The sequence below is a fragment of the Ferrovibrio sp. genome, from assembly GCF_964218355.1.
GTDB lineage: Bacteria > Pseudomonadota > Alphaproteobacteria > Ferrovibrionales > Ferrovibrionaceae > Ferrovibrio.
This window is the reverse complement of sequence record NZ_CAXPMC010000009.1, coordinates 282,292-489,191: the sequence shown is the minus strand read 5'-3', so window position 1 is coordinate 489,191 and position 206,900 is coordinate 282,292. Positions and strand designations below refer to the sequence as shown.

Genomic DNA, 206,900 nt, shown 5'->3' with positions numbered 1-206,900 from the left:
TGCTCTTCCGATCTCGAATATCGCTATCCTTGCGGCCGGATTACGCCGTTCCCCAGCCGCCCGAGTCTCGCCGCGCGCACTGATCGCGACGGCGCAGGCCTGTGGGAGCGGTCGGCGCACCGCCCGGAGCGTCGACAGGAACATCGAAGTTCGCGCATTTTCTTCTTCAGACAAGGGGTTTTCGAGATGAGCACGCCCAGCTTCAGCCTGGTCAACAACGCCACCGGCGAAAAAACCGATCTGCCTGCAGTCGGCGGCACCCTTGGCCCGGTCGGGCTCGACGTCGGCAAGGTCTATGGCCAGATGGACGTGTTCACCTACGACCCGGGCTTCTCGTCGACCTGCTCGACCAAGAGCGCGATCACCTACATCGACGGTGACGCCGGCGTGCTGCTGTACCGCGGCTACCCGGTGGCCCAGCTCGCCGAGCAGTGCAGCTTCATCGAGGTCGCCTACCTGATCCTGAACGGCGAACTGCCGGACAAGAACCAGCTGGAAGACTTCGACCAGACGATCCGCCGCCACACGATGATCAACGAGTCGCTGAAGGGCTTCTTCGGCGGCTTCCGTTACGACGCGCATCCGATGGCGATGCTGACCGGCGTCGTCGGCTCGCTGTCGGCCTTCTACCACGACACCACCAACAACAAGGATCCGGAGCACCGCAAGATCTTCGCGCACCGGATGATCGCGAAGATTCCGACGATCGCCGCGGCCGCCTACAAGCGCTACGTCGGCCTGCCGTTCATGTATCCGCAGAACCATCTCGACTACTGCTCGAACCTGCTGCACATGATGTTCGCGGTGCCGGCCGAACCCTACGAGGTGAACCCGATCGCCGCGCGCGCACTCGACGTGCTGTTCATCCTGCACGCCGACCACGAGCAGAACGCCTCGACCTCGACGGTGCGCATGGCCGGTTCCACCGGCACCAATCCGTATGCGGCGATCGCGGCCGGCATCGCCGCGCTGTGGGGACCGGCGCATGGCGGTGCCAACGAGGCCGTACTGAAGATGCTCGACGAGATCGGCGACGTGAAGAAGGTCCCGGACTTCATGAGCAAGGTCAAGGACAAGAACTCGGGCGTGCGCCTGATGGGTTTCGGCCACCGCGTCTACAAGAACTTCGATCCGCGCGCGACGATCATCCGCGACGAGTGCCACAAGGTGCTCAAGGCCTTGAACATCAACGATCCGAAGCTCGAGCTGGCGATGAAGCTCGAGGAGATCGCGCTGTCGGACGACTATTTCAAGGAGCGCAAGCTCTACCCGAACGTCGACTTCTACTCGGGCATCATCTACAAGGCGCTTGGCATCCCGGTGAACATGTTCACGCCGATGTTCGCCATCGCGCGCACCGTCGGCTGGGCCGCGCACTGGATCGAGATGATCGCCGACCCGACGATGCGCATCGCGCGGCCGCGCCAGGTCTACACCGGCGCCGCGGAACGCAACGTGCCGGCACTCGACAAGCGCTGATCTGCCGCTGGATGCACCAGACGCCCGGCACCTGCCGGGCGTTTTTCATGGCGTTCCCGCTGCGAGCCGTTCGGCCTCGGCGTAGTCGAGACGGCGGAAAGGCCGCCCGTCGAGGGGATTGACCGGGGCCCGGCGCAATCCGTCCTCGGGAAACACCGCGATGTCGACGCCGCAGTCGTCGAGCTCGAGTCGCAGCAGCGCCACGCGCTGTTCCCGCCCGTCGGACAGGCGATACAGTCGTTCGGCCGGCTCGAAATCCACGCCCCTGTCGAGCAGCGCGATGTCGACCGCCTCAGCCGCGTCGCTGAACACGTGCAGCTGCACGCGATGCGCCGAGGTCACCGCACCGCTGACGACGGCCCCGACCAGCCGCGGCGAGAACGCATCCAGCAATCGCATTGCCGCCAGTGCCGCCCGACGCAGCCGGTGCAGCTGCTGCACGTAGTCGCCACCGCCGAACAGGCGTTGATAGTCGATCACGGCCGCGTGGATCGCCGCGTTGTCCGGCAGCGGCGCGTTGGGTGGCAACCCGAGCCGCTGCGCAGCCTTGCGCTTGGCCTGGCGATAGTCCGTGAGCCGTTCAACGCAAACAATGCGCGCCGCTTCCTCGATGATTCCTGAGCGTTCGCGGTAAGCCATCACCCCTCACAGGCCCCGGGACGCGCCGGGTCCGGCGTCAGAACAGTTCCTGCAGCCCGTTGCGCTCGTCACGGTGCTGTTGCGGATTCTCCATCGCCGGCGGAATCGCGTTCTGCGGAACGGTTTCGAAGATCGCATCCGGATCGCCGGCCGCGGCCAGCAAACCGGTCTCACGATCGATGCGCACGTTGACGAGCCCGGGAGGGCGCGGCGCGCGTTCCTGCGGCACGCCGTCCAGCGCCACCCGCATGTAGTCCATCCAGGCCGGCAACGCGGCGCGACCGCCGACCTCGCCGCGCCCGAGCGGCGTCGGCTGGTCGAATCCGACCCAGACCACGGCGACGTGGTGGCGCTGGAAGCCGTTGAACCAGGCGTCGGTCTCGTCGTTGGTCGTGCCGGTCTTACCGGCCAGATCGTTGCGCTGGAGCTGCGCCACCTTGGCCGCGGTGCCGCGGACGGTCACATCGTGCAGCATGTCGCCGACCAGCCAGGCGACCGCGGGATCGACGGCCTGCTGCGCCGGCAGCCACTCGGCCTCGGCTTCGTCGGCAACGGCGGTCGGCAGCGGCGTCGGCTGCGTTTCGTCCGCCACCGGCGGTGGCAGCAGGCATTCGGGACAGGCGCGGCGCGGCTGCGCCCGCTCGACGATCTCGCCCGCGCTGTCGCGCACTTCGACGATCACGTACGGATCGACGACGAAGCCGCCGTTGGCGATCGTCGCATAGCCCCTGGCCATCTCCAGCGGCGTGAATACCGCGCTGCCGAGTGCCATGGTCAGGTCGCGCGGCAGGCGATCCGCCGGCAGGCCGAAGCGCGGAATGAAGTCGAGCGCCGTGTCGATGCCGATTCCCATCAGCAGCCGGATCGAGACGAGGTTGCGCGACTGCACCAGCGCTTCGCGCAGGCGCATCGGCCCCTTGATGTCGCCCCCGTAGTTCTCGGGGCGCCAGGTGGATTCGAGTCGCGGATCGTCGAAGACCACCGGCGCATCGAGCAGTACCGATGCCGGCGTGTAGCCATGGGCCATCGCCGTGGCGTACAGAAACGGCTTGAAGCCGGATCCGGCCTGGCGTCGGGCCTGGGTCACCCGGTTGAACTTGCCGGCAAAGAAGTCGAAGCCACCGACCAGGGCCTCCATGGCCCCATCGTCGGGGTTCAGTGCCACCAGCGCCCCCTGCGCCTCCGGAATCTGCGCCAGACGCGGTGCATCGCCGCTCGAGTCGATACGTACGACGTCACCGGGCGCCAGCCCCGCGGCATCGAGCTTCGCCCAGGCAAAGCTCTCGTCGCCCAGCGTCAGCGGCCCCGAAGCGGTCAGCAACGCCAGCTCGTTTCCATCGAACGCCTGGACCACAGCTGCCTGCAGCCCGCCGACCGGCGCATAGCGGCCCAGGGCGGTAGCGAACTCGGGGGACTGCGGCTGCGCCAGCAGCTCGGCCGGGATGCGCGCCTCAGCGCCGCGCCAGCCGTGGCGCCGGTCGTACTCGAGCAGCGCCTGGCGCAAGGCGGCGTTCGCGGCCGTCTGCCGGCTCGCGTCGACGGTCGTGGTGACGTTCAGTCCCCGGCTATAGGCCTCCTCGCCGAAACGCGCGACCATCTCGGCCCGGACCATCTCGGCAACGTAGTCGGCCTCGACCTCGACCTGCGGGCGGTAGGGCTGCACGACGAGCGGCTCGGCAACGGCCTCCTCGTACTCGGCCCTGGAGATATAGCCGAGCTCGCGCATGCGACGCAGCACATAGTCGCGTCGCTCGGTGGCCCGCACCGGGTTGGCCACCGGGTTGTCGCGCGAGGGCGCCTTGGGCAGGCCTGCGATCACCGCGGTCTCGCCGAGCGACAGGCTGCCGACGTCCCGCCCGAAGTAGACCAGGGCGGCCGCGCCGACGCCGTAGGCACGTTCGCCAAGGAAGATCTTGTTGAGGTACAGCGCCATGATCTGCGGCTTGTCGAGCTCGCGCTCGATTCTCAACGCCAGCAGGATCTCCTTGAATTTGCGAGTGAAGGTGCGCTCGCTGCTGAGAAAGACGTTGCGCGCCAGCTGCATCGTGATGGTGCTGCCGCCCTGCGACTTCTCGCCAGTCGCCGCGTACTTGAGGGCCGCACGCAGCAGCCCCTGCCAGTCGACGCCGGGATGCTCGAAGAAGCGGTCGTCCTCGGCGGCGAGGAACGCCTGCACAACCCGTGGCGGCAGATCCTCGAAACGCAGCAGCGCCCTGCGCTCGCTGCCGAACTCGCCCATCAGCTTGCCGTCGCGGCTGTAGATGCGCAGCGGCACCGAGAGCTGCAGCTCCCGCAGGCTGGCGACCGACGGCAAGTCGCGCCCGTAATAGTGGGCGGCGCCGAACAGGGCGGCCACAGCCGAAGCCGCGAGCAGCAGCGCGGCCGCGAGCAGCCACAGCAGCACGCGCAGCGCGAGCTTGTCGAGGGTCATCGCAGAACGTTTGGGACGGTGAAAAGCTTCAGAAATGTTTGCAGCTTGATCAGGTATTTGCCGCAGGAACTTCTAGTTGCGCAGTAGCAATATTGCGCTATAGTACGGCGCGATGCGGGAAGAGTCTTTCTTTCCCGTGGGGGATTGTCAACGAAGCGGCACGGGGCGCCATGGCCAGCCTGCAAACGTTGTTCGGCAAGGGAAGCAAAGGACTGATCGGACTGGATATCAGCTCCAGTGCCGTGAAGCTCCTCGAGCTTTCACGCAAAGGTACGCGCTACCACGTGGAAGCGTACGCGGTCGAACCGTTGCCGCCTGGCGCGGTCGCCGACAAGCAGATCGCCGACCCCAAGCCGGTCGGCGAGACGATCGCGCGCGCGATCAGCCGTGCCGGCACGCGCACGCGCGAAGCGGCCGTCGCCGTCGCCGGTGCATCGGTGATTACCAAGATCGTCGAAATGCCGAGCATGCTCTCCGGCGACGATATGGAAGAGCAGATCAAGGCCGAAGCCGATCAGTACATCCCCTATCCCATCGACGAGGTCAGCCTCGATTTCGAGGTGCTGGGTGCGAGCGCGAAGAACACCGACGCCGTGGACGTCGTGCTGGCCGCGTGCCGCAAGGAGCAGGTCGAGCGACTGTGCGCTGCCGTCGACATCGCCGGGCTGAAGACGCGCGTCGTCGACGTCGAGGCGTACGCGCTGGAGAACGCCTGCCAGTTCCTCGCGCACCAGATGCCGGACGGCGGCCGCGGCCGCACCGTCGCCGTGGTCGACATGGGCGCAACGACGACTTCGGTGCTGATCCTGCACGACCTGAAGACGATCTACACGCGCGACCAGGCCTTCGGCGGCCGCCAGCTGACCGAAGACATCATGCGCACCTACGGGATGTCGCAGGAGGAAGCGCTGAAGGCCAAGCGCAGCGGCAATCTGCCGGAGGGATACGAAACCGAGATCCTCCCGCACTTCGTGTCCGACATGGCGCAGCAGATCGACCGTTCGCTGCAGTTCTTCTTCTCCGCAGTCACGCAGTACAGCGCGATCGACCAGATCGTGCTCGCAGGCGGTTGCGCGCACATCGCGGGTGTCGACGCCAATGTTCAGGAGCGTCTGCAGATTCCGACGGTCGTCGCGCGGCCGTTCGCGCAGATGAGCGTCGCCTCCCGCGCCAAGCCTGCCAACCTCGCCCAAGAAGAGGCCTCGTTGCTGATTGCGGCCGGTCTGGCCTACCGCGCATTCGACGAGGAGAAGGCATGACAGGTTCGTCCCTCACGAATTTGCACGGCGCCGTGCCTGTCCTCGCCATCCGCGTCTGTCGGTCCAGGAGCGTTCGATGACGACGCATATCAACCTGCTGGACTGGCGCAAGGCACGCCGCGAGAAACGCAAGCAGGACTTCATCGCAAGCATCGGCCTGGGTGTCGCCGTTGCGGGCGGTCTGGTCGCAGCCGGCTGGATGCTGGTCAGCGGCCAGCTGAGCTACCAGGAGTCGCGGAACTCGTACCTGCGCGCGGAAATCAAGGAGATGGACAAGCAGCTCACCGAAATCCAGGAACTGGAGCGCGTCCGGTCCAACCTCATCGCACGCATGCGCGTCATCGAGGAGCTGGAGGCCAGCCGCACGGCATCGGTGCATTTCTTCGACGAGATCGTCAATACGCTGCCCGAGGGCGTCAATCTCACCAGCCTCAGGCAACAAGGGGCGAACGTGACGCTCGACGGTATCGCCGAGTCGAACGGGCGCATCTCGACCTACATGAAGAACCTCGACGCCTCGCTCTGGTTCTCGGACCCGCGCCTGGTGGTCATCAAGACCGACGAGAAGGATCGACGCAGACAGGCGCAATTCACCTTGCAAGTCAAGCGCCTGACACAGCCGAAATCGGCTGATAATGCACCTGCAGATGCGGGGGGCGAAGAGGTGCTCGGATGAACGCCCAAGAGATCATCCAGCAGCTGCAGGCGCTCGACGCACAGAATCCGGGCGCCTGGCCACGCTGGGCACGAATCGCGGCAGTGATCCTCACCGGGGTGGTGCTGTTTGCTGCAGGTACCTGGTTCGTGATCAGACCCGTGTACGAACAGGTACAAACGGCCAAAACGCAAGAACAGACGTTGTTTCAGGAGCTCGATACCAAGCAGAAGAAAGTCGCAGCCATCGACGCCTATCGCGAACAGCTCAAGGAGATGGAGCGCCAGTTCGGCGACATGCTCAAGCAGCTCCCGAGCCGCGCCGAGGTGGCAAACCTGCTCAACGACATCTCGCAGAAGCGCGTGGAAGCGAGCCTCGAGGAGGAGCTGTTCCAGCCGACCGGCGAGGTGCCCAAGGAGTTCTATGCCGCGATCCCCAACAAGATCGTGGTCGTCGGCGACTATCACGAACTGGGCAACTTCGTCAGCGCGGTTGCTGCCTTGCCACGCATCGTCACCATCGAGGAGGTCGAGATCAAGGGCGCTGCAACTGCCGGTCACGGCGCGTCCACCGGACCGACAACCCTGCGCATGACCGCCACTGCGCAGACGTACCGCTATCTCGACGACGAGGAGATCGAGGCGGCTAAGCCTCAACAGGCCGGGAGGCGGCGATGAGACGCACGCTCCTGTCACTGAGCGCTGCCGCCATGTTGCTGGGCGCCTGCAGCGACGACATGTCCGATCTGCAGCGCGACGTCGCCGCCATCAAGGCGCGGACCTCGACGAAGATTCCGCCGATTCCGCAGCCCAAGCAGTTTGACCCCTTTACCTACGTGCCGGGCGATCGCCGCGATCCGTTCGTGGAGGTACTCGCACCCAACCGCGCAGCCAGCATCGCCGGCCCCCGCCCGGACCTGAACCGGAACCGGGAACCGCTTGAGGAGTTTCCGCTTGATGCGCTGCGCATGATGGGGACCATCAGCACCACGCGAGGGGTTTTCGCGCTGATCAAAGCGCCGGACAACGTGATTCACCGGGTCACGTTGAAGAATTACATGGGGCAGAACTACGGCCAGATCGTCGCGATCACGCCGACCGAAGTCAGTCTGCAGGAACTGGTCGAAGACGGGTTCGGTGGCTGGACGCAGCGCACGGCCAGTGTGGCGCTGACCGAGTAAGGGAAACGCGAGAGGCTCCAGGGAGTTTTCAAATGACCACCATCAACGCCACGATCCGGCACTTTCTGCTCTGGGCCTTCCTGCTGGCCGTGCCGGCCGCTGTCGCGCAGGACCTGGCGCTGGAAGATATCGCCTTCGTGGAAATCGACAGCGGCCGCGTGCTGATGACCCTGACGCTGTCCGGGCCGGCGCCGCAGCCGTCCGTGTTTACCGTCGACCAGCCGGCTCGTCTGTCGCTCGACCTTCCGGGCACGCGCACCGCGGTCGCGCAGCGCTATCAGCGCATCAACCTCGGCAACGTGCGTGCCGTTGCCAGCGCCGAGTCGCGTGGCCGTACGCGCGTCGTTGTCGAACTCGGCAGCAGCGCTCCGTATGATGTCGATGTCGATGGCAACCGCATTCTCGTTCGACTCGACAGCCTTGCATCCGCGCGTGCGACGCAGCAAGCGCCAGCGGTCAGTGGCGACCGCCGGACCACCTTGCAGAGCCTCGACTTCCGCCGGGGCGAGAAGGGCGAGGGCCGTGTGGTCGTGCGACTCTCGGATCCGAAGGCAGTTGTTGACGTCAAGCCTGAGAACGGCCGGATCGTTGCGCGATTCAGGAATACCCGCCTTGCCGAGGGCGCGGGCAAACGTCTGGACGTGCTCGATTTTGCAACGCCCGTCCGCTACGTCGACATTCGGGCCGACGGATCCGACAGCCTGGTCACGCTGACACCGGTGACGGGACAGGAGTACGAACAGGCTGCCTACCAGTCGGGCGATTCGTTCACCCTGGAATTGCAGCCGCTCACGCCCGCCGAGCGCGAGGAGTTGCAGCGCACGCAGCCACAGTTCACCGGCGAGCGCATCAGTCTGTCGTTCCAGAACGTCGAGGTCCGCTCGCTGCTTCAGATCATCGCCGATGTCGCCGGGACCAACATGGTGATCAGCGACTCGGTCGAGGGCGAAATGGCCATGCGCCTGGAGAACGTGCCGTGGGATCAGGCGCTCGACATCATCCTGCGCACCAAGGGCCTGGGTATGCGCCAGCAAGGCAACGTCATGCTGGTGGCACCGGTCGAGGAAATCGCGCAACGCGAGCGTCTGGAACTGGAGGCGGCCAAGCAGCAGACCGAGCTGGCACCGCTGCGCTCAGAGCTGATTCAGGTCAACTACGCGAAAGCCACGGACATGCGCGCGCTGCTGTCGAGCGGCGACACCTCGCTGCTCAGCGAGCGGGGTCGCGTCACCGTCGACGAGCGCACCAACACACTGCTCGTCCTCGAAACGCGGGAGAAGATCGACGAGATTCGCGCGCTGGTCTCGAAACTCGACATCCCCGTACGTCAGGTGTTGATCGAATCGCGCATCGTCATTGCTAGCGACGATTTCGCACGCGAGTTGGGCGCTCGCTTCGGCGTCAGTTCGATCGGCCGGATTGGAAATGCGACCGTGGGCCAGTCGGGTAGTAACACCGGCTCCCGAAATGTCGTGGGCGGCGTGCTACCGACGCCCGACCAAGGCTATCTGGTGAACCTGCCGACCTCCGCGACCCCCGCAGGGCGCGTGGCCTGGACGATCCTGGGCAGTGACTTCCTGATCGACCTCGAATTGTCGGCCCTGCAGCAGGAAGGCCGCGGCGAGGTCATCTCAACACCGCGTGTGGTCACGGCGAACGGCAAGCAGGCCGTGATCGAGCAGGGCCGCGAGATTCCGTATCAGTCCAGCAGCGGGAACCAGGGCACGGAGACCCAGTTCAAGAAGGCCGTGCTGTCGCTGACGGTGAATCCGCAGATCACGCCGGACGACCGGGTCATCATGGATCTTTCGGTGACCAACGACTCGCAGGGCGAGGACGTCAACACCGGCGTGGGCTCCGCGCCGGCGATCGACACACGCCGTCTGGATACGCAGGTGCTGATCGCCAGTGGAGAAACCGTGGTACTCGGCGGGGTCTTCCAGGAGGAAAGCCGCCGCTCTTCCGCGAAGGTGCCTTTCCTCGGCGACATTCCGCTGCTCGGCGCGCTGTTCCGCAGCAACAGCCGCTCCGACAACAAGCGGGAGTTGCTGATCTTCGTGACGCCGCGGGTACTGCAGGAAGGTCTGGTCGTGCAGTGAGGCCGTCGCGGCACCGCTACCGCGTGCCTATACTGCGCGCGGTAGCGGTCCGTACAACGTCGGTTTCGCAATGGCTCAGGGTCCCAATATCTTTCTCGTCGGCCCGATGGGCGCCGGAAAGACGACTGTGGGCAGACGTCTCGCGCAGATCCGCGGCGTGCGTTTCGTCGACTCCGATCACGAGATCGAGCGCCGTACGGGCGTCGACATTCCCTACATCTTCGAGCGTGAAGGCGAGGCGGGTTTCCGCCGCCGCGAGGCGCAAGCGATTGCCGAGCTCTGCGGCGAGGGGCCGCTCGTACTGGCGACCGGCGGCGGCGCCGTCCTCGATCCCGAGAACCGGCGCGTGCTCGCGGCGCGCGGAACGGTGATCTACCTGCATGCCAGCGTCGAGCAGCAACTCGCGCGCACGCAGCGCTCCGAGGCACGCCCGCTGCTGGCACAGGCCGCCGACCGCCGCGAAGTGCTCGAGCGCCTGCTTCGCCAGCGCGACCCCTTGTACCGGGAGATCGCCGACCTGGTCGTCAGCACCGATGCGCGCAGTGCCAAGTGCGTGGTGCGCGACATCGCGGACTTCGTCGACGGTCGTCCGTCGGGCTGACGCTCGAAACCCCGGCCGCGGGCGCATACACTGCGCGTCCGCCGATCTCACGTCCCGCCATGCCGAGCTTGCACGTCGACCTGGGCCACCGCAGCTACCCGATCCACATCGGCGCCGGCCTGCTGTCCGACGGCAGCCTGTGGCAGGCCCTGCGCGGACGCAACCTGCGGCTGATCACCGACGAGCACGTTGCCGCCCTGCACCTCGAAGCGGTGCGCTCGGCGCTGGCGCTCGACGACGATGCCGTTCGCGTCCTGCCACCGGGCGAGGCACAGAAGAGTTGGGAAGTCGCCGGCAGCGTACAGGACTGGCTGCTGCAGACGCGGCTCGCACGCGACGGCTGCCTGATCGCGCTCGGCGGCGGCGTCATCGGCGATCTCGCGGGCTTCTCGGCGGCGATCTACCAGCGCGGAATCGATTTCGTGCAGGTACCGACGACGTTGCTTTCGCAGGTGGACTCGAGCGTCGGCGGCAAGACCGGCGTCAACCATCCGCTCGGCAAGAACATGATCGGCGCCTTCCATCAACCGATCATGGTCGTGGCCGACACCGGGACGCTCAGGACCCTGCCGCGGCGCGAGCTGCTCGCCGGTCTTGCCGAGGTGATCAAGTACGGGATGCTCGGCGATGCCAGCTTCCTGGACTGGATCACCCACCATCTCGACGACCTGCTGACGCTCGATCCGGTCGCAACCGCCGAAGCGATCCGGCGCAGCTGCGAGATGAAGGCGGTCATCGTCGCCCGCGACGAGCGTGAGTCGCTGGCCGACGGCAAAGGCGGGCGGGCGCTGCTCAACCTCGGCCATACGTTTGCCCACGCCATCGAGACCCACGCCGGCTACGGCGACTGGCTGCATGGCGAGGCCGTCGCGGCCGGTCTGTGCATGGCGGCCGACCTGTCGGCGCGTCTCGGCTTGATCGACGCGGACGACGCACGACGCTGCGTGGACCTGATCGCGCGCAGCGGCCTGCCGACGAAACCGCCCGGTGACATGACCCCGCAGGACTTTCTGCACAACATGGCCCTGGACAAGAAGGTCGCTGCCGGCCGGCTGCGCCTGGTGCTGCTGCGCGCGATCGGCGATGCCGTGGTGACGGCCGACTTCGATCCGTCTCGGCTCGCCGAGACGCTGGAACACTTCTGCGGTGCGCCGGCAGCGCAATGACGCTCGCCCCGTACGCCGCCGACGATCGCCGCTCGCGCGGCCGTCACCACCCGGAGCCGGGACCGGGACATCGCAGCGAGTATCAGCGAGACCGGGACCGGATCATCCACTCCGCGGCCTTCCGGCGGCTGGAATACAAGACCCAGGTCTTCGTCAATCACGAAGGCGACCTGTTCCGGACGCGGCTGACACACTCGATCGAAGTCGCCCAGATCGCCAGAACCATGGCGCGCACCCTCGGGCTCAACGAGGATCTGTGCGAGGCCGTCTCGCTGGCCCATGACCTCGGCCATACGCCGTTCGGCCACGCCGGCCAGGATGCGCTCAACGCCTGCATGAAGCCCTACGGTGGTTTCGAGCACAACGCGCAGTCGCTGCGCGTGGTCGACGAGCTGGAAGACAAGTACGCGAGCTTCCGCGGCCTCAACCTGATGTTCGACACGCGGGAGGGCATCCTCAAGCACTGCTCGGCGGCGCGCGCACGCACGCTCGGCGACGTCGGCGAGCGCTTTCTCAACCGCACCCAGCCGAGCCTCGAGGCCCAGCTTGCGAACCGCGCCGACGAGATCGCCTACAACAACCACGACATCGACGATGGCCTGCGCGCACGCCTGCTCACCATCGAGCAGTTGCGTGAAGTGCCGCTGTTCCGGCGACATCACGACGAAGTCGTGCAGCGCTACGGCGAGATCAGCGCCAAGCAGCAGCGCCACGAAACCACCCGGCGCATCATCAACACGCTGGTCGTCGACCTGACGGACAGCTCGCGCCGCGCATTGCAGCAGGCCGGCGTTTCGTCGATCGAAGACGTGCGGTCGCGCCCGGAGCCGCTGATCCGGTTCAGCGACGAGATCCAGCACGAGAACGAGGCGCTCAAGCGCTTCCTGCGCGAGCACCTGTACCACCACCATCAGGTCTACCGGATCATGGTCAAGGCACAGCGTGTCGTGCGCGAACTGTTCGCGGCGCTGCACGCCGATCCGCGCCTGATGCCGCCGGATTTCTTCGACGCGGCCCGTCAGCTCGAGAGCCGCGACGGCGAAACCGGGCGCGCACGCGTGGTCGCCGACTACGTCGCCGGCATGACCGACCGCTTCGCGCTCGACGAGTACGAACGGCTGTTCGACCCACGGCGCCTGCGCTGACCCTCCCGGCGACCGGACCGCTCGACGAAGCGTTGCGCAGGTACACTCGCCGGCCAGATGGACCTGCCGCCGCCACTCCCGACCGCCGCGCAACGGCCGCTTTCGCCGCCGGTCCGCTGGCTGCTGATCGCCGCCGGCTGGCTGTCGCTGGTGCTGGGACTGATCGGCATCCTGCTTCCCGTGCTGCCGACGACACCCTTCGTGCTCCTCGCCGCCGCTTGCTTTGCGCGCAGCTCCGCCCGCTTCCACACGATGCTGCTGCGCCACCGGGCTTTCGGCCCGCTGCTGACCGAATGGGAGCAACATCGCAGCATTCCGCGACGCACCAAGCTGTGGGCGATCGCTCTCATGAGCCTGACCCTGGGCAGCTCGATCGTGTTCTTCGTCCAGCCCATCGGGCTCAAGTGGGCGCTCGCCGCAATGGGTGTCGCCGTTGCTGCCTGGATCTGGCGCATCCCCTCGCGCAACTGAGGTCTACGGCCGGAACCAGTCCTCCAGTGCCAGCCCTTCGGCGCCGGCATAGGTGCCGGGGCTGCGCGTCACGAGGCGCAGTTCGTGCACTGCTGCCGTGGCCGCGAGCTGGCCTTCGACCGCCGTCCAGGCCCGGTACTGGCGCTCGCGACGGGGGGCCGTGCGCGCCAGCCAGCGCGCCGCCTCCAGGTCGAACGGCAGGACCGGCGGCCCGCTGCGCAGCAGCTCCTGGACAAAGGCGTCGAGCTGGCTGCGTCGCGGCCCGTCCGGTAGCGACTCGATGCCGCGTAGCAGGGCGTAGACCACCGAGGCCGCTGTCGCGCAGTCGTGCTGGTGCCGCCGGAACCGGGTCAGCACGAGGCGATTGCCGCTCGGCCGGGTGAGTTCGGCCAGGACGGCCAGGTCGAGCAGATAGCGCGGCCGTGGCACGGCTCACTCCGCGAGCGACCAGCGCGCCAGCTCGTCCGGGCTGATCCCGTCGAAACCGGTACCGGCGCGTGCACGCCAGTTCGCCAGCCAGGCGCTGAAATCGGCGCCGCCGGCGGCGCTGCGCAGACGCTCGTAGTCGCCCTCGGCGATCAGCACCGCGACCCCGCGACCGCGACGGCTGATCGCGACCGGCGCGCCCTGCTCGACTTCGCGCAGCAGCTCGGTGAGCCGGTTCCGGGCCTCGGCAACAGAGACGGTCTTCATCGGCATCGGCTGTAGATGGCCATGTAGATGGCCATCTTATGGCACGACAACACGTTGAATCAATTGGGTGTTTTTTCACCTTCTGCAAAGGCGAGGAAAAACATTTGCAGCGCGAACAGGTGCGGCGCACACTTCCGCGCCCCGCGCCGCCTCAAGCGGGGATTCCTGCTGTGTTTTTTGGAGCCAGCCCGATGTTGGATCGCGAGCATTTCGACCGCCCTGCCGGTCTCACGCCGCAGGCCGGTTACGGCCTGTACCGGGAAAGTTTCGAGCGCGACAGCTGCGGTTTCGGCCTGATTGCCCACATGGACGACCAGGCCAGCCACAAGCTCGTGCAGACGGCTGTGACCGCGCTGCACCGCATGACCCATCGTGGCGCCGTCGCCGCCGACGGCAAGACCGGCGACGGTTGCGGCCTGCTGATGAAGAAGCCCGACGCGTTCCTGCGCCGCGAAGCCGCGAAGCTCGGCTTCGATCTCGGCGCGGACAGCCAGAGTCTGTACTGCGCCGGCAACATCTTCTTTTCGCAGGACGCCAAGCGCCGCAACCGCGCCAAGGCCGCGCTCAAGGAAAGCCTGGAGCTGCACGGCCTGACGCTGCTCGGCTATCGCGAGGTGCCGACCGACCAGACGGCGCTCGGCGAAGAGGCGCTGCGCGCGCTGCCGAAGATCGAGCAGGCCTTCATCGTGCCGCCAGCCGGCCTGCACAAGTTCGCGTTCGAGCTCAAGCTGTTCAAGGCTCGCCGCCGTGCCGAGAAGCTGCTGGCCGCGGAAGGTGACCGCGAGTTCTACATCACGCACCTGTCGTGCCGCGTCATCGTCTACAAGGGCCTGGTGATGCCGGAGCTGCTGCCGGCGTTCTATCCGGATCTGGCCGACCCGGCGCTGGAATCGTCGATGTGCGTGTTCCACCAGCGCTTCTCGACCAACACGCTGCCGCGCTGGCAGTTGTGCCATCCGTTCCGCTACCTCGCGCACAACGGCGAGATCAACACCATCTCGGGCAACCGCAAGTGGGCGCTGGCCCGCGCGAAGAAATTCCAGTGTGCCGACCTGCCGGACATCGAGGAGATCGCGCCGCTGGTGAACATGGACGGCTCGGATTCGCAGTCGCTCGACAACATGCTCGAGGTGCTGCTGGCCGGCGGGATGGACGTGTTCCAGGCCATGCGCGCACTGATCCCGCCGGCCTGGCAGAACGTCGAGGATCTCGATCCCGACGTGCGCGCGTTCTACGAGTACAACTCGGTGAACATGGAGCCCTGGGACGGCCCCGCCGGCGTCGTGCTGACCGACGGCCGTTACGCCGCCTGCGCGCTCGACCGCAACGGCCTGCGGCCCGCGCGCTACGTGATCACCGCCGATCGCCACATCGTGCTGGCGTCGGAGATCGGCGTGCATGACTTCAAGCCGCAGGACGTGGTCGAGAAGGGCCGCCTGCGCCCCGGCGAGATCCTCGCGGTCGACACCGAGACCGGTGCCCTGCTGCGTCCGGACGACATTGACCGGATGCTGGCCGGCCGCAAGCCCTACAAGCAGTGGCTGAAGACGCAGATGAGGCGCCTGGAGGCGTCGCTGTCGGACGACCCGAACGCGCTCGACGTGATGCCGCCGGACATGGTGGCCACCTACCACAAGATGTTCCAGCTCACCTTCGAGGAGCGCGACCAGGTCCTGCGCCCGCTGTCCGAGGCCGGGCAGGAAGCCGTGGGCTCGATGGGTGACGACACGCCGTTCGCGGTGCTGTCGGGACAGGCGCGCTCGGTCTACGACTATTTCCGGCAGATGTTCGCCCAGGTGACCAATCCGCCGATCGATCCGCTGCGCGAGCAGATCGTGATGTCGCTCGAATGCCAGCTCGGCGTCGAGAAGGGCATGTTCGAGGAGACGCCGGAGCGCGCCGCGCGCCTGCTGATCGATTCGCCCGTGTTGTCCGAGGCCAAGTTCAAGCGCCTGATGGCCGTCGGCAACGACGACGCAGCGTATGCGCATCACGTCATCGATCTGAACTACGACCCGGCGCTCGGCCTCAAGGCGGCGGTCGAGCACATCTGCGACGAGGCCATCGCCGCGGTGCAGTCCGGCAAGGTCATCATCGTGCTGTCCGACCGTGCGATCGAGCGCGGCAAGCTGCCGGTGCATGCGCTGCTTGCGGTCGGCGCGGTCAACAACCGTCTGGTGCACGCGGGGCTGCGCTGCGATTGCAACATCGTCGTCGAGACCGCGACCGCGCGCGACCCCCACCACTTCGCCTGCCTGATCGGCTACGGCGCGAGCGTGATCTATCCGTATCTGGCCTACGCCACGCTCTACGAGATGGTGCGCTCCGGCCAGGTCAAGAAGAAGGCACCGGAGGCGCTCGCGCAGTCGTACCGCAAGGGCATCAACAAGGGTCTGTACAAGATCATCTCGAAGATGGGCATCAGCACCATCTCGAGCTACCGCGGTGCGCAGTTGTTCGAGGCTGTGGGCCTGCACGACGAGGTCATCGACCTGTGCTTCGAGGGCACGGTCTCGCGCATCGGCGGCGCCCGCTTCGCCGACCTGCACGAGGAGCAGGACGGCCTCGCCGATATTGCCTGGAGCGCACGCAAGCCGATCGAGCAGGGTGGCCTGTACAAGTACATCCACGGCGGCGAGTATCACGCCTACAACCCCGATGTGATCGCCACGCTGCAGCGCGCGGTCAAGTCCGGCGACTACATCGAATACAAGCTTTTCGCACAGCACGTCAACGAGCGTCCGGTGGCGACGATCCGCGACATGTTCAAGCTCAAGGCGACCGAGCCGATCCCGGTCGAGGAAGTCGAGTCGGCCGAGGCCATCCTCAAGCGCTTCGATTCCGCCGGCATGTCGCTGGGCGCCCTCTCGCCCGAAGCGCACGAGGCGCTGGCGATCGCGATGAACCGCCTCGGCGGTCGCAGCAACTCGGGCGAAGGCGGCGAGGATCCGGCGCGCTACGGCACCGAGAAGATGTCGAAGATCAAGCAGGTCGCGTCCGGCCGCTTCGGCGTCACGCCGCACTACCTGGTCAACGCCGAGGTGCTGCAGATCAAGGTCGCGCAGGGCGCCAAGCCCGGCGAAGGCGGCCAGCTGCCCGGCGACAAGGTCAACGACATGATCGCGCGGCTGCGCTACTCCAAGCCGGGCGTCGCACTGATCAGCCCGCCGCCGCACCATGACATCTACTCGATCGAGGATCTCGCGCAGCTGATCTTCGACCTCAAGCAGGTCAACCCGCAGGCACTGGTGTCGGTCAAGCTGGTGTCCGGCCCGGGCGTCGGCACCATCGCGGCCGGCGTCGCCAAGGCCTACGCCGACCTGATCACCATCTCCGGCTACGACGGCGGCACCGGCGCCTCGCCGCTGACCTCGGTCAAGTACGCCGGCACGCCGTGGGAGCTGGGCCTGTCGGAGACGCACCAGACGCTGCGCATGAACAACCTGCGCGACAAGGTGCGGGTGCAGACCGACGGCGGTCTCAAGACCGGCCTCGACGTCATCAAGGCGGCGATCCTCGGCGCCGAGTCCTTCGGCTTCGGTACCGCGCCGATGGTCGCGCTCGGCTGCAAGTACCTGCGCATCTGCCATCTGAACAACTGCGCCACCGGCGTGGCGACGCAGAACCAGGTGCTTCGCCTCGAGCACTTCATCGGTCTGCCGGAAATGGTGATGAACTACTTCCGCTTCGTCGCCGAGGAAACGCGCGAGTGGCTGGCGGCGCTGGGCGTGCGCTCGGTGGCCGAGCTGATCGGCCGCACCGACCTGCTCGAGATCGACGAGGCCGAGACCGCGAAGGCGCGCAACCTCGACCTGAAGCCGATCCTCGAATCGGCCGGCATGGTGCTGCCGAGCGCGCAGTACTGCATGTTCAACAACGAGCCCTTCGACAAGGGCGAGCTGGCGGAGGCGATGCTGCAGGACTGCCTGCCGGCGATCGAGCACAAGACCGGCGGCATCTTCCACTACACCGTGCAGAACCGGCACCGCTCGATCGGCGCCCGCCTGTCCGGCGAGATCGCGCGCCGCCACGGCAACCTGGGCATGTCCGACAAGCCGATCACGATCCGCCTGAAGGGCACGGCCGGGCAGTCCTTCGGTGTGTGGAACGCCGGCGGCCTGAACCTGGAACTGGAAGGCGACGCCAACGACTACGTCGGCAAGGGCATGGCCGGCGGCCGCATCGTCGTCAAGCCGCCCAAGGGCGTGCGCTACGAGACGCGCGAGGCCGCGATCATCGGCAACACCTGCCTGTATGGTGCGACCGGCGGCACCTTGTATGCGGCCGGCGTTGCCGGCGAGCGTTTCGCCGTGCGCAACTCCGGCGCGCATGCGGTCATCGAAGGCTGCGGCGATCACGGCTGCGAGTACATGACCGGTGGCGTGGTCGTCGTGCTCGGCCGCACCGGCGTGAACTTCGGTGCCGGCATGACCGGCGGCTTCGCCTACGTGCTCGACGAGAAGCGCAACTTCGTCGACCGCTACAACCATGAATTGATCGACATCCACCGCGTCGTGTCGGAATCGATGGAGGCGCACGAGAACTACCTGCGCAACCTCGTGGGCGACTACGCCAAGGTGACCGGCTCGAAGTGGGCGCAGGCGATCCTGTCGGACTGGGCCGATTACGTCGGCAAGTTCTGGCTGGTCAAGCCGCGCGCCGCCGAAATCGGCTCGCTGATCGATTCCGTGCGCGCCGCGGCCTGAGGACAAAGACATGGGTGCAAAGAACGTCAACCAGTTCCTCGACCTGCCGCGGCAGGACCCGGCGAAGACGCCGGTGGAAGTGCGTATCCACGACTTCCGCGAGATCTACGGCCAGTTCCAGCCGGAAGCGGCCAAGGCGCAGTCCGGCCGCTGCCTCGCCTGCGGCAATCCGTACTGCGAGTGGAAGTGCCCGGTGCACAACTTCATCCCGAACTGGCTCAAGCTCGTCGAGGAAGGCAACCTGTTCGCCGCCGCCGAGATGTCGCACGCGACCAACTCGCTGCCGGAGATCTGCGGTCGCGTCTGCCCGCAAGACCGTCTGTGCGAGGGCGACTGCACGCTCAACGACGGCTTCGGCGCCGTGACCATCGGCTCGGTCGAGAAGTACATCACCGACGAGGCGGTCAAGCAGGGCTGGCGCCCGGACATGTCCAAGGTCAAGTGGACACGCAAGAAGGTGGCGATCGTCGGCGCCGGCCCGGCAGGTCTGGGCTGCGCCGACATCCTCGCGCGCAACGGCGTCAAGCCGATCGTCTTCGACAAATACCAGGAGATCGGCGGCCTGCTGACCTACGGCATCCCGCCGTTCAAGCTGGAGAAGGACGTCGTCAAGACGCGGCGCAAGATCCTCGAGGGCATGGGCGTCGAGTTCCGGCTCGGCGTCGAGATCGGCAAGGACCTCGCGTTCGAGAAGCTGCTGAAGGACTACGACGCCGTGTTCCTCGGCATGGGCACGTACAACTACATGAAGGGCGGCTTCCCCGGTGAGGATCTGCCCGGCGTCTTCGAAGCGCTGCCGTTTCTTATCGCCAACGTCAACGGCATGCTCGGCGAGGCGCGCCCGGGCGACGCCGACTACAACGTCGAGGGCCAGCGCGTCGTGGTGCTCGGCGGCGGCGACACGGCGATGGACTGCAATCGCACCTCGATCCGTCAGGGCGCGGAAAGCGTCACCTGCGCCTACCGCCGCGACGAGGCCAACATGCCCGGTTCGCGCCGCGAAGTCGCCAACGCCAAGGAAGAGGGCGTCGAGTTCCTGTGGAACCGCCAGCCGGTCGAGATCGTCGGCAATAGCAAGGTCGAAGGCGTCAAGCTCGTCACCACGCAGCTCGGCAAGCCCGATGCGCGCGGCCGGCGCAAGCCGGAGGTGGTCGAGGGCTCCGAGGAGATCATCGAGGCCGACCGCGTCATCGTCGCCTTCGGCTTCCGGCCCAGCCCGGCGCCGTGGTTCGGCGACCACGGCCTCAAGCTGCACGAGGACGGCCGCATGAAGGTCAACGGCGAAGTGCTGGCCAAGCACAAGTTCCAGACCTCGAACCCGAAGATCTTCTCGGGCGGCGACATGGTCCGGGGTTCGGACCTCGTCGTCACTGCGGTGTTCGAAGGCCGCGAGGCGGCCGAGGGCATTCTCGACTACCTCGGCGTCTGAGCGCGCACGAACCCGGAACGACGATCCGTCGAACTGCAGCAGTCTTCGTCGCGAGCGGGCATCTTGCACGCTCGCGACGGTTGCTGCGCGCGCAAGCCCTTGTTCCTGCGTCCGGCAAGCCGCGGCACGCTTCCTGATCCACCGTCCTCGCAACCTTCACGCGAGGAACCGATCCCATGAACTGGAAAGTCCTGCTGCTCGGCGCCGTGATCGTCGTCGCCGGCCTGCTGCTGTTCGCCTATGTCGGCGACAACGACGAGTCCCTCGGCGACCGCGCGAGCGAAGCGGTCGAGGAAGTCGGCGACGAGATCGACGACAACACCTGACGGTACGCCGACGATTCGTCAAACCGGCCCGGATAGCTGAACGGATGCACCTGGCACTGGTCGAACAGGCACGCCCCGAAAGGAGTCGCCGTGCTTCGTCCACGTCTGCTGGCCGGCATCGTCCTCACCACCGCCGCCGGCAGCGCCGCTGCCGCCGAGGCGGCGCAACGCTTCGACAGCGAGCACGGTCCCGTCGTCGTCACGGAGGTCGCGAGCGGCCTGGAACACCCCTGGTCGCTCGCCTTCCTGCCGGACGGGCGCATGCTCGTGACCGAGCGCCCGGGGCGCATGCGCCTGATCGCGGCCGACGGCACCGTGTCGGCGCCGCTGGAGCAGGTCCCCGAGGTGCATGCACGCGGGCAGGGCGGCCTGCTCGACGTGGTGCTCGCGCCCGACTATGCCGACTCGCGACGTATCTACTTCAGCTACGCCGAGCCGCGCGGCGGGCGCAACGGCACCGCCGTCGCGCATGCCCGCCTGACCGACAAGGCCCTCGAAGACGTCACCGTCATTTTCCGGCAGCGCCCGGACTGGGAGGGACAGCACCACTACGGCTCGCGTCTGGTGTTCGATGACCGGCGGCGGCTGTACGTCACGCTCGGCGAGCGCAACACGGCCCGGGGCCCGGTAAAGGATCGCGAGGCGGCGCAGTCGCTGGAGAATCACTTCGGCAAGGTCGTCCGCATCCAGGCGGACGGTTCGGTTCCGCCCGACAACCCGTACGCGGATGGCGGCAAGGGCAGGCCCGAGATCTGGTCCTACGGCCACCGCAATCCGCAGGGTGCGGCGCTGCATCCCGATACCGGCATGCTGTGGCTGAACGAGCACGGCCCCATGGGCGGAGACGAGCTCAACATCGCGCGCGCCGGCGTGAACTACGGCTGGCCGGTGATCACCTACGGTCGGGACTACTCGGGAGCCCCGGTCGGCGACGGCATCACCGAAGCACCGGGCATGGCACAGCCGATCCACCACTGGGTGCCGTCGATCGCAACCAGCGGCATGGCGTTCTACACCGCGGAGCGCTTCGCCCCGTGGCGCGGCAACCTGTTCGTCGGCTCACTGAAGTTCGGTCAGCTCGTGCGGCTGGAGCTCGAGGGCGAGACGGTGGTGCACGAGGAGCGCCTGCTCGAAGGCCTCAACCGGCGCATCCGCGACGTACGCCTCGGTCCGGACGGCGCCCTGTACCTGCTCACCGACGAGGCCGACGGCCGCGTGCTGCGTATCGTTCTGCGTATCGTTCTGGCGAACACCAACTGAGGCCAGTGCCGCTCACGCGCGACTATCTGTATCTTTAGCGCCCCCTGCCGCCGTCCGAACCCCATGTCCGAGCTCCAGCTGTCACCGGCCGAAGCGCGCGTCGTCGCCGTGCTGGTCGAGAAGTCGATCACGACACCGCAGTACTACCCGATGACGGTCAACGGCATCATGCTGGCGGCCAACCAGAAGACCTCGCGCCATCCGGTGATGAGCCTGAGCGAAGGCGACGTCGGCAATGCGCTGAACAGCCTCGAGGAACGCAAGCTCGTTGTGCGGGACAGCTTCTCGGCGCGCGCGCAGAAATGGCGCCACCAGTTCCAGCACCAGATGATGCTCAAGCCCGAGACCCAGGCGGTGCTGGTCGCGCTGATGCTGCGCGGGGCGCAGACCCAGGCCGAGCTGCGTGCGCATGCCGAGGCGCTCAACGGGCCCACCGATCTCGATGGCGTGCAGGCGGCGCTCGCCGATCTCGCGGACCGGGCGCAGCCGCTGGTGACCGAGCTCGCCCGCGCACCCGGACAGTCGGCGACACGCTGGGCACACCTGCTGTGCGGCGCGCCGGCCGCCGATGCGGTGGCGCCGGCCAGTCCCCGCAGCGCCGCGGCCGCGAACGACGACATCGTCGCCCTGCGCGAGCGCGTGGCCGCGCTCGAAGCACGCATGGCCGGACTCGAGGCGCAGCTGGGCATCGGACCCTCCTCCGGCGACGCCGGCTGATCCCGCGCCGCTGATGGATCTCGACGCGCTGCGCGGACAGCTCGCCGCAGCGAAGGACACCCTGCTGCAGCGCGATGCCGCGCGTCTGGCCGCCCAGCTCGCACGTGCGAGGCCGCCGCGATTCGACGTCGCGCGCTTCGAACGCGACGTGCAGCAGGCGCAGCTGAAGGCCGAGAACCGGCAGCGCCTGCGCCCGTCGCGGATCGACTATCCGGCCGAGCTGCCGGTTTCGCAGGCGCGCGAGGAACTGCTCGAAGCGATCCGCACGCACCAGGTCGTCGTCGTCTGCGGCGAGACCGGCTCCGGCAAGACCACGCAGCTGCCCAAGCTCTGCCTGGAGCTCGGCCGCGGCACGCGCGGCCTGATCGGTCACACGCAGCCGCGACGGCTCGCCGCGCGCAGCGTGGCCCACCGCATCGCCTCGGAGCTGGACTCGCCGCTCGGCGGGCTGGTCGGCTACGAAACGCGTTTCGACCGCCGCGTGTCGGAACAGTCCCTGGTCAAGTTGATGACCGACGGCATCCTGCTCGCCGAGCTGGCGCGCGATCATCAGCTCAATGCCTACGACACGATCATCATCGACGAGGCGCACGAGCGCAGCCTCAACATCGATTTTTTGCTCGGCTGGCTCAAGCGCATCCTGCCGCAGCGCCCGGACCTGAAGCTCATCGTCACCTCGGCCACGCTCGACCCCGAGCGACTGTCGCGACACTTCAACGACGCGCCGATCCTGCAGGTTTCCGGGCGAACCTGGCCGGTCGAAATGCGCTACCGGCCGGCGGACGACGATGCCGATCTCGAAGGCGCGATCGCCGCGGCCGCCGAATCGCTGTGGCGCGGCTCGCCCCAGGGCGACATCCTGGTCTTCCTGCCGGGCGAGCGTGAAATCCGCGATGCCGCGCGCGTGCTCGAAGGACGATTCCCGCGTGCCGAGATCCTGCCGCTGTACTCGCGCCTCGCCGCGACCGCGCAGGACGAGGTCTTCGGTCGCAGCAGCAAGCCGCGCATCGTGCTCGCGACCAACGTTGCCGAGACCTCGCTGACGGTACCGGGCATCCGCTACGTGATCGACACCGGCATGGCGCGGCTCAACCGCTACGCGCCGCGCACCGGCGTGCAGCAACTGCAGATCGAGCCGGTGTCGCAGGCCGCCGCCAACCAGCGTGCCGGGCGCTGCGGTCGCCTCGGTCCGGGGATCTGCGTACGTCTGTACGCCGAGGACGATTTCGCCGCGCGGCCACCGTTCACCGACCCCGAGATCAAGCGCGCCAATCTCGCGGGCGTGATCCTGCAGATGGCGGCGCTGGGGCTCGGTCGCGTCGACGAGTTCCCGTGGGTCGATCCGCCGGAAGGCCGGCACGTCGCCGAGGCCTACCGCGTGCTGCAGACGCTCGGCGCCTTCGACGACGGCGGACGCCTGACCGCACTGGGCCGCGAGATCGCGCGCCTGCCGCTGGACCCGCGCGTCGCGCGCATTGCGCTCGCCGGCCGCGACAATGCCGCGCGCGAGGCGATCTTCGTGCTCGCAGCCGCGATGTCGGTGCAGGACCCGCACGAGGTACCGGCCGATGCCCAGGGCGCCGCACGCCAGAAGCATGCACAGTGGCGGCACAAGCGCTCCGACTTCCTGTCGCTGCTCCTGCTGTGGCAGCGCTGGCGCGAATGGAGCGCGGCGCACTCGAACCGCCAGCTGCGCAAGCTGTGCCGCGAACACTACGTCTCGTTCCTGCGCATGGAGGAATGGGAGGCCGTGCACCGGCAGATCGTCGACCTGTTGCGCAAGCCCGGCGACGCGCCGCGACGCGCGCCGGATGATGCTGCCGGCTGGACGGCCGAGTCGCTCGAGGCGCAGTACGCGCCCATTCATCAGGCGCTGCTCGCCGGACTGATCGACCACATCGGCCAGAAGCTGCCGGAGTCCGGCGACTACCAGGGCCCCAAGGGCCGGCGTTTCTTCGTGCACCCGGGCTCGGCGCTCGCGAAGAAGACCCCACCGTGGATCATGAGCGCGCAGCTCGCGCAGACCTCGCGCCTGTTCGCGCGCACCAATGCCGCGATCGAACCGGCGTGGCTGGAAAGCGTCGGCGGTCACTTGGTCCAGCGCCGGCTGCTGCATCCGACCTGGAACGTCGAGCGCGGCGAGGTGTCCGCCACCGAGCACCTGACCCTGCTCGGCCTGCCGCTGCTGACGCGACCGCGCCACTACGGCTCGACCCATCCGGCCGAGGCGCGCGAGATCTTCATCCGCGAAGCCCTGGTCGGCGGGCGCATGCAGCGCAAGCCGGCCTTTCTCGATCAGAACCTGCAGCTCGTCGATCAGATCCGCGACAAGGAAGCCCGCCTGCGCCGGCCGGACCTGCTCGCGGACGACGCGCAGCTGTTCGCGTTCTACGACGCACGCCTGCCGGCGGACATCTGCACCACCGCGGCGCTCAAGCGCCTGCTCAAGGACCCGCGTCAGCGCAGCGCGACCGCGCGCCTGGCGATGACCGAGACCGATGCCCTGCGGCCCGGGGCCTCGACGGCCATCGAGGATCAGTTTCCGGATCATCTCGACATCGGCGGTGTGCGCATCGGGCTGTCGTATCACCACGAGCCCGGTGCCGAGCACGACGGCGTCACCTTCCACATTCCGCTCGCCCAGGTCCATGCGCTGCAGGCGGCGGACTTCGACTGGCTGGTGCCGGGGCTGCTGGCGGCGAAACTCGAAGGCCTGATCCGTACGCTGCCCAACCGCCAGCGCCGCGCTTTCACCCCGGCCGCCGAGTTCGCGCAGGCCGCGGCGGCACGGCTCGAACCGCACGGCGGCGATCTGCTCGCGCGCCTGTGCGCGGCGCTGACCGCGATGACCGGCGCTGCTGTGGCGCCGGAGGATTTCGACCCCGCCCGGCTCGACGCCCACCTGCGCCCGCGCTTCCAGCTCGAGGACGCGCAGGGCACGATCCTGGGAACTGCGGACTCGCTGTACGGGCTGCAGCACCGCCACCGCGACGCCGCGCGCACCGCCCTGAACCGCGCGGCGGAAACCGATCCGGTGCTCGCGCGCTGGAGCCGTTGCGGGATCACCGACTGGGATTTCGACGATCTGCCGGAACAGGTGCAACTGGCCTCGGGCGCACAGGCGTGGCCGGGCCTGGCCGTCGACGGCCCGCGGATCGACCTGCGTCTGTTCGAGTCGCCGGACGCGGCGCAGCTTGCACATCGCAACGGTGTGCGTGCCTTGCTGCTCGCGCGCATGCCCGACCGTCTGCGTGATCTCGGCAAGAGTGTGCGCAGCAAGCTCGGCATGCTCGCGCCGGCGTTCGCGCTGGACATCGACGCAATCACGCAGCAGCTCGCCGCGCGCAGCGCCGAGTCCGTGCTGCTGCGCGACGGCGCGCCGCGCAGCCGTACGGCGTTCCAGGCCGCGCTCGAGAGTCGCGGCGCGTTCTCGATCGACGCGCAGCGACGGCTCGACGAGGTGCTCAACTGGCTGAACAAGGCGCGCGAGCTGCGCGCGCGCCTGCGCAGCCTCGGCGAACGCTGGCCGGCGTCGCTCGCCGATCTGCGCAGTCAGCTCGACAGCCTGTTCGCCGCCGGTTTCGTCGCCGCGATTCCGGATGCGCAGTGGCCGCGCGTCGCGCTGTACCTGCGCGCCATCGACGTGCGCCTGGAACGGCTACCCAACAAGCCGGCGCGCGACGACGACCTCACCCGCCAGCTCGCACCGTTGGCGGCCCGCCTGCCGGCGCCGTTCCATGCGGCCCGCTGGGCCCTGGAGGAATGGCGCATCGCCTTGTTTGCACAGGAGTTGCGGGCGCAGGGCGGACCGACGGCAAGCAAGGTCGACGACGCTTTGCGCCAGCCCTGAATGCGCCTTACCATGCGCATGCATATGCGCATGGAGCATGGCATGACGGCGTCGACAGCAAAGCAACGAGTGAACCTGACGGTGCGAGCCGACATGGTGCAGTACGCGCGTCAGGCCAAGCTGAATCTGTCGCAGGTTCTCGAAGAAACCCTGCTGCAGCGGCAACGCGAGGAGGCGGCGCGGCGCTGGCAGGAGGAGAACCGCGAGGCCATCGAGTACCACCGGCAACGCATCGCGCGCGACGGCATGTTGAACAAGGATCTGATCGCGTTCTGACGCGGATGGCTCAATACAAGGTCTATCGCAATCGGCGACCCAGTCGAGGCGAAATCCCGTTCCTGCTCGACGTGCAATCGAATCTGGTCACGACCTCCTCGCGTATTGTCGTGCCGTTGGTGCGCAGGAGCGGTTACGAGATGCTGTACTCGCGGCTGAACCTCGAACTGACGGTTGATGGTGCGGCGGTTGTGGCGTCCTTTTCGGACCTTGCTGCACTCGACGAGCGCGAGTTGCACGAAGTGGTTGCCGACTTGTCCGATCGGCGCGACGAAATCCTCGCGGCCGTCGACTTCCTGTTCACTGGATACTGAAACGCTTGAACACCATCCCTTCCGCCGACCGCCTCATCGTCGCCCTCGACGTTCCCAGCGCCGACGCCGCACGCGCGCAGGTGAACACGCTCGGCGACGCCGTGCGCTTCTACAAGATCGGCATGGAGCTGCTGATGGCGCCCGGCTTCTTCGAGCTGCTGGAATGGCTGAAGGCGCAGGACAGGAAGGTCTTCGTCGACCTCAAGTTCTTCGACATCCCGGAAACCGTCGCGCGCGCGGTGGCGAATCTCGCAGCGCGGGGTGCGGACTTCTGCACGATCCACGGCAACCAGTCGATCATGGAAGCCGCCGCCAAGGCGAAGTCCGGCGCGCTGAAGGTGCTCGCCGTCACCGCATTGACCAGTCTCGACCGGGGCGACCTGAACGATCTGGGCTTCGAGTGCGACGTGGCCGACCTCGTGCTGTCGCGTGCGCGCCGTGCGCTTGCGGCCGGCTGCGACGGCGTCGTCTCGTCGGGCCTCGAAGTCGAACGCCTGCGTCGCGAGGCGCCGCGCGAACTGATCTGCGTGACGCCGGGCATCCGGCCGGTGGAGAACCGCGTCGAAGCCGACCAGAAGCGCATCATGACGCCGTCGGCGGCGATCGCCGCGGGCGCCGACTACCTGGTGGTCGGCCGCCCGATCCGCGACGCGGCCGATCCACGCGCGATGGCACTGGCGATTCAGGCCGAGATTGCCACGGCCGTTCAGGCACGCGCTGGGAACACGCTCTAAGCTAGGCCGATGATCAACGAAACGAACTGCCCTGCTTGTTTGGAAAGTCGGCGCCATCGATGGCGCCGGCTTGCATAGGACGTACACGTGGACAACGATCGTTTCCTGCGTGCGCTCCGGCGCCAGCCCGTCGACCGCACCCCCTTGTGGATGATGCGCCAGGCCGGCCGCTACCTGCCGGAGTACAAGGCCACCCGCGCGCGCGCCGGTGACTTCATGAGCCTGTGCCGCAACCCGGAGCTGTGCTGCGAGGTCACGCTGCAACCGCTCGACCGCTTCGGTCTCGATGCCGCGATCCTGTTCTCCGACATCCTCACCGTGCCCGATGCGATGGGGCTGGGGCTGCGCTTCGTCGAAGGCGAAGGGCCGGTGTTCGATCGCCCGGTACGCGACGCGCATGCCATCGAGGCGCTCGGCGTGCCCGATCCGGAGACCGAGCTGCGCTACGTGATGGACGCGGTGCGCACGATCCGCAGCGCGCTCGGTTCGCGACTGCCGCTGATCGGCTTCGCCGGCAGCCCGTGGACGCTGGCCACCTACATGATCGAAGGTGCCGGCGGCTCGGACTTCCAAACGATCAAGCGCATGGCCTACGACGCGCCGGAGGCGCTAGACAGCCTGCTGGCCAAGCTCGCCGCCTCGGTGAGCCTCTACCTCGAGGCGCAGCAGCGCGCCGGCGCCGACGCGCTGATGATCTTCGACACCTGGGGTGGCGTGCTGTCGCCGGCCGACTACGTGCAGTTCTCGCTCGAACCGATGGCTCGCATCGTCGAACACCTCAAGCGCGTGGCCCCCGAGACGCCGGTGATCCTGTTCACCAAGAACGGCGGCCAGCACTTGGAGGCGATGGCCGAAACCGGCTGCGACGCGCTCGGCCTCGACTGGACGACCGACCTCGGCAGCGCGCGGTCACGCGTCGGTACCCGCGTCGCCCTGCAGGGCAACCTCGACCCGACCTGGCTGCTGGCGCAGCCCGCGCGCATCGAGGCCGCCGTCGCCCGCGTGCTCGACAGCTACGGCAAGGGCCCCGGCCACGTGTTCAACCTCGGCCACGGCATCCTGCAGCAGACGCCGCCCGAGCATGCCGCCGCGATGATCGAGGCGGTGCGCAACCTGAGCCCGGCGTTCCACGCCTAGCGCCTGCCCGGAGTACCGCGATGCTCTCGGTGATCTTCCCGCCCAGTGCCATCGGCGTTCTCACGGTGGTCGTGATGATCGGCTGGATGACCACCTGCTTTCTCCTGCTGTCGCCGGCCATCCTGCTCAAGCTGGTTCCCTACCGGCCGCTGCAACGCGCCTGCGCGCACTACTGCATCTGGATCGCCACCAACTGGGTGCGCAACAACAAGCTGCTGTTCCGCTTGCTGCATGCCGAGCAGTGGGAGGTGGACCTGCGCGCGCAGCTCGAGCCCGGCAGGAACTACCTGGTGATCAGCAATCACCAGTCCTGGGCGGACATCGTCGTGCTGTTCGACCTGCTGCACGCGCGTGCGCCGTTTCCCCGCTTCTTCCTGAAGTGGGAACTCATCTACGTGCCCGTCATCGGCCTCGCCTGCTGGGCGATGGATTTTCCTTTCATGCGCCGTCACGACCGTCGTGCGCTGCAGGCCCATCCGGAACTGCGTCACCAGGACCTCGAAACCACGCGCCGTGCCTGCGAGCTGTACAGGACCGAGCCGGTCACGGTGATCAACTTCCTCGAAGGCACGCGCTTCACCGAAACCAAGCGCGTCGCGCGCCAGTCGCCCTATCGCCATCTGCTGCGGCCCAAGGCCGGTGGCATGAGCTTCACGCTCAACGCGATGGGCGAGCAGTTTGCCGGCGTCATCGACGTGACCATCGCCTACCGGCCGACGACCAAGCCGCTGCTGTGGAGCTTCGCCTGCGGCGAACAGGACCAGCTCGCGATTCACGCCGACGTGCTGCCGATTCCGCCGGATCTGCTGCACGGCGATTACGAGAACGATGCCGAGTTCCGCCTGCGCTTCCAGACCTGGATCAACGGCGTCTGGACCCGCAAGGACGCGCGCCTCGACCGCATGAGCAATGCGCGACCGGCGCTGCAGGCGCAGCGACCGGCGCACCCTTGACCGCCGTTACCTGAGCTTGAACTGGACGGTGTAGCGCCCGGTCGTCTCGACCGGTTCGCCATCCGCCGTCGCCGGCTGGAAGCGGGCCTGCGATGCGGCTCTGAGCGCGGCAGCGTCGAACACGCCGGGCGGCGACGAATCGACGACCCGTGCGCCGATGACCTTGCCCGTGGGCCCGACAGTGAGCTCCAGTTCGACATAGCCCTGCTGCCCGCGCCGGATCGCGGCTTGCGGATACGTGGGCGCGACGCGTTTGATGGGCTTGAGCTCGGACAGCGTCTTCGGCGCCCGTGGAATCAGCCGATCACGCTCGTCGAGCAGGCCGGCCGCACGCGCCTGCTCCAGCATCGGCCGGTGCGCATCGACGCCCGACAGCGTTGCGAGATAGTCGTTGACGAGCGCCTGCAAGCCGGCGCTCGGCCCCGGTGTCTGCGCATAGCGCAGCACCCGCACCGCGCAGGACGCCGCCGGCTCGCCGGCGCAGTCGTGCGCGAGTGCCGCCCGCATCCATCCGATCCCTTCGGCGTCGTCGGCCGGCTCGGCCGCGTCGATCTGGATCAGTGCGGCGCCGGTGTCGTCCAGGTGCACATAGGCCTCGGCGAGCAGATAGCGGTAGGTATCGGGTACCGGACGGCATTGCTGCTCGACCACGGGCCGCAGTGCCTCGACCACCTCCGGCCAGCGCTGCGAATCGCGCGCGAGCTGGGCGAGAACGGCACGCATCTGATCGATGCGCGCGCCCTCCACATACTCGTTCCGCAACACCCGGTGCGCCTGCTCTGCCGCGGGCTCGGCACGGCCGTCGTCCATATAGCGCCATGCCCGTTCGAAGGCCAGTACGCCATCGAGATAGCTGCCTGTCGGCGCCGCTTCGGCCATCGTTTCGAGTTCGGCGATCGCCTCGACGGCCGGCCGCGCCCGCGTGGCGGCAATGCGCTGCTCGACCTCGGCTTCGAGCGCCTGCCCGCGCCCCGCCTGTGGCGGATTGCAGGTGTACGGCGGCAGCTCCCCGGCGTGCGCCAGGACACCGACCACGGCCGGTAACGCGAACACCCATCGCATCCGCTTCATGCCCCGCTCCCTTGGCTGCTCATGCTCGGCAGCTTCTGCGGACATCTTATCCTGAGGAATGCCCCGGGCGCCGCGCCCAGTACCGTGCCAACAGGCCACCGGTGATCAGGTGCCAGATGCCCCACCAGGCGACCACCAAGGCCATGCCGCCGAGGTTCTGGAAGTAGGTGAAGATCAGCGTCAACCCGAGCGCGGTGTTGTGGATGCCGGTCTCGAAGGTGATCGCACGGCGCTCGGCGGTCCCGGTGCGCAGCAGGGTCGCCACCGAGAAGCCGGTCGCCAGCGCCAGCGCGTTGTGGATCAGCACGAGCACGAAGATCCCGGTCAGCGCCTGCCAGAAGATGGCGTGGTTCGCCGCGACCGCGAGGACGACGAACGCGAAGAAGACGACGAGCCCGAAGCGCTTGAGCGGCTGCCGCAGCCGTGCTGCGAATGCCGGACGGCGCTCGGCCAGCATCATCCCGACGAACAGGGGAATCACCAGCGCGAGCACGATCGTGCCGACCAGTTCGCTGTACGGGACCGCGACATCGCGCATCGCGTCGCGTGTCACCGGATGCAGGCTGCCGAGCACGCCGAAGATCATCGGCGTGCTCGCCGGCGCGACCAGGCTCGAGATCGTCGTCATCGCCATCGACAGGCTGGTGCGTCCCCCGGCCCAGTGGGTCAACACGTTGGACATGTTGCCGCCGGGGCAAGCGGCGGTCAGCATCAGGCCGAGTGCGATGCTGGGGGCGGGCTTGGCAATACCGACCAGCAGCAGGGTCAGCAAGGGCAGTGCGACGAGCTGGGACGACAGCCCGATCAGCACCAGCCGCGGCTCGCGCAGCAGTTGACGAAAGTCGGACAGGCGCAGCTCCAGCGCGACGCCGAAGACGACGACCGCCAGGATCGCCTGCAGCACCAGCGCGGCATCGGGGCTGAAACTCAGTTGTATCTGGTCGATCTCGCTGGGCATCGGCTCACTCGAATAACAGTGCTGCACCGGCGAACAGCAGCAGCAGGTCCATCGCCAGGCGGAACTGGCGCTCGTCCACGCGATCGTGCAGGCGGCTGCCGATCCATAACCCGAGAAAGCTCACGGGCAACAGCCATGCCGCGGTCTGCGCCATCCCGGCGCTGAAGCGCCCGGTAGCCACGAACCACGCAGTCAGCCCGCTGTTGAGCGTGAGCCAGACGACGAGCATCGTCGCGCGCAGGCCGCTCTTGTTCAGCCCGCTGCCGGACATCGCCGCCGCCAGCAGCGGACCGCCTGAAGCGTAGAGGCCCTGCACGAAACCGGAACCGGCGATCATCGCCGTGCGCAACGGACCCGGCGCATGCCACGCGCGCGCCCGGCGCAGGCGCCAGAGATCGAGCACGGACAGCGCAACGATCAGGGCGCCGTAGAGCGGGCGCAGCATCGTGGCCTGCATCAGCAGCGGCGCGCACAGTGCCCCTGCAGCGGCGCCGACCACCATCAGCGGCAGGATTTCGCGGCGCAACAGCGGCCAGGCGATGACGCGACGCTGTTGCCAGACCAGCCAGGCCGAGAACGGGACGTTCAGCGCGACGATGATCGGCAGCAGCCACGGGATCGGCAGCCACAGTGCAGCGAGCGTCATGCAGACCACCGTGCTGCCGAAGCCGGCCAACGCCTGCGTCGTGCAGGCGAGCAGCACCACCAGCGCCAGGGCGAGCGACGACAGCGTCATGCCAGCGCGGCGATGTGGCGGTCGAGTTGCGCGAGATAGGTGTCCCGGTGGACGTAGTAGGCCATGCGATCGAGCTTCATGTAGCGGAAGCCGCCGGACAGGTCCACGTCCTGCGAGCGCGCGGCGTCGAAGGCTGCAAGGCGACGGTCTCCCGCCGTTCGCGCGCCGATCACGGCGGCCACCAGCTCGGCCTGGCGTGCGCGGCCTTCCCAGCCGATGCCCGTGGCTTCGACCATGCCCAGCACGAACAGATCGTCGATCCCCGGCGGGAAGATGTTGAGGAACAGTTGCGGGCAGCCGTCGCGCCAGTTCAGCAGGGCGCGGTCGAGGAACGGAAAGCTCAGCGCGAAGCCGGTCGCCAGCAGCACGAGGTCGTAGCCCGCGCGCTCGCCATCGGCGAACTCGACGTGCCCGCCATCGAAACGCTGCGGGGCGCGGCGCACGCGGATGTCGCCGTGGCCGACGTGGTAGAGCACCTGGCTGTTCACCACCGGATGCGACTCGTAGAGGCGATGATCGGGCCTCGGCAACCCCAGCCGGGTCGGGTCGCCGATCAGCAGCTTCAGCAGCCAGCCGTCGACCCGCTGCTTGAGCCAGGCCGGCAGTTTGAGCCGGCCGCCGATCGTGTCTGCCGGCTTGCCGGCAATGAACTTGGGGACGAAGTGCACGCCGCGGCGCACGCTCCAGTCGACGCTCGCTGCATGGTGCACGGCGTCCACGGCAATATCGCAGGCCGAGTTGCCGGCACCGACGATCAGCACCCGCTTGCCGCTGAACCGTTCGGGGTCCTTGTACTCGCCCGAGTGCAGCAGCTCGCCGGCGAAGGTTCCGGGAATCTCGGGACGGTAGGGCGTGCTGAAGGTGCCGACCGCGCTGACCAGATGCGTGAAGTCCTCGACGGTGCCGTCGCCGAGCCGCAGCCGCCAGCCGCCCTCGGGCCGCCGCTCCGCCGCCTGGACCTCGGTGCCGAAACGGTAGTGCCGGTACAGGTCGAAGCGTCGCGCGTAGTCCTGCAGGTACGGCAGCAGTCGGGCGTGAGCCGGGTAGTCCGGCATGTCCGCCGGCATCGGGAACTCCGCGTACTCGGTGCGCCGCGCCGACGAGATCAGGTGCGCGCTCGCATACATCGTGCTCCAGGGGTTGGCGATGTCCCAGAGGCCGCCCACGTCGGCATGGCGCTCGAAGCCGGTGAACGCCAGCCCGCGTTTCGAGAATGCGCGGGCGGCGGCCAGACCCGCCGGGCCGGCGCCGATCAGTGCAATCTTCATCTGCGATCCGCCGCGCGTGCGCGCTTCGCCGGCCGACTCATGAGCATGGGCTCCCCCGCGTTGTCGTCCCGCCGCGCCTCGGTCGGACGCGATCCGGTCGATACAATAGCAGCCCGGTTCATGCTGCCCGTCGGACCCCACCACCTCCCGATGCCCCCGCTTTCCGCCCCGCGGCCCTACCGCCTGCGCACGCTCGCGCACGCGCCGAACGAACTCGGCGAGACGGTCCTGGCCTGTGTCGTCCACGACGCGCGCATCACCGACGACGCAGACCCGCGCCTGATCCAGGTGCCGCTGCCGGTTCTGTCCGGGAACGCGGTCGAGCTATGGGAGACCGAGGGACCGGTGCAGATCGGCCGTGAGGCCGGCATCGGCTACGCCCAGGGCGAGGCCGTGCTGTTCGCGCAGCTGCGCGTTGGCGCCGAGGCCATGCGCGACCCGCGGGCCGCGACCGCGCGCGCCTACGCCGAGCTGCTCGCCTTTTTCGCGCGCCGGCCGGGCTGGCACTGGGTACGGAGCTGGAACTACATCGGCGACATCCATCGCCGCGACGGCAGCGGCGACGACGGCGAGCGCTACCGCCAGTTCGTCCTCGGCCGCCACGAGGTGCTGTCCGCGGAAGCCGGCTTCGAGGCGCGACTGCCGGCGGCCACCGCCATCGGCACCCGCGGCGAGGCGCTGCTGATCTACGTCCTCGGCACCCGTCAGCCCGGCGTGCAGATCGAGAATCCGCGCCAGGTCAGCGCATTCCGCTATCCGCGCCAGTACGGCCCGCGCAGCCCGAGCTTCTCGCGCGCGCGCCGGCTCGACTGGGCCGACGGCGCCGATCTGATCGTCTCCGGCACGGCCAGCGTCGTCGGCCACGAGACCGCGCACCCGGGGGACGCCGCCCGCCAGCTGCGCGAAACCCTGGAGAACCTTCAGCAGCTGCGCCGGGACGCCGGCGCGCACGACTGGCCGTCGGTCTGCACGAAGCTGTTCGTGCGCGATGCCGCAACACTCGCGCAGGCCCGACCACAGGCCGGATCGCTGCTCGGCGATGATCGGGCCTGCGTGCTCGAAGGGGAAATCTGCCGCACGGACCTCGCACTGGAAGTCGAGGTGCTGCTGCAATCAGCCTGAACGCACCCGGCTGACCGCATCCTGCCAGCCGGCATACAGCTCGTCGGCGCGGGTCTGCGGCATCGCCGGCGTGAAGCGCCGTTCGGCCTGCCACAGCTTGGCGATGTCGTCGAGCGAGTCGTAGACGCCGGCCTGCAGGCCGGCGACGAAGGCCGCGCCCAGCGCCGTCGTCTCGACGGTCTGCGGCCGCACCGTCGGAATCTGCAGGATGTCGGCGAGACACTGCGTGAGCCAGTCGTTGACCACCATGCCGCCATCGACGCGCAACTCGGTCGGGGCGCAGGCGTCCTGCTCCATCGCGCGCATCAGGTCGCGCGTCTGGTAGCCGACCGATTCCAGCGCCGCGCGGACGATGTGGGCAATGCCGGTATCGCGGGTCAGGCCGAACACGGCGCCGCGCGCTTCCGGGTCCCAGTACGGCGCGCCCAGTCCGGTGAACGCGGGGACCAGATAGACGCCCTGCGTATCCTCGATCGAGCGTGCCAGCCGCTCGGTCTCGCCGGCGGCCTTGATCAGATGCATGGCGTCGCGCAGCCACTGCACGGCGGCGCCGGCCACGAAGATGCTGCCTTCGAGCGCATACGTCGGCTTGCCGCCCAGCCGATAGGCCACGGTGCTCAGCAGCCGGTGCTTGGACAGCTTCAGCTCGTCGCCGGTGTTCAGCACCATGAAGCAGCCGGTGCCATAGGTCGACTTGATCATGCCCGGCGCAAAGCAGGCCTGGCCGATCGTCGCGGCCTGCTGGTCGCCGGCAACGCCGCCGATCGTGATCGCGCCGCCGAAGAGTTCGGGGACGGTCGAACCGAAGTCATCCGCGGTGTCGAGTACCTGCGGCAGCAACGCGCGCGGTACGCCGAAGAACTCGAGCAGCTCGTCGTCCCAGTCCTGGGTCCCGAGGTTGAACAACGCAGTCCGCGAGGCGTTGGTCGCATCGGTGACATGCACCTTGCCGCCGCTGAGCTGCCACAGCAGCCAGCTGTCGATCGTGCCGAAGGCGAGTTCGCCCTTTTCGGCACGCGCGCGCGCGCCTTCGACGTGGTCGAGGATCCAGCCGACCTTGGTTGCGGAAAAGTAGGGATCGAGCAGCAGGCCGCTGCGCTGCGCGAGCCAGTCGCTCCGGTCCTGGTGCTGCTGGCAGAAGGCACTGGTCCGCCGGTCCTGCCAGACGATGGCACGATGAATCGGCTTGCCGGTCGCGCGGTCCCAGATCACCGTGGTTTCGCGCTGGTTGGTGATGCCGATCGCAGCGATGTCGCCGGCCTTCAGCCCGGCCTGCTGCAACGCCTCGCGCACGCAGGCGACCGTGTCCTCCCAGATGCGTTCGGCGTCGTGCTCCACCCAGCCGGGCCTGGGGAAGTGCTGCGGCAGTTCGCGCTGTGCAACCGCCTGCTTCTCCCCGCCGCGCCCGAACACGATGGCGCGGGTGCTGGTCGTGCCCTGGTCGATCGCGAGCAGTGTGGTCATCTGAGCGTTCCTCCGGTTATGCGGCCCTTGGCATCTCCGCCGTGGTGCGCGCTGCGGTTCCAGGAGCCGTCTATTGATCCAGAACGTCGCCGCGTGAAACGATCGGCACCGCAATCCCGTCACGCCACGTTGCAAGGATGCGCGCAGCCCGTCAGAACCACCGCAGGACCCTGTGTCCGTCGCTACCGGGACGAAACATGATCGCCTTGCGAAGCCGCACACGAACCGCCGGCGCGCGTCGTAGCTGCGGTTGCCGGACCGTGCATCAATAGCACGTGGACAGCCATCAGTTCCAGCACGATCTGGGCGGAGGACACCGCACGCATGTCCATGCCTGGTTGCCGGCGTCGACGCCACGTGCGGCCGTGCAGATCGTGCATGGCATGGCCGAGCACGGCGCGCGGTATGCGCGGCTCGGCGCAGCGCTCGCCGCGCAGGGCTTCGCCGTCTACGCACCGGATCTGCCGGGACACGGTCGCAGCGTGCGCGAGGCCGCGGAACTGGGACACGTCGCCGATCGTGACGGCTGGCGCATGTCGCTGTCCGCCGTCAACGCCGTGCGGGGGGAGATCGAACGACGACATGCCGGACTGCCGATAGTCATGATCGGGCACAGTCGCGGCTCGTTCCTGTTGCAGCACTATCTGTTCGAGCACGGCAACGGCCTGGCCGGCGCGGTGTTCTCGGCGGGAACGGCGACGATGGGCCCGCTGCGCGCGGTGGGCCTGGCGCTGATGCGCACCGAGGCGCGCCTGCTGGGCGCCGACCACCGCAGCGCGCTGGCCGAGGCGCTGACGTTCAAGGATTTCAACCGCCGTTTCAGGCCCGCGCGGACGGACTTCGACTGGCTGTCGCGCGACACGGCCGAGGTCGATGCCTATGTCCGCGATCCGTTGTGCGGATTCCGCTGCTCGGCAGCGATGTGGATCGAGCTGCTGGAAGCCGGTGGCCGCCTGGCCGAGGCCTCGCGACTCGCGCGCATCCCGAAGTCGCTGCCGGTGCTGCTGCTCAACGGCGCCGCGGACCCCGCCTGCCGCTTCGCAGCGGGTGCGCAGGCACTGGCGACGCTGTACCGGCAAGCCGGCCTGACGGACGTCAGCCAGCACCTGTATGCCGACGGCCGCCACGAGCTGTTCAACGACGTCTGCCGCGATCAGGTCACCGACGACCTGATCGCCTGGCTGCGAGCCCGGATACCCGGCTGAACCTCTCCGGCCCTCAGGACCCGAGGCGCAGCGTCACCGCCGCATACAGCTGCCGGCCGCTGGCCTGCTGTGCGAAGTAGGTGCCGGGGAAAAAGGTCGCATCGGTCACCTGGTTGAGTACGCGCTTGTCGGTGAGGTTGTTGGCGCCGATCGTGACCGACCAGCGCTCCATCACGTCCGACAGCGTGAAGCGCGCCGAGTAGCGCGTGTACGCGTCGACGCGACTCGCGGGGTCGAGATCGGTGTCGGTGTACTGCTCGCCCTGGTAGAGCACGTCGCCGGCGAGCCGCCCGGTCAGCCCGAACACGGGGAAGGTGAGCATGGGCGTCAGCGTCGCGGTGGCCTTGGGCGCGAAGGCGATGGTGCGCCCGCCGAGATCCTGCTGGGCATCGAGCTGCAACTCCCCGGTCTGCGGGTTGCGCACCGGCGCCGGCGCGGCCGCATAGTCCTCGTACTTGGCATCGAGCAGGCCGACGGAACCCATGATCTGCAGCGGCGCGAACGGCGTCAGCCACAGGAAGTCGGCCTCGAGCCCGCGGGACTTCGCCGATGCGGCGTTGCTGACGTCGAAGAAGATGCCGTTGAAGGCGAGCACCTGCAGGTTGTCGAAGCGCGTCTCGTAGACCGTCGCGTTCACGCGCAGGCTGCGGTCGAGCAGGGTCGCCTTGATGCCGAGCTCGAAGGTCTCGGCGTTCTCCGGTTCGAACTCGAGGTCTTCGCCGGTGAACGACAGCGAGTTGTAGCCGCCGCTCTTGTAGCCCCGCGCATAGGAGGCGTAGAGGTTCACGCCGTTGTCGCCGAAGTACTGGATCACGAATTTCGGCGAGACGTCGGACTCGTCGCGTTCGAGACCGCGCTGCTCGTAGTTCTCGGCGCCGAGCAGCAGCGACATCACGCAGATCGGCAGGCCGAGCCGATCGAGCGTGCACTGGCGTGTGCCGAGCGAGTCGACGGTCTTTTCCTCGCGATTGATGCGGATGCCCGGCGTGATGGCCCAGCGCTCGGTGAGAAACCACGTCGCCTGGCCGAAGAAGGCCAGCGAGGAGACATCCTGCTCGTAGTCGAGCTGGTAGAAGTCCTCGCCGATCACCGGGCCGAGCAGGTTGCCGATCAGCGGGATGCCCGGCAGGCCGATGGGTCCGAACAGGTTGATGCCGCCGCCGCTGGCGAGCTGCAGGAAGTCGTCGGTCAGCAGGTACGCGCCGATGTCACTGCCCGCCATGATGCGCGCGAGCAGGGTGTAGCTGGACTCGTACCAGAACGCGCCGGCGACGAAATCGATCTCGCGGCCGAGACCGAACAGGCTGTCGGCGCGGGCGGCGAAGCGAAGCTCGGCGGAAATCTGCTCGTGGTCCTCGTGGTTGTCGAGCCGGGCGATGTCGGCGGGCGAGACGTCGAGCTCGTTGAGCTGGTCGATATGAAACGTCGATCCGGCCAGCACCAGTGTCAGGCTGCTGTCGTGCAGGCCGCCGGCCACGGTCCCGAGATCCCAGCGCGTGTTCAGCGCCACCGTCTCCGATCCCTTCTCGATGAAGCCCGGCGTGTCAGCCGACGTATTGAAGTCGTACGGATCGTCCTCGATGTCCGGGTCGTAGCTCTCCAGGAAGTTGCGCGTGTCGTCGTCGAGCTGCATCAGCTGGAACGGCCAGAACGCGGCCTCGGTATCGGAAATCTGCGCGGTCAGCTCGGAGGTCACGTTCGGCAGCGGGTACAGCAGCAGCTTCAGACGGCCGGCCTTCTGCGTCAGCTTCTCTTCCTCGCGATCAAGAAAGCCGTTGTACAGCTCGCCGTCCTCGCTGCGGTACAGGCCGGCGACACGCAGGCCGCCCCAGTCGCTGAACATGCCGCCCGCGCCGCCTTCGACGCGGTGCGCATTGTCGCTGCCGTAGCTGTAGCGTCCGTCCGCCTCGAAGAAGTTTCCGGGCCGCTTGCTGGTGACGTTGAACACGCCGGCGATGGTGTTCTTGCCGAACAGCGTGCCCTGCGGCCCACGCAGGACCTCGACGCGATCGACGTCGAACATCGACTCGGTGAAGTAGCCGGGGCGTCCGAAGTAGATCTCGTCCTGCACGAAGCCGACCGAGCTTTCGAAGCTCGGATTGAAGGCGTTGGTGCCGAAGCCGCGGATGAACAGCTGCGGCGAACCGAGATCGTCGGCATCGACGCGCACGTTCGGCACGTAGGCGGCGACCTCGGCGAGATCGACGGCATTGGTCATCTGGATGAAAGCGCCGTCGACCGCGGTCACCGAGATCGGCACGTCCTGCAGCGACTGCTCCTTCTTCTGCGCGGTGACGACGATCTCCTCGATCTGTGTCGCGCGCGGTGGCGGCGCGGCAGCCGGCTGCGCGACCGGGGTTTGCAGCGGTTCGACCGCGATCGTCGACAAGGCTTCGGGCGGCGGCGGCGCGGCGGTCTGCACGTCGGCGCGCGGCGCGACGGCTTCCCCGCGCGGTTCGGGTTCAGCGGCGGGCTCGTCGGCGAACAGCGCATCGAGAAAGTCGTCGTCCGCGCTCTGCGCGAAGGCGGCGCCCGCACTCGACAGGAACGCGGCTGCGGCAACGATCATCCAGTGTTTCATCTCAGCTCTCCGGGTCCAGCTCGCGGGGCCGGTATCCGGCCTGCGCTGCCAGTGCTAGCAAAAGGCGATCCGTTTCGGCGGCAAGCTCGGCGGCCACGCGCTTCGGTCGGGGCGAGGTGGCGATCGTGATCGCCGCCTGCAGGATGGCGCCGAGCAGCAGGGTGGCGAGCGCCGACAGCGACGCCGGCGCCAGCTCGCGCCGGTCGACGGCGTTCTGCAGCCCTTCGACGACGATCTGCCGGGCGATCGCCGTATCGGTTTCGCGCCAGGCCGCCCAGCCGAGCGCGGCCGGTGCGACGACGTAGACCATGCGCCCGTAGCGCGGCCGGGTGCACAGCTCGAAGCAGGTGCGTGCCCCGAGCTGCACCATACCGAGCGGCGTGTCCGCGGTCAGCGCGCGTGCACGCACGATCTCGCCCATCTCTCGGTCGATGGATTCGAACACTTCCCGGAAGATCCCGAGCTTGTCGGCGAAGTGGTGATAGAACGCGCCCTTGGTGACGGCCGCCGCGGCGACGATGCGATCGACACTGACGGCGTCGAAGCCGTGCGTCACGAACAGCTTTTCGGCCGCGCGCAGCAACCGCCGGCGCGTCATGTCGCCGCGCGGCTGGCGTCGTCGCTGTGCGGACGGGGCGGCTGGCTGATCCAATCTTCCCATTGACGCAAAACATACCCGGAGTATGTAATTTGGGACAGTAGGAAATTCAGCCGGTGTAAGCTGGCACGGACCTGAGCGGGGGACATCGAAGATGCGTATGCATTCGGCACTGTCGGCACTCGTGTGCGCGGGAACCGCGCTGCTGGCCGCCTGCGATTCCGCCCCGCCGCCACCGGCTGCACCGCCGGCGGCAACGGCCGCCGCGCCCGCGGACCCCGCGGTCGTGCGGCTCTATTCGCAGACCTGCCGGGGTTGCCACGACCCGATGGCACGCACCGGAGCACCCGCCACCGGCGACCGCGAAGCCTGGGCGCCACGCCTCGCGCAGGGCATGGACGTGCTGGTCGAGCACACCATCGGCGGCTATCGCGGCATGCCGCCGATGGGCGCATGCATGGACTGCGGCGAAGAGGATTTCGCCGCGCTGATCCGCTACATGTCCGGTCAGTAGGCGCACGATGAATCGCCGCGACTTCCTGATCAGCTCGCTCGCCGCAGCCGGCGGCGTCGGCCTCGCCGCCTGCGATGATCATGGCGCCTCGAACATGCCGAAGGCGCCGATGCCGACCACCGGGCCCGACGGCAGACGTCTGCTGCCCTGGCAGAACTGGTCGGGATACCAGCATGCGCTGCCGGCCGAACGGCTGGCGCCGCAGGACGAGGAGGAGCTTGCCGCGCTGCTGCAGCACTCGCCGGCACCGATCCGCCCGGTGGGCGCGGGGCACTCGTTCGCCGCACTGGTGCCGACACAGGGCTCGCTGCTGTCGCTGCGCAACTTCGGCGGCCTGAAGTCGCACGACGCCGCGAGCCTGACGGCGACGCTGGGCGCCGGCACGCGACTCGGCGACGTCGGCCCGATGCTCGACGACGTCGGCCAGGCCCTCGCGAACATGCCGGACATCGACTCGCAGACGATCGCCGGCGCGATCGCCACCGCCACGCACGGCACCGGCCGCGCACTCGGCGCGCTGCACAGCTACGTCACCGGCCTGCGGCTGGTCACGCCCCGCGGCGAGGTGATCGACTGCAGCGCCGAGCACAACCCGGAGGTGTTCGCCGCGGCACGTGTCTCGCTCGGCAGCCTCGGCGTGATCACCGAGGTGACGCTGCGCAACGTGCCGACGCACAAGCTCAAGCGCAGCGTTTGGCTCGAGCCTCTGGACCAGCTGCTCGAGCGCTTCGACGAGCTGGCGCGCCAGCATCACAGCTTCGAGATCTATTACCTGCCGTTCTGCAGCAGCGCGGTCGCGATCGCCATCGATCCGACCGACGAGCCGATCTCGCCGCGCGGCGAGGAGCAGGACAACGACGCCGTGATGCAGATGAAACAGGCGCGCGACTGGCTGAGCTGGTGGCCGGGGCTGCGCCGGCGCGTGCTCGACCTGGCGACGCAGGACTTCAAACCCGAAGAGGCGGTCGATCTGTGGTACCGCATCTTTCCGTCGAGTCGCGAGGTGCGGTTCAACGAGATGGAGTATCACTTCGACGCCGATGCGCTGCTTCCGGCGTTCAGGGAAGTGCGCAAACGCATCGAGGCGCAGCATCACGAGGAGTTCTTCCCGATCGAGCTGCGCGTCGTCCGCGGCGACGATGCCTGGCTGAGCCCGTTCCAGGGCCATGAGGTCTCGGGCTCGATCGCGGTTCACCGCTATCACGCCGAAGACCCGCTGCCTTACTTCGCCGACATCGAACCGATCTACCAGCCGTACGAGGGCCGCCCGCACTGGGGCAAGATGCACACGCTCACGCCGACACAGCTTGCGGGCCGCTATCCGCGCTGGGCGGACTTTCTCGCCGTGCGCGCGGCGCTCGATCCGGACGGGCGCATGCTCAATCCCTATCTGCGCACGCTCTTCGGCCTCGCATGAACCGCAGACGCCGCCTGCTGCTCGGGGCCGCCGTGGCCGCGCCGCTGGCTGCCGTCGTCGCCGCGAAGCCGCGCGCGCGCGCCGGTGCCCACGACGCCTACTTCCGCGCACTGCAGTCGGCGCTGGCCGAGGCCGGCCTGATGCGCCCGACGCTGGTCATCGACCGCGCCCGTCTGCAACACAACCTTGCACGCCTGCAGGCCAACCGTCCGCGCAACTTCGCCTACCGCATCGTCGCCAAGTCGCTGCCGAGCCTGCCGCTGATCGAGACCGTGCGCCGCGCGACCGGGACCGATCGCCTGATGGTCTTCCATCAGCCCTTCCTCAACCTCGTCGGCGAGCGCATGCCCGATGCGCGGGTGCTGCTCGGCAAGCCGATGCCGGCGGGCGCCGTGGCGCGCTTCTTCGCCCACCACCGCAATCCGGCCTTCGATCCCTTGGCGCGGATCGAGTGGCTGGTCGATACCCCCGTGCGCATCGCCGAGTCCGCGGAGCGGGCGCGCGCGCGCGCCGCCGAGGGCCTGGGGCCGATGCGGCTGAACTTCGAGATCGACGTGGGCCTGCACCGCGGCGGCCTGCGCGACGGCCGCGCCGTCGCCGAGGCGCTGCGCGCCGTGCAGGCGGAACCCTCGCTGCGCTTCTCCGGGCTGATGGGCTACGAGGCACATGCCTCGAAGATGCCGGGCCTGCTCGGCGGCCCGCGCGGCGCGCTCGACCGAGCGATGCAGGCGTATGCCGAAGCGCTGGGTGCCGTTCGCGAAACGCTCGGCGACACCTTCGACGCCAGCGCTCTGACGCTCAATGCCGGCGGCAGCTCGACCTACGCGATGTACGACGGCAGCGAGCCGTGCAACGAGCTGGCGATGGGCTCGGGCCTGGTGATGCCGACCGACTTCGACGTGCCGTCGCTGGCCGATCACCAGCCGGCGTCCTACATCGCGACCCCGGTGCTCAAGGCGCTCGACCGCACCGAGATCGCCGGCATCGAGTCGCTGACCGGCCTGTTCCGCGCCTGGGACCCGAACACCGCCCGCGCGTTCTTTCTTTACGGCGGCTACTGGCTGGCCGACCCGGTGTCGCCGCCGGGCCTGCAGCGCAACGCGATCTGGGGCCACTCGACCAACCAGGACCTCTACAACGGATCGGTCGACGTCGAACTCGCCGTCGGCGATCACGTCTTCCTGCGCCCGCATCAGAGCGAGTTCGTGTTCCTGCAGTTCGGCGACATCGCCGTCTACGACGACGGGCGCATCGTCGAGACCTGGCCGGTGTTCACGCAGGGCGCGTGACCGGCCGGCTGGCCGCTACACGACGCCGGCCTTGCGCAGCGCGTCGATGTCCGCACCCGCGAAGCCGAAATCGGCGAGCACTTCGTCCGTATGCTCGCCGCGCGCCGCCGGCGGCCGCTGCACCTCGCCGGGCGTGCGGCTGAAGCGCGGGGCCGGGGCCGGCTGCACCACACCGTCGATCTCGACGTAGGTCCCGCGCGCCTTGTTGTGCGGATGCTCGGGCGCTTCGTCCCAGTCGAGCACCGGCGCGAAACAGCAGTCGGTGCCTTCGAGCAGCGCACACCATTCGTCGCGTGTCTTCGTGCGGAACAGTGCCGCGATGCGCGGCTTGAGCGCGGTCCATTGCTTCGGGCTCAGATGCTGGCTCATGTCGATGCCGTCCAGTCCGACCTTTTCGCAGAACAGCTTGAAGAAGTGCGGCTCCAGCGCGCCGAGCGCGACGGCCTTGCCGTCGGCGCAGGTGTAGCAGTCGTAGAAATGCGTGCCGCCGTCGAGCAGGTTCGAGGCGCGGCGGTTGCTCCACAATCCGCCGGCCTTCATGCCGACGATGATCGCGCTCAGCAGCGCCGTGCCGTCCGTCATCGCGGCATCGACGACCTGGCCCTTGCCCGAGCGCTGCGCCTCGAGCAGCGCGCAGACCATGCCGAACGCCAGCAGCATGCCGCCGCCGCCGTAGTCGCCGATCATGTTCAGCGGCACCGGCGGCGGCTCGTCGGCGCGGCCGATCGCGTGCAGCACGCCGGTGATCGCGATGTAGTTCAGGTCATGCCCCGCGGCCTTGGCCAGCGGCCCGGTCTGGCCCCAGCCGGTCATGCGCCCGAAGACGAGTCGCGGATTGCGCGCGAGACAGACCTCGGGTCCCAGGCCCAGCCGCTCCATCACGCCCGGGCGAAATCCCTCGAGCAAGGCGTCGGCCTGCTCAAGGAGCTTGAGCAGCAGTTCGGTGCCGTCGGGATGCTTCAGGTCGACCGTGATCGAGCGGCGTCCGCGCGTCGTGACGTCGAAACGCGGATGCGCGAACCCGATCGGCGCCTGGGACGCCTTGGCCTCCACGCGGATCACCTCCGCACCCATGTCCGACAGCATCATCGCCGCGAACGGCCCGGGGCCGACGCCGGCCATCTCGATGATCTTCAGTCCCTGCAACGGTCCGGCCACGTCGGTTCGCCCCCTGTTCGATGTGTCGCCGGATTATGCCGGTCGCGCGAAATCCGCGACCGCGGACTCCGGAAGCTCAGCTTGCGCGCTGGGCCGGCGAGACGGTGATCACGGGGCCGGTCGGCAGGCCCGTCGGCGAGCCGCCGGCGGGTTCGCGGGAAACGGCCAGCGTCGGCTTCGCCGGCATCGTCAGGCCGCGCGGCATCGGCAGCTCGCCATCGCCGTCATCCGGCATCACGCCGAGCGAGCGCGGCTGGCCGTCGTCGCCAATCACCCACAGTTCGAGACTCTCGCGCGAGAAGTCGAGCGGGAACTTGCCAGCACCGGTGATGCGAATCAGCCGGCGCTCCGGCGACAGCGTCACCAGCCACTGTGCTTCGCTCTGGCCGGGGCGCAGCAGGGCGACGTAGGGCAGCGGCTGGATAACCGGAACCTCCACGCGCACGATCTGCGCCGGCGGCGGCGGCCGGTTGCGTTCGCGCGCGAGGCCGACTGCGAGCACCGCCGACGCGGCGGTCGCTGCCAGCGCCCACGCCTGCCACAGACGCAGACTGCGCGACGCGCCGCCCGCAGCGACCCGCAACGGCGTCACTTTCGACGCGTTGATCTGCTTCTCGATTGCCGCCCAGACGACGTCGCGCGGCGTCTGCGGCGTGAAGCCGTGCTGCAGCGGGGCCAGTCGGCGTTCCCACCAGCGCACTTCGTCGCGCAGGTCCGACCGTGCTGCGAGCAGCCGTTCGAAACGTCGGCGCGCACGCCCCGCCAAGGTACCGAGGACGTACTCGGCGGCCAGAGCCTGCTTCAGCCGTGGATGTTCGACTTTCATTCGCCCAGACACTCCCGCAGCCTTTGCAGGCCGCGACGCACCCAACTCTTGACCGTCCCCAGCGGCGCTTCGAGGCGGCGCGCCAGTTCCTGGTGTGTGTAGCCCTCGTAGTACGCGAGCAGCACGCTGCGCCGCTGTTCGTCCTGCAGGCCTTCCATGCATTCGGCGAGCCGGCCCATGCCTTCCTTCTCGACGGCACCCGCCTCGGGATCGATCCCGCTGCTTTCGTCGGCAAAGCTCATCGACGCATCCTCGCCATCCTCGGGCAGCTCGACCTCGGGCCGCTTCATGCGCAACAGATCGAGTGCGCGGTAGCGGGCGATCGTCATCAGCCACGTCAGCGGTGCGCCCTTTTCCGGCGAGTACGTGTCGGCTTTCTGCCAGATCTTCAGAAAGCAGTCCTGCAACGCCTCCTCGGCCCAGTCGCGACGCTTGAGGATACGCAGCAGCAGCCCGAACAGATGCGGGCCGCTCGCGTCGTAGAGGTGGCGGAACGCACGCTGGTCGCCGCCTGCGGTAGCGGAGAGCAGGCGCGCGAGCTGTTCGGGGTCAGCCATGCAAGGGGGACCTTTTCGGTCGCGGATCGGGGGCCAGTCTAGCCCGCCTCAGCCGCCGTCGCCGCGCTGCAGCGGCTGCGCGACCAGACGCAGCAGTCCGCCGGGGCGCGGAAACGCTTCGAGACCGATGCGCATGGAATCGTGAGCCTCCCGGGGCTGTGCGCGATAACTGCCGAACAGGTGGTCCCACCACGTCAGGTTGAACCCGAAATTGCTGTCCGTCTCGTCGCGATGGATCGAGTGATGCACCCGGTGCATGTCGGGCGTGACCACGACGCGGCGCAGCCACCGGTCGGTGCGCAGCGACAGATCCAGGTTGGCGTGGTTGAACATCGATGTCGCGTTGAGCAGCGCCTCGAAGCAGACCACCGCCCAGACCGGCGCGCCGAGCACGGCGACCGCTCCCATCTTCAGCCCCATCGACAGCAGGATCTCGAGCGGGTGAAAGCGCAGCGCGGTCGTCACGTCGAAACCCGGGTCACTGTGGTGCACGCGGTGCAGGCGCCACAGCGGCGGCAGCGCGTGCATCAGCCGGTGCTGTGCGTAGATCAGCAGGTCCAGCGCCAGCAGCGCGAACCCGAACTCGATCCAGGCCGGCCAGGCCAGCGCCTGCAGCAGGCCGACGCCATGGGCCTGGGCCCAGTACGCGACGCCGACCGCGCCGGCCCCCAGCAGCAGACGCAGCAGCAGCGTATCGACGACCACCAGGCCGATGTTCGCGGACCAGCGCTGGCGGCGAGATGGGGCCGTCGCCCGGCGCGGCCACGCCGCCTCGGCGGCGAGCAGCAGAACGCCGGTCCCTAGAAACGCGCCGAGCCGCACCAGGGTTTCCGCGTCAGTCATCGCAGGAGCCTGATGGTGGCACCGCTATAATCAAGGACTTCATCAGCGTCGAATCGGATTCTCACGGTGGCGATCGGTTCTTACCCCAGCACCCGGCTGCGCCGTACCCGGCAGGCGGCCTTCATCCGCGACATGGTGCGCGAAACGCGCCTGGTCCCTGCGCAACTGATCCAGCCGCTGTTCGTCGCCGAGAACGCGCTGCGCGGGCCGGTGGCGGCGATGCCGGGCGTCACGCGCCTCGACCTGGACGAGCTGGTGCGTGAATGCGAGGCACTGTACGCCCTTGGCATCCGTTCGGTTGCACTGTTTCCGGTGACGCCGGCGGAGCGCAAGACGCCGAACGGCGACGAGGCGCTGAACCCCGACAGCCTGATGTGCCGCGCGATCAAGGCGGTGAAGCAGGCGCTGCCGCAGATCGGCATCGTCGCCGATGTCGCGCTCGACCCCTATACCAGCCACGGGCAGGACGGCGTGCTCGACGAGGCCGGCCGTGTCGACAACGATGCGTCCTGCGAGATCCTGCGCCGGCAGGCGCTGCTGTACGCACGCTGCGGCGTCGACATCGTCGCGCCCAGCGACATGATGGACGGCCGCATCGGCCACATCCGCCAGGTACTGGAGCGCGACGGCTGCAAGGACACGCTGATCCTGTCCTACGCGGCCAAGTACGCCTCCAGCTTCTACGGCCCGTTCCGCGACGCGGTCGGCTCCGGCTCCAACCTCGGCAAGGGCGGCAAGGAGACCTACCAGATGGACCCGGCCAACACCGACGAGGCCCTACGCGAAGTGGCGCTCGACCTCGACGAAGGCGCGGACATCGTCATGGTCAAGCCGGGCCTGCCGTATCTCGACATCATCCGCCGGATCAAGGACGGCTTCGGCGTCCCGGTCGCGGCGTACCAGGTCAGCGGCGAATACAGCATGTTGAAGGCCGCAGCCGCGAACGGCTGGCTCGACGAGAAGAAGGCCGTGCTCGAAGCACTCGTCTGCCTGCGCCGGGCCGGCGCCGACATGATCCTGAGCTACCACGCGAAGGACGCCGCCGGCTGGCTCGGCGCCTGAGGCCGGCCGGCACCATGGACCGCTACGCCGTCATCGGCCAGCCCGTCGCGCACAGCCGTTCGCCGGCGATCCACGCGCAGTTCGCGCGGCAGACGGACCAGGCCCTGAGCTACGAGGCGATCGAGATCGCGCCCGATGCGCTGCCCGAGCGGCTGCAGGCGCTGCACACGGCGGGCTATCGCGGACTCAACGTGACGCTGCCGCACAAGGTCGCGGTCATGGCGCTGTGCAAGACCGTCTCCGGGCGGGCGCAGCGGGCCGGCGCGGTGAACACCCTGATCCGCACCGACCAGGGCTGGCACGGCGACAACACGGACGGCGAGGGCTTCATCCGTGATCTGCAGCGCCTGGGCTTCGGCGTTGCCGGGCGGCGCGTGCTCGTGCTCGGCGCCGGGGGCGCCGTGCGCGGCATTCTCGAGCCGCTGCTCGCCGCCGCACCGGCGGAACTGGTCGTCTCGAACCGCAACCCCTGGAAACCCGAGGCGCTGGCCGAAGCCTTCAAGCCGCTGGGGACGATCGTTCCGCGCACGCACCTGTCGCTCAAGGGCGATCGCTACGACCTGGTCGTCAATGCCACGGCGGCAGGGCACAGCGGGCGCATGGCGGCGCTGCCGGGCCCGCTGCTCGCCCGCGGCGGCGACTGCTACGACCTGTCCTACGGCACGGCGTTCGCACCGTTCAGGGCCTGGTCCGAAGCGCAGGGTGCGGCGCGCATCGCCGACGGCCTCGGCATGCTCGTCGGGCAGGCCGCGGCGGCCTTCGAGGCTTGGCGCGGCGTGGTGCCGGACCGGCTCGACGCCGTCATCGCGCGGCTGCGCGAGTAGGCGGCCGACGCTTGAGCGCTCCTTCCGCCTCGAATCAGCCGGACCTCGCGCTGCTCGGCAGACTCGCGCGGATCGAGCGGATCTGCGCGATCTCCGCCGCCGCGATCTCGGCGACCGTTCTGCTGCTGTGGCTGGTCCGTCCGCTGCTGCCGGCGCTCGACGCACCCGGCTGGCAGCAGATGAAGTTCAACACCGCGCTGGGCTGCGGCCTCATCGCCCTCGGCCTGCTGCTGCGCGTGCCCGGCGCGGCGCCGGCGCGGGTGCGCGCGACCCTGCTGCTGTCGGCGGTGGTACTCGCGCTGGCACTCGGCGCGCTGTTCCAGTACGCCACCGGCCTGTCGCTGTTCATCGACCAGCTCGTCGTGCGCGATCCGTCGCCGTCGCTGCCGGGGCGCATGTCACCGCAGACCGCCACGGTGCTGGCGCTCGCCGCGGCAGCAATGTTGCTGATGCGCCGGACGAGCGGTTTCGGCGCCCGCCTCGCGGACCTGCTGGTCGTCGCCCTCGTCGGCGTGGTGCTGATGCTGCTGTGCGGCTACCTGTTCAGGGCCTCCGGCCTGTACGGCATCTCCGGGGAGACGGTGACCTCGCCGCAGAGCCTGATCTGCTTTCTGCTGCTGGCCTTCACCATCGCGGCACGCCGCGCGCTCTACGGATTCACCTCGGTGCTGGTCGGCGTCGGCATCGGCAGCCACATCGCGCGCATCGTCCTGCCGGCCGCGCTCGTCCTGCCGTCGGTGCTGGCCTTGCTGCGGCTGTACGCCTCGGAGAGCGGCATCGCCGACCGCGCGACCTCCACCGCGGTCACCGTGGCCAGCCAGACGCTGATCGTGATGTGCCTGGTGATCTGGATGGCATGGCGCATCAACGCGCTCGAGTCGCGCCTGCGGCATGCCTCGCTGACGGACGAACTCACCGGCGCACACAACCGCCGCGGATTCATGCTCATCGCCGAACAGGCGCTGGCGCTCGCCAGGCGCAACGGTCAGTCGGCGCGCCTGTTCTTCTTCGATCTCGACGGTCTCAAGCGGATCAACGATTCCCTCGGCCATGACGCCGGCTCCGAGTTCATCCGCACGATGGCCGAACTGCTCAGACGCGGCTTTCGCGAAAGCGACGTGATCGGCAGGATCGGCGGCGACGAACTGGTGGCGCTGGCGATCGACGATAGCGGCGACCCCGGCCGGCGCCTCGCGGCCCTTCACGATGCCGCTGCGCAGCTCCAGGCGGAACGGCGGTCGGACTATCCGCTGGCGTTCAGCGCCGGCCACGCCCCCGTGGACCTGACGGCAAGCCGCCCGCTCGAAGCGGCGCTGCGCGTCGCCGACGAACGCATGTACGCGAACAAGCTGGAGCGTCGGGCGCAGCGCGCCTGACGGCAGGTCTCAGTCCGCCACGGCGTGCCGCGCGACGATGTCGGCCACGACCATGCTCACGCGCTTGCCCGTGGGAATGTGCAGGAACTCGTTCGGGCCGTGCGCGTTGGAGTGCGGGCCGAGCACACCGGTGACGAGGAACTGCGCCTGCGGGAACTTCTCCCCGAGCATGCCCATGAACGGAATCGTGCCGCCTTCGCCCATGTACACCGGCGGCGGGCCGAAGTAGGCGCGCGACGCGGCGTCGACGGCCTGTTCCAGCCACGGCGCGAGCTGCGGCGCATTCCAGCCGCTGCCCGACTTCTCGCCCTCGAAACGGACCTTCGCGCCGTAGGGCGCCTCGGCTTCGACGATGCGCCTGAGCGTTTTGGCGGCCTTCCTGCCGTCGAGCGTCGGCGGAATCCGCAGCGACAGCTTCACCGTCGTGAACGGGCGCAGCACGTTGCCGGCACTCGACAGGGCTGGCAGGCCGTCGACGCCGGTGACGGCGAGCTTGGGCCGCCAGGTGCGGTTGAGCACCAGTTCGGTCAGGTCATCGTCGGCCGGCCGCATGCCGTCGACGAAGGGAAACTTGCTGTACACCTCGTCGCCGAGCGCCTGCGCCGCCGCCCTGGCCTGCTCGATCCGCTGCGGCGGAATCTCGACGTGGAAATCGCGTGGACGGATCTCGCCACTGGTCTCGTCCTCGAGGCGCGAGAGAATCTGCCGCAGCACGCGGAAGCTCGACGGCACCACGCCGGACGCATCGCCGGAGTGCACGCCTTCGGTCAGCACATCGACGCGCAGGTTGCCGCCGACCAGACCGCGCAGGCTCGTCGTCAGCCACAGCTGGTCGTAGTTGCCGCAGCCGGAGTCGAGGCACACGACCAGCGAGGCCTTGCCCAGCCGCGGCGCGAGATGGTCGACGTAGTGCGGCAGATCGTAGCTGCCGGATTCCTCGCAGGCCTCAATCAGCACCACGCAACGCGACTGCGGCAATTTCTGTTCGCGCAGCGCGAGCAGCGCCGCGAGCGAACCGAAGATCGCGTAACCGTCGTCGGCACCGCCGCGCCCGTAGAGCCGGTCCTCCCTGAGCACCGGTGTCCACGGACCCAGGCCGTCGGCCCAGCCGTTCATTTCCGGCTGCTTGTCGAGATGGCCGTAGAGGATCACGACATCGTCGTCGCGGCCGCCGTGCGCCGCCGGGATGTCGATGAAGATCAGCGGCGTGCGCCCTTCGAGGCGGATCACTTCCAGCGTCGCGCCCGGCAGCGCGGCGAGCTTGCTCCGTGCCCAGTTCTCCATCAGGCGCACGGCGTCATCCATGTAGCCGTGCGCCTGCCACTGCGGATCGAACAGCGGCGACTTGTTCGGAATGCGGATGTACTCGGTGAGCTGCGGCACGATCTCGTCGTCCCACAGCGCGGCGATGCAACGCTGGATCTGCGAACGGTCCATGGCGGGCACTCAGCGGTCGCGCAGGCGCCTGAGCAGCGCGCCGAGGATGCGGGGGTAGTTGACCGGTGCCCAGCGCTGGATGCGGTCGAGCAGCTTGGCGTCGGCGCCGATCAGCACGCGCGGGCGCCGGCGCTCGATGCCGTCGATGATCACGCGCGCGGCCTCGTCGGCGGTCGTGCGCGCGATCTTGTCGAACTGCGCTGCCGCCTTTCCGGCGTCGGTGTTGCCCAGCGAGTCGACGTAGTGCCGCGCGTTGCGGGCGATGTTGGTGCGGATGCCGCCGGGGTGGACGCACACCGCCGACACGCCGCTGCCGTCGAGCTCCTGGCGCAGCGTCTCGGTGAAGCCGCGCACGGCGAACTTGGCGCTGTGATACGCACCCTGCGTCGGCACCGCGATGATGCCGAAGATGCTCGACAGGTTGACGATGACGCCGTCGTCCTGCGCACGCAGTGTCGGCAGGAAGGCCTTGGTGCCGTAGACCACACCCCAGAAATTGATGTTCATGAGCCATTCGAAGTCCTCGAAGCTCATGTTCTCGATGGTCTGGGCGAGGGCGACGCCGGCGTTGTTGATGATCACGTGGGCGCCGCCGCATTCGCGCTTGACCGCATCGGCAAAGGCGAAGACCGCATCGCGATCGGCGACATCGACCGTCTGCGTGTACGCCGGCGACGGCAGCATCGCCGCCGTCTCGGCCAGCGCGTCGGCCTTGATGTCGGACAGCGCCAGCCGGCAGCCCTTGCCGGCCAGTTGCAGCGCGAGTGCGCGGCCGATTCCCGAGCCCGCGCCGGTCACCACGGCCACCTTGTTGTCGAGTCTGTACATCGGCGATCCCTTCATGTGCGGCGCACATGATAGGCCGCGCACGCCTACGCCGGTGCGACAGGCCTCCTTCGCCGGTATCGCATCCCGGCGCAGGCGCCAGCCAGCAGCAGCGACAGCAGGGGCAGCGCACCGCCGCCACCACTGTCCTGCGCCGCTGCACCGGCCGCCGTCGCGGAACGCTGCACCGGGCCCGGGCCGTCGAACACGACCTTGTCCGGGTCCCAGGGGTCCAGGCCCCAGCCGCGCTCGAGCAGTTCGATCGTGCGTCCTTGCACCTCGATATAGGCGTACGAGACGTTGTCACCGTCGTTGGTCTCGAGCACCCGGTGCTCGGCGTCGACGATCGAACGCACGACGTAGCGCCCGTTCGGCTGACCGCCGAACTCCACGTACATGCCGGGCCGCTGCCAGCGGTAGACGTCGCCCCAGCCCACGGACAGGCCGAGCACGCCACCGACCGGCGAGAAGCAGTTGTCCAGCGGCGAGTCGCCGCCGGGCGTCTCGTAGCCCTGGCCGAAGTCCGCCCAGTCGCCGAACAGCTGGTCGGCCGGGCAGAAGCCGGACTTGGTGCCCAGACCCGCCGGCGTGAGGCCGCCGCCGTGCTCGGGATCGGTGACGGCATACAGCTCGAAGCTCAGCACGTAGTCGTCGTGGAAGTGGAAGTGCACCGGGTGGAAGGAGTAGGTGCCGGCCGGGATGAACTCGACCGAGCCGTCGCTGAAGTGCACGGCCTGCAGCTTGGGGCCGACGACGGTGCGCGCGAGCAGTTCCTCGAGATTGAGATAGGCGGTGCCGGCGAGCGCGTCCTCGAGCAGGCTGAAGCGCATGTCGTAGATGCCCGGGCCGAGGTTGATCGGTCCCGAGGTGAAGCGCAGGCAGTCGACGGCGCCGCCGCCGCCGAGCGATGGCGGTGCCATCTCGTCGGCCGTGCACGAAAGCGGGGCAATGCCGGCGACTTCCAGCGGCGGGTTGATCGTGTCCGGCGGGTACAGCCCGTTGAGCGGGTTCGCCGGCGCCACGAACGTGAACTCGTACGGCGGCACCGTGCGCAGGTTCGGCAGCAGCGCGCGGCGGGCGCCGCCGGTGAAGCGCTCCTCGGGCAGTTCCGATTCGAGCTTGGCGCGCAGGCGGAACGACGCCCGGGTCACCGCTTCCGGACGCACGCGCACGGTCCAGCGGCCGCCGGCCGGCGCGTCGACCAGCACCTCGGAATTGAACTGGTTGGCGTTGCTGTCCGATCCGGCGAGGACGCCCTGCGGGTCGAAGACCTCGACGACGAAGGTGTCGAGACGCTCCGGCGTATCGATGCCCACGCGCAGACGGCGGCCGCCGTCTGCGACCTCGACCGCAAACACCGGACACGGCGCGGTGAGATCACACAAGGCACCGTCCGGCACACGGCCGTCGAGCGTGCCGCCGTCCCAGAACCAGGCCTCGTCGACGGCAAGGATGCCGTCGGCGTGCGAGGTCTCGCGCACCGGAAAATCCGCCTTCGCCGACGCCGTCGCGTGATCGGCGTGCGCCCAGCCGCTGGACGCGAACGCCGCCGACAGCACCACCAACCCTGCCCGGATCGAGATCCGCATGTTCCTGCTCCCCGTGACCCCTGTTATGGGAGGGGACGGAGCAAGGAGCGTGCCGCTGGATCAGCCGCTGTCCTGCTGGCGCTGCTGCGCCTCCACTTCACGGGCGCCGGGCACCAAGATGCGCGACGCGACGATGCCCAGTTCGTAGAGCAGGTACACCGGCACGGCGAGCATGATCTGCGAGACGATGTCCGGCGGCGTGAAGATGGCGCCGACGACGAAGGCGCCGACCAGCACGTACTCGCGCATCTCGCCGAGCTTCGCCGGCGTGACGAAGCCGGTCTTGACCATCAGCACCAGCGCGACCGGCGTCTCGAACGCGAAGCCGAAGGCCAGGAACAGGGCCAGCACGAAGTCCAGGTACTTGGCGATGTCGGTCATCACCGCCACGCCCTCGGGCGCAATGCCGATGATGAACTTGAAGACCGTCGGCAGCACCAGGAAGTACGCGAACGCGATGCCCGCGTAGAACAGCAGCGTGCTCGACGCCAGCAGCGGCACGACCAGCCGGCGCTCGTTCTTGTACAGCCCCGGCGCGACGAAGGCCCAGACTTGGTAGAGCACCCACGGCATCGCGAGCACGAAAGCGACCAGCGCGGCGAGCTTGATCGGCGTGAAGAACGGCGACGCCACCTCGGTGGCGATCATCGACGTGCCTTCGGGAAGCATCCGCAGCAGCGGCTGCGCCAGCCATGCGTAGATGTCCTTGGCGAAGGCCATCAGCGGCAGGAACACCAGCAGCACGCCCCAGACGATCTTCAGGAGGCGGTCGCGCAGTTCCAGCAGATGCGCGATCAGCGGCTGTTCCTGCTGCCGGGGTTCGGGTTCGGCTTCGCTCATGCGCTCAGGGCTTGGGTGGCGTGTCCTTGCCCAGCTCGGAAACGGTCTTCTCGATCGCCGAGTTCAGCGAGCGGTTCTGTTCGCGCACGACGCGGTTGGCCTCGTCGAGCTGCTGCTTGAGTTCGGACAGCTTGGCCTCGCGATCGAGCTCGGCCGTGAGATTGCGCAGGTAGCCCCGCGCCTGCCCGGCCCAGCGGCCGACGGTCCGCGCGACCTTCGGCAGCTTCTCGGGACCGAGCACGATCAGCGCGATGACCATGCACAGCGCGATCTCGGTGAAACTGAAGTCGAACATGTCGCCGACGCCGCCTGCGGCTTTCAGACCTTGCTGTCTTCCTGCTTGGCGCCGGCAGTCTCGCGCTGCGCCGGCTGCGCGCTGGCGATCTGCGCCTTGTCCTTGTCCTCGTTGGCCTCGGCCTCGCCTTCGCGCATCGAACTCTTGAAGTTCTTGATCGCACCGCCCAGGTCGCCGCCGAGATTGCGCAGCTTCTTGGTGCCGAAGATCAGCAGCACGATGACCAGCACGATCAGCCAGTGACCAATACTCAGCGAACCCATCTCATCACCTCGTTAGCTAGGACGTCTGCGGCCGCGCCGCCTTTTCCGCATGCCCCGACGTACCGAAACGACGCGCCAGTTCGCCGGTCACGCGCTGCGGCTCGATGTCGCGGCTCGCCATCAGCACCAGCGTGTGGAACCACAGGTCCGCGAGTTCGCGCACCAGGGCCTCGTCGTCCGGATTCTTCGCCGCGATCAGGGTTTCAGCAGCTTCCTCGCCGACCTTCTTGAGGATCGCGTCCGGACCTTTGCGGTACAGACTGGCGACGTACGACACGCCCGGGTCCGCCGTCCTGCGGTCCTGGAGCACGCGATACAGCTCGCCGATCGTGTCGCCGGGGGTGGTCAAGCCTGACATCCGTTGATTGCGTCCGGAAGACAAGTGTACTCCGGCCGGACCGTGCGCTTCAGAGCCGGATCTGCACGCCCTTGTCCGCAAGATAGTGCTTGGCCTCGCTGACACTGTAGGTGCCGTGGTGGAAGATGCTCGCGGCCAGCACGGCATCGGCATGCCCGGCCACTAGACCGGCGTGCAGATGTTCCAGGGTGCCGACGCCGCCGGACGCGATCACCGGCACGCTGACCGCGGCCGAGATGGCGTCGAGCAGTTCGACGTCGTAGCCGGCCTTGGTGCCGTCGCGGTCCATGCTGGTGACCAGCAGCTCGCCGGCGCCGTGCTCGACCATCTTCACCGCCCATTCGATGGCGTCGAGCCCGGTGGCCTTGCGCCCGCCGTGCGTGAAGATCTCCCAGCGCGGCGGCTCGACACGGGCGGACTTGCGCGCCAGCGGCGGCTTCTTCGGCACGACGCGCTTGGCGTCGATCGCGACGACGATGCACTGCACGCCGTAGCGGCCGCCGGCCTCGGTGACGAAGCCCGGGTTCTCGACCGCCGCGGTGTTGATGCTGACCTTGTCCGCGCCGGCCGACAGCAGGCAGCGCACGTCGGCGCAGGTGCGCACACCGCCGCCGACGGTCAGCGGGATGTAGATCTCGCGTGCGACCTTCTCGACGGTCTGGAACAGGATGGGCCGCGCCTCGTGGCTGGCGGTGATGTCGAGGAACACCAGCTCGTCGGCGCCCTGCTGGTCGTACTTGCGTGCGACCTCGACCGGATCGCCGGCGTCCTGCACGTCCTCGAACTTGATGCCCTTGACCACGCGGCCGCGGTCGATGTCGAGGCAGGGGATGATGCGTTTGGCGAGCACTGTGAATACCTGAATCCGGGAACGGCGGTGTCGCCGTGAAGCGCGGCCTCAGCCGCGCGCGATCTTGATCGCTTCCTTGAAGTCGAGCGAACCCTGGTAGAGCGCGCGGCCGATGACGGCGCCGGCGACGCCATCGGGTTCGAGTTCCTTGAGCGTGCGGATGTCGTCGAGCGAACTCACACCGCCCGAGGCGAGCACCGGGGTCTTCAGCGCCCGCGCGAGATTGCGCGTGGAGTCGACGCTGAAGCCCTGCATCATCCCGTCCTTGGCGATGTCGGTGTAGATGATGGCCTCGACGCCGTCGCGCTCGCAGTGCAGCGCGGTCTCGATCACGTCATGTCCGGTGAGCTTGGCCCAGCCGTTGAGCGCGACGCGACCGTCCTTGGCATCGAGGCTGACGATGATGTGGCGCGGGAACTCGAGGCACAGGTCGTGCAGGAAGTGCGGTGCGTTCACGGCCTTGGTGCCGATGATCACGTACTGCACACCGGCATTGAGATAGCGCTGCACCGTCTCTTCGTCGCGGATGCCGCCGCCGACCTGCACCGGCACCTCGACCGCCGCGGCGATCTGCTCGACGACGCCGATGTTGATCGGCTGGCCCTTGACGGCACCGTCGAGGTCGACGATGTGGATGCGCTCGGCGCCTTCGTCGGCCCAGCGGCGGGCGACGGTGACCGGGTCGTCGGAGAAGACCGTGACGTCGTCCATGCGCCCCTGGCGCAGACGCACGCACTGGCCGCCTTTCAGATCGATAGCGGGAATCAACAGCATGAGGCTGAGGGAATTGTCAGGAGGGGAACGGTTCGATGCGGGATGCGGCCCGATTCAGATGGGTTGTGGCGCTTCGATGCCTGACTTGAACAGCACTCTGCCCAATTCGACCGGCGCTGGCAACTCTGCGGGATCAGCGGCCGCTCACGGACTCCATTGGGCGAAGTTGCCGAGCAGCGTCATGCCGGTGTTCTGCGACTTCTCCGGGTGAAACTGGAACGCGGCGATGTTGTCGCGTGCGATCGCCGCCGCGAAGGCATGTCCGTAGTCGGCCGTGCCGAGGACGTGTTCGGGATTGGCCGGCGCGGCGTGATAGCTGTGCACGAAGTAGAACCAGGCGTCGTCCGGCACGCCGTCCCACAGCGGGTGTGCACGGGTCTGCACGACGCGGTTCCAGCCCATGTGCGGAACCTTGAGGCGGTCGCCGTGCGCGTCCGGCGACGGATCGGGGAAACGCACGACCTTGCCGGGGAACAGGCCGAGTGCCGGCACGCCGCCGTTCTCGTCGCTCCATTCGAGCATCACCTGCATGCCCAGGCAGATGCCCAGCATCGGCTTGTCTCGCGCGGCCTCGACGACCATCTGGTTCAGCTCCAGCCGGCGCAGCTCGTTCATGCACTCGCGCACGCCGCCGACGCCGGGCAGCACCAGACGATCGCAGGCCATCAGTTCTTCCGGGTCATAGCTGATGACCACGCGGCTCGCGCTCGACACCCGCTCCAGGGCCTTGCCCAGCGAGTGCAGGTTGCCCATGCCGTAGTCGATGACGCCGATGGATGCTGCCATGATGAAGTCGCGTCGACACGCGTCGCGGCGTCACGCCGCGATCGCGGGTCCTGACGTTAGAGAGTGCCCTTGGTGGATGGCGTGACGTCGCCCAGCCGCGGATCGTGCGTGCAGGCCATGCGCAGCGCCCGGCCGAAGGCCTTGAACACGGTTTCGACGATGTGGTGCGCATTGCGGCCACGCAGATTGTCGATGTGCAGCGTCACCTTGGCGTGATTGACGAAGCCCTGGAAGAACTCGCGGAACAGGTCGACATCGAACTCGCCGATGCGCGCGCGCGGAAACTCGACGAAGTATTCGAGCCCCGGCCGGCCGGACAGATCGACGACGACGCGCGACAGGGCCTCGTCGAGCGGGACGTAGCTGTGTCCGTAGCGGACGATGCCCTTCTTGTCGCCGACCGCCTTGTCGAAGGCCTGGCCCAGCGTGATGCCGATGTCCTCGACGGTGTGGTGATCGTCGATCTCGCGGTCGCCCCTGGCCTCGATGTCGAGGTCGATCAGGCCGTGACGGGCCACCTGGTCCAGCATGTGGTCGAGAAACGGGATGCCGGTGGCGAAACGACCCTCGCCCGAACCGTCAAGGTTCAGGCTGACGCGGATCTGGGTTTCGCGGGTATCGCGTTGGACGCTGGCGTTGCGGGCGGCCATTTCGCCTTGGGGCTGGCGCAAAGGGCCGCCATGGTACTCCCGCCCCGCCCGGATTTGAACCATCCGTCGGGAACCCGGCGTTTCAGGCGCCGCGAGCCTGCTCGCGGCGGAAGCTGCAGCCCCGGGAGCAACCGCGCTGGCTGTGTCCCGAGCGAAATGGCCGCGCGTGCCGGGCCGGCTCGTCCGCCTCCGGCAGGTTGTCCTAGCGGGCCTCCAGCCAGAACGTCACCGGTCCGTCGTTGACCAGTTCGACCTGCATGTCGGCGCCGAAGACGCCGGTCCGGGTGCCGGGCCACTCGCGCTGCGCTGTCGTCGCGAGGTGATCAAACAGTGCGCGCGCGTGCCCGGGCGCCGCGGCCGTGGAGAATCCCGGCCGGCTGCCCTGCCGGGTGTCCGCGGCCAGCGTGAACTGCGGCACCAGAAGCAGCCCGCCGCCGGTATCGCGCAGCGACCGGTTCATGCGTCCGGCCTCGTCGGCGAACACCCGGTAGCCGAGCAGGCGTTCGACGAGGCGTTCGGCCTGCGCCGGACCGTCCTCGGGGCGCACCCCGACCAGCACCAGCAGTCCCGGCCCGATCTCGCCCCGGCAGGTCCCGTCGACGGTCACCGCCGCGCGGCGGACCCGTTGCAGCAATCCGATCATCAGGTTTCTTGAGTCATTTTCCTACAAGGGGACGGGGCGATCCGCGGACATCGCCACCGCGGGCCGTCCCGTCAAACTGGCCTCGCTTCGCCCGGCCTCCCCTGAATCGGCCGGACGGGGCAACATGGTTTTTTCCTCCTCCCTTCGAGCCCGGTTTCCCACCGGGCTTTTCTTTTTTGTGCGTCCTGCACCAACCGGGACGGCTCGCCGGAATAGGGGCTCAGCGGACCGTCCGCGGACCATTTCCCGATCCGGCCGCTGCGCCCGCCGGCGGGCAGAAATCCGGCAGCGCGTTCGAAAAGTCCGGACCGGCACGGCCCGGTCTTGCGCAGGATGCGCATAATGCCGCGCCATGCGCATCTTGTTCCAGGTTCTCGCCCGCTTGCCGCTGCCGCTGCTGCAGGGGCTGGGCAATCTGCTCGGCTGGCTGCTGTGGCTGCTGCCGAACAGCCGCCGGCGGGCCGCCTACGCCAACGTCGCGCTGTGCCAGCCCGGGCTCACGCCCGCACAGCGCCGGCGGCTGGTCCGGCGGTCGCTGTGCCATGAGATGAAGACGATTCTCGAGCTGGCGGTGATCTGGCTGGCCCCCGAACAGCGGGTGCTCGGCCTGATCCGCGAATGGCACGGCCGCGAGCACATCGACGCGGCGTTGGCGCAGAACAAGGGGTTGATCCTGCTGACGCTGCACCAGGGCAACTGGGAGTCGGTGGCGATTCCGTACTCGAAGATGCATCCGGCCACCGGCCTGTACAAGCGTCAGGGCGGCGTGCTCGACGAGATCGCGACCGCCGGGCGCTGCCGCTTCGGCGGCAACATGTACGCCGCCGACAGCGCCGTCGGCCGGCCGCTGCTGGAAGTGCTCAAGCGGCGCGAGACGATCTACTTCATGCCCGACCAGGACCCGCCGCCCGGCCGCGGCGTGTTCGCGCCGTTCTTCGGCCAGCCGGCGCATTCGCCGACGCTGGTCGCCAAGCTGGTCCGCAAGACCGGTGCGCCGGTGGTGTTCTTCTACGGCGAGCGCCTGAACTGGGGCCGCGGCTTCATCGCCCATTGCTTTCCGGCGCCAGCGGGCATCGACAGCGAGGACCTGGAAACGGCGGTGTCGGCGATGAATGCCGGCCTCGAACGCTGCGCGCGTGATTGCATCGAGCAGTACTGGTGGGGGTACAAGCGTTTCCGGCGGCGGCCCGAAGGCCAGCCCCGGCTGTATTGACCCTGCACAAGCCTTGAAGCGGCGCCGGCCGCCCCTACAATCGCGCGATCTCGGAACTCACCGGCGCGACGCCTGTCCGAGACAGCGCCGTTTTTCCACAACACAGACAAAGGGATATGGATAGCGAAGTCCTGATCGAGGCGCGTGGGCTCACGCGCCGGTACGGACCGACCGTGGCCGTGGAGACGCTGGATCTCACGCTGCGGAAGGGGGAGATTCTCGGCCTGCTCGGCCCCAATGGCGCCGGCAAGTCGACGACGATGAAGATGCTCACCGGCAATCTGGCGCCCAGCGACGGCGAGACCCGGATCAAGGGCGTGTCCTTGCGCGAGGAGCCCAAGGCCGCGAAACGGCATCTGGGCTACCTGCCCGAGCAGCCGCCGGTCTATCCGGAACTGACCGTCGACGAGTACCTGCGCTACTGCGCCGGCCTGCACGGCGTGGCCAAGGCCGACCGCGACGCCGCGGTGGATTCGGCCAAGCGCGACTGCGGGCTCGGCGACGTCGGTCACCGCCTCGTCGGCAATCTGTCGAAGGGCTATCAGCAGCGCGTCGGCATCGCGCAGGCCATCATCCACCGCCCGCCGGTGGTGATCCTCGACGAGCCCACGGTGGGCCTCGACCCGATCCAGATCCGCGAGATCCGCAAGCTGATCAAGGATCTGGGCGCCAATCACAGCGTCATCCTGTCGAGCCACATCCTGCCGGAGATCCAGGCCGTGTGTTCGCGGGTGATGATCATTGCCCGCGGCCGCGTGGTCTACAACGAATCGATCGATGCGACCCGCGGCAGCGGCGTCGGCGCGATCACGCTGGGCCTGCGCCGGCCGCCGGAGGTGTCCGCGCTGCAGGGCATCGTCGGCGTGCGCCGGGTCCGGGCCATCGAACCCGGACGCTTTCACATCGAACACGAGGACAAGGCCGATCCGCGCGAAGCGCTCGCCGAGGCCGCGGCGCGCGGCAACTGGGGGCTCTACGAGCTGAGCGCGCAGGCGCGCACGCTCGAGGAGATCTTCGTCGAACTCACGTCCGGCGACGAACAGCGGGCGGGCGACATCGAGAAGGAGGCCGCGTGATGACCAATGTCCTGAATATCGCGCGCTACGAGCTGCGCCGCATCTTCCTGTCGCCGCTGGCCTGGGCGGTGCTCGCCATCGTGCAGTTCATCATGGGCTTCGTCTTCATCAACCTGCTGGTCGAGTACGCCGCCAACGCCGGCATGGGCAGCGATCAGTTCGGCGTGTCGGACTACATCGGCGGCTCGCTGTACGGCTTCGCGACGATCCTGCTGCTGCTGGTGATGCCGCTGATGACGATGCGGCTGTTCGCCGAGGAGCGCAAATCCAACAGCCTGACGCTGCTGTTCTCGGCGCCGGTGTCGCTGACCGAGATCGTGCTCGGCAAGTTCGCCGGCCTGCTCGGCTTCATCGGCGTGGTGATCCTGCTGATGGCACTGATGCCGCTGGCGCTGAACTGGTCGACCGACCTCGACTGGGGACGCATCGTCGCCGGCCTGCTCGGCCTGTTCCTGCTGATGATGTCCTTCGGCGCCGCCGGCCTGTTCGTGTCCTCGTGCACGCGCGAGCCGACGATCGCCGCGGTCGGCAGCTTCGGCCTGCTGCTGGTGGTGTGGCTGCTGAACATCCTGGCGTACAACGATTCGATCCCGTTCAAGGAACTGTTCGGCTACCTCTCGCTGATCGACCACTACGAGAGCCTGCGTCGCGGCGTCTTCGATACTGCGGACGCGATCTACTACGTGCTGTTCTCCGCGCTGTTCCTGTCGCTGACGGTGCTGCGACTGGACATGGAACGCAACTGACCGGGGGACGGAACCAATGAACCAGAGCATCAACAAGAAAGGAACCCTGTTCCAGCAGCTCGGCAACGGCGTGCTCGTCGCCGCCGTCATCGTGCTGCTCGGCTTCGTCTCGGTGCGCTTCAAGACCGAGCTCGACTGGACCGCGAACAAGCGCAACACGCTGACCGACGCCAGCGTCCAGCTGCTCGACTCGCTCGCCGACCCGGTGACCTTCTACGTGTTCGCCCCCAGCGGCGCCGACACCCGGCGTGCGGTGGAGGAGGACCTGGGCAAGTACCTGCGCGAGAAGAAGGACATCCGCGTCCAGTACATCGACCCGAGCGTCTCGCCGCAGAAGGTGCGCGAGTTCAACATCAACTTCATCGGCGAGGTCGTCGTCGAATACCAGGGCCGCCGCGAGAACCTGCGAGCGACCACCGAGCAGAGCATCACCACCGCGCTGCAGCGGCTGTCGTACTCGGGCGAGCAGTTCGTGGTCTTCCTCGAGGGTCACGGCGAGCGCGCGATGGCGGGCGAGGGGCCGGACAGCTACGCGCGCTTCGCCCAGGCGCTGCGCGACAAGGGCCTCAAGGTCCAGGGCCTGAACCTGGTGCAGACGCCGGCGATCCCCGACAACACCAGCGTGCTGGTGATCGCGTCGCCGACGGCGAAACTGTTCGACGGCGAGATCGCGCTGATCCGCGAGTACGTGAACAACGGCGGCAACCTGCTGTGGCTGGCCGATCCGGACTTTCCGGTCGGCATCGAGCCGCTGGCGCAGGACCTCGGCATCGAGTGGCAGAACGGCTACGCGATCCTGCCGGAGTACCAGTTGCTCGGCACCGGCCACCCCGGCTTCTTCGCCGCGATCGGCTATCCGCCGAACGCGGTGACGCAGGGGCTCGATCTGGTGACGCTGTTCCCGTTCGTGCGCTCGATCGCCGGCCAGGGCGCCGAGGGTTGGACGCTGCAACCGATGCTGCAGACCTCGGACGCCGCCTGGCTCGAGACCGGCGACATCGAGGCCGGCACGGTGGCGCTCGACGACACCGACATCCCCGGACCCTTGAACATCGGCGTGACGCTGACGCGCTCGTACACACCGCCGGCCGCGGCCGAAGCTGACGATAGCGAAGGCACGGACGATGCAAACGATGGCGAGAACAAGCCGGCGGCCCGTCCGCAGCGCGTCGTGCTCGTCGGCGATGCCGACTTCCTCGCCGACGCCTACGTCGGCGAACTCGGCAACCAGCAGCTCGGCCTGAACATCGTGCAGTGGCTGGCGACGCGCGATGCGCAGCTCAACATCGACATCAAGGCCGCGCCGGACACGATGCTCTATCTGCCGGGCTGGGCCACGGTCACGATCTCGGCGATCTTCGTACTGCTGCTGCCGCTGACGCTCGTCGGCTTCGGCGTCGCACGCTGGGCCGTGCGCCGCCGCCGCTAAGGGGGACCGCGATGAAGCGCTCGCATCTCAACGTCGCGCTGGCCGTGGCCGTGGCCGGGCTCGGCGCGCTGCTGTGGTTCAGCCGCGAACAGGACGAGGTGTTTCCGCCGTTGACGCCGCTGGCGCAGGATGCAGTCAGCTCGATCACCGTCGCCCATCCGGACGCGCCCGTGATCCGGCTGCAGAAGCAGGACGGGCAGTGGCGGCTGGTCGAGCCGGTACAGGCACCCGCCGACGAGTTCGAGGTCGCCAGTCTCGTCAATCTGGCGAGCACGGACGTCAAGCGCAGCCTCGCCGCTGCCGAGGTGGACCTGGCCGAACTCAAGCTCGACCCGCCGCAGTACCGCATCACGCTCAACGACACCGAACTCGCTTTCGGCGACAGCGAACCGATCGAGCACCGGCGCTACGTGCGCACCGGCGACCAGGTCGCACTGGTGCTCGACCCGCCGAGCGCCGCACTCGACGCCGACTACAGCGACCTCGTGGCCAAGCCGCTGGTGCCGCCGGGCGCCGAGATCCGCCGCATCGAGCTGCCGGGACTGACGGTCGCGCGCGAGAACGATGCGTGGACCTCGCCGGAGCACCCCGACGCCGAGTCGGCGCGGGTCGAGCCGGTCGTCACCGCCTGGCGTGAGCTGCGGGCGATGTGGAACGCCGAGCGCCCGGACGATGCCGGCGACGCCGGCGATCCGGTGCGCATCGTCCTCGCCGACGGCGAGCTGAATCTGCGCATCGTCGAACGCGAGCCGCAGCTCAAGATCGACAATCCGGCCTATGGCGTGCGCTACACCGTGTCCAAGGCCGAACTCGACAGGCTGACGAAGTTGGCCGAGCCCGCGCCGACCCCGCCGTCCGAAGCGTCCGCGGACGAGCCGACGCCGTCCGAATAAGACTTGCAGGAGCGCGTTCGGGCGCGAGCCGTCCGTCGATCCGGGACGCATGGTCGCGCCTGAAGGCGCTCCTACAGGTGCATTGTTGGCGGCGGCGAACACGGCGCGACCATAATCCCCCATGCCCGAATTGCCCGAGGTCGAGACCGTCCGCCGCGGTCTGACGCCGTACCTGCAGCATCGTCGCATCGCCGCGGCGACGGTGCGCGAACCGCGCCTGCGCTGGCCGATCCTTGCGGAGCTGCCGGCCAAGCTCGCCGGGCGGCGCGTCGAGCGGATCGACCGGCGCGGCAAGTACCTCATCGTCGTGCTCGACAGCGGCGATCGCGTGATCCTGCATCTGGGCATGAGCGGGCGCATCCTCGTGCTCGAGCCGTCGGTGCCGCTGCGCAAGCACGATCACGTCGACTGGACGCTCGACAGCGGGCGGATCATGCGCTTCCACGATCCGCGCCGCTTCGGCGCGATGCTGTGGTGGCCCGCCGCCGAAACCGAACACCTGCTGCTGCGCGGCATGGGGCCCGAGCCGTTCTCCGATGCCTTCGACGGCGATTACCTGTTCCGGCTGTCGCGCGGCCGCAGTGCGGCGGTCAAGAGCTTCGTCATGGACGGCCGCATCGTCGTCGGGGCCGGCAACATCTACGCGACCGAGGCACTGTTCCGCGCCGGCATCCGCCCGACGCGCGCCGCGGGAAAACTCACGCGCGCGGACTGCGCGCGCCTTGCCGCACACATCCGCGAGGTGCTCGCGGAAGCAGTGGAGCTGGGCGGCACGACGCTGCGCGACTTTGCCGGCGCCGACGGCGCGTCCGGCTACTTCCAGCAGGCACTGTCCGTCTACGGACGCGACGGCGAGCCCTGCCGCGTCTGCGCCTCGCCGATCCGCCGCATCGTCATCGGCCAGCGTTCGTCGTTCTACTGCACACGCTGCCAGCGGTAGCGCCCGGGCGTCGTGACCCGGATTGCCGAAGGTCCTAAGCTGGCGGCATGAATCCGGATCGCCTCGACCGCTGGCTGGGTTTCGTCGCCGTCGCGCACGTGTTCGCCGGCCTGGCTCTGCCGTTCGTGCTGCTGCGGACGAACGGCCTCGATGCCTGGCTGCCGCTGGATGGTGGCGATACCCGCGTCGCCTTCGCGCTGTTCGGCCCCACCGTCGCGAGCTGGGGCCTGCTGATGTGGTTTCTCGTGCAGTACGGCCTGCGCCGTCAGCAGGCCTGGGCGGCTAACGCCCTGATCGCCGGCATCCTGGTCTGGGCGCCGCTCGATGCCGCGATCTGCCATGCCTGGGGCTGGACGCCCGCAGTCATCCTCGATGCCGTCGCCGCCATCGCGATCCTGGTGCCCGCGCTGTGGCGACGCGCGCAGATCGGGCGAGACGCCGCGTGAGCATGCGTCAGCCGAGCTGGTTCATCCCGCATGGCGGCGGACCGTGCTTCTTCATGGACTGGTCGCCGATCGGGCCGGCCGATACCTGGAAGGGCATGGAGGTCTTCCTGCGCAGCCTGCTCGACGGCGCGCCGCGGCCGCGTGCGGTGCTGGTGATCTCCGCACACTGGGAAGCGCCGGCCTTCACCGTCAATGCCGCGGCGCAAGCACCCTTGCTGTTCGACTACCACGGCTTTCCGCCGCACACCTACCGCCTGCAGTACCCGGCACCGGGCGATCCGGTGCTTGCGGCGCAGGTGGAAGAGCGGATTCGCGGTGCCGGACTGCCGTGCACCCGCATCGACGATCGCGGCCTGGATCACGGCGTCTTCGTGCCGATGCTGCTGATCGACCCGCCGGCGCAGCTCCCCGTCGTCCAGCTGTCGCTGCGCGAGGGCCTCGATCCGGCCGAGCATCTGTGCCTGGGCCGCGCGCTGGCGCCGCTGCGCGACGAGGGCGTGCTGATCCTCGGCAGCGGCATGAGCTTTCACGACGTGCGCGCGCTGATGCGCGGCGACAGCGCCCGGGATGCACAGGTGTTCGACGACTGGCTGACCGCCGCCGCCATCGATGCCCCCGAGCGCCGCGACGCCGCGCTGGTCGACTGGCTGCGCGCACCCGGCGCCCGCGCTGCCCATCCGCGCGAGGAACACCTGTTGCCGATGATGGTTGCGGCCGGGGCGGCCGGCGATGACGTCGGTGAGCGCGTCTACAGCGAGCCGATCATGGGCAACCGCGTGTCGGCGTACCGCTTCGGCTGAGCGGCACGCCGCCGGGTGTTGCCCCCGGCCGATCGACCCCGACATACTGCCCGGTATGTAATCGACCGGGGACCGCTTCATGACCGATCTGCTCGCGCAGCCCTTCCGGCTGCCCTGTGGCGCCACGCTGCCCAACCGCCTGTGCAAGGCGGCGATGACCGAAAGCATCGCCGATCCCTGGCTGCGCGCGACCGAGCGTCACAACACGCTGTACCGGCGCTGGAGCGAAGGCGGTGCCGGGCTGCTGATCACCGGCAACGTGCAGATCGACCGCCGCGTGCTCGAACGCCCGGGCAATGTCGCCATCGACGGCAACGGCGGCATCGAACGGCTCAAGGCGTGGGCGCAGGCCGGCACCGTCGGCGGCAATCACCTGTGGATGCAGATCTCGCATGCCGGGCGCCAGTCGCCGCGCTACATCGCCCGCGAGCCGATGGGGCCGTCGGCGGTGCAGCTCGACATGCTCGGCAACTACGCGAAGCCGCGCGAGTTGCGCGAGGACGAGATCCTCGACTTCATCCAGCGCTTCGCCCACGCCGCGCGGACCGCGCGCGAGACCGGCTTCACCGGCGTGCAGATCCACGCCGCGCACGGCTACCTGCTGAGTTCATTCCTGTCGCCCGTCACCAACGTGCGCAGCGATGCCTGGGGCGGCAGCATCGAGAACCGCGCGCGCTTCCTGGTCGAGACGGTGCGCGCGACCCGCGCCGCGGTGGGCGACGACTTCGCCGTCGGCATCAAGCTCAACTCCGACGACTTCCGCAAGGGCGGCTTCTCCAACGAGGACTGCCTGCGCGTCGTCGAGATGCTCAATGCGGAAAAGGTCGACCTGCTGGAGATTTCCGGCGGCACCTACGAGCAGCCGCGCCTGCTCGGCTTCTCCGGACGCGACGATTCGGCCGCCGAGCCGCAACGCCAGAGCACGAAGCAGCGCGAGGCCTACTTCCTCGACTACGCCGAGCGCATCCGCGCCGTCGCGCGCATGCCGCTGATGGTCACCGGCGGCTTTCGCACGCGGTCCGGCATGGAAGAGGCGCTGTCCGGTGGCCACTGCGACATCATCGGCCTCGGCCGGCCGTTGTGCACCGACACCGATTTCCCGAAGCGCCTGCTCGCCCGCGAAGTCGACGAGGCGCCGCGCTACGAGAAAACCCTCAAGCTCGGCAAGGCGCGCTGGCTGTCCGGCGCCAGCCCGCTGTTCTTCATCAAGCTGATCAACGTGCTCGGCCAGCAGGGCTGGTACTACCAGCAGCTCTTCCGTCTCGCCGACGGACTCGCGCCCGACCTGGACCGCGGCGTTGCCAGGTCCTTCTTCGCCTATCTCGCGGACGAACAGACCGTCGCGGCGCGCATGCGCAAGGCACGCCGTGCGCTCGATGCCGGGGCGACGCCGCCGGGCGAGTGAGGCCTACTGCGCCGGCAGGCTCAGCGTGATGCACAGCCCGCCGCCGTCGCGGTTGGCGAGCTGGATGCGGCCGCCGTGCGCTTCGACGATCTCGCGGGCGAGAGCCAGTCCCAAGCCAGTGCCGCTGCGCTTGGTGGAGTAGAACGGCAGCAGCGCATTGGCGAGCACGGTGTCGCTCATGCCGGTGCCGCGGTCGCGGATCTCGATGCGCCACTGCGCGGCCACGCGCCGCACCTCCAGCTCCACCGCGTCGGCGGGACTGCCGGCTTCGTGCGCGTTCTTCAGCAGGTTGATCAGGACCTGCTCGACCTGCACCGGGTCGACACGCACCGAGTCCTCCGGTGCCTCGCCGGCGAGGCGGAACGGCACCTGCTGCGCGAGCGCACCGATCAGCTCGGTCCAGGCGACGGTTTCGAGCCGCGGTGCCGGCAGGCGCGCGAACTGGGCATAGCCTTCGATGAACTGGTGCAGGTGCCGGGCACGCGTGCCGATGGTGGCGAAGACCTCGGGCAGGCGTTCGGTCTGGCCGCGTCTGGCCAGCTCGCTGCCGGAGTGCGCCATCGACGAGATCGGCGCCAGCGAGTTGTTGAGTTCGTGGCTCATCACGCGGATGACCTTCTTCCACGTGGCGACTTCCTGCCGCGAGAGTTCGCGGGTCATGCGCCGGAACAGGTAGAGGCGGTGCCCACGACCCTGCAGCCGGAACCCGCGCTGCGACAGGTGGAAGGTCTCCTCGCCGTCCGGAAAGCCGACGCTGAACAGCGCGTCGCCGCCGCCCGCGAGCGCCTCGCGCATCGCCGGCGGACCTGCATCGACGATGTCGTCGAAACGCGTGCCGGCAAGGCTGCGGTTCTCGTTGAACAGCTGGCGCGCCGCGAGGTTGGCGTAGGCGACGTGGCCGCCGTCGTCGACCAGGACCAGCGCCACCGGCGTGTTCTGCACGACGGTGTCGAGCAGCAGCTCGCGCTGCACCAGGTGCTGGCGCTGTTCGCGCAGCGTGCGCGCCAGCTCGCCGTGCTGACGCGACAGCTCGCCGATGACGTCGCGACGCGCACTGGCGATCGACAGGCTGAAGTCACCGTCGCGAAAGCTGGCCACCGCGCCCTGCAGCGCCCGCAGCAGGCGCTCGAGCGGCTCGACCTGGCGGCGGGCGATGACGAGCGCGCCGATCAGCGACACGCCGCCGGCGGCGAGCACGGCGAGCAGCGGCGCGTCCAGCGCTCGCAGCACGCCGATGCCGACCGCGGATGCGCACACGGCGAGCAGGGCGCTCAGCAGGGCGAAGCGGGCATCAAGCGAGAGACCGCGCATCGCGCGAGTTTAGGCAGGCGCGCCTTCCGGCGCGACCGGGTGGGACGTCAGCACAGCGTCGCGCCCGAAGGCACGCCGGCACGCGGCATGGGCCATCAGGGCGCGTCGGCCGCGAAGCCGTAGCGCTCCATGCGCCGGTACAGCGCCTGCCGCGACAGGCCGAGCGCCTGCGCGCTGCGGCTGATGTTGCCGCCGGTGGCCTTGAGGGTCGCGGCGATGGTGTCGCGATCCGGCTCGTCGCTGCTGCGCGGTGCCGGACTGCGCTGCGGCAGGTTGAGATCGGCGGCGCGGATGACGCCGCCGCTGCACAGCAGGCGCGCACGTTCCAGCGCATTGCGCAGCTCGCGCACATTGCCCGGCCAGTCGTGGTCGACCAGGGCCTCGCGCGCATCGTCGGCGAGCTGCACGTCCTGCCCGAGGAAGAATTCCGCCATCGGCAGGATGTCGTCGCTGCGCTCGGCCAGCGGCGGCAAGGCGATCTCGATCAGGTTGAGGCGGTAGTAGAGATCCTGGCGGAAGCTGCCGTCGGCGATCATCGCCGGCAGGTCGGAGTTCGTCGCCGACAGCACGCGGACCTTGACCTGGCGCGTGCGCGACGAACCCAGGCGTTCGAACTGGCCGGTCTCGAGCACGCGCAGCAGCTTGATCTGGCCGGACAGCGGCAGGTTGCCGATCTCGTCGAGGAACAGCGTGCCGCCGTCGGCCGAGTCGAAGCGCCCTTCGCGCGCGCGGTTGGCGCCGGTGTAGGCGCCGGCCTCGGCGCCGAACAGCTCGGCCTCGATCAGCTCGGACGGCAGCGCGCCGCAGTTCACCGCGATGAACGGCCCGTCGCGGACCGCCGAGTTCGCATGCACGATCTGCGCGATGCGTTCCTTGCCGGCGCCGTTGGGGCCGGTGATCAGTACCGGCACCTCGGAGCGCGCGACCTTGCACGCCAGCTCGACGACGCGCTCCATCGCTTCCGAGCCATAGACCAGACCGCGCAGGTCGTAGCGCCGCGCCAGGTCCTCGCGGCGGCGGCGGCGCTCGCGCTGCAGCCGCGACATCGCGCGGCTGGTCTCCGACAGCTCCAGCAGGTTCTCGACCGTCGTCAGCAGCTTGTGGTCGTCCCAGGGCTTGGCGAGGTAGTCGGCCGCGCCGGCCTTGACCAGCTCGACCGCGGTTTCCAGGTGCGTCCACGCCGTCAGCAGCATGACCGGCATGTCCGGATGGCGCTCGCGGATCGCGCGGAACAGCGCCACGCCTTCCTCGCCGGAGGTGGTGTCGGCGCTGAAGTTCATGTCGGCGATGACCAGGTCCACGCGCTCCACCGCCAGCAGCGCAAGACACTCGTCGGGCATCGACGCGGTGCGCGTGCGGATGTCGCGCAGCGACAGCAGCAGGCTCAGCGCCTCGCGCACCGCGGCGTTGTCGTCGACGATCAGGACCGTGCGCATGGCATTTCGCGTTCGCATCCGCAGTGGATGCGCGGGCGCCCGAAAAGGTTGCGTCGCAGGGTGCAGGGCATGCGGCCGATCATACCGTGCGGGTGGCGGTCGCCGGCGGCACCGAGGCGGCGCGCAGCGCCGGCGCCAGCACCGCGACCTGCCCGAGCAGCCACAGCGTCAGCGCGCCCACCGGCAGGTACAGCCACGGCAGGCGCGGCAGTTCGTACTGCTGCATCAGCCAGCCGCTGATCGCATAGGCCGCGAGCATGCCCAGCACGATGCCGGCCGTGACGATGAGGAAGTTCTCGGTCTGGAAGTAGTAGAGGATCTGGCGGCGCGTCGCGCCGAGCGCCCGCCGGATGCCGATCTGGCGCCGCCGGCGCTGCACCCAGAAGCTGGCCAGACCGACGATGCCCAGCGCGGTGACGATCAGCAGGGCGACGACCACGGCGACCAGCAGCCCGGCCATCACGCGATCCTCCTCGAAATAGCTGCTGCGCAGGTCCTCGATGGTCGTGGCCGACAGCACAATGCGGTTGGGCGAGATTTCGCGCAGCTTCGCGCGCGCGGCCTCGATCACCGCGGCGCGGTCCTGCGGCGCGGTGCGCAGCAGGTAGAAGCCGTAGCCGCCGCCCATGCGGATCGGCAGGATCATCGACTGCCCGGTGAAGTCCGGGTCCTCGCTGATGTTGGGCCGGATCAGGCGCTCGACGACACCAACCACGCGCGCCGGCGTTTCCGACGGGTAGAACTCCTTGCCCAGCGCATCGGCGTCGCCGAACAGCGTCCGCGCCAGGGCCTTTGTGATGATGGCGACGCGCGGCCCTTCCTCGCCGGCGAACAGCCCCTCGAAAGTGACGATCTCGTCGTGCGTGAAGTTGCGGCCGGCGACCAGGCGCAGGCCCAGCGTGTCCAGCAGGCGTTCGTCGCCGTAGTAGGCACCGACGTCGGCGACGCTCTGCTGATCGTCGCGCGCCATGCGCACGCTGGTATTCCAGGACGAGCGGAAGAACGGCACCTGGTTGACCAGCGCCGCCTGGCGCACGCCGGGCAGGGCCTCGAGCGCGCGCAGGTCCTCCTGCATGCGCAGGCCCGGATTCTCGGCGTTGCCGAGTCCGGCCGTGGCGACGCGGATCAGCTCGTTCTCCGCGATGCCGCTGTCGATGCGGCTCGCTTCCATGCGGTGCGCGATCAGGAACAGCGCGTTGCACACGATCGCGCAGCACAGCGCGATCTCGATCGCGATCAGCGCAGCCGCGGTCTTCTGGCGCTTGAGCGCGGCGAGGATGGGCAGGATGTCCATGTCGGGTTCTCCCTCAGTCGCTCTTGAGTTGCAGGGCCGGCGGTACGTCGCAGGCGTGCCAGGCCGGCAGCAGTCCGGCGACGAGGCTGGACAGCAGGGCCAGCAGCACCGTGGTGCCGAGCATCGTCGGATCCAGATGCGCGAGGCTGGCGTAGTCGCCCGGCTGCTGGCGCACCGCCCACAGACCGAGCAGCGCGAAGCCGACGCCCAGCAGGGCGCCGACGATGCCGACTGCGCCGGCCTCGACGAGAAACTGCGAGAACACCTGCCGGCGCGAGGCGCCGATCGCGCGGCGCACGCCGATCTCGCCGGCGCGGCGCAGGAACTTGGCCAGCATCAGCCCGACGGTATTGATCAGGCAGACCGCGAGAAAGCCGAAAGCGAGCCACACCTGCAGGCGCACGTCGCTGGGCACCACGCGCTTGAATTCCAGCCATTCCGCCAGCGCGTACAGGCGCACGTTGGTCGGGCGTTCGAAGCGGCCGAGCGCACGCTGCTCGTCAGAGTAGTTGGCGAGAAAGGCCTCGTACTCGGCGCGCTGCGCCGGCGAGTCCAGCTCGATCCACAGCTGCATCCACGCGCAGTTCGGCGAACGCACCGGGTCGGTCGCGTCGTCCCAGCAGTTCATCGTGCCGCGACGGCCGAACTCCAGGTCGAGCCCGGTATCGATGGGCACGAAGATCTCGTCGGTCTCGCTGTAGTTGCCGACGATCAGATCGTAGAAATGCGGCGTCGGCCGCCAGTGGTCGAGCACGCCGACGACGCGAAAGTCGTTGCCGCGCAGGCGCAGCGTGCGGCCGACGGAGTCGTCGGCGCCGCCGAAGAGCTTGTCGTTGAGCGACTGCGAAATGACGATGACGCGCGCACGCGCCTCGTCGTCGTCCGCCGACCAGCCGCTGCCCTGCGCGAACGGCGTCTCGAACATCGGGAAGAAGTCGGCGCTGGTGAAGCGCACGTCGGCCATGAACGGCTCGACGGTCGAATCCGGCGGCTGCACGACCACCGCGCCGCCGGTACTCACCGCCTGGTACTTCGCACGGCCGGCCCGCAGCAGGTTCATCGCGTCCGGGTAGGTCATGTGCTCGGACGGCGGATCGCCGGCACGGTAGTCGTCCATGCTGCGCGGTTCGATCAGCGGCAGGAAGATGCGCGCGCTCTTCTCCGGCAGCGGATCGCCGGAGAGCACGCGCAGGACCGTCAGCGTCGTGATGCTGGCACCGATGCCCAGACCGATCGCCAGCACCATCAGCGCGGTGAGCGCCGGGCTGCGGCGGAGGCTGCGGGCGGCCAGCCAGGCGTAGTAGCGGAACATGACGGCCTCCTCAGGCGCTCAGGCGCGAGACGTTCATGTGCAGGCGCGGCGCCTCGCCGACGTCGACGATCTGGCCGTCGATGACGTGCACGTTGCGTTGTGCGCGCGCCGCGAGTTCCGGGTCGTGCGTGACCATGACGATGGTCGCGCCGTCGCGGTGGATGTCCTCGAGCAGTTGCATCACCGCCCGCGCCATCTGCGTGTCGAGGTTGCCGGTCGGCTCGTCGGCCAGCAGCAGCTTCGGCGAACCGGCGAGCGCCCGCGCGATGGCGACGCGCTGCTGCTGGCCGCCGGACAGCTGGCCGGGATATTTCTTCGCCTGCTCCGGGATGCGCACGCGCTCCAGATACTTCATCGCGGCGGCCTCGGCCTCGGCCTTCGGCTGCTTCAGCACCCAGATCGGGCCCAGCGTCAGGTTCTCCAGCACGGTCAGGTGCGGGAACAGGTTGAAATGCTGGAACACCATGCCGACCTCGCGGCGGATGGCATCGATGTTCTTCAGGTCGTTGGTCAGCTCGGTGCCGTCAACGATGATATGGCCCTTCTGGTGCTCCTCCAGCCGGTTGATGCAGCGGATCATCGTGGACTTGCCCGAGCCCGACGGCCCGCAGATCACGATGCGCTCGCCGCGGGCGACGGTCAGGTTGATGTTGCGCAGCACGTGGAACTCGCCATACCACTTGTTGACGCCCTGCAGATCGATGATGGGTTGAGCCATGATGACGTTCCTTCAGCGCTTGTGCCCGGTGGCCAGACGGTCTTCCAGGGCCTTGCTGTATTTCGACATGGAGAAGCAGAAGATGAAGTAGATCGCCGACACGAAGATGTAGGCCTCGATCGAGAAGCCGCGCCAGGCCGGATCGGTCAGCGATACCTTGGTCGACTGCATCAGGTCGTAGATGCCGATGATCACCACCAGCGAGGTATCCTTGAACACCGCGATGAACAGGCTGACCATTGGCGGAATCACCACCTTCAGCGCCTGCGGCAGGATGATGAAGCCCATCTTCTGCGCGTAGTTGAGGCCGAGCGAGTCGGCGCCCTCATACTGGCCCTTGGGGATCGCCTGCAGGCCGCCGCGCACCACCTCGGCGATATAGGCGGCGGCGAACAGGATGATGGCGATCTGGGCGCGCAGCAGCTTGTCGATGCTGAAGCCCTCCGGCAGGAACAGCGGCAGCATGACGGAGGACATGAACAGCATCGAGATCAGCGGCACGCCGCGGATCAGCTCGATGTAGAGCACGCACAGCGTCTTGATCGCCGGCATCTTCGAGCGCCGCCCCAGCGCCAGCACCAGGCCGAAGGGAAAGGCCACGGCGATGCCGAAGGTGGCAAGGATCAGGGTCAGCGGCAGGCCGCCCCACAGGGTGTCCTCGACATAGCGCAGGCCGAGAATGCCGCCCCACATCAGCACGGCGACGGCCACCAGCCCGGCCACCCAGAGCAGGATCAGCCGAGGCTTCCACATGGCCGGCAGGCAGCTGGCGACGATCATGCCGATCAGGATCAGCGCAGCGACCAACGGCCGCCACTGTTCGTCAAAGGGATACAGGCCGAACAGGATCAGGCGGTATTTCTGGGCGATGAAGGCCCAGCAGGCACCGGCGCCGGCACGACATTCGGCCGAGGTCTCGGCCGTGAAATTGGCGCGGATCAACGCCCATTCCACCAGCGGCGGCAGCACCATCAGCAGCAGCCAGACCGACAGCATGGTCAGGATGGCATTCAGCGGCGACGAGAACAGCCGTTCGCGCAGCCAGGCGAGCGGGCCGGATTGCGGGTTCGGCGGCGGCAGGGCTTCGGTCACGCTTGCCATGTTACCGCTCCACCAGCGCAATATGCTTGTTGTACCAGTTCATGAACACCGAGATCGACAGGCTGATGCTGAGATACACCGCCATGATGATCATGATGCCCTCGATCGCCTGGCCGGTCTGGTTCAGGGTGGTGTTGGCGATCGAGACGATGTCCGGATAGCCGATCGCCACCGCCAGCGACGAATTCTTGGTCAGGTTCAGATACTGGCTGGTCATGGGCGGGATGATGACCCGCAGCGACTGCGGCAGCACCACCAGCCGCAAGGTCCGGGTCCGGCTGAGGCCGAGTGCCCCGGCCGCCTCCCACTGGCCGTAATTGACCGCCTGGATGCCGGCACGCACCACCTCGGCGACGAAGCCGGCGGTGTAGATCACCAGGCCGGCCAGCAGCGCGGCGAATTCCGGCGTCAGTGTCGCGCCGCCGCTGAAGTTGAAGCCGCGCAGCACCGGCATGTCGAGCTCCATCGGCGCCCCGCCGACCAGCCAGCCGAGAACCGGCATGCCGATGATCAGGCCAAGCCCGGTCCACCAGACCGGGAAAGGCTGGCCGGTGGCGTCCTGGCGCTTTTTCGCCCAGTGCGACACCGCCACGGCGAGTGCGATGGCAACCAGGAAGCCCAGCGCCGCCAGGTCGAAAGCGACATGGTCTGTGGGCGCCGGAAACTTGATGCCGCGGTTGGAAATGAAGACGCCGAGTCCGGCATCGATGGCCTGACGCGGTCCCGGCAGGGTTTCGGTGATCACCGCATACCAGAAGAACAGCTGCAGCAGCAGCGGCACATTGCGCACCACCTCGACATAGACGGTGGCCAGCCTGGCGATCAGCCAGTTCTTCGACAGCCGTGCGATGCCGACGATGGTGCCGATGATGGTGGCGAGGATGATGCCGACCGCGGCGATGCGCAGGGTGTTCAGCAGGCCGACCAGCACGGCGCGGCCATAGGTGTTCTCCGGTCCGAACGCGATCGGGCTCTCGCCGATGGCGAAACCCGCCTCGCGCTCCATGAAACCGAAGCCGGACGCGATGTTGCGGACGGAAAGATTGTGCAGCGTGTTGCTGATCAGGAACCAGCCAACCAGCGCGACCAGCCCCAGTGCAACCACCTGGTAGACGACAGACCGGACATCCGGGTCGTTCCAGCTCAGACGACGCGCCGGAGCGTCGCCGCCCTTCAAGGACTCCGCCATGTGCCCCCCATGGCTGAAATTTTCAACGAAAGTACGGGAAATGCCCGCGTGGGAAGCGCAGCCCGGCGACGCCCTGTTCCGCCGCCGGGCTGCATCATTCCGACCGCGTTACCGGACCGGCCAGGCGTACATCAGGCCGCCGTTGGTCCACAGCGCGTTCTGCCCGCGGGCCAGCTTCAGCGGGGTCTTCACGCCGACATTGGCTTCGAAGATCTCGCCGTAATTGCCGACCTGCTTGACGATGCTGTAGGCCCACTTCTCGTCGACGCCGAGATTCTTGCCCATGCCCGGGGTGACGCCCAGCAGGCGCTTTACGTTCGGGTTGTCGCTCTTCAGCATCTCGTCGACATTCTTCGAGGTGACGCCGAGTTCCTCGGCCTCGACCATGCCCAGCAGCGCCCAGCGCACCAGCACCAGCCACTGGTCATCGCCCTGGCGGACCATCGGGCCGAGCGGCTCCTTGGAGATGATTTCCGGCAGGATGATGTGGTCGTCCGGATTCTGCAGCTGGGTCGCGCGGGTCGCCGCGAGACCCGAGGCATCCGTGGTGTAGACGTCGCAGCGGCCGGCCGCATAGGCGGCAACCACCTCGTCCAGCTTCTCGATCACCACCGGCTTGAACTCCATCTTCTGGGCGCGGAAATAGTCGGCCAGATTGAGTTCGGTGGTGGTGCCCGGCTGCACGCAGACGGTGGCGCCGTTCAGTTCCTTGGCGCTCTTCACGCCCAGCGACTTCTTCACCATGAAGCCCTGGCCGTCATAGTAGTTCACACCGGCGCCGATCAGGCCCAGCGAGGCATCGCGGGTCAGCGTCTGGGTGGTGTTGCGCACCAGCACGTCGATCTCGCCCGACTGCAGGGCGGTGAAGCGCTGCTGGGCGGTCAGCGGCGTGTACTTGACCTTGGTCGCATCGCCGAACATGGCCGCAGCCACCGCGCGGCAGACATCGACATCCAGGCCTTTCCACTCGCCCTTCGAATCCGGCGCGGCAAAGCCACCGAGACCGGTGTTGACACCGCACTGGACAAAGCCCTTCGCCTTCACCGCATCGAAGGTGGCGCCCGCCTGGGCCCCCTGCGCGGCAAACACGAACACTGCCGCAGCAGCGGCCGCCTGAAGAAGTTTCATTGGTTACCCTTCCCTGTTTCTAGACTGGACTGCATTTTCGCAGCGCCGACGTAAAATTATCACACCGCTGCGAAAACGGGCAAGGCAGCGCCGGTGAGCCATAATACGACGGCATATCGCGCTGCCTTGCCGAGAGTCACAGCTATCAAGAATCGGGCCAACGGATAGCGCAGCGCACCCGCAGCGAAGGTCAGCGGGTCGCCGACGACAGGAATCCAGCTAAAAAGCAGCACCGCCGCGCCCCAGCGGTCGAAGCGGGCGCCGGCTTTTTGCAGTTGCACATCACTGACCGGAAACCAGCGCCTGTGCTTAAACCGCAGGCAGTAGGCGCCCAGAAACCAGTTGATCAGTGCACCGCCTACATTTCCTGCCGTCGCCGCCAGGAACAACATCGTAACCGGCGCAAGGTCGAGGCCGCGGGCCGCGGCCAGAGCCGCCTCAGAAGACAGCGGCACCAGCGTCGCGGCCAGCAGCGACCACAGGAACAGGCCGGCAAGGCCGAAATCCTGCAGCCACCCGGCCAGCAACGACGGCTCCGGCATCGAATCAGGCGGCGATGCTGTCGTCCGCCTCGCCCAGATCCCAGAACAGGCCGGCCATCATCGCCAGGCCCTGCCGCATCACCGGCAGCAGCACATGCTCGTTCGGGGCATGCTGCGAACAGGCCGCATAGGAATGCGGCACCCAGACGGTGGGCAGGCCCAGCGTATCGGCGAACACGTCGTTGGGCAGCGAGCCGCCGAGATTGGGCAGCAGCGCCGGCTTCATGCCCAGCGTCTTCTCGACCGAGCCGAGCGCGAAATGCACATAGGGATGGTCTGGATCCAGCCTGGTTGCACGGAAGTAAGCGGCACGCGCCAGCGTAACCTCGACCTGCGGAAACCCGTGGCGGTCGAGATGGCGGCGCAGGGCCGGCAGGAACTGGTCGGAATCGACCCCGACCACGAAACGGATCTGGCAATGCGCGGTGGCCCTGCCGGGAATCGCGTTCACCGGCGCTTCCGGGTTGCCGGTCCTGAAAGCCAGCACGTCGAAACTGCACCAGCCATAGACGCGTTCCGCCGGCGACAGGCCGGGCTCGCCCCACCAGGCATCCACCGCAGGGCCGTCCTCGCCGCCACCGACCGTGCAGTCGGCCAGCGCACGGCGCACACCGGCCGGCAGTTCCTTCGGCACCCATTCCGGAATCCGTATCTGGCCGGTCGGGCCGGCGATGCTGGCAATGGCGTGGGCGAGGATGATGCCCGGATCGGCCAGCAGGCCGCCCCAGTTGCCGGAATGATGCGCGCCGGAGCGAAGGTCGACGCTGAGATCGAAATTCATGGCGCCACGCGAGCCGCAGTAGAGCGTCGGCCGCTCCGGCGACAGCCGTGGCCCGTCGGAGGCCAGGAACAGGTTGGCGCCCCAGGCCTCGCGCTGTGTCTTGCAGAAGGCGTCGAGGCCGGGCGATCCGACCTCCTCGCCGGTCTCGATCAGCAGCACCACGTTGAAGCCGAGCCTGCCGCCCCGCGCCTTCAGCACGGCGGCCAGCGCGGCGATGTTGACGGTGTGCTGGCCCTTGTTGTCGGCCGTGCCGCGGCCATACAGCTTCTCGCCTTCCTGCACCAGTGCCCATGGGCCGATGCCGCTGCGCCACTGGGCATCCTGGCCGCGGATCACGTCGCCATGGCCATAGGAAAACACCGTCTTCACCGCGCCGGGCTCGCGGCGCACGGCGACCAGGAAGGGTCCGCCATTGGCGGCCGGATTCGGATGCACCGTGCAGGTGAAGCCCAGCGGCTCCAGCGCCGCGCGCATCTCGCTGTCGACATAGCGGCCGAGGTCGGCGGCGCGATCCGGATTCTGGCTTTCGGTGGGGATCGCCACGCGGCGGGCGAGATCGGCGGCAAAGCCGCCCTGGTCAAGATAATCGGTGGCGGCTTCGATGGCGGCGGCACGGGTCACGGGAAAACCTCGACTGGAAACGGGACCCCGATTTAAGCCGCCTGTCGGCCTCCCGCCAAGGCCTGCAGGCTGTCTTCGATGAAATGGACCAAGGTTGCCTTGATCTCGGCATGGCTGCCGCCTTCCCCGAATACCGCATGTTCGATCTCGCCCAGCGGGGGGAAGCCGTCCCCCGGGCCCAGCCGGCGCAGGTCCGGCGTGATCGTGCTGCCACTGGTCACCATGATGCCGAGACCCGCGCGGGCCGCCGCCAGCACGCTCATGCCGCTTTCGCTGGTGTAGACCACCCGCCAGGAGCGTCCGATCCGTTTCAGTGCCGCAAAGCCGCGGGCGCGGAAAACGCAGGGCGGCGGCATCGTGCACAGCGGCAGAGGCGCGGCATCTTCGAGCGGCAGGTCGGGCGCGCAAACCCAGTCCATGCTTTCGCGCCAGATCACCCGTCCGCGCGTCTCGCCATCGTCGCGCTTGGCGATCACCAGGTCGAGCTGGCCGGCATCCAGCGCCTCGGTCAGGCTGCTGCTCATGCCGACCTTCACGTCGATATGCACCCGCGGATAGATGCGGGCAAACCGCGCCAGCACCCCCGGCAGATGGCGCGGCACGAAATACTCCACGACGCCGAGACGGATTTCACCGCTGGCCTCGGGCTCGGTGAAACGGCGCACCGCCTCGTCGTTCAGCTCCAGCAGCCGGCGGGCATAACCCAGCAGCATCTCGCCGTCCCGGGTCAGATGCAGCGAGCGGCTGGTGCGCTCGAAAACCCGGCGCCCCAGCATCTCCTCCAGCTTCTTGATCCTGATCGAGATGGCCGCCTGGGTCCGGCCGAGCCGCTCCCCGGCCGCGGTGAAGCCGCCGGCCTCGGCGACGGCCACAAAGGAACGCAGGGAGTCGAGGTCGAAATCGGGATAGCGCATGGATCAATAAGTAAAACGCATGCCAGAAATAGCAACTATTAATTTCTTATATCAATCACCGGGCCCCAGATTGCCCGGGCAACCCCATGCCTGCCCCTGGAGACCAGATCATGAAAGCTGTCGGTTACCGCAAACCCCTGCCGATCACCGAACCCGAAGCCCTGACCGACCTGACCCTCGACAAGCCGCAGCCGGCCGGCCGCGACCTGCTGGTCAAAGTAATGGCCGTCGCCGTCAATCCGGTCGACACCAAGGTCCGCCGCAACATGGCCCCCGCAACGGATGCCCCCCGCATCCTCGGCTTCGATGCCGCCGGGATCGTCGAGGCCACAGGCCCCGACGCCTCCCTGTTCAGGCCCGGCGATGCCGTCTTCTATGCCGGTGATATCACCCGGCCCGGCACCAATGCCGAATACCACCTGGTGGACGAGCGCATCGTCGGCGCCAAACCGCAGAGCCTGGATTTCCCGGCCGCCGCCGCCCTGCCGCTGACCGCGATCACCGCCTGGGAAATGCTGTTCGACCGCTTCGGCCTGAAACGCGGCGACAGTCGCGGCAGCATCCTGATCGTCGGCGGCGCCGGTGGCGTCGGTTCGATTGCCATCCAGCTCGCCCGGCAGCTGACCGGCCTGACGGTGCTGGCCACCGCCTCGCGGGCCGAGACCCGGGACTGGGTGACACAGCTCGGCGCCCATCACGTGCTCGACCACAGTCAGCCGATGCCGCCCCAGCTGCAGGCACTGGGCATCGACGGGGTCGACTATCTCTTCTCGACCACCGAGACCGCCCGCCATCTGGCCACCTATGCCGAGATCATCGCTCCGCAGGGGCGCATCGGCGTGATCGACGATCCGGACAGCCTCGATATCCTGCCGTTCAAGCGCAAGGCGGTTTCGGTGCACTGGGAGTTCATGTTTGCACGGCCGATGTTCCGGACTGCCGACATGCAGGCCCAGCATGATCTGCTGAACGAGGTGGCCCGCCTGGTCGACAGCGGCACGTTGCGCACCACGCTGGCGGAGGTGCTCGGGCCCATCACTGCGAAAAACCTGCGCCAGGCGCATGCCGCCATCGAAAGCGGACGCACCCGTGGCAAACTTGTGCTGGCCGGCTTCTGAGCCGCCGGCGCGGGGCCCGGGCCTTCTCAGAAGGCCCGGGCTTTGCAATAGTCGGGCCCCAGACCGGAGTCCGACATGAAAGACGAAACCAAGCTCGCCACCCTGGGCCGCGATCCCGAAGGCCACCACGGCGCGGTCAACATCCCCGTCTACCGTGCCTCGACCATCCTGCAGCCGAACCTGAAGGCCCTGAAGGAAACCTATGCCGCGCGCGAACGCGACGAGCAGGTCACCTCCTATGGCCGCATCGGCACACCCCTGACCTATGCCTTCGAGAACACCGTGGCCGAGCTGGAAGGCGGCTACCGCGCGATCAGTTTTCCTTCCGGTGCGGCGGCCTGTTCCGGCGCGATCCTCAGCGTGGTCAAGACCGGCGACCATATCCTGGTGACCGACAGCGTCTACGGCCCGACCCGGCATTTCTGCGACACCCTGCTGAAGCGGATGGGCGTTGAGACCGAATATTTCAGCCCCACCCTCAATGCCGGCATCCGCGAGAAGCTGCGGCCGAATACCACGCTGGTCTTCCTGGAATCGCCGGGCTCGCTGACCTTCGAGGTGCAGGACGTACCGGCGATCTGCGAGATCGCGCACCAGCACGGCGCCAAGGTGGCGATCGACAACACCTGGGGCACACCGCTCTATTTCAAGAGCTTCAGCCACGGCGTCGACCTGTCCGTGCATGCCGCCACCAAGTATATCGTCGGCCATTCCGACGCCATGCTGGGCCTTGTCGTGGCGACAAAGGAAAGCTGGCCGGCGCTGCGCGACAGCACCCGCGCATTGGGCACGGCGGCCGGCCCCGACGAGGTCTATCTCGGCCTGCGCGGCCTGCGCACCATGGCGGTGCGGCTGCCGCGCCACATGGAAAGCGCCCTGGCCGTGGCCGACTGGCTGCGCGGCCGGCCGGAAGTGACCGCCGTGCGCCACCCCGGCCTGCCGCAGGATCCCGGCCATGCCCTGTGGAAACGCGACTTCCTTGGTGCCTGCGGCCTGTTCGCCTTCGAACTGGACCGCAAATACGGCGAAGAGGCCGTGGCCGCCTTCGTCGACCATCTCGACCTGTTCGGCATCGGTTATTCCTGGGGCGGCTTCGAAAGCCTGGTCACCGTGGCGATGCCGCACCGTATCCGCAGCGCCGAGCCCTGGCGCGACCATGGCCCACTGATCCGCCTGCATATCGGCCTGGAAGCGGTCGAGGATCTGCAGGCCGACCTGACCGCCGGCTTCACGCGCCTCAACAAGGCGCAGGGCTGACGGCTGCGTGACGGCTGCCGTCCGACTGCTGGGCGACGGCGACCACCCGGCCCTGGATGCCTTCCTGCGGCGTCATGCCCCGCGGGCGATGTTCCTGCGCTCGAATCTGGCACAGAGCGGCCTCGTCGATGGCGTGCATCCCTATCAGGGCCGCTATGCCGCCCTGTTCCGGGACGGGGCCATTGATGGCGTCGCCGCGCATTACTGGAACGGCCTGGTGATCCTTCTGGCCGGCGGGCATGCCGGTGCCCTGGCGCCTGTCGCTGCCGCCGGCCGCCATGTCGCCGGCCTGATCGGTCTGCCCGAAGAGGTGGCCGCAGCCCGCACCGCCCTGCAGGCGCAGGCGCGGCCTGTCCGGGTCGACAGCCGTGAAGGCCTGTTCCGTCTCGATCTCGCCCGGCTGCGGCTGCCGGCACCGCTGCAGGACGGCCGCCTGCACTGCCGCCCGGCGGCCGTACCCGACCTGACGCTGCTGGCCGGCTGGCGCTTCGATTTCGACGTCGCCATGAATGGCGCTGCCGAAACCGCCGCCGCCCGTGCCGATGCACAGGAGGCAGTGGAGCGCTGGGTCGCCGAAGGCAGCCAGTTCGTGCTCTGCGACGGCAACCGGCCGGTGGCCGGATGCTGCTTCAATGCCCGCCTGCCCGACATGGTGCAGATCGGCAATGTCTGGACGCCGCCGGAACTGCGCGGGCGCGGCCATGCCCGCGCCGTGGTGGCCGGAGCCCTGCAGCATGCGCAGCGGCTTGGCGCAACGGAAGCCATCCTGTTCACCGGCGACGACAATCTCGCGGCGCAGCGGGCTTACGTTGCGTTAGGCTTCCAGCGCATCGGCGACTATGCCATTTTGCTGTTCGCCGACTAGGGAGGCTGACCATGTCCGAGATCGTCGTCCAGACCAGCGATGGTGTGCTGTCCATCACCATCAACCGGCCCGACAAGAAGAACGCGCTGACCGCCGCCATGTATGGCGCGATGGCCGATGCGCTGGACGCCGGCGAGGCCGATGCCGCCGTGCGCGCCATCGTGATCGCCGGCGCACCCGGCGCTTTCACGGCTGGCAACGACCTGCAGGATTTCCTCAACAACCCGCCCCAGGGCGACAATTCGCCGGTCTTCCGCTTCCTGCGTGGCATCAGCACGGCCTCGAAACCGCTGGTGGCCGCGGTCACCGGCGTGGCGGTCGGGGTCGGCTCGACCATGCTGCTGCACTGCGATCTCGTCTATGCCGCGGAGAGCGCGAAATTCTCTTTCCCCTTCGTCAATCTGGCGCTGGTGCCGGAAGCCGCCTCGTCGCTGCTGCTGCCGCGCATGGTCGGCTATCACAAGGCGGCCGAGATGATCCTGCTGGGCGAGCCCTTCGATGCCGCCGCCGCACTGGCCTGCGGCATCGCCAATGCCGTCTGCCCGGACGACAGGGTGGTCGAGACGGCGATGGCCACCGCCCGCAAGCTGGCCGCCAAGCCGCCAACCTCGCTGCGGCTCAGCAAGCAACTGATGAAACAGGCGCAAAACGACGTTGCCGGGCAGATGGCCGCCGAGGGCGTGCATTTCAAGGCGCAGCTCACCTCTGCCGAGGCCCGCGAGGCGATGACCGCCTTCTTCGAAAAGCGGCCGCCGAAATTCGGCTAGACGGACGCCGGCAGAGCCCGGCGGCAATCCGGAGCCTTCAGGCCTTCCGGCAATCCCGGCACAGGCCGACCACCTCGATGGTCTGGCGTTCGACCAAGAATCCCAGCCCGCGGGCATCTTCCTGGATCCGGGCGCTGAGCTGCGGGTCGTTGATCTCGGCGGCAGTGCCGCAGGTCTTGCAGATGAAGATTTCCTGCTGCACGGCATGGCCGGGTTCGGCACAGCCAATGAAGGCATTCAGGCTCTCGACCCGGTGCACCAGCCCCTGCTCGACCAGGAAATCCAGCGCGCGGTAGACGGTGGGCGGCGCCACCTTCTGGCCGCCGCTGCCCATCTGCGCCAGCAGGTCGTAGGCGCCGGCCGGACGGTGGCTCTGCCAGACCAGTTCCAGCACGCGGCGGCGGATCGGCGTCAGCTTGGCCCCGGTGCCCGCGCAATGGGCCTCGGCCCGGCTCAGCGCATCGGCGATGCAGGCATCATGATCATGGCCGCGACCATGGGCATGGACATGGGCCTGCACGGGCGGGTGGGCGTGGGCGGAGCTGGCCATCGGCTGGGTTCCGGGGCGGCGGGGTTGCTGTCAGGTCCGACTATACGGCCCCGGCCCCGCCGGGCCAACCCGCAGTCCTCCCCGCAATCCTGCCCGGCTCAGCCGGCGAGGAAGCCGGCCACCAGCGCGATCTGCTCGGGATTGTCCAGCGCCGGAGCATGTCCGATGCCGGGAATGTCGATCCGGATGGCGCGGGGACCGCGCCGGGTCATCTCGGCAGCGGTCTCCGTGGCCAGCAGATCGGATTCCGCACCGCGGATCAGCAGGGTCTTCGCCGCGATCTGATCATACAGCGGCCAGGCATCGCCCGCGTTGCCGGCCGCCGCCTGCCGCGCCAGCACGGTGGCAACGGCCGGATCGGTATGGGGGGTGAAACGGCCATCCGGCAGGCGACGCAGCGAGGTTTCCGCCAGCCGGCGCCAGCCGGCATCGTCGGCGATGCCGAAGGAGGCATAGATGGTGCGGAAATACTGCTCGGCTTCGGGCAGGGTGGCAAAGGCCGGCGGGTTGCCGGCATATTGCAGGATGCGCTGCACAGCGCCCGGCGCGATGGCGGGGCCAACATCGTTCAGCACCAGATGGCTGATCCGCCCTTTCAGCGCGGTGGCTGCCGCCACCATGCCGATCAGGCCGCCCATCGAGGTACCGACCCAGCGCAGCGTCTGCAGTCCGAGCTGGTCCGCCAGCTCGACCGCCTGCCGTGCATAGAAGGGCACGGTGTATTCCTCGTCCGGCTTCGGACTCCATTCGCTGAGGCCGCGGCCGATGGTGTCCGGCACCAGCAGGCGGTAACGCCCGGCGAGTGCCGCCGCCAGCCGGTCGAAATCATGGGCGTTCCGGTTGAGCCCATGCCACAGGATCACGGCCGGTGCGTCCGCCCGCCCCCAGTCCAGCAGGTGAACATTGCGGCCGGCCAGGGTCAGATAGATCGAGGCCGGCGTCATGGACGCAGCTGCCGCAGCTTGCCGACGATGCCGGCCGGGAAGAAATAGACGCTGAGCACGAACAGGATGCCGAGCCAGAGCAGCCAGCGGTCGGCCTGGAACAGCAATGGCAGCACCGGAATGCCGGCGGCGGCGAGCGCATCGCTCAGTTCGCCCATCAGCACCTGCAGGTAATTCTGCGCAAGGATGAAGATGGTGGCACCCAGCACCGCGCCATACAGCGTGCCCATGCCGCCGATCACCACCATCAGCAGGATGTCGATCATGATGGCGAAGCTGAGCGTGGTGTCCGGTCCGGTATAGCGCAGCCACAGGGCCATCAGAACGCCGGCCAGGGTGGCCATGCCGGCCGAGAGGCAGTTGGCGATCGAGCGGTACAGGACCACGCGGTAGCCAAGGGCCTCGGCGCGGAAATCATTCTCGCGGATCGCCTGCAGCACCCGGCCGAAAGGCGAGTTGACCACCCGCAGCGCCAGCAGGAACAGCACCAGGGCGGCGAAGAAGATCAGGTAATAGCTGAGGATCTTGCCGTTGATGGTGACATCAAGGATTTTCTCGTCGAACAGCCGGAAGCTCGGCCGCAGCAGTTCCGGAATCCGGTAGCTGCGGCCATCCTCGCCGCCGGTCAGGTCGCTGAGCTGCGAGGCGAGAATGGCGAAGGCTGAAGCGACCGCCAGCGTGATCATGGCGAAGAAGATCGCCCGCACCCGCAGGCTGAACAGGCCGATCACCAGCGCCAGCAGCATCGACAGCACCAGTGCCACGGCGATGCCGCCGCCCAGCGCCGCCCAGCCGGGGTTGAAGCTGTACATGGCGATCGCCACGCCATAGCCGCCAATGCCGAAAAACATCGTGTGGGCGAACGAGACGATGCCCGTATAGCCGAGCAGCAGGTCGTAGCTGGCCACCAGGATGATGAAGACGCAGATCTTCGCCGCCACGTTCAGCGGCTGGCTGCCCGGAAACAGGAAGGGCGCGAAGGCAAGGCTGACCAGGATGACGGCCAGCGCGATGGCCAGCGGCTTCGAGCGCGGGTAATCGCCGGACAGCAGGGAATGCATGAGGTTCTTCGGCAGCATGATGACGCCCCCTTACCGCTTGGCCACGGGATACAGGCCCTGCGGCCGCCACAGCAGGATCAGCACCATCAGCAGGATGCCGGAGAACAGCGACAGCTTCGGCGCCAGAAAGCCGGTGTAATTGGCAACCAGCGCCACCAGGATGGCCCCGATGAAACAGCCGCCGACCGAGCCCAGTCCGCCGATGATGATGACGATGAAGATCAGCACGTTGACCTCCATGCCCATGCCGGCAGTCAGTGTCTGGCGGTAGAAGGCCCAGAGCACGCCGCCAAGGCCCGCCAGCGCCGACCCGGCAATGAAGACGCCAACGAACAGCCGGCGGATGCGGTAGCCGAGCGATTCGACCATCTCGGCATTCTCGACGCCGGCCCGGATCAGCAGGCCGATACGGGTGCGGTTCAGCACCAGAAACATCGCCCCGAACACCACCAGCCCCAGCACCACGGCGATCACGCGGTAGCGTTCCATGGCAGCATCGCCGATCACGATGGCGCCGCGCAGTCCCTCGGGCAGTCGCAGCGGGATCGGGCTGGCGCCCCAGATCACGTGGATCATCTGTTCGGCGACGATCATGCCGCCCATGGTGATCAGGATCTGCTTGAGATGCTGGCCGTAGACCGGCCGGATCACCACCCGCTCGAAGGCATATCCCAGCGCCCCGGTGACCAGCATGGCCACCGCGATGCAGGCCAGCAGCACGCCGACATTCAGCCAGATATTCTCCGATGCCACCCAGCCGGCCAGCGGCCCCAGCACCATCAGGCTGACATAGGCGCCAAACGAGATGAACACGCCATGGCCGAAATTGAGCACGTCCATCAGGCCGAAGACCAGCGTGAGGCCGGATGCCATCAGGAAGATCATCATGCCCATGGCGAGGGCGGCCACGGTCAGTGTCACCCAGGTCGAGAAACTGCCGACCAGCGGCAGGGCGGCAACGGCCAGGATCGGCACCAGCAGGGCCGGCAGCCAGTCGGTCTTCACTTTCGGCAGGGTCGCGGTATCGGCGGTGGCGGCGGCGTCGGTCATTGATGGGCATCCATGCTGAGGCCCAGCAGCTTCTGCTGCAGGCCCTGGTCTTCGGCCAGTTCGGCCATGGCGCCGTGATGCACGATGCGGCCATCGTCCATCACGACGACGCTGTCGCCCAGCAGTTTCGCGGCCATGAAATTCTGCTCGACCAGCAGGATGGTGGCGCCGGTCGATTTCAGCTCCCGGAAAGCTTCCACCATGTTCATGATGATGGCCGGTGCGAGTCCCTTGGTCGGCTCGTCGATCAGCAGCAGTTCGCGCGGCTCGACGATGGCGCGGGCGATGGCCAGCATCTGCTTCTGCCCGCCCGACAGCACACCGGCCGCCAGCGTCCAGAATTTCTCCAGTGCCGGGAACAGGCCGAAGATCCACTGCAGCCGCTTCGGATCGATCTCGCCGCTGCGGGCTGCCAGGATCATGTTCTCGCGCACTGTCAGGTCGGCGAAGATGCCCATATTCTCGGGCACATAGGCAATGCCGGCCTGGGCGATGTCCGGCGTCGGCAGCGCCGTGATGTCGCGGCCGGCGAACTCCACCTGCCCTTTCGAGGCCTGCCACAGGCCCATGATGGTGCGCAGGGTGGTGGTCTTGCCGGCGCCGTTGCGCCCCAGCAGCATGGTCAGCTGGCCGCGCGGCACGGCGAAATCGACGCCATGCAGGATGTGATAGCGGCCGATATGGGTGTGCACGCCCTGCAGCTTCAGCAATGCATCGCTCATCGCGCGCCCTCCCCGGCCATTTCCGGCGACAGGCCGAGATAGGCTTCCTGCACCACCGGCGAGGCGATCACCGCCGCCGGTTCGCCATCGGCCACCAGGCTGCCGTTATGCAAAACGATGATCCGGTCGGCAAGGCTGCGCACCACATCCATCTTGTGCTCGACCAGCAGGACGGTCTTGTCTCCCTGCGCCTTGATGCCGTGGATCAGTTCCAGAATCGTCGGCACCTCGTCGACCGACATGCCGGCGGTCGGCTCGTCGAACATGAAGATGTCGGGTTCCAGCGCCAGCAGCAGGGCGACTTCCAGCTTGCGCTGGTCGCCATGGGGCAGCGCACCGGCGAGCGCATTGCGCTTGTCGAGCAGCCTGACCGAGTCGAGCAGGCTGTCGGCCCTGTCGATCAGGTCACCGCGATGGCTCCACAGCTGCAGCAGCTGCAGCCCGGCCCCGGCGCGGCTCTGCACGGCGAGGCGCACATTCTCCATCACGGTCAGGTTCGGAAACAGGTTGGTCAGCTGGAAGGCGCGACCCATGCCCTGCTTGGTGCGGGCCGAGGCACTCAGTCCGGTGACGTCGTGTCCGCGCAGCAGCACCCGCCCGGCCGTCGCCTTCAGCTGCCCGGAGATCAGGTTGAAATAGGTGGTCTTGCCGGCACCGTTCGGGCCGACGATGGCGGTCAGCGTACCGGGATGGAAGGCACAGCTGACGGCGTTGACCGCAACATGACCGCCGAAGCGGATCGTCAGGTCGCGGGTTTCGAGCGCGGGCGTGGCGGACATCGGCTTTCTGTCTGGCAGGAAAAGGCCGGGGCGGCGCAGTTGCCGCCCCGGCCCGGGAACAAGGATCAGCGCTTGTTGCGGATCGGCAGCGGCATGGCCGATTCCGGGATCGTCTCGACCAGTTCGAGCAGATCAACGTCGCTCTTGCCGTCCTTCTTGACCCGGAAATGGTACATCTGCTGCATCGCCTGGTGGTCGTCCTTGCGGAAGATCATGGTGCCCTTCGGGGTGTCGAAGGCCATGCCCTCCATGGCGGCGATCAGCTTGTCGGTATTGGACCCGCCCGCCCGCTTGATCGCGGTCAGCGCCGCCGAGGCGGCAGCCATGCCGCCGGCGGTGAAGAAGTCCGGCGGGGAGTTGAAGCGCTTGGTATGCTCCTTGACCAGCCAGTCATTCATCGGGTTCTTCGGGAAGTCGTAGTAATAATAGATGGCGCCTTCCATGCCCGGATAGGGCTTGTACAGCTTCATCGCCGGCAGGATGTTGCCGCCCGGCGCGATCTCGATGCCGTAGCGTTCCGGCTTGAGGTCGGCAATCTTCGGCAGCGGATGCGGACCCGCCCAGATGATCGCGATGATCTTGCGGCCCTTCTTGTCCTTCAGCGCGTCGAACATGCGCTGCGCCGAGGCGGTGAAGTCGGTGGTCTGGGTCGGGGCGTATTCCTCGAAATCCACCTTCACATTCGGCCGCAGTGTGGCCAGTGCGTCCTTCAGTGCCTTCACGCCGTCGCGGCCGAAGGCGTAATCCTGCGCCAGGGTGGCGATATGCACCTCGCCGTCCTTCGGGAAGGACGCGGCGCCGGCATAGGCATCCTGGGTCGAGTTGCGCGAGGTACGGAACACATACTTGTTCCACTTCTCGCCGGTGATGGCGTCGGCCACGGCCGGCTCGACGATCAGGATCTTCTTGTATTCCTCGGCCACCGGCAGCATCGCCAGCGCCACACCCGACGAGGTGGTGCCGACCGCGAGGTCGACCTCGTCATCGCCATAGGCCTGTTCCAGCAGCGACTTGCCGAGATCGGGCTTCAGCTGGTCGTCCTTGACGATCACCTGGATCTTGCGACCCTGCCAGGTCATCGTGCCCTTGGTCATGTATTCCAGGCCCATCATGAAGCCGGTTTCGGTCTGCTTGGCATAAGCCTCCAGCGGACCGGTCTTGCCGGCAATCAGGGCGATCTTCAGGTCGGCGGCCTGCGCCGTCATGGCGCCGCCGGCGATCAGTGCGACGGCCAGCGCCGCCGTCTTGGTGATGCGCTGCATATGTCCTCTCCCTTGCGTCAATGCGGACGGATGAAGGCCGGGCTGACCCGGCCGGAATCGGCGACGGAGATGCGATTGCAGGCATGCGAGATGCACGTCATCGGCCTCCTCCCTCTCTGGCCCGGGTTGTTCCGGTGCCGCTGCCGGGCCGCCGCCCACGATGGCCGGCCCAGAAACATGACAGTTGATTCATGTTTAGGATATTCGTAGCTTTGACCGCAGGACCAGTCAAGACGCTTTCTTGCCCGTCATCGCTTGACAATGGCAGGCCGGATTGCGAGTTCTAATTATGACAATTGATTCATGTTGCACATGAACCCGAGGAAACGCACCCTGCCGCTGCCGAAAACCGGCCGCGGTGAACTGACCCGCCGCAAGATTCTCGACGCCGCCAAGCGCGAGATCGGCCGCCGCGGCTTTGCCGAGGCGTCGGTCAGCACCATCACGGCCGAGGCCGGGGTCGCTCAGGGCACGTTCTATATCTATTTCCGCAGCAAGGAAGACGTGATGCGCGAGCTGGTCCTGCATATGGGCCGGATGCTGCGCCACCACCTGACCGAGGCAACCGCAGCGGCGGCAGACCGCATCGATGCCGAACGGCTCGGCCTGCGCGCCTTCCTCGATTTCGTGCGCCGCAATCCCGACCTCTACAAGGTGGTCGAGGAATCGCAGTTCGTCGACGAGAAGGTCTACCGGCAGTATTACACCGAATTCGCCAAGTCCTACCGCATCGCCCTTTCGGCAGCGGAAAAACGCGGCGAGATTGCTGCCGGGCGAAACGGCAGCACCACGGAGGTACGCGCCTGGATGCTGATGGGCATCGCCGTCTTCCTCGGCCAGCGCTATGGCCTCTGGGACCCGAAAACCCCGCTCGAGCCCATCGTCGACGCCGCCATGGGCCTGATCGCCGACGGCCTGCTTCCCGCCGCCCCCGCCAGAAACCGATGAGCGGGCCGCTCGCCCTGCTGGAGCTGGATGGTCCGGTGGCGCGGCTGCGCCTGAACCGGCCCGAGCGGCATAACAGCCTCGTGCCCGGCCTGACCGACGCAGTGCTGAGAGAGCTTGATCTCGCGGCCGCCCAGCCTGGCCTGCGCGTGCTGGTGCTGGAAGCGGCCGGCCGCAGCTTTTCCACCGGCGGCGATGTCGGCGGCTTCTTCGAACAGCCGCGCGACCGCCGCACCGCCTATGCGGATATCCTGGTCGGCGGCCTGAACCGGGTCATCCTCGCCCTGCTCGACCTGCCGGTGCCGGTGATCGGTCGCATCCAGGGCCCGGTCACCGGCGGCTCACTTGGCCTGCTGCTGGCCTGCGACCTCGCCGCAGTCACGCCGGCGGTCTTCCTGCAGCCGTACTATACCGAAGTCGGCTTCAGCCCCGATGGCGGCTGGACGGCAATGCTGCCTGACCGCATCGGCACCGCGAAAGCCCGCGAAATCCAGCTGCTGAACCGTCGCGTGGCAGCCGACGAAATGCTGGCGCTTGGCCTTGCCACCGTACTGGTGCCGGCCGATACCCTCGACACTTGCATCGCCGGCTGGTGCGAGGCGATTGCCGCCGGGCAGCCCGGCAGCGTAGCCGCCACCCGGCGCTTGCTGTTGATGCCGGAGCGGCGCGCCGCCATCGCCGCCGGACTGGAAGCTGAGAAGCAAACCTTTCTGGCGCAGATCGCCACCGACGAGGCCGATCGCGGCATGGCGCGGTTTCTTGGCCGCGCCCCATAACCGGAAAAGACCGGAGGATATCCATGCGCATCGTTTTCGACATCGCAGCCCGCCGCGCCGAACTGACGCCCGGCCGGCCGGCCTTCATCGATGTCGCCAGCGGCCATGTCACCAGCTATGCCGCCCTGCATGACCGCGCCGGCCGCTTTGCCGCCTGGCTCGACCGGCAGGGCATCGGCGATGGCGACCGGGTGGCGATCCTGTGCTTCAACCACGTGCCGTTTTTCGAAATCCTGTTCGCCTGCGGCCGCATCGGCGCCATTCTTGTGCCGCTGAACTGGCGCCAGCCGGCCGCGGAACTGCTGCCGGTCCTGCAGAATTGCGGTGCGAAACTGCTGGTCCATGATGCGGAGAATGCCGCCGTGGCGCAGGAACTGGCACAGGCGGCGGGCACATCCCTGCTCTCCTTCGCCGGTTACGAGGAGGCCGTGACAGCCACGGCTTTCCAGGCCTTCGAGACGGCGTGGCCGACCGACCGTGTCTGGTACATGCTGTATACCTCCGGCACCACCGGCCAGCCCAAGGCGGTGATCCAGACGCCGGGCATGGCCTGTGCCAATGCCATCAATATCGGCCAGGCGATCGATCTCGTTTCCACCGACAGCACGATCAACTTCCTGCCGCTGTTCCATACCGCCGGCATCAATCTCTATACCCTGCCCATGCTGATGCATGGCGGCTGCATACGGATTCTGCGCAAATTCGAACCCGATCCGGTGATGGCGATGATTGCCGCCGGTGACTGCACGGCGTTTTTCGGTGTGCCCGCGATCTACCAGGCACTCAGCCTGCATCCCGGCTTTGCCGCCGCCGACCTCTCCCGCGTGCGCAGCTGGGGCTGCGGCGGCGCACCGCTGCCGGCCAGCATGATCGCCCTGTTTGCCCGGCGCGGTGTGCGGGTCTGCAATGGCATGGGCATGACCGAGACCGGCCCGACCGTCTTCCTGATGGATTCGGCCCATGCCGAGGCGAAGATCGGTTCGGTCGGCAAGCCGCAGATTCTGGCCGAGGTGCGCATCGCAGACGAGGACGACCGCCCGCTGCTGGACGGCGAGGCCGGCGAACTGCAGATTCGCGGCCCCGGCGTGACCCCCGGCTACTGGAACAACGACAGCGCCACGCAGGCTGCCTTCACCAGGGATGGCTGGCTGAAAAGCGGCGACGTCGCCCGCCGGGATGAAGACGGCTACTACTATATCGTCGACCGCATCAAGGACATGTACATCTCCGGCGGCGAGAACGTCTACCCGGCGGAAGTCGAGATCGTCATCTACCGCTTCCCCGGCGTGCTGGAATGCGCTGTGCTGGGTGTGCCCGATGAAAAATGGGGCGAGGTCGGCATCGCCCATGTGATGCCGCGTCCGGGCGAAGCTGTCGATGCCGAGGCCCTGCGCGCCTTCTGCCGGCAGAACCTGGCCGCCTACAAGGTGCCGAAGTATATCGAGATCGTCGAAGACTTCCCGCGCACCGCCGCCGGCAAAATCCAGAAACACGTGCTGCGTCGCAGCCACAAAACCGCCTGACCGGAGGGCCGCATGACCAGCCTGAGCATAGACCGCAGCCTGAGCCAGGCCGACTTCGACCTGTTTGCCGGTGTCAGCGGCGACAACAACCCGATCCATGTCGACCCGGATTTCTCGGCCCGTACCCGCTTCGGCCGTACCGTCAGCCACGGCATGCTGCTGTATACGGTGCTCTGGGGCATGATCCAGAAACTTTATCCTGGCGCCGTGCAGGCCGGACAGACCCTGATGTTCCCCAATCCCGCCTATGCCGGCGAGCCTTTGCGCTTCGAGGTGCTGCAGACCGCAGCCGACGGCGGCAGCCGCACCCTGTCGACCCGCGTCACCCGCATCACCGACGGCGCCGTCGCCCTCGACGGCGAAGCCCGCATCCACATCGCCTGAGGCCCAGCCATGCCGCAAGCCAGCCTGCAGACCGGCACCCGCGCCACCGTCACCCGCAGTTTCACCACGGGCGACATCCGCCATTTCCACAGCCTGGCCGGCAGCATCGCAGCCGATGGCGACGACCGGGTGCCGGAACCGCTGATCGGCGCCCTCTTCTCGTATCTGTTGGGGGTCGAACTGCCCGGCTTCGGCACCAATTACCTGAAACAGGAGATGCAGTTCGCGGCGCCGGCCCGGGTCGGCCAGGCACTGACCGCCACGGTCGAGATCACCCGGCTGCGGCCGGACAAGCATCTGGCCGACCTTGCCACCACCTGCACCGATGCGGCCGGCACCGTGATCTGCCACGGCCGCGCCCTGGTGCTGGTGAAGGATGTCGGAGCCTGAGGTTGCCCCGATGCATGTGACCGAGGCCGGCCGCGGCCGGCCCCTGATTTTCCTGCACGGATGGTCCTGCCATGGCGGTTTCTTCGCGCCGCAGGCCGCAGGCTTGCGCGACCGCTTCCACCTGCTGTTTCCCGATCTGCCCGGGCACCGGAATTCGCCGGCCCGCACCGGCGATCTCTCGATCGGCTTCATGGCCGATGCCCTGCACCGGGTGATCGCCGAACGCGGCCTGCAGAATGCCGTGCTGGTCGGCTGGTCGATGGGGGCGCTGGTGGCCTTCGACTATATTGCCCGTCACGGCAGTGCCGCGCTGGGCGGGCTGGTGATTGCCGACATGACCCCGAAGATCACCAACGATACCGGCTGGTCGCTCGGCATCCGCGGTGGCTTCGACATGGCGCAGAGCATGGCAGCCGTGCTGGCGATGCAGGCCGACTGGCCGGCCTATGCCGGTGCCTTCGTGCCGCGCATCTTCGCGCGGTCCGGCTGCCATGACCCGGCCCTGCAGGACTGGGCAGCCGCGCAGATTCTCTATAACGACCCGGGGGCAATGGCGGCGCTCTGGGCCTCGATGGCGGCCTGTGATTACCGCCCGCTGATGCCGCGTCTCGACATGCCGGTCCTGATCCTGCATGGCGGCGAAAGCCAGCTCTACGATCCTGCGGTCAGCCTGTGGCTGGAAGCCGGGATTCCGGCCGCACGCCGACACTGCCTGGCGGCCGCCGGCCATGCACCGCATCTGGAGATGCCGGCGGCCTTCAATGCCGCCCTGTCGGATTTCGTCAGCTGATGACGGGGCCCTGACGCACATCGAGGCGGACGATCGCCTGTTCCAGCACGTCGCGGTCGGTCAGGTAATAGGTCTTGTCGCGCCGGGTCATCTGCCCGCCATGCAGCAGGTTGGCCAGCACGCGGGCCACCGTCTCGCGGGTGGTGGCTGCACGGCGGGCGATCTCGTGCTGCTTGGGCATCGGATAGATCATCCAGCCGCCGGAACTGACCGGGTCGGGACGGGCCAGCTTGAGCAGCTCGCGATAAACGCGCTGGATTGCCCCCAGCGTGGCCAGGTCCATGATGCGTTCGTTGCTGGCGCGGATGATCCCGGCCAGCCGCCGCATCACCTTCAGCGCCACGGCGGGCTCGCGTGCCAGCAGGGCCTCGAAGGCCTTGGGCGGCAGGGCGGCAAGCCGGCAGGTTCCCTGCGCGACAACGCTGGCGGAGCGGCGCTCGCCGTCGATGGCCGACAGTTCGCCGAAATAGCCGCCGGCCGGCACCACTGCATAGGAAATCTCGCGGCCATTACCGGAGTAATTGACCACCTCGACATTGCCGTCGACGACAAAATAGACATCGCGGCTGTCGCTGTTGCGGTCGAGAATCTGCTCACCATTGGCAAAGCGGCGCCACTGGCAGGCGCGCTCCACCTCCGCCCGCGCCGCCGGGCTCAGATCCGACAGCAGCCCGATCCGCTCGAGCGTGTCGGGGCCCTGCAATGCGCCGGCCGCCTTGGCCCGGCCGCCGCCGGCAGCCGCTTTTCCGGATTGCTCCGCCATCTGAATCCCCGCCAGCCTGCCGCCCGCCTAGCGGGCCGCAGCCCGCCCCAGCATGGCAAACAGGTTGAGTAACATCTGCTTCCGGTCGAGATTGACCGATTCCCCGCGGTCGAGCAAGCGACCGACCTGCTCCCAGTCCTCGGCCCAGCGGTCCGGCGTCTGCCAGCCGGCCAGCCGCCGGGCCAGCGCGGTCTCGCCGGGGAAGATTTCGGCCCAGCCCGGACCGCCGATCCGGTCGCCGGCCGCCGCCCGCACCAGCCGGGCCAGCCACCAGCGGAACAGTTCGCCCATCACCTGGAAACCGGCGCCGCTGCGGTCGCGGCCCAGGGCGTCACCGAAGGCATGCAGCTTTGCAATATCCGGCTTCGGCAGCTGGCCGATCATCTCCAGCAGGCCATGCAGCAGCTTCAGCCCCCCCTGCCCGGCCAGCAGCACGGCACGGCCCGGCGCCCCTTCCGCCAGCACGGCAAGGCCGCGCCGCTCGGCGGCATCGAGATCGGGCAGCAGCCGGTCGAGTGCCGGTACCAGCGCGGCATCCTCCAGCGGCTTCAGCGCCAGCCGCCGGCAGCGGGAGCGGATGGTCGGCAGCAGGCCGCCCGGCGCATGGCTGACCAGTAGCAGCACGGCATTCGGCGGCGGTTCTTCGAGAATCTTCAGCAGCGCGTTGGCGGCATTGGTGTTCATGTCGTCGGCGGCATCGACGATGCAGACGCGGTAGCCGCCCTCGGCCGCCGTCTTGCCGAAACGGTCGATCACCGCGCGCACATCCTGCACCACGATATCGCCGCGCCAGCGGTCGCCTTTCTCGTCAAAACTGCGCTCGACGGTGATCAGGTCGGCATGGCCGGCGCTGGCAATGCGGCTGAATACCGGGTGGTCCTCGGGGATGGCCAGCGTGTCGGGCAAAACCGGCGCATCGCCGAACAGGTTCGGGCCCTCGTCGCGGCTGCCGGCCGGCCCATTGGCCAGCAGGAAACGGGCGAACCGGAAAGCCAGGGTGGACTTGCCCACGCCGCGCGGGCCGGTGATCAGCCAGGCATGCGGCAGCCGGCCCGAAGCCCAGGCTTCCAGCAGCGTCGCCTCCGCCTCGTCATGGCCGTGGAGCACCGGCGTGTGACGCGGCCCCCAGCTGGCCGCCTGCTGCGGATCGTATCCGCTCATCGGCCATTGCCCGCGACGGCGGCACCGAAATGGCCGGCCACCGCGTCCCAGATCCGGACCGCCACCGCGTCGGCGTCGCCGGTTGCATCGATCAGGCGGCACCGCTGCGGTTCGGCCGCCGCGATTTCGTGAAAGGCCTGACGCAGGGTCTCGTGAAAGGCGCTGCCCATCCGTTCATAACGATCCTCGGCGGCAGCAGCCGACGCTGTCGCGGCCTGGCGGCCTTTGGCCCGCTGCAGGCCGAGTTCCACCGGCAGGTCGAGGATGACAGTCAGGTCCGGCGCGAAATCGCCCAGCACCAGCCTGTGCAAGGCGCGCACGGCATCGCGTCCGACGCTGCCGGCACAACCCTGATAGGCCATGGTGGAATCCGCAAAACGGTCGGAGATTACCCAGGCCCCGCGGGCCAGGGCCGGTTTCACCGTCTTTTCGACATGCTCGCGACGCGCCGCGTAATGCAGCAGGGTTTCCGTCATCGCATCCCAGCGGCCGGGCTCGCCGGTCACCAGAAGGCGGCGGATTTCCTCGCCACCCGGGGTACCACCCGGCTCCCGTGTGGTAACGACATCAAGGCCAGCGGCAGCCAGCCGTTCCGCCAGCCTGCCGATCTGGGTGGACTTGCCGGCGCCCTCGCCGCCTTCCAGCGTGACGAAGCGGCCCCGCGGTGCGGTCACTGCTTGCCCGCGCCCCACAGCAGATAGCTGATCGCCGCGCCGATGCGCCCGGTGAAGCCCAGCTGCTGCACGTCCGCGCCGGCGGTCAGCGGCAGTTCGGCCAGGATGCGGTCCTCGCTGGTGACCTTCAGGGTCGCCACCGGCGTGCCTTTGGCAATCGGCGCCGGGATCGGGTTGTCGTAGCTCACGACGACTTTGACGCTGCCCTTGTTCATGCGCGGCACGGTCATCATCAGGTCGCGGTCGATCATCAGCGGCAGCCTGGCCAGCGAGCCGAGCCAGACATCGGCCTCGTCCACCTTGGCGCCGGCACTGAACAGGCGGATATTGTCGAACTGGCTGAAGGCCAGCTCCAGCAGCCGTTCGGATTCGCGGGACCGCTCGTTCATGCTTTTCAGGCCGTTGATCACCAGGATCAGCCGGCGGTTGCCACGCTTTGCCGAGGCGGTCAGGCCGTAGCCGGCCTCTTCGGTATGGCCGGTCTTCAGGCCATCGGCACCGATATCCTTGTACAGCAGTGGATTGCGGTTGCCCTGGGTGATCGGCTTCTTGCTGGTGACATCAATGCCGTAGGTGAATTCCTTTTCGGCAAAGAGACTGTAATACTGCGGAAAATCGCCGATCAGGTGGCGGGCGAGCCGCGCCAGGTCGCGCGCGGTGGTCAGATGCTGCGGATCGGGCCAGCCGGACGCATTCCGGAAAGTGCTGTGGGTCAGCCCGATCCGCCTGCCCTCGGCATTCAGCAGTTCGGCGAAAGCTTCCTCGCTGCCGGCGATACCCTCGGCCAGCACGATGCAGGCATCGTTGCCCGACTGCACGATCACGCCGCGCAGCAGGTCAGCAACCTTCACGCGGTCGCCCACATGTACGAACATCTTCGAGCCCTGCATGCGCCAGGCCTTCTCGCTGACCGGGAAGGCGTCGTCCATATGCAGCTTGCCTTCGGCCAGCATCCTGAAGACCACATAGACGGTCATCAGCTTGGACATCGACGAGGGATGCATCAGGTCGTCGGCGTTCTTTTCGTAGATCACCGCGCCGGTATCGTGATCCATCACGATCATCTGGCGGCCGGCGGTTTCCACCTGCCCCAGCTGGGCCCGGGCCGGAGCCGCCACGACGACAAACGACAGCAGCGCGGCAACAGCCGCAACCGCCATCCTACTCCACAACAATACGCGCATCGGTCATTCCACTGTTGAGCACCTGCTGCAGGGCCTGGTCGGCTCCCGCCACCTGGTTATACGGGCCCAGGCGCACCCGGAAAAATTCCTGCCGGTTGACGAAGGTCGAACTGACGCCCACCGGGCCGATCAGCGACAGCCGCGCCGCCAGCTTGTGGGCATTCTCGTGCAGCGAGAAGGCGCCGACCTGAACGAAAATCTGGCCGCCTCGGGCCGGGCCGACATCGACCGTCTGGTGCGCGAGATCGGTTTCCGTTGCGGTTGCGACCGGCGCGCCGCCACCGGCGCGGTTCTGCGCCGCCAGGATCTGCGTCGCCGAAGGCGGCGGTTCGGCCGGCTTCGCCACGCTGGTGGTCTTGCCCTTGGCACCTGGCGGCGGCGGCAGCGCCTCGGCAGAGACCTCGGCGCGCGGTGCTGCGGCCGGATTTTCGTGGCTGGCGCCATTGGCTGCCGCCAGCATCCGGCCGCCATCGCCGTCCAGCGGCGCCGGGCCGATATACTGCACGCGCACCTTGGCGGTGCCCTGCCGCTCATAGCCCAGCAGCTGCGCCGAGCGCCGCGACAGGTCGATGATGCGGCCATTGGCATAGGGCCCGCGATCATTGACGCGGACGACAATCGAGCGGCCGTTCTCGAGATTGGTGACCCGGACCAGCGACGGCATCGGCAGGGTCGGATGCGCCGCCGTCACTTCGTTCATGTCGAAGGTTTCGCCATTCGCGGTGGTCTTGGCGTGGAACTGCTCGCCATACCACGAACCGATGCCGGTCTCATCGTACCCCGGGTCTTCCTTCGGGTAATACCACACGCCATTGATCTGGTAGGGATTACCCACCTTGTAGATGCCGCCCCGTGCGCCGCCCTGGGCCGGAGGGCCGTCGTTACGCAATACCGACTTGGCTGTGTGGTTGACCAGCGCGGTTTCGGCGCAGCCGCCAAGGCCGGTCACGACCAGCAGCAGCACGGCCAGCAGCCGGCCACGACGAGACATGACGGATCGGGCTCCCCCCTGATCCCCCCATGAACAACTAGGGATGGCGTGTCGATGGCTCGGCATGGCTATATTTTGTTCATATTAACCATCTCCCAGCCGATCGGCAAGGAGACTGACCGTCAGGGCATAATGGTGCGCGCAATTGTAGCGGAGAATGGCGCGGTAATTGCCGTAAACCAGGAAAGCTGGCCCGCCGGCCCCGTCGGGCTGCACCAGGGCTCCGGTGATCTGCACCTTGGGCAGTTCGCCGCCATCGGTGCGCCGGACTCCGAGCTTCTCCCATTCGGCCAGCGGCAGGTCGCGGGTCATCTGGTCGATGGCGCGGCAGCCGGATTTCCCTTCGCGGGCAAAATCGCCCAGGCGGGCCTGCAGCCCGGGCGGGATTTTCACCTCCCGCCCCCAGGTCTGGGCCGTGGTCCAGCCATGCTTGGCCAGGTAATTGGCGATCGAGGCGAAGACATCGGCCCGGTTGCCCCAGATGTCGCGCCGGCCGTCGCCGTCGAAATCCTCGGCATAGGCCAGGTAGCTGGACGGCATGAACTGAGGCTGTCCCATCGCGCCGGCCCAGGACCCCTTCATGCTGGGGTAATCGATATAGCCGCGGTCCAGCATGGTGAGGGCGGCAAACAGTTCGTTGCGGAAATAGCTCGAGCGGCGGCGGTCATAGGCCAGCGTGGCCAGCGAATGGAACAACGGCACATCCGCCTTGACCGCGCCGTAGCGGGTTTCAATGCCCCAGATGGCAAGGATGAAGCGTGGCTGCACGCCGTACCGGCCGGCCACCTGCCGCAGCAGGGTCTGGTCTTCATCGCGCAGCTTCTGTCCGCGCGCCACATTGGCCGGCGTGATCACCCGGTCGCGATAGGTGGCGAAATCGAGCTTGAACTCGGCCTGGCTGCGATCGCGCTGGATGATCCGCATCACCGGCTCGACACCGGCCAGCGCCGTGTCGACGACACTGCCCTTGATGCCCTTCTGCAGGGCCTCGCTGCGCACGCCGGCGAGGAATTCGTCAAAGGCCTTGCGGTCGAACGAGACCGTCTCGGCCGCGGGCGCGCTCACGGCTGCCGGGGCGACGGCCGTCTGGGCCGTGCTGCCGGCGGGCTCTGCCGCAGATGATGCCGCCGGCGCCGGGGTCGACCCCGGCGCACTGGCCGGCTGTCCCGATGGGCGGGCGCCGCAGGCAGCCACCACGCCAAGCACCAGAGCAATGCATCCGAACCGCATGCCACCCATATCCGTTCTCCGACTCCGTCGCTGCTGTCTGTCAGCGGTGTTACCCCAGCCCCGCCGCCATGGCCAAGCCTTCGCCTGTGACAATTCCGCCGCCCCAGCCATCAGCCGGCGGGCGCCAGGCTGCGCGGCGGCAGCAGGTCCTGGGTGCGTCCCATCAGCCAGTATCCGGCCAGTCCCGCCCATTCCCGGACAATCCAGTTCAGACCGGCCAGCGTCCCCAGGGGCCGGAACCCGAATCCGGCCGGGTATCCGGTTTGGTAGTCCACCGGATAGGGCAGCACGGTCCAGCCGACTGACAGGAAGCAGTTCACCGCTCGCGGCATGTGGCTGGCCGAGGTGACCAGCAGCCAGGTTTCGCCGGGCTGCGGCTGCATCATGTCCCGGCCGTAAACCGCATTCTCGATCGTGTTGCGCGAGCGATCCTCGAAACGGATGCGGCTGATATCGAATCCCATTGCCAGCAGGGCCTCGCGTGCCACGGTCGCCTCGGTCGGATCGGTCTCCCGCTGACGCAACCCGCCGCCGCCGAACAGCAGCCGTGCCTGCGGATAGCGGCGTGCCAAGGCCACAAAGTGGATCAGCCGGTCGCCGTCACTGGTCTGGAACTGCTGCCGGGCATTGCTGATGGAAGGCTGTTCCGTACCGGCCAGTACGATGATGCCATCGACCTGCGCCGGCAGTTCCGGCACCGGGTAATATTCTTCCAGCGGCCTGATCGCCCAGTCCGCAACCGGCAGAATACCGAGGATGCCGATCACCGCCAGCACGGCCATACCCAGCCGCCGACCCCAGCGGCGGGTGACCGACCACCAGGACAGCAGCAAGGCCGCCACCAGCAGGCCGAACAGGATGCTGCCGGGGTTGAACAGCGACCACAGGATTTTTCCGAGCAGAACCGACATGACCCCTGCTTGCAGGCTGTACGCACAGAACAACGTGCCCGGGGATGACAATGCCGGCACAAATGGTAAATTTCCGTTAACGATTTATCTCCTGCTGCGGCATAGTGTCGGTATATCCATCGCCGAAATTGCCGACCAGGACCCGATGAATTCTGTTGCCATGCCTTCCCTTACCGCCCGCCTCGCCGCACTGATCGCCGCACGACCGGTCACGGCGGAAGACCGCCGGCTTGCCGCCCTGTTCACGCTGGATGCCATGGCCAATGCCCTCGCCGGCCGGAAGACCGCACCGGGCCGCATCCTGCTCGACTGGGCCGCGGCGGAACCCCTGACCACCGGGCGCGAGGCTCTGCTGCTGGGCGGCCTGACCCATATCCTCGAGGTCGATGACCTGCACCGGGCGTCCGTCGTCCATCCGGGCTGTGTGGTGGTTCCCGCCGCCTATGCGGTCGCCCGCCGGCGGGATACCGGCGGCCACGCCTTCCTCGATGCCGTGCTGCGCGGCTTCGAGGCCTGCTGTCGCGTCGGCATGGCCGTCGGTCCGGCCCATTACCGCATCTGGCATAACACCGCCACCTGCGGCCCCTTCGGTTCAGCCTATGCCGTGGGGGACCTGCTCGGCCTGTCGCCCGCCGCCATGACCGATGCGCTGGGCAATGCCGGCACGCAGTCCTCGGGACTCTGGCAGTTCCTCGAAACCGGTGCGATGAGCAAGCATCTGCATGCCGGCCGCGCCGCCGAGGCGGGTTTGCTGGCCGCCGATCTCGCAGCCCGCGGCTTCAGCGGTCCGCCGCAGATTCTCGAAGGCGAGAAAGGCTTCTTCCGCGCCACCTGCACCGATGCCGAACCGGCAAGGCTGCTGGCCGATCCGGAAGCGCCCTGGCAGCTGCGCCTGACCTCGATCAAGCCATGGCCCTGCTGTCGCCACACCCATCCGACCATCGACGCCGGACTGGAGCTTGCCGGACGGATCGGCAACCGCAGCATCGAGCATGTCCGGGTGACGACCTACCAGGCCGCCCTCGACGTCTGCGACCGTGCCGCACCGCTCAGTGAATACGAGGCGAAATTCTCCCTGCAGCATACTGCTGCCGCGGCGCTCGCAGAGGGCCGCGTCGACTTCACCAGTTTCGACGAACCGGCCCGCCAGCGCCTTGCCGGCCTCGCAGCCCGGGTCGAGATCGCGGCCGGGGCTCCCTTCGCCGGCCGCTATCCGCAGGCCTGGGGCGCCGAGATCGCCGTGCGTCTTGGCGACGGCACGGCACTCAGCGCCACCCGCGAGCATGCTTTTGGCGATCCGGAGAACCCGCTGGACGAAACCGCGATGCGCGCCAAGGCACGCATGCTGCTCGAATTCGGCGGCATCGCGACGCCCGACCGCTTCATCGATGCGGTACTCGCCATGGCCGAGGGCGGCGCATTGCCGGCCCTGCCCGAGGCAACAGCATGACGCCGGCGCGCCGCACGGTCATCCTGGCGCTGCTGCTGCACGCCGCGCTGCCGGCTGCCGCCCTGGCGCAGCAGCAACCGCCACCGGCGGCCGCTGCCCGCAAGGATGCCTGCTTCAGGCCAAAGGAGGTCGAGGCGGAGGCCCAGGTACGCACCGGCATCCAGTTGCGGGAAATCCTGCGCCGCTGCGCAGAAATCTATCCCGACGGCCAGAAGGCCCTGCAGGACTGGTATGCCTTCGACAACGAAAATGCCGAGCAGCTGCGCGCGGCGGTCGATCAGCGCCGTCAGGCCCTGAATCGCATCTACCCGACGCGGACGCGGGTGACCCAGTGGGAAACCGATTCCGCCGTCGCCACGATGAAATCCGTTCAGGTCAATGACGGCGTCTGCCAGTCGACCTACGATGTCATCGACCGGCTGAAGAAGGAAAAATGGAAGGCCTTCGTCTATTACTCCGGCCTGCAGCAGAAACTGCTGGCCTATGAAATTCCGATCTGCCGGTAGCTGTGAAGCTGGAGGCCGCATGCACATGCCGCAGGAGCAGACCGCATGAAAAGCGACCCTGGCAAGATCCGCATCCTGCTGGTCGAGGATCATGTGCCGACAGCCGCCATGCTGACCGCCATGCTCAGCGGCCTCGGGTATGAAAAGATCAAGCACGCCACAAGCACCGAGCGTGCAATCGACAAGCTGCGCCAGCGCCCGTTCGACCTGCTGCTCTGCGATTACCGGCTTGGCATCATCAACGGCCTCACGCTGGTCCGCATGATCCGGAAACCCGGCGGCATCGCCAGCCCCAACCTGCCGATCATCATGGTGACCGCCCATGCCGAACCGGAACTGGTGGCCGAGGCCCGGGCAGCCGGCGTCAATGCCGTCCTCGTCAAGCCGGTACAGCCTGAGAAGCTGATGCAATCCATCAACGAGGTCTTCGTGCGGCCGCCGACCTTCGCCAAGGCCGCCAACTACGCGGGACCGGATCGCCGCCGCCGGCAGGAAGACATCCACCCGGGCCGCCGCCAGGAAGACCGGGAGGGCAAACCGATACCCAGAAGCAAGTGGATCGTCCCGCCGAAAACCTGACGAAACCAGCCCACGAGGAAGATGCCATGATCCGCTTTCCTGCCGTTGCGTTTCTCGTCTCCCTTGCCTTCTGCCTCGCACTGCCGCCATCTGCAGCCATGGCAGCCTGCCTCGGCGCCGTTTCCGGCGGCCCGCGTCCGCCGGGCCTGCAGCAGGCCGCCTTCCGCCCCGCCGCCATACCGCCGGCCGCCGCGCGGCCTGTCGCCGCTCCGGCCGGCAACGTGCGGATCACCTTCATCGGCCACGCCACCTTCCTGCTCGAAACCCCGCGCGGCGTGACGGCGGCAACCGACTACAATGATTACCTGCGGCCGCCGCTGACTCCCGATGTCGCCACCATGAATCACGCCCACGGCACGCATTACACTGATGCCCCGGACCCCGGCATCCGCCATGTTCTGCGCGGCTGGACCTTCCAGGGAAAGCCGGCGCGGCACAATCTGCAGGTTGGCGACCTGCGCGTGCGCAACGTGCCGACCAACATTCGCGGCTATGGCAGTGAAACCGAATATGACGGCAACTCGATCTTCGTCTTCGATGCCGCCGACCTCTGCATCGCCCATCTCGGCCACCTGCATCACAAACTGACGCCGGGACACCTGGCGGATCTCGGGCGGATCGACGTGCTGTTCGTCCCGGTCGATGGCGGCTTCACCCTGAATATCGTGGAGATGCGCGAGGTGATCGGGCAGATCTCGGCGCCGCTGGTGATCCCGATGCATTATTTCAGCGAGTCGACGCTGGAGCGCTTCCTGTCCCGCCTGCGTGACAGCCACGACATCCGCCTGAACGACACCAGCAGTATCCTGGTCTCCCGCGGCACCCTGCCGAAAAAGCCGGCCGTCATAGTGCTGCCCGGACCGCATTGAAGGGCGCTTTGTGACGGCAGTCACAGGCAGGGGTGATCCGCTGACAGAGGCCCTGCGTATCAGGACCGTCAGCCAGTCAATCCTGCCGGCAATGGTGTGTGCAATGTTCCAAGCCCCCGCCCATCTCCAGCTTCCACAGAGCCTGCGTACCGCCCGGCTGTCTGTCGGTCAGAATACCGACCTGCCGATCGCGGCAATTGACCGCTATCCACTGCTCGCCGCGGTGCTTTCGCACTGGGACCGGGCACGACAGCAGACCGGCAGGCTTCCGGCACGCCTCGACCCGTTGCTGCTGCCACGGGAAATCCTCCCCTATGTCATGCTGCTTGATCTTGAAATGGCAGACTGCCGGCCATTGCTGCGTATTCGGCTTGCCGGGACCGAGGTCTGCGCCAAGCATGGCCGCGAGATGAAGGGGCTGACCACAGACGACTTCTTCCATGACGCCGATGCCGCAGCCGTCGTGCAGGCGGCCATGAACGTGGCGGCCAGCGGCCAGCCTTCGCTGGCCAGCCGGAGTTACGTTTCGATCGATGACCGGATGTGGTCCTATGTCCGCCTGATCCTGCCGCTCAGCCGCAACGGCCGCGACGTTGACAGTTTCTTCAAAGTTGCCGACCCGGCCAGCATGCGCGGCCTGACCGCACCAACCGTACTGCCCGCTGCGGGTTGACGGGGCCCGGCCGGCCGCCGTATCACCGCAGGCGCGCGGGATGGGTGGCCGAGTGGTTTAAGGCAGCGGTCTTGAAAGCAGGAGCAAGACCAATAAAAACAATGCGGCGTCCAACTTTTGTAGGGCATATTTAGCCTCAAGCTCGATGCCGAGTTGGACGTCAATCCAGGCTGAGATTATGCGACAATCATCAGCAGAACACTTCCTGCCTTCGGAAATCTTAGAGAGAGCCTCGGTTCGAGGCGGTGAGTATGCGTGGGGAGTTGATGACATCCCCTCGGTTATTCAGGCCGCCCGCGATGCCAACCTGCTTAATATCGGAGGGCAGCTTCAATTTCGCCTACCTGATGGAGAGACATGCGAATGCTATTGGGTAGAGGTCGATACATCTAAATCGGTACCTCAAAAGCTGCCGTGGCAGGAACGGGTTCGATTGAGTTACGAAACTGCGTTGGCCGACTATCAGCGTCTGCGCTCTTCGACCAACTTCCTGAACGAAGGCAAACATGCATTCCCGTTACTCTACGAAGAGCTAGACGCTGAAGGTCGCCATCCCTCCGAGTTCATATGCTTTGTTTGGTACGTTCAAAAAGAGCCAAACAAACTGTCGGAGATATGGACGAATATTCAAAATTCGTGGCCGATTAAGTTCCTATTCGCGGCAAAGGATTGACCCGCGGAATCGTGCACAATAAAGAAAAGTTGGACGTATTTAGCCTAAAGCGTCCAACTTGACGGATCAGCCTCCCGGCAATATCTGTTATACATCAATGGCTTGGATGGGTGGCCGAGTGGTTTAAGGCAGCGGTCTTGAAAACCGCCGTACCGGCAACGGTACCGTGAGTTCGAATCTCACCCCATCCGCCAGCCCCCCCTGTAGGCGGCCAGCGGCGCCCCGGCCCTCAGTCCGCTGCCTCTGCCGTCTGGCCGGTACCGACACAGTTGCGGCCCGCCTGCTTGGCGCGATAGAGCGCGGCATCGGCATCGCCGACCAGATCGTCGACGCCCTGCCCCGGCAGCAGGCGCGCCACGCCGAGGCTGACGGTCACCGGGATGGCGCGGCCATTGTAATCGAAAGCGGCCTGTTCGACCGTCTGGCGGATGGTTTCGGCGATCCGGGCGGCGTTGTGCAGGTCGCAGTTGCGCAGCATCACCAGAAACTCCTCGCCACCCCAGCGGCAGATCGTGTCGGACGACCGCAGGCTGGCCCGCATCGCGTTGGCAACCCCGCACAGGATGCGATCACCCGCCAGGTGGCCGTGGCTGTCGTTGATATCCTTGAAACGGTCGATATCGAGCATCACCGCGGACAGCGGCTGGCGCAGTCTGCCGGCATCCCGCACCGCCTGATCGGACAGGATGTCATAGGCATGCCGCGTCGCAGCCCCGGTCAGCTTGTCGGTTGTGGCCATTGCCTCCAGCCGCCGCTGGAACCGGGTGACCGTCAGCCACAGCGCCAGCAGGACGATGCCGGTGATCACCGCACAGATCAGCAGGTTGACATACAGCGCATTGCGGATGCCTGCCATCACGCCGGTCTCGTCCTTCTCGACCAGCAGATACCAGTTCAGCTCCGGGATGAACCGGACATTCAGAAGGTACTCGCGCCCCGCATGCTGGACTTCAACGGTACGGCTGCCGGTCTGGGTCCATTGCTGCAACTGCCGCGCCGGCAGGCCGCGGTCATCGATCCGCTCCTCGGATATCCCGCGGTCGCCTTTCAGCACGATGCGCCCCACGGCATCGGCAAAGTAGATCGTGCGGCCGAAGCGGTTCTGGTATTCGTCGATCAGATGGCGGACTGCGTTGACGGTCAGACCGATCCCGGTCACACCAATGAAATTGCCGTTGGAATCCCTGACCCGGTAATTGATGAAAATCGTCATCACGTCCTGGTTGGCCAGATCCGGATCGACGTTGATCTCATAGGGCTGCATCAGCTTGCGGACGCGGAAATACCATTCGTCCCGCCATTCATCCTCGCGCACGGTCTTCAGGATGCCATCGGCATGGTAATAGATGCGCGTCTTTTCCGAGACGAAGAAACTGGTGACGGCCTTATAGCGCTCACGGATGTCATGCAGGTACTCGATCATCCGGTCAGGATCGTTCTCGCCCGCCAGTACCCAGTTGCGCACGAAAGTGTCGGTCGACATCACCGAGGAGATCAGCACCGGGCGGATCAGGTCCTTCTGGATTTCCGAGTAGATGTTGTCCGAAGTCAGCGGCAGTTCGTTGACCACGATGGCATTGCGCAGCGACTGTCGCGAGACATAGTAGCTGGCAAGCGATGTCGCCAGAAAACCGAACACCAGCAATGCGCTGACAACGGCGATCAGAATCCGCCTGTCATAGACCACACGCAGCATTGCCCCTCGCAACCACGACATAAGATGCTGCCGGCATGATACTCGCCGGCCGAGCATGTCGTACAGAGGCGCCGCCGGATTTTCCGCTCCCGGAGCATCGCTGCCGGGCTGTTGCGCTGGGTCAAGGCGGCAGCCGCAAAGTGCGGGCAGACTCCTGCCGTATTTTCCGCCAGAACCGGAGCCCGCCATGACATACAGGACCATTCGCCTCGAGATTGCCCGCAACCCCGATTTCCCCCGGGGCAGCAGCGAGCACGGATACGAACTGCATGCGCCCCTGACCGCCGACGGGCATCTCGATGCGGAAGCCTGGCGCTCCGCCAGGCTGACTGCAACGGTGCGGCGTTTCTGGCACGGCCAGCCCGACCGTACGGGCGAACTGATCCACACCCGGCAGGGCTGGGCCTTTTCCTACGAACCCGGCGAAGCGGATGACGAAAGGCTGTTCCGGCTGGACCGGCACCTGTTCCGGCCGGGCGAATATGTCACTGTCACCGAGCCATCCGGCGACAGCCACACTTTCCGTGTGACCAGCATCCGCTAGGCCGGCATCCGCTTTAACCGGTGTTTGCCTCTGCGCCGGAGGCACAAAAAAATCGGGAGCCCCGGAGGGCCGCCCGATTTGTCCGGTCATACCGCCGCGGCGAGGCCTGCGGGGATGACGGTAGATGATGCGCCGGCGGGTCACTGCATCCCGCTTTGCGGACGGCGATCATCTTGGTCATTACAACCAGTACTCTAAATAAGGTGTTAAGCGGCCGATTCAACCGGCTGACGCCAAACAATCGCAAAAGTCACGAAAATGCCTTATTCCGCTGCCGGTTAGCCCTATTCGGCTGCCCGCGACAGCCCCGGCAGTCCGGCGGCACGCAGCCCGCCGGCCATCACCGGCAGGCCCGCCGCCAGTGCGCCGCCGCTGAACACGGCCCGGTGATTTTTCCGGTCCGCCGCCATGGCGATCGTCTCGGCCGGGTTGCCTTCGACCAGCAGCAGATCGGCCTGCGCCCCCGCCTTCACCACGCCCATCTGCGGCAGATCGAGCAGCTCGGCGGCCAGGCTGGTGCCGGACCGCAGCGCGTCCAGCGGCGTCATGCCGCCATCGACCATGTATTGCAGTTCCAGCGCATTCTCGCCATGCAGGTTGAACGGCGTGCCGGCATCGGTGCCCAGCGCGATCTTGCCGCCGGCCTCGTAAAACCGCTTGAAACTGGCCTTGTGGATCTCGAACACACGCTCGGCCTTCTCCACCGCCCAGGCCGGGATGCCCTTGTCACGGTTGGCCACGATGTTGCGTACCGCCGCCAGGGTCGGCACCAGGAAGGTGCCGCGCTCCAGCATGGCGCGCATGCAGTCGTCATCCATGAAAATGCCATGCTCGATCGAACTGACGCCGCCGAGCACCGCATTCATGATGCCCTCGGCACCCTGGGCATGGCTGGCGCTGCGCTTGCGGAAGCGCCGGGCTTCGGACAGCCCGGCCGCCATTTCCTCGCGGGTGTAATGGGCATCCTCGGGATCGACGCCCGGCGTCATCACTCCGCCGGTCGCCATGATCTTGATCACGTCGGCGCCGGCATGGATCTGCTCGCGCACCGCACGCACCACATCCTCGACCCCGTCTGCAACCCGGCCGGTACGATTGCCATGGCCGCCGGTCATGCAGATGATGCGGCCGGAGGCGCGGATCACCGGGCCTGGAAAACTGCCCTGCCGGATCGCGTCGCGCACACTGATGTCGATGTAGTTCTTGCCGCCGCAATCGCGCACGGCAACGATGCCGGCCTTCAGGGTTTCCTGGGCGCGCTGCAGCGATTTCAGGGCCACCTGCGCATCGCTCAGCTTGTCCATCGCAGTGCCCGGATCGCCCTCGCCGCCCATGGTCAGGTGAACATGGCAGTCCATCAGGCCCGGCATCAGGGTGCCGCCGGTGGTATCCACCGTCTCGCCGGCAAAACCGGCGAATTCACCGGCCGGCGCCACCGACGCGACCCGGCCATCCTCGACGAGCACGCCATGCCCGGTGACCGGCGCCGACACACCGTCAAAAACCAAACCACCGATGAAAAGCTTGCGCATGACCATATCCTGACTGCAGCTGGAAGGGGGAGCCGCAGCTTCCCCTTTCACTTTCAGACGGTCAATAGGCTATCCGCATGCGGACCAATGCTGCGCCGCCCACCGGATTGGTCCGGTCTATCCCTTATGGTCGTGGCTGTAGCTGATGGCCCAGAAATCGTAGACCACAGCGAAGCCGGCCAGCGACAGCCCGAAAGCTAGCAGGCCACCATCCCTGGCGCCTGCCGCCAGCACCAGACCAACCAAACCGAGCACGGTGACCAGTGCCGCGATCAGCCACACGCCGACCATGTCCTCAAGACCCTTCATGACCTGTTTCCTTTCCTTGCCTGGCCGGCGCGCGCCTCCGCATCGGCATCATCGAAGAGAACCCGCTGCGCGGCGCCATCAAGATCCTCGAACTGGCCCGAGCGTAGTGCCCAGAGAAATCCCAGCATGCCGATCAGGCCGAGGCCGAGTGCCGCCGGGATGAGATAGAGCAGGATATCCATCAGACGCCTCCGTCTGTCCGGCTGCCGCCCCAGCCCAGTCGCAACGCATTCAGCACCACAACCAGCGAAGAGGCCGACATCGCCACCGCCGCGATCAGCGGCGTAACCTGCCCAGCCACGGCCAGCGGCACCGCCAGCAGGTTATACAGCAGGGCGAAACCGAGATTCTGCCGCACCAGACGCCGGTTGCCGCGGGCGACCCGCAGGAATTCCGGCACCGCCGCCAGCCGCCCGCCCTGGAACACGGCATCGGCGGCATTCTGCGCGATGTCGAGCCCGGATGACGGCGACAGCGAGGCATCGGCCGCCGCCAGCGCCACGGCATCGTTCAGGCCGTCGCCGGCCATCAGCACACACCGGCCTTCCTGCTTCAGACCGGCGATCACCGCCGCCTTGCGCACCGGACCGGCCTGGGCCTCCCATTCGGTTATGCCGAGGCTCTCCGCCGCCGCGGCCACCGCGCCCGGTCGGTCACCGGACAGCAGCAGCAGGCGGTAACCCTGTCGCCGCAGCAACGCAACGGTGTCGACGGCATCGGCACGCAAGCCGTCGCGGAAGCGCAGCCGCAGCGGCCGCCGGTCGGGCACCGCCAGCCACAATTCGCTGCAATCATCGCTCGGTCCCGCCGCCACGCCGGCAAACCGCGCATGCCCCAGACGTACCTCGCCCTCCGGGGTCGCCAGCCGCAGGCCGCTGCCGGCAATCTCCTCCGCCGCCCCGGCCGGTGCGGCGGCGGGACATGCGGCCGCCAGCGCCTGGCAGAGCGGATGCCGGCTGCGCAGCGCCAGCCCGGCCGCCAGCCGCAGCAGGGCGGGATCGTGACCGTCATCCAGCAGACGCGGTGCCCCCAGGGTCAGCGTGCCGGTCTTGTCGAACACGATGGTGTCCACGCCGGCGGCACGTTCCAGCGCGGCGGCCGATTTCAGCAGGATGCCGCGCCGCATCAGTCGGCTGGCCGCCACCACCTGCACCACCGGCACCGCCAGCGCCAGCGCACAGGGGCAGGTGATGATCAGCACCGCGGCGGCAATCAGGATGGCATCATGGCCGCTGGCATGACCGATGAAGAACCAGCCGAGCCCGCTCAGCAGCGCGGCCAGATGCACCACCGGCGCATACCAGCGCGCCACCCGGTCGGCCAGCCGCACATAGGCATTGCGCCCCTGCTCGGCCGCCTCCATCAGGCGGGCGATTTCGCCCAGCAGGGTGCCGCGGCCCGCTGCCGTCGTTGTAACGGTCAGCGGCGCGTCCAGGTTGACCATGCCGGCAAAGACCTGGCTGCCGGCCTGCACGGCCTGCGGCAGGGTCTCGCCGCTGATCAGGCTGGCATCGACAGCCGAGCGGCCTGCACGGATCACGCCATCGACGGCAATCCGTTCGCCCGCAGCCACCGTTACCAGATCGCCGGGCCGGACCCGGTGGGCCGGACGCTGCTGCACCCGGCCAGCGGCCAGCACGCTGACCGGCCGCAGCGCAAAAGCCAGCAGGCGCTGGGCCGAACGGCGGGCGAAGCCGCGCGAGCGCAGATCGAGATAGCGGCCGATCAGCAGGAAGAACAGCAGCATCACCGCAGCATCGAAATAGGCATGCGGGCCCGAGCGCAGCAGTTCCGACAGGCTGACACCGGTGGCCAGAAGCACGCCGACGGAGATCGGCACATCCATATTGGTCCGGCCCTGTCGCAGCACGGCCCAGGCCGAACGGAAGAATGGCCGCCCGGCATAGGCCACGGCAGGCAGCGCGATCAGGGCCGAGATGCCATGGAACAGGTCGCGGGTTGCCGGTCCCATCGAACCCGCGGTACCGGACCATACCGAAACCGACAGCAGCATGATGTTGGCGGCTGCGAAGCCGGCCACGGCCATGGCGCGCAGCAGCTGCTTTTCCTCGGCCTGCCCGGCCTGCTCGATGCTGTCGGCGGTATAAGGCAGGCAGCGGTAGCCCAGCCGCTGCACGATCCCGGCCAGGTCATTGACCCGCGCTGCCGCCCCCTGCCATTCCAGCACCAGTCGCCGCGTGGTGGCCGACAGCCGGGCCAGGCGGATATCGGGCTGCGCCCGCAGCGCCTGTTCAACCAGCCACAGGCAGGCCGCGCAATGCAGTCCCTCGACCAGGAATTCGGCGTGACAGCGACCGTCCGGCCGTGTTTCGACGAATTCGCTCCAGTCGGCCGCGTCGCCGCCATCGGCACGGGCCGGTTCAGCCAGTTCCGTCCGCAGATCGTAGTAACGGCCCAGGCCAAGATCGCGGATCAGGCCATAGGCCCCGGCACAACCGCGACAGCAGAACCGGCCCCCGCCGGCCGCAACCACCGCATCGCCGAGTGGCGTGCCGCAATGGTCGCAGACCGTTACGGCCGATGCCGTCGGTCCTGCCGGGGCAAGCTGCCGCAGGGTTGCCGTCATGGCTGGACCAGACGCTCGGCCAGCAGGAAGCGCGCACCGGACCGGCTGGCACTGGCATGCAGGTCCCACGCCCCCGCCTTTGGCAGCGCCACGAAACTGCGGTAGCGGCCGCCGCCGATGGCGATGAAGGCAACCGGCACAGCCGGCAGATTCTCGACCGGGCGCCGGAATTCGCCGGCGACCGACAGGCCGTCCAGCGGCGCGCCATCGCGGTCGGCCCAGCGCAGCTCCACCACCGCACCGCCATCCTGCGGCGTCAGCGCGGCGCTGACCGTCCAGCCCAGCCTGCGCTGCTCGTCGATCTGGGCGGCGGCGGCATTGTATTCGATGCCCTTCTTGTAGGGCTGTTCGACCACCAGTCCGCTGAAAGTGCGCACGGCCTGCACGATCAGCACCGCATTCACCGCGATGATGATCGCGAAGCCGCCCACGAACAGCCAGGGAATCCAGTGCCCCCGGCCCTGCGGCTTGCCCGTGATGACTGTGTCCATGGTGTCGCCCTCCCTCAGTTGGGCCCGTTGAAGGTTGCGGTGTAGTCCGCCAGCCGGCGCCCGTTCGCATCGGACAGGCGGAAGTCGAATACGGTGGCACTGCCATGCACGGCATGGCGCGGCACCTTGACGAAGATCCGGTATTCCCCGACATCATCGGCCACCGCCTCGATCGGCAGGCTGGTGGCATCGTTATCCGCCTCACCGGCGCGAAACAGCGTGGCACTGGGCAGGCCGTCGATGGTCAGGCGCAGCTCGCCTTCGAATCGCGTCTTGTTGAGCACCTTGACCGTATAGCCGTTGCGCAGGCTGCCGTCGGACAGCGTCACATACAGCGGCGCACGGTCATGCAGCACGTTCAGACTCCATTCCGTGCGGGTGACCAGCGCCACCAGCATCACTGCCGCCACCAGCACCAGCAGGGCCGTGTAGATCAGGGTGCGCGGCCGCACCAGCTTGAGAAAACCCGGCTGCCTCTGGGCACGACGCTCCAGATTGGCGATCGACACGAAATCGATCAGGCGGGGCGGCCGGCCGACCTTGCCCATGATCTCGTCGCAGGCATCGATACACAGGCCACAGCCGATGCATTCCAGCTGCAGGCCGTCGCGGATGTCGATGCCGGTCGGGCAGACATTGACGCAGGCCCGGCAATCCACGCAGTCGCCGCGGCCTTCCCAGCTCTCGCCGGCCTTGTGCTTGCCGCGGGTTTCTCCGCGCCAGCCCTGATAGGTGACGGCCAGGGAATGCTCGTCGAGCATCGCGGCCTGGAACCGTGGCCACGGGCACATATAGGTACAGACCTGCTCGCGCGCCCAGCCGGCCAGCAGATAGGTGGTGCCGGCAAACAGGCCGAAGAAGAAGTAGGTGCCGCTGCCGGCCTCGCCGGTGAAGATTTCCCGGGTCACGGTGGGTGCGTCCTGGAAATACATGATCCAGGCGCCGCCGGTGGCTGCCGCAATCAGCAGCCAGACCCCATGCTTAACCAATTTGCGCAACGCCTTGTTCAGGCCGAGGCGCTGCTGGTCCAGCTTCATGCGGGCATTGCGGTCGCCCTCGATCCAGCGTTCCACCAGCATGAAAAGGTCGGTCCACACGGTCTGCGGACAGGCATACCCGCACCAGATGCGACCGAACAGCGACGTGGCAAGGAACAGTGCCACCGCGCCGAGGATCAGCAGGCCGGTGATGTAGTAGACTTCCTGCGGCCAGATTTCGAGATTGAAGAAATAGCCGCGCCGCCCTTCCATATCGAGCAGCAATGCCTGGTCAGGTACGCCGGGCCCACGATCCCAGCGGATCCAGGGAGCGATGTAGTAGACGCCCAGGCAGGCGATCAGCACCGCCCATTTGATATTGCGGAAACGGCCGCTGACGGAACGGGGATAGACCTTGATGTGATCGGCATATAGCGACGGGGCAAACAGACCGAGCATCGCCTCGGCGCGACTCCTGGTCTCGCGATCCGGTGCCATCTGGTTCATGTCAGTCAATCCACCCTCTCATCATCGTCCCGTTGCGCCGCGCCCGTCTTTCTTTCCTCCCGCTATTTTCTCCGGATACGTTTCCGGATTTTACGCCCGGCCGGCGGCGAAGAGGGTGCGGCACCTGCGCACTGCGACCTTTCGCCACCACCCGGCAGCCCGTTCCGCCCTTACTGTTCGCCCCCGCCCAGGGCGTGGACATACAGTGCCAGCATCTTGATGGTGGCGTCGTCGAGGCGGCCGCTCCAGTTCGGCATCACGCCGTTCCGCGAATAGGCAATGGTCTGCACGACCGCCGCCCTGTCGCCGCCATAGAGCCAGATCCTGTCAGCCAGATCCGGCGCGCCCAGCTCGCGATTGCCCCGCCCCTGCTCGCCATGGCAGACGGCACAGTTTTCGGCGTACAGCGCGGCACCGCCGGCATCGGGCTTGTCGAGCCCGGACAGCGACCGCACATGCCGGGCCACCGCCTCGACCTGCGGCAGGGTCAGGATGCCATCCGCCAGAAAGCGCGGCATCTGCGACTGCCGGGTCTCATCATCTTGGGCACGGATGCCATGCCGCAGGGTATATTCGATCTCCGTCAGCCGGCCGCCCCACAGCCAGTCGTCATCGGCGAGGTTCGGATAGCCCCTGGCGCCGGTACCGCCGGACTGATGACAGGGCGCGCAGTTCTCGGCGAACAGAACGCGGCCGCCGGCCAGCGCGAAGCGGTCAAGCTCCGGGTCGCCCTTCACCGCCTCGATGTCGAGCCTGGCGATCTGGTCGCGGAATTTCGCCTGGGCATTGCTGGCCCGCTCCAGCCGCTGCGCCACCTCGTCGCGCTGGCTGTAGCCGAGCAGGCCGCCGAAATAGCTGCGGAAGCCCGGTACCGACGGATACAGGACCACCCAGACCGCCGAGAACAGCACGGTGGCATAAAGCACATAGAGCCACCATTTCGGCAGTGGATTGTTCAGTTCCCGAAGGCCGTCCCATTCATGGCCGGTGGTCTCTGCCCCGGTGACTGCATCTTTCTCGATCTTGGTGGGCATCTCGGCTTACTCCCTGTCAGCGCCATCGCGCAGCGGAATCTGCGCCTGCGCATCCCATTGCTTGCGACGGCCCGGCCACATCACCCAGGCGATGATCCCGACGAACAGCAGGAAGAACCACAGCGTCCACAGGGATTTCAGATACGGATAGAGCTCCTGGATCATGGCGACCTCCTATTGCCGCAGGCTGCCGGGCTGCACCTTGTCGAATTCGACAAGGGTGCCAAGCATCTGCAGATAGGCGACCAGGGCATCCATCTCGGTGATGCGCCCGGGCTGGCCGTCCATGTCGCCCATGCGGGCCTTCGGATAACGGCCGGCGACTCCGTCGGTATCGGCATCGGGTGTTGCCTGCGCCTCGAGATCGGCCTTCGCTTCCTTGATCATCTCGTCGGTATAGGGCACGCCGGTGACGCGCAGGGCCTTCAGATGGTCGCCGATATCGGCATAGGCCAGCGGTTTGCCGGCAAGAAAGGCATAGGGCGGCATGATCGATTCCGGCACCACGGCGCGCGGATCCTTCAGGTGCTCGACATGCCATTCATTGGAATACTTGCCGCCGACGCGGGCGAGATCCGGTCCGGTGCGCTTGGAACCCCACTGGAACGGATGGTCGTACATGCTTTCCGCCGCCAGGCTGTAATGGCCGTAGCGTTCGACCTCGTCGCGCAGTGGCCGGATCTGCTGGCTGTGGCAGAGATAGCAGCCTTCGCGGATATAGATGTTGCGGCCGGCCAGTTCGAGCGGCGAATACGGGCGGACGCCCTGCACCCGCTCGATGGTGCTTTCGATGGTGAACAGCGGCACGATTTCGACCAGGCCACCAATGGCGACGGTGATCAGCGACAGCACCACGAGGAGAACCGAGTTCTTCTCAATGATTTCGTGACGATAGGCCATGATTTCGCTCCTCGCTTACTCGGCAGCCGCGGTCTGCATGCCGCTGCGCACGAAGGGCGTCTCGTCGCGGATATCGCCGCGGGCCGTTCGCCACAGGTTGTAGACCATGATCAGGGCGCCGGCGAGGAAACACAGTCCGCCGATGGCACGGATCACATAGAATGGGTGCATCGCCATCACGGTTTCCACGAAGGAGTATTGCAGGAAGCCCTGGGCATCGTAGGCCCGCCACATCAGGCCCTGCATGATGCCTGAAACCCACATCGCGGTGATGTAGAGCAGGATGCCGATGGTGGCGATCCAGTAATGGTAGGAGACCAGCCGGATCGAATAGAGCCGCTCGCGCTTCCACAGCACCGGCATCAGGTAATACAGCGCACCGAAGGTGATGAAGGCATTCCACCCCAGCGCACCGGAATGCACATGGCCGATGGTCCAGTCGGTATAATGGCTGAGCGCGTTGACCTGCCGGATCGACATCACCGGACCCTCGAAAGTCGACATGCCATAGAAGGCGACGGCGGTGACCGAGAAGCGCAGCGCGGGATCGGTGCGCAGCTTGTCCCAGGCACCCGACAGGGTCATCAGGCCGTTGATCATGCCGCCCCAGGACGGCATCCACAGCATGACCGAAAAGACCATGCCGAGCGTCGAGGCCCAGTCCGGCAGTGCCGTGTAGTGCAGGTGGTGCGGGCCGGCCCAGATATAAAGGAAGATCAGCGACCAGAAATGCACGATCGACAGCCGGTAGGAATAGACCGGCCGGTTCGCCTGCTTCGGGATGAAGTAGTACATCATCGCCAGGAAGCCAGCGGTCAGGAAGAAGCCGACCGCGTTATGGCCGTACCACCACTGGATCAGCGCATCCTGAACACCGGAAAACAGCGCGTAACTCTTGGCGCCGAAAACGGAAACCGGGATCGCCAGGTTGTTGACGATGTGCAGCATGGCGATGGTGACGATGAAGGCGACGAAGAACCAGTTCGCCACATAGATATGCGGCTCCTCCCGCTTCATCAGCGTGCCAACGAAAACCACGAGGTAGACGACCCAGACCAGGGTGAGCCACAGATCGGCATACCATTCCGGTTCGGCATATTCCTTGCTCTGGGTGATGCCGGTCAGATAGCCGAACGCCGCCAGCAGGATGAACAGCTGATAACCGAAGAACAGGAACCATGCCGCCGCCGGGCCGCCGAACAGCCGGGCCCGGCAGGTGCGCTGGACGATGTAGAGCGAGGTGCCCAGCAGGGCATTGCCGCCGAAGGCGAAGATCGCCGCCGAGGTATGCAGAGGACGCAGGCGGCCGAAGGTCGTCCACTCCAGGTCCAGATTGAGCAGCGGGAAGGCCAGCTGCAGCGCGATATAGACCCCGGCAGCAAAGGCGGCCACGCCCCAGAAGACGGTGGCGATGACGAAGGCGCGGACGGCATCCTCGACATAGGCGGTGTCCGTATCCCTGGACAGGGCGGCGGCGATGGCGGTCATGCAATCCTCGCTGGTCAGCAGGCAAGCGGGGGCCCCGGCTCGCCGAATCTATCGGGTCTGTTGTCCCGCAGCGGGCCGTTTCCGGCATTGACCCAGATCAATGGGTTTTGCTCCCTCCTGCGACATAGTGGCCATCCACAACAGAGGCCCCAGGCCCGGTTGCAGGAGGACGCCATGGCAGATGTCTCAGGAGCCGCTTCCCAGTCGCACGGCCACCAGGTGCGGAAGATCCGCGACGACCGGCCCTGGCACTGGCTGGCACTCGGCTGGCAGGACATGACGCGTGCACCGCAGGTCAGCTTCGCCTTCGGCATCTGCCTGGCTCTGGCCAGCTGGGCCCTCGCCTACGGCCTCTGGTTTGCCGAATTCGGCTATCTGGTGCTGCCGATGGCCGCCGGATTTTTCCTGATCGCCCCGCTGATCGCGGTCGGCCTCTACGATACCAGCCGGCGGCTGCAGCAGGGCCGGCCGGTCGATCTCGGGCTCGCGCTGATGGCCTGGCGGCGGCCGCTGCAGGTGGCCAGCTTTGGGATGGTGCTGCTGCTGCTGCATTTCGCCTGGGTCCGGGTCGCCCTGCTGTGGTTCGCCCTCTATTTCAGCGATGGAACGCCACCGCTCGACGCCCTGCCCTTCTTCATGCTCGAGGCTGCCAACCTGCCCTTCCTGGTGATCGGCGGACTGATCGGCAGCGGCTTTGCGCTGGTTGCCTTCTCCATCTCCGCCATCGCGCTGCCGATGCTGCTGGACCGCGAGGTCGATGTCTTCACCGCCATGATCACCAGCGTGCGGACTGTGCAGGCCAATCCGCGGGCAATGGCACTGTGGGCCGGACTGATCGTCATGCTGACGGCAATCGGCCTGGTCACCTTCTTCGTCGGGCTGGTGGTGATGTTCCCGCTGGTCGCCCATGCGACCTGGCATGCCTACAGGGAACTGGTGGCCTGACTCAGGATCCGAGCCAGCGCAGTGCCATGGCCCCGGCCAGCACGGCATTGAGCAGCAGCACCGGCACCATCCAGTAGCGCAACGCGGCACGAAAGCGCTGACCGGCCATCCCGCCCAGCAGTCCGACCACCACCAGCGCCGGCACCGTGCCCATGGCGAAGGCGGCCATCCCGGCCGCCCCCATCCAGGCCCGGCCGCTGGCCCCCGCTGCCAGCAGCGCGGTGTACAGCAGTCCGCAAGGCAGGAAGCCGAGCGCCAGCCCGAGCATATAGCCGCCGAAACCGGCCGGCCGTGCGAAAAGCGGTGCCAGCCATCGCTGCCAGACGCCACCGGCGCCACCGCTCACCGCCGGGCCGGCAACGGCCAGCCCCGGAAACATCCGCTGCAGGGCCAGGACAAGAAACAGCAGCGCCGCCGCCGATAACGCGGCGGCCGGCAGCCAGCCGCTGCCGGCCAGCGGCGAGAGGCCGCCGAGCAGGCCTGCCGCCGCGGCACCGAGGGCCGTGTAGGTGGTGCCCCGGCCAAGATGGTAGGGCAGCAGAGCCACGCCCTGCAGACGTGCCAGCGTGCCGGCATGATCGAGCGGCAGCACCGACAGCCGCTGGCCGGCCTGGGCCAGCACGAAAGGCCCGCACATGCCGGCGCAATGCACGGCACCGCCGACGAGGCCCAGCAGGAACAATCCGCCGGGCAATCCCAGAGACAGCACCACACCTGCCACTTCGCCCTGGGCCAGCGTGGCACAGGCATTGAGGAAGGCATGCCAGTCGAACATGTCGGCACTCTAACATCATGGCACCATTCCCGCTTGATTTCGATCAATGCCACATGGTGCAGCCACACCTACCGTTGCCGGATGGATCGGGAGTCCGGAATGGGGCAGCGCATACCGACAGAAGGCAGTCCTGCCGCCGCATCGCCGGCGCTGCTGCGAATCTGCACGGTGCTTGCCCAGCAGGATGATGCCGCATCGCCATTCGACATGCTCGAAGGCCAGCGCATGATCCTGCTGAGCGTCTGCGCATTGCTCGACACGCTGCCCGATGCCGGTCCGCAGCTGCAGCAGCCGCTGGCTGCCGCCATTGCCGGCTACCTGCGCAGCGATTTTCCGGCGATGATCGCCGAGGAGGAGGAAGGCCTGCTGCCGCGCCTGCGCGAGCGGCTGCTGCTGGGCGACGATCTCGACCAGGTGCTGCGCCAGCTGGAAGAAGAGCACCGCCGCGACCGGCGCCAGGCCGCCCTGCTGGCCGCCGAATGCGACTCCCTGGCCGATGGCCTGATGCCGGACGAGGTGCCGGCCCTGTTTGCCGCGCTGCATGCCTTTGCGGAACAGCAGCGGCGGCACCTTGCCTGGGAAGCCGCGACCCTGCTGCCGCTGGCCCGGAACCGGCTGACCCCGGCGGACCTGTCCGGCTGGGCCCGGGCCATGCGGGCCAGGCGGCTCCTGCAGCAGTAACGCCGGAACCAGGCGCCCGCTGCACCGCAGCAATCATTTGCGAATACAAGAAATGCTGTTTCCGCCTTGGCCTCAGCCATCTGCTGCGTTCATAGTCGACGCTGGTCTGAGGGGGATGCCAGAATGACAGGCCCCAATATCGGTCTGGTTCTCGATCCGGATTTGAACCGGCTGACACCGGGGGCACAGGATTTGCTGCGCCACTGGCAGGCAGGCCGCGCGCCGAACAGCGATGCAGCCCTGCCGCTGCGCGCGGCCTTCGACCCGCTGATCCTGCGCCGCTTTCTCGGCAACCTGCTGATCGTCGATATCGAACGCACCCGCCCCGGGGTTCCGGCACAGACCGGAGACAGCCGGTTCCGCTACCGCCTGATCGGCACGGATGTGGTCGAGCTGAGCGGTCGCGACATGACCGGCCGCTATTTCGAAGATGTCTATGACCCGGTGGCACTGGCGGAAATGCGCTACTGTTTCGGCTGGGTCGCCGACAGCCGGCGTCCGGCCCGCGTCTTCGGCACCTTCCGCCACGCCCACCGCGCCTTCATGACCTTTGATGCGCTGTTCCTGCCGGTCGCCACCGAAGAGGCAGCCGGAGATGCCGCCCAGATCATTGGCTATGTCGAGCCGACCCGTTCCTGAACGTCCGCGCTGCCGGCCAGCCCAAACACTTCCTGCGGTTCAGCCAGTCCGCGCAGGACATGCGGTCCCAGCGACTGCAGCCGGCGGGCAGCCCCGCCGGCCGAAAGGGCGAAGCTGCGCGAGGCGACCAGGTTGCGGCCCAGCGCCGTGCAGAGATTTTCGAGGCGCGCGGCCTCGTTCACGGCGGGGCCGATCAGGGTGAAATCCAGCCGGGCGCTGGTGCCGACATTGCCGTACATCACGGCGCCGCGATGCAGCGCAATGTCGAGATCAAGCGCCGGTTCGCCAGCCGCACGGCGGCGTTCGTTCAGGACCGCCACAGCCGCCAGCGCCTGTTCGGCCGCCGTCAGGGCCGCCGCGCAGAGCGGCGCCGGATCCTGCCCGTCGGCCAGCTGGAAACTGGCCAGCAGGCCATCGCCAAGGAATTTCAGGATCTGCCCGCCCTGCATCTCGATCGCCGGGCCGAGGCAGTCGAAATAGGCATTCAGCATCGCGACCAGCGGCTCGATGGCAAGGCGGTCGGCCACTGCGGTAAAGCCACGCAGATCGGCATACAGCACCACCGCGTCGATTTTCTGCGCCATGCCGCGGCGGATTTCACCCGACAGGACATGGCTGGCAGCGTCGCCGCCGATATAGGAGGCGGTCACATCGCGGGCCAGCCGTGCCAGCGCGCCCGCCTTGATGGCCAGCGCCAGATGCGGCAGCACCTGTTTCAGCCGCGCCAGGCGATCCGGCGTGAAGCCATCCGGATGAGCGGTCAGGAACGAACTGACCATGCCCATGCCCGGATTGCGGAACTCCTCGGCTGCGTTGCTCAGGTCCCAGCCGAAGCCGAAAGCCAGGGCCTGCCAGTCGGTATAGCCCTCTTCGGCGAATTCCCGCAGCACCGGAAAATCGAACACCGCCCCGGGCCCGGTCAGCTGCCGCCGCAGGTCGAACACCCCGTTCATCAGCATGTGGCGGAACGGACTTTCCTGCCACGGCTGCGGCACCTCCGGTGTCTCGCGATGGGGCATTGCCTCGTTGTCCACGAGGCCTTGCCCGGCAATCCATGTGTAACTGAGTGCACGGACCAGGGGATGCAGCGTCGCGATGGCGACGTAGATGCGGCGCAGCGGCACCCCTTCCGCCAGCAGTCGCTCGGCCACGCCTTCAACCAGGTGTTCGGCCGGCAATCCGGCCAGGCCGGCCTCGGCCAGCCAGTCCTCGAGGCGCAGGCCGGCAGCGGGCGACAGCCCGGCGGCGGATGAATCGGCAAGTTCCATACCTGCAGCCTACACCACCGGCGATGCGGTGTCCCCGGCCGGCGGCCGCTCCGGCCGCAGCGGCTGCAGCAGCATGCGGTCCAGCCGCAGGTCGCCCGCATCGCGAAAATCCGCCAGGCCGATGGTCATGCCGAGATGGCCGTCGCGCGGCTGCGACACATAGGTACCGAACAGCCGGTCCCACCAGGGCAGGTTGAAGCCGAAATTGCTGTCGGTTTCCGCCCTGTGCCAGGAATGGTGCACCCGGTGCATGTCCGGCGTGACCACCAGAAGCCGCAGCCAGCGATCCAGTCCGGCCGGCAGGGCGAGGTTGGCGTGGTTGAACATCGCCGTGGCGTTGAGGATCACCTCGAACAGCAGCACGGCCGGGGCCGGAATGCCCAGTGCCAGCACGGCTGCAATCTTGATCGCCACCGACAGCAGGATTTCCAGCGGGTGGAAGCGGGCCCCCGTGGTGACATCGATATCGAGATCGGCATGATGCATCCGGTGCAACCGCCACAGCAGCGGCAGCCGGTGAAAGGCGACATGCTGGCCGTAGATCAGCAGGTCCAGGATCAGCAGCCCGGCCATAATGGCCAGCCAGCCCGGCACCGCCAGCAGATGGAACAGGCCACTGCCCGTCTGCTCTGCCCACACGGCACTGCCCACCACGGCGCCCGGCGCCAGCAGCCGGACCAGGATGGCGTTGAGGGCGGCAATGCCGAGATTGCCCGGCCAGCGACGGCGCCGGCCGGTGCCGAGCCGCCGTCGCGGCCACAGCATTTCCCCCAGCATCAGCAGGGCAAGCAGACCGAAATAGACCGACAGCCGGACGACCGGCTCATGCGACAGAATCCATGCCATGACCGGCACTGTAGCGCCCCGTCCCCGCACGGCAAGACACGTTGGCGTCAGGCCCTGGCCCGGTGCGTCAGGCCGTGCCGCGCTCCGGCGGCGGTCCGGCATCGTCGGCCCCGCCTCCGGTGCCGGCGGCTTCCACCGGTTCGACACGGGGATCGATGTCGGACCAGCGCGGCGCCAGCGCGGGCATCGGCACGAAATCCGTCTTGTCCTCGGCCGGCGGCGCCGCGCGCTGCCGCATGCGGTAGAGGGTGAACAGCGTCATGATCACATGGGTCAGCGCGGTGAAGGCAAACAGGCCCGCCGCACCGCCCGCCTCCATCGCCACCGCGGCCAGCAGCGGACCGATCACCGAGGCAATGCCATTGGTCATCAGCAGACCGCCAGCAACGGCGACGAAATCGGCGTCGCGGGCCACGTCGTTGGCATGCGCGACGCTCAGCGCATAGATCGGGAAGGAAAACATGCCGAACAGAAAACCGGCGACAATGACCATATCGGGCATGAACAGGCCGGCCAGCACCACGGCGATGCCCGAAGCGGCAGCGGCAGCGCTGCTGATGGCGATCATCAGCCGCCGGTCGATCCGGTCGGACAGACGGCCGAACGGCCACTGCGAGACGGCGCCGCCGATCACCGTGGCGCTCATGAACAATGCCACGTCGCTGACCCCGAGGCCCGATTGCAGCACGAAGGCCGGGCCCAGCGCCCAGAAGGCGCCATTGGCCACGCCGACCACGACGCAGCCGGCCACGCCAACGGGCGAGAGGCGGAACAGCCGGGCGAAGGACAGTCGCACAGAGCTGATCTGCGGCGGCTGCGGCGAACGGCTCAGCGCCACCGGCACGGCCGCCACCGAGACCAGGATCGAGGCGATGGCGTAAAGCGGGAAATGCGCCGGATCATCGGCCAGGATCAGCAGCTGTCCCAGCGTGATCACGGAAAAATTGACCGTGGTATAAGTGGTGAAGACAAGACCGCGGTTTTCGCTGGTGGCCCGCTCGTTCAGCCAGCTCTCGATGATCAGATACAGGCTGGCCAGGCAGATGCCGGTCACGCCGCGCAGCAGCCACCAGAATCCGGGCACCACCAGCAGGGCATGCACCAGCGGCACCGCCGAGGCGATCGCCACCATTGCCGTGAACAGACGGATATGACCAACGCGCTCGATCAGCCGCGGCGTGACCAGAACGCCGAAGGCAAAGCCGACATAATAGGCCGCGCCCAGCACACCGATCGACAGCGGCGAAAAGCTCTCCATGCTGGCGCGCACCGGCAGCAGCGTGCCCTGCAGGCCGTTTCCGGCCAGCAGCAGCGCCACACTCAGCAGCAGGGCGCCGACCGGCGCAAGCGAAGCCATCAATGCAAATCCTTCACCAAATCTGTCGCAATGCATGCCCGCACCGGCATGCGCGATACGCGTTCACGAAGCGCCGTCATTTCGCGGCATGCGAGAAACCGCTGCCCCCCGCACTCATCACCATCCGGATCATGGCCGCCGCCGCATCTGCAGAATCAATCACAGGAATATGTCGAAGATCAGGCCGCACCGCAGCATGCATACTGCAACAACAACACAGGCTGCCGAAAGAACAAATATGCATTTTCCCTGATTCCACGCGGCTTTCTGCTGTATCCCGTGCACGTTACCCTATTAAAGGTTGACATCTCTGCTATCGATCTAAATACTTCGCCAGCAAACAGACATACTCATCTTGTGCGAATGACGCAGATTAACTTCTGCGGATTCATGCGCATTTTTGTTGTCTTGATTTCTGCTTTGCAGATTCGCTCCGGCTGCGCACGAGACCTTCCGCTCGTGTGGTGCCGACAAGAAACCACAACGAATCCGGAGGCGCCACATGTCGCTCGATCATAAAACCCGCACCCATCCCGCCGTCAGAGACCTGGCTGAAAAGACCCGCCGCGGCGAAATCGGCCGGCGCGACTTCCTGCGCACGGCTGCCCTGCTCGGCGTCTCGGCCGCCACCGCCCATTCCATGATCGGCATTGCGCTGAACCCGGGTGACGCGATGGCCGCCGAGACGCCGAAATTCGGCGGCAACCTGCGGGTTTCCATGAATGTCATGGAGATCACCGATCCGGCGATTTTCGACTGGTCGCAGAAGGGCAATCTCGCCCGCCATGTGATCGAGCCGCTGGTGCAGGTCGACAAGGACAATATCGCCCGTCCGTATCTGGCCGAGAAATGGGAAGCATCCGACGACCTCAAGACCTGGACCTTCCATCTGCGCAAGGGCGTGAAATGGTCGAACGGCGACGATTTCGGCGCCGATGACGTGATCGCCACCTTCCGGCGCTGGCTCGACCCGAAAACCGGCTCGTCCAACATCGGCCGCTTTGCCTCGATGACCACCACGGTGGATACCGGCAAGAAGGACAAGGACGGCAAGCCGGTCAAGCAGACCTCGATGACCGAAGGCGCGCTGGAAAAGATCGACGACCACACCGTCCGCTTCCACCTCAACACTGCCGATCTCGCCCTGCCCGAGAGCATGGCCGACTACCCGGCCCTGATCACCCACCGCAATTTCGGCAAGGACGGCGCCAATTTCATCAAGAACCCGGTCGGTACCGGGCCGTTCGAGCTAGCCGAATTCAAGGTCGGCGAGCGCGCCGTCCTGAAAAAGCGCAAGGATGTCAAATACTGGGGTGGCGACGTCTATCTCGACCAGATCACCTATATCGACCATGGCGACGATCCGGCAGCGCAGCTGGCCGCCTTTGCCTCCGGGCAGGTTGACACCAATTACGAAAGCAGCGTCGAGCAGGTTCCAGCCTACAAGGCCCTGCCTGGCATCGACGTGCTCGAGGCTGTTACTGCCCAGACCGGCGTTGCCCGCTTCAAGGTCAACGAGAAGCCGTTCGACAACGTCAAGGTCCGCCAGGCCATCCAGGCCTGCATCGACCATGACCGCCTGCTGAAGATCGTCTACAGCGGCTATGGCGCCCCGGCCGAGGATCACCATGTGGCACCGATCCATCCGGAATACTTCAAGCTGCCGAAGCCGAAGCAGGACCATGCCAAGGCCAAGAAGCTGCTGGCCGAAGCCGGCCATGGCGACGGCCTGAAGATCCGCATCGACTGCGTGGCCAACCCCACCTGGGAGCAGAATGCCTGCAAGGCGATCGCCGAGATGCTGCGCCCGGCCGGCATCACGCTGGAGATCAACATCATGCCCGGCGGAACTTACTGGGACCGCTGGACCACCACGCCGTTCGGCTTCACCGCCTGGACCCACCGCCCGCTCGGTGTACAGGTGCTCAACCTCGCCTATCGCAGCGGCGTGCCGTGGAACGAGACGTCCTATTCCAACCCGGAATTCGACAAGCTGCTGGACCAGGCCGGCACCAAGCTCGACCCCAATGAGCGCCGCAAGGACATGGAGAAGCTGGAGAAGATTCTCCAGGACGATGCCGTGTTCGTGCAGTCGCTGTGGCGTTCGGTCTTCGTCGCCAAGAGCAAGCGGGTCCGCGGCCTGTATGCCCAGGTGGCGCTTGAGCATCACTACAACAAGGTCTGGCTCGCCTGATCCGGCTGCTGCGGGGCGATGACCGTCGCCCCGCAGCCCGGTTCGCGCCCTGCAACCGAACAGGAATCGCACAAGCGTGCTGAAATTCATCATCCGACGACTGGCGATCACCGCCCTGACCATGCTGGCGGTTTCGCTGCTTGTCTTCCTCCTGCTCGAGCTCAATCCGGGCTCGGTCGCCGTCAAGGTGCTCGGTCCCTACAGCAGCGAGGAGCAGCGCCAGCTCTGGATGGCGGCCAACGGCTATCTCGATCCGCTGTGGCAGCGGTATCTCACCTGGCTGGTGAATGTCGCCACCGGCGATTTCGGCGAGAGCATCCGCTTCAAGGTGCCGGTCGGCGAGGTTCTGTGGCCACGGCTGTGGAACACGGCGATCCTTGCCTTCTGGACTTTCGCCGTGCTGATCCCGATGTCGCTGCTGCTCGGCGTGCTGGCCGGCATGCGCGAGGGCTCGGCGCTGGATCGCGGCATCTCGATCGCCAGCATCATCACCACCTCGATCCCGGAATTCGCCAGTGCCGTCTTCCTCGCTGCGATCTTCGTCTTCGGTCTCGGCGTGCTGCCCGGTACATCGGCGATGTCCGGCGGCTTCGATCCTGCCCAGCTGGTGCTGCCGGTGATGGTGCTGGTGCTCTACGACATCGGCTATGTCACCCGCATGACCCGCGCCTCTATGGCCGAGGTGATGACCGCACCCTATATCCGCACTGCGTTTCTCAAGGGCCTGCCCTTCCATCGCGTGATCCTGCGGCACGGCCTGCGCAATGCCCTGATCCCTCCCTTCACTGTGATCATGCTGCAGGTCAACTGGCTGCTGTCAGGCGTGGTCGTGGTCGAGTTCTTCTTCGCCTACAAGGGATTCGGCGCCCTGCTGCTGGAGGCGTCGCTGAATCAGGACATCTACCTGATCCAGGGCTGCGCCATGGTTGCCGTGCTGGTGGCGGTAACGACCCAGACGCTGGCCGATATCGGCTACACCTATCTCAACCCGCGCATCCGGTTGCAGTGAGGGCCGGACCATGAGCACCAGCGACCAGACCGCCCGCCCCCTCCTCCCGGCACCCGCCATGCGGCTGCTGCGCATGATCGGCCTGCTGCGCGAAAGCCCGGTGGCGATGATCGGCGTCGGCATCATCCTGTTCTGGATTGTCGTCGCCCTGCTGGCGCCGCTGCTGGCCCCCTTCGATCCGAATGCCACCCTGCAGCCCTTCGCCAAGCCCGGCACCGCCTTTGCCGCCGGCGACGGCACCTTCTGGCTCGGGTCCGACCATCTCGGCCGCGATATCCTCTCGCGCATCATCTGGGGATCGCGCACCGTGCTGTTCTACGGTTTCGTCGCCACCGCCTGTGCCTACGGACTCGGCATCGTGATGGGGCTGGCGGCTGGCTTCTACCGGGGCTGGATCGACGAAGTGCTGTCGCGCATCGGCGACATCATCCTCTCCTTCCCCATTCTGGTGCTCTATGTGGTGATCATCGCCACCATCGGTGCCTCCGGAATCAACATCGTTCTGGCCGTCACCTTCGCCTCGGCCCCCGGCATCATGCGCATCGTGCGCGGCCTAGTGCTGGAGATCCGCGAGCGCGATTATGTGGCGGCGGCCAAGATGCGCGGCGAAAGCGCCTGGTACATCATGTTCGTCGAAATCCTGCCCAATGCCCGCGGTCCGCTGATCGTCGATGCCTGCCTGCGCATGGGCTACGTGACCATCACCATCGGCGTGCTCGGGTTCCTCGGTCTCGGCCTGCCACCGCCGGACCCGGACTGGGGCGGCATGATCAACGAGGCGCGCTCGATGGCGCTGGCTTTTCCGCATATGACAGTGCTGCCCTGTATCGCGATCTCATCGCTGGTGCTCGGCCTCAACCTGCTGGCCGACGGCCTGAGGGAGGTATCGCTGCGTGACTGACCGGACCAGCCCCGCCCCTGTCGTCTCGGCCGTCTCGCGGCAGCCGGTTCTCGACCTGCAGAATCTGCGCATTTCGTACTTCACCCGCTCGGGCGAGATCAATGTGGTGCCGGATCTCGATCTGAAGCTCTATCCCGGCGAAGCCATCGGCCTCGTCGGCGAAAGCGGCTGCGGAAAATCGACCATCGGCTACGCCATCATGCGCTATCTCGGCAATGCCGGGCGCATCATGAACGGCAAGGTGATCTTCGAAGGCCGCGACCTCTACGCGCTGGATGACGAGGAACTGCGCCGGCTGCGCGGCAACCGCATGGCCATGGTCTACCAGGACCCGATGTCGAGCCTGAACCCGACCATGACCATCGGCGAGCAGCTGATGGAGGTGCCCATCTATCACGACGGCGCCAGACGCGCGGAAGCCCATGACCGCGCACTGGCCATGCTGGAAGAGGTCAACCTGCCCGATCCGGCCGCGATCATGGAGCGCTATCCGCACCAGCTGTCGGGCGGACAGCAGCAGCGCGTGGTGATCGCCATGGCGCTGATGGCAGAGCCTGCCCTGCTGATCATGGACGAGCCGACCACCGGCCTTGATGTGACCGTCGAGGCGGCCGTGCTCGACCTGATCGCCACCCTGCGCAGGAAGCACAAGACCTCAATCGTTTTCATCAGCCACAATCTGGGTACCGTGGTGCGCATCTGCGACCGCATCGGCGTGCTGTATGCAGGCGAACTGGTCGAGGAAGGACCGATCAAGGAGGTCTTCAACGACCCCCGGCATCCCTATACCCGCGGCCTGCTGAGCTGCCTGCCCAGCCTGGATGCCGACAAGCATTCCGCACCGCTGGTGCCAATCCGCGGCACCGTGACGGTGCCGCGCAACCGCCCGCCGGGCTGCATCTTCGCGCCACGCTGCGAGTTCCGACAGACGGGCCCCTGCACCAGCGACACAATCCGCATGGGTTTTGCCCCGCAATCCGAGCGCCACCGGGTGCGCTGTATCCGCCAGCAGGAACTGCCCGCCGTGCTGGCGCCAGTCGCCGGCACCGAGACTGACGGCCAGCAGGGCACCGTCGCCGAACCGCTGCTCGAAATCGACAACCTGCGCAAATATTACGAGCAGGCCGGTGGCATGGGGTTCATCGGCAGCGAGACCACCGAGGTCAAGGCCATTGACGGCATCAGCCTGCGGGCCCGCCGCGGCGAGACACTCGCCATCGTCGGCGAAAGCGGCTGCGGCAAGTCGACACTGGCCAAGGTACTGACCGGGCTGGAGACGGCCACCGGCGGCAAGGTGACGCTGGACGAAATCGACCTTACCGACATGGGCGTCGACAAGCGGCCCGACGACGTGATCCGCCGGCTGCAGATGGTGTTCCAGAATCCGGATTCGACCCTCAACCCCAGCCACACAGTCGGCTACACGCTGGAACGGCCACTGCGCCAGTTCGCCAATCTTGACGGCGAGAAGCTGAAGGCGAAAGTTCTGTCGCTGCTGAAGGCGGTGAACCTGCCGGCCGAATTCGCCCGCCGCAAGCCGCGCCAGCTGTCCGGCGGCCAGAAACAGCGTGTCGCCATCGCCCGCGCGCTGGCCGGCAGCCCGGAGGTGATCATTGCCGACGAACCGGTCTCGGCACTTGATGTCTCGGTGCAGGCGGCGATCATCAACCTGCTGGCCGACCTGCAGACCGAACGGCAGACCACCCTTCTGTTCATCAGCCACGACCTCTCGGTGGTGCGCTACCTCGCCGACCGCGTGGCCGTGATGTATCTCGGCAAGATCATGGAATACGGCCGGGTCGAGGATGTCTTCGCCCCGCCCTATCACCCCTATACCGAAGCCCTGCTGTCGGCGGTGCCGGTGGCCGATCCGAACGTGAAATCCAAGCGGATCGTGCTGGAAGGCAAGCCGCCCAGCGTGCTGGAACGGCCCGCCGGCTGCCCCTTTGCCACCCGCTGCCACCGCAAGATCGGCGATATCTGCGATGAGCAGCCGCCGCCCGAACAGCGCTTCGGGCCCGGCCACCGCATCGCCTGCCACCTGCCGCGCGCGGAACTGGCCGGCATGGATCCCGTGATCAACACCGGCGCAGCGGCGGAGTAAACCCCGGCAGAAATCCGGCGGCCGGCCTTACCGGTCGCTGTGGTGCGCCTTGGCCTTGATGCCGGCGGCGCGGATGTCACTCAGCGAAGCACGCGGGGTCAGGGCTTCCGGATCGAGTTTCACCTCGATGATCGCCGGCTTGCCGCTGGCCTGGGCGCGGCGGAAGGCTTCGGCGAAGTCTTCCGTGCGTTCCACCGTTTCACCATGGCCGCCGAAGGCCCGCGCATAGGCGGCGAAATCCGGATTGACCAGGGTGGTGCCGCTGACCCGTTCGGGGTATTCGCGCTCCTGGTGCATGCGGATGGTGCCGTACATGCCGTTGTTGACCACCACGACGATGATGCCGGCGCCATACTGGACGGCGGTGGCGAATTCCTGCCCGGTCATCAGGAAGCAGCCGTCGCCGGCAAAGGCCACGACGGTGCGGTCGGGGTTGAGCAGCTTGGCGGCCACCGCCGCCGGCACGCCATATCCCATCGAACCCGAGGTCGGTGCCAGCTGGCTGCTATGCCGGCGGTAGCGGTGGAAACGGTGCACCCAGGTGGCATAGTTGCCGGCCCCGTTGGTGAACACGGCATCGGCCGGCAGGTTGGCGTCCAGCCACTGGATGATCGCACCCATCTGCACCGGACCCGGTGAGATGCCGGGCTGCTGCCAGGCTTCGTATTCGGCCCGCGCCTGCTTCACGGCCGCCGCCCGGCCGGCCACCTTCCCCTTCACCGGCCCCATGGCGGCGAGTGCCGCGGCAAAGGCGGCATTGGAGGCATTGATGGCGAGGTCGGCGGAATAGACCCGGTTCAGTTCCTCGGCACCGGCATGCACATGCACGATCGCCTGCCCCGGCACCGGGATGTCGATCATGGTATAACCGCCGGTAGCCATCTCGCCGAGCTTGGAGCCCATCACCAGCAGCAGGTCGGCCTCCTTCAGGCGCTGCTGCAGCTTCGGATTGATGCCAATGCCGACATCGCCGACATAGCCCGCCCAGTCATTGTCGAGATAATCCTGGCGGCGGAACACCGCGGCGACCGGAACCGCCGAGGCCTCCGCCCAGGCCTGCACCTGGCCACGCACCGCCTCGCTCCAGCCGCTGCCGCCGACGATCATCAGCGGGCATTCCGATGCCTCCAGCATCGTCTTCAGCTGCGCCATCTGCGCCGGACCGGGATGCGCCTCGGCCGGCTGGATCGGGCGGCCATCGGCGCATTCGACCACATCGGTCAGCATGTCTTCCGGCAGCGCCAGCACCACCGGCCCCCGCCGGCCCGACATGGCGACCGAAAAGGCGCGCGCCATGAATTCGGGGATGCGGGCGGCATCGTCGATCTGCGCCACCCATTTCGCCATCTGGCCGAACATGCGGCGATAGTCGACTTCCTGAAAAGCCTCGCGTTCCATCATGTCGCGGCCGACCTGGCCGATCAGCAGGATCATCGGCGTCGAATCCTGGTAAGCGACATGCACGCCGGCCGAAGCATTGGTGGCGCCGGGGCCGCGGGTGACCATGCAGATGCCGGGCCGGCCGGTGGTCTTGCCATAGGCATCGGCCATCATCGCGGCGCCACCCTCCTGCCGGCAGATGACAAACCGCATGGCGTTGCTGTGATCGTGCAGGGCGTCGAGCACCGCCAGGAAACTCTCGCCCGGGACGCCATACATGGTGTCGACGCCATGCAGCTTCAGCTGCTCGACCAAAATCTGGCCGCCACTCCGTTTCATCACGAAGTCGCTCCGTATCTGTCAGCGCTTGATCGGCGCGAACGGCGCCGGCGTCATCAGTCGGGTCTCCTGGGAGGCAAGATTGCCGGCCTCAGCGCTTTTCTGAATGAAAAGCTGCCAGTCCGGATCTGCCTGCATGGCAGCCCGCTTCTTCTCGCGGTCGCCGGCATTCTCATAGGCCCAGATGTGCGTATAGGTGTTCAGCGGCCCCGTTTCCGTCACCAGGAAGGCGAAGGGCTCGCCTAGATGGCGCTTCTGCGGGGTCAGGCCATACTGCTCGTAAAGGTCTAGCTGCGGCTTCAGCCGGCCGGGCCGGCAGGTATAGGTGCGGACATCGAGCAGCATAGCGGTTTCCTCCGGTTATCGCCCCCGGGTCGCTGCCCGGGGCTCTTCCGTATACGATCTTGGCGTCGCCGGGGCAATCCACAGGGCCGCCCGGGAACCCCGCTTCAGCCGCCCGGACAGTCAGTCATGCACACCCAGAAGGCCGCTGATATGACGCACATGCTCCATGAAGGCCGGAGTGGTTCGCATGCTGGTATCCCGCGGCCGTGGCAGGTCGATGCGGATATCCTCCAGGATGGTGCCGGGCCGGCCGCTCATCACCAGAACGCGGTCGGCCAGGAACACCGCCTCGGCAACGCTGTGGGTGATCAGCAGGGTTGCCTTGCGGGTCTCGCTCCAGATGCGCATCAGTTCGACATTCATCTGGTCGCGGGTCAGCGCATCGAGCGCACCGAACGGCTCGTCCATCAGCAGGAAGGGCGGGTCGTAGATCAGCGCCCGGCACAGCGCCACGCGCTGCTGCATGCCGCCCGACAGCTGCCGCGGCCAGGCATCGGCGAAAGCCTCCAGTCCAGCCAATTTCAGCAGGGCCTGCGCCTTGCCGGCATAATCCTTCCGGCGCAGGCCCAGCGCGTCGATCGGAAACATCACGTTGTCGATCACCGTGCGCCACTTCATCAGCACCGGCGCCTGGAACACCATGCCGATATCCGGGGTCGGCTCCGTCACGATCTCGCCGAAGCGCCGCACCATGCCGTCGCTCGGCGGCTCGATGCCGGAAATGATCTTCAGCAGGGTTGACTTGCCGCAGCCGCTGGGCCCGACGATGCAGACGAACTCATGCCGTCCGACCGTAAGGCTGACATCCCGCAGTGCAACAGTGCCACCCGATCGCGAGGCATAGCGCTTGCCAAGCCCCGCGATCTCAATGGCCGGAACCAGACTCTCCGGTTGCGTCATCATGCCGCCTTGGGTTTGCGGCCGGCGGTGACGAAGTCGTTGCTGTACATGTCGGCCGGCGACACCGAACCGGCGAGGTTGAAGTAGCTCTTCATGATCTCGATGGTGCGCGCCATCTTCTCCCTGGACATCGGGCCGATGCCGTGTTCGGCAACTTCGGGCACCAGCAGATGTTCGATGGCGACGTCGAGGCCGGCCCGGGCCAGTTCGCCATCCGACTGCGGATTGTGCTTCAGGAACATCTTCACGGCTTCGTCGCGGTTCTCGATGGCGAAGATCATCGATTCGACCATGGCGTCGTTGAAATCCCGGGCCAGCTTCGGATCATCCTTCAGCACATCGTCGCGGGTCAGGATGCCATTGCTGTAGACATCGACGCCGAACTCCGAGAACAGCACCTGCGAGGCCTGCTTGCCCATCTTGGCGGCGGCAGCCTCGTAGACCGGCATGTTGACGGCATAGTCGCAGGTGGCATCGACCTGGCCCGCGAAAAGCAGCGGCCGCTTGTTGGCGGTCTCGACGGTGACGAATTCGATCTTGCGGAAGTCGATGCCGTTGATGGCGGCGACGGCGCCCAGCGCGGTGCGCACCGAATCGCCGGCATTGGCGGCAATCTTCAATCCTTCGAGGTCTTTCGGGGTCCTGATCGGCGGCTCGCGCAGGCTGGCCACTGTCATCATGTTCTTGTAGTGCACCATCGCGGTCAGCTTGATCGGCATGCCGCGACCGCGCGCCAGTACGGCGGTGCCGGCATCGACAAAGCCGAATTCGGCTCCCTTGGCCGCCACTTTCTGGGCCACATCGGCCGAGCCCTTGCCGGCGTTGAAGGTGACATCCAGGCCACGCTTGGCGAAATAGCCGTTTTCCAGCGCCGGGTAGAACAGCGCATGCTTGGAATAGGGCTTCACGTCGAACAGGAAGGTGACGGCCTTCCGGTCCTGGGCACGGGCACCGGCGCCGATCATCGGCAGGGCGACACCGGCGGCGAAGCTGCCGGCGGCAAGACGGCCGAAGCCGCGGCGGGAAATCTTGCGGGTATCAGTCATGACGTCTCTCCATAGATGTGTGGCTGGCTGGGGCTGGCGGCGACGGCGTTCTGTTATTGGGTTTGATGCCCTGGTTTTCAGTGTCCCTGGCCGAGGACCGGATCTTCCGCCCAGGGCACCGCGCGCAGCTCGATCAGGCGGATCAGCCCGAACAGCGCGAAGGACATCAGGGACAGCAGGAAGATGGCGGCGAAGGCCATGGCGGTGTTGAACTCGGCATTGGCGATGATCAGGGCATGGCCGAGGCCGGCCTCGCTGGACACGAACTCGGCCACCACGGCGCCGATCACCGACAGGGTCATTGCCACCTTCATGCCCGAGAAGACCGACGGCGCCGCATGCGGCAGGCCGATCATCCAGAATTCCTTCAGCCGCGGCGTGCGCAGCACGCGGGACAGCATGATCAGGTCGCGGTCGACCGAGGTCAGGCCCAGCACGGCATTGACCACGACGGGAAAGAAGGCGACCGAGGCGATCACCACGACCTGGAAGGTGAGGCCGAAGCCGAGAAAGATGATCAGCACCGGTGCCAGCGCCACTTTCGGCACACCCTGCAGCAGCAGGATCAGCGGGTAGATGGTCATGCGGAACAGCCGCGAATAGGCGGTGATGGTACCGATCACGATGCCGAGCAGGGTGGCTAGCACGAAGCCCATCAGGGTCGAACGCAGGGTCACGGCGAACTGCTCGACATAGAATGGCCACTGGCTGGCGATTTCCTGCAGCACCGCCCAGGGGGCCGGCACGATGTAGCTGGGGATATCGAAGACGACGGCGGCAGCCTGCCAGAGCAGCAGCAGCGCCAGCAGGGTCAGCAGGCCGGACATGGCGGCGGAGGAACGTGACATCATCAGGCGGGGACTCCGGTCTTGGCATGCCGGGCGGCGAACCCACCGATAACGGCATTGAACTGGTCCGGCTTTTCCAGATAGACGGCATGGCCGGCACCGGGGATTTCGTGCACCGGCGCTTCGGGTCGCAGGACGGCGACGCTGCGATTACGTTCCGGCGGCGTGATGACGTCGGCGCTGCCAAACACGATCTGCAGCGGCAGGCCCGCTGGCAGCCGCGCCACGTCCGTCAGCACATCTCCCTGCGACAGCATGCGCACCGCGCGTGGGTAGCCGTCAGGGCGCACCGCCGCCATGGTGTCGATCACCCGGCGGATCATCGTCTCGTCGGCATCGGGCCCCAGCAGACGCGGTCCGCGTTTCTCGGCCATGCCGCGCGCACCGAGCTGATCGAGATCGCCCAGGCGCTGGGCCACCAGCGTCTCGCGCTCGCTGTCCGGCAGATAGCCCTGCCCTACCGCGATGCTGGCCAGGGCCAGCGACAGCACGCGCTGCGGCCACAGCGCCGCGAACCGCGCTGCCATCAGCGCGCCCAGCGAATGGCCGACCAGATGGCAGGCCGGAATCTCCAGCGCGTCGAGAAAGGCGGCCAGCGCATCGGCATAGATGCCGGCATCGGGGGCCTCTGCGGCCGGCGCGGCGCTGCCGCCATAGCCCGGCGCATCCCAGGCGATCACCCGGAACCGGCCGGACAGGCCATCCAGCTGGTCGGCAAAGGACTGTCCGGCCGAACCGATGCCATGCAGGAAGACCAGCGGCGCGCCGCTGCCGGCCTCATGATAGGTGATCGTGCCGGCCGCGGTGCGGACCTCGCGCGCCCCCGTCATGCCGCGGCGAAGGCCACGGTTTCCGGGGCCGGGCTGCCGACCACCATGGTGAAGCGGGCATCGCCGGCGCCGTCATTGCGGAAGTAATGCGCCCGCCCGGCCGGATTGAAGACCAGGTCGCGGGCGCCGAGCCGCTGTTCGACCACCTTGCCATCCTCTTCCCAGCCCACGGTGACGACGCCGTCGAGCACGAAATAGACATCCTCGACATCACGGCTGTAGGCCTTGATGCCGGCGCCTTTCGGCAGGTGGATCATCTCCATGCGGTAATGCTGCGGCGGCGCGCCGTTCTCGCCGATATAGGTCATGCTGGCAAAGCCGGCATCGTTCCAGACCGGGATGCGGTCGCGGTAGCGGACCAGGTGCTGGGCCAGTTCGCGCTGGCGGAAATCGGCACTGGACGGATCGAAGGCATAGATCTTGTCGGGGCTGCCGGCACCGAAGCGCTTTGCCGCCTCGATGCCCTTGTCGCGCGGATGACAGACATAGACCGGCGGTTCCGGCTTGCCGCTGCCGACCGTGATCTGCATCAGCACCGGTTCGACGCCATCGTTGCGGAAGCCGTGCGGCCGGCCCAGCTTGTTCAGCACCAGGTCGCCAGGCGCCAGCCTGGCCTCGATCACCTCGTCGCCCCAGACCCAGCCGACGGTCAGCACGCCCTGCAGGATCAGGAAATGCTCGACCACCTCGTGCGAATGCGAGGCGGCGAATTTGCCCGGCGGCTGGTGCACCATGCTGAAGGTGAACCGGCCGGCCGGCAGGGTGGCCGGATCGTTGGCCTTGGGCGAGCCGCCGCCGCCGACATAGCGCATCTGGGCGCGGGCGAGTTCGGGAAAGTCACGGCTGGCCGGGAAGGCATCCCAGTCGAAGGTCTTCTCGGTATACCGGCCGGTCAGCGCCTTCATCGCCTGCCCGAGGCCGGACGCTGCCGGCTGCATCTGCGCGAGTGCCATCGCCCTGCTCCCTCTCTGCGCGGCCGCCGGACGGCCCGGACGGCCGTCAAACTGGCGACTCACTACAATGAACGGGACCATGAAAGATCAATGACGTTGCAACCTCAATCAAAATGGACTTAACTTCGAGTTAAGTCCTGCCGTTGAAATGCCTTGATAATCCAATGCCGCTTGAATCCGTCACCGCCCGCCATTTCGAGATCTTCCTGACCATGGCGCTCAGCCGCAACATGGCGGAAGCCGCTGACGCGCTTGGCATTTCCCAGGCCGCCGTGAGCAAGAGCCTGAAGGTGCTGGAGCATGAAACCGGGTTGTCGCTGTTCCGGCTGGCCAATGGGCGCCTGACCCCGACCGCCGAGGCCGAGCGCCTGCTGCCCTTCGCCCAGCGGGCGCTGGACCATCTCGACCGCGCCCGCCGGGCGGCACTGGAATTGCGCGGCGGCGATGTCGGCCAGATCGTCGTCGGCGTCGCTGGCCCGGCCCTGGTCTCGATCATCCCGCCGGCCATCGAGCGCTTCCGCCGCGACTGGCCGGCGACCCGCATCGAGATCCAGATCGACAGCACCCTCAGCCTGCTCGACAAGGTGGCCGGCAACGAGGTCGATATCGGCGTCGGCACCCCCCCGGTGCAGGAGATCGATGCCCGCGTGGTGCAGCTCTGCACCGTGCGCGACATCTGCGAGACGACCCTGGTGGCCGTGCTGCCGAAGGAACACCGGCTGGCGGCACGCACCGTCATCCGCCCTGCCGACCTTGCCGGCGAGACCCTGATCGGCCTGCCCGACAGTTCCGCCACCACCCATCTGATCGCCGCGATGTTCCAACAGGCCCGCGTTGTGCAAGCGCCGCAGATCGTCGCCGCCAATGCCGTCGGAGTCTGCAGCCTGGTGCAGCAGAAGCTGGGGGTCGGGCTGATGAACCCCCTGATGCTGACGCAGGGCATCTTCCCGGGCGTGGTGGCCCGTCCGTTCCGGCCGCGCATCGTGCTGCGCACCTGCATCTACTATTCGCGCCTGCATCCGCCGGCGCCGCCGGTGGCCGCCTTCATCGACTGCATCGGCCGCGCCGCCCGCGCCGTTTCCGCACAGGCCCGCAGCTAGCGCCCGGAAGCTGCGGCGCCGGCCCTTGCACGGCCACCACCTCCTGCCTTAAATCGGCCGGTCAGGGAGGGTTCCGGAATGCAGATCGCGGCACGCATGGCGCGGCTGGGCAGCGAAAGCGCCTTCGAGGTGCTGGCCCGCGCCAAGGCCCTCGAGGCACAGGGCAGATCGGTCATCAATCTCGGGATCGGCCAGCCCGACTTCCCCACCCCGCCCCATGTGGTCGAGGCCGCCGTGAAGGCCCTGCGCGACGGCCATCACGGTTACACCCCGGCCAACGGCATCCAGCCCTTGCGCGAGGCGGTCTGCGCCGAGATCGCGGCCCGCTACGGGCAGACGGTCTCGCCCGAGCGCATCGTCGTCGTGCCCGGCGGCAAGGTAACCATGGCCACCGCCATCGAGATGTTCGGCGAGCCCGGCGCCGAGATCATGTATCCCGATCCCGGCTTCCCGATCTACGAAAGCCTGGTCAACTACACCGGGGCGAAGGCCTGCGGCTATCCGCTGCTGGAAAAGGACGGCTTCGCCTTCCGCGCCGACGACCTGCTGGGCCGGATCACGCCCGCCACCCGGCTGCTGATCGTCAATTCGCCGGCCAATCCCACCGGCGGCGTCGCCCCGGCCGCCGAAGTGAAAAAGCTGGTCGACGGCCTTCAGCGTTTTCCCCATGTCGCCATCATGGCCGACGAGATCTATTCGCGGCTGGTGCTGGACGGCGACGGCAGCTATGCCAGCTTCATCCCCTATCTCGACCAGCTGGCCGATCGCCTGATCATCCTGGAAGGCTGGTCGAAGACCTATGCCATGACCGGCTGGCGGCTCGGCTGGGGCCTGTGGCCGGCGGCCCTGGCCGAACTGGCCACCAAGCTCGCCATCAACACCCATTCCTGCGTCAATGCCGCAACCCAGTATGCCGGCATCGCCGCCCTGCAGGGGCCGCAGGATGCGGTCGAGGACATGCGCCTGGCCTTCCGCCGCCGCCGCGACCTCTGCGTCGCCGGGCTGAACCGGATCGCCGGAATCAGCTGCATCCGCCCCGAAGGCGCCTTCTATGCCTTCCCCAACATCACCGCCACCGGACTGACGGCCCGCCAGATGCAGGACGGCCTGCTGGAGCAGGCCGGGGTGGCCACCATCGCCGGCACCAGCTTCGGCCGCCATGGCGAAGGCTACCTGCGGCTCAGCTTTGCGGCGTCAGATGAGGCAATTTCTGAGGCGCTGCAGAGGATTGCGGGCTTTCTGGTAGAGGGAGCGCAGAAACATTAGGCATTTTTCTGCCTATTATTTGACCTTTCTGCTTACTTATGGGTCAAATGAGGGGCGAAAGATACCCACAGGACCCCTGCCCAGGCGGGAATCCAGCGGGTTAAGGCCTGGTTAAGTCTGGCATGGCCCGTGCATAACCGAGGCAGACTTGCAATCCGGGCAATCCCTTACCGACCAAAGCGTTGTAGGACCCATGAAAAAAATCGAAGCCATCATCAAACCGTTCAAGCTGGACGAAGTGAAGGAAGCGCTGCACGAGATCGGCCTGCAGGGCCTGACCGTGACCGAAGCCAAGGGCTTCGGTCGCCAGAAGGGCCATACCGAGCTGTATCGCGGGGCCGAATATGTCGTCGATTTCCTGCCGAAGGTGAAGATCGAGGTCGTGCTGGACGACGGCATGGTCGAGAAGGCCGTCGAGGCGATCACCCAGGCGGCCCGCACCGGGCGCATCGGCGACGGCAAGATCTTCATCTCGACCGTCGAAGAGGTCATCCGCATCCGGACCGGCGAAAAGGGTTCGGAAGCGGTCTGACGGCGGGCAGAGTCTCCCCCGCCATCCACGACTCTCCGTGAGTATCTCCAACCAGGGAAGAAGCAGCAGGAAAAACAGCCATGGCTGATGCAAAAACCGTAGTTAAGAAGCTGAAGGAAGCCGAGACCAAGTATGTCGACTTCCGCTTTACCGATCCGCGCGGCAAGTGGCAGCACGTCGCTTTCGACATCGGCATGTGCGACGAGGATGCCCTGAAGGAAGGCATCATGTTCGACGGTTCGTCGATCGCCGGCTGGAAGGCGATCAACGAGTCCGACATGCTGCTGATGCCGGACCTCGACAGCCTGACCTTCGACCCGTTCGCCGCGCAGACCACCGCCGTGCTGTTCTGCGACGTGCTGAACCCCGGCGAGGGCACCCCCTACAACCGCTGCCCGCGCGGCATCGCCAAGGCGGCGCAGAACTACATCAAGTCGGCCAAGGTCGCCGATACCGCCTTCTTCGGCCCCGAGGCCGAGTTCTTCGTGTTCGACGACGTCCGCTTCAAGACCTCGATGAACGAGACCTACGTCTACATGGACGACATCGAAGGCGCGTACAATTCGGGCAAGGTCTACGAAGGCGGCAATATGGGCCACCGCGCCCCGATCAAGGGCGGATATTTCCCGGTTGCCCCGCTCGACCAGGGCGGCGACCTGCGCTCGGAAATGCTGTCGACCATCGCCTCGATGGGCGTTTCGGTCGAGAAGCACCATCACGAGGTGGCGAACAGCCAGCACGAGCTGGGCATCAAGTTCGACACCCTGCTGAAATGCGCTGACGGCATGCAGATCTACAAGTACTGCGTGCACAACGTCGCCCATGCCTGGGGCAAGACCGCGACCTTCATGCCGAAACCGGTCAAGGGCGACAACGGCTCGGGCATGCATGTCCACCAGTCGCTGTGGAAGGGTGGCAAGCCGCTGTTCGCCGGCAACAAGTATGCCGGCCTCAGCGATCTGGCCCTGTACTACATCGGCGGCATCATCAAGCATGCCAAGGCGCTGAACGCCTTCACCAACCCGCTGACCAACAGCTACAAGCGCCTGATCCCCGGCTTCGAGGCTCCGGTGCTGCTGGCCTATTCGTCGCGCAACCGCTCGGCTTCCTGCCGCATCCCGTTCGGTGCCGGCGAGAAGGCGAAGCGCGTCGAGATCCGCTTCCCGGATCCGGGTGCCAATCCGTATCTGGCCTATGCCGCGATGCTGATGGCCGGCCTCGATGGCATCAAGAACAAGATCCATCCGGGCGACCCGATGGACAAGAACCTCTACGACCTGCCGCCCGAGGAACTGAAGAACGTTCCGCAGGTCTGCGGCAGCCTCCGCGAGGCGCTTGAGAGCCTGGATGCCGATCGCGACTTCCTGAAGGCCGGCGGCGTGTTCACCGACGACTTCATCGATGCCTACATGGAGCTGAAGTGGGAAGAGGTGTATGCCTTCGAGCATACCCCGCACCCGATCGAGTTCTCCCTGTATTATTCGGTCTAAGGACTTCCCTGGACGCACGGCCTCGGCCGCGCATCCAACGGGCCCCGCCGGTTTCCTGCCGGCGGGGCCTTTTCTTTATTGCCGCCGCCGGGACCTGCCCGCCATGGCTGTCAAGACCAAAGCGGGTCTTGATTCCGCCCCCGGCCGCGACCACACTCCGCCGCCATGAGCACCCCCTCCCCATCGGCCGTGACCCTGCCGCGCGGCTCGTCTCCGGTCAGCCTGGCGCCGATCCTGTTCTTCGTCGGCGCGGTCAGCTGCTGTTTCGGCATCGCCATGCTGGCGCCGGTGCTGATCGACCTCGCCGACGGGCACGAGGATTACCTGATCTTCCTGGTCTGCGCCGGCGGCACCCTGTTCGTCGGCGCCGGCATCGCCATCGCCACCTATGACCGCAGCCAGCAGATCAACCTGAATGAAACGCTGCTGCTGCTGCCGCTGACCTGGATCACCGCCAGCGTGGTGGCCGCCCTGCCCTTCATGCTGTCCGACCTGCAGCTGCCGCTGGCCGATGCCCTGTTCGAATCGGTCTCCGGCCTGACCAATACCGGCTCGACGGTGGTGAAGGGCCTCGACGGCCTGCCGCGCGGCCTGCTGCTGTGGCGCTTCCTGCTGCAGTGGATCGGCGGCTTCGGCGTGGTCACCATTGCGGTGCTGGCGCTGCCGTTCCTGCGCATCGGCGGCCTGCAGCTGTTCAGCCTCGACCTGTCACCCAACTCGACCAAGTTCGTGCCGCGCATCACCGAGGTGGTGACCCAGATCGGCGTCATCTACATCGCGCTCACCGTCATCTGCGCCGCCTGCTACTGGCTAGCCGGGATGACGCCCTTCGATGCCATCGGCCATGCCATGACCACGCTCGCCACCGGCGGCTATTCCAGCCACGATGCCAGCCTCGGCTTTTTCCAGAGCGCCGCCATCGAATGGATCGCGGTGGTGTTCATGATCATGGGCGCGATGCCCTTCGGCCTCTATATCGCCACCATCTACGGCCGCACCGATGCGCTGCTGCGCGACGACCAGGTGCGGCTGTTCCTCGGCATCATCCTCGGCGCCGTTCTGCTGGTCGCCCTGTGGCGGATGATCGAGCATGGCGCGAGCCCCGGAACCGCGATCCGCGAGGCCGCCTTCGCCACGGTCTCGACCATCACCACCACCGGCTTCACCGCCTACGATTTTTCGGCCTGGGGCGGCTTTGCCGAGGCGGTGATGCTGCTGCTGATGCTGATCGGCGGCTGCAGCGGTTCCACGGTGGGCGGAATCAAGGTGTTCCGCATCCTCGCCATGCTGAAGCAGCTGCGCGCCCAGCTGCACCGGCAGATCTATCCGCACGGCACCTTCCGCGTCACCTTCAACGGGGAGAACATCCCCGAGGTGATCCGCGTTGCCATCGCCAGCTATGTGTTTATCTACCTGCTGCTGCTGACCGCGCTGACCCTGGCCATCGCCTTTTCCGGCCTCGATTTCCGCGAGAGCCTGGGCGCCGCCGCCACGGCGCTGGGCAATAACGGCCCCGGCCTCGGACCCAATAGCGGCCCCTGCTGCACCTTCGCCGAGGTGCCGACCCCGGTGAAATGGCTGATGTCCTTCGGCATGCTGGCCGGCCGCCTCGAAATCCTCGTCCTGCTGATCCCGTTCAGCCGCGCCTTCTGGCGCAACTGACCCGCCCCGGAGGTTCCGTCATGGCCCATGTCTTCACCCCGACCGCCGGCACCGCCACGGCGGCGCCGCGCGACCTGCCGAACCGGCCGGCACTGGACAGCGATATCGTGCGCGAGGCGCGGCTGGATCTCGCCGCCTGCTTCCGCACGGCGGCGCGGCTGGGCCTGCACGAGGGCATCTGCAACCATTTCTCGGCCATGCTGCCGGGCTATGACGACCTGTTCCTGGTCAACCCCTACGGTCTCGCCTTTGGCGAAGTCACGGCCTCCAGCCTGCTGGTCTGCGATTTCGACGGCAATGTGGTGGCCGGCAGCGGCGCCCCGGAGGCCACCGCCTTCTACATCCACGCCCGGCTGCATCTGCGGCTGCCGCGCGCCCGCGTCGCCCTGCATACCCACATGCCTTACGCCACCGCACTGAGCATGACCGCGGGCGACCCGCTGGTCTATGCCGGGCAGACGGCCCTGAAATTCCGCGGCCGTGTCGCCGTCGACCCGGACTATAACGGGCTCGCACTCGACACCGGCGAGGGTGACCGTATCGCCGCCGCCATCGGCGATGCCGATATCGTGTTCATGAAGCATCACGGCGTCATGGTGCTGGGCGGCAGCATCGCCGAAGCCTGGGATGACCTCTACTACCTGGAGCGCGCCTGCCAGGTGCAGTGCATCGCCGAGAGCACCGGCCGCAAGATCCTGCCGGTGCCGAGCGCGGTTGCCGAACAGACGGCGCGGCAGATGCGCGCGGGCGACGATGCCTCGGCGCGCAGTCATCTCGCCAGCCTCCGCCGCCGCCTCGACCGCGAGGAGCCGGATTATCGCCTGTAGCCTGCCGCAGGTGTGACCGGGGGGCGCAAGAATATTGGCGTATGCGTGTACGCCACCGGCCACCCCATGCTCATCTATTCTGCTAGGAATCCTGTTCGGCACCGGCTAGAGAATCTCTCGTCGCCGATGCGATGCATGAGATAACAGCCCGACAGGACAGCAGATGACGATCATCAGACACGCCGGCCTTCCTGTCCTTGCCTGCCTGCTTCTCATCATCGGCTTCATGCCTCCGGCGGCGGCGCAGGGCCGGTTCCTGGTACGGCCCGACCACAATCCCTATGTCATCCCCGTCATCGTGAGGGGCACGACCGCCGGCGCGAGCGTCAAGAAATTCACGGTGGCCATCCGCTACGTCCTGAATCGCCAGGCGATGTGCACCGGTGTTCTGGTCGCCCAGAACTGGGTGCTGACGGCAGACCATTGCGTGGAACGCGTGGACAAGATTCCGCGGACAAGCATGTATGTTGCGTTCAATGCCGTATACAGCGCCGCAGACAGGTACACCATCAGCAAATACGTGCCCTTCACCAGCCACGATGTCGCGATGATCAAGCTGGATCGCGATGCCGCAGCCCCGGCGGCCCCGATTGCCATCGACTCCGGCCCGATTTTCAATGACAAGGATGCCCAGGGCGCCGGCTGGGGACTGACCCTGCGGGATGGCAGCGCCGAATTCCTGTCCAAGCAGCTCCTGATGATCGATACGCCGCTGCGCAACGAAATCCAGGGCGGCTTGTGCTACGATGACGAATTCCTGTGCGGTTATTTTACCAATCAAAGCGCCGGCCCGACTTCGGCGGACAGCGGCGGGCCGCTCTTTTACAACGATGCCGGCGATGTCAAACGCCTGGTGGGCATCTTCAACAAGTTCGAGCAATACCAGCACCCGCTGACCGGCGCGCCGCTGCTGATCATGAAATACACCCGCGCCTCGGTCTTCGGCGACTGGGTCCGGCAGACCATCAACGCAAACTGAGCTTGCGCGGGGCCGATATTCCGGTACCGACTCCGCGCCGCTTGCTGCCCGTTACAGCAGGCCGGTCGGCACGAAGCGCCAGCGCTGGTTGTCGCCCTTGTTCCAGTGGAAGGTGACGACCGAATTCCCCTGGTTGGTGCCGCTGCGGTAGACGTCGAGGACGTAGGAATGATCGTGGTTGTTGATGGCGCAGAAACCGTCGCCCACGTCGTCGGTGGTGACCACATATTCCAGGGCGGTGCTGGCCTGCGCCCCCACCGTCGGCAGCAGCTGGGTTCTCACCTGGCCGTCATTGCCGAAATGAATGCAATTCCGTGTGGCCATATGCTGCAGATAAAAGCCCTGCGTGGATCCTGCAATGCTCTGCACCACCCATGTCGTGGCATCGCTGGTATTGTCGAAATTCTTGATGACGCAGTTGTTCGAACTGTCGAGCGCCAGGCACATCCCCGGATTGAGTTTGGTGAAGATCACATAAGACCCGTCGTTCATGCACGTCCCCTCTGCAAGCCATCGTGGCAGCAGGGACGATAGATGGCGGCACGGACAAAGCAACGAAATAGTGCCGGCGCACCGGCAGGCACCATGAAAGATTACAAGAGCATTCGGTTGCGTCTGAGCAACCGGTTATGCGTGCATCTTCGATTGCTCGTGGTCATGGAATGTTTGATGCCGCCAATGCGTGGCGCGCCTGCCGGCCGGTCTCACCCCTATGCTGCGGCCGGCTTCAGTGTCGCCGCCAGCACCATCGCGACCAGTGCCGCGACACCGCAGCTGAGGAACACCGCCGGATAACCGAAGCCGGCAGCGATGAGGCCCATAACCGGACCGGCAACACCGAGCGAGAGGTCGAAGAAGGCGTTGTAGCCGCCGACCGCGATGCCGCGGCTCTGTGGCGCCACCCGGCGGATCGCCTCGACACCCATGGACGGGTAGACCAGCGAGAAACCAAGTCCAGTAACGGTGGCGCCGATGAGGGCCATCAGCGGCGAGCCGGCCGAGAACATCAGTCCCTGCCCCGCCGCCTGCACCGCCAGCGAGACGAGGCCGACCCTGGCGCCGCCGAGGCGGTCGGGCAGGCCGGCGAAGAACAGCCGCACCAGGATATAACCGCCGGCGAAGCCGCTGAGCGCGAAGCCGGCACCGGACCAGCCATGGGCGGCGTAGTAGAGTGTGACGAAGGCGGCCAATGCACCGAACGACATGGCAGCAAGGCCGAGCGCCATGCCCGGCTGCCAGATCAGGCCGAGCACGCGCCAGAACGGCACGCGCGGACCGCCGGCCATCGGCGCGATGCCGCGGCGGAACACCACGATGGCCAGCGCCGGCAGCGGCACACCGGCGGCCACGGCGGCGGCGATGACGAAACCGAACCGATCCAGCAGCCACAGGCCGGCCGGTGCGCCCAGCCCCAGGGCGGCGAAAATGGCGATGCCCTGCCAGGCCATCACCCGGCCGGTATTCTGCACGCCCACGGTGGCAATCGCCCAGGTCATGGCGCCGGTCAGGAACAGGCTTTCGGCAATGCCGAGCAGCAGCCGGCCGGCCAGCAGGATGGCGAGGCTGCCGGTCGCATCCACCGGCAGCAGCGCCGCAGCGACATTCATCAGCCCGGCCAGCACGGCCGCCGGCAGGCCGAGCAGCACGGCCGTCTTCACGCCGCGCCGGTCGCAGGTCAGTCCGGCATACTGCCGGGTCAGCACGGTGGCGATGGACTGGATGCCGATCACCCAGCCGACCACGACAGTGCCGAAGCCCAGCGCACCATGCACCTGCGCCGGCAGCACCGGCAGCGGAATGCCGATGGACAGCATGCCGCAGAAAACGATGGCGACGAACGGCAGCAGGCGCCGCAGCACGGCGCGGGGATCGGTGGGATATGCGGCAGCGGCGGAAGGCGAAGTGGAAACGGTCATCACGGCACCCGGATGCTTGCCGCGCCGCAGCAGCCGGCCACGAGAAGGCCAGGCCCGCAGCGAGGCAGGACGGTGCGTTGGCTGACGTTAACGCTTACGGCCGCACGGCAGGACGCCGCGGGCATCTGCTGCCGGAATAGCCGGCGGCACGGCCGCCTGTCAACCTTGCGGTCGCCCAACCCTGCAGGCTGTGACCGCCGTCGCAGCCCGGCGCGGCGCCTGTCCTATGGTGATACACGGACAGGATACAGGACAGGCGATGACCAAACCGCTGCATCACGGACCCGATGGCCGCTTCCGCAACCCGCCCGGCAGCCCGGTGCAGCAGGCGCGGCTGCGCCACATGCTGCCCTTCCTGTGGCGGATGAGCCGGCGGCGCGGCCACGAGACGGTGCCGCCCGACGGCCATGTGCTGCCGCGGCAGGATGTGCTCGACGGCCTCGCCCGCCATGCCAACCAGGATCGCCTGACCTGGCTCGGCCATGTCGCCTTCCTGATGCGCATCGGCGGCGCGACCATCCTGACCGATCCCTATCTGTCGGCGAATGCCGGGCCCGGCCGCCTCGGGCCGCGCCGCTACGTGCCGCCGGCACTGGCGGTGCACGAACTGCCGCCGGTCGACCTGCTGCTGGTCAGCCACAATCACTACGACCATCTCGATGCCCGCACCATCGCGGCGCTGCCGGGCAAGGAACGCATGCAGGTGGTGGTGCCGCTCGGCCTCGGCGCCTTCTTCCGCCGCTTCGGCTATGCCCGCGTGGCCGAACTGGACTGGTATGACAGCCTCGACCATGACGGCGTGACGGTGACGGCGACGCCGGCGGTGCATTTCTCGCGGCGTGGTCTGCGCGACACCAATCGCAGCCTGTGGGCCGGTTTCGCGGTCACCGCGAAACATGACAGGCGGCGGCTGTTCTTCTCCGGTGACACCGCCCATGGCCCGGTCTTCCGCGAGATCGGCGCCCGCATCGGCCCGGTCGACCTGGCGCTGGTCGGTATCGGCGCCTACGCGCCGCGCATCATCATGCAGGCCAGCCATGCCACGCCCGAAGAGGCCGTGGCCATCGCCCGCGATATCGGCGCGAAAGCCCTGCTGGGCATGCACTGGGGCACCGTGATGCTGGCCGACGAGCCGCAATTCGAGGCGCCGGAACGGATGCGCCGCGCCGCACTGGCCGCCGGTTACGCGGCCGATGACGCCATCATCATGAAAATCGGCGAAACCCGCGCCTTCTGATCGGGTATGCCGGGCCAGAAGCGCCCAGGCAGACGTACCCGCCTCTAGAACCGCATCGCCAGCGCCAGCCGCGCCAGCGTCTCGTACAGGCTTGGCATCTCGGCCAGCGCGGTGTCGTAACTCAGCGTGTAGGACGCCACCACCCGCATCGCCCGCACCGGCAGGCCGGGCGGCGACCAGCCGGCCTGCAGCCCGAAGCTGTTGCGGTAATCTTGCTGCGGCGGGCCGTCCATCTCGCGCGTGTTGCTGCGGGTGAAACTGAAGTCGTTGCGCAGGGTGAGATCGAGGGTCTCGTCCAGCGGCAGGGTGGCAAACAGGCCGGGGCCGTAGACCAGCCGCTCCTCGTAGAAGCTCTGTTCGCTGCGGCTGCGCCCCGACAGGCCGAAGCGCCAGCCATCCGCCCGGCCCCAGGCCAGCGCCAGCCGGTGGCGCAGGGCGCGGGAATTCTGCAGCGGGTCGCCGGCATGGATGAAGGCGTCGTAGCCCGATGCCAGCGTCAGCAGCAGATCGCGGCCAAGTCCGGAAGACAGGCTGCTGTCGATGCCGATCCGCGTCTCGCCGCCGGCACCGTCGCTCCAGTTCGTCGCCACCGCCGGTTCCAGCGCGAAGGTGATGCCGTCCTCGGCATAGATCACGCTGAGCCCGCTGTTGGCGCCGCTGGTGCGGCTGAGCGCGGCATCGCCGGCAACGCCTTCGCTGACCGTGCTGCGGGTGCTGATGCTCAGATTCTCGATGAAGGGCACATCATACGCGGCGCGCAGGAAGCCAGCCTCGGTACTACCGCCATGTTCGCGGGCGCCGCTCTGCATGAGGCTGAACCGGCCGCCGGCCAGATCGCCGACCAGAGGGGGACCGGCAGCACCCGGTGCGGCCGGATTGCCGTACAGCCAGGCCACCGGCTCCGCACCGGCGGCATGGCCTGCAGCCTCCGGTTCCAGCAGCAGGGCCATGGCGCCGAAATCCAGCAGGCCGTCGCCGCCGAAGGGCAGGAAATCGGCATAGGCATCCGGCAGCGGGGCCGCGGCCGGCGCGGCCGGCGCGGACAGCGCGGTGCGGCACCAGGCCGGATCGGCCGGCCCGGCGAACAGCGGACAGGGCGCCAGCAGCGCCGGCTGTGACGCCGGGCGCGACGTGATGATGGTGAAGGTGGAATACGGGTCCGCCCGGGCCGGCAGCGCGGCGAGTGCAGCCAGCAGCCAGGCGCCGGCCAGAGCCCGCAGCCCTGTGCCCGCAGCGTCTGCTGCCGTCCTTCCCGCAAATTGCATCATTCCCGCACTCCGCCTGCCGGTCGTTGCCCGCAGCCGAGACTTGAGGGAAATGGTGAATGGCTGCTTACCCGTCACAAAGAGATCACAACAACAAGGCAGGAATGTGGCGGAAAGCGATAAAAATGGCAGTTTTCCGATATTTCTGCAGCCTAGGGTGGCGCATCCGTCCCGGGCCAGCGGGCCGTCATCACCTGCCAGCGGAAGCGGATCGCCAGCAGCCGGATCACGAAACACAGCAGGCCGCCGGCAGCCACGCCCCAGACCGGCGCCAGGCCCAGCGCATCCGCCACCACCACCACGACGGCCCCGGCCAACGCGGCCACCGCGTAGACCTCGGCTTTCAGCACCTGCGGCACCTGCGCCAGCAGGATGTCGCGCAGCATGCCGCCGCCGATACCGCTCATGATGCCCAGCATCACGGCGGCCAGCGGGTTGATGTCGTAGAACAGCGCCTTCTGGGTGCCGATCACGGCGAACAGGGCCAGGCCGGCGGCATCGAAAACCTGCACCGGGTGATGCAGCCGGCGCATCAGCGGAAAGCAGAAGAACACCAGCAGCCCGGCGGCGCCGGCCAGCACCGGATAGGCCCAGTCGCGGAAGGCCGCCGGCGGCAATGCGCCGATCAGCAGGTCGCGCAGGATGCCCCCGGCCGAGGCGGCAGCGAAGCTGAGCACCAGCACGCCGAACAGATCCAGCCGCCGCCGCACCCCGGCGGTGGCGCCCGACAGCGCGAAGACGAAGGTGCCGGCATAATCGAGAAGGGTGAGCAGCATCGGGGCGCCTCCATGATCCGGTCGCGGCCGACAGCATCGGCATCGCGGGATGGCGCGCCATTGTCGCGCAGGCGCCGTGCCGCCGTAAACCGCCGTTTCCCCGGGCGACCCTTCGCCAGCACGGGCCCGATTGACCTTGCTGCCCGCCGCACCGGGGCAGATGATGGCGTCTGGCGCCTGCCGCGCCGGGAAAGGGCCGCATCCCATGGCCAACCGCAGCACCGAAACCACGCTCGTCTTCACCCGCTCGTTCAGCCTGCAGGCCCTCGATGCGCCGCTGCCGGCGGGCCACTATCGCGTGGTCACCGAGGAGGAGATGATCGAGGGCCTGTCCTTCCCGGCCTGGCACCGCACCGCGACGCTGCTGCTGCTGCCGGCACTGGGGCCGCACTGGTCGGTGCGGCAGATGGTGCCGGTCGATCCCGACGAGCTCGATGCTGCGCAGGCGACCAACCGCGGCGCCGGCATGCCGGCCTGAGATGCTGCTCGTCATCCGCCACCGCACCCGCTATCTCTACAGCCAGCCGGTGACGCTGGGGTCGCACCGCCTGATGCTGCGGCCGCGCGAAGGCACCGGCCTGCGCCTGCTGTCCTTTGCGGCGACAACTGCGCCGGCCAGCCTGGTGCACTGGAGCGAGGATGTCTGGAGCAATGCGGTGGCCACCGCCACGCCGCTCTGGACCGCTGATCACTTCATCATCGACAGCCATGCCCGCGTCGAGACGCTGGCCGCGCCGCCGCCCGTGCTGCCGGCCCACGCGCGACAGTATCCGTTCCGCTATGACGATGCCGAATGGGCGGCGCTCGGCGCGCTGGCGCAGCCGGCCTATACCGACCCCGAGGGCCGCCTGCGCGGCTGGGCCCAGGCCTTTGTCGCCGGCCATGGCACCGACACGCTGGCCCTGCTCGGCGACCTCAATGCCGGCATCGCCGGCTGGATCGCCTATCAGAGCCGCGACGCCCATGGCACCCAGACGCCGCTGGAAACATTGCAGCGCGGCTGGGGCTCCTGCCGCGACCTCGCGCTGCTGCTGGCTGAAGCGGTGCGCTGGCTCGGCTTCGGTGCGCGGCTGGTCTCGGGCTATGTCTACGAACCCGGTGCCGATCATGGCGATGCCGGCGCCAGCCCCGATCCCGTCGGCGGTTCGACCCATGCCTGGGTGGACATCTTCCTGCCCGGTGCCGGCTGGCGCGCCTTCGATCCCACCAACCGCTGCCCCGGCGGCGAAAAGCTGGTGCCAGTGGCAGTGGCGCGCAACATCATCGACCTGCCGCCGGTGCGGGGCGATTTCACCGGCCCGCCGGCCGCCTATCTCGGCATGGATGTCGGCGTATCGGTGACAGCGCCGGCGCTGCAGGGGCAGAGGCAGCTGGGCGGGTGAGGCTCGGCCGGTCCGTCAGGTCACCAGGAATACTCCATCGCCGAAGACGCAAAATTGGCAATAACGGCGCTATTAAAAATATGCCGCAGACCTCCTTTCTCACTTTAGTAATACAAATCTGAATTTCGGTTGATGGTGCTCTGAGCGTGGCATGACGGAAAAAATTCAGCCGTCGGCCAGTCTCACGCCGGCCGAAACTCTGTCGCGCGTCCGCTGTGCGACAGCACCTGCCGCATCTGTGCCAGCCCCCAGCGCTCCCGTTCCGCTTTCGGCGACCGCGCGAGCGCATGCACTTTCTCGCGCACGCGGCCGCCGATGCGGTCGACGAGATCGAACCGGCGCTCCGGCGGTTCGCCCTGGGCCCACAGTGGCCCGTGCCGGCGCCAGCGCGCCTGGGTGCGCGGCCAGTCCGGCAGCATGACGAAGAAGCTGCCGATGCCGAGATAGTCTTCCAGGGTCACCACCTTGTGGGTCAGATGGCCAGGCAGGAACAGGGTCTGGCCGGCCTCGACGGTGAACCAGCGCGCGCCGGGCACGGCAAGGAAGCCGTCCATGCCGAAAGCGGCGCGGTCGCGCCTGGTGCCGCTGCGCTCGACATCCTCAAGGCCGTGGCGCAGCCCGGCAAAGGTATCCCAGGCCAGCCACAGCTTGCGGCCGGTGAAGCAGTGGTTGCTGCCGTCCGGGTCGTCGGTATGGGAATCGGTGAAGGTGCCGGCCGAACTGACCACCATGGTCAGCATTTCCTGCAGGCCGATCTCGCCGCGGCATTCGGCCAGCAGGTTGAAATCCGACAGCGTCGAGCAGTCGATGCGGCGCATCACGCCGCTGCCGCGCACATGCAGGTCGGTGACCGAGACCCGCGCCCGGCCGCCGCGCCAGCGCCGCAGCAGTTCGGTCACCGTCACCAGCCGGGGCGTGCCGGCGGGGCCGCAGCGGATATGGACCCTGTGATCCGGCGGAAAGCCGGTCTCCAGCGCGCACAGGACCGCCGGGCCCGGCCCCAGCCGGCCGGCGCCGCGCACCGGCACCGGAAAGTCGGCGAACAGCACGGGCTGCCCCGCCGCCATCGCCGCAAACAGCCGCGGACGGCTGTAGGGCTCGGGCTTCAGCTGCCGCCGCACCAGCGCCGCGGCCTGGCCGGGGCGCAGTTTCAGGCTGGGATCGATCTGCCGCGCTTCGCGCCAGAGCGCCTCGATCTGCTGCGGGGTCATGGCTCCTCCCTGCCGGCCGGGATGGGACGATGGTTGTGATCCTATACGGAAAATCCCGTTTTGGTGACATGAGAATGAAAAACACAGGCATGGATTGCGGTCCGGTCGCTTGTGCGACATCTTTGTTTATGATATGTTCCTGATTGCCTACTGCTGTTGTCCATCGTGAATCTGCCCGGTGACCCCGCCTGCCGCCTTCTGGCGGCACACCGCCCCGACGGCCCCTGCCCGACGAAACCGGCAGCGGAGCGGCCGGAACCGGCATCCCGCTGGCCGGCATTGGCAGCGAACCGGCCGCAACTGGCATCGAATGGGCTGGAATTGGCGCGAATTGGCATGGAATTGGCGCGAATGGACTGCAATTGGCTCGCAACTGGCCGTCCATGGCGGCCCACTGGCTTGGAATATCAATGATTTGCGGTCCGGCTGGGCGGGCTTCAGCCCTCTTTCGCCACCCGCAGGAACACCTCGCCCACCAGCAGATGGGTGATGCTGCCGCGGCCATCGTCCAGCGGCAGGATCAGTCGGTCGTATTGCAGGATCTTCGGGCCGTCCCAGCGGGTGACGCTGACATGGAAGGGCCGGCCCTCGGCCAGCGCCAGGCCGAAATGCTGGCGGATCACCGGCCGGGTCTCGCGGATGCGGCCGTCCGGGCCCGGCTGCAGGCCGGCGCCGCCGATGGCCGCCGTGCGGCGGTAGCCCGCACCGATCGCCTGGTAGGGAAAGCTGCGGTCGGCATCGACCTCCACCACCGCGAGGTCGGCCAGGCCGGGCAGCGTCTCCGCCGGCGGCAGGGCCGTGTAGGCGGCCAGCGGCGCGTCGCCGCGAATCTCGTCATAGACCGCCTTCAGGGCGATCAGCGCCGGCGCGACGATCTCGTCGGCCGCCCAGTGGCGGTCATCGCCGGCCATCGCCGTCAGCCTGCCGGGCGGCTGTCGGCAGGCCGGCTGTCAGCAGGCACGGGCCGCGGCCGGCCATGCTCGTCGATGGCGACGTAGGTATAGACGCCCTCGGTGACCTTGATCTCGGTGGGATCGAGCCGGCGGGCGACGATGGTCTCCAGCTGCACCGCCATGGAGGTGCGGCCGACCCGCAGCACGCGGCCATAGATCGACACGATGTCGCCGACCTTGATCGGCTGGTGGAAGGTCATCGCATCCACCGCCACGGTGACCACGCGGCCCTGCGCGCGGCGGGCGGCAACGATGCCGCCGGCAATGTCCATCTGGCTGAGCACCCAGCCGCCGAAGATGTCGCCGTTGCCGTTCATGTCGGCCGGCATCGGGGCGGTGCGGATCAGCGGCTCGCCGCGGGCGGAGGCGGATTCGGTCATGGCAAGGTCCTGTCGTGACACCAGATGTTGGTTGTAGCCGAGCCGGACGCCACAGTATACTGTGGCCGCCCCCGGTTCACCCGTTAATCCGATTCTGTGAGTATTATGAACGACTTGTTCCAGAGCGGCAGCCGTGCCGGCGCCGATTACACCGCCAAGGATATCGAGGTTCTCGAGGGCCTTGAACCCGTCCGCCGCCGCCCGGGCATGTATATCGGCGGCACCGACGAACGTGCCCTGCACCACCTGTTTGCCGAGGTGCTGGACAACAGCATGGACGAGGCCGTCGCCGGCCATGCCGACCGCATCGAGGTCGAGCTGCTGGCCGATGGCGCGCTGCGGGTGATGGATAACGGCCGCGGCATCCCGGTCGACCCGCATCCGAAATTCAGGACCAAGTCGGCGCTGGAGGTGATCCTCACCACCCTGCATTCCGGCGGCAAGTTCTCGTCCAAGGTCTATTCCACCGCCGGCGGCCTGCATGGCGTCGGCGTCTCGGTGGTCAATGCACTGTCCGACCGGCTGACCGTCGAGGTGGCGCGCGACCGCGTGCTGTGGCGGCAGGATTATTCCCGCGGCGCCCCGCAGGGCAAGCTGGAAAAGGTCGGCAGCGTGCCCAACCGCCGCGGCACCACGGTGATCTTCCATCCCGACGAGCAGATCTTCGGCAAGGGTGCGCATTTCCGCGCCGCCCGGCTGTTCAAGATGGCGCGCTCGAAGGCCTATCTCTATCCGGGCGTGAAGATCCTCTGGACCTGCGCCGCCGAGCGCATCCCCACCGGCGACGACACCCCGCAGGAAGCCGTGCTGCATTTCCCCGGCGGCCTGCAGGATTATCTCAGCGCCCAGCTGGAGGGCCGCGCCACCGTCACGCCGGTTCCCTTCGCCGGCCGCGCCGCGCTCGGCGGCGAACGCGGCCAGGTCGAATGGGCGATCCACTGGCCGCAGGAAATCGACGAAGGCTGGCTGAACTCCTACTGCAACACGGTGCCGACGCCGGAAGGCGGCACCCACGAGGCCGGCTTCCGCACAGCCCTGCTGCGCGGCTTCAAGGATTACGCCGAACTCGCCAGCATCAAGAAGGCGTCGCAGATCACCGCCGACGACATCGTCGGCGGCGGCGCGGCGATGCTGTCGGTCTTCATCAAGGAACCGCAGTTCCAGGGCCAGACCAAGGACAAGCTGGTCACCGTGGAAGCCCAGAAGCTGGTCGAACAGGCGGTCAAGGATCATGTCGACCACTGGCTGGCCGGGGCGCCGCAGCAGGCCAATGCCCTGCTCGCCCATATCATCGAACGCGCCGAGGACCGCCTGCGCCGCCGCGCCGAGAAGGAGGTCGGCCGCAAGTCGGCGACCCGCAAGCTGCGCCTGCCCGGCAAGCTGGCCGACTGCGCCGACGAGGCTGCCAACGGTTCGGAAATCTTCATCGTCGAGGGCGACAGCGCCGGCGGCTCGGCCAAGCAGGCGCGCGACCGCCGCATCCAGGCCGTGCTGCCCCTGCGCGGCAAGATTCTCAACGTCGCCTCGGCCGGCTCGGGCAAGCTTGCCGCCAACCAGGAACTGACCGACCTGGTGCAGGCACTGGGCTGCGGCATCGGCGGCAAGTACCGCGACGAGGACCTGCGCTACGACAAGGTCATCATCATGACCGATGCCGATGTCGACGGCGCCCATATCGCCTCGCTGCTGATGACCTTCTTCTTCCGCGAGATGCCGAAGCTGATCGAGCATGGCCACCTGTATCTGGCGCAGCCGCCGCTTTACCGGATCAGTGCCGGCGGCAAGACCGTCTATGCCATGGACGATGCCGACAAGGACCGCCTGATTGCCGAGATGTTCAAGGGGCGCAAGGTGGAGATCAGCCGCTTCAAGGGCCTCGGCGAGATGCCGCCGGCGCAGCTGAAGGAAACCACCATGAACCCGAAGAACCGCACCCTGCTGCGGGTGCAGGTACCGGTCGACGAGGTGCGCGAGGCCGACGACCTGGTCGAGCGGCTGATGGGACGCAAGGCCGAGCTGCGCTTCCAGTTCATCCAGGAGCGCGCCGCCTTCGCCACGGATATCGACGTCTGACCATGCGCCGCCGGGGGTATCAGCGATGATCATGGCCGGCCTTGACACTCTGCCGCTGGTCGCGCTGGTCGCCATCTCGATTGCCGTCTGCGACCTGCTGATCATGATGGGCATCAGCATGATGTATCCGCGCGAGTCCGGTCCGGCCTGGTGGTCGATGGGCTACATGCTGTTCGCGATCAGCACGCTGCTCACCACCCTGCGCAGCCCGCAGACCGAGCCGCTGGTTGCGGTGATCACCGGCGCCGGCTTCGTGCTGATGTATGCCGTGCTGTGGATCGGCTATGCCCGCTTCCTGCAGCTGCCGCTGCCCTATCTGCCGGTTATGGCCACCCTGCTCGGCTTTTTCGCCGGCTTCGCCTATTTCCTGTTCGCGCAGCCGGATGTGATGATGCGGGCCGGCCTTATAGGCATCGGCATGGCGCTGATGGCCGGCGGCGCCTGCTATACCCTGCTGCGACACATGCAGCCGGCCCTGCTGCAGAGCCAGGCCTTCGCCGCGATCCTGCTGGGCATCGCCGCCATCCTCTATCTGCTGCGCAGCCTGACCGGATTTTTCGGGCTGATCGGCAAGGTCGATCTGGCCGGCGGACCGCTGGGCAGCGGCATCCTGCTGATCCCCGGCCTCGGCTCCCTGCTGCTGGCGGTGGCCACCGGCATGATGCTGGCCCAGCGCCAGCAGCAGCGCCTCGGCTACGAGGCCCGCACCGACGAACTGACCGGGCTGATCAGCCGGCATCTGCTCGACGAGATCGGCATGAAGGAAATCTCGCGCGCCCGGCGGCATGGCTATCCGCTCTGCGTGATGATCCTCGACATCGACTATTTCCATGCCGTCAACCGGCAATACGGCTACCGCTACGGCGATACCGTGCTGCAGCAGCTGGCCGTGCTGACCTCGCGCAGCCTGCGCCGCGAGGATTTCGTCGCCCGCCTCGACGGCGCCAGTTTCTGCATCCTGCTGCCCAGCACGCGGCTGGCCGGTGCGGAGGCCCAGGCGGAACGGCTGCGCGGCCAGATCGCCGCATCGGGCCACAGCCTCGGCCGGATGGATATCCGGCTGACGGCCAGCGTCGGCATCGCCACGCTGGGCCTGCATGGCGACGACTGGCCAACCCTGGTCCAGCGCGCCCGCGATGCGCTGTTCCGGGCCAAGACCGAAGGGCGCAACCGGATCGAGACCGCGCCGCTGATGGCGGCGCTGCGCGGCTGACCGTCAGCGGGCCAGCCACCTCCGCAGGGCAGCGGCCACCGCATCGGGGGTTTCCATCGGCGGCAGGTGCCCGGCATCCTCGATCACCGTCAGCTCGGCACCGGGAATCATCGCCGCCATTTCCTCATGCACCTCGACCGGCGTCAGCGCATCGACGCGGCCGCACAGCACCAGCACCGGCAGCCGGTAGCCCGGCAGGAAGGGCCGGCTGTCCGGCCGGCCCATGATCGCGGTCTGCTGCTTCAGATAGCCGTCGCGGCCGATTTCCTCGGCCATCGCCATCAGCCGGTCCACCAGTGCCCGGTTCTGCTGGTTCTGCGGATGCAGCAGGAATGGCAGCAGCTGCGGCGTGATGCCCTTGAAGCGGCCGGTCTGCGCCAGCTGCAGGAAGCTGCGGCGGGTTTTCGTCTGTTCCGGCGTATCCGGCCGCGCCGAGGTATCCAGCAGGGCCAGCCGGGTCACCCGCTCCGGCGCCTGCCGCATGATCTCGTGGCAGATATAGCCACCCATCGACAGGCCGCAGAGCGCGAACTGCTCCGGCGCCTCGGCCAGAACGGCCCGGGCCATATCGGCAATGCTGTCCTGGTTGTACTGGCCCGACGGCACGATGCACTGGGCCTCGCCCGACAGGCGGGCGACCTGTTCGCGCCAGAAATCATCGGTCAGCAGCAGACCGGGCACGAGGACCAGCGGCTGGCGCATGGCAGTTTCCTTTTCCTTACTTGATCAGACGGGAGATGGCCCTGAATTCCGGATGCGCGGCAGTGCCCAGCCACTCGAACAGGCACATCTCGGTGGTTGCCAGCGTGATCCCGGCGGCGGCCATACGCCGGCCTGCCACCGCAACGCTGTCGGCATGCCGGGAGGAAACGGCATCGGCAACCACCGCCACCCGGTAATGCGCCGCCGCCAGCTGCAGGGCGGTCTGCAGCACGCAGACATGTGCCTCGATTCCGGCAATCACCACCTGCGGCCTTCCGCAATCGGCGATGCGGGCCCGGATCACGGGGTCGGCATAGCCGGAAAAATCCTTCTTCGCGAGGGCCGGCGCCTCACCGGCAGCGGCGCGGACCGCCGGCACCGTGGCGCCCAGCCCCTCGGGATACTGCTCGGTCAGCAGGACCGGCACCGCCAGCGCCCCGGCCGCCTGCAGCAGGCGGACCGTGTTGCCGACCACGCGGTCGCCATCCTTCATCACAGGCAGCAGGCGCGCCTGGATATCGACAATCAGCAGCAGGGAATCGGCAGCAGACAGCAGCATGGGGAACTCCGCCCCCGAGACTAGTGCATGCCTGCCGCTGCGGCAAATGGCCGCCGGGCGGCTCAGTGACTGAACAGGACCGGGATGCGGGCGCCGTCGAGCACGCTTTCGGTGGCACCGCCGAAAACCCGCTCCCGCCAGCGCATGTAGCCATAGGCGCCCATCACAATCAGGTCCGCCCCCAGCCGGGCCGCCTGTTCAAGCAGGATGGCACCGGCATCGCGGTCGGATTCCGGCGACACCACCAGATCCACCGTCACGTCATGACGCGCCAGATGACGCGCCAGATCCGCCCCCGGCGTGCCGTCCATGCGCCCCTCATCGACGCACAGCACGGTCACCTTGTCCGCCTGGCACAGCAGCGGCAGGGCATCGTGCACGGCCCGCGCCGCCTCCTTCTTGCCGTTCCACCCGATCAGGACATGGCTGCATCGCGGTTCCGGCGCCAGGTCGCGCGGCAGGCGGATCACCGGCCGGCCCAGGCTGAACATCAGGTCCTGTGACAGATGCTCGGCATCGTATTCCGGGCCAACCAGCGGATCGATGCTGGTGGCGCCGGGCTGCCCCAGCACGACGAGATCGGCAGTGCGGCCATGCAGCTGCACGGCTTCCAGCGCACCGGCATCCGCCTCCAGCCACTCGCCGGCGATGCCGTGACGAGCCAGGTTCTCCTCAAACAGCCGTCGGCCCGTGGCCGCCGCCAGATCGACGGTGGCGCGATGCTCGGCGATCTTGGCCGCCGGAATGTAATGATAAGCCAGCGCCATGCGCGGCCGCGTGAACAGGCCGGTCAGATGCGCACCGCAATGTGCCGCCAGCGCGGCTGCATAGCCCACCCGGTCGGCAACACAATCGTCGTCCCCGCAGGTCAGGTGCAGCAGCAGATCGCGAAAGCCCATGATGAACACTACCCCTCAGTTGCTGAGCAGGACCGGGCAGGTCATGCTGCCCAGGACCGTTTCGGTGACGCCGCCGAACACCATTTCGCGCAGGCGGGCATGGCCATAGGCACCCATGACCAGCAGGTCGGCACTGCGATCCGCCACCGCCGACAGCAGCGCCTCGCCGGCATCGATATCCTCGGCCACCGTATGCGCCACCTCGACCGTCACGCCGTGGCGGGCCAGATGCCGGGCCAGTTCGGCACCCGGCGTGCCGCGCGACCTGTCGGGGTTGATGCCGAACACGGTCACCTGCTTCGCCGCTGCCAGGAAGGGCATCGCATCATGCACGGCGCGGGTCGCCTCCTTGCTGCCGTTCCAGGCCACCATGACGCGCTGGCCGATCGCCGGATATTTGCCGACATAGGGCACGGCCAGGATCGGCCGCCCGGCACGCAGGGCCAGTTCATGGGGCAGGACGCCAATCCCGGCCGGCACCGCCAGCGGATCCTTCGGATCGGGATCGGGCTGCCCCAGCACCAGCAGGTCGAAGGCGCGGCCGTGATGCTCGACGGCATCCACCGGCAGGCGGTCGCTTTCGATCCAGTCGCAGGTCACACTCTGGCGCGCGGCGGCTTCCTCGAAGGCCGCCCGGGCTGTCTTGGCTTTCTTGCGCGCCTCTTCCATCTGCTGCTGGAACAGTTCAGCCGGCACATACTCGCCCATGTAATACAGCTGCTGCGGTGGCGGCAGGGTGTACAGCGCCGTCAGATGCGCATCCCAGCGCCGCGCCATTTGCAGTGCAGCATCGGTTCGCGCCGCGTTGCGGGGGTCTTCGGTGAGGTGAACGAGAATGTCGCGATAGGTCATAGCCGTTTCTCATGCCTTTCCGGTCGACGAAAACACCCGACTGGAACATCGGATGATGGCATGAATATGTTGACCATGCCGCCGAAGACGGCATTGACCTGCATCAAGACCCGGAACGGTACACGGATCGGATCCGGCAGGATCAGTTGCTGAGCAGCACCGGCAGATCGAGATTGCCCAGCACCGTTTCGGTGACGCCGCCAAACACCATCTCGCGCAGGCGGGAATGGCCGAAAGCCCCCATCACCAGCAGCTCGGCATCGCGCGCCTTTGCTTCCGCCAGCAGGGCCATGCCGACCTTCTGGCCATTGCCTTCGACGATTGCCGCCTGCAGCCGCACGCCGTGGCGCTCCAGCAGTTCGGCGATCTCGGCCTGCGGTGTCCGCCCCTTCTTCTCGGGCGCGATGGTCACCAGATGCACGGTCTCTGCCGCGCGCAGCAGCGGCAGCGCATCATGCACGGCCCGCGCCGCCTCGCGCTTGCCGTTCCAGCCGACCAGGACACTGCGCGCCGTGTCGCCGACCGGGCCGCCATGCGGCACGGCCAGCACCGGCCGGCCGGCCTGCAGGGCCAGTTCCTGCGGCAGCACGTCGGTACCATAGGGGATTGCCGCCGGATCGGCCGGGCTGGGGTCCGGCTGGCCGACGATCACCACATCGCTGGCACGGGCGAGGACGCGCAGGGCCTCCACCGGTGCCAGGTCGCTCGACAGCCAGCGATGCTCCACCGCTGCGCCCGCGCAGGTGGCAAGAAAAGCCTCGCGCGCCGTCACCGAGGCTTTCTGCGCCTCATCCATCTGCTTCTGGATCAGTTCGGTGGGGATGTATTCGCCCATGTAATAGGGCACGTTCGGCGGCGGCACCGTGTAGAGCCCGCTGAGCCGCGCGTTGAACCGGCGGGCCAGTCCGATGGCATAGCGAATCCGCTCGGCGTTGCGCGGATCCAGTGTCAGATGCACCATGATATCGCGGTAACTCATCGCCTGGCCTCCTCCGGTTCCGCGCCTGCCTTTTATCCCCCGGGCATGACGCTGCAGTTATCGGCAATCGTTATGGGCGTATGAATTGTGCGCAGAGTCATCCGGCTGCGACCGCAGCCGGATAATCCTGTTCATATCAATGTAGGCATGCTTGGGGCCCGATACAAGCGCAAGCCGGGCCCTGCGGCGGCCGCCTGCCGCGGCCGCCGGGCCGGATTCAAGCGGCGGCCTGCGGCTTCCAGGGCGGCAGCCGGCCTTCCTCGACCGCATGACAGGCCACCGAGCCCCCGGCAAAAGGCTGCGCCGCCGGCACTTCGGTGCGACAGCGCTCGCTGGCCAGCGGACAGCGCGGATGGAAGCTGCAGCCCGGCGGCGGGTTCAGCGGGCTGGGCACCTCGCCGGCCACCGGCGTGCGGGCGCGGCCGGTCATGTCGAGATCCGGGATCGCATCCAGCAGCATGCGCGTGTAGGGATGCTTCGGATCGCTGAACAGGGTCTCCGTATCCGCCCATTCGACCAGCCGGCCGAGATACATCACGCCGACCTTGTCGGAGACGTGATAGACGACGGCGAGGTTGTGGCTGATGAACAGATAGGTCAGGCCGAGATTGCGCTGCAGATCCTTCATCAGGTTGAGGATCTGTGCCTGCACCGAGACATCGAGGGCCGAGGTCGGCTCGTCGCAGACCAGGAATTCCGGCTGGCCGGCCAGGGCACGGGCAATCGAGACCCGCTGTCGCTGGCCACCCGAGAATTCATGCGGATACTTCTTCGCGTCGGCTGGCGACAGGCCGACCTGGGTCAGCAATTCACCGACCCGCTTCTCGACCGCCGCATTGTCCTTCAGCAGGCCGCCGAAACGGATCGGTTCGGCGATGATCTTGCCGACCCGCCAGCGCGGATTGAGCGAGGCATAGGGATCCTGGAAGATCATCTGCATGCGGGCCTGGATATCCCGGTGCCGGCGCCGTTCGGCTGCGGCACCGATCTCGTGGCCCTCGAAATTCACCGAACCCTCGCTCGGCTCGTAGAGGCCGACGATCAGGCGCGCCACCGTGGACTTGCCGCAGCCGGATTCGCCAACCAGGCTGAAGGTCTCACCCGGATTGATGCTGAAGCTGACACCATCGACAGCCCGCACCAGGCTGCGCGGCTTGCTCTCCAGCACGCGGTTCAGCCATGGCGCCGAAACGTCGAAAACACGCTTCAGACCGCTGACCGTCAGCATCGGCATTCCCGTCTTCTTCCCGCCCTCAGACATGGGCGCCCTCCTTCACCAGCCAGCAGGCCACTTCGCTGCTGCCAGCGGGCATCGGCTCCGGCCGCTCGACGCGGCAGCGGTCGAAGACTTTCGGGCAGCGCGGATTGAAGGCACATCCCTGCGGAATGGCGTTCAGCCGCGGCATCGAGCCGTCGATCTGCGTCAGCCGTTCATGCTTGTGGGTCATCGACGGGATCGCCCCCATCAGACCCGAGGTATAGGGGTGATGCGGCGTCTTGATCACATCCTGCACCGGGCCGATCTCGGCGATACGGCCGGCATACATCACCGCCACCCGGTCGGCGGTTTCGGCGATCACGCCCATGTCGTGGGTCACCAGCATCACCGCCGTGCCGTGCTCGCGGCACAGGCGCTTCAGCAGGGTGATGATCTGTGCCTGGATCGACACGTCGAGCGCCGTGGTCGGCTCGTCGGCGATGATCAGTTTCGGCTCCGCCGCCAGCGCCAGGGCGATAACGACGCGCTGCCGCATGCCGCCCGAGAACTGGTGCGGGTAATGGTCCACCCGCTCTTCCGGCGAGGGAATGCCGACATCGGCCAGCAGCTGCACGGCGCGCCTGCGGGCATCGGCATGGCTCATCGGCAGATGGGTCAGGATGGTTTCGATCAGCTGGTCGCCAACCCGGTAGAGCGGGTTCAGGCTGGTCAGCGGGTCCTGGAAGATGGCGCCGATCTGCCGGCCGCGTATGCGGCGCATCTCGCTGTAGGGCAGATTGTCGATACGCCGGCCTTCCAGCAGGATTTCGCCGGCGGCAATGCGGCCGGGCGGTTCCAGCAGGCCGATGATCGCAGCGCCGGTCATCGACTTGCCGGCGCCGGACTCGCCAACCACGCCGAGCACTTCGCCGGCAGCGATCTCAAGCGAGACATCGTCGACGGCCACCAGGGTACCGCGCCGGGTCGGGAACTCGACGCGCAGGTTGCGGACTTCGAGAAGCTTGGGGCTGCCCATCATATCACCGCAGTCTGGGATTAAGGGCGTCGCGCAACCAGTCGCCCAGCAGGTTGACCGACAGCACGAGGATGGCCAGCGCCGCACCGGGGAAAATGGTGATCCACCATTCACCCGACAGCAGATACTGCTGGCCGGTATTGATCAGGGTACCCAGCGACGGCTGGGTCGGCGGCAGGCCGACGCCGAGGAAGCTGAGCGTTGCCTCGGTGATCACGGCCAGCGCCAGGTTGATGGTGGCGATCACCAGCACCGGCCCCATCACGTTGGGCAGCACATGGCGGATCGCGATCAGCGGTCCGGGCAGGCCGATCACGCGGGCCGCCTGCACGTATTCCTTGTTCTTCTCCACCAGCACCGAGCCGCGCACGGTGCGCGCATACTGCACCCAGTAGCTGAGGCCGATCGAGACGACCAGCACGGTGATCGCCGCCTCGCTGTGCTTGTCGGCCCCCAGCAGGCCGCGGGTGACGCCATCGACCAGCATGGCGATCAGGATGGCCGGAAATGACAGCTGGACATCGGCGACGCGCATGATGAAGGCATCAACCGCCCCGCCCATATAGCCGGCGACCAGACCCAGCGTGATCCCCAGCACCATGGCAAAGATCACGGCAAGGAAGCCGACGCTGAGCGAGGTGCGCGAGCCGTACATGATGGTCGACAGGATGTCGCGGCCCTGGTCGTCGGTGCCCAGCAGGAAGTTGGCCTCGCCGCCGTCCACCCAGACCGGCGGCTTGAAGCCATCGGCGAGATTGAGCGAAGCCAGATCGAAGGGATTATGCGGGGCAATCAGCGGCGCGCCATAGGCGGCGACGAAGAACACCACGGTGATCAGGGCTGACAGCATCACCAGCTTCGAGCGGGTGAAGCTCCACCAGATGTCGCTGTCGGCGGCACGCCGCCAGGTTTCGGCAAGACGGGACATCATTTCGCCCCCCCGGCCCGGGCACCCTGGGCGCGCAGCCGCGGATCGACCACGAAATACAGCATATCGACAATCAGGTTGATCACCACGAAAACGAGCCCGATCATCACCAGATAGGTCGACATCACCGGGATGTCGGCATACAGCACCGACTGCAGGAACAGCAGGCCGACGCCGGGCCACGAGAACACCGTCTCGGTGATGATGGCGAAGGCAATGATGGCACCAAGCTGGAGGCCGGTGATGGTGATCACTGGCACCATGGTGTTCTTCAGGGCATGACCGAAATGCACCGCGCGGTTCGACAGGCCGCGGGCGCGGGCGAACTTGATGTAGTCGGTGCGCAGCACCTCCAGCATCTCGGCACGCACTAGGCGCATGATCAGGGTCAGCTGGAACAGCCCGAGCGTGATTGCCGGCAGGATGATCGCCTTCAGTCCGTCCAGGGTCAGCAGGCCGGTCGACCAGAAGCCGAGCCTGATCACCTCGCCGCGCCCGAAGGATGGCAGCCAGCCGAGGAGCACGGCGAAGATGTATATGAGCAGGATGCCGATCAGGAAGGTCGGCAGCGACACGCCGATCAGCGACACCGTCATCATCAGGCGGCTGATCCAGCTGTTTGGATACAGGCCGGCAAACACGCCCATGGGTATGCCGGCGAACAGCGCGAACAGCGCAGCAACGAAACTGAGCTCGAGTGTGGCGGGCAGGCGCTCGGCGATCATGCCGCCCACCGGCTGGGTGGTGCGGTAGCTGAGGCCGAAATTGCCCTGCACGGCATTGCCGACGAAGCGGGCGAAGCGAACCGGCATCGGATCGTCGAGCCCGAGATCCTTGCGAAGCTGGATGCGCTGTTCGGCGGGCAGATCCTGGCCGGCGATGATGGCGACGGGATCGCCGACGAAGTTGAACATCGCAAAGGCGATGAAGGCGACCGCCAGCATCACGAGGGCGGCCTGGACGAGGCGGCGAACGATAAAAGCAATCATGGGGCTGGTCCGGAACGGGTGCGGCCCGGGCCGAAGCCCGGGCCGTCCCTTATCGCAGGATAGGCGTTACTTGATCTTGACGTAACGCAGCGGGAAGTAGTTATCCGCCGGCTGGAACAGGTCGACGCTGTCCTTCGCCGCCCAGACCAGAACCTGCTGGTGCAGCGGGATATAGGCGTAATCGTCGAGATAGATCTTGGTGGCTTCCTTGATCATCGCGTTACGCTTCGGAACGTCGGTCTCCTGCCCGATCTTGTCGGCCAGCTCGTCGAACTTCGCGTTCGAATAGCCGCCGGCATTGAACAGACCCTTCTTGGTGGCCGCACTCGGCGACTGGATCAGCGACTCGAAGACGTTGTGCACGTCATAGGTCGCGCCCGGCGACCAGCCCAGCATGTAGAAGCTGGTATTCGGCGACTTCTCGATATCCGACGCGGTGCGCAGGATCTTCGCGAAGTACTTCGAGCGGGTCTGCGCCAGCAGGTCGACCTTGATGCCGATCTTGGCCAGCATCGACACGGCGGCCTGGCAGATCGCCGCGTCCTTGACGTAGCGGTCGTTCGGGCAGTCCATGCCGGTCTCGAAGCCGTTCGGATAACCGGCTTCCGCCAGCAGCTTCTTCGACAGTTCGGGATCGTATTTCGGACGCACGTCCATCGACTTGTCGTAGCCGCCGAGACCCTCGCCGATCATCAGCGCGGTCGGACGCGACTGGCCGCGCATGACGGTGCGCTTGATCGCCTCGACGTCGATGGCCCGGTAGAAGGCCTCGCGCACGCGCTTGTCCTTGAACGGGTTCTTGCCCTTGATGTTCGATTCCGGCAGCTCGTCGACCTGCTGGTTGAAGCCGAGGAACACCACGCGGGTTTCCGGACCTTCCAGCACGCGGCGACCCGAGGTCTTGGCGATACGGTCGGTGTCCTGCGGCGGCACGGTGTAGACCATGTCGATCTCGCCGGACAGCAGGGCGGCGACGCGGGTGGCATCGTTGGCGATGCGCTGGAACACAACCTCGGTCAGGTTATGCTCGGGCTTGTCCCACCAGGTCGGGTTCGGCGCCAGAACGGTCTTCACGTCCGGCTCGCGGGTCTTGACCACGAACGGGCCGGTGCCGTTGGCATTGCGGGTCGCGAAGTTCTCTTCGTTCTTGGTCATGTCGGCCGAGAACTGCGCGTTGTTCTTCTCGGCCCAGACCTTCGACATGATGCCGATCTGCACCAGCTTGTCGATCAGCAGCGGGTCCGGATACTTCATGTCGAATTCGACAACGAAGTCGCTGACCTTGCGGACTTCCTTCACCGACACCAGGTTGCCGGCAACGTTGGAGCCCTTGCCGTTGGCGCGGTTGACCGAGAACACGACGTCATCGGCGTTGAACGGCGTGCCGTCGCTGAACTTGACGCCCTGGCGCAGGGTGACGCGCCACAGGGTCGGGTTGGCCTGCTCCCACTTGGTCGCCAGCGCCGGTTCAAGCTTCAGCTCGCGGTTGCGCCGTGCCAGCGGCTCATAGATGTTGGCCATGAAGCTGAGCAGGAAGGTCTCGTTGCGGGCATACGGATCCATCGAACTGACGTCGCCGTCATTCGCCCACGTGAACGTCTTGGCCGAAACCGGATGCGCGCCGAGCAGCGCCACCGTGGCAGCCGCGGCGATCAGGGTCGCCTTCAAAAACTTGCCTCTTTGCATCGTCCCCTTTTCCTTCTCCCAAACGATGAAGCGGTTCCGGTTTCCGGGTATCCGCCGATGCTGCCGGCCCTGCGGGCCCGCAACGTTGCCGGATCATAGGCTTAGCCACCGGGCCTCGTCTACACCTGACGCAAAAATCATCGTGACCAGAAACTGCGCTTTGCCTGCCTATTGCGGCGGCAGAGCGCCTCCGGCCGGCGGCCGGACCAATCGGCGCCGCCGGACCAATAGCGGCGCCGCGGTTCGCTGTCTTGGAGATTATTGAACGGCTATTGCAGCCGGCGGGCGAAGGAGACCACGTCGCGCCCCTGCAGGATGCGGCGAGCCGGCATGATCAGCGTGCAGCCTTCTTCCGGCGTGCGGATTTCCTCGTCGCCGTCATTGGCGATCAGGGTGTTGCCCGGCAGGTCCTCGAAGCCCACGAAAGACTGCGTGAACCGGAACCGGTCGGTTTTCGCCACCAGCACATCGGTCACCTCGTAGCGCAGCGGCCGGCCCTGCACAGGCGGATGCTGCGCTGCAAGCGCTGCCGGGATCATGCCGAAGAAGTCGAGGAACCGCATGGTGACGCCGATGGCGATGGCGCCGCTGGTGGCGGCGAAATGCTGCCCGCATTCCACAACCAGCGCCACCGGGGTGGCGCGCGGATCGCTGAAGGCGCCGTACTGGATCAGCGGCCGGCCCGGATGCTTCACGCCCGGCAGCAGCACATGATGCAGCGGCGAATGCAGGTGCCGGGCCAGTGGCGCCATCTTGTCCACCGGCTCATGGATCAGCATTGCCGGCACGGCATAGGAGGTCGAATGGATGTCCAGCAGGGCATCGGCCTCGGCATAGATATGCCGCAGCGCCCGGGCGCGCTGCACATCGACCGTTGCGTCCGGTCCTTCCAGGGTATCGGCATCCCACACGCGGTTGAAATCGCGCTCGACGAAACGCGATTCAAACGGCTTCGCCGCATCGAAGCGGTGATAGGCCTCGACATTGGCGAAGACGAGCGTCAGCCGGCCGCGCAGCGGCCGGATGCCCTGCTCCAGCAGATGGGTCACCGCGATCATGCCGCAGAATTCGTTGCCGTGGGTCAGCGCGTTGACGATCACATGCGGGCCCGGCCGTCCGGAATCGAAGGTGTGCACGTAGTCGACCCCGCGGTTGCCCTGCCGCCAGGCGGACAGGTCCTTGGGGGTCAGTTCGATCGGCGGCAGGCCGGCATGCTGGTCGGTCATTGTCACAGGCTCCATGTCCAGATCACGCTGCCGATGCCGTACAGGCCGAAGCCGAGCATCAGCAGCCCGGACGCGCCGTTGATCCAGCGCAGTCCGCCATTGCCGAGACGGGTGCGGAAGGCGCCGGCCAGGCCGGCCAGCGACAGCCACCAGACCGACGACCCCGCAAACACCCCCAGCACCAGCCAGGCCGCCATCTCGTCCGACAGGCCGAAGGCACCGATGCCGAAGAAGGCGAAGATGCCGAGGAAGGCGACGATGGTGATCGGGTTGGTCACGGTCAGGAAAAAGGTCGAGATGAAATGTCCCGGCAGGCTTTCGTGGCGCAGGGCCGGCATCGCCGCCGCAGCGGGCGGGCGCAGCGCCACAGCCAGCATGCGCCAGGCCATGAACAGCAGGAACAGCCCGCCACCCAGCCGGAACAGCAGCTCGTGGGCTTCCAGCCAGCGCGAGATCAGACTGAGGCCGAAAGCGGCGATGCAGCCGTAGAAGGCATCGGCGAAGGCCGCGCCGAGACCGGAGGTCAGGCCGCTGAGCCGGCCCTCGTGCAGGGTGCGCTGGACGCAGAGGATGCCCACCGGACCGACCGGCGCGGCAATGACAAAGCCCGCCAGAGCGCCCTTGATCAGCATCAGCAGGCTGTCCACCGCTTCGTAACTCCGCATCATCCAGTTGACGGACAGGGCTGTATCATGGGCTTCCGGGCAGGTAAACCGGCGGGCCGGATCATAGCGGCTCCATGGTTTTCATATTTTCTGGCTCTTACGTGGGGTTGGAATTGTCCCTATCCGGATGGGACCAGGAGGTCCCATGTCCCAGTCTTCCGTGTCCCGGTCTTCCGCAAAAGCGGCCCCGGCCAGTCCGTCCCCGACAAAGCCCCCCAGCCCGCGCAGCCGGGTCAGGCGCGTAGCCGACCGCGGCCATTATGACGCAGCCACCCTGCATGCCATCCTCGACGCGGCCCATGTCTGCCATGTCGGCTTCGTGCAGGACGGCCAGCCGGTGGTGATTCCCACCGCCTGCTGGCGCGAGGGCGACCATCTCTACATCCATGGCTCGACCAAGAGCCGCATGGCCATGGCGCTGGCGGAAGGCATCCCGGCCTGCGTCACCGTCACCCTGCTCGACGGCCTCGTGCTGGCCCGGTCGGCCTTCCACCATTCGATGAACTACCGCTCGGTGGTGGCCTTCGGCCGCTTCGAGAAGCTGGACGATGCCGCGAAGCTGGCGGCGCTGGAGGCCTTTACCGAGCATCTGGCACCCGGCCGCTGGGCCGAGATCCGTGGCCCCAACCGGCAGGAGTTCAAGGCCACCATGGTGCTGCGCCTGCCGCTGACCGAGGCTTCGGCAAAAATCCGCCGGGGCCCGCCAAAGGACGATGCCGAGGATATGGCTCTCCCGGTCTGGGCCGGGGTGCTGCCTTTCGCGGCCGGGTTCGGCCGGCCGGAGCCCGATCCCCTGCTGGCACCGGACACCCCGCTGCCTTCCTATCTCAAAACCGCCAGCAGGCGCTGAACCGCACCGGCGATCCGCTCCTCCGGATCACCGGCAAAGCCGACCAGCAGCCCGCTGGACGGCGTGGCGAGGGCATAGCGCGACAGCGGCATCACACCCAGCCCGGCGGCCTGCGCCGCCGCCGCGGCGGCACGGTCGTCGCGACGATCGGCGAAATCGGCCACCACATGCAGCCCGGCTTCGGAAGGCCGCAGCCGCAGCAGGCCGCCATCCTCCCGCCCCAGGGCATCCAGCAGGGCCGCGCGGCGCCGGCGGTACAGCATGCGCATGCGCCGCACATGCTGGGCCAGGTGCCCCTCGGTGATGAAGGCGGCCAGTACCGCCTGCGACATCTGCGGCGCGAACCCGTCGGCCGCCCGCTTCAGCGCCAGGAAGCCGCCGACCAGATCCGGCGGCAGCACGACATAGCCCAGCCGCAACCCGGGAAACAGCACCTTGCTGAAGGTGCCGGCATAGATCACGCGGTCGCCCGCCCCCAGCCCCTGCAGCGCCTGCAGGGGCGGGCCGGCATAGCGGTATTCGCAGTCGTAATCGTCCTCGATCAGATAGATGTCGCGGGTGGCCGCCAGCTGCAGCAGGGCCAGCCGGCGGGCCAGCGGCAGGGTCATGCCGAGCGGGAACTGGTGCGATGGCGTCAGCAGGGTCAGCCGGGGTGCCGGATCGAGGCTCGCCAGGGCTGCCGGATCCAGCCCCTGCCCGTCGACCGGCAGCGGCAGCAGCCGGGCACCAAGGCCACCGAAAACCGCATGGGCACCGGGATAGCCGGGATCCTCCAGCGCGACCGCATCGCCCGGCCGCAGCAGCAGCCGGCCGGCCAGGTCCAGGGCCTGCTGCGCCCCCGAGACTATGACGATGCGGCCGGGCTCGCAGGCCACACCCCGGGTCGCCGCCAGATAGCCGGCCAGGGCCGCGCGCAGGGCAGGCAGTCCGGCCGGATCGCCGCTGCCCAGCAGGCCGCGACCCTGCCGGCGCAGCACCTGCCCGGTCAGCCGCCGCCACAGTTCCAGCGGCACCTCGTCCAGTGCCGGCATGCCCGGTGTCAGCGGCAGGGGGGCGACAGCCTGTTCCCGTTTTACGGGTGGCGTGGCCGGCCGGCGGGATGCCCCGGCAGGACGGGGCGGCATGGTCCCGGGGATACCTTCGGGCGGCAGGTCGGCGGCCACAAACAGCCCGGCCCCCGGCCGCGCCTCCAGATAGCCTTCGGCAACCAGCCGGTCGCAGGCCGTCACCACCGTGTTGCGCCCGAGGCCGAGATCGGCGGCCAGGCTGCGGCTGGAGGGCAGCCGCTCGCCCGGCGCCAGCTCGCCGGCCAGGACAGCCTGGCGGATCGCCCCGTATAGCTGCGCCTGCAATCCCCCGCCGCCGGTGCCGCGGTCCGGACGGAACCACGCCACGAAGCGGCCTGCCGCACGCCTGGCCATCACATCCTCGAATTTAGATTATAGACTATCATTATTTTATTGAAATAAATGATAAATAATAAATCTTACATGGACACAACAGCATGCTCATGGGTGATAGGCGGGTACACCGAACAGACTGGCATGGGCCCACAGGATCACAGCATAAAGTGCTGCTGCAGCAAGGATATTCAGCCAACCGATATCCGCCCATGAAACCCGGACCCGGCCGGCCGCCGCCGCGGCAAAGGGGATGATCGAGGTTTTATTGGCAAACCTTTGCCACTGCTCGCCAAATACGGCTGCCCGCTTGCGGTCGATCGAGCGCATGCCGTTCAGGGCCGTCACCAGGATCGCCCCGGCAAGCAGCAGGGTCGCCGCATCCCCATTGGCGATCATGTGGGCGCCGGCCCAGAGGCTGAAGGCCCACAGCATGGGATGACGGGTGATCCGGGTCATGCCGCTGACCGGCAGCTCCCCTTTCAGGATCATGTCCGGTCCGGCCATGGTCGGGTTGCCCGGCCGCAGGCTGCCGACCAGCAGCAGCAGGGCCACCGGCATCACCACCACCGGCACCGCCGTGACCCAGCCGGCCGAGGGCCAGAATTCGATATAGGGGGCCTGTCCGTAGCCCCAGATCAGAGCCGCCAGGCTGGCAGCACTGAGAACGGAAAACAACCCCCGGTAGGCGGACAGACCCAGCCGGCCGACCAGTGCCGGCCGCAGCGGACCGGCCACGATCACATGCAGCAGTATCCAGGCCAGGGCGGCCAGTACCAGCATTGTCATTCCTCTCTGCCCTCCTTGTGCATGGCTGCCGCCAGCGCCTGCAGCTGCTGCAGGGCCTGGCGGCGTGCCGCCGGATCGAGGCGGCTTTCGACATATTGCCGGTTGCCGGCGGCCGCCGGAAAGCCGGCCTGTTCGGCCAGCCGCAGATAGGCCCAGGCCAGCGCCGGATCGGCCGCCACCCCGTCGCCGCGGAACAGCAGGTCGCCCAGCACGAACAGGGCTTCCGGCCAGCCCTGCCCGGCGGACCGGCGCAGCCAGCCGAGCGCCGCCACCGGGTCGGGCGGACTGCCATCGCCGTTGAACAGCATGCGGGCCGCCTCGAACTGTGCCGCGGCATTGCCACGCCCGGCGGCCGTCCGGTACCAGTGCAGGGCCTGCTGCGGATCGGCCGCGACACCGCCGGCGCCGGCTTCCAGATAGGCTGCGTATTTGTAGGCCCCGGCGCCATGGCCGCCCTCGGCTGCCTGCCGGAACAGGGAACGGGCCCGCGCCAGATCGAGCGGGGTGCCCTTCCAGCCCTGCTCGTACCACAGACCGAGCCGGAACTGCGCCCCGGCGAAGCCCCGGTCCGCCGAGGCCGTCAGCAGCCGGCGGGCCTGCTCCGGATCGGCCGGACGACCCTCGCCCATGGCCAGATGCATGGTGTAGTTGTTGGTAGCCGGACCATGCTGCTGGGCAACGGCCTTTTCCCACCAGTCCATCGCTGCCGCCGGATCGGCGGCCCCGCCGCCCATGCCATTGAACAGGGCCAGCGCCAGATAATTCTGCGCGTCGGCAATCCCTGCCGCAGCCGCCAGCCTGAGATGCGGCAATGCCGCCGCCGGATCGGCGCCGCCGCCCTGCCCCAGCAGCAGCATGCGGCCATACAGCGCCGCCGCCTCGGGATGCGCGGCAGCGGCGGCCAGGGCCGCCAGCCGGCGGGCTGCGGCCGGGTCGGCATCGCCCAGCTCGCCGGTCTCGTGCAGCAGGGCCAGATTGTAGAAGCCACCGGGATCGCCCAGCTCGCCGGCCCGGGCGAACAATGCGGCAGCGCGGCGGCTGTCCTGCCGGGTGCCGATGCCCTGCTGGTACAGCAGACCCAGTTCGTTGACGCCCTCGGCCAGCCCGGCATCGGCCGCCGCCTGCGCCAGTGCGAGGGCGCGGACCGGGTCGGCCGGCACGCCCTGTGCGAAGGCATAGAGATGAGCCAGATAGGCCTGCGCCAGCGGGTGACCGGCAGCGGCGGCCTCGTTCATCAGCCGCAATCCGCGCGGGGAATCCGTGGTGAAGACGCGGCCTTCATGCAGCAGCCGGCCGAGCCGGTAGCGGGCATTGACCGCACCGGCCTTCGCCGCCTGTTCCAGCAGGGCGCGGGCGGCGGCGGCATCCGGCGGCTGGCGGTCCAGCAGCAGTTCCGCGACATTGGCCAGCGCGGTCGGTTCGCCCAGTTGGCCGGCCCGGCGCAGCAGCGGTTCGGCCCCGGCCGGGTCATGAGGCCCGCCCTGCCCGGTCATCATCAGGAAACCCAGACCGGCCATGGCACGCGGATGCCCCTGCGCGGCGGCGCGGCCGAACCAGTCCCGGGCAGCGGCCAGGTCGCGCGGCAGCCCGATCCCGAGCTGGCTGGCCAGTCCCATGCGGAACTGGGCCTCGCGATCGCCGGCTTCAGCCTGTCGCCGCACCGTATCCGGATCGGGCAGCGGTGCCGCCGTCGACGGCAGCGGGGCGGAAAAGCGGTCGGCCGGCACGGCATGCACGGCGGCGACCGGCCACGCAGCCAGGGCGACGGCAAGACCCGCCGCCAGCAGCGGCCGGGGAAAACAGGATGAACGGGACATGGCTACCGCGACAATTCGAACAAGGCCCGGCCGCCAGGTGTCAGCTTGCAGACCAGCCAGTCGGGCTTGATGGGATTTTCGAACCAGGGCTCGGCCCAGCCGGCCCGCACGCATGACAGGATGGTCTGGGGACTGATCTGCTGGCCGTGCTCGTCGAACAGGGGCAGCTTGCCGCCGGGCTGGCGCAGGCCCCGCCGGAGATAGCGCAGCTGCGCCGCTGTCGGCTTGTGGCCATGTCGATCCGCAAAGCCCTGCGCCATCCATTCCTCCTGCATGGGCCAGCATAGAAAAGCCGCCCGCGGGCAGCAATCGCCGGCATGCAGATGGCGGTCACACGGCCGTGCATATCCGGTGCTCCGGGTCCGGGATTTGCGAACCCCTCGCAGATCGGTTAAGCAGGGGCCCTGCCCCGCTGCAAACCCGCTGCCGCAAACCTGCTTCAGGCGCCCGTGACCGATTTTGCCGCCCCGTCTCCGCCATCGCCGCCGGCCGCCCCCGCGGCACGGTCAGGGCCGGTGCGCATCCGCCACCGGATGCTGTGGACCGGGTTTGCCATCCTGCTCTCCCTGGCCATCGCCGCGCCGGTTGTCGCCATCCTGGTCAACCTGACCCAGCCGGCCGCCGATGTCTGGCACCACCTGATTACCACCGTGCTGCCGGAGATGCTGGCCAACACCGCGCTGCTGATGCTCGGCGTCGGTCTCGGCGCCGTGGTGATCGGCACCGGCTGCGCCTGGCTGGTGACGATGACCGAGTTTCCCGGCCGCCGCTGGCTGTCCTGGGCCCTGTTCCTGCCGCTGGCCATGCCCAGCTACGTGACGGCTTTCGTCTATGGCGACCTGCTGCAGTATTCCGGCCCGATCCAGAGCGGGCTGCGCGGCCTGTTCGGCTGGGAACGCGGGGAATACTGGTTTCCCGACCTGCTGTCGCTGGGCGGCGCCATCTTCCTGCTGACCTTCGCCTTCTATCCCTATGTCTTCATGCTGGCCCGCGCCGCCTTCATCGACCAGTCGGTCTGCGTGCTTGAGGTCGGCCGCACGCTGGGCCTCGGCCCCTGGACGCGGTTCCGCCGCATCGCGCTGCCGCTGGCCCGGCCGATGATCGCCGGCGGCCTGGCGCTGGTGCTGATGGAAACCCTGGCCGAGTTCGGCGCCGTCAACTGGTTCGGGGTGCCCACCTTCACCACGGCGATCTACCGCACCTGGTTCGGCATGGGCGATGCCATCGCCGCCGCCCAGCTCGCCGCGGTGCTGCTGATCTTCGTGCTGGCCGCCATCATGCTGGAGCGGGCCAGCCGGCAGGCCCGCCGCTTCCACCACACTTCGGCACGCCAGCGCCCCCTGCCGGTGCGTCCGCTGCCCCCGCTGGCCGCCGCGCTGGCGATGCTGGCCTGCGGCGGCACCGTGCTGGCCGGCTTCGTGGCGCCCTGCGGCTGGCTGCTCTGGCTGGCCATCCGCGAAGGCGATCCGTCCAGCCTGGGGCGGCTGGCCGGCTTCACTGCCAACAGCTTCTGGCTGGCCAGCGGCGCGGCCCTGCTGCTGGTCGCCATCGCCGTGGCACTCGCCTATGCCCAGCGGCTGGCGCAGCATCGCGGCATGAACTGGCTGATCCAGCTTTCGACCATGGGCTATGCCGTACCCGGATCGGTGATCGCCATCGGTGTGCTGCTGCCGCTGACCTATTTCGACCATGCGATCGACGGCTGGCTGAAGGGCTTCGGCATCAATGCCGGCCTGCTGCTGAGCGGCAGCGTCATCGCCCTGTTCTATGCCTATCTGGTGCGTTTTCTGGCGGTCGCCTTCAATGCCGTGGATGGCGGCCTGCACCGGATCCGCCCCAGCATCGACCACGCCGCCCGCGTGCTGGGCGCAACTCCGCTCGGCGTGGTCCGGCGCGTGCATGTGCCGATGCTGCGCGGCAGCCTGCTGACCGCGGCAATGCTGGTCTTCGTTGATGTGCTGAAGGAACTGCCGGCCACCCTGATCGTCCGCCCATTCGATTTCGACACGCTGGCAGTGCGTGTCTACCAGCTGGCCAGCGACGAGCGGCTGGCAGAGGCCTCGACCGGGTCGGTGATCATTGTGGCGATCAGCCTGATTCCCGTAATCTGGCTGCACCGGGCCGTGATACGGTCGCGACCGGGCGAGTCGGGCTGACAGGAACCGCGTGATGACTGATGTTCTGAGGGAAACGATGCTGCGGCAGGCCGGCGTCGGCAAGGATCCGATGGTGCTGGCCGAATCCCTGCTGGCCCAGGGTCAGGCCGAATCTGCCCGTCAGGTGCTTGAAACCCTGCTGAAACAGTCGCCGAACCGGCCCGATGCGTGGTTCGCGCTCGGGGTCGCGCACACTGCGGCCAATGAACTGAAAGAGGCAGCGAAAGCCTTTCGCCGGGCCATCCAGCTGCAGCCCGGACATCCACCCGGCTATGTGCATCTGGGCAACACCTATCTGCGGCTCGGTCGCGCCGGCCAGGCGCTGGAAACCTATGACGAGGGGCTGAAACACCGGCCGCAGGATCCGCTGCTGCATTTCAATCGCGGTATCGCCCTGCGCCAGACCGGCGACATCGACGGTGCCATCGCTGAATACAAGACCGCCATTGCCCAGCACCCACCCTATTTCCAGGCTTATTTCAGCCTCGGCAACGCCCATCGCGACCAGGGTGACAAGGCCGCCGCAGAAGCCGCCTACCGCAAGGCGGTCGAGATCGAGCCGCGCTTTGCCGACGGCCATGCCAATCTGGCCGGCCTGCTGGCCGAGCGCGAGGATTACCCGGCCGCCATCGACTCCTGCCGGTCGGTGCTGGCACTGGTGCCGGGGCATATCCACGCCCTGCGCAACCTGTCGCTCTGCCTGTATCGTACCGGCCACCATGGCGAAAGCGCCGAGATCGCCATGCTCGGCCTGAAAGTGGCGCCGGACGAGACGATGCTGCACTACACCGTCGGCGAGGCATTGTACGGCCTGGTGCGCGACGGCCAGGCCGAACGCGCCCGCACGCTGGCAGAGACCTGGCGGCAGGCCCATTCCGGCAATGCCATCGCCCAGCATATGGCGGCGGCGATCCTGGATGAGCCGGCACCGGCCCGCGCCGGCGACGATTATGTGCGCGAGACCTTCGACCGCTTTGCCAGCGATTTCGAACAGGTGCTCGGAGGGCTCGGCTACCGGGTGCCGGAGCGGCTCTGCGCGGCCGCACATGCGGCTCTCGGCGAGCGTGCCGCCAACCTGACCATCCTCGATGCCGGCTGCGGCACCGGGCTCTGCGCACCCCATCTGAAACCGCTGGCCCGCCGCCTGGTCGGCGTCGATCTCAGCGGCGGCATGCTTGAGAAGGCACGGGCGCGCGGCCTGTATGACAGCCTGCACGAGGCCGAGCTCGGCGCCTTTCTGGCCGCCGACCGCGACCGGTACGACCTTGCCATCGCCGCCGATGTCTTCTGCTATTTCGGCGAACTCGGCAGCAGCTTCCGTGCGCTGGCCGGCCGGATGGTGCATGGCGGCCTGCTCGGCTTCACCGTCGAGGCGATGCAGGGCCCGACCCCGGCCGCCGGCTACCGTCTCGGCCCCACCGGCCGCTACCAGCATGATGCCGATTATGTGCGCCGGGAATTGCAGGCGGCCGGCTACGAGACCGTGCGCTGGGACGATACCGAAGGCCGGGTGGAAATGGGCCAGCCGGTGCCCTGCTTCATGATTCTCGCCCGCCGCACCTGAACCGCCGGCCGGCGGCAAGAAAAAAGGCGGGGCATGGCCCCGCCTTTTCCGTTTGCGGCATCGCCGCCGGCATTACTTCCAGCCGGCGCGGTCCATCAGCTTCAGGGCCGCCTCGTTGTTCTTGCCGAACACTGCGGCATTCAGCGTGTCTTCCTTGAAATCGCTCCAGGACGCGATCACGGGATGCAGCGGCACCCCGGCCACGGCCGGGAACTCGTAATTGCCCCTGGCGAAGTATTCCTGCGCTTCCTTGGTGGCGAGATACTCGAGGAACTTGATCGCATTGGCCTTGTTCGGGGCATACTTCGCCACGCCGGCACCGCTGACATTCACATGGGTGCCGCGATCCTTCTGGTTCGGGAAGATCACCGCGAGATTGGCAACCACCGCATTGTCCTCGGGCTTCTTCGAACCGAGCAGGCGGGCAAAGTAATAGGTGTTCGACAGCGCCACATCGCCCTCGCCGGCCGCCACCGCCTTGATCTGGTCGGTGTCGCCGCCCTTCGGGGCACGGGCGAAATTGGCCACCACGGCCCTGGCCCAGGCCTCGGTCTTCGCCTCGCCATCGGCAGCGATCATCGAGCCGATCAGCGACTGGTTATAGACGTTGGTCGAGGACCGGATCAGAACGCGGCCCTTCCATTTCGGATCGGCCAGGTCCTCATAACGGCTGATCTCGCCGGTCTTCACCTTGTCCTTGTTGACCACGAGGATGCGGGCGCGCTTGGAAAAGCCGAACCAGTGGCCATCCGGCTCGCGCAGATGGGCCGGGATCGCCTTCTCCAGCACCGACGAGCGGACCGGCTGCAGCAGGTCCATCGACTGGGCACGGTAGAGACGGCCGGCATCCACCGTGATCAGCACATCGGCCGGGCTCTTGTCGCCTTCGGCCTTCATGCGCTGCAGCAGCTGGTCCTCGGTGGCTTCCAGCCGGTTGATGCGGATGCCGGTCTGTTTGGTGAAAGTCTCGTAAAGGGCCTCGTCGGTATCGTAGTGGCGCGACGAGTAGAGGTTGACCACCTCCTCGGCCGCGGCGAGGCCCGGCAGCGTGACAGCCAGGCTGCCGGCAGCCAGCCCCAGCATGAAGACCCGCCGGGCAGTGGCGGCATTCAGGCAGACGAGACGCATGTTTCTCTCCATAGATGATGGCCGTACCCGCATATGCGAGTGACTTGCAGTCGCGGAATGTAGCATCCCTGTCGCCTCAGGCAAGGGCCCTCCGCGCTCTTGCCGCGTGACCGCAAAAGCCGAATACCTGTAAGATAAATCAGGGGAATGCGCCGGCGGCCGCGACAAACCGTCCCCATACGGAAGATATCACATGCTGCAAACCGAGCCGGGATTCCTCGCTATACCGCTGGTCGAGAGTTACCGGCCGGAACTGGTCCTGCTGAGCCTGGCGGTGATTTTCTTTGCCGGCTTTACCTCGCTCAGCCTCGCCGACCGCATGCTGGCCAGCTTCGGCCGGATCCGCACAGGCTGGCTGCTGGGGGCGGCCATCGCGCTCGGCGGCGGCATCTGGAGCATGCATTTCGTCGCCATGCTGGCCTTCCAGCTGCCGATGCCCATCAACTATGCCCCGGGCCTGACTGTCATCTCCCTGCTGGTGGCAATCGTCTTCGTCACCGTCGGCCTGCTGATCGTCAGCTGGCGCCCTGACAGCCGGATTGCCCTGGCTGCTGCCGGCATCCTTACCGGCCTCGGGGTCAGCGCCATGCATTATACCGGCATGGCGGCGATGCGGATGGGCGCCCTGATTATCTGGTACCAGCCGCTGGTGCTGCTGTCCGTGCTGATCGGTGTTGTCGCCGCCACCGCGGCATTGTGGCTGTCGCTGCAATCGAAAACACTGGTCTTCAAGCTGGTGGCTGCCGCGGCAATGACCATCGCCGTGGCCGGCATGCATTATACCGGCATGGCCGCCGCCAGTTACGTTCCGGCCCATGGCGCGCTGTCTACCGGGACCGACCTGCAGCCTGGCGTGCTGGCCGTGGCCGTGGCCGCAGCCTCGTTCATCATCCTGTTTCTGGCCCTGCTGGCCGCGATGGTCGACCAGACCCTGGCCAACCGCGCACGCGCCGAGGCGGAGCGGCTGCGCGACCTGAACGAAAAACTCGAGGGCATGGTCGGCACGCGCACGGTCGAACTGCTGAAAGCCAAGCAGCGGGCGGAGCGTGCCAGCAATGCAAAGACCGACTTCCTTGCCAGCATCAGCCACGAATTACGCACACCGCTGAATGCCGTGATCGGCTACAGCGAAATCCTGATCGAGGAAGCCGAGGAAAACGGCCTGACCGGCAGCCTGGAGGATATCGAGAAGATCCGTACCGCCGGCCGGCATATCCTGGCCCTGGTCAACGACATCCTCGATCTCAGCAAGATCGAGGCCGGCAAGATGGAAGTATACATCGAGCGTGTTGCGCTGAAGGACATCCTCGATGATGCCGTCACGGTCTGCCGCCGGATGCTGGACGAGAATGGCAACCGCTGCATCGTCGAACATGCCGTGGCGATCGACCGTGTCGATACCGACGTGACCAAGCTGCGGCAGGCCCTGATCAACCTGCTGGGCAATGCCGCCAAATTCACCCGCAATGGCACGGTTACCCTCGCCACCCGCCTTGCCGAACGCGATGGCGCCGACTGGATCGAGATTACCGTACACGACACCGGCATCGGCATCGCACCGGAGCACCAGGAGGGGGTTTTCGACGAGTTTCAGCGCGGTGACAGCAACGTGGCCCGCCATCACGGCGGCACCGGCCTCGGCCTGGCGCTGAGCCGCAGGCTGATCCGGCTGCTGGGCGGCGACATCACGCTGGCCTCACAGCCCGGGACCGGATCGGTCTTCACCATCGCCGTGCCGGCCCGCGGCCGGCTGGCGGAAGCGGCGGACTGAACCGATGCCGAAACTGATGATTGTCGAGGACAATCCCGAAAACCTGGACATGCTGAGCCGGCGGCTGGCCAAGCGCGGCTTTGCGTTGTGCCATGCCGTCACCGGCGAAGCGGCGCTGGACCTTGCGCCGCGCGAACGCCCCGATCTGATCCTGATGGATATCGGCCTTGGCGCCGGCATCGACGGGCTGGAAACGACGCGGCGCCTGAAGGCGCTGCCCGAACTGGCCGCCGTGCCTGTGATCGCCCTGACCGCCCATGCGCTGGCGGCCGATCGCGAGGAAAGCCTTGCCGCCGGCTGCGCCGATTACGACACCAAGCCGGTAGACCTGCCGCGTCTGCTGGCAAAGATCGAGGCGCAGCTGCGCGGAGTGGCCGGCTAGTCGGCTGCGGCCGGCAGGCTGCTGCCGGGCCGTGCAGCGGTAAGGATATCGCGCAGCGTCGCCAGCGACACCGGCTTCTGCAGGATGCCGGCAATGTTCAGACCCCTGCTGCGTCCGATCTCGACCGCTGCCCGCGCAAAAGCCGGGCTGTGACCGGTCATGATATAGACTGCCGCCCGGCTGCCGCTGCCGGCCAGCCAGCGGATCAGTTCGATGCCGTCTTCCTGCGGCATGACGATGTCGAGGCAGATCAGGTCGGGCTGGAAGGTCGCGCAGAGGTCACGGAAACCATCAGGACTGTCGGTCAGCCGGACCATGTAGCCGGCTTTCTCGGCAACCCGCTGCACCAGCGCGCCGAAGTCGCGATGGTCGTCGATCACCAGGATGCGTGGCGGCACCGATGCTGTTCGGGAAGGCATGCTCATGGTGGCACTGTACACGCGCCGTCCACCGGTGCAATTGAAATAGCAGCGACTCCGAACAACCACGGAGAAAGCCAGCAGCCCGTCACCGGAATGTAACATGCCCCGTTCTGCCGGTCAGACATACGCGGCTTCCGCAAGCGCGGTTGGAGCAATGCGGCTCAGCGATACAGCTTTGCCGCGAATCCCGCCAGGGCATCCAGCGTGGCGCCCGGCTGGTCCCGATGCGGGCTGTGCCCGCAGTCTGGCAGCATCAGGACACCGGCCCCTGCCGGTACCCGCCGGGCGATGCTCTCGACCTGGGCCGCCGTCCCGTATTCATCCCCCTCGCCCTGGATCACGAGAACCGGCACATCAATGCGGTCGACATAACCCTCGATATTCCACTTCATGAAGTCGGGATTCAGCCAGGAATCGCACCAGCCGTGGAAGGCACAGTCGATGTTGCTGCCGTGATATTTCTCCAGCCGGCTGCGCAGGTCGCCTTCGGCATAGGCGCGGCCGGCCGCACGGATCGCGGTGACCGAGACTTCCTCGCAGAAAACATGCGGCGCAAGAGCGGCCACGCCGAGCAGCCCGTCGCGTTCGGGGACCGCCTCCCTGGCGGCGCCGGCATAGATCAGCGCGATGGACGCGCCATCGGAATGGCCAACCAGGATATGCCGGCCGATACCCAGTGCCGCGATCAGCGCCGGCAATGCCCGCTCGCCTTCCTCATGCATGTAGGTCAGCGGCCGCGGCAGAGCGCAGGGCGCCGAACCGCCATAGCCGACCCGGCTGTAGACCAGCACCGGCAGGCCGGTCGCCTCCGCCAGACGGTCGGGGAAATCCTTCCACAGCGCGACAGAGCCCAGACCTTCATGCAGCAGCACGATCACCGGCAGCGCCGCGTCGCGCAGCCGCGGCCCGGCCCAGCGGTATTCCACCCGCCCGCCGGGCAGGTCGGTATGATGCAGCGCCGCCTCTCCGGCATTGCCGCCCATCAGGCAAGATCCCGCAGCTTGAAACGCTGGATCTTGCCGGTGGCGGTCTTCGGCAGTTCGTCAACAAACTCGACCCAGCGCGGATACTTGTAGGGCGCCAGCCGTTCCTTGACGAAAGCCTTCAGTTCCTCGGCCAGCGCATCGGTGGTCCCAACGCCGTCCTTCAGGACCACATAGGCCTTCGGCTTGATCAGGTCGTCGGTATCGGTATGCGCAACCACCGCCGTCTCCAGGACCTGCGGATGCGCCGCCAGTGCCGATTCCACCTCGAAGGGCGACACCCAGATGCCGCTGACCTTCAGCATGTCGTCAGACCGGCCCGCATAGATGTAATAGCCATCCCTGGTCTGCAGATATTTGTCGCCGGTGCGGGTCCACGGTCCCTGGAAGGTGGCGAGGCTCTTGGTGCGGTTGTTCCAGTAGGCCATGGCGCTGGACGGCCCGCTGACCAGCAGCTCGCCGATGCCGCCCTGCTCCACTGCATTGCCCTGCTCGTCGACGATACGCAGGTCATAGCCTGGCACGGCCTCGCCGGTGGTGCCGTAACGCACGTTGCCCGGCCGGTTGGACAGGAAGATGTGCAGCATCTCGGTCGAGCCGATGCCGTCGAGGATGTCGACGCCGAACAGCTTGTGCCAGCGCTTGCCGATTTCCTCGGGCAGGGCCTCGCCGGCCGAAACGCAGCGGCGCAGCTTCGCCGAGCCGCTCTCTTTCGTGATGCCGCTGTCGGCGAGGATGCCGGCATACAGCGTCGGCACGCCATAGAAGATCGAGCACTGGTGGTCTTTCAGCCGCTTCATCACTGCGGCCGGGGTCGGCCGCTCGGCCATCAGCACGGCTGTGGCGCCGGCATGCAGCGGGAAGGTCATGGCATTGCCCATGCCATAGGCGAAGAACAGCTTGGCAGCCGAGAAGACCACATCGTCCTCGCGGATGCCCAGCACCTCCTCGCCATACAGCACGGCGGTGTGGATCATGTCGCCCTGCAGGTGCATGGCGCCCTTCGGCGAGCCGGTCGAGCCCGAGGAATACAGCCAGAAGGCAACGTCGTCCGGCGTGGTCGCCAGCGTGTCCAGTTTGTCGGATTGCTGAGCCAGCAGGTCGGCCAGCGGGGTCACCGTCGGTGGCACCTGGCCGGAAATCAGCACCTGCCTGAGGAACGGCTGGTCCGAGATGACCGGGCGGAACTTTTCCACGAGCGCATCCGACACCACCAGCACGGCGGCGCGGCTGTCACGCAGCAGGAAATCATAGTCCTTCGTGGTCAGCAGCGTGTTCACCGGCACCGGCACGGCGCCGATCTTCATGGCACCGAAGAACATCGCCGGAAAGTCGATGCCGTCCAGCAGCGCCAGCATGACGCGCTGCTCGGGCTGCACACCCTGCCCCTTCAGCAGGTTGCCGGCGCGGTTAACCCGCGCGGCAAGATCGGCATAGCTGTACTGCCCCTTGTCGTCGATGACGGCGATCTTGTCGCCGCGGCCCTCGGCGAGATGGCGGTCGATGAAATGGCTGGCGGCATTGTATTGCCGCGGCAGCTCCAGAAAGCGGGGCATGATCGGTTTCCTCCGGGGTGTTTCTTATGGTTGCGCCGGCCCGGGAAACCGGGCCGGCGGGGCAGGCAAAAAGGCGCAGAAGGCTGGGCTCAGGCGGCCTTGGCCAGCGGCACGACCTGCTCGACCCAGTCCAGCGCCCAGGTCACGCCGTCTTCCTCCGGCAGCGACCCGCTCGAGGCGTTGTGCTGCATGCGGTCGCCGACGATGGTGGCATTCAGGGCCTGCAGGCCCTTCTCGAACTGTTCGCCGCCGTGATTGAAGGTGTCCTGGTAGGTGCTGTCGCCCAGACCGATGATGCCGACCAGCTTGCCGGTCAGGTCCGGCTTCACGGCTTCCAGATCGGCAAGGAAATCGCGGGCATTGTCCGGCACATCGCCCTGGCCGTAGGTCGAGGTGCAGATCAGGAAGGCCCCGGGCCGCTCGAACACATCGGCCTTCAGATTGTCCATCAGCAGCACCTCGACCGCATGCCCCTTGCCTTCCAGGGCCTTCTGGATATCGCCGGCGACAAGCTCGGCGGTCCCGGTCATGGTGCCGACCAAAATGGAAATCTGCATGGCTGCCCTCCTCAACGCGCTGCCAGTGAATACCGTGCTATGGATAGCGAGCCCGAACTATAACGCATGCGGCGCTGGCGCTCCATAGAAAATTGCACTATAATGCATAATATGAGCGAGAGCCGCGACAAGGCCAGTCCCGACGATACCGCATTCCTGCAGATAGTGGGCGAGCGCGTTCGCAACGCCCGTGCCCGCCGTGGCATGAGCCGCAAAATTCTGGCAAAGGATTCAGGTGTTTCCGAACGCTATCTGGCGCAGCTGGAAAGCGGCGCCGGCAATATCTCGATCCTGCTGCTGCGCCAGATCGCCCGGGCCATGGATCTGTCGATCACCGAATTCCTCGGCGACCGTGCCCCGCTGACCGTCGACCAGGCCCTGCTGCTGCGCCAGGTGGAGGATCTTGCGCCAGAACAGCTGCAGGAACTGCAGGGTTTCATCCGCGAACGCTTCGGCGTCGCGCCCAGCGTGAAACGCCATATCGCGCTGACCGGCCTGCGCGGTGCCGGCAAGACCACGCTGGGGCGGCATCTGGCCGCCGCTTTCGGCCTGCAGTTCGTCGAGATGGCGAAGGAAATCGAGGCGGAGGCCGGCCTCAGCCTCAACGAGATTTTCGATCTCTACGGCCAGGCCGCCTATCGCCGCTTCGAACGCCGCGCCCTGGAGCGCATCACTGCCGATCCCGCCCCGAAGGTGATCGCCACCGGCGGCAGTCTGCCCTCCGAGCCTGCCACCTACGCCCATCTGCTGGCGCATTGCTTCACGGTGTGGCTGAAGGCCAGGCCCGAGGAGCATATGGGCCGCGTCGTCGCCCAGGGCGACCTGCGTCCGATGGCCGGCCAGTCCGAGGCCATGGCCGACCTGAAACGGATTCTGGCCCAGCGCGAGGCCCTCTATGCCCGCGCCGATATGACCTTCGACACCGCCGGCCGCGCCGCCGACCAGGCCGGCAGCGAACTGGCTGCCGCCCTGCGGGCCCATCCTGCCTGGCTGGCCCGGGAGGCAGCGGAGTAAGCGCCCGGGCAGTTTCCTGCAAAATAATTCTTGTCGTCCCGAAACTATGCATTATAATGCAAGTCAGTTTTAAGGGAGGACTGCCCCATGGCCGCAAGCCAGCCGAATGGCGCCGCACCGGTGGATTTCCGCACCGCGCCCAGCCAGTACAAGCACTGGAAACTCAGCATCGACGGTGCCGTCGCCACCCTGGCGATGGACGTGAAGGAAGACGGCGGCCTGCGCCCCGGCTACGAGCTGAAGCTGAATTCCTACGATCTCGGCGTCGACATTGAGCTGCATGACGCCGTGCAGCGGCTGCGTTTCGAGCACCCGGAAGTCCGTTCGGTGATCCTCACCTCCGGCAAGGACCGCATTTTCTGCGCCGGTGCCAATATCCGCATGCTCAACCAGTCGGCCCATGGCTGGAAGGTGAATTTCTGCAAATTCACCAACGAGACCCGCAACGGCATCGAAGAGGCGACTGCGGAATCGAAGCAGACCTACATCGCCGCGGTGAACGGCCCCTGCGCCGGCGGCGGCTATGAACTGGCGCTGGCCGCCGATTACATCCTGATGGCCGATGACGGCAACACCAGCGTTTCGCTGCCGGAAGTGCCGCTGCTGGCGGTGCTGCCGGGTACCGGCGGCCTGACCCGCCTGGTCGACAAGCGCATGGTGCGCCGCGACCGCGCCGATTTCTTCTGCACCATCGAGGAAGGCATCAAGGGCAAGCGCGCCGTCGACTGGCGCCTGGTCGACGAGGTCGTGCCCCGCACCCGCCTGGCAGATGCCATGCGCGAGCGCGCCGCCGAGATGGCGGCAAAATCCGACCGCCCCGCCGATGCCAAAGGCATCACCCTGTCGGTGCTGGAGCGGAAGCTCGATGGCGACCGCATCAGCTACCGTCATGTGGAAGCGAAAATCGACCGCGACAAGGGCGTGGCCGAGATCAGCGTCGCCGGCCCGAAGGCCGCACCGCCCGCCTCTGCCGATGCCATCCAGGCCGAAGGCGATGCATTCTGGCCGCTGGCGCTGGCCCGCGAACTGGACGACCTGATCCTGCATCTGCGCACCAACGAGGAAACCATCGGCATGTGGGTGTTCCGCACCCATGGCGATTCGGCCCTCGTCGCCGCCCATGATGCCGCGCTGGAACAGCACAAGGCCCACTGGCTGGTGCGCGAGATCCGCCTGTTCCTGAAGCGCGTGTTCAAACGTATCGATGTCTCGTCGCGCTCGATCTTCGCGCTGATCGAGCCGGGTTCGTGCTTCACCGGCACCCTGCTGGAACTGGCGCTGGCCGCCGACCGTTCCTACATGCTGGACGGCCAGATGGAAGGCGACAACCGCCCGCCGGCCGCCATCCGGCTGACGCCGATGAATTTCGGCCCCTATCCGATGTCGAACGGCCTCAGCCGCATCGCCAGCCGCAATCTCGACAATCCGGCCAATGTGGCGGTGATCGAGAAGATGATCGGCGAGGATCTCGATGCCCAGGCCGCCGACGAGGCCGGCCTGGTCACCTTCACGCCCGACGACATCGACTGGGAAGACGAGGTCCGCATCGCCATCGAGGAACGTGCCGCCTTCTCGCCCGATGCGCTGACCGGCATGGAAGCTAGCTTGCGTTTCGGCGGCCCCGAAACCATGGAAACCAAGATTTTCGGCCGGCTGACCGCCTGGCAGAACTGGATTTTCCAGCGTCCCAACGCCGTCGGCGACCAGGGCGCGCTCAAGCTTTACGGCACCGGCCAGCGCGCGGCCTACGACCGCAAGCGCGTATAGGGAGAACAGACCAATGGCAATCGACTACGCATCCCGCATCCCCAACAACGTCGATCTCTCCGACAACCGCCGCCTCCAGCGCGCGCTGGAGGACTGGCAGCCGAAATTCCTCGACTGGTGGCAGGATATGGGCCCGGCCGGCTTCCAGGCCCGCGAGGCCTATCTGCGCACCGCGATCAGCGTCGATGCACAGGGCTGGGCGCATTTCGGCTATGTCAAAATGCCGGACTACCGCTGGGGCATCTTCCTCGCCGAGCCGGAGAAGGACCGCAAGGTCAATTTCGGCGACCACAAGGGCGAGGATGCCTGGCAGGAAGTGCCCGGCGAATACCGTGGCGTGCTGCGCCGCCTGATCGTCACCCAGGGCGATACCGAGCCGGCCTCGGTCGAGCAGCAGCGCCTGCTCGGCCAGACCTGCCCGTCACTCTACGACCTGCGCAACCTGTTCCAGGTCAATGTCGAGGAAGGCCGGCACCTGTGGGCCATGGTCTACCTGCTGGATGCCTATTTCGGCCGCGACGGCCGCGAGGAGGCCGAGGCCCTGCTGCAGCGCCGCTCGGGCGACGACGACAAGCCGCGCATCCTCGGCGCCTTCAACGAGAAGACGCCGGACTGGCTCAGCTTCTTCATGTTCACCTTCTTCACCGACCGTGACGGCAAGTTCCAGCTGGCGTCGCTGGCCGAAAGCGGCTTCGATCCGCTGTCGCGCACCTGCCGCTTCATGCTGACCGAGGAAGCCCATCACATGTTCGTCGGCGAGACCGGGGTCGGCCGCGTGATCCAGCGTACCTGCGAGATCATGCGCGACTTCAAGACCGATGACGTGCGCAAGCATGGCGGCATCGACCTGCCGACCCTGCAGAAATATCTCAACTTCCATTTCTCGGTGTCGATCGACCTGTTCGGCTCGGAAATCTCCACCAACGCTGCCAACTACTACACCATGGGCATCAAGGGCCGGTTCGACGAGACCCGGATCGGCGACGACCACAAGCTGACCGATGCGACCTACAAGGTTCTCGAGGCCGACGGCGACGGCTTCCGCGAGAAGGAGGAAGCCGCCCTCATTGCGCTCAACGAACGCCTGCGCGACGACTACGTGGCCGACTGTGCCCGCGGCGTGATGCGCTGGAACCAGATCATCAAGCGCCATGGCATCGATTTCGAGCTGAAGCTGCCGCACCGCGCCTTCCATCGTCAGATCGGCCAGTTCTCCGAGATGCGGGTCGATCCCCAGGGTCGCATCATCAGCCAGGCCGAATGGGATGCGCGGCATCACGAATGGCTGCCGACCGACGAGGACCGGCTCTACGTGATCAGCCTGATGAAGCCCGTCACCGAACCCGGCAAATTCGCCGGCTGGGTGGCACCGCCGGCCCGCGGCATCAACAACCAGCCGGTCGATTTCGAATACGTGCGCGCCTAAGCGCCTGATTTTCCTCCCCCGAACTACTCACGGGGCCCCGCAAGGGGCCCCTTTTTTCTGCGCCTCTTCTTTTTTCCCGGGCCGCCCCCTATAAAATCCGGCATGTCCGCGCAGCCGATTCCCTACACGATCCGCCGCACCGTCAGATGGGGCGAATGCGATCCTGCCGGAATCGTCTACACACCGCGCTTCCTCGACTGGGTGCTCGAAGCGGCGGAAAGCTTCTTCGCCGACGTGGCCGGCGTCGACTGGTTCCACCTGAACCAGCGCGACGGCCTAGGCTCGCCCAGCGTCAGCACCCAGATCGATTTCCACAAACCGATCAAGCATGGCGAACCCTTCACCATCGAGGTGCTGGTCCGCCGGCTCAGCCGTTCGACCATCACCTATGCCATGCGCGGCCGCAACCAGGCCGGCGAGCTGTGTTTCAGCGCCGCGCTGGTCTCCTGCATCATCGACAATGCGCGGATGAAATCGGTGTCGATCCCCGAGCCCATCCGCGCCCGCATTACCGAATACCAGGCCGCCACCGCGGCCCTGCTCGAGGGAGAGACCCGTCCATGACCGAAGGCCACGGCTATACCAAGTTCTTCCCCGTCTCCTGGGAGGAACTGCACCGCCATTGTAAGGCGCTGGCCTGGCGCCTGCTCGACACCGCTCAAAGCAATGGGGGCCAGTACAAGGGCGTGGTCGCCATTACCCGCGGCGGGCTGGTGCCGGCTGCCATCGTCGCCCGCGAACTGGAAGTCCGCGTCATCGAGACCATCTCCTGTTCGACCTATGACGGCCTGAACCGCACCGAGAAGGTCAACATCCTGAAGCCGGCCCAGGCGGCCATGGCCGACCAGGGTGAAGGATGGCTGATCGTCGACGATCTGGTGGATACCGGCGTGACCGCAAAAGCCGTGCGGGCCCTGCTGCCGAAGGCGCATTTCGCCACCATCTATGCCAAGCCGAACGGCCGCCCGATGGTGGATACCTTCATCACCGAGGTCAGCCAGGACACCTGGATCCTGTTCCCCTGGGACCAGGAAGCGGTGATGTCGAAGCCGATCGTCGCCATGCGCGGTGCCGGCGGCGGTGGCGCCGGCGGCTAGCCGGTCAGGCCGCGTCCTTCTTCGCGGTCAGCAGCACCCACTGCACGGTTTCGCGCAGCACATAGCCCAGCGCCTCGTCGAAAGCCGCCACCACATCCAGCAAGGCCGGGCTTTTTGCCGTCGCCTTGCGCTCGAAACTGGCCGAGGCAACGATCTGCTGGCGCGGCTGCGCGATCAGCTTCACCCCCAGCCCGACCAGCACGTCGGGGGCGGTACTGCCGGGCTTCAGCACGGCCTGGAACTCGCGCAGTTCGCTCTTCAGGTTGAAATCCGAACGCAGGCCCACCGACTGGCGCCCGACCGAGACGATCCTGCCGGTATTCTCGAAGCTTTCCACCAGCAGGGTCTGCACCATGCGCGGCGTGCGTTCGGCCCAGCGCGCCTCGGCGTAATACTTCACCTCGTAGGGATTGGTGTAGATGGCAATCTTGTGGGTATCGAGGCCGCCCGCCGCGAAAGGCTCCTCCACCACCAGCTGCCAGTCGGCCCGAGGCAGTTCGGCGCCGAAGGTGCTTTTCGGCGACAGGTTATAGAGGTTGGACGGCGGCACCTGCGGCAGCAGGCCGCCGCATCCGGCCAGCAGGCCGCCCAGCCCGGCCAGCGTACCGCCGGCCAGCAGATCGCGCCGGTTCAGCTTCGTCGTCATCGCCGCTGCCCTCCCCCTTCGTTGCGGTATTCGGCATCGCGGTCGCCGAACAGCACCGCGCTCGGATTGTCTTCCAGCCGCTGCGCCACCCGCGCCAGGCTGGCCACCAGGATGCGGGTTTCCGACAGCAGGCGGCGGAATTCGCTGAAGCCCTCCGTGGTCATCGCATTGACCGGCTCGCGGTTTTCGTCGACCACCCTGTTCAGGCTGACCAGCAGCTGGTTGAGTTCGGCCATCGCCTTGCGGGCATCCTGGGCCGCCGCCGTCGCGTCGCCTTCCAGCAGCCGGTTGGCGGTCGCCAGCGTGGCCCCAGCCTGATCCATCACGCGGTCCAGCTTGCTGGCGATGTCCTGCGCCGCCGCCGCCGCCTTGGCGATGTCGGCGCTGGTCTTCGAGAAACTGTCGACGGCCCCGGCAATGGCGTCCTGCCGCTGCACCAGCGTCTGCGACAGCGCGCGCAGGTCGGCGATGAAACCGGACAGGTTGCGCAGATTGTCGTCGCTCAGTACCTGCGCAGCCCGGGTGACGAGGTCGGGGGCCGCCTCGAACAGGGCATCGATGGCCGAGGGTTTCGAGCGGATGGTCGGATATTTGTCCGGATCGCGGCCCGCCACCACCGGCAGGATCGCCGCCTCGCGGCTGCCCGGCGTGATCTGCACGAAGGACACGCCGGTGATGCCCTGCAGCTGTAGCGTCGCCTCGGAATCCTCGCGGATCGGCGTATCGGCATCGACCTCGGCGGTCACCCGCACCCGGCTGGTGTCATTGCGGTCGATCACGATCTGCGACACCGATCCGACCCTGATGCCGTTGAAGCGGACATCGCCGCCAACGCCGAGGCCGGCCACCGAGCCGGTGAAGAAAATGTTGTAGCGCGCGATCTCGCGGTCGACCTCGGATTTCGCCAGCCACAGGACGAACACCACGATGCCTGCGAGAAAGGCCAGCATGAAGCTGCCGATCAGCAGATGATGGGCCCGCGTTTCCATTGCCTACCTCCGCTCTGCCGCCGCGCTCGCCGCGGCCGCCCGGGCCCGCGGCCCGTGGAAATACTCGTTCACCCAGGGATGCGTGCTTTCCAGCATGGCCGGCATCGGCCCTTCCAGCAGCACCTTCTTTTCCGCCAGCACGGCAATGCGGTCGCAGATCGCATACAGAGAGTCGAGGTCATGGGTAACCATGAACACGGTCAGGCCCAGCGCCTTCTGCAGATCGCGCACCAGCCGGTCGAAGGCGGCGGCGCCGATCGGATCGAGACCGGCAGTCGGCTCGTCGAAGAACACCACTTCCGGGTCCAGCGCCAGCGCGCGGGCAAGCCCGGCCCGCTTGCGCATGCCGCCCGACAGCTCGGCCGGATACTTGTTGGCGGCATCGGGCGGCAGGCCGACCATATGCACCTTGGTGGCGACGATCTCGTCCAGCAGCACCGCGGGCAGGTCGTAATATTCCTTCAGCGGCACCTCGATATTCTGCGCCACGGTCAGCGACGAGAACAGCGCGCCATCCTGGAACAGCACACCGAACCGCCGGCGCACATTGCGCAGGGCCGCGGCATCGCCATTGATCATGTCGGTGCCCAGAAGCTCGATGCTGCCGGCCGCCGCCGCATTCAGGGCGATGATCGTGCGCAGCAGCACCGACTTGCCGGTGCCGGAGCCACCGACCACACCCAGCACCTCGCCGCGCCAGACATCGAGGTCGAGATTTTCGTGCACGGCATGATCGTCAAACCGGTTGACCAGCCCGCGCACCCGGATCACCGCCTCCCTGTCCTCGTCCCGGGCCATGACTCAGATTCCCAGGATGTTGAACAGGATGGAAAACAGGGCATCGAACAGGATCACCAGGAAGATCGACTGCACCACCGAACGGGTGGTCAGCCGGCCGACGCTTTCGGCGTCGCGCTTGACCCGCAAACCCTCGTAACAGCCGACCAGCGCGATCAGTGCCGCAAAGACCGGCGCCTTGACCATGCCGATAATGAACGTGCGCGGTCCGATCACGTCATGCAGCCGGCGAAAGAATGTGAACAGGCTGATATCGAGGGAATTCCACGCCATCAGGGCGCCGCCCAGCAGGCCCATCAGGTCGGCGAAGAAGGTCAGCAGCGGCATGGTCAGGATCAGGGCGAACATACGCGGCAGCACCAGCACCACCACCGGGTCGAGGCCCAGCGTGCGCATCGCCGCAATTTCCTCATTCACCTTCATGGTGCCGATCTGCGCGGTGAATGCGCTGCCGGAGCGGCCGGCAATCAGGATCGCGGTCAGCAGCACGCCCAGTTCGCGCAGCACCGAGATACCGATCAGGTCGACGACGAAAATCTCGGCGCCGAACTTCTGCAGCTGGCTGGCCCCCTGGTAGGCCATCACCATGCCGATCAGGAAAGACATCAGCCCGACGATCGGCAGCGCCCGCAGCCCCGCCTGCTCCATGTGATAGACCATGGCGGTGAACCGGATGCGCTGGGGCGTGAAGGCCATGCGCACCATGGTTTCGGTGACCTGGCCGATGAAGCTGGTGAAACGCCGGGCCTCGCGGGCGACGAAGGTCGCCTGCCAGCCGAGAAAGATCAGGAAGCCGGTGAAGCCGCTGCCGGCGCGGGGCCAGACGACGACGCTCTCGCCGGCGCCGGCCGCATATTGCAGCAATGCGCGATGCTCGGGCCGCGCCGCCGGCCAGTCGATGCTGAAACCGCGATCCGCCAGCTGGTTCTGCAGCCGCTGCAGCAGCACTGCGCCGGCGGTGTCGAGGCGGCCGAGGCCGGCGGTATCCAGCAAGGCAATGGGCTCGCCGCCCTTCTGCAGATGCGCATCGGCCAGCCGGGCCAGGGCGAGGCCGTCCAGCTGGGGCAGCAGCGCCGCGGCATGGGGCAGCGTCCAGTCGCCGCTGAGGCCCAGCCTCAGCGTCCTGCCGTCACGCCCCTCCTGCAAGCGCCCGTCGGCCATCGCTCCTCGAATGGCAAAAGCGTCTGACTTGTCTTAGACTTACCAGAACTGGCCGCCCCGGCAAGCCAAAGCCCGGAGAGATTGTGATGCCCCGCTTTGCCGTTAACCTCAGTTTCCTGTTCCAGGAAGATCCCTTCCTGGACCGGTTCGCGGCCGCCGCCGCCCAGGGCTTCGAGGCGGTGGAATTCACCTTCCCCTATGATTTCAGCCCCGCTGCCGTGGCCGCCGCGGCCCGCGATGCCGGCCTGCAGGTGGTGCTGTTCAATACCCCGCCGGGCGATTATGCGGCCGGCGAACGCGGGCTCGCCGCCCTGCCCGCCCGGCGGCAGGATTTCCGTGCCGCGATGATGCGCGCCTTCGACTATGCCGAGGCGCTGGCCTGCCCGCGCATCCATGTGATCGCCGGGGTGGAGCCGGCGGGTGCCGACCGCCGCGCCATGCGCGCCTGCTATCTAGACAATCTTGCCTGGGCCGCCGAGCAGGCCTCGGGCTTCGGCCGCCTGCTGCTGATCGAACCGATCAACCGGCGCGACATCCCCGGCTTCTACCTGCACGACTATGACGAGGCGCAGCGGATCATCGAGGAGATCGGCGCACCGAACCTGCGCCTGCAGTTCGACTTCTACCATGCGCAGATCATCCACGGGGATGTCACCAAACGGTTCGAGCGCCAGTTGCCGTGGTCGGCCCATGTGCAGATCGCCAATCCGCCCGACCGCCGCGGCCCCGGCGACGGCGAGCTCGACTACCGGTTCATCTTCGACCGGATCGACGCGCTGGGCTATGACGGCTGGGTATCTTGCGAATACCGTGCCGGCGAGGCGGGCACGGTCGCCAGCCTCGGCTGGATCCGCGACTACGGCATCCGGCCGCGCTGAAGGGTTGCCGGCCGCCGGGTCAGTCCATGAAGGCCGGCAGGAACAGGGCGATCTGCGGCACCGCGATCAGCAGGCCGATGCGGATCGCATCGGCGGCGATGAAAGGCAGGATGCCGCGGATCACCGTCTGCAGCTTCACCTGGCCGACGCCCTGGATCACGAACAGGTTCATGCCAACCGGCGGGGTGATCAGGCCGATCTCGACGATGGTGACGATGTAGATGCCGAACCAGACCGGATCGATGCCCAGCGCCTGGGTGACCGGAAAGACCAGCGGCAGGGTCAGCAGGATCATCGCCAGATCGTCCATCAGGCAGCCCAGCAGCAGGTAAAAGACGGACAGCAGGATCAGGAAGGAAACCGGGCCGAGATCCAGCGCCCGCACCTGGGCGATCAGGTATTGCGGCACATCGGTGCCTTCGAGGAAGAAGTTGAACAGCCCGGCGCCGATGATGATCAGGAAGATCATGCCGCTGGTGCTGGCCGCCTCGACCAGCGAGGCCTTGAACCGCGCCACTCCCATGGTGCGGCCGGCGATGGCAAACACCAGCGCACCGACCGCGCCCACCGAGGCCGCCTCGTTGGGCGAGAACAGGCCGACATACATGCCGCCGATCACCAGCAGGAACAGCAGCATCACCGGCCAGACGCTGCGCAGGGTCTGCAGCCGCTGCGGCCAGGCCATGCGCCGGCCGGCCGGCCCCAGCGCCGGATTGAGCCGGGTGACCACGGTGATCGCCAGCATGTAGAGCACGGTGCCCAGCAGGCCCGGCACCAGCGCGGCGATGAACAGCTTGCCCAGCGACTGCTCGGTCAGCAGCGCGTAGATCAGCAGGATGATCGATGGCGGGATCAGGATCCCGAGCGTGCCGCCGGCGGCGATCGAGGCGGTCGCCAGGCTGTCGGCATAGCCGTGCCGCCGCATTTCCGGCAGCGCCACCCGGCACATGGTGGCGGCGGTGGCCAGCGCCGATCCGCAGATGGCGCCGAAACCGGCGCAGGCGCCGACGGTCGCCAGCGCCAGCCCGCCGCGGTAATGCCCGAGAAAGGCATAGGCGACATCGTAGAGCTGCCTGGACAGGCCCGCATAGGAGGCAAACACCCCCATCATCACGAACAGCGGCACGACAGACAGGCTGTAGGGGAACACGCTCTCGAAGGGCGAGGCGCCCATCACATAGGCCAGCCCCGCCCAGCCCTGCAGATACAGGAAACCGGCGGCGCCGACGAACCCCATCGCCACCGCCACCGGCACCCGCACCAGCATCAGCAGCAGCACGGCGGCAAAGCCGGCCAGTCCGGTCAGGGCGGGCGTCACGGCACTACCTCCCCGTCCAGTGCCGGCGGCGTCGCGGCAGGCGCCGGGTCACGGCCGGTGACCGCCGCCGCCAGGTGCCGCAGCATCACGGCCACAGCCATCAGCGCGGCAAAGAAGGCACCGGCCAGCAACGGATACCAGAACCAGGTCATCGGCCAGCCGATGGTCTGCGACCGGTCGCCCATCATGGCGACGGTCTCGAACTGGCCGAGGCCATACCAGCCCATCGCCGCCATCAGCAGCGCGCCCAGCAGGGCGGCGAAAGCGCGGCAAAGCGCCTGCAGGCGGAACGGCAGCCGCTCGACGCCGATATCGACCGCCACATGGCTGTCGGCGATGAAGCCATAGGGAATGGTCAGGAAGGCGGTGGCGACGATCATCATCTGGGTGATATCGACGGTGCCGATGATGCCCTCGCCACCAGCATGGCGGATCACGATGTCGGCGCAGGTGATCAGGCCGGCCAGCAGGGCGCACAGCGCGCCGGCGCGGGCGGCCCAGGCGGCCGCGGTTTCGGACAGGCGGTAGAGGTTCAGCATCGGACAGTCACAATAAAACGGCCCGCCGCGTCCGCGACTGGACGGCGGCGGGCCCGGGGAAAGGCAGGATCAGCGCTTGCCCTCGTACTTGGCGACGCGCTGCTGCATCTCGGCATAGAGGGCACGGGCATCCTTCACGCCCTGCTTCTCCAGGTCGTCGAGCAGCTTGTCGATGGTCGGCTTCAGCGCATCGCGCCAGCGGCTGCGCTCGGCATCGCTGAGCGAGCTGATCACGTTGCCCTTCTTCGTCGCGGCCTCGAGGCCCGGCGCATCCCAGGCATTCCACCAGTCGCCGAACTTCGCTGCCAGTGCTGCGCCGGTGGTGTCGTCGATCGCCTTCTTCACGTCGGCCGGCAGGCTGTCATACTTCTTTGCGTTCATCACGAAATAGAAGCTGGCCGTGTAGGATCGCGCATCGAGGTGATATTTCGTCACTTCGAACAGCCGGAAGGAATTGATCGGGTCCCACGGGAAGACGGCACCGTCGATCACGCCGCGCTGCAGGTTTTCGTAAACCTCGCCCGGCGGCAGGCCGACCGGCGTGGCGCCCAGCTGCTGCAGCATGGCGTTGATCTGCGGGCTGGGCGAACGGATGCGCAGCCCCTTCAGGTCGTCCATGCCCTTGACCTGCTTTTCGCGGGTATGGATCAGGCCGGCATTATGGGCATGCAGCGCCAGTACCTTCACGCTGTCCGGGAATTCGCCGGCGAAGGCTTTCGGATACATCTCCCACAGGGTGCGGCTGGCGGCATTGGCCGTCTGCACCAGGAAGGGAAACTCGATGATGCCCATGCGCGGGAAACGCCCGGCCGGCAGGCCCCGCAGGCCATGGGCGATATCGACCACGCCGCTGACCGCCTGTTCCAGCTGGCGGGCCGGATTGCCGAACGGGCTGCCGCCCGGATAGACCGTCACCTTGACCTTGCCGTTGGTGCGCCGGGCCAGGTCGTCGGCCCAGGGCGCCAGCCAGTCGCGCTGGATGCCATGGCCCGGCGGCAGGAAATGGCTCAGCTTCAGCTCGATGTCCTGGGCATGGGCCGGGCCGGCATGCAGCGCCGGCACGCTCAGGCCGGCGGCCAGCAGAGCCGCACCGGCGGCCCGGCCGAGTATCCTCGTCAGAATGGGTGCCACGGTTTCCTCCCGGATATTGCTTCTTGATTATCAGGCCCGGCAGGATAGTTTCAGATGTAACTAAGGTCAAGCTGGGGCCGCATACGCCCATAGACGCGGCTCCGGACCGCGCCTAATGTGCCGCGCTTGGGGGTTTGTCCGTCAACGAACATTCGTCGGGAGAGTCCGGGATGGCACGCCTTGTTGCGGTGGCCGGTCTGGCATTGGTTGTCGGTCTGCTGTTGGGGATCGGCTGGACGTCGCTGCAGCGGTCGGCGCAGTCGCCGGAAGCCCGTGCCGTCAGCGAACCGCAGCAGCCGGCCCCCTCCACCGCTCCCGCCATCAGCGAGCCGCCGTCGCCGCGCCGGGTGCTGACCGTCGCCAGCTCGGTGCCCACCACCGCGCCGCAGATCGGCAGCATGGCGGTGGCCGCCGCCGAGAAGCTGGCCCGTATTTCCGACGGCATGCTGGAACTGCAGCTGAACGAGCCGGGCACGCTGGCGCCGAACCAGGAGCTGCTCGACAGGGTGGCCGCCGGCGAGATCGACGCGGTGTGGGCCTCGACCCATCTGTTTGCGGCCCGGGATTCGGTCTTCTGGCTGTTTTCCGCGGTCCCCTTCGGGCCGCCGGCCGGCGAATACCTTGCCTGGCTGGCCTATGGCGGCGGCCAGGAACTGATGGATACCAGCTTCGCCCGCTTCGGCATCAAGCCGGTGGTCTGCACCGTGCTGCCGCCGGCTTCCGGCGGCTGGTTCCGCCGCGAGATCACCGACACCGCCGATCTCAAGGGCCTGAAGATGCGGGTGATGGGCATCGGTGCGCGGGTGATGGAACGGGTCGGCGTCGATGTCGTCTCGATGGGCGGCGGCGACACCTTCTACGCACTGCAGAGCGGCGCCATCGAGGCCGCCGCCTTCTCGCTGCCGGCCATCGACCTGCGGTTCGGTTTCGACAAGGCCGCCGGCCATTACTATTTCCCCGGCTGGCAGCAGCAATCCTCGCTGATCTCGCTGCTGTTCAATGCCAGGGTCTGGGAGGGGCTGAGCGAGGCCCAGCGCGGGCAGATCGGAACCGTCTGCGGCGACAATATCCGCGAAAGCCTGGCCGATGGCGAGGTCCAGCAGGTCAAGGCCCTGAAGACGATCCGCAAGAAAGGCGTTGCCATCCACACCTTCCCGCCGCCGGTACTGCAGGCCCTGCGCCAGTCCTGGGGCCAGGTGGTGCGGGAGGAAAGTGCCGCCAATCCGGAATTCAGCAAGGCCTGGGATGCGCTGGCCGGCTTCCGCGACTCCTATGCGGAATGGCGCGGGCTCGGCTACCTGCCCTGAGGCCGGCCGCGACGGTTCAGTGACCCAGCGACCGCCGCAGCTGGCGCACCCGTCGCTCCACCGAGATATCCAGCGCTGCCGTGATCTCGAGGCTGCGGTCTTCGAGGGCATCGCCGCGCGGATTGGCCCGCGCGCGCGCCTCGACGGCGGCATCGCGGCGACGGATCAGTTCCACGATCTCCGGCTGGAACAGCTGCAGCAGCCCGGCCACCCAGCGGTTCACCTCCGGCAGCGGCCAGCCATGACGGATCTCGAAATGGTCCAGCATGGTGACGACGTCGCGGGCGGCATACCAGGTCTCGTCGGTGACCCAGCGGTTGACCGTGAACAGGCGGATCGGCAGGCCGTAATTGTCCATCGCCACGGCGACGATATGTGCCAGCGCCTGCTCGCCGCGCGGCCAGTGCGCCCCCACCCTGCGCTCGCCGGCACAGCGGCCGATGCCGGGCCGGGCCTGGCGCATCGGCTCGAACCGTTCGGACAGCACATGCGGCCGCTGGAAGATATGGAAATGCCCGTGCTCGCGCGGGTCGTTGCGATGGGCATGGTAGTAATACTGCGCGCCGGTCTCCGGATCGTAGACATCGCCGGGCGGATAATGCTTCTGCTCGAAGAACTCGTCCTGGCCGCGCAGCAATTCGGCGATCAGGTTGCTGCGCCGGGCCGCCAGGGCCTGCTGAATCCGCAGCACCTCGATCCCGGCCGTCAGCATGCCCTGCAGCCGCGCATGGCCCAGATTCGCCATCATGTTCATTGCACGCACACCCTCCGGCGCTCAGGCGGGGCAGACTACGCAGCCGGCTGTTAAGCGCTGGTAAATGCGGCAATGCGCCGCTGTTGTCCGTGCGAGTCGCTATGATATTTTCCTGTTCCGGTATGGAAATACCGGAGTCGCCAGCCCGCCGACCAGCAGCCGAGGAGCTTCCGCTGATGTCCCGTTTCTTTCTGTCTGCCGCCGCCGCCCTTGTTCTCGGTCTCGGCATGGCCAATGCCCATGCTGCCGGCGATGCCGAAGCCGGCAAGAAGGCCTTTGCCAAATGCCGCGCCTGCCACCAGCTGGCCGAGGGCAAGAATACGGTCGGCCCCAGCCTGCATGGCCTGTTCGGCCGCAAGTCCGGCACCGCCCCCGGCTTCAAGTATTCGGATGCCATGAAGGAAAAGGGCATCACCTGGGATGAGAAGACCCTGGCGGAATATCTGGCCGATCCGAAAGGCTATATTCCCGGCAACAAGATGGTCTTCCCGGGCATCAAGAAGGACAGCGAGCTGGCCGACCTGATCGCCTATCTGAAAGACGCCACCAAGTAAGTTATTGCCAGACCGGAACAATCACCCCTCCCGCCCGGCGGGAGGGGTTTTTACATTTATTCCTGTATTATCGGAATATAACAGCCGTCACATATAAATAGTTTGTATTCCACAGTCAGAAGCCTAATATCAGCCCCATGGACAAGCCCATCGACCATTCTGGCCAGACCACGGCCAGCATCTCCGCCCAGACCCTGCGCGGCTGGCTGGAGGCGGAATCGGCCATCCTGATCGATGTGCGCGAGCCCGAGGAATTCGCCGACGAATACATTCCCGGCGCCATTCTCGTGCCGCTGTCCGGCCTTGATGCCACTGCCCTGCCCGAGGCCCCCGGCAAGCGGCGCGTTCTGCAGTGCCTCAGCGGCAAGCGCTCGGCCACGGCCCTGCAGCGCCTCGCCCAGCAGGGCATCACCGACCTGCTGCATCTCGAAGGCGGTCTGCTCGCCTGGAAGATCGCCGGCGGCCGCACCATCGAAGCCGACGACGACGCCGTCGCCGCCTGAGGCGGCACCCCCGGGCCTTCCCCCTGCCCCTGCCGGTTCGCTAAGGTCTCGTCAGACAAGCGACCGGAGGAAAAGATGCCCGTCCATGGCCCCGACGTGGTGCTGAACAATCCCGCCTATCTGCACGAGACCGCGCAGATCTACGGCAAGGTGCGCATCGAGGAAGGCGCCTCGGTGTGGATCAACGTTGCCATGCGGGCCGAAAATTACGAGATCGTGGTCGGCCCCTACACGAATATCCAGGATTTCTCGATGCTGCATGTCGGTGCGCAGACCGGCACCTATGTCGGCGCGCATTGCTCGGTCACGCATCACTGCACGATCCATGGCTGCAGCATCGGCGACAACTGCCTGATCGGCATCGGCTCAACCATCATGGATGGCTGCGTGATCGGCAGCAACTGCATCATCGGCGGTCATACCTTCCTGAAGGAGGGCACCGTGATCCCCGACAATTCGGTGGTGGTCGGCAGCCCCGGCAAGGTGATCAAGACCCAGAACAACTACGTGCGCTGCCGGCTGAATGCCTGGCTGTATTACCGCAACGCGCTTGCCTACCGGCAGCAGCAGTATCGCGACTGGGATGCCCCCGAGATGGCCCGGGCGGTCGGCGAGGAGATCGCCCGGCTGACCGAGGAACTGAAGGCCATGGAGGCCGCCGGCCGGGCCTGACGGCCGCAGCCACCCCGCCCGCCTTTCCGCGCAGGAAATCCGCCATGCCCCCGTGTAGACCTCCAGGACACCACAGGCACAGGCGGAGCCGCCCTGCATGCAAGCCACCCTGGCACAGCCTCTTTTCGCCCCGATGCGGCCATTGCCGCAGCCGGCGCTGCGCCGCGACATGAGTGGGGATGACGATGCCAGCCTGATGCAGGCGGTGGCCGGCGGCGACCGTATCGCCTACGGCCATCTGGTCGAGCGCCATCTGCGCCATGCCGTCAACCTCGCCTTCCGCATCCTGTTCAACCGCGCCGATGCCGAGGAGGTCGCGCAGGAAGCCTTCCTGCGGGTCTGGCAGCATGCCGCACGCTGGCGCGCCGATGGCGGCGCCAGTTTCCGCACCTGGCTGAACCGCGTGATCGTCAACCTGTGCATCGACCGCAGGCGCAGGCCGGTGATGGCGGTGCTGGACGACCAGATGGACCCGGTCGATCCAGGCGCCACGCCCTACGATGCCCTGCTGGGCGGCGAAACCGCCGGCCATGTCGCCGCCGCACTGGCCCGGCTGCCCGATCGCCAGCGCGCCGCCATCGTGCTGTGCTACTGGGAGGGCGAAACCAACATTGCCGCCGCCGAGGCGCTGGGTATCTCGGTCGGCGCCCTCGAATCCCTGCTGGTGCGCGCCAAGCGCGCATTGCGTGACGACCTCGGCGGACTGTTCGGCAGCGCCGCCGCGAAGGAGTAGAGACCATGGCCACCGGCATGTCCCCCGACCGTCTTGCCGAAATCATCGATGCCTGTGGCGCCGATCCGCGCCGCTGGCCCGAAGCCGAACGCGCGGCGGCCGAGGCGCTGCTGGCGGCCTCGGCGGAAGCCCGCGCCCTGCAGCGCGAAGCCGCCGCGCTCGACGCGCTGCTGACGCCCGCGCCGGCCCGCATCGAGCCCAGCGACGCCCTGCGCGCCCGCATCATGGCGCAGGCGGCCAGCCTGGCCGCGGCGCAGCCGCGCCGGACCGGCTGGCGCCAGCAGGTGGCCGAGGCGGCAGGCTTCCTGTTTCCCGGCGGCCGCATGATGCCGCAGCTGGCAACGCTGGCCTTCGCCCTGGCCATCGGCATCGGCGCCGGCTTTACCAATCTCGGCATGGCCGACAGCCAGGACAGCGATCTGGTCACGCTGCAACTGGCCAGCGCCGCCCCCGTGTATCTCGAGGAGTGAAGGCATCATGAGCGATCCGTCTTCCGCCACCGCCCCGCAGGCACCGCCCCCCGCGCCGGCAAAGCCGCGCGCCAACCGCTGGCTCGCCATCGGCCTGATCGCCTCGGTGGCCTTCAACCTTGCCTTCATCGGCTGGGGCGCCACCCGCTTCTACAAATGGCGGCATATGGGCGAACGCCCCGCGGGCCAGATCGAGGAAATGATCACCCGTCGCATGCCCGAACAGGCGGCCGGCGCCTTCCGCATGGCGATGGAGAAGAACCGCAAGATCACGCCTGGTGCCTTCCACGATTTCCGCCGCGAGATCGCCGCGGCGCTGGTCGCCGAGCCCTATGACCCGGCCAAGCTCGCCGCCCTGCTGGACGAGCATCGCCGCCGGCTCGACCTGTTCCAGGAAGGCCTGCAATCGGGCCTGCTGGCCGCCGCCGATGCGATGTCGCCGGAGGAACGCCAGCGCTATGCCCGCCGCATGCTGCGGCATGGCCCGCCGGGGCCGCCGCCGCGCGACTGATCCTTCCTGCACGGTCCCTCTCCATGGCCGCGACCTTGCCGGGTCGCGGCCGTCTCGTTTAGCGTGGGCACAAGGGAGAGAACGGAGACGCCCATGCTGAATGTCGTGATCACCGGCGGCGCCGGTTTCCTCGGCCAGAAACTTGCCCGCGAGATCCTGCAGCGCGGTACGCTGGCCGGTCCCGACGGCCTGCCGCAGCCGGTCGGCCATATCACCCTGTTCGATACGGTCGCTGCGGCCGGACCCGACGTGCCGCGGGTCACCACCGTCACCGGCGATATCGGCGATGCGGCCACGGTGCAGCGGCTGATCGGCCGCGAGACGCACAGCGTCTTCCATCTGGCCGCCATCGTCTCGTCGGGCGCCGAAGCCGATTTCGAAGCCGGCTACCGTACCAATCTCGATGGCACGCGCCATGTGCTGGAAGCCTGCCGCGCGATCATCACCCATGCGCCACGACTGGTCTTCACGTCTTCCATTGCCGTCTATGGCGGCCAGCTGCCGGCCACCGTGACCGACGACACGCCGCAGCGGCCGACCACCTCCTACGGCACCCAGAAGGTGGCCGGCGAGCTGCTGATCAACGACTACAGCCGCAAGGGCTATGTCGACGGCCGCGCGCTGCGGCTGCCGACCATCATGGTGCGGCCGGGCAAGCCGAACAGGGCCGCCTCCACCTGGGCCAGCTCGATCATCCGCGAACCGCTGTCGGGCGTCGATGCCGACTGCCCGGTGCGGCCCGACAGCCCGATGGCCTGCCTGTCGCCGCGCCGCACGGTGGATGCGCTGATCCGCATGCACGATCTGCCGGCAGCGGAACTGGGACCCGACCGCACCCTGCTGCTGTCGGGCATCCGCGTCACCGCCGGCGAGATGGCCGCCGCCGTCGCGCGCAACAAGGGCAACCGCAGGACCGGCACCATCCGCTGGACCCCCGATGCGGCGATCCAGAAAATCGTCGATGGCTGGCCCGGTGCGACACGGTCGGCACGCGCCGACGCGCTCGGCTTCACCACCGATGGTTCGATCGACGAGATCGTGCAGGCCTTCATCGCCGACGACCTCGACAGCCAGATCCGCAGCCGGCAGGCGGAATAAGGGCAGTTTTATCACGGCCGGGCTTGACCCGGCCGGTGCCGTCTTGCAGCGTAGCGGCTCGCGAAAAATCAGCCGTCGGCCGGACCAATTCCGGCAGGCGCGAACCTTTCCCGTTGCAGCAAGGCGTCCTCCCCCATGGCCAAACCGAGCAAGGCTTCCCTCGACATGATCCGGCAGCTGGTCGAGATGCCGACCGTCAGCCGCGATTCCAATCTCGACCTGATCCACTGGATCCGCGACCACCTGAAAGGCATGGGCGTGGAATCGACGCTGGTGCACGACGCGACGGGGAAGAAGGCCAATCTCTATGCCACGCTGGGGCCGCAGGACCGGCCCGGCATCGTGCTGTCGGGCCATACCGACGTGGTGCCGGTGGACGGCCAGGACTGGCATACCGATCCCTTCCGCCTGACCGAGAAGGACGGGCTGCTGTATGGCCGCGGCACCAGCGACATGAAAAGCTTCGTCGCCATCGCACTGGCCTATGCGCCGCAATTCCTGGCGCAGCCGCTGCAGACGCCGATCCACTATGCCTTCACCTATGACGAGGAGGTCGGCTGCCTCGGCGCCAAGCGGCTGATCGAGGTGCTGAAGGAGATGCCGGTGACGCCGAAGGCATGCATCGTCGGCGAGCCGACCGGGATGCAGGTGATCGGCCAGCACAAGGGCAAGAAAAGCTGGCGCGTCGATGTGCGCGGCTTCGAATGCCATTCCTCGCTGACCCATCTGGGCGCCAACGCGGTCGAGGCCGCCGCCGAACTGATCGCCTTCATCAAGGCGCTGGCCCGCAAGAAGAAGGCCGAGGGGCCCTTCGATGCCGAATTCGCGCCGCCGCACACCTCGCTGCATACCGGCACCGTGCAGGGCGGCACCGCGCTGAACATCGTGCCGAAGGATTGCAGCTTCCTGTGG

At 67.3% G+C, this 206,900-nt stretch carries 205 protein-coding genes and 1 tRNA gene (1 of these 206 running past the window's edge); 96 read left to right on the top strand and 110 right to left on the bottom strand.

The window, feature by feature from the left end; genetic code table 11:
* Both ACEQZY_RS06435 and ACEQZY_RS06430 read left to right on the top strand, forming a co-directional pair.
* Positions 1-190: hypothetical protein (locus tag ACEQZY_RS06435; protein WP_370153115.1), on the top strand; the 190-nt coding region annotated here is incomplete at its 5' end.
* Positions 187-1,479, top strand: coding sequence for a citrate synthase (locus tag ACEQZY_RS06430; protein ID WP_110266406.1), 1,293 nt, complete (start codon positions 187-189; stop codon positions 1,477-1,479). The genes ACEQZY_RS06435 and ACEQZY_RS06430, both read left to right, overlap by 4 nt.
* Before the next feature lie 45 nt (positions 1,480-1,524).
* On the opposite strand, the gene ACEQZY_RS06425 is transcribed toward ACEQZY_RS06430, so the two are convergent.
* Complete coding sequence (locus tag ACEQZY_RS06425) at positions 1,525-2,118, bottom strand: hypothetical protein (protein ID WP_370153113.1); 594 nt, start codon at positions 2,116-2,118, stop codon at positions 1,525-1,527.
* Between the two features lie 37 nt (positions 2,119-2,155).
* The gene (locus ACEQZY_RS06420) at positions 2,156-4,549 is read right to left on the bottom strand and encodes a penicillin-binding protein 1A (protein ID WP_370153111.1); all 2,394 of its coding nucleotides are present in this window, start codon (positions 4,547-4,549) and stop codon (positions 2,156-2,158) included.
* Between the two features lie 170 nt (positions 4,550-4,719).
* On the opposite strand from ACEQZY_RS06420, the gene ACEQZY_RS06415 reads away from it, so the two are divergent.
* The 9 genes from ACEQZY_RS06415 to ACEQZY_RS06375 all read left to right on the top strand — a co-directional run bounded on the left by ACEQZY_RS06415 (position 4,720) and on the right by ACEQZY_RS06375 (position 13,125).
* Positions 4,720-5,808 carry a pilus assembly protein PilM gene (locus tag ACEQZY_RS06415; protein WP_370153109.1) on the top strand — a complete coding sequence of 363 codons (1,089 nt, stop codon included), beginning with the start codon at positions 4,720-4,722 and terminating at the stop codon, positions 5,806-5,808.
* A 76-nt stretch (positions 5,809-5,884) separates the two neighbouring features.
* Positions 5,885-6,484, top strand: coding sequence for a PilN domain-containing protein (locus ACEQZY_RS06410; protein ID WP_370153107.1), 600 nt, complete (start codon positions 5,885-5,887; stop codon positions 6,482-6,484).
* Positions 6,481-7,140: a type 4a pilus biogenesis protein PilO gene (locus tag ACEQZY_RS06405; RefSeq protein ID WP_370153105.1), complete on the top strand. Its 660-nt coding sequence runs from the start codon at positions 6,481-6,483 to the stop codon at positions 7,138-7,140. The genes ACEQZY_RS06410 and ACEQZY_RS06405 overlap by 4 nt, the downstream gene beginning before the upstream one ends.
* On the top strand, positions 7,137-7,643 hold the full coding sequence (locus ACEQZY_RS06400; protein WP_370153103.1) for a pilus assembly protein PilP: 507 nt from the start codon (positions 7,137-7,139) through the stop codon (positions 7,641-7,643). The genes ACEQZY_RS06405 and ACEQZY_RS06400 overlap by 4 nt, the downstream gene beginning before the upstream one ends.
* A 32-nt stretch (positions 7,644-7,675) precedes the next feature.
* Entirely contained in the window at positions 7,676-9,742 is a 2,067-nt protein-coding gene (gene pilQ, locus ACEQZY_RS06395) for a type IV pilus secretin PilQ (RefSeq protein WP_370153101.1), read from the top strand.
* A gap of 70 nt (positions 9,743-9,812) precedes the next feature.
* Complete coding sequence (gene aroK, locus ACEQZY_RS06390) at positions 9,813-10,343, top strand: shikimate kinase AroK (RefSeq protein ID WP_370153100.1); 531 nt, start codon at positions 9,813-9,815, stop codon at positions 10,341-10,343.
* A 59-nt stretch (positions 10,344-10,402) separates the two neighbouring features.
* Positions 10,403-11,509, top strand: coding sequence for a 3-dehydroquinate synthase (gene aroB / locus ACEQZY_RS06385; RefSeq protein WP_370153098.1), 1,107 nt, complete (start codon positions 10,403-10,405; stop codon positions 11,507-11,509).
* On the top strand, positions 11,506-12,654 hold the full coding sequence (locus ACEQZY_RS06380; RefSeq protein WP_370153096.1) for a deoxyguanosinetriphosphate triphosphohydrolase: 1,149 nt from the start codon (positions 11,506-11,508) through the stop codon (positions 12,652-12,654). The genes aroB and ACEQZY_RS06380 overlap by 4 nt, the downstream gene beginning before the upstream one ends.
* A gap of 57 nt (positions 12,655-12,711) precedes the next feature.
* Complete coding sequence (locus tag ACEQZY_RS06375) at positions 12,712-13,125, top strand: YbaN family protein (protein WP_370153094.1); 414 nt, start codon at positions 12,712-12,714, stop codon at positions 13,123-13,125.
* A 3-nt stretch (positions 13,126-13,128) separates the two neighbouring features.
* On the opposite strand, the gene ACEQZY_RS06370 is transcribed toward ACEQZY_RS06375, so the two are convergent.
* Together ACEQZY_RS06370 and ACEQZY_RS06365 are read right to left on the bottom strand one after the other, a co-directional pair.
* Complete coding sequence (locus tag ACEQZY_RS06370; RefSeq protein WP_370153092.1) at positions 13,129-13,554, bottom strand: hypothetical protein; 426 nt, start codon at positions 13,552-13,554, stop codon at positions 13,129-13,131.
* Between the two features lie 3 nt (positions 13,555-13,557).
* Positions 13,558-13,818 carry a type II toxin-antitoxin system Phd/YefM family antitoxin gene (locus ACEQZY_RS06365; RefSeq protein ID WP_110266541.1) on the bottom strand — a complete coding sequence of 87 codons (261 nt, stop codon included), beginning with the start codon at positions 13,816-13,818 and terminating at the stop codon, positions 13,558-13,560.
* A 191-nt stretch (positions 13,819-14,009) separates the two neighbouring features.
* Between ACEQZY_RS06365 and gltB the strand changes: the two genes are divergently transcribed.
* The 11 genes from gltB (at position 14,010) to ACEQZY_RS06310 (ending at position 29,520) form a co-directional block, all read left to right on the top strand.
* Positions 14,010-18,524 carry a glutamate synthase large subunit gene (gltB, locus tag ACEQZY_RS06360; protein WP_370153090.1) on the top strand — a complete coding sequence of 1,505 codons (4,515 nt, stop codon included), beginning with the start codon at positions 14,010-14,012 and terminating at the stop codon, positions 18,522-18,524.
* A 10-nt stretch (positions 18,525-18,534) separates the two neighbouring features.
* Positions 18,535-19,953 (top strand): FAD-dependent oxidoreductase, encoded by a 1,419-nt coding sequence (locus tag ACEQZY_RS06355; RefSeq protein ID WP_370153088.1) that lies wholly within the window; start codon positions 18,535-18,537, stop codon positions 19,951-19,953.
* 176 nt (positions 19,954-20,129) lie between these two features.
* A complete protein-coding gene (locus tag ACEQZY_RS06350; protein ID WP_170124080.1) occupies positions 20,130-20,279 on the top strand; it encodes a hypothetical protein in 150 nt (49 codons plus the stop codon).
* Between the two features lie 90 nt (positions 20,280-20,369).
* Positions 20,370-21,539: a PQQ-dependent sugar dehydrogenase gene (locus ACEQZY_RS06345; protein ID WP_370153086.1), complete on the top strand. Its 1,170-nt coding sequence runs from the start codon at positions 20,370-20,372 to the stop codon at positions 21,537-21,539.
* 63 nt (positions 21,540-21,602) lie between these two features.
* Positions 21,603-22,256: a YceH family protein gene (locus ACEQZY_RS06340; protein ID WP_370153084.1), complete on the top strand. Its 654-nt coding sequence runs from the start codon at positions 21,603-21,605 to the stop codon at positions 22,254-22,256.
* A 13-nt stretch (positions 22,257-22,269) separates the two neighbouring features.
* The gene (gene hrpA, locus ACEQZY_RS06335) at positions 22,270-26,106 is read left to right on the top strand and encodes an ATP-dependent RNA helicase HrpA (protein WP_370153082.1); all 3,837 of its coding nucleotides are present in this window, start codon (positions 22,270-22,272) and stop codon (positions 26,104-26,106) included.
* A gap of 42 nt (positions 26,107-26,148) precedes the next feature.
* On the top strand, positions 26,149-26,382 hold the full coding sequence (locus ACEQZY_RS06330; RefSeq protein ID WP_370153080.1) for a type II toxin-antitoxin system CcdA family antitoxin: 234 nt from the start codon (positions 26,149-26,151) through the stop codon (positions 26,380-26,382).
* A gap of 5 nt (positions 26,383-26,387) precedes the next feature.
* The gene (locus ACEQZY_RS06325) at positions 26,388-26,696 is read left to right on the top strand and encodes a CcdB family protein (RefSeq protein ID WP_370153078.1); all 309 of its coding nucleotides are present in this window, start codon (positions 26,388-26,390) and stop codon (positions 26,694-26,696) included.
* Between the two features lie 5 nt (positions 26,697-26,701).
* Positions 26,702-27,430 carry an orotidine-5'-phosphate decarboxylase gene (pyrF, locus tag ACEQZY_RS06320; RefSeq protein WP_370153076.1) on the top strand — a complete coding sequence of 243 codons (729 nt, stop codon included), beginning with the start codon at positions 26,702-26,704 and terminating at the stop codon, positions 27,428-27,430.
* A gap of 87 nt (positions 27,431-27,517) precedes the next feature.
* Complete coding sequence (gene hemE / locus ACEQZY_RS06315; RefSeq protein ID WP_370153075.1) at positions 27,518-28,567, top strand: uroporphyrinogen decarboxylase; 1,050 nt, start codon at positions 27,518-27,520, stop codon at positions 28,565-28,567.
* Positions 28,568-28,587: 20 nt separating this feature from the next.
* The gene (locus tag ACEQZY_RS06310) at positions 28,588-29,520 is read left to right on the top strand and encodes an acyltransferase (protein ID WP_370153073.1); all 933 of its coding nucleotides are present in this window, start codon (positions 28,588-28,590) and stop codon (positions 29,518-29,520) included.
* A gap of 6 nt (positions 29,521-29,526) precedes the next feature.
* Here the strand turns inward: ACEQZY_RS06310 and ACEQZY_RS06305 are convergent, their stop codons facing one another.
* From ACEQZY_RS06305 to ACEQZY_RS06290, 4 genes are read right to left on the bottom strand one after another with little or no spacing between them, the layout of a single operon-like run.
* Complete coding sequence (locus ACEQZY_RS06305; RefSeq protein ID WP_370153071.1) at positions 29,527-30,591, bottom strand: TonB family protein; 1,065 nt, start codon at positions 30,589-30,591, stop codon at positions 29,527-29,529.
* 46 nt (positions 30,592-30,637) lie between these two features.
* Positions 30,638-31,549 (bottom strand): bile acid:sodium symporter family protein, encoded by a 912-nt coding sequence (locus ACEQZY_RS06300; RefSeq protein ID WP_370153069.1) that lies wholly within the window; start codon positions 31,547-31,549, stop codon positions 30,638-30,640.
* Positions 31,550-31,553: 4 nt separating this feature from the next.
* Positions 31,554-32,285 (bottom strand): sulfite exporter TauE/SafE family protein, encoded by a 732-nt coding sequence (locus ACEQZY_RS06295; RefSeq protein ID WP_370153067.1) that lies wholly within the window; start codon positions 32,283-32,285, stop codon positions 31,554-31,556.
* Positions 32,282-33,553, bottom strand: coding sequence for a flavin-containing monooxygenase (locus tag ACEQZY_RS06290; protein WP_370153065.1), 1,272 nt, complete (start codon positions 33,551-33,553; stop codon positions 32,282-32,284). The genes ACEQZY_RS06295 and ACEQZY_RS06290 overlap by 4 nt, the downstream gene beginning before the upstream one ends.
* A gap of 120 nt (positions 33,554-33,673) precedes the next feature.
* Between ACEQZY_RS06290 and ACEQZY_RS06285 the strand changes: the two genes are divergently transcribed.
* A complete protein-coding gene (locus ACEQZY_RS06285) occupies positions 33,674-34,675 on the top strand; it encodes a hypothetical protein (RefSeq protein WP_370153063.1) in 1,002 nt (333 codons plus the stop codon).
* Here the strand turns inward: ACEQZY_RS06285 and glpK are convergent.
* Positions 34,667-36,139, bottom strand: a complete 1,473-nt coding sequence (glpK, locus tag ACEQZY_RS06280) for a glycerol kinase GlpK (RefSeq protein ID WP_370153061.1) — start codon at positions 36,137-36,139, stop codon at positions 34,667-34,669. The two genes, ACEQZY_RS06285 and glpK, sit on opposite strands and share 9 nt — an antisense overlap.
* A 275-nt stretch (positions 36,140-36,414) precedes the next feature.
* Here glpK and ACEQZY_RS06275 point away from each other — a divergent pair, with 275 nt between their 5' ends.
* Complete coding sequence (locus ACEQZY_RS06275) at positions 36,415-37,344, top strand: alpha/beta fold hydrolase (protein WP_370153059.1); 930 nt, start codon at positions 36,415-36,417, stop codon at positions 37,342-37,344.
* 13 nt (positions 37,345-37,357) lie between these two features.
* Here ACEQZY_RS06275 and ACEQZY_RS06270 read toward each other — a convergent pair whose 3' ends face one another.
* Positions 37,358-39,925 (bottom strand): TonB-dependent receptor, encoded by a 2,568-nt coding sequence (locus tag ACEQZY_RS06270; RefSeq protein ID WP_370153058.1) that lies wholly within the window; start codon positions 39,923-39,925, stop codon positions 37,358-37,360.
* 1 nt (position 39,926) lies between these two features.
* Positions 39,927-40,523, bottom strand: coding sequence for a TetR/AcrR family transcriptional regulator (locus ACEQZY_RS06265; RefSeq protein ID WP_370153056.1), 597 nt, complete (start codon positions 40,521-40,523; stop codon positions 39,927-39,929).
* A gap of 154 nt (positions 40,524-40,677) precedes the next feature.
* Between ACEQZY_RS06265 and ACEQZY_RS06260 the strand changes: the two genes are divergently transcribed.
* Genes ACEQZY_RS06260 through ACEQZY_RS06250 form a run of 3 tightly spaced genes read left to right on the top strand, consistent with a single transcriptional unit; the run spans position 40,678 to position 43,743 of the window.
* On the top strand, positions 40,678-41,037 hold the full coding sequence (locus ACEQZY_RS06260) for a cytochrome c5 family protein (RefSeq protein WP_245903959.1): 360 nt from the start codon (positions 40,678-40,680) through the stop codon (positions 41,035-41,037).
* Between the two features lie 7 nt (positions 41,038-41,044).
* Positions 41,045-42,454, top strand: coding sequence for a D-arabinono-1,4-lactone oxidase (locus ACEQZY_RS06255; protein WP_370153054.1), 1,410 nt, complete (start codon positions 41,045-41,047; stop codon positions 42,452-42,454).
* Positions 42,451-43,743 carry an alanine racemase gene (locus tag ACEQZY_RS06250; protein ID WP_370153052.1) on the top strand — a complete coding sequence of 431 codons (1,293 nt, stop codon included), beginning with the start codon at positions 42,451-42,453 and terminating at the stop codon, positions 43,741-43,743. The genes ACEQZY_RS06255 and ACEQZY_RS06250 overlap by 4 nt, the downstream gene beginning before the upstream one ends.
* A 15-nt stretch (positions 43,744-43,758) precedes the next feature.
* On the opposite strand, the gene ACEQZY_RS06245 is transcribed toward ACEQZY_RS06250, so the two are convergent.
* The 4 genes from ACEQZY_RS06245 to ACEQZY_RS06230 form a co-directional block, all read right to left on the bottom strand.
* On the bottom strand, positions 43,759-44,901 hold the full coding sequence (locus tag ACEQZY_RS06245; protein ID WP_370153050.1) for a CaiB/BaiF CoA transferase family protein: 1,143 nt from the start codon (positions 44,899-44,901) through the stop codon (positions 43,759-43,761).
* A 76-nt stretch (positions 44,902-44,977) separates the two neighbouring features.
* Complete coding sequence (locus ACEQZY_RS06240; protein WP_370153048.1) at positions 44,978-45,727, bottom strand: anti-sigma factor domain-containing protein; 750 nt, start codon at positions 45,725-45,727, stop codon at positions 44,978-44,980.
* Positions 45,724-46,284 (bottom strand): sigma-70 family RNA polymerase sigma factor, encoded by a 561-nt coding sequence (locus tag ACEQZY_RS06235; protein ID WP_370153046.1) that lies wholly within the window; start codon positions 46,282-46,284, stop codon positions 45,724-45,726. The genes ACEQZY_RS06240 and ACEQZY_RS06235 overlap by 4 nt, the downstream gene beginning before the upstream one ends.
* Before the next feature lie 48 nt (positions 46,285-46,332).
* Positions 46,333-47,127, bottom strand: coding sequence for a sterol desaturase family protein (locus tag ACEQZY_RS06230; protein ID WP_370153045.1), 795 nt, complete (start codon positions 47,125-47,127; stop codon positions 46,333-46,335).
* Positions 47,128-47,193: 66 nt separating this feature from the next.
* On the opposite strand from ACEQZY_RS06230, the gene hemB reads away from it, so the two are divergent.
* The 3 genes from hemB to ACEQZY_RS06215 are packed head-to-tail and all read left to right on the top strand — an operon-like array spanning position 47,194 to position 50,389.
* Entirely contained in the window at positions 47,194-48,189 is a 996-nt protein-coding gene (hemB, locus tag ACEQZY_RS06225; protein WP_110266443.1) for a porphobilinogen synthase, read from the top strand.
* A gap of 14 nt (positions 48,190-48,203) precedes the next feature.
* The gene (gene aroE / locus ACEQZY_RS06220; protein WP_370153043.1) at positions 48,204-49,013 is read left to right on the top strand and encodes a shikimate dehydrogenase; all 810 of its coding nucleotides are present in this window, start codon (positions 48,204-48,206) and stop codon (positions 49,011-49,013) included.
* An 11-nt stretch (positions 49,014-49,024) separates the two neighbouring features.
* Entirely contained in the window at positions 49,025-50,389 is a 1,365-nt protein-coding gene (locus ACEQZY_RS06215; protein ID WP_370153041.1) for a GGDEF domain-containing protein, read from the top strand.
* Positions 50,390-50,398: 9 nt separating this feature from the next.
* Here the strand turns inward: ACEQZY_RS06215 and ACEQZY_RS06210 are convergent, their stop codons facing one another.
* The 12 genes from ACEQZY_RS06210 to dtd all read right to left on the bottom strand — a co-directional run bounded on the left by ACEQZY_RS06210 (position 50,399) and on the right by dtd (position 59,699).
* Entirely contained in the window at positions 50,399-51,826 is a 1,428-nt protein-coding gene (locus ACEQZY_RS06210; protein ID WP_370153039.1) for a M20 family metallopeptidase, read from the bottom strand.
* A 9-nt stretch (positions 51,827-51,835) separates the two neighbouring features.
* Positions 51,836-52,654, bottom strand: coding sequence for an SDR family NAD(P)-dependent oxidoreductase (locus ACEQZY_RS06205; protein ID WP_370153037.1), 819 nt, complete (start codon positions 52,652-52,654; stop codon positions 51,836-51,838).
* Between the two features lie 44 nt (positions 52,655-52,698).
* A complete protein-coding gene (locus ACEQZY_RS06200) occupies positions 52,699-54,240 on the bottom strand; it encodes a hypothetical protein (protein ID WP_370153035.1) in 1,542 nt (513 codons plus the stop codon).
* Between the two features lie 60 nt (positions 54,241-54,300).
* On the bottom strand, positions 54,301-55,080 hold the full coding sequence (tatC, locus tag ACEQZY_RS06195) for a twin-arginine translocase subunit TatC (protein WP_110266448.1): 780 nt from the start codon (positions 55,078-55,080) through the stop codon (positions 54,301-54,303).
* Positions 55,081-55,084: 4 nt separating this feature from the next.
* Entirely contained in the window at positions 55,085-55,375 is a 291-nt protein-coding gene (gene tatB / locus ACEQZY_RS06190) for a Sec-independent protein translocase protein TatB (RefSeq protein ID WP_110266449.1), read from the bottom strand.
* 23 nt (positions 55,376-55,398) lie between these two features.
* Complete coding sequence (gene tatA / locus ACEQZY_RS06185; RefSeq protein ID WP_370153033.1) at positions 55,399-55,638, bottom strand: Sec-independent protein translocase subunit TatA; 240 nt, start codon at positions 55,636-55,638, stop codon at positions 55,399-55,401.
* Positions 55,639-55,654: 16 nt separating this feature from the next.
* Positions 55,655-55,987 carry a phosphoribosyl-ATP diphosphatase gene (locus tag ACEQZY_RS06180; RefSeq protein ID WP_370153031.1) on the bottom strand — a complete coding sequence of 111 codons (333 nt, stop codon included), beginning with the start codon at positions 55,985-55,987 and terminating at the stop codon, positions 55,655-55,657.
* Positions 55,988-56,045: 58 nt separating this feature from the next.
* On the bottom strand, positions 56,046-56,846 hold the full coding sequence (gene hisF, locus ACEQZY_RS06175) for an imidazole glycerol phosphate synthase subunit HisF (protein ID WP_370153029.1): 801 nt from the start codon (positions 56,844-56,846) through the stop codon (positions 56,046-56,048).
* A gap of 48 nt (positions 56,847-56,894) precedes the next feature.
* A complete protein-coding gene (gene hisA, locus ACEQZY_RS06170; RefSeq protein WP_110266453.1) occupies positions 56,895-57,620 on the bottom strand; it encodes a 1-(5-phosphoribosyl)-5-[(5-phosphoribosylamino)methylideneamino]imidazole-4-carboxamide isomerase in 726 nt (241 codons plus the stop codon).
* A gap of 144 nt (positions 57,621-57,764) precedes the next feature.
* Positions 57,765-58,406 carry an imidazole glycerol phosphate synthase subunit HisH gene (gene hisH, locus ACEQZY_RS06165; RefSeq protein WP_370153027.1) on the bottom strand — a complete coding sequence of 214 codons (642 nt, stop codon included), beginning with the start codon at positions 58,404-58,406 and terminating at the stop codon, positions 57,765-57,767.
* Between the two features lie 56 nt (positions 58,407-58,462).
* Positions 58,463-59,056: an imidazoleglycerol-phosphate dehydratase HisB gene (gene hisB, locus ACEQZY_RS06160; protein ID WP_110266455.1), complete on the bottom strand. Its 594-nt coding sequence runs from the start codon at positions 59,054-59,056 to the stop codon at positions 58,463-58,465.
* A gap of 202 nt (positions 59,057-59,258) precedes the next feature.
* Entirely contained in the window at positions 59,259-59,699 is a 441-nt protein-coding gene (gene dtd, locus ACEQZY_RS06155; RefSeq protein WP_370153025.1) for a D-aminoacyl-tRNA deacylase, read from the bottom strand.
* Positions 59,700-60,051: 352 nt separating this feature from the next.
* On the opposite strand from dtd, the gene ACEQZY_RS06150 reads away from it, so the two are divergent.
* The 9 genes from ACEQZY_RS06150 to ACEQZY_RS06110 all read left to right on the top strand — a co-directional run bounded on the left by ACEQZY_RS06150 (position 60,052) and on the right by ACEQZY_RS06110 (position 68,647).
* Complete coding sequence (locus ACEQZY_RS06150; protein ID WP_370153023.1) at positions 60,052-60,912, top strand: lysophospholipid acyltransferase family protein; 861 nt, start codon at positions 60,052-60,054, stop codon at positions 60,910-60,912.
* 116 nt (positions 60,913-61,028) lie between these two features.
* Positions 61,029-61,988 carry an ABC transporter ATP-binding protein gene (locus ACEQZY_RS06145; protein WP_370153021.1) on the top strand — a complete coding sequence of 320 codons (960 nt, stop codon included), beginning with the start codon at positions 61,029-61,031 and terminating at the stop codon, positions 61,986-61,988.
* The gene (locus ACEQZY_RS06140) at positions 61,988-62,734 is read left to right on the top strand and encodes an ABC transporter permease (protein WP_370153019.1); all 747 of its coding nucleotides are present in this window, start codon (positions 61,988-61,990) and stop codon (positions 62,732-62,734) included. The genes ACEQZY_RS06145 and ACEQZY_RS06140 overlap by 1 nt, the downstream gene beginning before the upstream one ends.
* 16 nt (positions 62,735-62,750) lie before the next feature.
* Positions 62,751-64,163, top strand: coding sequence for a GldG family protein (locus ACEQZY_RS06135; RefSeq protein ID WP_370153017.1), 1,413 nt, complete (start codon positions 62,751-62,753; stop codon positions 64,161-64,163).
* Between the two features lie 11 nt (positions 64,164-64,174).
* Positions 64,175-65,056, top strand: a complete 882-nt coding sequence (locus tag ACEQZY_RS06130) for a DUF4340 domain-containing protein (protein WP_370153015.1) — start codon at positions 64,175-64,177, stop codon at positions 65,054-65,056.
* 121 nt (positions 65,057-65,177) lie between these two features.
* A complete protein-coding gene (mutM, locus tag ACEQZY_RS06125) occupies positions 65,178-65,996 on the top strand; it encodes a bifunctional DNA-formamidopyrimidine glycosylase/DNA-(apurinic or apyrimidinic site) lyase (protein ID WP_110266462.1) in 819 nt (272 codons plus the stop codon).
* Positions 65,997-66,043: 47 nt separating this feature from the next.
* Positions 66,044-66,442, top strand: a complete 399-nt coding sequence (locus ACEQZY_RS06120) for a hypothetical protein (protein WP_370153013.1) — start codon at positions 66,044-66,046, stop codon at positions 66,440-66,442.
* Positions 66,443-66,444: 2 nt separating this feature from the next.
* Positions 66,445-67,242: a class III extradiol ring-cleavage dioxygenase gene (locus ACEQZY_RS06115; protein ID WP_370153132.1), complete on the top strand. Its 798-nt coding sequence runs from the start codon at positions 66,445-66,447 to the stop codon at positions 67,240-67,242.
* Between the two features lie 79 nt (positions 67,243-67,321).
* Positions 67,322-68,647, top strand: a complete 1,326-nt coding sequence (locus ACEQZY_RS06110; protein ID WP_370153011.1) for an NADH:flavin oxidoreductase/NADH oxidase family protein — start codon at positions 67,322-67,324, stop codon at positions 68,645-68,647.
* Between the two features lie 3 nt (positions 68,648-68,650).
* On the opposite strand, the gene ACEQZY_RS06105 is transcribed toward ACEQZY_RS06110, so the two are convergent.
* The 11 genes from ACEQZY_RS06105 to ACEQZY_RS06055 all read right to left on the bottom strand — a co-directional run bounded on the left by ACEQZY_RS06105 (position 68,651) and on the right by ACEQZY_RS06055 (position 80,994).
* Positions 68,651-69,958, bottom strand: coding sequence for a PAS domain-containing sensor histidine kinase (locus ACEQZY_RS06105; RefSeq protein WP_370153009.1), 1,308 nt, complete (start codon positions 69,956-69,958; stop codon positions 68,651-68,653).
* A 95-nt stretch (positions 69,959-70,053) separates the two neighbouring features.
* Positions 70,054-71,412, bottom strand: a complete 1,359-nt coding sequence (locus ACEQZY_RS06100) for a sigma-54-dependent transcriptional regulator (protein ID WP_370153007.1) — start codon at positions 71,410-71,412, stop codon at positions 70,054-70,056.
* A 61-nt stretch (positions 71,413-71,473) separates the two neighbouring features.
* Positions 71,474-72,688 (bottom strand): ABC transporter permease, encoded by a 1,215-nt coding sequence (locus tag ACEQZY_RS06095; RefSeq protein ID WP_370153005.1) that lies wholly within the window; start codon positions 72,686-72,688, stop codon positions 71,474-71,476.
* Between the two features lie 13 nt (positions 72,689-72,701).
* Positions 72,702-74,000: an ABC transporter permease gene (locus tag ACEQZY_RS06090; RefSeq protein ID WP_370153003.1), complete on the bottom strand. Its 1,299-nt coding sequence runs from the start codon at positions 73,998-74,000 to the stop codon at positions 72,702-72,704.
* Positions 74,001-74,010: 10 nt separating this feature from the next.
* The gene (locus ACEQZY_RS06085) at positions 74,011-74,718 is read right to left on the bottom strand and encodes an amino acid ABC transporter ATP-binding protein (RefSeq protein ID WP_370153001.1); all 708 of its coding nucleotides are present in this window, start codon (positions 74,716-74,718) and stop codon (positions 74,011-74,013) included.
* Positions 74,719-74,730: 12 nt separating this feature from the next.
* Positions 74,731-75,819, bottom strand: a complete 1,089-nt coding sequence (locus ACEQZY_RS06080) for an amino acid ABC transporter permease (RefSeq protein WP_370152999.1) — start codon at positions 75,817-75,819, stop codon at positions 74,731-74,733.
* 1 nt (position 75,820) lies between these two features.
* Positions 75,821-77,008: an amino acid ABC transporter permease gene (locus ACEQZY_RS06075; protein ID WP_370152997.1), complete on the bottom strand. Its 1,188-nt coding sequence runs from the start codon at positions 77,006-77,008 to the stop codon at positions 75,821-75,823.
* 108 nt (positions 77,009-77,116) lie between these two features.
* Positions 77,117-78,136 (bottom strand): amino acid ABC transporter substrate-binding protein, encoded by a 1,020-nt coding sequence (locus ACEQZY_RS06070; protein WP_341704584.1) that lies wholly within the window; start codon positions 78,134-78,136, stop codon positions 77,117-77,119.
* A 59-nt stretch (positions 78,137-78,195) separates the two neighbouring features.
* The gene (locus tag ACEQZY_RS06065) at positions 78,196-78,678 is read right to left on the bottom strand and encodes a YqaA family protein (protein WP_370152995.1); all 483 of its coding nucleotides are present in this window, start codon (positions 78,676-78,678) and stop codon (positions 78,196-78,198) included.
* A 4-nt stretch (positions 78,679-78,682) separates the two neighbouring features.
* Complete coding sequence (locus ACEQZY_RS06060) at positions 78,683-80,080, bottom strand: M20 family metallopeptidase (RefSeq protein ID WP_370152993.1); 1,398 nt, start codon at positions 80,078-80,080, stop codon at positions 78,683-78,685.
* Between the two features lie 32 nt (positions 80,081-80,112).
* On the bottom strand, positions 80,113-80,994 hold the full coding sequence (locus ACEQZY_RS06055; RefSeq protein WP_341704581.1) for a LysR substrate-binding domain-containing protein: 882 nt from the start codon (positions 80,992-80,994) through the stop codon (positions 80,113-80,115).
* Between the two features lie 110 nt (positions 80,995-81,104).
* Here ACEQZY_RS06055 and ACEQZY_RS06050 point away from each other — a divergent pair, with 110 nt between their 5' ends.
* The 4 genes from ACEQZY_RS06050 (at position 81,105) to ACEQZY_RS06035 (ending at position 85,001) form a co-directional block, all read left to right on the top strand.
* Entirely contained in the window at positions 81,105-82,112 is a 1,008-nt protein-coding gene (locus ACEQZY_RS06050) for a zinc-binding alcohol dehydrogenase family protein (protein WP_370152991.1), read from the top strand.
* A gap of 75 nt (positions 82,113-82,187) precedes the next feature.
* Positions 82,188-83,369, top strand: coding sequence for a cystathionine beta-lyase (metC, locus tag ACEQZY_RS06045; protein WP_370152989.1), 1,182 nt, complete (start codon positions 82,188-82,190; stop codon positions 83,367-83,369).
* Between the two features lie 7 nt (positions 83,370-83,376).
* Positions 83,377-84,234, top strand: coding sequence for a GNAT family N-acetyltransferase (locus ACEQZY_RS06040; RefSeq protein WP_370152987.1), 858 nt, complete (start codon positions 83,377-83,379; stop codon positions 84,232-84,234).
* Between the two features lie 11 nt (positions 84,235-84,245).
* Positions 84,246-85,001, top strand: coding sequence for an enoyl-CoA hydratase (locus ACEQZY_RS06035; RefSeq protein ID WP_370152986.1), 756 nt, complete (start codon positions 84,246-84,248; stop codon positions 84,999-85,001).
* A 37-nt stretch (positions 85,002-85,038) separates the two neighbouring features.
* Here ACEQZY_RS06035 and ACEQZY_RS06030 read toward each other — a convergent pair whose 3' ends face one another.
* From ACEQZY_RS06030 to ACEQZY_RS06000, 7 genes are all read right to left on the bottom strand, one after another.
* Complete coding sequence (locus tag ACEQZY_RS06030) at positions 85,039-85,551, bottom strand: Fur family transcriptional regulator (protein ID WP_341704081.1); 513 nt, start codon at positions 85,549-85,551, stop codon at positions 85,039-85,041.
* A 98-nt stretch (positions 85,552-85,649) separates the two neighbouring features.
* Positions 85,650-86,495, bottom strand: coding sequence for an alpha/beta fold hydrolase (locus tag ACEQZY_RS06025; protein WP_370152984.1), 846 nt, complete (start codon positions 86,493-86,495; stop codon positions 85,650-85,652).
* Positions 86,492-87,574: a branched-chain amino acid ABC transporter permease gene (locus ACEQZY_RS06020; RefSeq protein WP_370152982.1), complete on the bottom strand. Its 1,083-nt coding sequence runs from the start codon at positions 87,572-87,574 to the stop codon at positions 86,492-86,494. Before ACEQZY_RS06020 ends, ACEQZY_RS06025 begins: the two co-directional genes overlap by 4 nt.
* Before the next feature lie 12 nt (positions 87,575-87,586).
* A complete protein-coding gene (locus ACEQZY_RS06015) occupies positions 87,587-88,606 on the bottom strand; it encodes a branched-chain amino acid ABC transporter permease (RefSeq protein WP_341704078.1) in 1,020 nt (339 codons plus the stop codon).
* Positions 88,603-89,328 carry an ABC transporter ATP-binding protein gene (locus ACEQZY_RS06010; protein WP_341704077.1) on the bottom strand — a complete coding sequence of 242 codons (726 nt, stop codon included), beginning with the start codon at positions 89,326-89,328 and terminating at the stop codon, positions 88,603-88,605. The genes ACEQZY_RS06015 and ACEQZY_RS06010 overlap by 4 nt, the downstream gene beginning before the upstream one ends.
* Positions 89,325-90,107: an ABC transporter ATP-binding protein gene (locus ACEQZY_RS06005; protein WP_341704076.1), complete on the bottom strand. Its 783-nt coding sequence runs from the start codon at positions 90,105-90,107 to the stop codon at positions 89,325-89,327. Before ACEQZY_RS06005 ends, ACEQZY_RS06010 begins: the two co-directional genes overlap by 4 nt.
* A gap of 65 nt (positions 90,108-90,172) precedes the next feature.
* On the bottom strand, positions 90,173-91,369 hold the full coding sequence (locus ACEQZY_RS06000) for a substrate-binding domain-containing protein (protein ID WP_370152979.1): 1,197 nt from the start codon (positions 91,367-91,369) through the stop codon (positions 90,173-90,175).
* 312 nt (positions 91,370-91,681) lie between these two features.
* On the opposite strand from ACEQZY_RS06000, the gene ACEQZY_RS05995 reads away from it, so the two are divergent.
* From ACEQZY_RS05995 to ACEQZY_RS05970, 6 genes are read left to right on the top strand one after another with little or no spacing between them, the layout of a single operon-like run.
* Positions 91,682-92,317, top strand: a complete 636-nt coding sequence (locus ACEQZY_RS05995) for a TetR/AcrR family transcriptional regulator (RefSeq protein ID WP_341704074.1) — start codon at positions 91,682-91,684, stop codon at positions 92,315-92,317.
* Positions 92,314-93,090: an enoyl-CoA hydratase/isomerase family protein gene (locus ACEQZY_RS05990; RefSeq protein WP_341704073.1), complete on the top strand. Its 777-nt coding sequence runs from the start codon at positions 92,314-92,316 to the stop codon at positions 93,088-93,090. Before ACEQZY_RS05995 ends, ACEQZY_RS05990 begins: the two co-directional genes overlap by 4 nt.
* 23 nt (positions 93,091-93,113) lie before the next feature.
* Complete coding sequence (locus ACEQZY_RS05985; protein ID WP_370152977.1) at positions 93,114-94,613, top strand: long-chain fatty acid--CoA ligase; 1,500 nt, start codon at positions 93,114-93,116, stop codon at positions 94,611-94,613.
* Positions 94,614-94,625: 12 nt separating this feature from the next.
* Positions 94,626-94,997 carry a MaoC/PaaZ C-terminal domain-containing protein gene (locus tag ACEQZY_RS05980; protein ID WP_370152975.1) on the top strand — a complete coding sequence of 124 codons (372 nt, stop codon included), beginning with the start codon at positions 94,626-94,628 and terminating at the stop codon, positions 94,995-94,997.
* 9 nt (positions 94,998-95,006) lie between these two features.
* Positions 95,007-95,387, top strand: a complete 381-nt coding sequence (locus ACEQZY_RS05975) for a hypothetical protein (protein ID WP_341704070.1) — start codon at positions 95,007-95,009, stop codon at positions 95,385-95,387.
* A gap of 10 nt (positions 95,388-95,397) precedes the next feature.
* On the top strand, positions 95,398-96,177 hold the full coding sequence (locus ACEQZY_RS05970) for an alpha/beta fold hydrolase (RefSeq protein ID WP_370152973.1): 780 nt from the start codon (positions 95,398-95,400) through the stop codon (positions 96,175-96,177).
* Here the strand turns inward: ACEQZY_RS05970 and ACEQZY_RS05965 are convergent.
* From ACEQZY_RS05965 to ACEQZY_RS05935, 7 genes are all read right to left on the bottom strand, one after another.
* Positions 96,170-96,940, bottom strand: coding sequence for a Crp/Fnr family transcriptional regulator (locus tag ACEQZY_RS05965; RefSeq protein WP_341704068.1), 771 nt, complete (start codon positions 96,938-96,940; stop codon positions 96,170-96,172). The genes ACEQZY_RS05970 and ACEQZY_RS05965 overlap by 8 nt on opposite strands.
* Before the next feature lie 27 nt (positions 96,941-96,967).
* Positions 96,968-98,101, bottom strand: a complete 1,134-nt coding sequence (locus ACEQZY_RS05960) for a DNA polymerase III subunit delta' (protein ID WP_341704067.1) — start codon at positions 98,099-98,101, stop codon at positions 96,968-96,970.
* The gene (tmk, locus tag ACEQZY_RS05955; protein ID WP_341704066.1) at positions 98,098-98,775 is read right to left on the bottom strand and encodes a dTMP kinase; all 678 of its coding nucleotides are present in this window, start codon (positions 98,773-98,775) and stop codon (positions 98,098-98,100) included. The genes ACEQZY_RS05960 and tmk overlap by 4 nt, the downstream gene beginning before the upstream one ends.
* Positions 98,772-99,935, bottom strand: coding sequence for a D-alanyl-D-alanine carboxypeptidase family protein (locus tag ACEQZY_RS05950; protein ID WP_341704065.1), 1,164 nt, complete (start codon positions 99,933-99,935; stop codon positions 98,772-98,774). The genes tmk and ACEQZY_RS05950 overlap by 4 nt, the downstream gene beginning before the upstream one ends.
* A gap of 1 nt (position 99,936) precedes the next feature.
* Positions 99,937-100,950, bottom strand: a complete 1,014-nt coding sequence (locus ACEQZY_RS05945) for a septal ring lytic transglycosylase RlpA family protein (RefSeq protein ID WP_370152970.1) — start codon at positions 100,948-100,950, stop codon at positions 99,937-99,939.
* An 84-nt stretch (positions 100,951-101,034) separates the two neighbouring features.
* Complete coding sequence (locus ACEQZY_RS05940; protein ID WP_341705831.1) at positions 101,035-102,015, bottom strand: lytic murein transglycosylase; 981 nt, start codon at positions 102,013-102,015, stop codon at positions 101,035-101,037.
* A 275-nt stretch (positions 102,016-102,290) separates the two neighbouring features.
* A complete protein-coding gene (locus ACEQZY_RS05935; RefSeq protein ID WP_341705550.1) occupies positions 102,291-103,091 on the bottom strand; it encodes a YdcF family protein in 801 nt (266 codons plus the stop codon).
* A gap of 160 nt (positions 103,092-103,251) precedes the next feature.
* On the opposite strand from ACEQZY_RS05935, the gene ACEQZY_RS05930 reads away from it, so the two are divergent.
* The 7 genes from ACEQZY_RS05930 (at position 103,252) to ACEQZY_RS05900 (ending at position 108,035) form a co-directional block, all read left to right on the top strand.
* Positions 103,252-104,541: an MmgE/PrpD family protein gene (locus tag ACEQZY_RS05930; protein WP_370152968.1), complete on the top strand. Its 1,290-nt coding sequence runs from the start codon at positions 103,252-103,254 to the stop codon at positions 104,539-104,541.
* Positions 104,538-105,047: a hypothetical protein gene (locus ACEQZY_RS05925; RefSeq protein ID WP_370152966.1), complete on the top strand. Its 510-nt coding sequence runs from the start codon at positions 104,538-104,540 to the stop codon at positions 105,045-105,047. The genes ACEQZY_RS05930 and ACEQZY_RS05925 overlap by 4 nt, the downstream gene beginning before the upstream one ends.
* Before the next feature lie 45 nt (positions 105,048-105,092).
* On the top strand, positions 105,093-105,626 hold the full coding sequence (locus ACEQZY_RS05920; RefSeq protein ID WP_341705547.1) for a response regulator: 534 nt from the start codon (positions 105,093-105,095) through the stop codon (positions 105,624-105,626).
* 26 nt (positions 105,627-105,652) lie between these two features.
* Complete coding sequence (locus ACEQZY_RS05915) at positions 105,653-106,495, top strand: MBL fold metallo-hydrolase (RefSeq protein ID WP_370152964.1); 843 nt, start codon at positions 105,653-105,655, stop codon at positions 106,493-106,495.
* 103 nt (positions 106,496-106,598) lie between these two features.
* A complete protein-coding gene (locus ACEQZY_RS05910; protein ID WP_370152962.1) occupies positions 106,599-107,168 on the top strand; it encodes a PAS domain-containing protein in 570 nt (189 codons plus the stop codon).
* 178 nt (positions 107,169-107,346) lie between these two features.
* Entirely contained in the window at positions 107,347-107,841 is a 495-nt protein-coding gene (locus ACEQZY_RS05905; protein WP_370152961.1) for a hypothetical protein, read from the top strand.
* A gap of 104 nt (positions 107,842-107,945) precedes the next feature.
* Positions 107,946-108,035 (top strand) — tRNA-Ser (locus ACEQZY_RS05900).
* 35 nt (positions 108,036-108,070) lie between these two features.
* Here ACEQZY_RS05900 and ACEQZY_RS05895 read toward each other — a convergent pair.
* The gene (locus ACEQZY_RS05895; RefSeq protein WP_370152959.1) at positions 108,071-109,537 is read right to left on the bottom strand and encodes a diguanylate cyclase; all 1,467 of its coding nucleotides are present in this window, start codon (positions 109,535-109,537) and stop codon (positions 108,071-108,073) included.
* A 187-nt stretch (positions 109,538-109,724) separates the two neighbouring features.
* Here ACEQZY_RS05895 and ACEQZY_RS05890 point away from each other — a divergent pair, with 187 nt between their 5' ends.
* On the top strand, positions 109,725-110,081 hold the full coding sequence (locus tag ACEQZY_RS05890) for a hypothetical protein (protein WP_370152957.1): 357 nt from the start codon (positions 109,725-109,727) through the stop codon (positions 110,079-110,081).
* 284 nt (positions 110,082-110,365) lie between these two features.
* Here the strand turns inward: ACEQZY_RS05890 and ACEQZY_RS05885 are convergent, their stop codons facing one another.
* The 10 genes from ACEQZY_RS05885 to ccoN all read right to left on the bottom strand — a co-directional run bounded on the left by ACEQZY_RS05885 (position 110,366) and on the right by ccoN (position 119,906).
* Positions 110,366-111,613 carry an amidohydrolase family protein gene (locus ACEQZY_RS05885; RefSeq protein WP_370152955.1) on the bottom strand — a complete coding sequence of 416 codons (1,248 nt, stop codon included), beginning with the start codon at positions 111,611-111,613 and terminating at the stop codon, positions 110,366-110,368.
* Between the two features lie 117 nt (positions 111,614-111,730).
* On the bottom strand, positions 111,731-111,922 hold the full coding sequence (locus ACEQZY_RS05880; protein ID WP_341702551.1) for a hypothetical protein: 192 nt from the start codon (positions 111,920-111,922) through the stop codon (positions 111,731-111,733).
* Complete coding sequence (gene ccoS, locus ACEQZY_RS05875) at positions 111,919-112,104, bottom strand: cbb3-type cytochrome oxidase assembly protein CcoS (RefSeq protein WP_341702550.1); 186 nt, start codon at positions 112,102-112,104, stop codon at positions 111,919-111,921. Before ccoS ends, ACEQZY_RS05880 begins: the two co-directional genes overlap by 4 nt.
* The gene (locus ACEQZY_RS05870) at positions 112,104-114,509 is read right to left on the bottom strand and encodes a heavy metal translocating P-type ATPase metal-binding domain-containing protein (RefSeq protein WP_370152953.1); all 2,406 of its coding nucleotides are present in this window, start codon (positions 114,507-114,509) and stop codon (positions 112,104-112,106) included. Before ACEQZY_RS05870 ends, ccoS begins: the two co-directional genes overlap by 1 nt.
* A complete protein-coding gene (locus tag ACEQZY_RS05865; RefSeq protein ID WP_341702843.1) occupies positions 114,506-115,000 on the bottom strand; it encodes a FixH family protein in 495 nt (164 codons plus the stop codon). Before ACEQZY_RS05865 ends, ACEQZY_RS05870 begins: the two co-directional genes overlap by 4 nt.
* Before the next feature lie 14 nt (positions 115,001-115,014).
* Positions 115,015-116,484 (bottom strand): cytochrome c oxidase accessory protein CcoG, encoded by a 1,470-nt coding sequence (gene ccoG / locus ACEQZY_RS05860; RefSeq protein ID WP_341702844.1) that lies wholly within the window; start codon positions 116,482-116,484, stop codon positions 115,015-115,017.
* A gap of 170 nt (positions 116,485-116,654) precedes the next feature.
* On the bottom strand, positions 116,655-117,518 hold the full coding sequence (gene ccoP / locus ACEQZY_RS05855) for a cytochrome-c oxidase, cbb3-type subunit III (protein WP_341702845.1): 864 nt from the start codon (positions 117,516-117,518) through the stop codon (positions 116,655-116,657).
* 6 nt (positions 117,519-117,524) lie between these two features.
* Positions 117,525-117,683, bottom strand: coding sequence for a cbb3-type cytochrome c oxidase subunit 3 (locus tag ACEQZY_RS05850; RefSeq protein ID WP_341702846.1), 159 nt, complete (start codon positions 117,681-117,683; stop codon positions 117,525-117,527).
* A gap of 9 nt (positions 117,684-117,692) precedes the next feature.
* Positions 117,693-118,418 (bottom strand): cytochrome-c oxidase, cbb3-type subunit II, encoded by a 726-nt coding sequence (gene ccoO / locus ACEQZY_RS05845; RefSeq protein WP_370152950.1) that lies wholly within the window; start codon positions 118,416-118,418, stop codon positions 117,693-117,695.
* Between the two features lie 15 nt (positions 118,419-118,433).
* The gene (gene ccoN, locus ACEQZY_RS05840) at positions 118,434-119,906 is read right to left on the bottom strand and encodes a cytochrome-c oxidase, cbb3-type subunit I (protein WP_370152948.1); all 1,473 of its coding nucleotides are present in this window, start codon (positions 119,904-119,906) and stop codon (positions 118,434-118,436) included.
* Between the two features lie 174 nt (positions 119,907-120,080).
* Here ccoN and ACEQZY_RS05835 point away from each other — a divergent pair, with 174 nt between their 5' ends.
* Positions 120,081-120,851 carry a DUF2189 domain-containing protein gene (locus tag ACEQZY_RS05835; protein WP_341702849.1) on the top strand — a complete coding sequence of 257 codons (771 nt, stop codon included), beginning with the start codon at positions 120,081-120,083 and terminating at the stop codon, positions 120,849-120,851.
* A gap of 1 nt (position 120,852) precedes the next feature.
* Here the strand turns inward: ACEQZY_RS05835 and ACEQZY_RS05830 are convergent, their stop codons facing one another.
* A complete protein-coding gene (locus tag ACEQZY_RS05830; protein ID WP_370152946.1) occupies positions 120,853-121,626 on the bottom strand; it encodes a sulfite exporter TauE/SafE family protein in 774 nt (257 codons plus the stop codon).
* A gap of 99 nt (positions 121,627-121,725) precedes the next feature.
* Between ACEQZY_RS05830 and ACEQZY_RS05825 the strand changes: the two genes are divergently transcribed.
* Positions 121,726-122,307 carry a hemerythrin domain-containing protein gene (locus ACEQZY_RS05825; protein ID WP_370152944.1) on the top strand — a complete coding sequence of 194 codons (582 nt, stop codon included), beginning with the start codon at positions 121,726-121,728 and terminating at the stop codon, positions 122,305-122,307.
* A 123-nt stretch (positions 122,308-122,430) separates the two neighbouring features.
* Positions 122,431-122,946, top strand: a complete 516-nt coding sequence (locus ACEQZY_RS05820) for a PAS domain-containing protein (protein WP_370152942.1) — start codon at positions 122,431-122,433, stop codon at positions 122,944-122,946.
* Here ACEQZY_RS05820 and ACEQZY_RS05815 read toward each other — a convergent pair.
* From ACEQZY_RS05815 to ACEQZY_RS05805, 3 genes are all read right to left on the bottom strand, one after another.
* Positions 122,922-124,214, bottom strand: coding sequence for an adenylate/guanylate cyclase domain-containing protein (locus tag ACEQZY_RS05815; RefSeq protein ID WP_370152940.1), 1,293 nt, complete (start codon positions 124,212-124,214; stop codon positions 122,922-122,924). The genes ACEQZY_RS05820 and ACEQZY_RS05815 overlap by 25 nt on opposite strands.
* Before the next feature lie 9 nt (positions 124,215-124,223).
* Entirely contained in the window at positions 124,224-125,060 is an 837-nt protein-coding gene (locus ACEQZY_RS05810; RefSeq protein ID WP_341702854.1) for a sterol desaturase family protein, read from the bottom strand.
* A 67-nt stretch (positions 125,061-125,127) separates the two neighbouring features.
* Positions 125,128-126,417: an MFS transporter gene (locus ACEQZY_RS05805; RefSeq protein WP_370152938.1), complete on the bottom strand. Its 1,290-nt coding sequence runs from the start codon at positions 126,415-126,417 to the stop codon at positions 125,128-125,130.
* A gap of 502 nt (positions 126,418-126,919) precedes the next feature.
* Here ACEQZY_RS05805 and ACEQZY_RS05800 point away from each other — a divergent pair.
* From ACEQZY_RS05800 to ACEQZY_RS05785, 4 genes are all read left to right on the top strand, one after another.
* Positions 126,920-128,611 carry an ABC transporter substrate-binding protein gene (locus ACEQZY_RS05800; RefSeq protein WP_370152936.1) on the top strand — a complete coding sequence of 564 codons (1,692 nt, stop codon included), beginning with the start codon at positions 126,920-126,922 and terminating at the stop codon, positions 128,609-128,611.
* A gap of 76 nt (positions 128,612-128,687) precedes the next feature.
* A complete protein-coding gene (locus ACEQZY_RS05795) occupies positions 128,688-129,620 on the top strand; it encodes an ABC transporter permease (RefSeq protein ID WP_341702857.1) in 933 nt (310 codons plus the stop codon).
* 10 nt (positions 129,621-129,630) lie between these two features.
* Positions 129,631-130,521 carry an ABC transporter permease gene (locus tag ACEQZY_RS05790; RefSeq protein ID WP_341702858.1) on the top strand — a complete coding sequence of 297 codons (891 nt, stop codon included), beginning with the start codon at positions 129,631-129,633 and terminating at the stop codon, positions 130,519-130,521.
* Positions 130,514-132,625, top strand: coding sequence for a dipeptide ABC transporter ATP-binding protein (locus ACEQZY_RS05785; protein ID WP_370152934.1), 2,112 nt, complete (start codon positions 130,514-130,516; stop codon positions 132,623-132,625). The genes ACEQZY_RS05790 and ACEQZY_RS05785 overlap by 8 nt, the downstream gene beginning before the upstream one ends.
* Before the next feature lie 27 nt (positions 132,626-132,652).
* Here ACEQZY_RS05785 and ACEQZY_RS05780 read toward each other — a convergent pair whose 3' ends face one another.
* From ACEQZY_RS05780 to ACEQZY_RS05750, 7 genes are all read right to left on the bottom strand, one after another.
* Positions 132,653-134,344 (bottom strand): thiamine pyrophosphate-binding protein, encoded by a 1,692-nt coding sequence (locus ACEQZY_RS05780; RefSeq protein ID WP_370153130.1) that lies wholly within the window; start codon positions 134,342-134,344, stop codon positions 132,653-132,655.
* A gap of 21 nt (positions 134,345-134,365) precedes the next feature.
* Entirely contained in the window at positions 134,366-134,689 is a 324-nt protein-coding gene (locus tag ACEQZY_RS05775) for an NIPSNAP family protein (RefSeq protein ID WP_341702860.1), read from the bottom strand.
* Positions 134,690-134,809: 120 nt separating this feature from the next.
* The gene (locus ACEQZY_RS05770) at positions 134,810-135,592 is read right to left on the bottom strand and encodes an ABC transporter ATP-binding protein (protein WP_370152932.1); all 783 of its coding nucleotides are present in this window, start codon (positions 135,590-135,592) and stop codon (positions 134,810-134,812) included.
* On the bottom strand, positions 135,589-136,635 hold the full coding sequence (locus ACEQZY_RS05765) for an ABC transporter substrate-binding protein (protein WP_370152930.1): 1,047 nt from the start codon (positions 136,633-136,635) through the stop codon (positions 135,589-135,591). The genes ACEQZY_RS05770 and ACEQZY_RS05765 overlap by 4 nt, the downstream gene beginning before the upstream one ends.
* 77 nt (positions 136,636-136,712) lie before the next feature.
* Entirely contained in the window at positions 136,713-137,486 is a 774-nt protein-coding gene (locus tag ACEQZY_RS05760; protein ID WP_341702863.1) for an ABC transporter permease, read from the bottom strand.
* The gene (locus ACEQZY_RS05755) at positions 137,486-138,313 is read right to left on the bottom strand and encodes an alpha/beta fold hydrolase (protein WP_370152928.1); all 828 of its coding nucleotides are present in this window, start codon (positions 138,311-138,313) and stop codon (positions 137,486-137,488) included. Before ACEQZY_RS05755 ends, ACEQZY_RS05760 begins: the two co-directional genes overlap by 1 nt.
* Positions 138,310-139,266 (bottom strand): cupin domain-containing protein, encoded by a 957-nt coding sequence (locus tag ACEQZY_RS05750; RefSeq protein ID WP_341702865.1) that lies wholly within the window; start codon positions 139,264-139,266, stop codon positions 138,310-138,312. The genes ACEQZY_RS05755 and ACEQZY_RS05750 overlap by 4 nt, the downstream gene beginning before the upstream one ends.
* Positions 139,267-139,430: 164 nt before the next feature.
* Between ACEQZY_RS05750 and ACEQZY_RS05745 the strand changes: the two genes are divergently transcribed.
* From ACEQZY_RS05745 to ACEQZY_RS05715, 7 genes are all read left to right on the top strand, one after another.
* On the top strand, positions 139,431-140,366 hold the full coding sequence (locus ACEQZY_RS05745) for a LysR family transcriptional regulator (RefSeq protein WP_370152926.1): 936 nt from the start codon (positions 139,431-139,433) through the stop codon (positions 140,364-140,366).
* A 78-nt stretch (positions 140,367-140,444) separates the two neighbouring features.
* On the top strand, positions 140,445-141,632 hold the full coding sequence (locus ACEQZY_RS05740) for a pyridoxal phosphate-dependent aminotransferase (protein ID WP_370152924.1): 1,188 nt from the start codon (positions 140,445-140,447) through the stop codon (positions 141,630-141,632).
* 193 nt (positions 141,633-141,825) lie between these two features.
* Positions 141,826-142,164, top strand: a complete 339-nt coding sequence (locus tag ACEQZY_RS05735) for a P-II family nitrogen regulator (protein WP_341702868.1) — start codon at positions 141,826-141,828, stop codon at positions 142,162-142,164.
* 80 nt (positions 142,165-142,244) lie between these two features.
* Complete coding sequence (glnA, locus tag ACEQZY_RS05730; protein ID WP_341702869.1) at positions 142,245-143,654, top strand: type I glutamate--ammonia ligase; 1,410 nt, start codon at positions 142,245-142,247, stop codon at positions 143,652-143,654.
* A 165-nt stretch (positions 143,655-143,819) separates the two neighbouring features.
* Positions 143,820-145,316, top strand: a complete 1,497-nt coding sequence (locus tag ACEQZY_RS05725) for a TrkH family potassium uptake protein (RefSeq protein WP_341702870.1) — start codon at positions 143,820-143,822, stop codon at positions 145,314-145,316.
* Between the two features lie 20 nt (positions 145,317-145,336).
* Positions 145,337-146,143, top strand: a complete 807-nt coding sequence (locus ACEQZY_RS05720; RefSeq protein WP_370152922.1) for an aldolase — start codon at positions 145,337-145,339, stop codon at positions 146,141-146,143.
* A 163-nt stretch (positions 146,144-146,306) separates the two neighbouring features.
* Entirely contained in the window at positions 146,307-147,122 is an 816-nt protein-coding gene (locus tag ACEQZY_RS05715) for a trypsin-like serine protease (RefSeq protein WP_370152920.1), read from the top strand.
* A gap of 51 nt (positions 147,123-147,173) precedes the next feature.
* Here the strand turns inward: ACEQZY_RS05715 and ACEQZY_RS05710 are convergent, their stop codons facing one another.
* Entirely contained in the window at positions 147,174-147,614 is a 441-nt protein-coding gene (locus ACEQZY_RS05710) for a hypothetical protein (protein ID WP_341702873.1), read from the bottom strand.
* Positions 147,615-147,832: 218 nt separating this feature from the next.
* Positions 147,833-149,038: an MFS transporter gene (locus ACEQZY_RS05705; protein ID WP_370152918.1), complete on the bottom strand. Its 1,206-nt coding sequence runs from the start codon at positions 149,036-149,038 to the stop codon at positions 147,833-147,835.
* Positions 149,039-149,297: 259 nt separating this feature from the next.
* Between ACEQZY_RS05705 and ACEQZY_RS05700 the strand changes: the two genes are divergently transcribed.
* On the top strand, positions 149,298-150,275 hold the full coding sequence (locus ACEQZY_RS05700) for an MBL fold metallo-hydrolase (RefSeq protein ID WP_370152916.1): 978 nt from the start codon (positions 149,298-149,300) through the stop codon (positions 150,273-150,275).
* Between the two features lie 44 nt (positions 150,276-150,319).
* On the opposite strand, the gene ACEQZY_RS05695 is transcribed toward ACEQZY_RS05700, so the two are convergent.
* On the bottom strand, positions 150,320-151,543 hold the full coding sequence (locus tag ACEQZY_RS05695) for a hypothetical protein (RefSeq protein WP_370152914.1): 1,224 nt from the start codon (positions 151,541-151,543) through the stop codon (positions 150,320-150,322).
* Between the two features lie 149 nt (positions 151,544-151,692).
* A complete protein-coding gene (locus ACEQZY_RS05690; protein WP_370152912.1) occupies positions 151,693-152,316 on the bottom strand; it encodes a trimeric intracellular cation channel family protein in 624 nt (207 codons plus the stop codon).
* 205 nt (positions 152,317-152,521) lie between these two features.
* Between ACEQZY_RS05690 and ACEQZY_RS05685 the strand changes: the two genes are divergently transcribed.
* Both ACEQZY_RS05685 and ACEQZY_RS05680 read left to right on the top strand, forming a co-directional pair.
* Positions 152,522-152,794, top strand: coding sequence for a hypothetical protein (locus tag ACEQZY_RS05685; RefSeq protein WP_341702878.1), 273 nt, complete (start codon positions 152,522-152,524; stop codon positions 152,792-152,794).
* Position 152,795: 1 nt separating this feature from the next.
* Entirely contained in the window at positions 152,796-153,698 is a 903-nt protein-coding gene (locus ACEQZY_RS05680) for a transglutaminase family protein (RefSeq protein WP_341702879.1), read from the top strand.
* 182 nt (positions 153,699-153,880) lie between these two features.
* Here the strand turns inward: ACEQZY_RS05680 and ACEQZY_RS05675 are convergent, their stop codons facing one another.
* The 3 genes from ACEQZY_RS05675 to ACEQZY_RS05665 form a co-directional block, all read right to left on the bottom strand.
* Positions 153,881-154,909 (bottom strand): hypothetical protein, encoded by a 1,029-nt coding sequence (locus ACEQZY_RS05675; protein ID WP_370152910.1) that lies wholly within the window; start codon positions 154,907-154,909, stop codon positions 153,881-153,883.
* A 437-nt stretch (positions 154,910-155,346) separates the two neighbouring features.
* The gene (locus ACEQZY_RS05670) at positions 155,347-155,820 is read right to left on the bottom strand and encodes a hypothetical protein (protein ID WP_370152908.1); all 474 of its coding nucleotides are present in this window, start codon (positions 155,818-155,820) and stop codon (positions 155,347-155,349) included.
* A gap of 5 nt (positions 155,821-155,825) precedes the next feature.
* Positions 155,826-156,242, bottom strand: coding sequence for an acyl-CoA thioesterase (locus ACEQZY_RS05665; RefSeq protein ID WP_370152906.1), 417 nt, complete (start codon positions 156,240-156,242; stop codon positions 155,826-155,828).
* A gap of 105 nt (positions 156,243-156,347) precedes the next feature.
* Here ACEQZY_RS05665 and parE point away from each other — a divergent pair, with 105 nt between their 5' ends.
* On the top strand, positions 156,348-158,315 hold the full coding sequence (gene parE, locus ACEQZY_RS05660) for a DNA topoisomerase IV subunit B (protein ID WP_370152904.1): 1,968 nt from the start codon (positions 156,348-156,350) through the stop codon (positions 158,313-158,315).
* 31 nt (positions 158,316-158,346) lie between these two features.
* A complete protein-coding gene (locus tag ACEQZY_RS05655) occupies positions 158,347-159,528 on the top strand; it encodes a GGDEF domain-containing protein (RefSeq protein WP_370152902.1) in 1,182 nt (393 codons plus the stop codon).
* Positions 159,529-159,531: 3 nt separating this feature from the next.
* On the opposite strand, the gene ACEQZY_RS05650 is transcribed toward ACEQZY_RS05655, so the two are convergent.
* The 12 genes from ACEQZY_RS05650 to ACEQZY_RS05595 all read right to left on the bottom strand — a co-directional run bounded on the left by ACEQZY_RS05650 (position 159,532) and on the right by ACEQZY_RS05595 (position 171,250).
* Complete coding sequence (locus ACEQZY_RS05650) at positions 159,532-160,230, bottom strand: alpha/beta fold hydrolase (RefSeq protein WP_341702885.1); 699 nt, start codon at positions 160,228-160,230, stop codon at positions 159,532-159,534.
* 16 nt (positions 160,231-160,246) lie between these two features.
* Positions 160,247-160,789, bottom strand: coding sequence for an isochorismatase family protein (locus ACEQZY_RS05645; protein WP_370152901.1), 543 nt, complete (start codon positions 160,787-160,789; stop codon positions 160,247-160,249).
* A 62-nt stretch (positions 160,790-160,851) separates the two neighbouring features.
* Positions 160,852-161,688 (bottom strand): universal stress protein, encoded by an 837-nt coding sequence (locus ACEQZY_RS05640; protein WP_370152900.1) that lies wholly within the window; start codon positions 161,686-161,688, stop codon positions 160,852-160,854.
* A 15-nt stretch (positions 161,689-161,703) separates the two neighbouring features.
* The gene (locus ACEQZY_RS05635; protein ID WP_370152898.1) at positions 161,704-162,540 is read right to left on the bottom strand and encodes a universal stress protein; all 837 of its coding nucleotides are present in this window, start codon (positions 162,538-162,540) and stop codon (positions 161,704-161,706) included.
* Positions 162,541-162,682: 142 nt separating this feature from the next.
* Positions 162,683-163,519, bottom strand: coding sequence for a universal stress protein (locus tag ACEQZY_RS05630; RefSeq protein WP_341702889.1), 837 nt, complete (start codon positions 163,517-163,519; stop codon positions 162,683-162,685).
* Between the two features lie 217 nt (positions 163,520-163,736).
* A complete protein-coding gene (locus ACEQZY_RS05625) occupies positions 163,737-164,780 on the bottom strand; it encodes an oligopeptide/dipeptide ABC transporter ATP-binding protein (protein WP_341704792.1) in 1,044 nt (347 codons plus the stop codon).
* Entirely contained in the window at positions 164,773-165,753 is a 981-nt protein-coding gene (locus ACEQZY_RS05620; RefSeq protein WP_370153128.1) for an ABC transporter ATP-binding protein, read from the bottom strand. Before ACEQZY_RS05620 ends, ACEQZY_RS05625 begins: the two co-directional genes overlap by 8 nt.
* 4 nt (positions 165,754-165,757) lie before the next feature.
* Positions 165,758-166,684 (bottom strand): ABC transporter permease, encoded by a 927-nt coding sequence (locus ACEQZY_RS05615; protein WP_341704794.1) that lies wholly within the window; start codon positions 166,682-166,684, stop codon positions 165,758-165,760.
* On the bottom strand, positions 166,681-167,670 hold the full coding sequence (locus ACEQZY_RS05610; RefSeq protein WP_341704795.1) for an ABC transporter permease: 990 nt from the start codon (positions 167,668-167,670) through the stop codon (positions 166,681-166,683). The genes ACEQZY_RS05615 and ACEQZY_RS05610 overlap by 4 nt, the downstream gene beginning before the upstream one ends.
* 66 nt (positions 167,671-167,736) lie before the next feature.
* Positions 167,737-169,356 (bottom strand): ABC transporter substrate-binding protein, encoded by a 1,620-nt coding sequence (locus tag ACEQZY_RS05605; RefSeq protein ID WP_341704796.1) that lies wholly within the window; start codon positions 169,354-169,356, stop codon positions 167,737-167,739.
* 269 nt (positions 169,357-169,625) lie between these two features.
* Positions 169,626-170,582, bottom strand: coding sequence for a succinylglutamate desuccinylase/aspartoacylase family protein (locus ACEQZY_RS05600; RefSeq protein ID WP_341704797.1), 957 nt, complete (start codon positions 170,580-170,582; stop codon positions 169,626-169,628).
* A gap of 2 nt (positions 170,583-170,584) precedes the next feature.
* Positions 170,585-171,250 carry a LysE family translocator gene (locus tag ACEQZY_RS05595; protein WP_370152895.1) on the bottom strand — a complete coding sequence of 222 codons (666 nt, stop codon included), beginning with the start codon at positions 171,248-171,250 and terminating at the stop codon, positions 170,585-170,587.
* 142 nt (positions 171,251-171,392) lie between these two features.
* Here ACEQZY_RS05595 and ACEQZY_RS05590 point away from each other — a divergent pair, with 142 nt between their 5' ends.
* On the top strand, positions 171,393-172,097 hold the full coding sequence (locus ACEQZY_RS05590) for a pyridoxamine 5'-phosphate oxidase family protein (protein ID WP_370152893.1): 705 nt from the start codon (positions 171,393-171,395) through the stop codon (positions 172,095-172,097).
* Here ACEQZY_RS05590 and ACEQZY_RS05585 read toward each other — a convergent pair.
* The 4 genes from ACEQZY_RS05585 to ACEQZY_RS05570 form a co-directional block, all read right to left on the bottom strand.
* Positions 172,070-173,518 (bottom strand): PLP-dependent aminotransferase family protein, encoded by a 1,449-nt coding sequence (locus ACEQZY_RS05585; RefSeq protein ID WP_370152891.1) that lies wholly within the window; start codon positions 173,516-173,518, stop codon positions 172,070-172,072. The two genes, ACEQZY_RS05590 and ACEQZY_RS05585, sit on opposite strands and share 28 nt — an antisense overlap.
* 87 nt (positions 173,519-173,605) lie before the next feature.
* Positions 173,606-174,286 carry an NnrU family protein gene (locus ACEQZY_RS05580; RefSeq protein ID WP_370152889.1) on the bottom strand — a complete coding sequence of 227 codons (681 nt, stop codon included), beginning with the start codon at positions 174,284-174,286 and terminating at the stop codon, positions 173,606-173,608.
* Entirely contained in the window at positions 174,283-176,103 is a 1,821-nt protein-coding gene (locus tag ACEQZY_RS05575; RefSeq protein WP_370152887.1) for a tetratricopeptide repeat protein, read from the bottom strand. The genes ACEQZY_RS05580 and ACEQZY_RS05575 overlap by 4 nt, the downstream gene beginning before the upstream one ends.
* Before the next feature lie 2 nt (positions 176,104-176,105).
* Positions 176,106-176,363 carry a hypothetical protein gene (locus ACEQZY_RS05570; protein WP_341705351.1) on the bottom strand — a complete coding sequence of 86 codons (258 nt, stop codon included), beginning with the start codon at positions 176,361-176,363 and terminating at the stop codon, positions 176,106-176,108.
* Between the two features lie 189 nt (positions 176,364-176,552).
* Between ACEQZY_RS05570 and ACEQZY_RS05565 the strand changes: the two genes are divergently transcribed.
* Together ACEQZY_RS05565 and ACEQZY_RS05560 are read left to right on the top strand one after the other, a co-directional pair.
* On the top strand, positions 176,553-178,259 hold the full coding sequence (locus ACEQZY_RS05565; RefSeq protein ID WP_370152885.1) for an ABC transporter permease: 1,707 nt from the start codon (positions 176,553-176,555) through the stop codon (positions 178,257-178,259).
* A gap of 13 nt (positions 178,260-178,272) precedes the next feature.
* Complete coding sequence (locus ACEQZY_RS05560; RefSeq protein WP_370152883.1) at positions 178,273-179,823, top strand: tetratricopeptide repeat protein; 1,551 nt, start codon at positions 178,273-178,275, stop codon at positions 179,821-179,823.
* A gap of 72 nt (positions 179,824-179,895) precedes the next feature.
* Here the strand turns inward: ACEQZY_RS05560 and ACEQZY_RS05555 are convergent, their stop codons facing one another.
* On the bottom strand, positions 179,896-180,951 hold the full coding sequence (locus ACEQZY_RS05555; protein WP_370152881.1) for a Fe(3+) ABC transporter substrate-binding protein: 1,056 nt from the start codon (positions 180,949-180,951) through the stop codon (positions 179,896-179,898).
* Between the two features lie 193 nt (positions 180,952-181,144).
* Between ACEQZY_RS05555 and ACEQZY_RS05550 the strand changes: the two genes are divergently transcribed.
* Positions 181,145-182,722, top strand: a complete 1,578-nt coding sequence (locus ACEQZY_RS05550) for an MHYT domain-containing protein (protein ID WP_370152879.1) — start codon at positions 181,145-181,147, stop codon at positions 182,720-182,722.
* A gap of 4 nt (positions 182,723-182,726) precedes the next feature.
* Positions 182,727-183,104: a response regulator gene (locus ACEQZY_RS05545; protein WP_341703740.1), complete on the top strand. Its 378-nt coding sequence runs from the start codon at positions 182,727-182,729 to the stop codon at positions 183,102-183,104.
* Here ACEQZY_RS05545 and ACEQZY_RS05540 read toward each other — a convergent pair.
* The 4 genes from ACEQZY_RS05540 to ACEQZY_RS05525 form a co-directional block, all read right to left on the bottom strand.
* The gene (locus tag ACEQZY_RS05540; protein ID WP_341703741.1) at positions 183,101-183,529 is read right to left on the bottom strand and encodes a response regulator; all 429 of its coding nucleotides are present in this window, start codon (positions 183,527-183,529) and stop codon (positions 183,101-183,103) included. The two genes, ACEQZY_RS05545 and ACEQZY_RS05540, sit on opposite strands and share 4 nt — an antisense overlap.
* A 158-nt stretch (positions 183,530-183,687) precedes the next feature.
* Positions 183,688-184,509, bottom strand: coding sequence for an alpha/beta fold hydrolase (locus ACEQZY_RS05535; protein ID WP_370152877.1), 822 nt, complete (start codon positions 184,507-184,509; stop codon positions 183,688-183,690).
* Positions 184,509-186,065, bottom strand: a complete 1,557-nt coding sequence (locus ACEQZY_RS05530) for a benzoate-CoA ligase family protein (protein WP_370152875.1) — start codon at positions 186,063-186,065, stop codon at positions 184,509-184,511. The genes ACEQZY_RS05535 and ACEQZY_RS05530 overlap by 1 nt, the downstream gene beginning before the upstream one ends.
* Positions 186,066-186,154: 89 nt before the next feature.
* On the bottom strand, positions 186,155-186,622 hold the full coding sequence (locus ACEQZY_RS05525; protein WP_370152873.1) for a flavodoxin domain-containing protein: 468 nt from the start codon (positions 186,620-186,622) through the stop codon (positions 186,155-186,157).
* A 111-nt stretch (positions 186,623-186,733) separates the two neighbouring features.
* Here ACEQZY_RS05525 and ACEQZY_RS05520 point away from each other — a divergent pair, with 111 nt between their 5' ends.
* From ACEQZY_RS05520 to gpt, 5 genes are all read left to right on the top strand, one after another.
* On the top strand, positions 186,734-187,636 hold the full coding sequence (locus ACEQZY_RS05520) for a helix-turn-helix transcriptional regulator (RefSeq protein WP_370152871.1): 903 nt from the start codon (positions 186,734-186,736) through the stop codon (positions 187,634-187,636).
* 87 nt (positions 187,637-187,723) lie between these two features.
* On the top strand, positions 187,724-189,403 hold the full coding sequence (gene boxC / locus ACEQZY_RS05515) for a 2,3-epoxybenzoyl-CoA dihydrolase (protein ID WP_370152870.1): 1,680 nt from the start codon (positions 187,724-187,726) through the stop codon (positions 189,401-189,403).
* A gap of 13 nt (positions 189,404-189,416) precedes the next feature.
* Positions 189,417-190,829 carry a benzoyl-CoA 2,3-epoxidase subunit BoxB gene (gene boxB / locus ACEQZY_RS05510; RefSeq protein ID WP_341703747.1) on the top strand — a complete coding sequence of 471 codons (1,413 nt, stop codon included), beginning with the start codon at positions 189,417-189,419 and terminating at the stop codon, positions 190,827-190,829.
* Positions 190,830-190,931: 102 nt separating this feature from the next.
* Complete coding sequence (locus ACEQZY_RS05505; RefSeq protein ID WP_341703748.1) at positions 190,932-191,393, top strand: thioesterase family protein; 462 nt, start codon at positions 190,932-190,934, stop codon at positions 191,391-191,393.
* Positions 191,390-191,926, top strand: a complete 537-nt coding sequence (gene gpt, locus ACEQZY_RS05500) for a xanthine phosphoribosyltransferase (RefSeq protein ID WP_341703749.1) — start codon at positions 191,390-191,392, stop codon at positions 191,924-191,926. Before ACEQZY_RS05505 ends, gpt begins: the two co-directional genes overlap by 4 nt.
* A 4-nt stretch (positions 191,927-191,930) precedes the next feature.
* On the opposite strand, the gene ACEQZY_RS05495 is transcribed toward gpt, so the two are convergent.
* Genes ACEQZY_RS05495 through ACEQZY_RS05480 form a run of 4 tightly spaced genes read right to left on the bottom strand, consistent with a single transcriptional unit; the run spans position 191,931 to position 195,520 of the window.
* Positions 191,931-192,572 (bottom strand): ABC-type transport auxiliary lipoprotein family protein, encoded by a 642-nt coding sequence (locus ACEQZY_RS05495; RefSeq protein ID WP_370152867.1) that lies wholly within the window; start codon positions 192,570-192,572, stop codon positions 191,931-191,933.
* Complete coding sequence (locus ACEQZY_RS05490) at positions 192,569-193,561, bottom strand: MlaD family protein (RefSeq protein ID WP_341703751.1); 993 nt, start codon at positions 193,559-193,561, stop codon at positions 192,569-192,571. Before ACEQZY_RS05490 ends, ACEQZY_RS05495 begins: the two co-directional genes overlap by 4 nt.
* Before the next feature lie 3 nt (positions 193,562-193,564).
* Entirely contained in the window at positions 193,565-194,359 is a 795-nt protein-coding gene (locus tag ACEQZY_RS05485) for an ABC transporter ATP-binding protein (protein WP_341703752.1), read from the bottom strand.
* Positions 194,360-194,362: 3 nt separating this feature from the next.
* A complete protein-coding gene (locus ACEQZY_RS05480) occupies positions 194,363-195,520 on the bottom strand; it encodes an MlaE family lipid ABC transporter permease subunit (protein ID WP_341703753.1) in 1,158 nt (385 codons plus the stop codon).
* 86 nt (positions 195,521-195,606) lie between these two features.
* Here ACEQZY_RS05480 and otnI point away from each other — a divergent pair, with 86 nt between their 5' ends.
* Complete coding sequence (gene otnI, locus ACEQZY_RS05475) at positions 195,607-196,398, top strand: 2-oxo-tetronate isomerase (RefSeq protein ID WP_370152864.1); 792 nt, start codon at positions 195,607-195,609, stop codon at positions 196,396-196,398.
* A gap of 19 nt (positions 196,399-196,417) precedes the next feature.
* On the opposite strand, the gene ACEQZY_RS05470 is transcribed toward otnI, so the two are convergent.
* The 3 genes from ACEQZY_RS05470 to ACEQZY_RS05460 form a co-directional block, all read right to left on the bottom strand.
* Complete coding sequence (locus ACEQZY_RS05470; protein ID WP_370152862.1) at positions 196,418-197,716, bottom strand: TRAP transporter large permease; 1,299 nt, start codon at positions 197,714-197,716, stop codon at positions 196,418-196,420.
* Entirely contained in the window at positions 197,713-198,255 is a 543-nt protein-coding gene (locus ACEQZY_RS05465) for a TRAP transporter small permease (protein WP_370152860.1), read from the bottom strand. The genes ACEQZY_RS05470 and ACEQZY_RS05465 overlap by 4 nt, the downstream gene beginning before the upstream one ends.
* A gap of 69 nt (positions 198,256-198,324) precedes the next feature.
* On the bottom strand, positions 198,325-199,386 hold the full coding sequence (locus ACEQZY_RS05460) for a TRAP transporter substrate-binding protein (protein WP_370152858.1): 1,062 nt from the start codon (positions 199,384-199,386) through the stop codon (positions 198,325-198,327).
* A gap of 170 nt (positions 199,387-199,556) precedes the next feature.
* Between ACEQZY_RS05460 and ACEQZY_RS05455 the strand changes: the two genes are divergently transcribed.
* Positions 199,557-200,693, top strand: a complete 1,137-nt coding sequence (locus ACEQZY_RS05455) for a TRAP transporter substrate-binding protein (RefSeq protein WP_370152856.1) — start codon at positions 199,557-199,559, stop codon at positions 200,691-200,693.
* A 16-nt stretch (positions 200,694-200,709) separates the two neighbouring features.
* On the opposite strand, the gene ACEQZY_RS05450 is transcribed toward ACEQZY_RS05455, so the two are convergent.
* Positions 200,710-201,447 carry a hypothetical protein gene (locus ACEQZY_RS05450; protein ID WP_341703759.1) on the bottom strand — a complete coding sequence of 246 codons (738 nt, stop codon included), beginning with the start codon at positions 201,445-201,447 and terminating at the stop codon, positions 200,710-200,712.
* Positions 201,448-201,623: 176 nt separating this feature from the next.
* Here ACEQZY_RS05450 and ACEQZY_RS05445 point away from each other — a divergent pair, with 176 nt between their 5' ends.
* The 8 genes from ACEQZY_RS05445 to argE all read left to right on the top strand — a co-directional run.
* Positions 201,624-202,001 (top strand): cytochrome c family protein, encoded by a 378-nt coding sequence (locus ACEQZY_RS05445; protein ID WP_341703760.1) that lies wholly within the window; start codon positions 201,624-201,626, stop codon positions 201,999-202,001.
* A 137-nt stretch (positions 202,002-202,138) separates the two neighbouring features.
* On the top strand, positions 202,139-202,504 hold the full coding sequence (locus ACEQZY_RS05440) for a rhodanese-like domain-containing protein (protein ID WP_341703761.1): 366 nt from the start codon (positions 202,139-202,141) through the stop codon (positions 202,502-202,504).
* A gap of 75 nt (positions 202,505-202,579) precedes the next feature.
* Positions 202,580-203,176, top strand: a complete 597-nt coding sequence (locus ACEQZY_RS05435; protein WP_341703762.1) for a gamma carbonic anhydrase family protein — start codon at positions 202,580-202,582, stop codon at positions 203,174-203,176.
* Between the two features lie 97 nt (positions 203,177-203,273).
* On the top strand, positions 203,274-203,909 hold the full coding sequence (locus tag ACEQZY_RS05430; protein ID WP_341703763.1) for an RNA polymerase sigma factor: 636 nt from the start codon (positions 203,274-203,276) through the stop codon (positions 203,907-203,909).
* A gap of 5 nt (positions 203,910-203,914) precedes the next feature.
* Complete coding sequence (locus tag ACEQZY_RS05425) at positions 203,915-204,379, top strand: hypothetical protein (protein ID WP_370152853.1); 465 nt, start codon at positions 203,915-203,917, stop codon at positions 204,377-204,379.
* 7 nt (positions 204,380-204,386) lie between these two features.
* Positions 204,387-204,890, top strand: coding sequence for a periplasmic heavy metal sensor (locus tag ACEQZY_RS05420; protein ID WP_370152851.1), 504 nt, complete (start codon positions 204,387-204,389; stop codon positions 204,888-204,890).
* Between the two features lie 93 nt (positions 204,891-204,983).
* A complete protein-coding gene (gene denD / locus ACEQZY_RS05415; protein WP_370152849.1) occupies positions 204,984-205,988 on the top strand; it encodes a D-erythronate dehydrogenase in 1,005 nt (334 codons plus the stop codon).
* Positions 205,989-206,123: 135 nt separating this feature from the next.
* Positions 206,124-206,900, top strand: partial view of an acetylornithine deacetylase gene (gene argE, locus ACEQZY_RS05410; RefSeq protein WP_370152847.1) — the 5' portion only. The gene runs 411 nt beyond the window's last position; only the first 777 of its 1,188 coding nucleotides appear in the window; it begins with the start codon at positions 206,124-206,126; the stop codon falls past the right edge of the window.

Excerpts from the sequence above, each read along its gene's own strand:
- ACEQZY_RS06430 (WP_110266406.1), top strand. The coding sequence starts at position 187 with ATGAGCACGCCCAGCTTCAGCCTGGTCAACAACGCCACCGGCGAAAAA.
- ACEQZY_RS06425 (WP_370153113.1), bottom strand. The coding sequence starts at position 2,118 with ATGGCTTACCGCGAACGCTCAGGAATCATCGAGGAAGCGGCGCGCATT.
- ACEQZY_RS06420 (WP_370153111.1), bottom strand. The coding sequence starts at position 4,549 with ATGACCCTCGACAAGCTCGCGCTGCGCGTGCTGCTGTGGCTGCTCGCG.
- ACEQZY_RS06415 (WP_370153109.1), top strand. The coding sequence starts at position 4,720 with ATGGCCAGCCTGCAAACGTTGTTCGGCAAGGGAAGCAAAGGACTGATC.
- ACEQZY_RS06410 (WP_370153107.1), top strand. The coding sequence starts at position 5,885 with ATGACGACGCATATCAACCTGCTGGACTGGCGCAAGGCACGCCGCGAG.
- ACEQZY_RS06405 (WP_370153105.1), top strand. The coding sequence starts at position 6,481 with ATGAACGCCCAAGAGATCATCCAGCAGCTGCAGGCGCTCGACGCACAG.
- ACEQZY_RS06400 (WP_370153103.1), top strand. The coding sequence starts at position 7,137 with ATGAGACGCACGCTCCTGTCACTGAGCGCTGCCGCCATGTTGCTGGGC.
- pilQ (WP_370153101.1), top strand. The coding sequence starts at position 7,676 with ATGACCACCATCAACGCCACGATCCGGCACTTTCTGCTCTGGGCCTTC.
- aroK (WP_370153100.1), top strand. The coding sequence starts at position 9,813 with ATGGCTCAGGGTCCCAATATCTTTCTCGTCGGCCCGATGGGCGCCGGA.
- aroB (WP_370153098.1), top strand. The coding sequence starts at position 10,403 with ATGCCGAGCTTGCACGTCGACCTGGGCCACCGCAGCTACCCGATCCAC.
- ACEQZY_RS06380 (WP_370153096.1), top strand. The coding sequence starts at position 11,506 with ATGACGCTCGCCCCGTACGCCGCCGACGATCGCCGCTCGCGCGGCCGT.
- ACEQZY_RS06375 (WP_370153094.1), top strand. The coding sequence starts at position 12,712 with ATGGACCTGCCGCCGCCACTCCCGACCGCCGCGCAACGGCCGCTTTCG.
- ACEQZY_RS06365 (WP_110266541.1), bottom strand. The coding sequence starts at position 13,818 with ATGAAGACCGTCTCTGTTGCCGAGGCCCGGAACCGGCTCACCGAGCTG.
- gltB (WP_370153090.1), top strand. The coding sequence starts at position 14,010 with ATGTTGGATCGCGAGCATTTCGACCGCCCTGCCGGTCTCACGCCGCAG.
- ACEQZY_RS06355 (WP_370153088.1), top strand. The coding sequence starts at position 18,535 with ATGGGTGCAAAGAACGTCAACCAGTTCCTCGACCTGCCGCGGCAGGAC.
- ACEQZY_RS06350 (WP_170124080.1), top strand. The coding sequence starts at position 20,130 with ATGAACTGGAAAGTCCTGCTGCTCGGCGCCGTGATCGTCGTCGCCGGC.
- ACEQZY_RS06340 (WP_370153084.1), top strand. The coding sequence starts at position 21,603 with ATGTCCGAGCTCCAGCTGTCACCGGCCGAAGCGCGCGTCGTCGCCGTG.
- hrpA (WP_370153082.1), top strand. The coding sequence starts at position 22,270 with ATGGATCTCGACGCGCTGCGCGGACAGCTCGCCGCAGCGAAGGACACC.
- ACEQZY_RS06330 (WP_370153080.1), top strand. The coding sequence starts at position 26,149 with ATGACGGCGTCGACAGCAAAGCAACGAGTGAACCTGACGGTGCGAGCC.
- ACEQZY_RS06325 (WP_370153078.1), top strand. The coding sequence starts at position 26,388 with ATGGCTCAATACAAGGTCTATCGCAATCGGCGACCCAGTCGAGGCGAA.
- ACEQZY_RS06310 (WP_370153073.1), top strand. The coding sequence starts at position 28,588 with ATGCTCTCGGTGATCTTCCCGCCCAGTGCCATCGGCGTTCTCACGGTG.
- ACEQZY_RS06305 (WP_370153071.1), bottom strand. The coding sequence starts at position 30,591 with ATGAAGCGGATGCGATGGGTGTTCGCGTTACCGGCCGTGGTCGGTGTC.
- ACEQZY_RS06300 (WP_370153069.1), bottom strand. The coding sequence starts at position 31,549 with ATGCCCAGCGAGATCGACCAGATACAACTGAGTTTCAGCCCCGATGCC.
- ACEQZY_RS06295 (WP_370153067.1), bottom strand. The coding sequence starts at position 32,285 with ATGACGCTGTCGTCGCTCGCCCTGGCGCTGGTGGTGCTGCTCGCCTGC.
- ACEQZY_RS06290 (WP_370153065.1), bottom strand. The coding sequence starts at position 33,553 with ATGAAGATTGCACTGATCGGCGCCGGCCCGGCGGGTCTGGCCGCCGCC.
- ACEQZY_RS06285 (WP_370153063.1), top strand. The coding sequence starts at position 33,674 with ATGCTGCCCGTCGGACCCCACCACCTCCCGATGCCCCCGCTTTCCGCC.
- glpK (WP_370153061.1), bottom strand. The coding sequence starts at position 36,139 with ATGACCACACTGCTCGCGATCGACCAGGGCACGACCAGCACCCGCGCC.
- ACEQZY_RS06270 (WP_370153058.1), bottom strand. The coding sequence starts at position 39,925 with ATGAAACACTGGATGATCGTTGCCGCAGCCGCGTTCCTGTCGAGTGCG.
- ACEQZY_RS06265 (WP_370153056.1), bottom strand. The coding sequence starts at position 40,523 with ATGACGCGCCGGCGGTTGCTGCGCGCGGCCGAAAAGCTGTTCGTGACG.
- ACEQZY_RS06260 (WP_245903959.1), top strand. The coding sequence starts at position 40,678 with ATGCGTATGCATTCGGCACTGTCGGCACTCGTGTGCGCGGGAACCGCG.
- ACEQZY_RS06255 (WP_370153054.1), top strand. The coding sequence starts at position 41,045 with ATGAATCGCCGCGACTTCCTGATCAGCTCGCTCGCCGCAGCCGGCGGC.
- ACEQZY_RS06250 (WP_370153052.1), top strand. The coding sequence starts at position 42,451 with ATGAACCGCAGACGCCGCCTGCTGCTCGGGGCCGCCGTGGCCGCGCCG.
- ACEQZY_RS06240 (WP_370153048.1), bottom strand. The coding sequence starts at position 45,727 with ATGAAAGTCGAACATCCACGGCTGAAGCAGGCTCTGGCCGCCGAGTAC.
- ACEQZY_RS06235 (WP_370153046.1), bottom strand. The coding sequence starts at position 46,284 with ATGGCTGACCCCGAACAGCTCGCGCGCCTGCTCTCCGCTACCGCAGGC.
- ACEQZY_RS06230 (WP_370153045.1), bottom strand. The coding sequence starts at position 47,127 with ATGACTGACGCGGAAACCCTGGTGCGGCTCGGCGCGTTTCTAGGGACC.
- aroE (WP_370153043.1), top strand. The coding sequence starts at position 48,204 with ATGGACCGCTACGCCGTCATCGGCCAGCCCGTCGCGCACAGCCGTTCG.
- ACEQZY_RS06210 (WP_370153039.1), bottom strand. The coding sequence starts at position 51,826 with ATGGACCGTTCGCAGATCCAGCGTTGCATCGCCGCGCTGTGGGACGAC.
- ACEQZY_RS06205 (WP_370153037.1), bottom strand. The coding sequence starts at position 52,654 with ATGTACAGACTCGACAACAAGGTGGCCGTGGTGACCGGCGCGGGCTCG.
- ACEQZY_RS06200 (WP_370153035.1), bottom strand. The coding sequence starts at position 54,240 with ATGCGGATCTCGATCCGGGCAGGGTTGGTGGTGCTGTCGGCGGCGTTC.
- tatC (WP_110266448.1), bottom strand. The coding sequence starts at position 55,080 with ATGAGCGAAGCCGAACCCGAACCCCGGCAGCAGGAACAGCCGCTGATC.
- tatB (WP_110266449.1), bottom strand. The coding sequence starts at position 55,375 with ATGTTCGACTTCAGTTTCACCGAGATCGCGCTGTGCATGGTCATCGCG.
- tatA (WP_370153033.1), bottom strand. The coding sequence starts at position 55,638 with ATGGGTTCGCTGAGTATTGGTCACTGGCTGATCGTGCTGGTCATCGTG.
- hisA (WP_110266453.1), bottom strand. The coding sequence starts at position 57,620 with ATGCTGTTGATTCCCGCTATCGATCTGAAAGGCGGCCAGTGCGTGCGT.
- hisH (WP_370153027.1), bottom strand. The coding sequence starts at position 58,406 with ATGGCAGCATCCATCGGCGTCATCGACTACGGCATGGGCAACCTGCAC.
- hisB (WP_110266455.1), bottom strand. The coding sequence starts at position 59,056 with ATGGCCGCCCGCAACGCCAGCGTCCAACGCGATACCCGCGAAACCCAG.
- dtd (WP_370153025.1), bottom strand. The coding sequence starts at position 59,699 with ATGATCGGATTGCTGCAACGGGTCCGCCGCGCGGCGGTGACCGTCGAC.
- ACEQZY_RS06150 (WP_370153023.1), top strand. The coding sequence starts at position 60,052 with ATGCGCATCTTGTTCCAGGTTCTCGCCCGCTTGCCGCTGCCGCTGCTG.
- ACEQZY_RS06145 (WP_370153021.1), top strand. The coding sequence starts at position 61,029 with ATGGATAGCGAAGTCCTGATCGAGGCGCGTGGGCTCACGCGCCGGTAC.
- ACEQZY_RS06140 (WP_370153019.1), top strand. The coding sequence starts at position 61,988 with ATGACCAATGTCCTGAATATCGCGCGCTACGAGCTGCGCCGCATCTTC.
- ACEQZY_RS06135 (WP_370153017.1), top strand. The coding sequence starts at position 62,751 with ATGAACCAGAGCATCAACAAGAAAGGAACCCTGTTCCAGCAGCTCGGC.
- ACEQZY_RS06130 (WP_370153015.1), top strand. The coding sequence starts at position 64,175 with ATGAAGCGCTCGCATCTCAACGTCGCGCTGGCCGTGGCCGTGGCCGGG.
- mutM (WP_110266462.1), top strand. The coding sequence starts at position 65,178 with ATGCCCGAATTGCCCGAGGTCGAGACCGTCCGCCGCGGTCTGACGCCG.
- ACEQZY_RS06120 (WP_370153013.1), top strand. The coding sequence starts at position 66,044 with ATGAATCCGGATCGCCTCGACCGCTGGCTGGGTTTCGTCGCCGTCGCG.
- ACEQZY_RS06115 (WP_370153132.1), top strand. The coding sequence starts at position 66,445 with ATGCGTCAGCCGAGCTGGTTCATCCCGCATGGCGGCGGACCGTGCTTC.
- ACEQZY_RS06110 (WP_370153011.1), top strand. The coding sequence starts at position 67,322 with ATGACCGATCTGCTCGCGCAGCCCTTCCGGCTGCCCTGTGGCGCCACG.
- ACEQZY_RS06105 (WP_370153009.1), bottom strand. The coding sequence starts at position 69,958 with ATGCGCGGTCTCTCGCTTGATGCCCGCTTCGCCCTGCTGAGCGCCCTG.
- ACEQZY_RS06100 (WP_370153007.1), bottom strand. The coding sequence starts at position 71,412 with ATGCGAACGCGAAATGCCATGCGCACGGTCCTGATCGTCGACGACAAC.
- ACEQZY_RS06095 (WP_370153005.1), bottom strand. The coding sequence starts at position 72,688 with ATGGACATCCTGCCCATCCTCGCCGCGCTCAAGCGCCAGAAGACCGCG.
- ACEQZY_RS06090 (WP_370153003.1), bottom strand. The coding sequence starts at position 74,000 with ATGTTCCGCTACTACGCCTGGCTGGCCGCCCGCAGCCTCCGCCGCAGC.
- ACEQZY_RS06085 (WP_370153001.1), bottom strand. The coding sequence starts at position 74,718 with ATGGCTCAACCCATCATCGATCTGCAGGGCGTCAACAAGTGGTATGGC.
- ACEQZY_RS06080 (WP_370152999.1), bottom strand. The coding sequence starts at position 75,819 with ATGGCAAGCGTGACCGAAGCCCTGCCGCCGCCGAACCCGCAATCCGGC.
- ACEQZY_RS06075 (WP_370152997.1), bottom strand. The coding sequence starts at position 77,008 with ATGGCGGAGTCCTTGAAGGGCGGCGACGCTCCGGCGCGTCGTCTGAGC.
- ACEQZY_RS06070 (WP_341704584.1), bottom strand. The coding sequence starts at position 78,136 with ATGAAACTTCTTCAGGCGGCCGCTGCTGCGGCAGTGTTCGTGTTTGCC.
- ACEQZY_RS06065 (WP_370152995.1), bottom strand. The coding sequence starts at position 78,678 with ATGCCGGAGCCGTCGTTGCTGGCCGGGTGGCTGCAGGATTTCGGCCTT.
- ACEQZY_RS06055 (WP_341704581.1), bottom strand. The coding sequence starts at position 80,994 with ATGCGCTATCCCGATTTCGACCTCGACTCCCTGCGTTCCTTTGTGGCC.
- ACEQZY_RS06050 (WP_370152991.1), top strand. The coding sequence starts at position 81,105 with ATGAAAGCTGTCGGTTACCGCAAACCCCTGCCGATCACCGAACCCGAA.
- metC (WP_370152989.1), top strand. The coding sequence starts at position 82,188 with ATGAAAGACGAAACCAAGCTCGCCACCCTGGGCCGCGATCCCGAAGGC.
- ACEQZY_RS06035 (WP_370152986.1), top strand. The coding sequence starts at position 84,246 with ATGTCCGAGATCGTCGTCCAGACCAGCGATGGTGTGCTGTCCATCACC.
- ACEQZY_RS06030 (WP_341704081.1), bottom strand. The coding sequence starts at position 85,551 with ATGGCCAGCTCCGCCCACGCCCACCCGCCCGTGCAGGCCCATGTCCAT.
- ACEQZY_RS06025 (WP_370152984.1), bottom strand. The coding sequence starts at position 86,495 with ATGACGCCGGCCTCGATCTATCTGACCCTGGCCGGCCGCAATGTTCAC.
- ACEQZY_RS06020 (WP_370152982.1), bottom strand. The coding sequence starts at position 87,574 with ATGCTGCCGAAGAACCTCATGCATTCCCTGCTGTCCGGCGATTACCCG.
- ACEQZY_RS06015 (WP_341704078.1), bottom strand. The coding sequence starts at position 88,606 with ATGACCGACGCCGCCGCCACCGCCGATACCGCGACCCTGCCGAAAGTG.
- ACEQZY_RS06010 (WP_341704077.1), bottom strand. The coding sequence starts at position 89,328 with ATGAGCGATGCATTGCTGAAGCTGCAGGGCGTGCACACCCATATCGGC.
- ACEQZY_RS06005 (WP_341704076.1), bottom strand. The coding sequence starts at position 90,107 with ATGTCCGCCACGCCCGCGCTCGAAACCCGCGACCTGACGATCCGCTTC.
- ACEQZY_RS06000 (WP_370152979.1), bottom strand. The coding sequence starts at position 91,369 with ATGCAGCGCATCACCAAGACGGCGGCGCTGGCCGTCGCACTGATCGCC.
- ACEQZY_RS05995 (WP_341704074.1), top strand. The coding sequence starts at position 91,682 with ATGAACCCGAGGAAACGCACCCTGCCGCTGCCGAAAACCGGCCGCGGT.
- ACEQZY_RS05990 (WP_341704073.1), top strand. The coding sequence starts at position 92,314 with ATGAGCGGGCCGCTCGCCCTGCTGGAGCTGGATGGTCCGGTGGCGCGG.
- ACEQZY_RS05985 (WP_370152977.1), top strand. The coding sequence starts at position 93,114 with ATGCGCATCGTTTTCGACATCGCAGCCCGCCGCGCCGAACTGACGCCC.
- ACEQZY_RS05980 (WP_370152975.1), top strand. The coding sequence starts at position 94,626 with ATGACCAGCCTGAGCATAGACCGCAGCCTGAGCCAGGCCGACTTCGAC.
- ACEQZY_RS05975 (WP_341704070.1), top strand. The coding sequence starts at position 95,007 with ATGCCGCAAGCCAGCCTGCAGACCGGCACCCGCGCCACCGTCACCCGC.
- ACEQZY_RS05970 (WP_370152973.1), top strand. The coding sequence starts at position 95,398 with ATGCATGTGACCGAGGCCGGCCGCGGCCGGCCCCTGATTTTCCTGCAC.
- ACEQZY_RS05965 (WP_341704068.1), bottom strand. The coding sequence starts at position 96,940 with ATGGCGGAGCAATCCGGAAAAGCGGCTGCCGGCGGCGGCCGGGCCAAG.
- ACEQZY_RS05960 (WP_341704067.1), bottom strand. The coding sequence starts at position 98,101 with ATGAGCGGATACGATCCGCAGCAGGCGGCCAGCTGGGGGCCGCGTCAC.
- ACEQZY_RS05950 (WP_341704065.1), bottom strand. The coding sequence starts at position 99,935 with ATGGCGGTTGCGGCTGTTGCCGCGCTGCTGTCGTTTGTCGTCGTGGCG.
- ACEQZY_RS05945 (WP_370152970.1), bottom strand. The coding sequence starts at position 100,950 with ATGTCTCGTCGTGGCCGGCTGCTGGCCGTGCTGCTGCTGGTCGTGACC.
- ACEQZY_RS05935 (WP_341705550.1), bottom strand. The coding sequence starts at position 103,091 with ATGTCGGTTCTGCTCGGAAAAATCCTGTGGTCGCTGTTCAACCCCGGC.
- ACEQZY_RS05930 (WP_370152968.1), top strand. The coding sequence starts at position 103,252 with ATGCCTTCCCTTACCGCCCGCCTCGCCGCACTGATCGCCGCACGACCG.
- ACEQZY_RS05925 (WP_370152966.1), top strand. The coding sequence starts at position 104,538 with ATGACGCCGGCGCGCCGCACGGTCATCCTGGCGCTGCTGCTGCACGCC.
- ACEQZY_RS05920 (WP_341705547.1), top strand. The coding sequence starts at position 105,093 with ATGAAAAGCGACCCTGGCAAGATCCGCATCCTGCTGGTCGAGGATCAT.
- ACEQZY_RS05915 (WP_370152964.1), top strand. The coding sequence starts at position 105,653 with ATGATCCGCTTTCCTGCCGTTGCGTTTCTCGTCTCCCTTGCCTTCTGC.
- ACEQZY_RS05910 (WP_370152962.1), top strand. The coding sequence starts at position 106,599 with ATGTTCCAAGCCCCCGCCCATCTCCAGCTTCCACAGAGCCTGCGTACC.
- ACEQZY_RS05905 (WP_370152961.1), top strand. The coding sequence starts at position 107,347 with ATGCGACAATCATCAGCAGAACACTTCCTGCCTTCGGAAATCTTAGAG.
- ACEQZY_RS05895 (WP_370152959.1), bottom strand. The coding sequence starts at position 109,537 with ATGCTGCGTGTGGTCTATGACAGGCGGATTCTGATCGCCGTTGTCAGC.
- ACEQZY_RS05890 (WP_370152957.1), top strand. The coding sequence starts at position 109,725 with ATGACATACAGGACCATTCGCCTCGAGATTGCCCGCAACCCCGATTTC.
- ACEQZY_RS05885 (WP_370152955.1), bottom strand. The coding sequence starts at position 111,613 with ATGCGCAAGCTTTTCATCGGTGGTTTGGTTTTTGACGGTGTGTCGGCG.
- ACEQZY_RS05880 (WP_341702551.1), bottom strand. The coding sequence starts at position 111,922 with ATGAAGGGTCTTGAGGACATGGTCGGCGTGTGGCTGATCGCGGCACTG.
- ccoS (WP_341702550.1), bottom strand. The coding sequence starts at position 112,104 with ATGGATATCCTGCTCTATCTCATCCCGGCGGCACTCGGCCTCGGCCTG.
- ACEQZY_RS05870 (WP_370152953.1), bottom strand. The coding sequence starts at position 114,509 with ATGACGGCAACCCTGCGGCAGCTTGCCCCGGCAGGACCGACGGCATCG.
- ACEQZY_RS05865 (WP_341702843.1), bottom strand. The coding sequence starts at position 115,000 with ATGGACACAGTCATCACGGGCAAGCCGCAGGGCCGGGGGCACTGGATT.
- ccoG (WP_341702844.1), bottom strand. The coding sequence starts at position 116,484 with ATGAACCAGATGGCACCGGATCGCGAGACCAGGAGTCGCGCCGAGGCG.
- ccoP (WP_341702845.1), bottom strand. The coding sequence starts at position 117,518 with ATGCCCACCAAGATCGAGAAAGATGCAGTCACCGGGGCAGAGACCACC.
- ACEQZY_RS05850 (WP_341702846.1), bottom strand. The coding sequence starts at position 117,683 with ATGATCCAGGAGCTCTATCCGTATCTGAAATCCCTGTGGACGCTGTGG.
- ccoO (WP_370152950.1), bottom strand. The coding sequence starts at position 118,418 with ATGGCCTATCGTCACGAAATCATTGAGAAGAACTCGGTTCTCCTCGTG.
- ccoN (WP_370152948.1), bottom strand. The coding sequence starts at position 119,906 with ATGACCGCCATCGCCGCCGCCCTGTCCAGGGATACGGACACCGCCTAT.
- ACEQZY_RS05835 (WP_341702849.1), top strand. The coding sequence starts at position 120,081 with ATGGCAGATGTCTCAGGAGCCGCTTCCCAGTCGCACGGCCACCAGGTG.
- ACEQZY_RS05830 (WP_370152946.1), bottom strand. The coding sequence starts at position 121,626 with ATGTTCGACTGGCATGCCTTCCTCAATGCCTGTGCCACGCTGGCCCAG.
- ACEQZY_RS05825 (WP_370152944.1), top strand. The coding sequence starts at position 121,726 with ATGGGGCAGCGCATACCGACAGAAGGCAGTCCTGCCGCCGCATCGCCG.
- ACEQZY_RS05820 (WP_370152942.1), top strand. The coding sequence starts at position 122,431 with ATGACAGGCCCCAATATCGGTCTGGTTCTCGATCCGGATTTGAACCGG.
- ACEQZY_RS05815 (WP_370152940.1), bottom strand. The coding sequence starts at position 124,214 with ATGGAACTTGCCGATTCATCCGCCGCCGGGCTGTCGCCCGCTGCCGGC.
- ACEQZY_RS05810 (WP_341702854.1), bottom strand. The coding sequence starts at position 125,060 with ATGGCATGGATTCTGTCGCATGAGCCGGTCGTCCGGCTGTCGGTCTAT.
- ACEQZY_RS05805 (WP_370152938.1), bottom strand. The coding sequence starts at position 126,417 with ATGGCTTCGCTTGCGCCGGTCGGCGCCCTGCTGCTGAGTGTGGCGCTG.
- ACEQZY_RS05800 (WP_370152936.1), top strand. The coding sequence starts at position 126,920 with ATGTCGCTCGATCATAAAACCCGCACCCATCCCGCCGTCAGAGACCTG.
- ACEQZY_RS05790 (WP_341702858.1), top strand. The coding sequence starts at position 129,631 with ATGAGCACCAGCGACCAGACCGCCCGCCCCCTCCTCCCGGCACCCGCC.
- ACEQZY_RS05780 (WP_370153130.1), bottom strand. The coding sequence starts at position 134,344 with ATGAAACGGAGTGGCGGCCAGATTTTGGTCGAGCAGCTGAAGCTGCAT.
- ACEQZY_RS05775 (WP_341702860.1), bottom strand. The coding sequence starts at position 134,689 with ATGCTGCTCGATGTCCGCACCTATACCTGCCGGCCCGGCCGGCTGAAG.
- ACEQZY_RS05770 (WP_370152932.1), bottom strand. The coding sequence starts at position 135,592 with ATGATGACGCAACCGGAGAGTCTGGTTCCGGCCATTGAGATCGCGGGG.
- ACEQZY_RS05765 (WP_370152930.1), bottom strand. The coding sequence starts at position 136,635 with ATGACTGATACCCGCAAGATTTCCCGCCGCGGCTTCGGCCGTCTTGCC.
- ACEQZY_RS05760 (WP_341702863.1), bottom strand. The coding sequence starts at position 137,486 with ATGATGTCACGTTCCTCCGCCGCCATGTCCGGCCTGCTGACCCTGCTG.
- ACEQZY_RS05755 (WP_370152928.1), bottom strand. The coding sequence starts at position 138,313 with ATGACGGGGGCGCGCGAGGTCCGCACCGCGGCCGGCACGATCACCTAT.
- ACEQZY_RS05750 (WP_341702865.1), bottom strand. The coding sequence starts at position 139,266 with ATGGCACTCGCGCAGATGCAGCCGGCAGCGTCCGGCCTCGGGCAGGCG.
- ACEQZY_RS05745 (WP_370152926.1), top strand. The coding sequence starts at position 139,431 with ATGCCGCTTGAATCCGTCACCGCCCGCCATTTCGAGATCTTCCTGACC.
- ACEQZY_RS05740 (WP_370152924.1), top strand. The coding sequence starts at position 140,445 with ATGCAGATCGCGGCACGCATGGCGCGGCTGGGCAGCGAAAGCGCCTTC.
- ACEQZY_RS05735 (WP_341702868.1), top strand. The coding sequence starts at position 141,826 with ATGAAAAAAATCGAAGCCATCATCAAACCGTTCAAGCTGGACGAAGTG.
- glnA (WP_341702869.1), top strand. The coding sequence starts at position 142,245 with ATGGCTGATGCAAAAACCGTAGTTAAGAAGCTGAAGGAAGCCGAGACC.
- ACEQZY_RS05725 (WP_341702870.1), top strand. The coding sequence starts at position 143,820 with ATGAGCACCCCCTCCCCATCGGCCGTGACCCTGCCGCGCGGCTCGTCT.
- ACEQZY_RS05720 (WP_370152922.1), top strand. The coding sequence starts at position 145,337 with ATGGCCCATGTCTTCACCCCGACCGCCGGCACCGCCACGGCGGCGCCG.
- ACEQZY_RS05715 (WP_370152920.1), top strand. The coding sequence starts at position 146,307 with ATGACGATCATCAGACACGCCGGCCTTCCTGTCCTTGCCTGCCTGCTT.
- ACEQZY_RS05710 (WP_341702873.1), bottom strand. The coding sequence starts at position 147,614 with ATGAACGACGGGTCTTATGTGATCTTCACCAAACTCAATCCGGGGATG.
- ACEQZY_RS05705 (WP_370152918.1), bottom strand. The coding sequence starts at position 149,038 with ATGACCGTTTCCACTTCGCCTTCCGCCGCTGCCGCATATCCCACCGAT.
- ACEQZY_RS05700 (WP_370152916.1), top strand. The coding sequence starts at position 149,298 with ATGACCAAACCGCTGCATCACGGACCCGATGGCCGCTTCCGCAACCCG.
- ACEQZY_RS05695 (WP_370152914.1), bottom strand. The coding sequence starts at position 151,543 with ATGATGCAATTTGCGGGAAGGACGGCAGCAGACGCTGCGGGCACAGGG.
- ACEQZY_RS05690 (WP_370152912.1), bottom strand. The coding sequence starts at position 152,316 with ATGCTGCTCACCCTTCTCGATTATGCCGGCACCTTCGTCTTCGCGCTG.
- ACEQZY_RS05685 (WP_341702878.1), top strand. The coding sequence starts at position 152,522 with ATGGCCAACCGCAGCACCGAAACCACGCTCGTCTTCACCCGCTCGTTC.
- ACEQZY_RS05680 (WP_341702879.1), top strand. The coding sequence starts at position 152,796 with ATGCTGCTCGTCATCCGCCACCGCACCCGCTATCTCTACAGCCAGCCG.
- ACEQZY_RS05675 (WP_370152910.1), bottom strand. The coding sequence starts at position 154,909 with ATGACCCCGCAGCAGATCGAGGCGCTCTGGCGCGAAGCGCGGCAGATC.
- ACEQZY_RS05670 (WP_370152908.1), bottom strand. The coding sequence starts at position 155,820 with ATGGCCGGCGATGACCGCCACTGGGCGGCCGACGAGATCGTCGCGCCG.
- ACEQZY_RS05665 (WP_370152906.1), bottom strand. The coding sequence starts at position 156,242 with ATGACCGAATCCGCCTCCGCCCGCGGCGAGCCGCTGATCCGCACCGCC.
- parE (WP_370152904.1), top strand. The coding sequence starts at position 156,348 with ATGAACGACTTGTTCCAGAGCGGCAGCCGTGCCGGCGCCGATTACACC.
- ACEQZY_RS05655 (WP_370152902.1), top strand. The coding sequence starts at position 158,347 with ATGGCCGGCCTTGACACTCTGCCGCTGGTCGCGCTGGTCGCCATCTCG.
- ACEQZY_RS05650 (WP_341702885.1), bottom strand. The coding sequence starts at position 160,230 with ATGCGCCAGCCGCTGGTCCTCGTGCCCGGTCTGCTGCTGACCGATGAT.
- ACEQZY_RS05645 (WP_370152901.1), bottom strand. The coding sequence starts at position 160,789 with ATGCTGCTGTCTGCTGCCGATTCCCTGCTGCTGATTGTCGATATCCAG.
- ACEQZY_RS05640 (WP_370152900.1), bottom strand. The coding sequence starts at position 161,688 with ATGGGCTTTCGCGATCTGCTGCTGCACCTGACCTGCGGGGACGACGAT.
- ACEQZY_RS05635 (WP_370152898.1), bottom strand. The coding sequence starts at position 162,540 with ATGACCTATCGCGACATTCTCGTTCACCTCACCGAAGACCCCCGCAAC.
- ACEQZY_RS05630 (WP_341702889.1), bottom strand. The coding sequence starts at position 163,519 with ATGAGTTACCGCGATATCATGGTGCATCTGACACTGGATCCGCGCAAC.
- ACEQZY_RS05625 (WP_341704792.1), bottom strand. The coding sequence starts at position 164,780 with ATGTCTGAGGGCGGGAAGAAGACGGGAATGCCGATGCTGACGGTCAGC.
- ACEQZY_RS05620 (WP_370153128.1), bottom strand. The coding sequence starts at position 165,753 with ATGGGCAGCCCCAAGCTTCTCGAAGTCCGCAACCTGCGCGTCGAGTTC.
- ACEQZY_RS05615 (WP_341704794.1), bottom strand. The coding sequence starts at position 166,684 with ATGATGTCCCGTCTTGCCGAAACCTGGCGGCGTGCCGCCGACAGCGAC.
- ACEQZY_RS05610 (WP_341704795.1), bottom strand. The coding sequence starts at position 167,670 with ATGATTGCTTTTATCGTTCGCCGCCTCGTCCAGGCCGCCCTCGTGATG.
- ACEQZY_RS05605 (WP_341704796.1), bottom strand. The coding sequence starts at position 169,356 with ATGCAAAGAGGCAAGTTTTTGAAGGCGACCCTGATCGCCGCGGCTGCC.
- ACEQZY_RS05600 (WP_341704797.1), bottom strand. The coding sequence starts at position 170,582 with ATGACCGACCAGCATGCCGGCCTGCCGCCGATCGAACTGACCCCCAAG.
- ACEQZY_RS05595 (WP_370152895.1), bottom strand. The coding sequence starts at position 171,250 with ATGATGCGGAGTTACGAAGCGGTGGACAGCCTGCTGATGCTGATCAAG.
- ACEQZY_RS05590 (WP_370152893.1), top strand. The coding sequence starts at position 171,393 with ATGTCCCAGTCTTCCGTGTCCCGGTCTTCCGCAAAAGCGGCCCCGGCC.
- ACEQZY_RS05585 (WP_370152891.1), bottom strand. The coding sequence starts at position 173,518 with ATGGCCAGGCGTGCGGCAGGCCGCTTCGTGGCGTGGTTCCGTCCGGAC.
- ACEQZY_RS05580 (WP_370152889.1), bottom strand. The coding sequence starts at position 174,286 with ATGACAATGCTGGTACTGGCCGCCCTGGCCTGGATACTGCTGCATGTG.
- ACEQZY_RS05575 (WP_370152887.1), bottom strand. The coding sequence starts at position 176,103 with ATGTCCCGTTCATCCTGTTTTCCCCGGCCGCTGCTGGCGGCGGGTCTT.
- ACEQZY_RS05570 (WP_341705351.1), bottom strand. The coding sequence starts at position 176,363 with ATGGCGCAGGGCTTTGCGGATCGACATGGCCACAAGCCGACAGCGGCG.
- ACEQZY_RS05560 (WP_370152883.1), top strand. The coding sequence starts at position 178,273 with ATGACTGATGTTCTGAGGGAAACGATGCTGCGGCAGGCCGGCGTCGGC.
- ACEQZY_RS05555 (WP_370152881.1), bottom strand. The coding sequence starts at position 180,951 with ATGCGTCTCGTCTGCCTGAATGCCGCCACTGCCCGGCGGGTCTTCATG.
- ACEQZY_RS05550 (WP_370152879.1), top strand. The coding sequence starts at position 181,145 with ATGCTGCAAACCGAGCCGGGATTCCTCGCTATACCGCTGGTCGAGAGT.
- ACEQZY_RS05545 (WP_341703740.1), top strand. The coding sequence starts at position 182,727 with ATGCCGAAACTGATGATTGTCGAGGACAATCCCGAAAACCTGGACATG.
- ACEQZY_RS05540 (WP_341703741.1), bottom strand. The coding sequence starts at position 183,529 with ATGAGCATGCCTTCCCGAACAGCATCGGTGCCGCCACGCATCCTGGTG.
- ACEQZY_RS05535 (WP_370152877.1), bottom strand. The coding sequence starts at position 184,509 with ATGGGCGGCAATGCCGGAGAGGCGGCGCTGCATCATACCGACCTGCCC.
- ACEQZY_RS05530 (WP_370152875.1), bottom strand. The coding sequence starts at position 186,065 with ATGCCCCGCTTTCTGGAGCTGCCGCGGCAATACAATGCCGCCAGCCAT.
- ACEQZY_RS05525 (WP_370152873.1), bottom strand. The coding sequence starts at position 186,622 with ATGCAGATTTCCATTTTGGTCGGCACCATGACCGGGACCGCCGAGCTT.
- ACEQZY_RS05520 (WP_370152871.1), top strand. The coding sequence starts at position 186,734 with ATGAGCGAGAGCCGCGACAAGGCCAGTCCCGACGATACCGCATTCCTG.
- boxC (WP_370152870.1), top strand. The coding sequence starts at position 187,724 with ATGGCCGCAAGCCAGCCGAATGGCGCCGCACCGGTGGATTTCCGCACC.
- boxB (WP_341703747.1), top strand. The coding sequence starts at position 189,417 with ATGGCAATCGACTACGCATCCCGCATCCCCAACAACGTCGATCTCTCC.
- ACEQZY_RS05505 (WP_341703748.1), top strand. The coding sequence starts at position 190,932 with ATGTCCGCGCAGCCGATTCCCTACACGATCCGCCGCACCGTCAGATGG.
- gpt (WP_341703749.1), top strand. The coding sequence starts at position 191,390 with ATGACCGAAGGCCACGGCTATACCAAGTTCTTCCCCGTCTCCTGGGAG.
- ACEQZY_RS05495 (WP_370152867.1), bottom strand. The coding sequence starts at position 192,572 with ATGACGACGAAGCTGAACCGGCGCGATCTGCTGGCCGGCGGTACGCTG.
- ACEQZY_RS05490 (WP_341703751.1), bottom strand. The coding sequence starts at position 193,561 with ATGGAAACGCGGGCCCATCATCTGCTGATCGGCAGCTTCATGCTGGCC.
- ACEQZY_RS05485 (WP_341703752.1), bottom strand. The coding sequence starts at position 194,359 with ATGGCCCGGGACGAGGACAGGGAGGCGGTGATCCGGGTGCGCGGGCTG.
- ACEQZY_RS05480 (WP_341703753.1), bottom strand. The coding sequence starts at position 195,520 with ATGGCCGACGGGCGCTTGCAGGAGGGGCGTGACGGCAGGACGCTGAGG.
- otnI (WP_370152864.1), top strand. The coding sequence starts at position 195,607 with ATGCCCCGCTTTGCCGTTAACCTCAGTTTCCTGTTCCAGGAAGATCCC.
- ACEQZY_RS05465 (WP_370152860.1), bottom strand. The coding sequence starts at position 198,255 with ATGCTGAACCTCTACCGCCTGTCCGAAACCGCGGCCGCCTGGGCCGCC.
- ACEQZY_RS05455 (WP_370152856.1), top strand. The coding sequence starts at position 199,557 with ATGGCACGCCTTGTTGCGGTGGCCGGTCTGGCATTGGTTGTCGGTCTG.
- ACEQZY_RS05450 (WP_341703759.1), bottom strand. The coding sequence starts at position 201,447 with ATGAACATGATGGCGAATCTGGGCCATGCGCGGCTGCAGGGCATGCTG.
- ACEQZY_RS05445 (WP_341703760.1), top strand. The coding sequence starts at position 201,624 with ATGTCCCGTTTCTTTCTGTCTGCCGCCGCCGCCCTTGTTCTCGGTCTC.
- ACEQZY_RS05440 (WP_341703761.1), top strand. The coding sequence starts at position 202,139 with ATGGACAAGCCCATCGACCATTCTGGCCAGACCACGGCCAGCATCTCC.
- ACEQZY_RS05435 (WP_341703762.1), top strand. The coding sequence starts at position 202,580 with ATGCCCGTCCATGGCCCCGACGTGGTGCTGAACAATCCCGCCTATCTG.
- ACEQZY_RS05430 (WP_341703763.1), top strand. The coding sequence starts at position 203,274 with ATGCAAGCCACCCTGGCACAGCCTCTTTTCGCCCCGATGCGGCCATTG.
- ACEQZY_RS05425 (WP_370152853.1), top strand. The coding sequence starts at position 203,915 with ATGGCCACCGGCATGTCCCCCGACCGTCTTGCCGAAATCATCGATGCC.
- ACEQZY_RS05420 (WP_370152851.1), top strand. The coding sequence starts at position 204,387 with ATGAGCGATCCGTCTTCCGCCACCGCCCCGCAGGCACCGCCCCCCGCG.
- denD (WP_370152849.1), top strand. The coding sequence starts at position 204,984 with ATGCTGAATGTCGTGATCACCGGCGGCGCCGGTTTCCTCGGCCAGAAA.